Origin of the sequence: Janibacter endophyticus (genome assembly GCF_016888335.1) — a bacterium.
Classification (GTDB): Bacteria; Actinomycetota; Actinomycetes; order Actinomycetales; family Dermatophilaceae; genus Marihabitans; species Marihabitans endophyticum.
This window is the reverse complement of the sequence record NZ_JAFEJG010000004.1, coordinates 728,944-954,565: the sequence shown is the minus strand read 5'-3', so window position 1 is coordinate 954,565 and position 225,622 is coordinate 728,944. Positions and strand designations below refer to the sequence as shown.

General features: G+C 71.2%; 211 protein-coding genes, 7 tRNA genes, 1 riboswitch and 1 other annotated feature (2 of these 220 running past the window's edge). Of the genes, 90 read left to right on the top strand and 128 right to left on the bottom strand.

Translation table 11 applies throughout. From position 1 onward, the window contains the following. On the top strand, positions 1-660 hold the 3' portion of the coding sequence (locus JNO54_RS04620; protein WP_204142840.1) for a FadR/GntR family transcriptional regulator. The gene continues 108 nt to the left of window position 1, outside the view; only the last 660 of its 768 coding nucleotides appear in the window; its start codon lies off the left edge, out of view; it ends in the stop codon at positions 658-660. Positions 661-686: 26 nt separating this feature from the next. Here the strand turns inward: JNO54_RS04620 and JNO54_RS04615 are convergent, their stop codons facing one another. Beyond that, positions 687-2,681: an AMP-binding protein gene (locus tag JNO54_RS04615; RefSeq protein ID WP_204142839.1), complete on the bottom strand. Its 1,995-nt coding sequence runs from the start codon at positions 2,679-2,681 to the stop codon at positions 687-689. Between the two features lie 2 nt (positions 2,682-2,683). Next, positions 2,684-3,859, bottom strand: coding sequence for an acyl-CoA dehydrogenase family protein (locus tag JNO54_RS04610; protein WP_204142838.1), 1,176 nt, complete (start codon positions 3,857-3,859; stop codon positions 2,684-2,686). Positions 3,860-3,919: 60 nt separating this feature from the next. On the opposite strand from JNO54_RS04610, the gene JNO54_RS04605 reads away from it, so the two are divergent. Both JNO54_RS04605 and JNO54_RS04600 read left to right on the top strand, forming a co-directional pair. Continuing rightward, positions 3,920-4,390, top strand: coding sequence for an FAS1-like dehydratase domain-containing protein (locus JNO54_RS04605; protein ID WP_204142837.1), 471 nt, complete (start codon positions 3,920-3,922; stop codon positions 4,388-4,390). Next, a complete protein-coding gene (locus tag JNO54_RS04600) occupies positions 4,387-4,779 on the top strand; it encodes a MaoC family dehydratase (RefSeq protein ID WP_204142836.1) in 393 nt (130 codons plus the stop codon). The genes JNO54_RS04605 and JNO54_RS04600 overlap by 4 nt, the downstream gene beginning before the upstream one ends. Here JNO54_RS04600 and JNO54_RS04595 read toward each other — a convergent pair. From JNO54_RS04595 to JNO54_RS14920, 6 genes are all read right to left on the bottom strand, one after another. Continuing rightward, positions 4,768-6,420 carry an AMP-binding protein gene (locus JNO54_RS04595; protein ID WP_204142835.1) on the bottom strand — a complete coding sequence of 551 codons (1,653 nt, stop codon included), beginning with the start codon at positions 6,418-6,420 and terminating at the stop codon, positions 4,768-4,770. The genes JNO54_RS04600 and JNO54_RS04595 overlap by 12 nt on opposite strands. A gap of 109 nt (positions 6,421-6,529) precedes the next feature. Further along, on the bottom strand, positions 6,530-8,188 hold the full coding sequence (locus tag JNO54_RS04590; RefSeq protein WP_204142834.1) for an AMP-binding protein: 1,659 nt from the start codon (positions 8,186-8,188) through the stop codon (positions 6,530-6,532). A gap of 89 nt (positions 8,189-8,277) precedes the next feature. Then, entirely contained in the window at positions 8,278-9,063 is a 786-nt protein-coding gene (locus JNO54_RS04585) for an enoyl-CoA hydratase/isomerase family protein (protein WP_204142833.1), read from the bottom strand. A 44-nt stretch (positions 9,064-9,107) separates the two neighbouring features. Beyond that, entirely contained in the window at positions 9,108-10,025 is a 918-nt protein-coding gene (locus JNO54_RS15140; protein WP_504739246.1) for a quinone oxidoreductase family protein, read from the bottom strand. Between the two features lie 134 nt (positions 10,026-10,159). Then, a complete protein-coding gene (locus JNO54_RS04575) occupies positions 10,160-11,323 on the bottom strand; it encodes a LuxR C-terminal-related transcriptional regulator (RefSeq protein WP_204142831.1) in 1,164 nt (387 codons plus the stop codon). Between the two features lie 69 nt (positions 11,324-11,392). Then, a complete protein-coding gene (locus JNO54_RS14920) occupies positions 11,393-12,637 on the bottom strand; it encodes an acyl-CoA dehydrogenase family protein (RefSeq protein WP_204142830.1) in 1,245 nt (414 codons plus the stop codon). Positions 12,638-12,784: 147 nt separating this feature from the next. Between JNO54_RS14920 and JNO54_RS04565 the strand changes: the two genes are divergently transcribed. Together JNO54_RS04565 and JNO54_RS04560 are read left to right on the top strand one after the other, a co-directional pair. Beyond that, entirely contained in the window at positions 12,785-13,270 is a 486-nt protein-coding gene (locus JNO54_RS04565) for a MaoC family dehydratase (protein ID WP_204142829.1), read from the top strand. Further along, positions 13,270-14,259 carry an NADPH:quinone oxidoreductase family protein gene (locus JNO54_RS04560; RefSeq protein ID WP_204142828.1) on the top strand — a complete coding sequence of 330 codons (990 nt, stop codon included), beginning with the start codon at positions 13,270-13,272 and terminating at the stop codon, positions 14,257-14,259. Before JNO54_RS04565 ends, JNO54_RS04560 begins: the two co-directional genes overlap by 1 nt. Before the next feature lie 30 nt (positions 14,260-14,289). Here JNO54_RS04560 and JNO54_RS04555 read toward each other — a convergent pair whose 3' ends face one another. Both JNO54_RS04555 and JNO54_RS04550 read right to left on the bottom strand, forming a co-directional pair. Continuing rightward, the gene (locus JNO54_RS04555; protein WP_204142827.1) at positions 14,290-15,948 is read right to left on the bottom strand and encodes a class I adenylate-forming enzyme family protein; all 1,659 of its coding nucleotides are present in this window, start codon (positions 15,946-15,948) and stop codon (positions 14,290-14,292) included. Continuing rightward, positions 15,945-16,994, bottom strand: a complete 1,050-nt coding sequence (locus JNO54_RS04550) for a phosphotransferase family protein (RefSeq protein ID WP_204142826.1) — start codon at positions 16,992-16,994, stop codon at positions 15,945-15,947. The genes JNO54_RS04555 and JNO54_RS04550 overlap by 4 nt, the downstream gene beginning before the upstream one ends. Before the next feature lie 124 nt (positions 16,995-17,118). Here JNO54_RS04550 and JNO54_RS04545 point away from each other — a divergent pair, with 124 nt between their 5' ends. Beyond that, a complete protein-coding gene (locus JNO54_RS04545; protein ID WP_204142825.1) occupies positions 17,119-17,898 on the top strand; it encodes an SDR family NAD(P)-dependent oxidoreductase in 780 nt (259 codons plus the stop codon). Positions 17,899-17,902: 4 nt separating this feature from the next. Here the strand turns inward: JNO54_RS04545 and JNO54_RS04540 are convergent, their stop codons facing one another. The 4 genes from JNO54_RS04540 to JNO54_RS04525 are packed head-to-tail and all read right to left on the bottom strand — an operon-like array spanning position 17,903 to position 21,980. After that, on the bottom strand, positions 17,903-18,916 hold the full coding sequence (locus JNO54_RS04540; protein WP_204142824.1) for an Rv3169 family protein: 1,014 nt from the start codon (positions 18,914-18,916) through the stop codon (positions 17,903-17,905). Between the two features lie 10 nt (positions 18,917-18,926). Then, entirely contained in the window at positions 18,927-19,949 is a 1,023-nt protein-coding gene (locus JNO54_RS04535; protein WP_204142823.1) for an NADPH:quinone oxidoreductase family protein, read from the bottom strand. Positions 19,950-19,959: 10 nt separating this feature from the next. After that, the gene (locus JNO54_RS04530) at positions 19,960-20,670 is read right to left on the bottom strand and encodes an SDR family oxidoreductase (RefSeq protein ID WP_204142822.1); all 711 of its coding nucleotides are present in this window, start codon (positions 20,668-20,670) and stop codon (positions 19,960-19,962) included. After that, positions 20,667-21,980, bottom strand: a complete 1,314-nt coding sequence (locus JNO54_RS04525) for a PucR family transcriptional regulator (protein WP_204142821.1) — start codon at positions 21,978-21,980, stop codon at positions 20,667-20,669. Before JNO54_RS04525 ends, JNO54_RS04530 begins: the two co-directional genes overlap by 4 nt. Before the next feature lie 127 nt (positions 21,981-22,107). On the opposite strand from JNO54_RS04525, the gene JNO54_RS04520 reads away from it, so the two are divergent. Continuing rightward, positions 22,108-22,986 carry an SDR family oxidoreductase gene (locus JNO54_RS04520; protein WP_204142820.1) on the top strand — a complete coding sequence of 293 codons (879 nt, stop codon included), beginning with the start codon at positions 22,108-22,110 and terminating at the stop codon, positions 22,984-22,986. Between the two features lie 2 nt (positions 22,987-22,988). Further along, positions 22,989-23,831: a PaaI family thioesterase gene (locus JNO54_RS14915; RefSeq protein WP_204142819.1), complete on the top strand. Its 843-nt coding sequence runs from the start codon at positions 22,989-22,991 to the stop codon at positions 23,829-23,831. A gap of 22 nt (positions 23,832-23,853) precedes the next feature. Here JNO54_RS14915 and menB read toward each other — a convergent pair whose 3' ends face one another. Beyond that, positions 23,854-24,714 (bottom strand): 1,4-dihydroxy-2-naphthoyl-CoA synthase, encoded by an 861-nt coding sequence (gene menB / locus JNO54_RS04510; protein WP_204142818.1) that lies wholly within the window; start codon positions 24,712-24,714, stop codon positions 23,854-23,856. A gap of 249 nt (positions 24,715-24,963) precedes the next feature. Between menB and JNO54_RS04505 the strand changes: the two genes are divergently transcribed. The 5 genes from JNO54_RS04505 to JNO54_RS04485 all read left to right on the top strand — a co-directional run bounded on the left by JNO54_RS04505 (position 24,964) and on the right by JNO54_RS04485 (position 29,776). Further along, positions 24,964-25,545, top strand: coding sequence for a TMEM165/GDT1 family protein (locus tag JNO54_RS04505; protein WP_204142817.1), 582 nt, complete (start codon positions 24,964-24,966; stop codon positions 25,543-25,545). Further along, positions 25,529-26,311: a YwiC-like family protein gene (locus JNO54_RS04500; RefSeq protein WP_307818062.1), complete on the top strand. Its 783-nt coding sequence runs from the start codon at positions 25,529-25,531 to the stop codon at positions 26,309-26,311. Before JNO54_RS04505 ends, JNO54_RS04500 begins: the two co-directional genes overlap by 17 nt. A 127-nt stretch (positions 26,312-26,438) precedes the next feature. Continuing rightward, complete coding sequence (gene menE / locus JNO54_RS04495; RefSeq protein WP_307818061.1) at positions 26,439-27,611, top strand: o-succinylbenzoate--CoA ligase; 1,173 nt, start codon at positions 26,439-26,441, stop codon at positions 27,609-27,611. 40 nt (positions 27,612-27,651) lie between these two features. Next, positions 27,652-28,524 carry a 1,4-dihydroxy-2-naphthoate polyprenyltransferase gene (locus JNO54_RS04490; protein WP_204142815.1) on the top strand — a complete coding sequence of 291 codons (873 nt, stop codon included), beginning with the start codon at positions 27,652-27,654 and terminating at the stop codon, positions 28,522-28,524. Between the two features lie 22 nt (positions 28,525-28,546). Next, positions 28,547-29,776, top strand: a complete 1,230-nt coding sequence (locus tag JNO54_RS04485; protein WP_204142814.1) for a PQQ-dependent sugar dehydrogenase — start codon at positions 28,547-28,549, stop codon at positions 29,774-29,776. A 6-nt stretch (positions 29,777-29,782) separates the two neighbouring features. Here JNO54_RS04485 and JNO54_RS04480 read toward each other — a convergent pair whose 3' ends face one another. The 7 genes from JNO54_RS04480 to rsmI form a co-directional block, all read right to left on the bottom strand. Beyond that, on the bottom strand, positions 29,783-30,064 hold the full coding sequence (locus JNO54_RS04480; RefSeq protein WP_204142813.1) for a DUF4229 domain-containing protein: 282 nt from the start codon (positions 30,062-30,064) through the stop codon (positions 29,783-29,785). Continuing rightward, complete coding sequence (gene ccsB, locus JNO54_RS04475; RefSeq protein WP_204142812.1) at positions 30,064-31,092, bottom strand: c-type cytochrome biogenesis protein CcsB; 1,029 nt, start codon at positions 31,090-31,092, stop codon at positions 30,064-30,066. Before ccsB ends, JNO54_RS04480 begins: the two co-directional genes overlap by 1 nt. A gap of 11 nt (positions 31,093-31,103) precedes the next feature. Continuing rightward, complete coding sequence (gene resB / locus JNO54_RS04470) at positions 31,104-32,687, bottom strand: cytochrome c biogenesis protein ResB (RefSeq protein ID WP_307818060.1); 1,584 nt, start codon at positions 32,685-32,687, stop codon at positions 31,104-31,106. Continuing rightward, positions 32,684-33,433, bottom strand: coding sequence for a cytochrome c biogenesis CcdA family protein (locus tag JNO54_RS04465; protein WP_204142811.1), 750 nt, complete (start codon positions 33,431-33,433; stop codon positions 32,684-32,686). The genes resB and JNO54_RS04465 overlap by 4 nt, the downstream gene beginning before the upstream one ends. A gap of 7 nt (positions 33,434-33,440) precedes the next feature. Then, positions 33,441-34,049: a TlpA family protein disulfide reductase gene (locus tag JNO54_RS04460; protein ID WP_204142810.1), complete on the bottom strand. Its 609-nt coding sequence runs from the start codon at positions 34,047-34,049 to the stop codon at positions 33,441-33,443. Positions 34,050-34,055: 6 nt separating this feature from the next. Continuing rightward, positions 34,056-34,886: a histidine phosphatase family protein gene (locus tag JNO54_RS04455; protein ID WP_204142809.1), complete on the bottom strand. Its 831-nt coding sequence runs from the start codon at positions 34,884-34,886 to the stop codon at positions 34,056-34,058. 155 nt (positions 34,887-35,041) lie between these two features. Further along, complete coding sequence (gene rsmI / locus JNO54_RS04450) at positions 35,042-35,878, bottom strand: 16S rRNA (cytidine(1402)-2'-O)-methyltransferase (RefSeq protein ID WP_204142808.1); 837 nt, start codon at positions 35,876-35,878, stop codon at positions 35,042-35,044. A 28-nt stretch (positions 35,879-35,906) separates the two neighbouring features. On the opposite strand from rsmI, the gene JNO54_RS04445 reads away from it, so the two are divergent. From JNO54_RS04445 to JNO54_RS04435, 3 genes are all read left to right on the top strand, one after another. After that, entirely contained in the window at positions 35,907-37,499 is a 1,593-nt protein-coding gene (locus JNO54_RS04445) for a dolichyl-phosphate-mannose--protein mannosyltransferase (protein ID WP_204142807.1), read from the top strand. Between the two features lie 67 nt (positions 37,500-37,566). Continuing rightward, positions 37,567-41,124, top strand: a complete 3,558-nt coding sequence (locus tag JNO54_RS04440; RefSeq protein WP_204142806.1) for a TM0106 family RecB-like putative nuclease — start codon at positions 37,567-37,569, stop codon at positions 41,122-41,124. A 32-nt stretch (positions 41,125-41,156) separates the two neighbouring features. Continuing rightward, entirely contained in the window at positions 41,157-42,335 is a 1,179-nt protein-coding gene (locus JNO54_RS04435; protein ID WP_204142805.1) for a YibE/F family protein, read from the top strand. A 495-nt stretch (positions 42,336-42,830) separates the two neighbouring features. After that, positions 42,831-42,954: a sequence feature (AL1L pseudoknot), on the bottom strand. Here the strand turns inward: JNO54_RS04435 and JNO54_RS04430 are convergent. Together JNO54_RS04430 and JNO54_RS04425 are read right to left on the bottom strand one after the other, a co-directional pair. After that, positions 42,926-43,123 carry a hypothetical protein gene (locus JNO54_RS04430; RefSeq protein WP_204142804.1) on the bottom strand — a complete coding sequence of 66 codons (198 nt, stop codon included), beginning with the start codon at positions 43,121-43,123 and terminating at the stop codon, positions 42,926-42,928. It overlaps the preceding feature by 29 nt. Before the next feature lie 57 nt (positions 43,124-43,180). Continuing rightward, positions 43,181-43,253 (bottom strand) — tRNA-Ala (locus tag JNO54_RS04425). Positions 43,254-43,371: 118 nt separating this feature from the next. Here JNO54_RS04425 and JNO54_RS04420 point away from each other — a divergent pair. Further along, entirely contained in the window at positions 43,372-44,577 is a 1,206-nt protein-coding gene (locus tag JNO54_RS04420) for an AI-2E family transporter (protein ID WP_204142803.1), read from the top strand. A 180-nt stretch (positions 44,578-44,757) separates the two neighbouring features. On the opposite strand, the gene JNO54_RS04415 is transcribed toward JNO54_RS04420, so the two are convergent. The 3 genes from JNO54_RS04415 to JNO54_RS04405 form a co-directional block, all read right to left on the bottom strand. Further along, positions 44,758-45,693, bottom strand: coding sequence for a SepX/GlpR family protein (locus JNO54_RS04415; RefSeq protein ID WP_204142802.1), 936 nt, complete (start codon positions 45,691-45,693; stop codon positions 44,758-44,760). 92 nt (positions 45,694-45,785) lie between these two features. Continuing rightward, complete coding sequence (locus tag JNO54_RS04410; protein ID WP_307818059.1) at positions 45,786-46,436, bottom strand: GNAT family N-acetyltransferase; 651 nt, start codon at positions 46,434-46,436, stop codon at positions 45,786-45,788. After that, the gene (locus JNO54_RS04405) at positions 46,433-47,827 is read right to left on the bottom strand and encodes a UTP--glucose-1-phosphate uridylyltransferase (protein ID WP_204142801.1); all 1,395 of its coding nucleotides are present in this window, start codon (positions 47,825-47,827) and stop codon (positions 46,433-46,435) included. Before JNO54_RS04405 ends, JNO54_RS04410 begins: the two co-directional genes overlap by 4 nt. A gap of 23 nt (positions 47,828-47,850) precedes the next feature. Here JNO54_RS04405 and JNO54_RS04400 point away from each other — a divergent pair, with 23 nt between their 5' ends. Continuing rightward, positions 47,851-48,426: a 5-formyltetrahydrofolate cyclo-ligase gene (locus JNO54_RS04400; RefSeq protein ID WP_233703177.1), complete on the top strand. Its 576-nt coding sequence runs from the start codon at positions 47,851-47,853 to the stop codon at positions 48,424-48,426. Here the strand turns inward: JNO54_RS04400 and JNO54_RS04395 are convergent. Next, positions 48,401-50,995: a penicillin acylase family protein gene (locus JNO54_RS04395; RefSeq protein ID WP_307818058.1), complete on the bottom strand. Its 2,595-nt coding sequence runs from the start codon at positions 50,993-50,995 to the stop codon at positions 48,401-48,403. The two genes, JNO54_RS04400 and JNO54_RS04395, sit on opposite strands and share 26 nt — an antisense overlap. Positions 50,996-51,033: 38 nt before the next feature. Between JNO54_RS04395 and JNO54_RS04390 the strand changes: the two genes are divergently transcribed. From JNO54_RS04390 to JNO54_RS04375, 4 genes are all read left to right on the top strand, one after another. Beyond that, positions 51,034-52,554, top strand: a complete 1,521-nt coding sequence (locus JNO54_RS04390; protein WP_307818057.1) for a potassium/proton antiporter — start codon at positions 51,034-51,036, stop codon at positions 52,552-52,554. 44 nt (positions 52,555-52,598) lie between these two features. Further along, positions 52,599-52,934, top strand: coding sequence for an FmdB family zinc ribbon protein (locus JNO54_RS04385; RefSeq protein WP_204142799.1), 336 nt, complete (start codon positions 52,599-52,601; stop codon positions 52,932-52,934). Between the two features lie 39 nt (positions 52,935-52,973). Continuing rightward, a complete protein-coding gene (locus tag JNO54_RS04380; RefSeq protein WP_204142798.1) occupies positions 52,974-53,621 on the top strand; it encodes an SAF domain-containing protein in 648 nt (215 codons plus the stop codon). Positions 53,622-53,796: 175 nt separating this feature from the next. Then, positions 53,797-54,171, top strand: coding sequence for an MscL family protein (locus tag JNO54_RS04375; RefSeq protein WP_204142797.1), 375 nt, complete (start codon positions 53,797-53,799; stop codon positions 54,169-54,171). Positions 54,172-54,246: 75 nt separating this feature from the next. Here JNO54_RS04375 and JNO54_RS04370 read toward each other — a convergent pair whose 3' ends face one another. Then, positions 54,247-54,462 carry a hypothetical protein gene (locus tag JNO54_RS04370; RefSeq protein ID WP_204142796.1) on the bottom strand — a complete coding sequence of 72 codons (216 nt, stop codon included), beginning with the start codon at positions 54,460-54,462 and terminating at the stop codon, positions 54,247-54,249. Beyond that, positions 54,459-58,112: a PDDEXK-like endonuclease domain-containing protein gene (locus tag JNO54_RS04365; protein WP_204142795.1), complete on the bottom strand. Its 3,654-nt coding sequence runs from the start codon at positions 58,110-58,112 to the stop codon at positions 54,459-54,461. Before JNO54_RS04365 ends, JNO54_RS04370 begins: the two co-directional genes overlap by 4 nt. Positions 58,113-58,240: 128 nt before the next feature. Between JNO54_RS04365 and JNO54_RS04360 the strand changes: the two genes are divergently transcribed. Continuing rightward, positions 58,241-59,443, top strand: coding sequence for a lytic transglycosylase domain-containing protein (locus tag JNO54_RS04360; RefSeq protein WP_233703176.1), 1,203 nt, complete (start codon positions 58,241-58,243; stop codon positions 59,441-59,443). Positions 59,444-59,489: 46 nt separating this feature from the next. Here JNO54_RS04360 and JNO54_RS04355 read toward each other — a convergent pair. Both JNO54_RS04355 and JNO54_RS14910 read right to left on the bottom strand, forming a co-directional pair. Next, positions 59,490-59,561 (bottom strand) — tRNA-Arg (locus JNO54_RS04355). Positions 59,562-59,637: 76 nt separating this feature from the next. Then, positions 59,638-60,246: a helix-turn-helix domain-containing protein gene (locus JNO54_RS14910; protein ID WP_204142794.1), complete on the bottom strand. Its 609-nt coding sequence runs from the start codon at positions 60,244-60,246 to the stop codon at positions 59,638-59,640. 110 nt (positions 60,247-60,356) lie between these two features. On the opposite strand from JNO54_RS14910, the gene JNO54_RS04345 reads away from it, so the two are divergent. After that, positions 60,357-61,166, top strand: coding sequence for an IclR family transcriptional regulator (locus JNO54_RS04345; RefSeq protein WP_204142793.1), 810 nt, complete (start codon positions 60,357-60,359; stop codon positions 61,164-61,166). Positions 61,167-61,189: 23 nt separating this feature from the next. On the opposite strand, the gene JNO54_RS04340 is transcribed toward JNO54_RS04345, so the two are convergent. Genes JNO54_RS04340 through JNO54_RS04305 form a run of 8 tightly spaced genes read right to left on the bottom strand, consistent with a single transcriptional unit; the run spans position 61,190 to position 68,681 of the window. Continuing rightward, complete coding sequence (locus JNO54_RS04340; RefSeq protein ID WP_204142792.1) at positions 61,190-61,636, bottom strand: hypothetical protein; 447 nt, start codon at positions 61,634-61,636, stop codon at positions 61,190-61,192. Further along, the gene (locus JNO54_RS04335) at positions 61,636-63,225 is read right to left on the bottom strand and encodes an acyl-CoA synthetase (RefSeq protein WP_204142791.1); all 1,590 of its coding nucleotides are present in this window, start codon (positions 63,223-63,225) and stop codon (positions 61,636-61,638) included. The genes JNO54_RS04340 and JNO54_RS04335 overlap by 1 nt, the downstream gene beginning before the upstream one ends. Before the next feature lie 55 nt (positions 63,226-63,280). After that, a complete protein-coding gene (locus JNO54_RS04330) occupies positions 63,281-64,123 on the bottom strand; it encodes an SDR family NAD(P)-dependent oxidoreductase (RefSeq protein WP_204142790.1) in 843 nt (280 codons plus the stop codon). Beyond that, the gene (locus tag JNO54_RS04325) at positions 64,120-64,995 is read right to left on the bottom strand and encodes an alpha/beta fold hydrolase (protein WP_204142789.1); all 876 of its coding nucleotides are present in this window, start codon (positions 64,993-64,995) and stop codon (positions 64,120-64,122) included. The genes JNO54_RS04330 and JNO54_RS04325 overlap by 4 nt, the downstream gene beginning before the upstream one ends. A 37-nt stretch (positions 64,996-65,032) precedes the next feature. Next, complete coding sequence (locus tag JNO54_RS04320; RefSeq protein ID WP_307818056.1) at positions 65,033-65,659, bottom strand: aromatic-ring-hydroxylating dioxygenase subunit beta; 627 nt, start codon at positions 65,657-65,659, stop codon at positions 65,033-65,035. Between the two features lie 60 nt (positions 65,660-65,719). Further along, positions 65,720-66,949, bottom strand: coding sequence for an NAD(P)/FAD-dependent oxidoreductase (locus JNO54_RS04315; protein ID WP_204142788.1), 1,230 nt, complete (start codon positions 66,947-66,949; stop codon positions 65,720-65,722). Beyond that, positions 66,946-67,284, bottom strand: a complete 339-nt coding sequence (locus tag JNO54_RS04310) for a Rieske (2Fe-2S) protein (RefSeq protein WP_204142787.1) — start codon at positions 67,282-67,284, stop codon at positions 66,946-66,948. Before JNO54_RS04310 ends, JNO54_RS04315 begins: the two co-directional genes overlap by 4 nt. After that, on the bottom strand, positions 67,281-68,681 hold the full coding sequence (locus JNO54_RS04305; RefSeq protein WP_204142786.1) for an aromatic ring-hydroxylating oxygenase subunit alpha: 1,401 nt from the start codon (positions 68,679-68,681) through the stop codon (positions 67,281-67,283). Before JNO54_RS04305 ends, JNO54_RS04310 begins: the two co-directional genes overlap by 4 nt. Before the next feature lie 101 nt (positions 68,682-68,782). Between JNO54_RS04305 and JNO54_RS04300 the strand changes: the two genes are divergently transcribed. Then, positions 68,783-69,766: a zinc-binding dehydrogenase gene (locus JNO54_RS04300; protein ID WP_204142785.1), complete on the top strand. Its 984-nt coding sequence runs from the start codon at positions 68,783-68,785 to the stop codon at positions 69,764-69,766. Between the two features lie 22 nt (positions 69,767-69,788). Continuing rightward, positions 69,789-70,733, top strand: a complete 945-nt coding sequence (locus JNO54_RS04295) for a 3-carboxyethylcatechol 2,3-dioxygenase (protein ID WP_204142784.1) — start codon at positions 69,789-69,791, stop codon at positions 70,731-70,733. Between the two features lie 99 nt (positions 70,734-70,832). Here JNO54_RS04295 and JNO54_RS04290 read toward each other — a convergent pair whose 3' ends face one another. The 6 genes from JNO54_RS04290 to JNO54_RS04265 all read right to left on the bottom strand — a co-directional run bounded on the left by JNO54_RS04290 (position 70,833) and on the right by JNO54_RS04265 (position 76,377). After that, positions 70,833-72,086 (bottom strand): ABC transporter substrate-binding protein, encoded by a 1,254-nt coding sequence (locus tag JNO54_RS04290; RefSeq protein ID WP_204142783.1) that lies wholly within the window; start codon positions 72,084-72,086, stop codon positions 70,833-70,835. A 65-nt stretch (positions 72,087-72,151) separates the two neighbouring features. Next, positions 72,152-73,291, bottom strand: coding sequence for a branched-chain amino acid ABC transporter permease (locus JNO54_RS04285; protein WP_204142782.1), 1,140 nt, complete (start codon positions 73,289-73,291; stop codon positions 72,152-72,154). Then, a complete protein-coding gene (locus JNO54_RS04280; RefSeq protein ID WP_204142781.1) occupies positions 73,284-74,171 on the bottom strand; it encodes a branched-chain amino acid ABC transporter permease in 888 nt (295 codons plus the stop codon). Before JNO54_RS04280 ends, JNO54_RS04285 begins: the two co-directional genes overlap by 8 nt. Further along, positions 74,168-75,031 (bottom strand): ABC transporter ATP-binding protein, encoded by an 864-nt coding sequence (locus JNO54_RS04275; protein WP_204142780.1) that lies wholly within the window; start codon positions 75,029-75,031, stop codon positions 74,168-74,170. The genes JNO54_RS04280 and JNO54_RS04275 overlap by 4 nt, the downstream gene beginning before the upstream one ends. Further along, positions 75,028-75,807: an ABC transporter ATP-binding protein gene (locus tag JNO54_RS04270; RefSeq protein ID WP_204142779.1), complete on the bottom strand. Its 780-nt coding sequence runs from the start codon at positions 75,805-75,807 to the stop codon at positions 75,028-75,030. Before JNO54_RS04270 ends, JNO54_RS04275 begins: the two co-directional genes overlap by 4 nt. 105 nt (positions 75,808-75,912) lie before the next feature. Continuing rightward, positions 75,913-76,377, bottom strand: a complete 465-nt coding sequence (locus JNO54_RS04265; RefSeq protein WP_204142778.1) for a hotdog fold thioesterase — start codon at positions 76,375-76,377, stop codon at positions 75,913-75,915. Positions 76,378-76,651: 274 nt separating this feature from the next. Between JNO54_RS04265 and JNO54_RS04260 the strand changes: the two genes are divergently transcribed. Then, positions 76,652-76,852 (top strand): hypothetical protein, encoded by a 201-nt coding sequence (locus JNO54_RS04260; RefSeq protein WP_204142777.1) that lies wholly within the window; start codon positions 76,652-76,654, stop codon positions 76,850-76,852. Between the two features lie 77 nt (positions 76,853-76,929). On the opposite strand, the gene JNO54_RS04255 is transcribed toward JNO54_RS04260, so the two are convergent. The 3 genes from JNO54_RS04255 to JNO54_RS04245 all read right to left on the bottom strand — a co-directional run bounded on the left by JNO54_RS04255 (position 76,930) and on the right by JNO54_RS04245 (position 80,055). Next, positions 76,930-77,793, bottom strand: coding sequence for a C40 family peptidase (locus tag JNO54_RS04255; protein ID WP_204142776.1), 864 nt, complete (start codon positions 77,791-77,793; stop codon positions 76,930-76,932). Between the two features lies 1 nt (position 77,794). Next, a riboswitch (cyclic di-AMP (ydaO/yuaA leader) is annotated at positions 77,795-77,977 on the bottom strand. Between the two features lie 132 nt (positions 77,978-78,109). Then, complete coding sequence (locus tag JNO54_RS04250; RefSeq protein ID WP_204142775.1) at positions 78,110-78,811, bottom strand: iron-dependent transcriptional repressor DtxR; 702 nt, start codon at positions 78,809-78,811, stop codon at positions 78,110-78,112. 599 nt (positions 78,812-79,410) lie between these two features. After that, positions 79,411-80,055, bottom strand: coding sequence for an MFS transporter (locus JNO54_RS04245; protein WP_204142774.1), 645 nt, complete (start codon positions 80,053-80,055; stop codon positions 79,411-79,413). A 62-nt stretch (positions 80,056-80,117) separates the two neighbouring features. Here JNO54_RS04245 and JNO54_RS04240 point away from each other — a divergent pair, with 62 nt between their 5' ends. The 4 genes from JNO54_RS04240 to serC all read left to right on the top strand — a co-directional run bounded on the left by JNO54_RS04240 (position 80,118) and on the right by serC (position 84,554). Then, positions 80,118-80,882, top strand: a complete 765-nt coding sequence (locus tag JNO54_RS04240) for a hypothetical protein (RefSeq protein WP_204142773.1) — start codon at positions 80,118-80,120, stop codon at positions 80,880-80,882. Further along, positions 80,879-82,159 carry a hydroxyacid-oxoacid transhydrogenase gene (locus JNO54_RS04235; RefSeq protein WP_204142772.1) on the top strand — a complete coding sequence of 427 codons (1,281 nt, stop codon included), beginning with the start codon at positions 80,879-80,881 and terminating at the stop codon, positions 82,157-82,159. The genes JNO54_RS04240 and JNO54_RS04235 overlap by 4 nt, the downstream gene beginning before the upstream one ends. A 135-nt stretch (positions 82,160-82,294) precedes the next feature. After that, positions 82,295-83,410 carry a citrate synthase 2 gene (locus tag JNO54_RS04230; protein ID WP_204142771.1) on the top strand — a complete coding sequence of 372 codons (1,116 nt, stop codon included), beginning with the start codon at positions 82,295-82,297 and terminating at the stop codon, positions 83,408-83,410. A gap of 19 nt (positions 83,411-83,429) precedes the next feature. Beyond that, positions 83,430-84,554: a phosphoserine transaminase gene (gene serC, locus JNO54_RS04225; RefSeq protein WP_204144753.1), complete on the top strand. Its 1,125-nt coding sequence runs from the start codon at positions 83,430-83,432 to the stop codon at positions 84,552-84,554. Positions 84,555-84,635: 81 nt separating this feature from the next. Here serC and JNO54_RS04220 read toward each other — a convergent pair whose 3' ends face one another. The 3 genes from JNO54_RS04220 to JNO54_RS04210 all read right to left on the bottom strand — a co-directional run bounded on the left by JNO54_RS04220 (position 84,636) and on the right by JNO54_RS04210 (position 88,083). Beyond that, positions 84,636-85,919, bottom strand: coding sequence for an MFS transporter (locus tag JNO54_RS04220; RefSeq protein WP_204142770.1), 1,284 nt, complete (start codon positions 85,917-85,919; stop codon positions 84,636-84,638). Between the two features lie 10 nt (positions 85,920-85,929). Beyond that, positions 85,930-86,361: a MarR family winged helix-turn-helix transcriptional regulator gene (locus JNO54_RS04215; protein WP_307818055.1), complete on the bottom strand. Its 432-nt coding sequence runs from the start codon at positions 86,359-86,361 to the stop codon at positions 85,930-85,932. A gap of 225 nt (positions 86,362-86,586) precedes the next feature. Beyond that, on the bottom strand, positions 86,587-88,083 hold the full coding sequence (locus tag JNO54_RS04210) for an NCS2 family permease (RefSeq protein ID WP_204142768.1): 1,497 nt from the start codon (positions 88,081-88,083) through the stop codon (positions 86,587-86,589). A gap of 31 nt (positions 88,084-88,114) precedes the next feature. Here JNO54_RS04210 and JNO54_RS04205 point away from each other — a divergent pair, with 31 nt between their 5' ends. After that, a complete protein-coding gene (locus JNO54_RS04205) occupies positions 88,115-88,402 on the top strand; it encodes a DUF2530 domain-containing protein (RefSeq protein WP_307818054.1) in 288 nt (95 codons plus the stop codon). Here JNO54_RS04205 and JNO54_RS04200 read toward each other — a convergent pair. Beyond that, positions 88,399-89,142 carry a DUF3027 domain-containing protein gene (locus JNO54_RS04200; protein WP_204142767.1) on the bottom strand — a complete coding sequence of 248 codons (744 nt, stop codon included), beginning with the start codon at positions 89,140-89,142 and terminating at the stop codon, positions 88,399-88,401. The two genes, JNO54_RS04205 and JNO54_RS04200, sit on opposite strands and share 4 nt — an antisense overlap. After that, entirely contained in the window at positions 89,142-89,537 is a 396-nt protein-coding gene (locus tag JNO54_RS04195) for a cold-shock protein (protein ID WP_204142766.1), read from the bottom strand. Before JNO54_RS04195 ends, JNO54_RS04200 begins: the two co-directional genes overlap by 1 nt. 182 nt (positions 89,538-89,719) lie before the next feature. On the opposite strand from JNO54_RS04195, the gene JNO54_RS04190 reads away from it, so the two are divergent. After that, a complete protein-coding gene (locus tag JNO54_RS04190; RefSeq protein WP_204142765.1) occupies positions 89,720-91,051 on the top strand; it encodes an MFS transporter in 1,332 nt (443 codons plus the stop codon). Here JNO54_RS04190 and JNO54_RS04185 read toward each other — a convergent pair. After that, positions 91,021-91,929, bottom strand: a complete 909-nt coding sequence (locus JNO54_RS04185) for an aldose 1-epimerase family protein (RefSeq protein WP_204142764.1) — start codon at positions 91,927-91,929, stop codon at positions 91,021-91,023. The two genes, JNO54_RS04190 and JNO54_RS04185, sit on opposite strands and share 31 nt — an antisense overlap. Before the next feature lie 77 nt (positions 91,930-92,006). Between JNO54_RS04185 and JNO54_RS04180 the strand changes: the two genes are divergently transcribed. Further along, positions 92,007-94,238, top strand: coding sequence for a helicase-associated domain-containing protein (locus JNO54_RS04180; RefSeq protein WP_204142763.1), 2,232 nt, complete (start codon positions 92,007-92,009; stop codon positions 94,236-94,238). Here the strand turns inward: JNO54_RS04180 and JNO54_RS04175 are convergent. Beyond that, positions 94,235-95,179 (bottom strand): hydroxymethylglutaryl-CoA lyase, encoded by a 945-nt coding sequence (locus tag JNO54_RS04175; RefSeq protein ID WP_204142762.1) that lies wholly within the window; start codon positions 95,177-95,179, stop codon positions 94,235-94,237. The genes JNO54_RS04180 and JNO54_RS04175 overlap by 4 nt on opposite strands. A gap of 36 nt (positions 95,180-95,215) precedes the next feature. Here JNO54_RS04175 and JNO54_RS04170 point away from each other — a divergent pair, with 36 nt between their 5' ends. From JNO54_RS04170 to JNO54_RS04135, 8 genes are all read left to right on the top strand, one after another. After that, complete coding sequence (locus JNO54_RS04170) at positions 95,216-95,713, top strand: O-acetyl-ADP-ribose deacetylase (RefSeq protein ID WP_204142761.1); 498 nt, start codon at positions 95,216-95,218, stop codon at positions 95,711-95,713. A 96-nt stretch (positions 95,714-95,809) separates the two neighbouring features. Further along, entirely contained in the window at positions 95,810-96,226 is a 417-nt protein-coding gene (locus JNO54_RS04165; protein ID WP_204142760.1) for a hypothetical protein, read from the top strand. Between the two features lie 6 nt (positions 96,227-96,232). Next, a complete protein-coding gene (locus JNO54_RS04160; RefSeq protein WP_204142759.1) occupies positions 96,233-97,894 on the top strand; it encodes a DNA repair helicase XPB in 1,662 nt (553 codons plus the stop codon). Positions 97,895-97,980: 86 nt separating this feature from the next. Beyond that, the gene (locus tag JNO54_RS04155; RefSeq protein ID WP_204142758.1) at positions 97,981-98,694 is read left to right on the top strand and encodes a response regulator transcription factor; all 714 of its coding nucleotides are present in this window, start codon (positions 97,981-97,983) and stop codon (positions 98,692-98,694) included. Further along, positions 98,694-100,124 carry a sensor histidine kinase gene (locus JNO54_RS04150; RefSeq protein ID WP_204142757.1) on the top strand — a complete coding sequence of 477 codons (1,431 nt, stop codon included), beginning with the start codon at positions 98,694-98,696 and terminating at the stop codon, positions 100,122-100,124. Before JNO54_RS04155 ends, JNO54_RS04150 begins: the two co-directional genes overlap by 1 nt. A 208-nt stretch (positions 100,125-100,332) precedes the next feature. Next, positions 100,333-101,559, top strand: coding sequence for a S1C family serine protease (locus JNO54_RS04145; RefSeq protein ID WP_204142756.1), 1,227 nt, complete (start codon positions 100,333-100,335; stop codon positions 101,557-101,559). 231 nt (positions 101,560-101,790) lie between these two features. After that, a complete protein-coding gene (locus JNO54_RS04140) occupies positions 101,791-103,695 on the top strand; it encodes a DUF2339 domain-containing protein (RefSeq protein WP_204142755.1) in 1,905 nt (634 codons plus the stop codon). A gap of 46 nt (positions 103,696-103,741) precedes the next feature. Beyond that, positions 103,742-104,038 carry a WXG100 family type VII secretion target gene (locus JNO54_RS04135; protein ID WP_204142754.1) on the top strand — a complete coding sequence of 99 codons (297 nt, stop codon included), beginning with the start codon at positions 103,742-103,744 and terminating at the stop codon, positions 104,036-104,038. 67 nt (positions 104,039-104,105) lie between these two features. Here JNO54_RS04135 and JNO54_RS04130 read toward each other — a convergent pair whose 3' ends face one another. From JNO54_RS04130 to JNO54_RS04100, 7 genes are all read right to left on the bottom strand, one after another. Continuing rightward, positions 104,106-106,640: an ABC transporter permease gene (locus JNO54_RS04130; protein ID WP_204142753.1), complete on the bottom strand. Its 2,535-nt coding sequence runs from the start codon at positions 106,638-106,640 to the stop codon at positions 104,106-104,108. Next, the gene (locus JNO54_RS04125; RefSeq protein WP_204142752.1) at positions 106,640-107,386 is read right to left on the bottom strand and encodes an ABC transporter ATP-binding protein; all 747 of its coding nucleotides are present in this window, start codon (positions 107,384-107,386) and stop codon (positions 106,640-106,642) included. The genes JNO54_RS04130 and JNO54_RS04125 overlap by 1 nt, the downstream gene beginning before the upstream one ends. A gap of 158 nt (positions 107,387-107,544) precedes the next feature. Beyond that, entirely contained in the window at positions 107,545-109,197 is a 1,653-nt protein-coding gene (locus JNO54_RS04120) for an alkaline phosphatase D family protein (protein WP_204142751.1), read from the bottom strand. Between the two features lie 99 nt (positions 109,198-109,296). After that, complete coding sequence (gene groL, locus JNO54_RS04115; protein WP_204142750.1) at positions 109,297-110,922, bottom strand: chaperonin GroEL; 1,626 nt, start codon at positions 110,920-110,922, stop codon at positions 109,297-109,299. 234 nt (positions 110,923-111,156) lie between these two features. After that, positions 111,157-111,444 carry a DUF3263 domain-containing protein gene (locus JNO54_RS04110; RefSeq protein WP_204142749.1) on the bottom strand — a complete coding sequence of 96 codons (288 nt, stop codon included), beginning with the start codon at positions 111,442-111,444 and terminating at the stop codon, positions 111,157-111,159. A 194-nt stretch (positions 111,445-111,638) separates the two neighbouring features. Beyond that, the gene (locus JNO54_RS04105) at positions 111,639-113,009 is read right to left on the bottom strand and encodes a pyridoxal phosphate-dependent decarboxylase family protein (RefSeq protein ID WP_204142748.1); all 1,371 of its coding nucleotides are present in this window, start codon (positions 113,007-113,009) and stop codon (positions 111,639-111,641) included. A 38-nt stretch (positions 113,010-113,047) separates the two neighbouring features. Further along, positions 113,048-113,410, bottom strand: a complete 363-nt coding sequence (locus tag JNO54_RS04100; protein ID WP_204142747.1) for an ArsR/SmtB family transcription factor — start codon at positions 113,408-113,410, stop codon at positions 113,048-113,050. Between the two features lie 74 nt (positions 113,411-113,484). On the opposite strand from JNO54_RS04100, the gene JNO54_RS04095 reads away from it, so the two are divergent. The 7 genes from JNO54_RS04095 (at position 113,485) to JNO54_RS04065 (ending at position 118,019) form a co-directional block, all read left to right on the top strand. After that, a complete protein-coding gene (locus JNO54_RS04095; protein WP_204142746.1) occupies positions 113,485-113,955 on the top strand; it encodes an ArsI/CadI family heavy metal resistance metalloenzyme in 471 nt (156 codons plus the stop codon). A 2-nt stretch (positions 113,956-113,957) separates the two neighbouring features. Beyond that, on the top strand, positions 113,958-115,055 hold the full coding sequence (gene arsB / locus JNO54_RS04090) for an ACR3 family arsenite efflux transporter (RefSeq protein ID WP_204142745.1): 1,098 nt from the start codon (positions 113,958-113,960) through the stop codon (positions 115,053-115,055). A 5-nt stretch (positions 115,056-115,060) separates the two neighbouring features. After that, entirely contained in the window at positions 115,061-115,678 is a 618-nt protein-coding gene (locus tag JNO54_RS04085) for an arsenate reductase ArsC (RefSeq protein WP_204142744.1), read from the top strand. A 32-nt stretch (positions 115,679-115,710) separates the two neighbouring features. Then, positions 115,711-116,127 carry an arsenate reductase ArsC gene (locus JNO54_RS04080; RefSeq protein ID WP_204142743.1) on the top strand — a complete coding sequence of 139 codons (417 nt, stop codon included), beginning with the start codon at positions 115,711-115,713 and terminating at the stop codon, positions 116,125-116,127. Between the two features lie 82 nt (positions 116,128-116,209). Next, a complete protein-coding gene (locus JNO54_RS04075) occupies positions 116,210-116,446 on the top strand; it encodes a three-helix bundle dimerization domain-containing protein (RefSeq protein ID WP_204142742.1) in 237 nt (78 codons plus the stop codon). A gap of 77 nt (positions 116,447-116,523) precedes the next feature. Then, entirely contained in the window at positions 116,524-117,201 is a 678-nt protein-coding gene (locus JNO54_RS04070; RefSeq protein WP_204142741.1) for a uracil-DNA glycosylase, read from the top strand. Next, on the top strand, positions 117,198-118,019 hold the full coding sequence (locus JNO54_RS04065) for an SGNH/GDSL hydrolase family protein (RefSeq protein WP_307818053.1): 822 nt from the start codon (positions 117,198-117,200) through the stop codon (positions 118,017-118,019). Before JNO54_RS04070 ends, JNO54_RS04065 begins: the two co-directional genes overlap by 4 nt. Here JNO54_RS04065 and JNO54_RS14905 read toward each other — a convergent pair. Then, complete coding sequence (locus JNO54_RS14905) at positions 118,016-119,137, bottom strand: LCP family protein (protein WP_204142740.1); 1,122 nt, start codon at positions 119,135-119,137, stop codon at positions 118,016-118,018. The genes JNO54_RS04065 and JNO54_RS14905 overlap by 4 nt on opposite strands. Before the next feature lie 48 nt (positions 119,138-119,185). Here JNO54_RS14905 and JNO54_RS04055 point away from each other — a divergent pair, with 48 nt between their 5' ends. After that, the gene (locus JNO54_RS04055; protein WP_204142739.1) at positions 119,186-120,367 is read left to right on the top strand and encodes an acyl-CoA dehydrogenase family protein; all 1,182 of its coding nucleotides are present in this window, start codon (positions 119,186-119,188) and stop codon (positions 120,365-120,367) included. A 3-nt stretch (positions 120,368-120,370) separates the two neighbouring features. Here JNO54_RS04055 and JNO54_RS04050 read toward each other — a convergent pair whose 3' ends face one another. The 3 genes from JNO54_RS04050 to JNO54_RS04040 are packed head-to-tail and all read right to left on the bottom strand — an operon-like array spanning position 120,371 to position 123,607. Next, complete coding sequence (locus JNO54_RS04050) at positions 120,371-121,828, bottom strand: WS/DGAT/MGAT family O-acyltransferase (protein WP_204142738.1); 1,458 nt, start codon at positions 121,826-121,828, stop codon at positions 120,371-120,373. Then, a complete protein-coding gene (locus tag JNO54_RS04045; protein ID WP_204142737.1) occupies positions 121,821-122,780 on the bottom strand; it encodes an alpha/beta fold hydrolase in 960 nt (319 codons plus the stop codon). The genes JNO54_RS04050 and JNO54_RS04045 overlap by 8 nt, the downstream gene beginning before the upstream one ends. Beyond that, the gene (locus tag JNO54_RS04040) at positions 122,777-123,607 is read right to left on the bottom strand and encodes an alpha/beta hydrolase family protein (protein WP_204142736.1); all 831 of its coding nucleotides are present in this window, start codon (positions 123,605-123,607) and stop codon (positions 122,777-122,779) included. Before JNO54_RS04040 ends, JNO54_RS04045 begins: the two co-directional genes overlap by 4 nt. A gap of 98 nt (positions 123,608-123,705) precedes the next feature. On the opposite strand from JNO54_RS04040, the gene JNO54_RS04035 reads away from it, so the two are divergent. After that, positions 123,706-124,470, top strand: a complete 765-nt coding sequence (locus JNO54_RS04035; protein ID WP_204142735.1) for an SDR family NAD(P)-dependent oxidoreductase — start codon at positions 123,706-123,708, stop codon at positions 124,468-124,470. 186 nt (positions 124,471-124,656) lie between these two features. Here the strand turns inward: JNO54_RS04035 and JNO54_RS04030 are convergent, their stop codons facing one another. The 14 genes from JNO54_RS04030 to JNO54_RS03965 all read right to left on the bottom strand — a co-directional run bounded on the left by JNO54_RS04030 (position 124,657) and on the right by JNO54_RS03965 (position 139,684). Further along, the gene (locus tag JNO54_RS04030; protein ID WP_204142734.1) at positions 124,657-125,397 is read right to left on the bottom strand and encodes a class III extradiol ring-cleavage dioxygenase family protein; all 741 of its coding nucleotides are present in this window, start codon (positions 125,395-125,397) and stop codon (positions 124,657-124,659) included. After that, the gene (folP, locus tag JNO54_RS04025; protein WP_204142733.1) at positions 125,394-126,260 is read right to left on the bottom strand and encodes a dihydropteroate synthase; all 867 of its coding nucleotides are present in this window, start codon (positions 126,258-126,260) and stop codon (positions 125,394-125,396) included. The genes JNO54_RS04030 and folP overlap by 4 nt, the downstream gene beginning before the upstream one ends. Then, complete coding sequence (locus tag JNO54_RS04020) at positions 126,257-127,210, bottom strand: glucosyl-3-phosphoglycerate synthase (RefSeq protein ID WP_204142732.1); 954 nt, start codon at positions 127,208-127,210, stop codon at positions 126,257-126,259. The genes folP and JNO54_RS04020 overlap by 4 nt, the downstream gene beginning before the upstream one ends. An 86-nt stretch (positions 127,211-127,296) precedes the next feature. After that, positions 127,297-127,866, bottom strand: coding sequence for a DoxX family protein (locus tag JNO54_RS04015; RefSeq protein WP_204142731.1), 570 nt, complete (start codon positions 127,864-127,866; stop codon positions 127,297-127,299). Positions 127,867-128,012: 146 nt separating this feature from the next. Next, on the bottom strand, positions 128,013-129,290 hold the full coding sequence (gene gabT, locus JNO54_RS04010) for a 4-aminobutyrate--2-oxoglutarate transaminase (protein ID WP_233703419.1): 1,278 nt from the start codon (positions 129,288-129,290) through the stop codon (positions 128,013-128,015). Positions 129,291-129,343: 53 nt separating this feature from the next. Next, positions 129,344-130,201, bottom strand: a complete 858-nt coding sequence (locus tag JNO54_RS04005; protein WP_307818052.1) for a glycosyltransferase family 2 protein — start codon at positions 130,199-130,201, stop codon at positions 129,344-129,346. Continuing rightward, positions 130,194-131,198, bottom strand: coding sequence for a glycosyltransferase (locus JNO54_RS04000; RefSeq protein ID WP_204142729.1), 1,005 nt, complete (start codon positions 131,196-131,198; stop codon positions 130,194-130,196). Before JNO54_RS04000 ends, JNO54_RS04005 begins: the two co-directional genes overlap by 8 nt. Then, positions 131,195-132,295 (bottom strand): glycosyltransferase, encoded by a 1,101-nt coding sequence (locus tag JNO54_RS03995; RefSeq protein ID WP_204142728.1) that lies wholly within the window; start codon positions 132,293-132,295, stop codon positions 131,195-131,197. Before JNO54_RS03995 ends, JNO54_RS04000 begins: the two co-directional genes overlap by 4 nt. Continuing rightward, positions 132,295-132,984, bottom strand: coding sequence for a glycosyltransferase family 2 protein (locus JNO54_RS03990; protein ID WP_233703175.1), 690 nt, complete (start codon positions 132,982-132,984; stop codon positions 132,295-132,297). The genes JNO54_RS03995 and JNO54_RS03990 overlap by 1 nt, the downstream gene beginning before the upstream one ends. Beyond that, positions 132,981-134,342, bottom strand: coding sequence for a bifunctional PIG-L family deacetylase/class I SAM-dependent methyltransferase (locus tag JNO54_RS03985; protein WP_204142727.1), 1,362 nt, complete (start codon positions 134,340-134,342; stop codon positions 132,981-132,983). The genes JNO54_RS03990 and JNO54_RS03985 overlap by 4 nt, the downstream gene beginning before the upstream one ends. Next, positions 134,339-135,361: an acyl-CoA dehydrogenase family protein gene (locus tag JNO54_RS03980; protein ID WP_204142726.1), complete on the bottom strand. Its 1,023-nt coding sequence runs from the start codon at positions 135,359-135,361 to the stop codon at positions 134,339-134,341. The genes JNO54_RS03985 and JNO54_RS03980 overlap by 4 nt, the downstream gene beginning before the upstream one ends. Before the next feature lies 1 nt (position 135,362). Beyond that, the gene (locus JNO54_RS03975; protein WP_204142725.1) at positions 135,363-136,364 is read right to left on the bottom strand and encodes an SDR family NAD(P)-dependent oxidoreductase; all 1,002 of its coding nucleotides are present in this window, start codon (positions 136,362-136,364) and stop codon (positions 135,363-135,365) included. Next, positions 136,361-137,542, bottom strand: coding sequence for a zinc-dependent alcohol dehydrogenase (locus JNO54_RS03970; protein ID WP_204142724.1), 1,182 nt, complete (start codon positions 137,540-137,542; stop codon positions 136,361-136,363). Before JNO54_RS03970 ends, JNO54_RS03975 begins: the two co-directional genes overlap by 4 nt. A gap of 15 nt (positions 137,543-137,557) precedes the next feature. Further along, positions 137,558-139,684, bottom strand: coding sequence for a catalase (locus JNO54_RS03965; RefSeq protein ID WP_372430706.1), 2,127 nt, complete (start codon positions 139,682-139,684; stop codon positions 137,558-137,560). A gap of 144 nt (positions 139,685-139,828) precedes the next feature. On the opposite strand from JNO54_RS03965, the gene JNO54_RS03960 reads away from it, so the two are divergent. From JNO54_RS03960 to JNO54_RS03945, 4 genes are all read left to right on the top strand, one after another. Continuing rightward, on the top strand, positions 139,829-140,515 hold the full coding sequence (locus JNO54_RS03960; protein ID WP_233703174.1) for a response regulator transcription factor: 687 nt from the start codon (positions 139,829-139,831) through the stop codon (positions 140,513-140,515). A 27-nt stretch (positions 140,516-140,542) separates the two neighbouring features. Next, positions 140,543-140,615, top strand: a tRNA-Thr gene (locus JNO54_RS03955). 163 nt (positions 140,616-140,778) lie between these two features. After that, positions 140,779-140,940 (top strand): hypothetical protein, encoded by a 162-nt coding sequence (locus JNO54_RS03950; RefSeq protein ID WP_204142723.1) that lies wholly within the window; start codon positions 140,779-140,781, stop codon positions 140,938-140,940. A gap of 44 nt (positions 140,941-140,984) precedes the next feature. Beyond that, a complete protein-coding gene (locus tag JNO54_RS03945) occupies positions 140,985-141,536 on the top strand; it encodes a DinB family protein (RefSeq protein WP_204142722.1) in 552 nt (183 codons plus the stop codon). On the opposite strand, the gene JNO54_RS03940 is transcribed toward JNO54_RS03945, so the two are convergent. The 5 genes from JNO54_RS03940 to JNO54_RS03920 all read right to left on the bottom strand — a co-directional run bounded on the left by JNO54_RS03940 (position 141,533) and on the right by JNO54_RS03920 (position 147,522). Beyond that, entirely contained in the window at positions 141,533-142,441 is a 909-nt protein-coding gene (locus JNO54_RS03940) for an SDR family oxidoreductase (protein WP_204142721.1), read from the bottom strand. The two genes, JNO54_RS03945 and JNO54_RS03940, sit on opposite strands and share 4 nt — an antisense overlap. Before the next feature lie 96 nt (positions 142,442-142,537). Further along, complete coding sequence (locus JNO54_RS14900; RefSeq protein WP_204142720.1) at positions 142,538-143,266, bottom strand: transglycosylase family protein; 729 nt, start codon at positions 143,264-143,266, stop codon at positions 142,538-142,540. A gap of 444 nt (positions 143,267-143,710) precedes the next feature. Continuing rightward, positions 143,711-145,243: a threonine/serine exporter family protein gene (locus JNO54_RS03930; protein ID WP_204142719.1), complete on the bottom strand. Its 1,533-nt coding sequence runs from the start codon at positions 145,241-145,243 to the stop codon at positions 143,711-143,713. After that, positions 145,240-147,009 carry a serine/threonine-protein kinase gene (locus JNO54_RS03925; protein ID WP_204142718.1) on the bottom strand — a complete coding sequence of 590 codons (1,770 nt, stop codon included), beginning with the start codon at positions 147,007-147,009 and terminating at the stop codon, positions 145,240-145,242. Before JNO54_RS03925 ends, JNO54_RS03930 begins: the two co-directional genes overlap by 4 nt. An 84-nt stretch (positions 147,010-147,093) precedes the next feature. Continuing rightward, the gene (locus tag JNO54_RS03920) at positions 147,094-147,522 is read right to left on the bottom strand and encodes a CBS domain-containing protein (RefSeq protein ID WP_204142717.1); all 429 of its coding nucleotides are present in this window, start codon (positions 147,520-147,522) and stop codon (positions 147,094-147,096) included. A gap of 86 nt (positions 147,523-147,608) precedes the next feature. Between JNO54_RS03920 and JNO54_RS03915 the strand changes: the two genes are divergently transcribed. Together JNO54_RS03915 and otsB are read left to right on the top strand one after the other, a co-directional pair. After that, complete coding sequence (locus JNO54_RS03915; protein ID WP_307818051.1) at positions 147,609-149,060, top strand: alpha,alpha-trehalose-phosphate synthase (UDP-forming); 1,452 nt, start codon at positions 147,609-147,611, stop codon at positions 149,058-149,060. Next, positions 149,057-149,833: a trehalose-phosphatase gene (otsB, locus tag JNO54_RS03910; protein WP_307818050.1), complete on the top strand. Its 777-nt coding sequence runs from the start codon at positions 149,057-149,059 to the stop codon at positions 149,831-149,833. Before JNO54_RS03915 ends, otsB begins: the two co-directional genes overlap by 4 nt. 4 nt (positions 149,834-149,837) lie before the next feature. Here otsB and JNO54_RS03905 read toward each other — a convergent pair whose 3' ends face one another. Continuing rightward, entirely contained in the window at positions 149,838-150,872 is a 1,035-nt protein-coding gene (locus JNO54_RS03905; protein WP_204142716.1) for a LacI family DNA-binding transcriptional regulator, read from the bottom strand. 149 nt (positions 150,873-151,021) lie between these two features. On the opposite strand from JNO54_RS03905, the gene JNO54_RS03900 reads away from it, so the two are divergent. Next, on the top strand, positions 151,022-152,125 hold the full coding sequence (locus tag JNO54_RS03900; RefSeq protein ID WP_204142715.1) for an ABC transporter ATP-binding protein: 1,104 nt from the start codon (positions 151,022-151,024) through the stop codon (positions 152,123-152,125). Between the two features lie 9 nt (positions 152,126-152,134). Beyond that, complete coding sequence (locus JNO54_RS03895) at positions 152,135-153,379, top strand: DUF4032 domain-containing protein (RefSeq protein ID WP_204142714.1); 1,245 nt, start codon at positions 152,135-152,137, stop codon at positions 153,377-153,379. Between the two features lie 21 nt (positions 153,380-153,400). Here the strand turns inward: JNO54_RS03895 and rlmB are convergent, their stop codons facing one another. From rlmB to JNO54_RS03875, 4 genes are read right to left on the bottom strand one after another with little or no spacing between them, the layout of a single operon-like run. Beyond that, positions 153,401-154,357: a 23S rRNA (guanosine(2251)-2'-O)-methyltransferase RlmB gene (gene rlmB / locus JNO54_RS03890; RefSeq protein ID WP_204142713.1), complete on the bottom strand. Its 957-nt coding sequence runs from the start codon at positions 154,355-154,357 to the stop codon at positions 153,401-153,403. A 1-nt stretch (position 154,358) separates the two neighbouring features. Next, on the bottom strand, positions 154,359-155,792 hold the full coding sequence (gene cysS, locus JNO54_RS03885) for a cysteine--tRNA ligase (protein ID WP_204142712.1): 1,434 nt from the start codon (positions 155,790-155,792) through the stop codon (positions 154,359-154,361). Positions 155,793-155,808: 16 nt separating this feature from the next. After that, positions 155,809-156,465: an MBL fold metallo-hydrolase gene (locus JNO54_RS03880; RefSeq protein WP_204142711.1), complete on the bottom strand. Its 657-nt coding sequence runs from the start codon at positions 156,463-156,465 to the stop codon at positions 155,809-155,811. After that, on the bottom strand, positions 156,462-157,571 hold the full coding sequence (locus JNO54_RS03875; RefSeq protein ID WP_204142710.1) for an S-(hydroxymethyl)mycothiol dehydrogenase: 1,110 nt from the start codon (positions 157,569-157,571) through the stop codon (positions 156,462-156,464). The genes JNO54_RS03880 and JNO54_RS03875 overlap by 4 nt, the downstream gene beginning before the upstream one ends. A 63-nt stretch (positions 157,572-157,634) precedes the next feature. Between JNO54_RS03875 and JNO54_RS03870 the strand changes: the two genes are divergently transcribed. After that, entirely contained in the window at positions 157,635-158,366 is a 732-nt protein-coding gene (locus JNO54_RS03870; RefSeq protein ID WP_204142709.1) for a type 1 glutamine amidotransferase, read from the top strand. Here JNO54_RS03870 and ispF read toward each other — a convergent pair. Genes ispF through JNO54_RS03855 form a run of 3 tightly spaced genes read right to left on the bottom strand, consistent with a single transcriptional unit; the run spans position 158,353 to position 159,989 of the window. Beyond that, positions 158,353-158,841 (bottom strand): 2-C-methyl-D-erythritol 2,4-cyclodiphosphate synthase, encoded by a 489-nt coding sequence (gene ispF / locus JNO54_RS03865; RefSeq protein WP_204142708.1) that lies wholly within the window; start codon positions 158,839-158,841, stop codon positions 158,353-158,355. The genes JNO54_RS03870 and ispF overlap by 14 nt on opposite strands. Positions 158,842-158,863: 22 nt before the next feature. After that, positions 158,864-159,286 (bottom strand): LppA family lipoprotein, encoded by a 423-nt coding sequence (locus JNO54_RS03860; protein ID WP_204142707.1) that lies wholly within the window; start codon positions 159,284-159,286, stop codon positions 158,864-158,866. Between the two features lie 4 nt (positions 159,287-159,290). Next, the gene (locus JNO54_RS03855; protein WP_204142706.1) at positions 159,291-159,989 is read right to left on the bottom strand and encodes a hypothetical protein; all 699 of its coding nucleotides are present in this window, start codon (positions 159,987-159,989) and stop codon (positions 159,291-159,293) included. A gap of 130 nt (positions 159,990-160,119) precedes the next feature. On the opposite strand from JNO54_RS03855, the gene JNO54_RS03850 reads away from it, so the two are divergent. Then, complete coding sequence (locus JNO54_RS03850; protein ID WP_204144535.1) at positions 160,120-161,241, top strand: NAD(P)-binding domain-containing protein; 1,122 nt, start codon at positions 160,120-160,122, stop codon at positions 161,239-161,241. Here the strand turns inward: JNO54_RS03850 and ispD are convergent. Together ispD and JNO54_RS03840 are read right to left on the bottom strand one after the other, a co-directional pair. Next, complete coding sequence (ispD, locus tag JNO54_RS03845; protein ID WP_233703172.1) at positions 161,183-161,899, bottom strand: 2-C-methyl-D-erythritol 4-phosphate cytidylyltransferase; 717 nt, start codon at positions 161,897-161,899, stop codon at positions 161,183-161,185. The genes JNO54_RS03850 and ispD overlap by 59 nt on opposite strands. Beyond that, positions 161,896-162,378, bottom strand: coding sequence for a CarD family transcriptional regulator (locus JNO54_RS03840; protein WP_204142705.1), 483 nt, complete (start codon positions 162,376-162,378; stop codon positions 161,896-161,898). The genes ispD and JNO54_RS03840 overlap by 4 nt, the downstream gene beginning before the upstream one ends. Positions 162,379-162,518: 140 nt before the next feature. Here JNO54_RS03840 and JNO54_RS03835 point away from each other — a divergent pair, with 140 nt between their 5' ends. Next, the gene (locus tag JNO54_RS03835) at positions 162,519-163,040 is read left to right on the top strand and encodes a hypothetical protein (RefSeq protein ID WP_204142704.1); all 522 of its coding nucleotides are present in this window, start codon (positions 162,519-162,521) and stop codon (positions 163,038-163,040) included. Positions 163,041-163,100: 60 nt separating this feature from the next. On the opposite strand, the gene JNO54_RS03830 is transcribed toward JNO54_RS03835, so the two are convergent. Continuing rightward, entirely contained in the window at positions 163,101-163,781 is a 681-nt protein-coding gene (locus JNO54_RS03830) for a response regulator (protein WP_204142703.1), read from the bottom strand. Further along, positions 163,778-164,959 (bottom strand): sensor histidine kinase, encoded by a 1,182-nt coding sequence (locus JNO54_RS03825; protein ID WP_204142702.1) that lies wholly within the window; start codon positions 164,957-164,959, stop codon positions 163,778-163,780. Before JNO54_RS03825 ends, JNO54_RS03830 begins: the two co-directional genes overlap by 4 nt. A gap of 169 nt (positions 164,960-165,128) precedes the next feature. On the opposite strand from JNO54_RS03825, the gene phoU reads away from it, so the two are divergent. After that, complete coding sequence (phoU, locus tag JNO54_RS03820) at positions 165,129-165,788, top strand: phosphate signaling complex protein PhoU (protein ID WP_204142701.1); 660 nt, start codon at positions 165,129-165,131, stop codon at positions 165,786-165,788. 73 nt (positions 165,789-165,861) lie between these two features. Here phoU and JNO54_RS03815 read toward each other — a convergent pair whose 3' ends face one another. The 4 genes from JNO54_RS03815 to JNO54_RS03800 are packed head-to-tail and all read right to left on the bottom strand — an operon-like array spanning position 165,862 to position 169,181. Further along, positions 165,862-166,593, bottom strand: a complete 732-nt coding sequence (locus JNO54_RS03815; protein WP_204142700.1) for a phosphoglyceromutase — start codon at positions 166,591-166,593, stop codon at positions 165,862-165,864. A 13-nt stretch (positions 166,594-166,606) separates the two neighbouring features. After that, positions 166,607-167,149, bottom strand: coding sequence for a type III secretion system chaperone family protein (locus JNO54_RS03810; RefSeq protein WP_204142699.1), 543 nt, complete (start codon positions 167,147-167,149; stop codon positions 166,607-166,609). Further along, entirely contained in the window at positions 167,146-168,411 is a 1,266-nt protein-coding gene (gene mshA, locus JNO54_RS03805; RefSeq protein ID WP_204142698.1) for a D-inositol-3-phosphate glycosyltransferase, read from the bottom strand. The genes JNO54_RS03810 and mshA overlap by 4 nt, the downstream gene beginning before the upstream one ends. Then, a complete protein-coding gene (locus JNO54_RS03800; protein ID WP_204142697.1) occupies positions 168,408-169,181 on the bottom strand; it encodes a hypothetical protein in 774 nt (257 codons plus the stop codon). The genes mshA and JNO54_RS03800 overlap by 4 nt, the downstream gene beginning before the upstream one ends. 40 nt (positions 169,182-169,221) lie before the next feature. Here JNO54_RS03800 and JNO54_RS03795 point away from each other — a divergent pair, with 40 nt between their 5' ends. Further along, the gene (locus JNO54_RS03795; protein ID WP_204142696.1) at positions 169,222-170,016 is read left to right on the top strand and encodes a class I SAM-dependent methyltransferase; all 795 of its coding nucleotides are present in this window, start codon (positions 169,222-169,224) and stop codon (positions 170,014-170,016) included. On the opposite strand, the gene JNO54_RS03790 is transcribed toward JNO54_RS03795, so the two are convergent. The 7 genes from JNO54_RS03790 to JNO54_RS03760 all read right to left on the bottom strand — a co-directional run bounded on the left by JNO54_RS03790 (position 170,013) and on the right by JNO54_RS03760 (position 174,617). Further along, positions 170,013-170,324, bottom strand: a complete 312-nt coding sequence (locus JNO54_RS03790) for a DUF2516 family protein (protein WP_204142695.1) — start codon at positions 170,322-170,324, stop codon at positions 170,013-170,015. The genes JNO54_RS03795 and JNO54_RS03790 overlap by 4 nt on opposite strands. Next, complete coding sequence (gene dtd / locus JNO54_RS03785; RefSeq protein ID WP_204142694.1) at positions 170,321-170,779, bottom strand: D-aminoacyl-tRNA deacylase; 459 nt, start codon at positions 170,777-170,779, stop codon at positions 170,321-170,323. Before dtd ends, JNO54_RS03790 begins: the two co-directional genes overlap by 4 nt. Before the next feature lie 10 nt (positions 170,780-170,789). Next, a complete protein-coding gene (locus JNO54_RS03780) occupies positions 170,790-171,770 on the bottom strand; it encodes an asparaginase (RefSeq protein ID WP_204142693.1) in 981 nt (326 codons plus the stop codon). 31 nt (positions 171,771-171,801) lie between these two features. Continuing rightward, positions 171,802-172,422, bottom strand: a complete 621-nt coding sequence (locus tag JNO54_RS03775) for a hypothetical protein (RefSeq protein WP_204142692.1) — start codon at positions 172,420-172,422, stop codon at positions 171,802-171,804. A 21-nt stretch (positions 172,423-172,443) separates the two neighbouring features. After that, positions 172,444-173,013 carry a helix-turn-helix domain-containing protein gene (locus JNO54_RS03770; protein ID WP_204142691.1) on the bottom strand — a complete coding sequence of 190 codons (570 nt, stop codon included), beginning with the start codon at positions 173,011-173,013 and terminating at the stop codon, positions 172,444-172,446. 132 nt (positions 173,014-173,145) lie between these two features. Beyond that, the gene (ygfZ, locus tag JNO54_RS03765; protein WP_204142690.1) at positions 173,146-174,174 is read right to left on the bottom strand and encodes a CAF17-like 4Fe-4S cluster assembly/insertion protein YgfZ; all 1,029 of its coding nucleotides are present in this window, start codon (positions 174,172-174,174) and stop codon (positions 173,146-173,148) included. Beyond that, positions 174,171-174,617: a Fur family transcriptional regulator gene (locus JNO54_RS03760; protein WP_204142689.1), complete on the bottom strand. Its 447-nt coding sequence runs from the start codon at positions 174,615-174,617 to the stop codon at positions 174,171-174,173. The genes ygfZ and JNO54_RS03760 overlap by 4 nt, the downstream gene beginning before the upstream one ends. A gap of 56 nt (positions 174,618-174,673) precedes the next feature. Here JNO54_RS03760 and JNO54_RS03755 point away from each other — a divergent pair, with 56 nt between their 5' ends. Beyond that, positions 174,674-175,720 carry an LCP family protein gene (locus JNO54_RS03755; protein WP_307818049.1) on the top strand — a complete coding sequence of 349 codons (1,047 nt, stop codon included), beginning with the start codon at positions 174,674-174,676 and terminating at the stop codon, positions 175,718-175,720. Position 175,721: 1 nt separating this feature from the next. Here the strand turns inward: JNO54_RS03755 and JNO54_RS03750 are convergent, their stop codons facing one another. Continuing rightward, positions 175,722-176,216 (bottom strand): heme-binding beta-barrel domain-containing protein, encoded by a 495-nt coding sequence (locus JNO54_RS03750; RefSeq protein ID WP_204142688.1) that lies wholly within the window; start codon positions 176,214-176,216, stop codon positions 175,722-175,724. Positions 176,217-176,238: 22 nt separating this feature from the next. Continuing rightward, a complete protein-coding gene (locus tag JNO54_RS03745) occupies positions 176,239-177,075 on the bottom strand; it encodes a hypothetical protein (RefSeq protein WP_204142687.1) in 837 nt (278 codons plus the stop codon). 43 nt (positions 177,076-177,118) lie between these two features. Here JNO54_RS03745 and JNO54_RS03740 point away from each other — a divergent pair, with 43 nt between their 5' ends. The 7 genes from JNO54_RS03740 (at position 177,119) to pstB (ending at position 184,035) form a co-directional block, all read left to right on the top strand. Continuing rightward, the gene (locus JNO54_RS03740) at positions 177,119-177,820 is read left to right on the top strand and encodes a winged helix-turn-helix transcriptional regulator (protein ID WP_204142686.1); all 702 of its coding nucleotides are present in this window, start codon (positions 177,119-177,121) and stop codon (positions 177,818-177,820) included. Further along, a complete protein-coding gene (gene mshD / locus JNO54_RS03735; RefSeq protein WP_204142685.1) occupies positions 177,817-178,677 on the top strand; it encodes a mycothiol synthase in 861 nt (286 codons plus the stop codon). Before JNO54_RS03740 ends, mshD begins: the two co-directional genes overlap by 4 nt. 93 nt (positions 178,678-178,770) lie before the next feature. Beyond that, complete coding sequence (locus JNO54_RS03730) at positions 178,771-179,730, top strand: NUDIX hydrolase (protein WP_204142684.1); 960 nt, start codon at positions 178,771-178,773, stop codon at positions 179,728-179,730. Positions 179,731-179,955: 225 nt separating this feature from the next. After that, positions 179,956-181,077, top strand: a complete 1,122-nt coding sequence (gene pstS / locus JNO54_RS03725; RefSeq protein ID WP_204142683.1) for a phosphate ABC transporter substrate-binding protein PstS — start codon at positions 179,956-179,958, stop codon at positions 181,075-181,077. Between the two features lie 91 nt (positions 181,078-181,168). Further along, on the top strand, positions 181,169-182,110 hold the full coding sequence (gene pstC / locus JNO54_RS03720; protein ID WP_307818048.1) for a phosphate ABC transporter permease subunit PstC: 942 nt from the start codon (positions 181,169-181,171) through the stop codon (positions 182,108-182,110). Further along, positions 182,110-183,228, top strand: coding sequence for a phosphate ABC transporter permease PstA (gene pstA, locus JNO54_RS03715; RefSeq protein ID WP_233703171.1), 1,119 nt, complete (start codon positions 182,110-182,112; stop codon positions 183,226-183,228). The genes pstC and pstA overlap by 1 nt, the downstream gene beginning before the upstream one ends. Positions 183,229-183,255: 27 nt before the next feature. Further along, positions 183,256-184,035, top strand: coding sequence for a phosphate ABC transporter ATP-binding protein PstB (gene pstB / locus JNO54_RS03710; RefSeq protein WP_204142681.1), 780 nt, complete (start codon positions 183,256-183,258; stop codon positions 184,033-184,035). An 81-nt stretch (positions 184,036-184,116) separates the two neighbouring features. Here the strand turns inward: pstB and JNO54_RS03705 are convergent, their stop codons facing one another. From JNO54_RS03705 to JNO54_RS03685, 5 genes are all read right to left on the bottom strand, one after another. Then, entirely contained in the window at positions 184,117-185,115 is a 999-nt protein-coding gene (locus JNO54_RS03705; RefSeq protein ID WP_204142680.1) for an inorganic phosphate transporter, read from the bottom strand. 5 nt (positions 185,116-185,120) lie between these two features. After that, the gene (locus JNO54_RS03700) at positions 185,121-185,744 is read right to left on the bottom strand and encodes a DUF47 domain-containing protein (RefSeq protein WP_204142679.1); all 624 of its coding nucleotides are present in this window, start codon (positions 185,742-185,744) and stop codon (positions 185,121-185,123) included. 376 nt (positions 185,745-186,120) lie between these two features. After that, complete coding sequence (locus JNO54_RS03695) at positions 186,121-186,672, bottom strand: hypothetical protein (protein WP_204142678.1); 552 nt, start codon at positions 186,670-186,672, stop codon at positions 186,121-186,123. Positions 186,673-186,731: 59 nt separating this feature from the next. Continuing rightward, positions 186,732-187,463, bottom strand: a complete 732-nt coding sequence (locus tag JNO54_RS03690; RefSeq protein WP_204142677.1) for an enoyl-CoA hydratase/isomerase family protein — start codon at positions 187,461-187,463, stop codon at positions 186,732-186,734. A gap of 27 nt (positions 187,464-187,490) precedes the next feature. After that, positions 187,491-187,566, bottom strand: a tRNA-Lys gene (locus JNO54_RS03685). A 73-nt stretch (positions 187,567-187,639) separates the two neighbouring features. Between JNO54_RS03685 and JNO54_RS03680 the strand changes: the two genes are divergently transcribed. The 4 genes from JNO54_RS03680 to JNO54_RS03665 all read left to right on the top strand — a co-directional run bounded on the left by JNO54_RS03680 (position 187,640) and on the right by JNO54_RS03665 (position 193,794). Continuing rightward, positions 187,640-189,373, top strand: coding sequence for an ABC transporter ATP-binding protein (locus JNO54_RS03680; RefSeq protein ID WP_204142676.1), 1,734 nt, complete (start codon positions 187,640-187,642; stop codon positions 189,371-189,373). After that, entirely contained in the window at positions 189,370-191,364 is a 1,995-nt protein-coding gene (locus JNO54_RS03675) for an ABC transporter ATP-binding protein (RefSeq protein ID WP_204142675.1), read from the top strand. Before JNO54_RS03680 ends, JNO54_RS03675 begins: the two co-directional genes overlap by 4 nt. A 154-nt stretch (positions 191,365-191,518) precedes the next feature. After that, positions 191,519-192,478 (top strand): glycosyltransferase family 2 protein, encoded by a 960-nt coding sequence (locus tag JNO54_RS03670; protein WP_204142674.1) that lies wholly within the window; start codon positions 191,519-191,521, stop codon positions 192,476-192,478. 14 nt (positions 192,479-192,492) lie between these two features. Further along, the gene (locus tag JNO54_RS03665) at positions 192,493-193,794 is read left to right on the top strand and encodes a glycosyltransferase family 2 protein (protein WP_204142673.1); all 1,302 of its coding nucleotides are present in this window, start codon (positions 192,493-192,495) and stop codon (positions 193,792-193,794) included. A gap of 67 nt (positions 193,795-193,861) precedes the next feature. Here JNO54_RS03665 and JNO54_RS03660 read toward each other — a convergent pair whose 3' ends face one another. Further along, positions 193,862-195,004: a UDP-galactopyranose/dTDP-fucopyranose mutase family protein gene (locus JNO54_RS03660; protein WP_204142672.1), complete on the bottom strand. Its 1,143-nt coding sequence runs from the start codon at positions 195,002-195,004 to the stop codon at positions 193,862-193,864. Between the two features lie 213 nt (positions 195,005-195,217). Here JNO54_RS03660 and JNO54_RS03655 point away from each other — a divergent pair, with 213 nt between their 5' ends. Both JNO54_RS03655 and JNO54_RS03650 read left to right on the top strand, forming a co-directional pair. Continuing rightward, entirely contained in the window at positions 195,218-196,144 is a 927-nt protein-coding gene (locus JNO54_RS03655) for a glycosyltransferase (protein ID WP_204142671.1), read from the top strand. Beyond that, positions 196,141-197,052: a glycosyltransferase family 2 protein gene (locus JNO54_RS03650; protein ID WP_204142670.1), complete on the top strand. Its 912-nt coding sequence runs from the start codon at positions 196,141-196,143 to the stop codon at positions 197,050-197,052. Before JNO54_RS03655 ends, JNO54_RS03650 begins: the two co-directional genes overlap by 4 nt. Before the next feature lie 7 nt (positions 197,053-197,059). Here JNO54_RS03650 and JNO54_RS03645 read toward each other — a convergent pair whose 3' ends face one another. Continuing rightward, positions 197,060-198,316, bottom strand: coding sequence for a DUF445 domain-containing protein (locus JNO54_RS03645; RefSeq protein WP_204142669.1), 1,257 nt, complete (start codon positions 198,314-198,316; stop codon positions 197,060-197,062). A 39-nt stretch (positions 198,317-198,355) separates the two neighbouring features. Between JNO54_RS03645 and JNO54_RS03640 the strand changes: the two genes are divergently transcribed. From JNO54_RS03640 to JNO54_RS03615, 6 genes are all read left to right on the top strand, one after another. Next, complete coding sequence (locus tag JNO54_RS03640) at positions 198,356-199,792, top strand: GuaB1 family IMP dehydrogenase-related protein (protein WP_204142668.1); 1,437 nt, start codon at positions 198,356-198,358, stop codon at positions 199,790-199,792. Between the two features lie 9 nt (positions 199,793-199,801). Continuing rightward, positions 199,802-200,866, top strand: coding sequence for a PHP domain-containing protein (locus tag JNO54_RS03635; protein WP_204142667.1), 1,065 nt, complete (start codon positions 199,802-199,804; stop codon positions 200,864-200,866). 97 nt (positions 200,867-200,963) lie between these two features. After that, a tRNA-Glu gene (locus tag JNO54_RS03630) sits at positions 200,964-201,036 on the top strand. A gap of 31 nt (positions 201,037-201,067) precedes the next feature. Then, a tRNA-Asp gene (locus tag JNO54_RS03625) sits at positions 201,068-201,141 on the top strand. A gap of 25 nt (positions 201,142-201,166) precedes the next feature. Beyond that, positions 201,167-201,243, top strand: a tRNA-Phe gene (locus JNO54_RS03620). 85 nt (positions 201,244-201,328) lie between these two features. Continuing rightward, positions 201,329-202,183 carry an NAD(P)-dependent oxidoreductase gene (locus JNO54_RS03615; protein ID WP_204142666.1) on the top strand — a complete coding sequence of 285 codons (855 nt, stop codon included), beginning with the start codon at positions 201,329-201,331 and terminating at the stop codon, positions 202,181-202,183. Between the two features lie 9 nt (positions 202,184-202,192). On the opposite strand, the gene JNO54_RS03610 is transcribed toward JNO54_RS03615, so the two are convergent. Continuing rightward, positions 202,193-202,654 (bottom strand): FAD synthase family protein, encoded by a 462-nt coding sequence (locus JNO54_RS03610; protein WP_204142665.1) that lies wholly within the window; start codon positions 202,652-202,654, stop codon positions 202,193-202,195. 166 nt (positions 202,655-202,820) lie between these two features. Here JNO54_RS03610 and JNO54_RS03605 point away from each other — a divergent pair, with 166 nt between their 5' ends. From JNO54_RS03605 to JNO54_RS03595, 3 genes are all read left to right on the top strand, one after another. Then, positions 202,821-203,699, top strand: coding sequence for a glycosyltransferase family 2 protein (locus JNO54_RS03605; protein WP_204142664.1), 879 nt, complete (start codon positions 202,821-202,823; stop codon positions 203,697-203,699). 161 nt (positions 203,700-203,860) lie between these two features. Continuing rightward, complete coding sequence (locus tag JNO54_RS03600) at positions 203,861-205,411, top strand: stealth family protein (protein WP_204142663.1); 1,551 nt, start codon at positions 203,861-203,863, stop codon at positions 205,409-205,411. A gap of 10 nt (positions 205,412-205,421) precedes the next feature. Beyond that, entirely contained in the window at positions 205,422-208,799 is a 3,378-nt protein-coding gene (locus tag JNO54_RS03595) for a CDP-glycerol glycerophosphotransferase family protein (protein WP_233703170.1), read from the top strand. A 40-nt stretch (positions 208,800-208,839) separates the two neighbouring features. Here the strand turns inward: JNO54_RS03595 and JNO54_RS03590 are convergent, their stop codons facing one another. From JNO54_RS03590 to JNO54_RS03570, 5 genes are all read right to left on the bottom strand, one after another. Beyond that, positions 208,840-211,035, bottom strand: a complete 2,196-nt coding sequence (locus tag JNO54_RS03590) for a GT-D fold domain-containing glycosyltransferase (RefSeq protein WP_204142662.1) — start codon at positions 211,033-211,035, stop codon at positions 208,840-208,842. Between the two features lie 133 nt (positions 211,036-211,168). Continuing rightward, positions 211,169-213,256 carry an acyltransferase family protein gene (locus JNO54_RS03585; RefSeq protein WP_233703169.1) on the bottom strand — a complete coding sequence of 696 codons (2,088 nt, stop codon included), beginning with the start codon at positions 213,254-213,256 and terminating at the stop codon, positions 211,169-211,171. Between the two features lie 71 nt (positions 213,257-213,327). Next, entirely contained in the window at positions 213,328-214,140 is an 813-nt protein-coding gene (locus tag JNO54_RS03580; protein WP_204142660.1) for a CDP-alcohol phosphatidyltransferase family protein, read from the bottom strand. Next, positions 214,137-216,668, bottom strand: a complete 2,532-nt coding sequence (locus tag JNO54_RS03575; protein ID WP_204142659.1) for a CDP-glycerol glycerophosphotransferase family protein — start codon at positions 216,666-216,668, stop codon at positions 214,137-214,139. The genes JNO54_RS03580 and JNO54_RS03575 overlap by 4 nt, the downstream gene beginning before the upstream one ends. A 32-nt stretch (positions 216,669-216,700) precedes the next feature. After that, positions 216,701-218,893 carry an acyltransferase family protein gene (locus JNO54_RS03570; RefSeq protein WP_204142658.1) on the bottom strand — a complete coding sequence of 731 codons (2,193 nt, stop codon included), beginning with the start codon at positions 218,891-218,893 and terminating at the stop codon, positions 216,701-216,703. 119 nt (positions 218,894-219,012) lie between these two features. On the opposite strand from JNO54_RS03570, the gene JNO54_RS03565 reads away from it, so the two are divergent. The 3 genes from JNO54_RS03565 (at position 219,013) to JNO54_RS03555 (ending at position 222,010) form a co-directional block, all read left to right on the top strand. After that, positions 219,013-219,921, top strand: a complete 909-nt coding sequence (locus tag JNO54_RS03565; RefSeq protein ID WP_204142657.1) for an ABC transporter permease — start codon at positions 219,013-219,015, stop codon at positions 219,919-219,921. A gap of 13 nt (positions 219,922-219,934) precedes the next feature. Next, complete coding sequence (locus tag JNO54_RS14895; protein WP_307818047.1) at positions 219,935-221,671, top strand: ATP-binding cassette domain-containing protein; 1,737 nt, start codon at positions 219,935-219,937, stop codon at positions 221,669-221,671. A 144-nt stretch (positions 221,672-221,815) separates the two neighbouring features. Beyond that, entirely contained in the window at positions 221,816-222,010 is a 195-nt protein-coding gene (locus tag JNO54_RS03555) for a DUF3073 domain-containing protein (protein WP_204142655.1), read from the top strand. 12 nt (positions 222,011-222,022) lie between these two features. Here the strand turns inward: JNO54_RS03555 and JNO54_RS03550 are convergent, their stop codons facing one another. The 4 genes from JNO54_RS03550 to JNO54_RS03535 form a co-directional block, all read right to left on the bottom strand. Further along, positions 222,023-222,640, bottom strand: a complete 618-nt coding sequence (locus tag JNO54_RS03550; protein WP_204142654.1) for a response regulator transcription factor — start codon at positions 222,638-222,640, stop codon at positions 222,023-222,025. After that, entirely contained in the window at positions 222,640-223,746 is a 1,107-nt protein-coding gene (gene purM / locus JNO54_RS03545; protein ID WP_307818046.1) for a phosphoribosylformylglycinamidine cyclo-ligase, read from the bottom strand. Before purM ends, JNO54_RS03550 begins: the two co-directional genes overlap by 1 nt. Before the next feature lie 43 nt (positions 223,747-223,789). Then, complete coding sequence (gene purF / locus JNO54_RS03540) at positions 223,790-225,412, bottom strand: amidophosphoribosyltransferase (protein ID WP_204142652.1); 1,623 nt, start codon at positions 225,410-225,412, stop codon at positions 223,790-223,792. A gap of 67 nt (positions 225,413-225,479) precedes the next feature. Then, positions 225,480-225,622, bottom strand: partial view of a hypothetical protein gene (locus JNO54_RS03535; RefSeq protein WP_204142651.1) — the 3' portion only. It continues 130 nt past the right edge of the window; the window shows 143 of its 273 coding nt (coding positions 131-273); its start codon lies off the right edge, out of view; its stop codon occupies positions 225,480-225,482.

The following is a 225,622-nucleotide window of genomic DNA, read 5'->3' as shown; positions in this document are numbered from 1 at the left end:
ATCCTGTCGGGTGAGTTCCCCGAGGGGACCGCCCTCCCGCCAGAGCGCGAGCTCGTCGTCCAGACCAGCATGAGCCGCACAACGGTCCGCGAAGCCCTCCGGATCCTCGAGGTCCAGGGACTGGTCCGCATAAAAGCCGGACGATCCGGCGGTGCTTTCGTGCAGCATCCGGACGAGAACTCCATGGCGGCCAGCGTCGGGCTTCTCATCCGCGGTCGCCAGATCCGGATCGACAACCTCCTCGAGACCCGGGAAGGGCTCGAGCCCTTCACTGCACGGCTTGCCGCCCGCAACCGGACCGATGACGACCTCACGACGCTGCAGGCCCTCAACGAGGAGATCGCCTCCGCCACCGACCTTGCTGCCTTCCTCGCGGCGAACGTGGAGTGGCACGTTGCCATCGCGCACGCGAGCCACAACGAGCTGCTGTCCGGCTTGCTCAAGGCGCTCGCACCTGCGATCTACTCGGCTACCGAGAACGAGGACTTCATCAACGACGAGGTCATGGCGCTGACGGTGAGGGCACATACCTCGATCATCCGAGCAATCCGCGACCAGGACGAGGCAGCGGCGGAGCGTCGCATGGCTCGACACGTGCATGACTACGCGGTGGACGTCCGCGAGCACGAGCACCGCGAGCAGGTCGAGATCGAGAGCTGACCCGACTGGCGGCGTCGCCGGCGGTCTCAGTCGTCGGCGACTGCTGCTCGGATCTCGTCGATCGCCTCAGGGTTCTCGGCACCTGCGAGGTCACCGGGGTCGATCCCGAGGGCAGCAGCCCGCACCGCCCGCCGCATGATTTTCTGCGAGCGAGTCTTGGGCAGCCGCTCCACGCGGCGGACCAGGCTCGGGGCGAAGGGCTTGCCCACCTCGCGTGCGACCATCTCACGCAGCTCCTCGGAGACGTCGGCCTCTGCATCTGGTCGAGGTACCCAGAACGCCCAGACGGCCTCGCCCTTCGTCTCATCCGGAACCCCGACCGCGGCAGCCTCCGAGACTGCGGGGTGAGTCACCAGAACCGCCTCGATCTCCGCGGGCGCGAGGCGCTTGCCGGCAACGTTCATCACGTCGTCTGAGCGGCCGCGGATAAACCACTGCCCGCCCTCGACCAGGGCATAGTCACCATGCCGCCACATGCCGGGGAAGGTCGACCAGTACGCCTCTTGGTAGCGCTCCTCGTCCTTCCACACTCCCCGAGTCATGGCCGGCCACGGCTGGCGGCAGACAAGCTCGCCAACCTCGCCGCGGATCGATGCGCCGGAGTCGTCGACCACGTCGACATCCATCCCCAGTGAGGGTCCGCCCAGGGAGCAGGAACGGATCTCCTCGACCGGATAGGGGGCTAGAAACGATCCACCGACCTCGGTCCCGCCCGAGAAGTTGATGACGGGCACCCGCCCCCCGAAGAGGTCTCGGGCGAGCCACTCGTACGAGTCTGGGTCCCACGGCTCACCGGTCGACCCGAGGGTACGTACCGACGACAGATCGGGGATTTCGGCTACCGCCTCCGTGAGGCGCAACGTGCGGATGAGCGTGGGCGACACCCCGAGCATCGTCACCCGGTGGCGCTGGACGAGCTGCCACAGCCGTCCCAGATCAGGGACATCTGGACTGCCCTCGTAGAGCAGCAGGGTCGCCCCGTTGGCGTGAGTTCCGATGATCGAGAGCGGCCCCATGATCCAGCCCATGTCGGTCACCCAGCAGAAGACGTCACCGGCGCTGACGTCGAAGGAGTACGCGACCTCGCTCGCGGTTTTCACCAGGAACCCGGCGTGCGTGTGGACCGCGCCCTTGGGCCGACCCGTCGTCCCTGATGTGTAGGCGAGGAGCAGCACGTCATCAGCACCCATCTCCGCGACCTCGCCCCCCTCGGCCGGGTCGGAGTCGATGAGATCTACCCACGAGACGACGGAGGTCCCGTGCTGCCTGACCGACTCTTCCGACGCAGCCTCAACGTTGTCGACGACCACGACCGAGGTGACGGTGGGGCAATCGACCAGCGCCTCGGCAAGCAGCGGGAGCAGTCCGAGGGTCCGTCGACGACGAACGGTCCCGTCAGCCGTCACGACCACCTTGACGTCCGCGTCCTGGAGTCTGCTGGCGATCGCAGTCGGGGCGAACCCGGAGAAGAGCGGCACGATCACGGCACCCAGCCGGGCCACGGCATATACCGTAACTGCGGCCTCCGGGATCATCGGCAGGAAGAGGGCAACCGCATCACCGCGGCGCACACCCAGCCTGCGGAGCCCGGCAGCGGCTCGGGTCACCTGCTCCTCGAGCTCGGCGTACGTCATCGAGGTGACCCTGCCGTCCTCCGTCTCGTGAACGATCGCGGCGCGACCGGCGCTGGCGGCTTCGGCCGTCCACCGCGTCAGGCACGAGTCGACGATGTTGAGCGATCCTCCGATGAACCAGTCCGGGTGCGAGATACCTCGGCCGACGTCGAGGACCTCGGAGTACGGCGCGCGGAAGCGCAGGTCGAGATCTCGGACCACGGCATCCCAGTACCAGCCCACGTCGTGGACCGAGGCCTTGCGCAGGGCCTCGATGCCGTCGATGCCGTGTGTCGAGGCCAGCCGGGTAACGTTGGCGCGCTCCACCTGTTCGGGCGTCGGACGCCAGGTGTAGACGGGCTCTTCCGACGCATCGATCCCGGTGGTCGGGCTCGGGGGGTGGTTCATGATCAACTCCTGGGCATGCCGAGGATTCGTTCGGCGACGATGTTGCGCTGGATGAAGGTCGATCCGCCGGCGATGGCGGTCCCGCGAGCCTGGTAGGCGAGCCGGAGCCACTTGGAGCCCTCGCGGTCTGGGTCGTCGAGTGCGAGCTGTCCGCCCAGCTCCTGCAGCGAGAGCGCATAGTCGGACAGGTCCTCGACGAGCGGGCAGAAGTACAGCTTGCCGATCGATGTCACCGGCCCGGGGGGCCCGTCGCTCGAGGCGAGGGTGACCACACGCTGACCGATGAGCTGGTGGATGAGAGCGCGGCCATAGAGGTCGGCCACTGTCTGCCGAACCACCGCCTGGCCACCGAGCGGCTGCCCGTCAAGCCCTGTCGCCTCCCTGACCTCGGCCACGATCTCGTCAACGGCCCGCTTCGTATTCACGCGGCCTGTGGCGATGGCGACGCGTTCGAAGGCAAGAGTCCCCATGGCGACTCCCCAGCCACCATCCACGTCCCCGACGACCATGCCGTCAGGGATGAAGACATCGTCCAGGAAGACCTCGTTGAACTCGGCCTCTCCGAGCATATGGGCGAGCGGACGCACGGTGAGGCCCTCGGCCGTCATCGGGACGAGGAAGTAGGTGATGCCCTTGTGCCTTGGCCCACCCCCGGTCCTGGCGAGCAGGATCGCATGATCGGCAATGTGGGCCCGCGACGTCCAGATCTTCTGGCCCGTGACCCTGAACCCGCCTTCGACCTTGGTAGCCCGGGTGCGCAGTGAGGCCAGGTCCGACCCTGCATCAGGCTCCGAGAACAGTTGGCACCAGATCTCTTCCCCGGTGAGGATCGGCCGCAGGAACCGCGACTTCTGCTCGTCGGTCCCGAAGGCCGCGATCGTGGGGCCAGCGAAGTCCTCGCCGATGGTGTTGAGCCTCTCAGGGGCTCCGGCGGCGTCCAGCTCCTCGGTCAGGATGGCGCGCAGGCCTTCGTCCGCCCCTTGCCCGCCGTACTCTCGAGACCAGGTGAGCCCCGCATAACCGGCGTCGTGCAGCTCACGCTGCCACTGCTGCCAGTAAGGCTTCTTCTCCACTAGCCCCACCGGCTCGGGGCCGGGCAGGGTCGGCAGCGTCTGCTCGAGCCAGGAACGCAACTCCTGACGGAACTCGGACTGCTCCGGGTCGTCACGCAGGTCCACGAGGACCTCCTTTCGAGAGTGCCTGAATGATACTATAGGTCAGACCAAATAGGAGGTCCCATGACGCAGTCCTCGACCTCGTCATCGCCGAACGCAATCGTCGGTCGAGTCGTCGACACCGTGGCTATCGACGTCGAAGCAGGAAAGATCGGCGAGTTCGTACGAGCAACCAGGGTGTCGGATCCGGTGCATTCCCACCCCGAAGCCGCCGCTGCTGCCGGCCTGCAGGGCGTCGCCGCCACACCCACGCACGTCGTTGTTGCAGGCCACTGTCGCGACCCCCGTGCGTGGGTGGAAGCACTTGGTCTCGACATGCAGCGCGTGATTGTCGGATCTGTGTCCTGGGAGTACGTGAGGCCGCTCGTGGCTGGGGACCGCGTGAATGGCCGGCGCGTCGTCGTCAGGGACGAGCGGCGTGATGGGCGGACCGGCCCCATGCGCGTCATCACCATGGAGACAGACTGGCGCGACGCGTCAGGCGATCTCGCCGTCAGGCAGCGGGAAACCATCATCGAGCGAGGCACTACATGACCATCCTGACCTCAGGCGCGCAGATGCCGGAGCGCGAGTTCGGCCCGATCACCCAGACGGACATCGTCCGGTTTGCTGGCGCCGGAGGCGACTTCAATCCCTTGCACCACGACCCGGCGGCGGCGGCTTCGGCGGGTTTCGAGACACCCATCGCCCATGGCCAGTTCTCCGCCGCGGTGCTCTCCGGCGCAGTCGCCGACTGGGTTGGTATCACCAGGCTGTCTTACTTCGAGGCACGCTTCCGCGCCCCGGTCCCGATCGGCACCACCCTTTCCCTCACCGCTGAGGTCACCGAGGTCACCGACGGCGTCGCGACTTTGAGTGTCGCCGCCACTCGCGACGATGGCGCCGTAGCGGTGTCGGGGACCGCACGAGCGTCAGCTGGCTGAGTCGGCCTTGACCTTCTCGGCGATCTCGGCCCGAAGCAGGTGCTTCTGAATCTTGCCTGTGGCCGTCATCGGGAGCGCCTCGACGACCTCGAGCCGCTCAGGCAGCTTCTGGGTGGCAACCCCACGGAATCGCAGGTCCTCGTTGATCACTTCGAGCGTCGGTGCACTGGACACATCGACAGGCACGACATATAGACACACCTTCTCGCCGAGCCGCTCGTCTGGCATCGCTACGGCCGCGACCTGTGCGATGTCGTCCCGTGCTCCCACGTGGTCCTCGACCTCGCGTGCGGAGATGTTCATACCACCACGGATGATGATGTCCTTGCTGCGTCCCGTGACACGGACGAAGCCATCCTTGTCCATGACGCCGAGGTCGCCCGACTGGGAGTACCCGCTCGGCGTGAACATGGCTGCCGTGGCATCGGGGTCGTTGTAGTAGCCGAGCATGTGGCTCGCCCCCTTGTAGGCGATGTCGCCCTCCTCGCCGCGCGGCACCTCGTTGCCCAGAGGGTCCGTGATCTGCACGTCGGCGTCGGGCAGCGCCCGACCGTCGGACGTCACGGCTCGCTGGGGGTCATCGTCAACGGAGCACATCGTCGTGACGTAGTTCTCTGAGCGACCGAGCAGGCTAAGAACAGTCCCGCCCGTGAACATCTTCCGCGCCTTCTCCACGACACTCCCCGGGATCGGGGAACCGGCGCACACCCAGGCACGGAAGTGCGACACATCGTGACGGTCGGGGTCGTAGACGCCCAGGAGCATCTGCAGGAACGGGGTGGCGGTCACCGCACAGGTCACCTTGTGCTCAATCAGCGCATCCATCCCCGCCACAGGGTCCCACTTCTCGATGAACAGCGACGACGCGCCGTTGATGAGCGGTAGCAAGATCGAGGTGGCCATGCCCGTGCTGTGCGAGATCGGGGACGGTCCGAACTGAACGTCCTCCGAGGAGTACCTCAGCCCGACTGTCAGCTCCTTCGCCGCGGTCCGGGCCGTGTTGAAGGTGTGCACGCATCCCTTGGGCTTCGAGGTGGTGCCGGAGGTATAGACGATAAGGAAAGGCTCGTCCGGGTGGCGGTCGTCGCCGACCTCGACGGCGAGGGCGTCAGGCTCGCCGTTGACCTCCAGCGCCTCGAACGGCTCCGCACCCTCGACGCCGCCCCGCACGGCCCAGATCGTCTTGAGCTGAGGCAGCTCGGACTGCATCTGACGGAACATGTCCACATAAGCGAAGCCGCCAAAGTCGGCCATCGTGATCACCCGTGTCGCACCCGAGTGCGCCAGGAAATGCTTCACCTCGCTTCCCCGGTAGATCGGCATGATCGGGACCAGCACCGCTCCAGCACGGTTGATCGCCGCTGCGGCGACGACGAACTCGGTGATGTTGGGCAGCTGGACGGCTATGCGCTCTCCTGCATGGACGCCGGCTCTCCGCAACCCCGCGGCGATACGCAGCGCCCGATCACGGAGCTCCGCATAGGTCACCGACGTCGTGCTGTCGAACATGAAGGCCTTGTCCGGCCGCTCTCGCGCCTGCTCGCTGATGACATCGAAAAGGGTTGAGTCCTCCCACAGCCCTTTGGCCTTGTACGCGGCCACCTGCTCGGGGGTGTATCGATCGGTCACGGTGAGAGTCATAACGTCGCTCCTCGGCGCCATTGCCAGTTGGTTCGAGACCGAGCCTCGGTCTAATGGTCCAACCATATGGGGAAGCACGGCCGATGACAAGACTTCGCCATGACGGAACTCAGGCGCCCTGCTCCGCCTTGAGCTTCTCAGCGATCTCGGCGCGCAGCACGTGCTTCTGGATCTTGCCCGTCGCCGTCATCGGCAGCTCCTCGACGACCTCGAGGCGCTCGGGGACCTTGCGGATCGTCAACCCCTGCCCGAGGAGGTGCTCCTTGACGTGCTCGAGCGTCATCTGGTCGGACGGGTCAGAGCGCACGAGGTAGAGGCAGACCTTCTCCCCGAGCTTGGCGTCGGGCATGGCGACCGCTGCGCACGCCCGGACCCTGGACCACTGGGAGAGTAGGTCTTCGATCTGGCGGACAGAGATGTTCATGCCGCCGCGGATGACGATGTCCTTGGTCCGTCCGGTGACGCGGACGAACCCGTCCTCGTCCATGACGCCGAGGTCCCCGGAGCGGCTGAAGCCGTCGTCGGTGAAGAGCGCCTCCGTCTCGGTGGGGTTCTTGAGGTACTCGAGCATGTGCATCGCGCCGCGATAGGCGATGTCGCCCTCCTGCCCCCGGGGCACCTCCCGCCCCTCCCAGTCGATGATGCGAACCTCCTGCTGAGGAAGCGCGCAGCCGTCGCTGGTCAACGACTTCTCACGCGGGGTCTGTGTCGTACAGGTGGTCGTCGTGACGTTCTCGGAGCGTCCATACAGACTGAGCACCTTGACACCGGGCAGGGTCGATTCGGCCCTCTCGATGATCGCGGGGGGGATCGGAGAGCCGGCACAGATCCAGAGGCGCAGCGTCGAGAGGTCATGTGCGGAAGGGTCATAGGCGTCGAGCAGGGTCTGGAGGAACGTCGTGGCCGTGACGGCCACGGTGCACCCGTGCTCCCCGATCTGCACCGCTCCCTCGGCCGGGTCCCACTGCCCTTGGATGTGCGACTGGCCCCCGTGGACGAGGGGCAGCAGGAAGCTGGTGACCAACCCCGTCATGTGGGTCACCGGGGATGGGCCGAACTGCACGTCCTGCACCCCATAGTCGAAGGACTGCCCCAGCAGACGCGCACCGCAGCTCACGGTGTTGAAGGTGTGCACGCAACCCTTGGGCCGAGACGTGGTCCCGCTGCTGTAGATGATGAGCATGGGCTCATCGGGGCCGACTCCTGCGCCCAGATCGTCCTCACTCACGTCCCGATGCTGCTCGATGAGTGCCTCGAAAGAGTGCGGGCTCCTAGGCGCCTCGCCGCCTCGCACCACCACCACATGCTCAAGGCTGGGCACTTCGTCCTGAAGTGCGGTGAACATGCCGGCGTGGTCGTGGCCACGGTAGCGTCCGCAGGTGATCGCCAGCTTGACGTCGGCGTTCTCCAGGATGTAACTGACGTCGTCGCTGCGATAGATCGGCATGATCGGTACGAGGATGGCGCCGATGCGGCTCAGTGCCGCGACGACAACGCCGAACTCGACCCAGTTGGGGAGCTGGACGGCCACCCGGTCCCCAGGCTCCACGCCGAGCGCGCGTAGAGCCGCGCCGAACTTCATCGCCCCGTCGCGCAGACCCACGAAGGACAACGACTCGGCGTCGTCGGTAAGGAAGGACCGACTGCCGTACTTGTCGGCGCCGGCGAGCACAAAGTCCCACAGTCGCTCCGACGCCCACTGGCCGGTCCGGTAGAACTCGTTGATCTGCTCCTGCGAGTAGCGGTCGGTCACACCTGCCAGTGCCATCAGTGCTCCTGTCGTTCAGCGACCCTTTGTGACCGCCCTCCATCACAACAGTATTATGGTTGGACCAAAGAGGCAAGGCTCTACGGCGCTCATCGGCCCGACCACCGAGGCGCACGCTTCTCCCGAAAGGCGGCCACCCCTTCGCCGATGTCTGTGGTGGTGAAGGCCAACGCGAGCTGGCCGCGCAGCGACTCCAGCGCAGGCTCAAGGCCGAGGTCACGCGTGGCATCGAGTGCATCCTTGCCCATACGCATGAGGAGTGGCGACTTGCCTGCGAGGCGGGCTGCCCAGTCGGCAACCACTGCATCGAGGTTCGGCGCGGGTACCACTCGGTTGACGATGCCCAGGTCGAGCGCATCCTCGGCGCTGATCGTCTCCCCGAGCATCATCAGCTCGTTAGCGCGCATCCGAGGGACGTTGCGGTAGATCAACGCCGAGATCATGAAGGGGAACACCCCAACATTGATCTCAGGGCAGCCGAACCGCACGCCCTCGCGCGCGATGATGAGGTCACAGGCGAGAGCCAGACCGAAGGCGCCGGCGAGGACGTCGCCACCCGCCGAGCAGATCACCGGCTTGCCCAGCGAGCCCATGAGTCGGTAGAGGCGCGGGAATCGGTCTAGGCCTGCGTACTTCTCGATCGTGGGCGTGTCGCTCGCGAACGCCTTGAGGTCGCCTCCAGCGCTGAAGACCTTGTCGTGCGAGCTGGCGAGAACCACCACGCGGACGGAGTCATCGTCTCGAGCGGACCCGAGAGCAGCGAGCAGCTCATCGAGGAGTGCGTCGGACAGCGCGTTGCGGGTGGTTGGGGAATCGAGCGTCAATGTCGCGACACCCTCGGAGATGTCGACGCGTATCAGCGGCTGGTCAATCACAAGGACCTCCGTCGGCTAGGGCACTCAGGGACGAGATGTGCGGATCATGTGTGGTCGAGGACGATCTTCCCGATCGCTGAGCCGGACTCGAGAGCAGCGTGGGCTACCGCGGCGTCGTCGAGTCGGTGAACCTGGGCGATCGGGGGTGGGCGAAGCTCGCCTGCGGCGACGAGTGCGAGGAGGTCGCGCATGTCGCGAGGGGACCCCATCGTCGTCCCGATGAGCTCGTACTGACCGAAGTAGTAGGGCCGGATGTCGAGCGTGGCCTGCTCCGCCCGCGACGCGCCGAGCACGACCACGCGTCCGCCCGGCCGTGCCGCTGCGATGGCGTCCGACCATGCGCCGACCGAGTCCAGGACGACGTCGAATCCTGCCCCTCCTGGAGAGAGCTCCTTGGCCTGCTGCACCCAGTCCCCCTCGGTGTATAGCACGCCCCCCGCGGCACCGAGAGCCTCGGAGTGCTCGATCTTGGACGTGGATGAGGACGTGACACAGACGTGGGCGCCGACGGCCCCCCCGAGCATGACCGCCATGGTCGCTACGCCGCCGCCGGCGCCCAGCACGAGCAGCGACTCGCCACGAGAGAGTCGCCCGCGCCCGACCAGTGCGCGCTGCACCGTGACACCAACCAGAGGCAGCGCTGCCGCCTCGTGCCACGACCATCCGATCGGCCGGGGAAAGAGGCACTCTGGCGGGACGCTCACGGACTCAGCGCATGTCCCCCAGCAGTGGTCACCGAGGATCTCCCACCCCGGAGCCGGGGCGGCGTATCGATCGCCCCATCCGAGCGAGGGGAGGATGACCACTTCCTCGCCTGTGTCAGTGCGCACACCCGCGCCGTCGGCCCCGAGGACATGCGGCAGGGGTGAACGATACTGTCCCCGGCGCACGAGGACGTCGTGCCAGTTGAGCGCGCTCGCGCGAAGATCTACCCGGACCCAGCCGGGAGGCCCTGCTGGCATCGAGACATCCAGCGGTCGCAGGACCTCGGGTCCGCCGAACTCATCGAGAAGCACTGCACGCACGCTCCACCTCCTATTGGTCAGACCAAAATAGCACTCCCGAGGAAGGCGACCGGAGTGTCCGCTGTAGTGACCTACAGGGAGCCGAGGGTCAGGCGGATGTAATGGGCGATGGCCTCAGCACGGTTCTCGGCACCGAGCTTGCGGAGAACGTGCGTGACATGTGACTTGACAGTGTCACGGGAGATCGAGAGCTCGCCCGCTATGCGGTCGTTCGTCGCCCCGGTCGCCATGTGGCTCAGCACCTCGAGCTCTCGGGGGGTCAGTACCGAGGCCAGCTCACGGGTAGCAGCAGACCGGTCGGCAAGGGCTAAACCGGCGTCCGTACGCCTGGGGGCCACGTCCGCCCGACGCCGCAGCGCCATCTCGGTACTCTCGACCTCCTCGAGTGCCAGACTGACGTTCCGCAGCGCCTCGGCGATCCGGACGCGCTCGTGCTCCATCCTCCAGAGGAGCACCGCGCGCTCGTAGACGTAGTCGAAGGACCGAGCGAACTGGGTGATGATCTCCCGGTCCAACGGCGTGACATCTCGGTCGGCGTAGTCAGCGTGGATCAGTCCGACGACGTCGTCGGACGGAGCGAGTGGGACAGCGACGTAGGACCCCGACTGTCGCGATCCTGGGCGTGACGGACGAGCCTGGGCGAAAGGACGATCAACGCGTCCGTCCTCGTCGTCGGGGAAGACGATGACGGCCTGACGCTGCCCGACGCTCTCACCCTCACGGATCCGCCGGTCGAGGCGGATCTCCGGCGCCCGACGGAGCCAGTCGGCGAACCGTGCTTCTTCCGGGCGTACGCTACGAGCGTGCGACCGCCACGGACGCCAGGTGTCACCCTCGACGCGAGAGACGAGCACCCTGTCGAAGCCGCAGTGCTCGATGACTGCCTCCGGGATGCGCTGCAGGAGGACGTCGGGATCGGTCTCGCGACGCATCTCGACCAGGCCCTCGTCGAGCATCTCGAACCGACGTTGACGATCCTTGACGTGCCACTGACGCACGTCCCACCGAAGGGTGTGCGCATCGGACAGCAGGTGACTCACGCGCAGGACCTGGTGCGGATCGGGCTCCTCTGAGAGCTCGGCGAGCCAGGCCCGGCTCTGGGCGACCAGATAGGCGAGCTTGGCATCGATCTCCGGAAGGTCATCACCCCTGGTGACGGTGATCGGCCGCGAGAGGAAGGGGTGCGCCCGGGCGACCAGTTCTTGGACGCGGGCGTCAATGTCGTTGGTCGCCAAGGTTCACTCCTGCTCGTCCACGCTCAGGCGCCGGCGGAAGCGGCCGGCGACGGTCGTGGACAAACAGTCTCACGTCCTCGAGCTGCGGAAGTCGAACATCGAAGCAGCGATACGTCGCTTCTGGAGCTCGTCGGTGCCCTCGGTGATCCGGTAGCGACGGTGGTGCCGGTAGAGGTGCTCGAACTGCTTGTGGCGGGTATACCCGACTCCGCCATGGATCTGCATGGCGCGGTCCGCTGCCGTGCAGGCGAGCTGATTCGCCCTGAAGTTCACCATCGCCACGTTGGCGCTGACCCCCGTCTTGCCGACGTCGTCCATCATCGTCGCCGTCTTCTGGATCAGTGCCCTGATGAGCTCGGCCTCGGTCTGCAGCTCCACGAGTTGCCACTGGATGCCCTGGTGCTCGTGCAAGGGCTTGCCGAAGACCACCCGCTCTTGGGCGTATCGCACGGACTCGTTGATGCAGTACTGTGCGGCGCCCAGCGACGAGGCTGCTTGCCGGATCCGGTTCTCGTGGACGAAGAGCTGCGCAGTGTCGAGGCCGCGGCCCTCCTCACCGATAATGGCCGAGGACGGCACCCGGACGTTGTCGAGGTGCACCTCGCTGTGATCGCTCGGCATGTTGAACGTCCAGTGGTTGAACGGGACCGAGAAACCCGGCGCGTCCGTCGGGACGAGGAACGCGGTGATGCCTTCGGCCTTGCCGTGCTGACCGGAGGTGCGCGCAAAGACGATGTCCGTCTCAGAGCAGTCGACGAGGCTGTTGAACCGTTTGGCACCACTGATTACCCAATCGTCGCCATCCTTGACGGCGGTGGTCTCGATGTACGTCGCGTCGCTCCCGTGGCCGGGCTCGGTGAGACCGAACGCGATCTCGATCTCGCCCCGGATGAGCGGTTCGAGGTACTGCTCCTTCTGCTCAGCGGTGCCGAATGAGTGCAGGACAAGAGCGACCGGGAGATTAGCGACGACGGAGTGCTCATCCGCGTGGGGGAAGTGCAGGCCAGACCCCTTCGTGAGCAGGTGCTCCCGGATCGTCGCCATCGCAAGGTTCGTGCCGTCCTGGCCTCCAAGAGCCGAGGGCAAGGGGTAGCGGAAGAAGCCGGCGTCGTCGGAGATCCGACGCATTCGCTGCAGCAGGTCACGCCACTCCTGCTTAGGGAATCCGTCTCGCTCCCAGTCGGTACGCGCCCACTCTCGGCGGTGATCGAAGAAGTGAGGCTGCTCGGCTTCGAGCGGCTTGATCTGCTCGTCGATGAAGACGTCAAGGTCAGCGATGAACGTCTGCACGTCCTGCGGGATGGTCCAGTCCACGGGTTCCTCCTGGCGTTGGTTGCTGAGGTGGACGCTAGGGCGGGCAGCGACACTTGTCCGCTCCCCCCGGCCTCTGGACTGTTGACATCACCATCGGCTCACGCTCCGACACTGGCCACGAAATGGGAAGACCTGGAGAGTCGGGTCATGATCACGATCAGCGGGTTGGACGGCCTGAGGGCGAGCGCAGGAACACACCTGGGGATCTCGCGATGGCATGAGGTGACCCAGGAGGCGATCGATGCCTTTGCCCGGACCACAGGAGACCCTGTCCGGATCCACCTCGACCTCGATGCTGCACGTGATGCGGGATTCCCCGACACGATCGCCCATGGCCTCTACACGCTCTCCCTCGGCCCGGGCATGTTCGTCCAGCTCGTCGAGGTCGTGGACGTCGCCGTGGCACTCAACTACGGCTTTGACAAGGTGCGCTGGCTGACCCCGGTCGTCCGTGGCCAGCGGGTGCGCATGAGCGCCGAGATCGTCGACGCCAACGACGTCGACGGCGGGGTCCGTCTCCGGGTCCGTCAAACCTTCTTGGTTGAGGGTTCCGACTCTCCCGTGTGCGTCGCCGATGCCCTCCACGCGTGGTATGACGTGCCACCCACCCAGTCCCAGCTTCAGGAGGCATGATGCGCGCCATCGTCGTCGAGTCCCTCGAGGGTCCGGCCGCAGCCCGCCTGTTGGACGTCCCAGAGCCAGTGGGTGCGCACCCCCGGGCGGAGGGCCATCGGCTGCTCATCGACGTGCACGCCGCCGGGCTGTCGTTCATCGACCCGCTCCAGACCTGGGGCAAGTACCAGAACGGGGTGGCCGCGCCCTACACGGCCGGCAGCGAGTTCGCGGGCACCGTGATCGAGGCACCACACGGGGGTCGGTTCGCCCCGGGCGACCGGGTCGCCGGGATCACCTGGCAGGGCGCGCTCGCCGATCGGTGCCTGGCTCTGCCGGACTTCACGATCCACGTTCCTGAGGGTATGTCGTGGACTACGGCCGCAGCGCTGTACATGAACTACGCGACCGCCTGGTACGCCTACGATCGCGCGAGGGTCCAGCCCGGTGAGTACGTGCTCGTCCACGGCGCTGCCGGAGGCGTCGGCACAGCGGCTCTCGACCTGGCTGTCCCCTTCGGAGCCCGCGCGGTTGCAGTCGTCTCGTCCGAGGAGAAGGAGCAGTTCGCTCGACAGCTCGGAGCGGAGATCGTCGTGCGCTCCGGCGAGGGCTGGCTGGGACGCGTGCAGGAGGCAACCGGGGGCCGAGGGGTGCACGTCGTGCTCGACACCGTCGGCGGAGACATCTTCACCGACTCGCTACGTTCCCTCCGTCAGGGCGGACGGCTCGTCGTGATCGGCTTCGCGGGGGGCTCCATCCCGGAGGTCAAGGTGAACCGCCTGCTGCACCGAAACCTCACTGTCACCGGTATCACGATGGACAACATGGAGACCGAGCACCCCGGAACCCTCCTGCGGGTCGCGACCGCGATCGAGCGCCTCGCGGCCGAACGGCGCATCAACCCCCCAGTCGGAACCGTCTGGCCCCTCGAGCAGGCAGCCGAGGCGATGGCGTCCATGGCCGAGCGCAACGCTGTCGGCAAGGTCGTCGTGGCCGTCAAGGGCGCCTGACTTGCGACAGGACCCTCCTGCAGCGGTCCCTTAGCGGGCAAGATGCTCGCGTACTCGGTGCTTCTGGATCTTCCCTCCGACGGTCTGCGGGAGCTCGGTCATGATGACCACCTGCTTCGGGACCTCGAAGCCCGCGAGACGGTCCTTGGCGAAGGTGATGATCTCCTCTTCTGTGACCAAAGCGCCAGGATGCAGGGTGACGGCCGCTGTGACCCGCTCCCCCCACTTCTCATCCGGTAGGCCGACCACCGCGACCCGAGAAACCCCGGGGCACTCGACGAGAACGGTCTCCACCCGCAGGCTCGAGACATTCTCACCGCCTGACTTCACGATGTCCTTGTAGCGGTCGACCATGATCTGCGAGCCGTCGGACGTGTACTCGCAGCTGTCCCCGGAATGCAGCCAACCACCCCGCAGCGCCTCCTGCGTGGCTTCCTCGTCGCGGTAGTAACCCGAGGTGATGGCGGGGCTACGGTAGACAGCCTCTCCGGGAACTCCGACGGTGCCGACGAGAGTGCCGCCGTCGGGTCCTACGATCTGGGCCGCGAGCAACGGGGTGGGACGCCCGACATGGTTCACCCCACGCATGCTCTCGACAAACTTTTCCGGTTCGCGGTGCGGCCAGAAGCGGTAGCACGTCATGGACTCTGTCTGCCCGAAAACCTCAAGAAGCCGCACGTGCTCGCCGCAGATACCCCGGATATCGTCCTGCATGCGTGGATTGATCGTCCCCCACGCGAACATGACGACCGTCAGGCTCGAGAGGTCAGTCTTGGGGGGCCCAGCGAGCGCGCTGTCTACGAGGGCCTGGACCCATAGCGGAGAGCCTGCCCACACCGCTGTTGCCCGTGTCTCGGAGATCGCGTGGGCCAGCTGTGAGGCATCAGGCCGTCGACCGAGGACCAACGTACCGCCTGTCAGGAGCGGCGGGAGGATGTTGGAACTGAACCCGGTGTGAAAGATGATCGGCAAGAAGGTCGTCATAACGAGGTCGGTCTCAACATCCAACCCTCGTGTCAGCGACATCGCGTACGACCAGGCTGACAAGTAGGAGAAGGTGTGTGACGACATCGAGGCTTTCGGCATCGCCGTCGTCCCCGAGGTGAACGTCAGACACCAGATGTCATCCGCATGCAGGGGGATCTCAACGTCAGGCTCTGAGTCCGGATACCCGTGCACCCAGTCCCACCATCCGGGTATCCCGCCAGGCACCGAGCCGCCGAGCCCGATCTCGATCACCGCGCCGACGCCGGGAGAACTCCCCAGGGCATCCTGCGCAAGTTCGGAGAACTCCGCGTCCGCGACGACGAACGCTGGCTCGACATGCTGCTGGACCCATGCGAGGAGATCGCCGGTGAAGTTCGGATTGACGGGTACCGCGACGAGACCTGCCTTTGCTACCCCGATCATCGTGAGGACGGCTTCGATCGAGTTGTCGCAGTACAGAAGGACCCGAGAGCCACGCTCGAGACCCTGTGCAAGGAGCGCGTTCGCGACCCGATTCGCAAAGTCGTCAGCCTGGGCATAGGTCACCTGATGGAGCCGCTCACGCCCGTACGCCCCGCTCCAACCGATGAGCGCCACCTTGTCGGGCGTCGACCACCGAACTCGCTCGAAGACATCACCGATCACCATGCGGTTCCACCGGTCGTCGTTGCGACGTCCGTACAAAGAAGTGACGTCGATCATCTGCTCCAATCCTCCTCGTCCAGATATGTGTGGCCCCGTGCGATGACGCCGGGCAGGGATTCGGCAGCGAAGACGAGGCGCTCGGCAGGCACCTCCAGCCGCCGGTTGCGCTTCGCCAGCACCCCCACCGTGCTGGCGACCTTGTACGCCGCCAAGGCAAGGAACCACGGAAGATCAGTGGTGAGGGTCTCAATCCGAGCTCCGGCCTCGGCCGCATCTCCCAGGACGTCGAGGACCGTCGGCAGACCGGTCGCGGCGTACTGGTCAGCCTGGGGCCGATCGCGGTGGAACAGGTGAGGCGGGTCGAGGTGCATGAGGAGCCATGCCAGGTCTGCGCGCGGGTCGCCGACTGCCCAGATCTCCCAGTCGATGACCCCATTGAGCGACGCGTCCGTGAACATCATGTTCGCCAGCCGGTAGTCACCGTGATGCAGAGTCGGACGGAGCGGACGCGGGATGCGCGCCTCGAGCCGTTCGTAGAGCTCCGTATGACCCGGACAGATGTCGTCATCCACAGTGCTGAGGAGCCGCCTCCACCGCTCCAGCTCATCGGAAGGACCGACTGCGGGCTCTGAACCGGCGCCCAAAGCAGCCGGGGTGACCGATTGGAGCCCCATCAAGGCCTGGGTGGCCGTGCGATACCGCGCCCGGACGACCGCTGGGTCCGGCGCCTCGTCCCCAGCGATGTCCGTGCCAGGCTCGTACGACTGACCCCGGAGCATCTCCATGCCAAACATCGGAGGTTGCTCGCTGTCGTCTCTGACGAGGATCGCCGGCACGGGGACGTCGGTCTGCTCGGCTACCGCCGCCATCATCCGCGCCTGGCGAAGCACATCACGGTTCATCGTCGCCGGCAGGCCGACGGGAGCAACCTTGAGCACCATCCCGGTGGGGGCGTCGCTCCCAGGGGCGATGGAGACTCGGTAGGCCAGGCTCGAGACGCCAGCCGGCATACGCACGATCGACTCGACAGAGGCACCAGGCCACCGGTCACCCACCAAGGCACTGACGCGGCGATCCAGCGTCGTGACATCTAGCTCGGTCATGCCCCAACTCTGAGGCCATCGCGCCGCCGGCGACAGTCACTTGCCATCAGGAGCATGGGGAGACCCACAGCGGCGAGGACATGGACTTGTGCATCCATGGGGTCTCTCCGACCAGGCTGGTCCCATGAGCGACACTGACGTGACCATCCCCCTTCGCAACGACCTCACCGGGCGCGTCGCCGTGGTGACGGGAGCGAGCTCGGGTCTCGGCGTCGCGCACGCCGTCGGGCTGGCCCAGTGCGGCGCAGATGTCGTCGTCACCGGGCGACGGGCCGAGCGACTCGCCCAGACAGCACAGCGCGTAGAGGCGACCGGCCGACGCTGCCACATCGTCGTCGGGAGCGTGACTGATCTCGAGGACTGCGCACGGGTTGTCCAGGAGACGATGGAGACGTTCGGTCGCCTCGACATCCTGGTCAACAACGCCGGCGACGGGGGCGAATACCACGACGTTGTCGACGACCCACCCGAGCACTTCTCACGCACCGTCGAGCTCAACCTCCACGGTACGTACTGGATGATCCGGGAGGCGGCTCGGGTCATGCGTGCAGGTGGCTCCATCGTCAACGTCTCGAGTGTCATGGCGCTGACCACAGCCAAGATGCCGGCCGCCGCCTACAGTGCGAGCAAGGCGGCGGTCCTCGGCCTGACGCGCGACCTCGCTGCGCAGCTAGGGCCGAAGGGGATCCGGGTCAATGCCATCCTGCCCGGGGTCTTCCCCTCCGAGCAGACCGAGCACTACAGCGATCGGTATAAGGCCAAGGTCATCGAGGCTCGGATACCGATCGGACGGATCGGTGCGCCACAAGACGCCGCCGCAGTCGTCTGCTTCCTTGCGGGAGACGCCTCCGCGTACGTCACCGGCGTCTCCCTGCCGGTCGACGGCGGCGTGCTACTGACCTGACGAGTCATGCACTCGTCGGCCGGTACTCGTAGGAAGAGCTACGGGAGAGCGCGTACTCGAAGATCCCGCGCCCCTCCTGTCCTTCCCAGGTAAACCGGCAGTTGCGGTCGGTCAGGGCCGAGTCGACGGTGCGTGGGCTGACGGAGCCGTCGAGGGGATAGACGACGTACTCACTGTGGTCGCGACCTCGAGGCTTGCCGTGATGGCCCCCGTAGCCGGCAGCCGCCATCCATCCGCCACCGGCCGATCCGTCGCACCCGATGTCGTACGTGCGTCCGTCCTCCGTCTTGACGACAATCCGGCCTGAGACGAGGTCGAGGCCATCGGTGAACTCCAGATCGTGGGTGACGGCCACGATGTCATCGAGGGTGCCGTCCTCGTGCATGACCGCGCCCTCGAGCATGATCTGCTCGCCGGAGCGGCTCTCCACCATGAGGAAACCGACGGACCGGTCCGGGAACTGGGCCTGGAACCAGATGTGCAACCCTTGCCCACCCGACATCGTTCGGACGCCTCGGGAGCGGTCCCGTTGGCCGTACCAGCCGTCCACGGACTGCTCGATACCGTCGAGCGTGATCGTGCCCGAGTACCGGCCGGACTGGACGAGGTGATCGAACGAGGTCGTCTCCTGAGAGGTCGTCGCGACCTCAAGCGACTTCAGCCAGTACGGCGTCCGCGCCCGCCAGATGACGTCGACCTCAAGCCCTGTGTCATTGGGCCCGACAATGAGCCGCCACGCCTCGTTCGGCTCGCTGCACTCGAAGCGCATCGGGCCGGAGCCGGTCGCGTCGGTTGCCGACATCTCGGTGGAGAAGAGCACAGCGCGCTGCTCGGCGTCGGTCGTGACGAGGACGAAACCGTCGGCGACGTCCCTCTTGGGATAGACGCCGTAGCCGAGGATCACCGTTGGGGCGAGGTCGTCGACGGGGTGCATGTTGAACATGAACCGGTCGAAGAAGCGCTCAGGCATCTCGTCGGTGGGGCCGACAACAAGCGGGTCGTGGAAAGGGGAGGTCATGTGCGTGTCCTTAGAGGTGGTGATCGGGCCGGGAAGGGGATGAGTTGGGAGCCTTGACGCGGACGACGGCCTTGCCCATGATCCGTCGCTCGTCGATGGCACGAAGGGCGTCAACTGCCTCGTCGAGGGGAACGACCAGCCCGACGTGGGGTGAGACCTGTCCGGCGGAAGCCCACGCCTCGAGGTCTGCGGCCATGCGCACCGCGGTATCAGGATGGCGTTCGATCCACGGAGCCAACGCGACGCCGACGACGCTGAGGTCTCGGAGCAGCAGTCTGTTGACCTTGACCGTCGGGATCTCGCCAGCCGCAAACCCCACGACGGCGAGCCGGCCCCCGACGTCGAGGGAACGGAGGGAGTCGGTGAACCGGTCCCCGCCGACGGGGTCGATGACGACGTCGACGCCGAGACCGTCCGTGAGGTCCTTCACCTGGTCGACCCAGGTTCCGTCCGATCGAACGACATGCGTTGCCCCCATGTGACGCGCAACCTCCGCCTTCGCGTCGTCAGAGACCACCGCGATAGGCGAGGCCCCAAGGGCACGCAGGGCCTGGATCGCCGCGGTTCCGACGCCACCTGCAGCGCCATGGACAAGGACAGTCTCGCCGGCGGTGACCGCAGCTCGGCGACAGGCGAACCACGCCGTCGAGTAGTTGAGGGGGAACGCCGCCGCCGACTCGTCAGACATAGCCTCGGGGACGCGGAAGGTGTACTGCGGCAGTGCCAGCGCTCTCTCGGCCAGGGCGCCCCAGAGCGTCAGCCCGGCCACGCGGTCGCCCACCTGGAACCGCGATCCTGATGGGGCCTCGAGCACGGTACCCGCGACCTCGGCCCCGGCGACGTACGGCGGTTCCTGTCCGTGCTGGTACTCACCCCGCGTCTGCAGAACGTCGGGGAAGGCCACGCCCGCGGTGCGCACGTCGATGAGCAGGCGCTCGCCCTCCGCCCACTCATGGGCACCCTCTGGCTCCGGCACATCGTGCACGGCTCCCGCGGATGGGCCGGTGAGCTCTTGTATGACAAAGGCGCGCACGATGGGTACCTCAGGCCTTCCGGATGACAGAAGCGGTGACAGAACGGGTGTTGAGCCCGTCTCCCCGGTCGACGGTGAGGAGTTGCCCGGTGACGCTGCGTGCGGTGGGTGCAGCGAAGAAGGCGATAGCGTCCGCGATGTCCTCTGGCGCGACCATGCCGGCCGGCATGCTCTGCTGCCAGGACTCGACGATGTCCGCGGGCATCGACAGCACACCAGAGCTTGCGGTCATCCCTGGAAGCACCGCGTTGGCCGTGATCCCGAGGCCGACCGTCTCTGCCGCCACAGTCTTGACCATGCCGAGCAAGCCCGCCTTGGTCGTGCTGTAAGAGACCTGGCCCGGCAGACCGACGGTGCCGGCTGTGCTAGAGACGATGACCACGCGGCCGAACTGACGCTGCCGCATCCCGGCGAGGCATGCCTGGAGGACACGGAACGTCCCGGTGAGGTTGACGTCCAGGTCACGCTGCCACTGCTCCAAGTCCATCGTGTGGGCGGCACCAAAGACCGTGGTCAGGGCGGCGTTGCCCACGTAGACGTCGATGTCCGACAGGTCGGGCAGTGGGTCCCTGGCTATGTCGACGGTGTATGTGCACCCAGGGGTCCGGTCCATCGTCACCACGTCGAACCCGTCAGCGGTCAGGCGCTTGACAGTGGCCTGGCCGATGCCGCCCTCGCGGCCCGCTCCGGTCACCAGGGCTCGCAGCTTGCGCTCGGTCACGCGTGGCCTCCTTCAACGTTGGGTGAGGCCTCTGCTGCCGCCTCGACCCGCCGGTGGGAGGAGTCCTGCATCGCGGGGTGGCCATGGATCCGAAGGATGAGGAGCGCCAGCTGCAGGTCCAGCTGGGCGACTGACGAGGTCGGGTCAAGGCCAGTGAGGTGATGGACGCGCCCCAGCCGAAGCCGAACCGTGTTCTCGTGCACGGACAGGGCGGCTGCGGTGGCCCGTGCGCTGCGGTCGTGATCGAACCAGGTCTGCAGAGTCCGGAGGAGGTCCACGTGACCGCCCTGGAGGAGGGCACCAACCTTGGTGTCGACGTGCTGATGCAACACGGTGGAGTCGAGGTTCGCCAGAAACAGCCGCAGCGGACCCACGTCATCCAGGGCCAGCACCCTGGTGGATCCCGAGTTGCGGGACGCGCACAGCGCGACCTGATGAACCTCACGGTAGGCCCGAGGCAGCAGGCTCGGCTGGACGGGCTCGCCGACCCCGGCGACCGCGTCCGAGCCTTCGAGCTCGTCGATGAGATCCGTCACTGCATCGCGGATCCCAGAGGTCTGCTGCGGCCCCGGCACCCCCGCTTCCACCTCGACAAGAAGCATGAGGCCCTGTGATCCACGGGTGGCGATCACATCGAGCCCAAGACGCTGGGAGAGCGCGTGCTCCCATTCTGAGGGCCCTGAGCTCAGCCGGGGCTCATTGGTGCCCTGGATGAGGACGACGAGGATCCGCTCGACATCGACATCAACGCCGAGGTGGGAACCGGTGGCGCGGAGATCTTGCGCCGCGGCCGTGCCTCGGACAAGCTGTCGCGCGAGGTGGGACCGGGCGTCTGCGGCGAGCGCCGCTACACGCCGGTGCATGCGCATCTCTCCGGCCAGCCGCCGGCTCAGCAGGTCGAGCACCGCGCTGTCGTACGGCCCGAGGATGGCCCCCTTCTCCTGCACGGATACCCAACCCATCGCCTCATCACCGGGCCCACGCAGGACGCCCAACAGATGGCGCCGGGCAAGGGACGTCGCATGGCCGGCACCGAGCAGCAGGTGGCCGCGGACGGGGTCGCCCGCGGCGCGAAGGACGTCGAGCGAGGGGAAGACCGACGAGTCCCGTGGCGCACTCACAGCCACGCGGCCCTGGTCGTCGAAGAGCGCGACGGGCTTCCCAAGGAGTCGTTGAGCCATGGCCACGAGTCCCGCCAGGCCTGTAGCGCCGTCGAGGGCACGAACCGCTTCGAGCTCGGCGCGCAGAGCACGCACCTCGGATGCCTCCTGCGGAGCGAGCCGCCCCGCAGAAGCGCTCGTGATGTCCACCGCAGATGTCATTCTCGACCTCCTCGTCGACGACCCAACCAACGTACAATTATTGGACCAAAATGGCAACGACGTGCCAGGATCGTGACCTAGTCCCCGTGTCCACACTCCGCCCCTGGAGGCATCCATGTCGTACCAGTCCATCTACGCCCCCGGCCTCTTCGTCGGCCAGACCATCCTGGTCACGGGAGGGGGTAGCGGCATCGGCCGATGCACGGCCCACGAGCTTGCGCACCTTGGAGCGCGGGTGGTCATCACCGGCCGCAAGCAGGAAAAGCTCGACGCCGTCGTCGAGGAGATCACCGAGGACGGTGGCTCCGTGGCCTCACGCTCGTTCGACATCCGCGACGAGGAGAGCGCCGTGGCTGCCATCACGTCGATCCTCGAGGAGGAAGGCAAGATCGACGGGTTGATCAACAACGCCGGCGGTCAGTACAAGTCGGCCCTCGAAGACGTCTCGACGAAAGGCTTCGAGGCCGTCGTCCGAACCAACCTCACTGGCGGCTTCATCATGATGCGCGAGGTCTACAACCAGTGGATGAAGGACCACGGCGGGGCGATCGTCAACATCATCGCGGACATCTGGAACGGGTGGCCGGGCATGGGCCACTCCGGCGCCGGACGAGGCGGCATGCACACGCTCACGGAGACCGCGGCGTGCGAGTGGGCCGCGAGCGGAGTACGGGTGAACGCACTCGCGCCGGGCGGGATCGCCTCGAGCGGCTTCGACACCTACGATGATAAAGACGCCGCCTTCTTCCGCGAGCAGGCCATGCCCGTCATCCCGTTGCGGCGCTTCGGCACCGAGGCCGAGATTTCCGCCGGTCTGGTCTACCTCCTCTCCCCCGCAGCGGCCTACATCACCGGGACCACCCTCAGGATCGATGGCGGCACTCCGAACTGGCGCGGAGGCTGGCCCCTCGCCGGAGCCAACAACACCCCCGCGTATCGCGGCTTCCACCGCAGCACGGTCCCAGCGGTCCTTGACGGCACCTCTCTCGGCTGATCGTGCGCCAAGATCTGCCATCGTCACGTCGGCAGGATGTCGACATGACCAACGCCCCTGCGTCGAGCTACAGCTTCATCCGGACAGAGCCAGCTCGACGCATGCGTCTGCACGACCTTGACGTTCAGGGCGACCAGGTCCTGGGATCCATGGACATGGGCGAGTGGTGCCGCATCCACCGGCAGCCATCCGCAGGGGCCATCGGCGTGCTCGTCGACGAGACCGTGGGCTGGGCTCCTGTACCTCTGCGGCAGCCGGGCACCTGGCCGGTGACCACCGAGCTGAGCATCGACATCGTCGGCCCATTGCCGAGGACCGGGAAGATCACATGCCGGGCCCAGGCCTCGCCACCCCGCGGCAGGTCGCTGCACGCGACCGGTCTGGTGCAGGACGAAACGGGCGACGTGATCGCCGTAGCCACGACTCGCCTTCGGCTCATCGACAGCGAGGTACCAACGCCTCCCCCTGCGCACGCCACCCTGCCGCCCACACCCTCGGGAGACCTGCTGGCCCAGATGGGCGCGACGCTTTGCGACCACGACTCGATGTCCATCGCTGCTGGAAGCCAGATCGCGAACCCACTGGGTGTTGCGCATGGAGGCGTCATCCTGTCGGCGGTTGCCGTCCTCGGCCAGCACGTGCTCAGATCCAGGTCGTCAGAGCTGCTCATGAGCTCGGTCCACGCGGCCTACATCCGGGCGGTGCCCGTCGATGCGGTCATCACGGTGCAGGCAGAGGTCCTGCGATCCGGTCGCGCGATGGGAGTCACCCGGGTAGACGTCATCGACGCCCAGGGCAGACTCTGCGTCGCTGGCACCGTGACCGGGCACAACCCCAACAACTGAGGCAAGAGCAACGGGCCGCCCCTCATGGACGACGGGGGAACTTCTCGAACTCCGGTCGACGCTTCGCCTTGTACGCCTCGCGGCCCTCCTTGGCCTCGTCGGTCGAGTAGAAGAGCAGATTGGCGTCGTGCGCAAGCTGCTGGATCCCAGAGATCCCGTCTTCCGCCGCGTTGAACGAGGCCTTCATGAGTCGGAGGGCGAACGGCGACATCTGCATCATCTCGCGAGCCCAGGCGACCGTCTCCTGCTCGAGGTCTGCCACAGGGACGATCGTGTTGACCATCCCCATCTCCCGCGCTTCCTCGGCGTCGTACTGCCGGCAGAGGAACCAGATCTCCTTCGCCTTCTTGACTCCCACCATCTCGGCGAGCGCTCCGGCACCGAACCCGCCGTCGAAGGACCCGACCTTGGGGCCCACCTGCCCGAAGCGCGCGTTGTCGGCGGCGATCGTCAGGTCGCAGACGAGGTGGAGGACGTGCCCGCCACCGATCGCGTACCCAGCGACCATCGCGATGATCGGCTTGGGCGTACGGCGCATCTGGACATGAAGGTCGGTCACGTGGAAGCGGCCCACAGCACCCTGCTTACCGGGCTCAGTGAGGTATCCGCTATCACCGCGGACGCGCTGGTCTCCACCGGAGCAGAAGGCCTTCTCTCCTTGGCCCGTGAGGATGATGACCCCCACCGAGGTGTCCTCTCGAGCATCCTCGAGGGCGTGGCCGATCTCGATGAGCGTCTGCGGACGGAAGGCGTTGTGCACCTCGGGACGACAGATCGTGATCTTCGCAATCCCGTCCTCGCTGTGCTCGTAGGCGATGTCCTCAAACTCCAAGGATCCGGCGGCGGTCCAGGTGACAGGGGCGTACTCAGTCTGATGCGGCATACAGAGGAGTCTATGAGCGCCTGTATCCTGATCCCGATCGAGGGGGAGTAGTCCCTAACGGTCGTGTCGACATACTGTCGCCGAGCCTTCGGGTGAGGCGACCGGCACGGCCGGCCACGGTTCCCGTGGCGGACGAGACTTTCGACCAGCACGACGTGAGCGCACCGACCCCGGTGGGCTCACCCCTTCGTGCCTGGTCGAGTCGTCCTCCCAGCGGCCCGGCCGGGCGCCTGAGCAGAGAGCCAGACTGTGTACGCCTTCCTCCTGTCCACCGCGGTGATCTTCGTCGCCGAGCTCGGTGACAAGTCCCAGCTCATGGCGATGACCTTCGCCACTCGCTACCGCGCCCGCGATGTCATCCTCGCGATCACGGCCGCGACCGCGATCGTGCACCTCGCCTCCGTCGGCATCGGCTACTGGATCGGCACGGCCTTCGAGGAGTACCAGAACTGGATCGCCATCGGCGCCGGCATCGCCTTCCTCGTCTTCGGCGCGTGGACCCTGCGTGGCGACGAGCTGACCGAGGAGGAGGCGAGCAAGGCCCGCAAGGCGACCGGCACCGCGCTCCTCGCCGTCGGCACCGCCTTCTTCCTCGCCGAGCTCGGTGACAAGACGATGCTCGCGACGATCACGCTGGCCACCCAGGAGGGCTGGTTCGGCACGTGGATCGGCTCGACCGTCGGCATGGTCGCCGCCGACGCCCTCGCCATCGGCGTCGGCGCGGTCCTCGGCCGCAAGCTCCCGGAGAAGACGATCAAGATCGGCGCCGCCGTCCTCTTCTTCCTCTTCGGTCTCATCCTCATCGCCGAGGGACTTGGTTGGATTGGCTGACCGACGCAGGCGCGGACCCGGCTGGGTCCCGAACCAGCACGGAGCCTGGGCGATGCTCGTCGCCCCGCTCGTCCTCGGGGCGCTGCTCGCCGGCCGCCTCGACTGGCGCCACGTGCTGCTCCAGGTCTTCGTGCTCGTCGGGTACCTCGCGTTCTTCGCCACCGGTCTGTGGCTCAAGGCGCGCCGCCGGCCGCGGTACCTGCCGCCGGTGCGGGCGTACGTGCCGCTCGCCGCGGTCGTCGGGGTCGTCATGGCGCTCAGCGCGCCGCACCTGCTCCGGTGGGCACCGCTCTTCGTCGTACCGCTGGCGGTCGGCCTCTACGCGTCGGCGACCCGGGACGAGCGGAGCATCTGGTCGGGCCTGGCGACGACGGCCGGGGCGACCCTGCTCACGCCCGTCGCCTTCGACGTCCAGGGTGACTGGTCCGGGCAGAGGGCCGCGGTCTGGTGGGCGACGGCGGTCCTCGGCGGGTACCTCGCGGGCACGGTCTTCTACGTCAAGACGATGATCCGCGAGCGCGGGGCGAAGGGGTGGAGGCTCGCCTCGATCCTCTGGCACGTGCTCGTCGTGGGGCTGGTCGTCCTCGGACCGGCGATCGTCGGGATGTCGTGGGCGGCGGTTGCCGCAGTCCTCGTGGTCGCCGTCGTGCTGCTCGGGAGGGCGGCCGTCCTGCCGCGCTATCCCCTGTCCCCCAAGGTCGTCGGGATCATCGAGATCGTCCTGACCGTCTCGGTCGTCCTCAGCCTGTGGTTCGCGGTGCGCTGACCAGGAGGGCGTGCACGGACCGCTGTCTGGCCGTCGTCGCCACGGATATGCCGTGGCAACGACCTCAGGACCGCGACCTGTGCACACGCGACGACAGCTCCTACGCCCGATCGGCGAGACTGGGGCGGTGACCTACCCGATCACCGACCTGCCGATCGCCGCGGGTGAGGCGGCCCTCGACGCACTGCCCACGCTCGAGCGAGCCCTCGCCGGCGGCGCCCCCGTGCGCCCCTACGCGGCCGACGCCATCCCGGAGCCTCTGCCCGAGCACCCAGATCCGCTCCCCGACGACCTCGCCGTCGTCATCGGCACCTCGGGATCGACCGGCACCCCCAAGCTCGCGATGCTCGGCGCCCAGGCTCTCGCCGCGAGCGCCGCGGCCACCCACGACCGGCTCGGTGGGCCCGGCCAGTGGCTCCTCGCCCTGCCGCCCCACCACGTCGCCGGGCTCCAGGTCCTCCTGCGCTCCGTCCACGCGGGCACCCGGCCGGTCGTCACCGACCCCTCCCTCACCCCCTTCGCCCTCGTCGAGGCCGTCGCCGGCATGTCGGGCGAGCGTCGGTACGCCTCCCTCGTCCCCGCCCAGCTGGCCCAGCTCGCCGCCGACCCGGTGGGTCTCGAGGGGCTGCGACGGCTCGACGCCGTGCTCGTCGGTGGCGCCGCAGCCTCCCCCCAGGTCGTCGAGACCGCCCGCGGTGCGGGGGTGCGGGTCGTCCTCACCTACGGCATGAGCGAGACGTGCGGCGGCTGCGTCTACGACGGGCGCGCCCTGACCGGGGTCGACGTGGCCGTCGACGACGCGGGCACGCTCGTCCTCGGTGGCCCGGTCGTCGCCCACGGCTACTACGGCCGCCCCGACCTCACCGCGGCCCACTTCGTCGAGCGGGGCGGGCAGCGCTGGTTCCGCACGAGCGACCTCGGCTCGGTGGACGAGCGCGGCAAGGTGAGCGTCCTCGGCCGCGTCGACGACCTCATCAACTCCGGAGGCCTCAAGGTCGCGCCACGCCTCGTCGAGGAGGCCGTGCTCTCGTACGTCCCGGCGATCACCGAGGCGATCGCGGTCGGTGTCCCGCACGAGCGCTGGGGCGAAGGGGTGGCCCTCCTCGTCGTCACATCGCCCCACGGCCCGCCGGTCGGGCAGGTGCCGGAGGAAGGGGTCGCGCAGATCCGCGAGATGCTCCGCGCGCACCTGCCCGCGCACGCGCTCCCCCACCAGGTGCTCGTCACCGAGGCCCTGCCGACGCGCGGGCCCGGCAAGCCCGACCGGGCAGCGGCGGCACGGGCGTTCGCGGCTCCGTAGAATCACCGGGTACACCCCTTCGCCCTTTCGAAAGAGCCCCATGGCATCCCTCGCCCAGTGGGTCGCCGGCGCCCGCCCGCGCACCCTGCCCACCGCGATCGCCCCCGTCCTCGTCGGGACCGCCGCCGCCACGGCCATCGACGAACGCAAGACCTTCCTCGCGGTCCTGGCCGCCGTCGTCGCGGTGAGCCTGCAGATCGGCGTCAACTACGCGAACGACTACAGCGACGGCGTCCGCGGCACCGACGAGGAGCGGGTCGGCCCGATCCGCCTCGTGGGCCAGCGGCTGGCCAACCCCGAGAACGTCAAGCTCATGGCCTTCGGGTGGTTCGGCATCGGGGCGCTCGCGGGTCTCGCGCTCGTCGCCCTCGCGCAGACCTGGATCCTCGTCCCGCTCGGCATCCTCGCGATCGTCGCGGCCTGGCGCTACACCGGCGGCGACAACCCCTACGGCTACCGCGGGCTCGGCGAGGTCTACGTCTTCGTCTTCTTCGGGCTCATGGCCACCCTCGGGACGCTCTACACGCAGGCGCACGAGCTGACCGTCGTCGGGGTGCTCGGCGCCGTCGCCGCGGGGGCCCTGTCGAGCGCGATCCTCGTCGCCAACAACCTCCGCGACATCCCCACGGACTCCGTGACCGGCAAGCAGACCCTCGCCGTCCGGCTCGGCGACGGCGGGACCCGGACGCTCTACGTCGCGCTCGTCGGCGTCGCCGTCGGGTGCACGGTCGCGATGGCGATCTGGCACCCCTTCGCCCCCGTCGCGCTGCTCGGGCTGCTGATCCTCGTCCCTGGGCTCAAGGCCGTCATCGGTGGTGCGCAGGGGCGCGCGCTCATCCCCGCGCTCGCGTCCACCGGGCTCGCCGAGCTCGCCTGGGCGATCTTGCTCATCTGGCCGCTCGCCCGCGGCTGACCCTCCTTTGGGAGGATGGGTCATGGCCTCCCGAGCAGCCGCCCTCGTCGCCACCGCCGGTCTGTGCCTCGCCGGGTGCTCCGGCACCTCCGCGCCCGGACCCGACGAACCCGGCGCCACGAGCACGCCGAGCACCTCGAGCGGGCCCGCCGGGGGCCAAGGACTCTCGGTCGAGGTCGTCGCGGACGGGCTGAGCAACCCGTGGGACATCGGGTTCCTCGAGGACGGCGGCGCGGTCGTCACCGAGCGTGACGGACGGCTCTCCTACCTCCCTTCGCTCGACCCCGGGACCGAGCCGGTCGAGCTCGCCGCGGGTCTCGACGACGTCTATGCCCAGGGCGAAGGGGGGCTCATGGGTCTGGCGGTCCTCCCACCAGCCGAGGACGCCGGGGCCGGCTGGGACCAGCCGAAGGTCATCGTCTGCCTCAACCATGGCGAGGGTGAGCAGGCCGTGGACGTGCGCCTCGTCGAGCTCACCCTCGACGTCGACAACCGGCGGGCCACCCGCGACCGTGACCTCGTGACGGGCCTGCCGACCGCCGACAGCGGGAGGCACTCAGGGTGCCGCCCGACGCTCGGCGACGACGGGCTGCTCTACGTCGGCACCGGGGACTCAGCGGACCCCGCCGCACCCCAGGACCGAGGCAACCTCGGCGGCAAGGTCCTGCGCCTCGACCCGGCGACCGGCGAGGCCGCGGAGGGCAACCCCTTCGCCGATGCCGACGACGCCCGCGAGCAGCTCGTCTACTCCTACGGGCACCGCAACGTCCAGGGCGTCGCCGTCAGGCCCGGCACCGACGAGATCTGGACGGCCGAGCACGGACCCTCCTTCGACGACGAGGTCAACCTCATCACGGCCGGGGCCAACTACGGCTGGGACCCGGCTCAGGGCGGCGAGGAGAGCAGCTACGACGAGTCGGTGCCCATGACCGACACGGAGCGCTACCCCGACGCGGTCAAGGCGGCGTGGAGCTCCGGCGAGACGACCGAGGCGATCTGCGGGGCGGCCTTCCTCGAGGGCGAGGCGTGGGGCGAGCGCGAGGGGATGCTCGCGATCACGGCGCTCAAGGGCGCCAAGCTCCTGCTGCTGCGCCTCGACGGCGACTCGGTCACGCAGGTCGAGATCCCCGAGGACCTCGTCGACGAGCACGGTCGGCTGCGAGCCGCACGCACCGGCCCGGACGGGGCGCTCTACGTCACGACGAGCAACGGCGACGACGACAAGGTCCTGCGGATCACGCCCGCAGGCTGACCGGGCTCAGCGGAAGCTCTCGTCCTCGGCGGCCTCGTCGGACTGCTGGGCGCGCTGCTCCTCGCGCTGGGACGCTTTGCGCTGCAGGCGAGCCGACTGACGCTCCTCGATGGAGCGCACCGCGTCGTCGCGGAAGGGGCGCAGGACGAAGAACGAGATGATCATCGACAGCAGCGCCGCACCGACGACGAGCCAGGGCTGCTCGTTGCGGTCACGCAGCCCGACGAGCCACAGCGCCGCGAGGCAGGCGAAGAAGATCAGCAGGCGCAGCAGCGAGTAGCGCAGCATCAGCCGACGCCCGCGTAGCTGTGCTGACCGACGAAGTAGAAGTTGACGATCGTGTAGTTGATGACGATGCAGGCGAAACCGGCGATCGCGATCCACGCGACGGTGCGGCGGTTGGCGTTCCTCGTCACGCGGGCGTGCAGGTAGGCGGCGTAGACCACCCAGATGACGAAGGTCCATACCTCCTTGGGGTCCCAGTTCCAGTACGAGCTCCACGCCTGACGGGCCCAGACGGCACCCGTGATGAGGGCGAAGGTCCACAGCGGGAACGCGACGACGTGCATCCCGTAGGAGAGACGCTCGAGCTGCGGGGCCGCGGGCAGCTTGGCCCAGAACGACCGCGCGGAGGCACGGTCACGGACGAGGAAGAGCGCGGCGAGGACACCACCGACGATCGACAGGCCCGTCGCGAGCACCGCCGCCGAGACGTGGATGACGAGCCAGTAGGAGTCCAGGCTCGGCACGAGCTCGGCGGCCTCGGTGTACCAGAGCGTGCCGGCGACCCACAGGAGCAGCGAGATCGGGGCGAGCACGAAGAGCCCGAGCCAGTGCATCCCCTTGCGCAGCGGCCCGAGGCAGAAGATGAGCATCGCGACGGCGGAGCCGGCGACGGAGAACTCGAAGATGTTGCCCAGCGGGGCGCGCTCGACGGACAGGCCGCGCAGGAGGACCGAGACGACGAGCAGGCCGGTGCCGAGCCAGGCGAGCGCACCGCCGATGCCGGCGCCCTTGCGCGCCTTCTCGGGGTCGCCCTGGGGCGAAGGGGTGTCGCTCGCGGCGTCGACCTCGGGAGCCTCCGCCGGGGCGACGGTGGTCGTGCCCCCGCCTCCGGTCAGCGCGGCGACCCGCTCGGCGCGCGCCTGGGCACGGGCCGTCGCGGCCTCGTCCTCGTCGGCGAGCGCGGCCTCGCGCTCGGCGGCGGGGACCGCCCCGGCGAGGTAGACCGCGTAGGCGATCATCGCGAGGGTGAGCACCCCGACGGCGGAGTACAGGGCGTAGTTGGCGTACGTGGCCAGCGCTTCGTTCGTCATGTCGTCCTCGATCATCCCACCCGGGGCTGGGTGCCGTCACCGGTGTCTGCGTGCTGCTCGCTCAGGTCGTCGGCGATGCCGGCGACGATCCGGCCCAGCCCGTCGTCGTCCCCCTTCGCCATCCCGCCGACGTGGAGGACCGACAGGCCCTCCCCGGCCGGCCGGACCCGCACGAAGACGCGGCGGCGGCGGATCGTCAGCGAGGCGATGAGGCCGAGCAGCGCGACGAGCGAGGAGGCGAGGACGAGGCCCTGGCCGGGGTCGTGGCGCACGGCGAAGCCGGCGAAGCGGTCGACCCGGTCGAAGGTAATCGTCCCGCGGTCGCCGGGCAGCTCGGCGGTCTCGCCGGGGCGCAGCCAGAGCCGGGCGACGTCCTCGCTGCCGTCGTCGGGGCCGACGGCGGTCATCGACTCGGTGTCGATGGTGAAGACCGACTGGGCGCCGCCCTCGGGGTAGAGCTCGCCCTCGTAGAGGCTCATCGCCAGGGCCGGGTGGCGCAGGTCGGGGAAGATCGAGATGGGACCGTTGACCTCGTCGATGACGGCGGTCGGCAGGAAGAGCCCGACGAAGCCGAGCTGCTCGGGCTCGGCGGCGCCGATCTTGATCGCGCCGGTCGATCGGTACGTGCCGTCCTGCGCGAGGAAGGGCGTGGCGCCGCGGTAGAGGGTCTCGCCCTGGTCGTCCTTGACGGTGACGAAGGGGGCGTAACCGTTGCCGAGGAGGAAGACGGTGGCGTCGTCGAGCTCGAGCGGGTGGTTGACGGCGACCCGGCCGGGCTGGTGCTCGCCGCCGAGGCGCTCGGCGTAGGTGACGCTCGCCGAGAAGGCGCGCGGCATGCCGAGCTGGGACTGGTGGTCCTCCTCGAAGCGTGCCGTCATCTCCTCGACGGTCAGCTCGAAGGGGGTGAGGTCGGCGGCGTCGACGAGCGGCCCGGGCGCCCACGTGTCGTAGCGCGTCACGGTGCTCACGAAGGACTCGCCCTCGGGGACGACGATGTCGGCCCGCCACCCGTAGAGGTGCCCGATGGCCAGGCCGACGATGAGGGTCACCAGGGAGCCGTGGAAGGCGAGGTTGCCGACCTCCTTGAGGTATCCCCCTTCGGCCGAGACGGTCTCGTCGTCGTGGCGGGCGACGCGATACCGCTTGCGGCGTAGTGCCCTCGCGGCGCTGTCGAGGGCCGCGGGGACGTCCTCATCGCGGACGACGAGGGCGTCGTGGACCTCGAGCCGCTCGAGCCGGCGAGGGGTCCGGGGCGGCTGGCCGCGCAGCTGCCGGGCGAGGATGATCGTGCGCGGGACGATGCACCCGATGAGCGAGGTGAAGAGCAACAGGTAGATCGCCGAGAACCACGGCGAGGAGTAGACGTCGAAGGCGTAGAAGCGGTCCAGGATCGGCCCGGCGTCGGGGTGGCGCTGGATCCAGTCGGCGGTGCGCGAGGGGTCGAGCGAACGCTGGGGGAACATCGAGCCGGGCACGGCGCCGATGGCGAGGAGGAGCAGCAGGAAGAGGGCGGTCTTCATGCTCGTCAGCTGACGCCAGGCCCAGCGGGCCCAGCCCACGAGACCGAGCGTGGGCTGCGTCACCGAGGTGCTCACAGGATCACCTCGAAGCCGCGGATCCAGCGGGCCTGCATCCACACGGTGATGTCGTCCCACCAGCCGGTGACGAGCAGGACGCCCACGGCGAGCAGGAGCAGCCCGCCGATGACCTGGATGGTCCGCAAGCGTCGCCGCAGCCAGGTGGAGACCGAGCCCCACCGCTCGTAGGCGCCGGCGATGAGGACGAAGGGGAGCCCGAGGCCGAGGCAGTAGGCGACGGCGAGGATGACGGCCCGGGTGGTCGACGCGTCCCCCGCGACGGAGAGGGCCAGGACCGCGGCGAGCGTCGGCCCGACGCAGGGTATCCAACCGAAGCCGAAGACGGCCCCGAGGACCGGGGCACCGGCGAGCCCGGTCGCGGGCCGGACCGGCAGGCGCAGCGTCCGCTCGCTCGCCCGGCCGCCGAGGCCGAGGAAGACCAGGGCCATGACGATGACGACCACCCCGCCGACGCGGGTCAGCAGCTCGCGGTTCTCGACGAGCGCGCGGCCGGCGGTGGCGACGAACATCGCGCTGAGCACGAAGACGACGGTGAACCCCGCGACGAAGAGCAGCGCCCCGAGCATCATCCGGCGCGGCGAGCGCTTGTCCAGGTCGACGTCGGACAGCCCGGTCACGTAGCCGAGGTAGCCCGGCACGAGCGGGATGACGCACGGGCTCGCGAAGGAGACCAGGCCCGCGAGGGCCGCGACGAGGGTGGCGAGGGGCAAGGCGCCGTCGACGACGGTCCCACCGGGGTTCACGCGCGGATCACTCCTTCGCTCCCCCTTCGGCCAGGACGTCGTCGACGAGGCCTGCGAGAGTCGCCTCGGTCGTGGCCCCCTGGACGCTCGCCGCGATGCGGCCCTCGATGTCAAGGATCGCGGTGGACGGCTGGCTCGCGAGGACGCCCTGCATCGCGATGGCGGAGGTACCCGTCTTGTCGAAGATCGAGGGCCAGGTGAATCCCCATGCCTTGGACTGCGCCAGGCCGGTCTCCTTGCTCGGCTCGCGGTAGTCGATGCCGACGAGCTCGACCGGCTTGCCCTCGTACTTCTCGGCGAGCGCGACGAGGTGCGGCGCCTCGGCCTCGCACGGGCCGCACCAGCTGGCCCAGAGGTTGACGACGACGACCTTGCCCCGCATGTCCGCCAGCGCCAGGGTGCCTCCGTCGAGGGTCTCGCCGCTCAGGGTCACCGGCTCCTTGCGGTCCTCGGGGGCGACCGCGACGATCGAGCCGTCGCCCGCGACGTAGCCGGCGTCGGGGTTGGCCTTGGCCTGCTCGGCGACCGAGTTGGGGTCGCTGCATGCGGCCGCCCCGAGGGCCAGGGCGGCGGCGGTGAGGGCGCCGGCGAGCCGGCGGGTGGTGCGGGTCGTCATCGCGCGTCAGGCTCCCGGCAGCTTCTCGGCCTGCGGGTAGAGGTGGGCGACCGGCTCGTTGTAGCTCACGGACTCGAGCTCGTCACCACGGTAGGTGAGGGTCGTCAGCGAGGCGAGGTTGCACTGGCGGCGGCGAGGGTCGTGCCAGAGGTTGCGGCCCTCCATCGCGCTGCGGATCGTCCAGATCGGCAGCTGGTGGCTGACGATGAGCACCTCGCGGCCGCGGGCGTGGTCGCGGGCGTCCTCGATGGCCTCGGTCATCCGCTTGGCGATGGCCTTGTACGACTCGCCCCAGGTGGGCTTGGTGGGGTCGCGCATCCACCACCAGCGGCGCGGGTCGAGCAGGAGCCGCTTGCGGAAGCGACGGCCCTCGAACTTGTTGCCTGCCTCGATGACCCGGGGGTCGACGACGGCCTCGAGGCCGTGCCGCTCGAGCGTCGGGGCAGCGGTCTCGGCGGTGCGCACGAGCGGGCTGTGGACGATCAGGGCGAGGTCGCGGTCGGCGAGGTGGTCGGCGACGATGCGGGCCATCTCGTGGCCGAGGTCGGAGAGGTGGTAGCCGGGGAGGCGGCCGTAGAGGATCTTCTCGGGGTTGTAGACCTCGCCGTGGCGCAGGAGGTGGACGACGGTGCGCTCGTCGCCGCCGCGCCCGGCGCGGTGACCCTCGGCGGCGCCGGCGGCGGCCTCTGCGGCGGCGCCCTCGGCGGCCTCCGGGGACTCCTTGGCGAGCGGGACGTCGGTACCCGACTCAGGGGTGGGGTCGTCGTCGAGCCCGTCGACGAAGGGGGTCTCGAGGGGCTCGGGCGTCTCGTCCGTCGGGTCGGCGGGCTGCGTCATGGCCCGGATTGTCGCAGATGGACCTGTGTGTCCCCCACCACCCTTGCGTCCGCCACCGTGGGCCAGGGGAACCCACTGTGGCGGACGCGACGAAGGGGGACCGCGTTGCGTCCGTCACCGTGGGCCGGGGGATCCCACCGTGGCGGACGCAAGGGTCAGGGCGAAGGGGGTGAGGTCAGGCCGGAGTCGTAGAGGGCCTTCTTGCTCAGGCCGGTCTCGGCGGCCACCTGGGCGGCGGCCTCCTTGCGGCGGACGCCGGAGGCGACGAGCTCGGCCACCCGGGCGGAGGCCTCCTCGAGCGTCATGACGCCCACGCCCGACGGCAGGCCCGACACGACGACGGTGATCTCGCCCCGCGCCCCCTCGACGGCCCACTCCGCGAGCTCGGCGAGGCCACCCCTTCGGACCTCCTCGTAGGTCTTCGTCAGTTCCCGGCACACAGCGGCCGGCCGGTCCGGCCCGAAGACCTCCGCCATCGCCGACAGCGCCGTCGCCAGCCGGTGCGGCGCCTCGAAGAAGACCATCGTCCGGCGCTCGTGGGCCAGCTCCTCGAGGACCCGACGCCGCTCGCCGTCCTTGCGGGGCAGGAAGCCCTCGAAGCAGAAGCGGTCGACCGGCAGGCCCGACACCGCGAGCGCCATGAGGACCGCGCTCGGGCCGGGCACGCAGGTCACCGGCAGGTCCGCGTCGACGCACGCCCGGACCACCCGGTAGCCCGGGTCCGAGACCGAAGGCATCCCGGCGTCCGTGACGAGGACGACGCTCTCCCCCTTCGCCACGGCCTCGACGAGGTCCGCGGTGCGCGCCGCCTCGTTGTGCTCGTGGTAGCTGAGCACCCGACCGGTCGGGGTCACGTCGAGCGCCGCGCACAGGCGGCGCAGCCGGCGAGTGTCCTCGGCGGCGACGACCTCGGCGCTCGCGAGCACCTCGGCGAGGCGCGGCGCGGCGTCCCGGGGGTCACCGATGGGGGTCGCGGCGAGGATCAGGGGCATGGGGTCAGTCTCGCCTACGATGCGAGCCATGGATCGCGTCGACTCCGTCGCGGGTCGGCCCGCGCTGCTGCGCGCGCGACTCCTCGGCCGCCTCCCCACGTGGGACTCGCGCCGCGAGCGGCTCCTCGGCTGGTGGGGGCCCCTGACCTTCGCGATCCTCGGGGGCATCCTGCGCTTCTGGCGGCTCGACCGTCCGCACCAGCTGGTCTTCGACGAGACGTACTACGTCAAGCAGGGCGTCTCGATGCTCGAGTACGGCACCGAGATGCGGTGGAAGGGCGAGGGCGAGAAGGTCGACCCGCTCTTCACCCACGGCACCCTCGACGTCTTCAAGACCACCGAGGGCGACATGGTCGTCCACCCGCCGGTCGGCAAGTGGGTCATCGCGTTCGGCGAGTGGGTCTTCGGGGCGACGAGCTCGTGGGGGTGGCGCTTCTCGGTGGCGCTGCTCGGGACGATCTCGATCGTCATGATCGGGCGGATCGCGCGGCGGCTCTTCGCGAGCAGCTTCCTCGGGACGGCGGCGGCCTTCCTCACGGCGTTCGAGGGGCACCACTTCGTGCACTCGCGCACCGCGCTGCTCGACATCATCCTCATGTTCTTCGCGCTCGCGGCCTTCGGGGCGCTGCTCGTCGACCGTGACTGGTACCGAGAGCGGCTGGCTCACGTCGTCGGGTCGGCGCCGCCGGGCACGCGCTGGCGCTACGGGCCGGTGATCTGGTGGCGGCCGTGGCGGCTCGTCGCGGCGCTCATGCTGGGGCTCGCGACCGGCACGAAGTGGTCGGGCCTGTACTTCTTCGCCGCCTTCGGGCTGATGACTCTCTTCTGGGACATCGGTGCCCGGCGCGCGGTGGGCGTGCGGCACTGGTTCGCGGGCGCGGTGCTCAAGGACGGGCTGCTCGCCTTCGTGTCGATGACCGCGGTGATCCTCGTGACCTATCTCGCGAGCTTCGTCGGGTGGTTCCGCAGCGAGCACGGCTACGCCCGGCACTGGGCCGCCGAGCATCCGGACGAAGGGGTGACCTGGCTGCCCGAGGCGCTCCGCTCGCTCCTGCAGTACCACCAGGAGATCCTGCACTTCCACAACGGGCTGACCTCGCCGCACAGCTACGAGTCCAACCCGTGGTCGTGGTCGATCCAGTCGCGTCCGACGTCCTTCTTCTACGAGACGAAGGGGGTCGACGACGTCGGCTGCGGGATCGAGAAGTGCAGCAAGGCGATCAGCTCCCTCGGGACGGTGTCGGTCTGGTGGGTGGCGACGGCGGCGCTCTTCGTCCTCCTCGTTGCGTGGGCGATGCGGCGGGACTGGCGGGCCGGGGCGATCCTCGCCGGCCTGGCCGGCGGCTGGCTGCCGTGGTTCTTCATCCAGCACCGGACGATCTTCACCTTCTACACGATCTCCTTCCAGCCGTGGATCGTGCTCGCGGTGGTCTACCTGCTCGCGCTGCTCGTGCCGCCCGCGGGGGCGACGCGGCGGCGGCGACAGGTCGGGTACGTCGTCATCGGCTGCTACTTGCTCGTGGTGCTCGCGAACTTCGCCTTCTACTGGCCGGTCTACACCGCCCAGGTCATCCCGTACGAGCAGTGGCAGTGGCGCATGTGGTTCCCCAGCTGGGTCTAGCTGCTCCCTGAGGTGCGAGCGCCGGCGAGCCTCGAAGGGTGTCGGCTCTGCCTCGTAGGGTCTGGGCATGTTCTTCCCCGAGCCCGGTGGGCGCGCCGTCATCTCCCCGAGCGACCTGCGGGCCGCGTCGACGTGCGAGCTGGCGCTGCTCACCGAGATGGACGTCCGGCTCGGACGGACGCCCCGCGGGGAGGTCGTCGAGGACCCGATGCTGCAGCGGGCCGCCCAGCTCGGCGAGGAGCACGAGCAGCGGGTGCTCGCCGCGCTCGAGGCCGCCCACCCTGGGCGCGTGCACCGCGTCGAGGTGCGCGAGCGCTCCCTCGCCGGGTGGGCGGACGCCCACGCCGACACGGTTGCGGCGCTCTCCTCCGACGCCGAGGTGATCTACCAGGCGGTGCTGCTCGGCGACCGATTCCTCGGGCTCGCCGACTTCCTCGTCCGTGACGAGGCCGGTCGGTGGCTCGTCTGCGACACGAAGCTCGCCCGCCGCGAGAGCGTCCCCGCTCTCCTCCAGGTCGCCGCCTACGCGGACGTGCTCGCCGCGACCGGCGCCGAGGTCGCTCCGGTCGCCCGGCTGATCCTCGGCGACGGCGACGAGCGCGACGTGGCCCTGGCCGACGTCGTCCCGGTGATGCGGGCGCGGCTGGCGCGCCTGCGGCACGTCCTCGACACCCACCAGGACGAAGGGGGTCCGGTCGTCTGGGGCGACGGCCGCTGGATCGCGTGCCTGCGCTGCGAGACCTGCCAGGAGCACCTCGAGGCGAGCGACGACGTGCTGCTCGTCGCGGGCGTGCACACCGGCCAGCGGCAGCACCTCCTCGACGCCGGGGTCGCGACCGTGGCCGACCTCGCGGCCCGCACGGAGCCGGTCGACGGTCTGAGCGACGAGCGGCTGGCCCGCGTGCGGGCCCAGGCCCGCCTGCAGATCAAGGCCGCCGAGGACGCGGCGGCAGCCGCTGCCGACCCGAGCTCGGGCAGCGGACCCCCCTTCGTCCACCACGAGGTCCACTCCCCCGACGTCCTCGCGACGATCCCGGCACCGAGCCCGGGTGACATCTTCTTCGACTTCGAGGGCGACCCGATGTGGGCCGAGCCGGGGTCGGCGGACTGGGGGCTGGAGTACCTCTTCGGCTGCCTCGAGGCTCCGGTGGAGGAGTGCGGCGAGGGCCGCTTCGTCCCGTTCTGGGCGCACGACCGCGCGCAGGAGCGGCAGGCGCTCATCGACTTCATCGCCTACGTCAAGGAGCGGCGGGCGCGGTGGCCCGACCTGCACATCTACCACTACGCCGACTACGAGCGCTCAGCGCTGCTGCGCCTGGCTGCCCGGCACGGGGTGTGCGAGGAAGACGTCGACGACCTGCTCCGCGACGGGGTCCTCGTCGACCTCTACACGGTGGTGCGCGGGGCGATCCGGGTCTCGCAGCGCTCCTACAGCATCAAGAAGCTCGAGCCCCTCTACATGGGCGACCGGCTCCGCAACCAGGACGGCGTGACCGGCGGCGCCGACTCGATCGTCGTCTACCACGAGTACACGAGCGCTCTCCTCGACGGACGAGACACCGACGCCCGAGACCTCATCGAGGACATCCGGGACTACAACGAGTACGACTGTCTCTCGACGCTCGGGCTGCGCGACTGGCTGCTCGAGCGCGCCGCCGAGCACGGCATCGTCCCCCAGCCGCTCACCGAGCCCGAGGTCAGCGCGCACGAGCCGCACCCGACCGAGGTCGCGCTGCGCGACCTGCTCGGAGCCGTGGCCGGGCACGAGCGCGACGACGACCAGTGGGCGCTCGCCCTCATGGCTGCGGCCGTCCAGTACAACCGGCGGGAGCACAAGCCCTTCTGGTGGCAGCACTTCGACCGGCTGCGCAACCCCGTCGACGAGTGGACCTCGGGGACGGACGTCTTCCACGTCGCCGAGGCCGAGGCGACCACCGACTGGTCCAAGGAGGGACGGCAGCGCAGCCTGCGCCGGCACGTCCGGCTCACCGGGAGCTTCCCGGCCGGGACCCGGGTGGGACCGGGCACGTCGCTGTACGCGCTCTACGGGGCGCCACCCCCGGCCGGGCTCGAGGTGGCTGGTGTGGCGCGGGGGCTCACCGGTGTCACGGTGCGCGAGGTCGAGCCGCACGACGACGGCGCGATGACGCTCCTCATCGAGGAGACGCTGAAGAAGGACGTCGAGGAGTACTCCGACCTGCCCATCGCGCTCACCCCCGGCAGCCCGCCGGCGACCCGCTCGATCGACGAGGCGCTCGAGGAGCTCGCAGCCTCGGTCCTCGGCGCGTGCGAGACGCAGGGGTCCACCGACCGACCGGTCTGCATCCCCGAGCAGCCTGCCCTCGACCTGCTGGCGCGACGCACGCCACGCCTCGTCGGGGACGCCCCGCTGCCTGCGCTGACCGGCGCCGGCGACTCGATCGCCGTCCTGACCGAGGCCGTCCGGCGACTGGACCGCTCCTACCTCGCCGTCCAGGGCCCGCCGGGCACCGGCAAGACCTATGTCGGGTCCCGGGTCATCGCCGCCCTGGTCACGGAGCACGGCTGGCGGGTCGGTGTCGTCGCCCAGGGGCATGCCGCGATCGAGAACGTCCTCGACGCCGTCGTCAAGGCAGGCGTCGACCCGGCCTGGGTCGGCAAGGCGGCGAAGGGGGACTCCCCCGCCTGGACCGCGCTCGCCCGGGCGGACGACCTCGCAGGCTTCGCCGCGGCGGCAGATGAGGCGGGGCACGGCTACGTCATCGGCGGCACCGCGTGGGACCTCACCAACACCAAGCGCGTGCAGCGCGGACAGCTCGACCTCGTCGTCGTCGATGAGGCGGGGCAGTTCGCGCTCGCCCCGACGCTGGCCGCCTCGGTGGCCGCCGACCGCCTGCTCCTGCTCGGCGACCCCCAGCAGCTGCCGCAGGTCAGCCAGGGCAGCCACCCCGATCCGGTGCACCTCTCGGCGCTCGGGTGGCTGCTCGACGGAGCCGCGACGATCCCGGCAGAGCTCGGCTACTTCCTCGGCGTGACCTGGCGGATGCACCCCGAGCTCACCCAGATCGCCTCCCGCCTGTCCTACGACGGCGAGCTCGTGGCGCAGGAAGAGGTGACGACCGCCCGGTCGCTCGAGGGGGTCGAGCCGGGACTCCACCTGCGCACCGTCGAGCACCAGGGTCGGACGACCGACTCCCCCGAGGAGGCCGCGGCCGTCGTCGACCTCGTCCGCGACCTCGCCGGTCGCACCTGGACTGCGCCGGACGAGGAGGACGCCGCCGACGGCCGACCCCTTCGTCCCGAGGACGTCCTCGTCGTCACCGCCTACAACCACCAGGTCGGCACGGTCCGTCGCGCGCTGGCGGCCGCCGGGCTGCCCGAGGTCCGGGTCGGCACGGTCGACAGCTTCCAGGGGCAGGAGGCGCCGGTCGTCATCCTGTCGATGTCCGCGAGCTCGACCCACGACATCTCCCGGGGCGTCGACTTCCTGCTCAGCCGCAACCGGCTCAACGTGTCGGTCTCCCGCGGCCAGCACGCCGCCTTCGTCGTCATGTCGCCCCGGCTCACCGAGGCAGCACCCCGCTCGACGAGCGAGCTCGTCGCGCTCGGCGCCTTCCTCGGGATGCTCGAGGGTGCCGTCTCGTAGAGTCCAGCGACGGCATCTCAGGGAGGTAGACGATGGGCGGCAGGCATGCTCATGGGCCGAGCGACGGCACGCGGACCTCGCCGCGCGCGCTGAGCGCGGTCGCCGCGCTCCTCCTCGTCGCGGTGCTCGCAATGGTGTGGCTGTGGCCCGACGGCGCGCCACCCAGCGTGGTCCAGCAGGGCACCCAGGTCGACGGCGTCGTCGCTGCCGTCGACGAGCAGCCCTGCCCGGAGGCTCCCGCGTCGGACCCGGCCACGGCATCGACCCAGCCGACCGTGTGCGGCACCGCGCAGGTCCGGCTCACCGACGGACCCGATGAGGGCCGCACCATCACGACAGCGCTGCCCTCCGGAGTCGGCGCGCCCGTCCTGGAGACCGGCGACGCGGTCGTGCTGATCCACTCCCCCGGCAGCAACCCCGAGCTCGAGTACGGGGTGATCGACCACCAGCGCAGCACCCAGCTGTGGGTCCTCCTCGCCGCCTTCGCGCTCTCGGTGATCGCCTTCGGCAGGTGGCGTGGCCTGAGCGCGCTCGTCGGTCTCGCCTTCACCTTCGCCGTCCTCGTCGCCTTCGTCGTGCCGGCGATCCTCGACGGCAAGCCGCCCCTGGCCGTGGCCATCATCGGCTGCGCCGTCATCGTGCTCGTCGTCCTCTACCTCACCCACGGCTTCGGACGGACGACGACCGTCGCACTCATCGGCACCCTCGTGAGTCTCGTGCTCACCGGGCTGCTCTCCGCGCTCGCCGTCACGGCGATGCAGCTCACCGGCGCGAGCGACGAGAGCTCGTTCATGGTCGGTCAGACCCATGGGGTCGACGTCAGGGGGCTGCTCCTCGCGAGCATCCTCATCGGCTCGCTCGGCGTCCTCGACGACGTCACCATCACCCAGTCGGTCACGGTGGAGGAGCTCGCCGCCGCCAGCCCCACCGCCGACGCGTGGGCGATCTACCGCGCGGCCACCCGCATCGGCCGCGCCCACATCGCGTCCGTCATCAACACGATCGTGCTCGCCTACGCCGGAGCCTCGCTGCCCATCCTCGTGCTGATCCTCGCCCTCGACGACCCGATCGGCGACATCCTCACCGACCAGCTCATCGCCACCGAGATCGTCCGCAGCGCCGTCGGGACGATGGGTCTCATCGCGGCCGTCCCCGTGACGACAGCGGCCGCGGCCTGGCTGTACCGAGGCCGGGCCGCCCAGCGCGCCTGAGCACGACGAAGGCCCGGACCGAGAGGTCCGGGCCTTCGCCATCGGTGGAGCTGAGGGTGTCGAACCCCGGACCTCTCATCGCGAGAGCCCGCTCCACGCCTCGGTGATTGTCGTTGAACCTCGACGGCCATCCGCCGAACTGCATCAATGCCGCCGTCGATGTCGCTCGTAGCGTCGCGAGTATCCGCGAGCTCGGGTGACCTCGGAGTTCCTCTGAGGGTCCAGAGGCGCATAAGTGGCGAATCTGCCCCACAGCGGCACCGTTCCCGACGGACACACCTGACGGTCAGTGCAGCTCCGACCCCTCCCGCAGGAGGAGCGACCGCACGCGCTTCGTCGCGAAGGGGGACTGCTGAAGATCTGGTTGTCACTTCCGGTGTTGTTTCAGGCCGCGCCCATGTTCTCCTCGTGCAGCGCGGCTAGGCGTTCGTCGATGACGGCCTCACGTACCGCCCTGGCCGAGGGCGGTCGTACCTTGCGGGCGTAGTACGAACTCGGGGCGATCTGGACCCCGGTCCCGGCCAAGGTGGTGCAGATCGGCTCGACCCCGTGTTCGTCGCGGTGATCGTCGATGAACGCATCGAGGTCCTTCAGCGGCGGTCGAGCTCCGCCTCCTGCGCCACGGCGGCCGCCTGCACCACATCGGACTCGGACGCGCCTGGAACGGCACCCCCGTCCTGCTCCTGATCCAAGACCTTGAGATCACCGCCATCCACGCCGAAACCGGCGAACTCATCCGCGAGCTCACCCTCGACCCCACCAAGGACTACCAACCCCAGAAACGACAAGACCCGAACCCTCAATGAGGGTTCGGGTCTTGCAGATGTCGTGAGACATCACAAGGGTGGAGCTGAGGGGATTCGAACCCCTGACCTTCTCATTGCGAACGAGACGCGCTACCAACTGCGCCACAGCCCCAGGCGACGGACACGATAACACCAGGGGAGCCCCCTCTCCCAAACGGATGCGCTCACGCAGCGGCTACCCTCGCGACAGCAGGGCTCGACCGCGGCCCTGACGACCAGGCAGGACGTTCATGAGTCGCGATGACGACGCACGCACGCTCGACGAGGACGTCGCCGACGTCGACCGGCTCAACGTCCCGCCGACCATCCGCGCCGCGAGCGAGTGGGTCTGGCGGCTGCTGCTCATCGCGGTCGGGATCATCGCGCTCTTCAAGCTCGTCAACGTCCTCGCGCAGGTCACCTACCCGGTGATCATCGCGGTGCTGCTCGCCGCGCTCCTCCAGCCCGTCTTCGACCGGCTCAACCGCGTCATGCCCCGGGGTGCCGCCGCCGGCATCACGGTGCTCGGCACCCTCGCGGTCCTCGTCGGGCTCGTGAGCTTCGTCGTCAACCAGCTCACCGGGCAGATGGGCGACCTCGTCGGCCAGGTCGGCCAGGGTGTGGAGCAGATGCGCACCTGGGTGCTCGAGACCTTCAACCTCTCCCAGGGTGAACTGAGCAGCTACCTCGACGACGCCCGCAAGAACCTCGGCGAAGGGGGTGGCCTGGGGGAGCGGGCGGCCCAGGCCGGTTTCACGGCCGGTCACGTGCTCGCCGGTGCGGCGATCGCGCTCTTCGCCCTCTTCTTCTTCCTCTTCGACGGCCCGGCGATCTGGGCGTGGGTCGTCCGGCTCTTCCCGCGGGGCGTCCGCTCGCGGGTCGTCTCCGGCGGCGAGATCGCCTGGAGCCAGCTGCAGGCCTTCACCCGCGCGACGATCCTCGTGGCCGGGGTGGATGCGCTCGGTATCGGGCTCGGAGCCTTCGCGCTCGGCGTCCCCTTCGCCTCCGGCATCGCCCTCATCGTCTTCATCGGTGCCTTCGTCCCCGTCGTCGGGGCGCTCGTCTCCGGCTTCGTCGCGGTCGTGCTCGCCCTCGTCGCCAAGGGACCGCTCATGGCGCTCGCGATGCTCGGCGTCGTCCTGCTCGTCCAGCAGATCGAGTCGCACCTGCTCCAGCCGCTGCTCCTCGGCCGGGCAGTCCGGGTCCACCCGCTCGCGGTGATCCTCGCGATCGCGGCCGGCATCATCGTCGGCGGGGTCTTCGGTGCCCTGGTCGCCGTGCCGCTCGTCGCGGTGCTCAACGCGGTCGGGCACCACCTGCTCGACCCGGACCCCCCGGACGTCGACTCGACCGACGACATGCTGACCCCGGCCGAGCAGGTCGAGGTGGACGCCGAGGTCGAGGAGAGCGAGCAGCGGGCCGAGATCCAGCCCGGCGAGTCCCCCTACGACTCCTGACGCCTCGCTCCTCCCCTCCCCGCCCCTCCCTCCCCTCCCCTTTTTCGCACGAGCCAAGGCTCGTGCGCCGTGCTGGTCACGCCTGACCCCGCACGAGCCAAGGCTCGTGCGGGGTCTGGAAGCGGTATAGCCGGGTAGGAGCCTTGGCTCGTGCGAAGGGGTGGGGCCGGGTGGGTCGGGTCAGCCGCCGACGACGCGGCGGGGGGCGACGACGTCGTCCTCGATCGCGTCGAGGACCTGCGGCACGTCGGCCGGGGCCTGCGTCGGCGCCGGGCGGGTGCCGGCGCGAGCCTTCATCGTGTACGTCGGGCGCGGGACCGGTACCGGCTTCCAGGTGCCGGCACGCTCGTCGGGTGCCACCTCGGCGACCGGCTGGGCCGGGACCGGCTCGGCCTCGACGACCGGCTCGTCCGCGACGTCGAAGGGGGCGTCCGTCACCGTCACGACGCTGTCGTCGACGAGATCGCCGGTGACGCGCGGCGGGGCGCAGAGGTCATCGGCGACCTCGTGGTCGTCGACGTCGGCGCGGGCGGGCCGGGCGGCCTGACGGGCGACGGGCGCCTGTCGGCGGACCGGAGCCGACGCCTCGCGGGCCCGCCGGCGGGCGAGGTGCTCCTCGCGCCGGGTGGCCTCTGCGGCCTTGACGTCCTGGCGCAGCCAGCCGAAGGAGCCGAGGAATCCGAGCAGCAGCAGGCCGGGCACCAGCCAGGGCAGCGGGCCGAGTGCAGCGACGAGCACGGAGAGCGGCAGGAGCACGAGGTGGCCGAGGAAGGCCAGGCCACGGACCTTGCGCGGTGCGTCGACGACGGCGGAGACGATGCTCGGTCGGCCCTCGCTGGGGTGGGCGACGGGCTCGGGCACGGTGACCTCCGGTGCGGCGACGCCGCGCTTGACGACCACCTGCGGGCTGGCGGCTCGGGTAGGTGAGACGGCATAGGAGCGGGCCGGCTCGGCGGTCTGGCTCAGCCGGTGCGAGTCGAGGACGCGCATCGCCGCCGAGAAGCGGTCGACCGAGCGGATCGTCGCGAGGTGGTCGCGGCGGCGAACCCAGTACTGCACCAGATAGGCAGCCCAGATCGCCACGACGACGACGAAGATCAGGCTGCTCGACTGCACGCGGCCAGACTATGGAGCGCAGATGCCCTTCCTGGTCAGGCGAATCGGTGTGTCGCGGATGTTGCCTGCCGGGATCGGTGTGACTGATGTGATCAGGACGTCAGGCGGCCCATGAGGCCACCCTCGCCGACCTCCTCGGCGAGCACGGCGAAGGACCGGTGGTCGCGCCAGTCGCCGTCGATGTGCAGGTACCGGGACCGGGAACCCTCGTCGCGCATGCCGAGCTTGCGCACCACGGCGAGCGAGGCGTGGTTCTCGGGCCGGACGTTGATCTCGATGCGGTGCAGACCGAGCTCGCCGAGCACGTGGTCGCCCGCGAGCGCGACCGCCGTGGGCGTGAACCCCCGCCCCGCGACCTCCTCGATCACCCAGTAGCCCATCGTGCAGGACCGGAAGGACCCCCGGATGATGCTGCTGACGTTGAGCTGACCGACGATCCGGTCCTCGTGCTCGATGACGAAGGGCAGGGCGCTGCCCGCCGTGGCCTCGGCCTCGAGACGGCTCCGGTACTGCCGGAAGTCGAGCGCGACGGGCCGCGCCAGGGGTGATGTGGCGTCCCACGGACGCAGCCACGCGGCGTTGTCCGCGCGTGCCCGGAGGAACTCCTCCTCGTCCGAGCGGCGGAGCGGGCGGAGCCTGACCGACTCGCCGCCCACGGTGCGTCCGGAGAGCTCGACCGGCCACCTCCCGCGCTCGGCGGCAGGGTCCCGCCGGTCGAGCAGGAGGCGAAGGGGGAGCCTCACGTCAGCTCGTGGCGTCCCTCGAGCCGCGTGCCGTCGGGCACCGAGGCGACGCCGTCCGCCACGACCTCGACGTCACCGACGCACGAGACGTCCGAGCCGAAGGTCACCTCTCCGCTCACGGCGAGCGAGGAGCACCCGGCGAGCGACGGCGAGCCGTGCGGCAGGAGCCGGTCGAAGTCGGCGATCAGCTGGTAGTGGTCGTCGAGGTCGATCGCCGGGTCGCGCCCCTCCCCCACCCGGCGGACGAGCGAGTCGTCGTCGAGCTCGAAGAGGTCGCTGCGCAGCAGGAGCAGCTCGTTGGTCGTCTTCACCGGGCGGAAGCGCGTGCGCGGCACCCGGATCGCCTGGCTGCCCTCGAAACGCTCGATCGCCGTGCCCATCGCGGACTCGATCTGGATGACCTTCGTCGAGGACCTGTCGGTCGGGTCGACGGTCTTGCGGTTGATGACGATCGGCAGGCCGAGCACCCCGCCGGTGCTCTCGAGCCGCTCGGCGAGCGCGTCGACGCTCACCCAGAGGTTGTTCGTGTGGAACCACTGGTGGCGCTGGTTGTCCTGGAAGTAGTGGTCCTCGCCCTCGAGGACCATCGCGGTGTCGCGCAGGATGAGCCGCCCGTCCTCACGCCGGATCGCGAGGTGGCCGCCCTTGCGGTCGTTGGCGGTCCGCTCGGTGACCTCGGCGGCGTAAGGGATCCCCTCGCGCAGCAGCCAGGCGGCGATGTCGGGGTCGCAGCTCGCGCCGAGGTTGTCGGCGTTGGAGAGGAAGATGTAGCGGATCCCCTGCTCCTGCATCTGGGTGAGGATCCCCGACGCGGCGAGCGAGACGTAGACGTCCCCGTGCCCCGGCGGGCACCACTCGAGGCTGGGGTCCGTGGGCCACTCGACGGGGCTGAGGTCCTCGGCGTCGAGCTTGGGCTCGGCGCTCTGCAGGAAGTCGAGCGGCAGCGACTGGTCGCGCAGCTCCGGATAGGCCTCGAGCAGCTCGAGCGAGACCTCCCGGGTGCGGAAGGAGTTCATCAGCACGAGCGGCGGCCGCACGCCGTAACGCTCACCGAGGGCGACGACCTGGCGGGCGATGACGTCGAGGAAGGTCAGTCCCTCGAGCGCGACGAGAGCCGTCTTGGGCCCCGACATCCCCATGCTCGTCCCGAGCCCGCCGTTGAGCTTGACGATCGCGACCTGGCCGAGCGCCGCCCGCCGCTCCTCGTCGGAGACGTCGAGGTCGGAGAGCTCCGGCAGGTCACCCATCGGCTCGATGCTGTCCTCGGGGATCGTCCCCTGGGCACCCTCGGCGAGCTGTCGCCAGTACGACTCGAAGACCGACACCGCGCGCTCGTCGACCCCGCGCTCGCGCATCTTGCTCAGTGCCTTGTCCAGCGCGTCCTGGTTCATGCCGCCAGCCTACGATGCAGGGCATGACCGGCACGGAGAGCAAGCAGGGGGTCCGCGCCACGTTGCGCGCACGTCGCCGCGAGATCGCCGGCAGTCGAGACATCGGTGCCGACGACGACGCGCTCGCGGCCCTCGCCCTCGAGCTCGCGGCCGCCGCCCGACCGGTCGCCGGCGCCGACGGTCCGCTCGTCGCCCTGAGCTACGAGTCGCTGCCCCACGAGCCCCCGACGGCCGCCCTCAACACCGCCCTGAGAGCCGCCGGTTGGCAGGTGCTCGTGCCGATCACGCTCCCGGACCTCGATCTCGACTGGTGCGATCTCGCCGACGCCGACCGCACTCCCCTGGGCACCGCGGCCCCCGCCCGCGCCGACCTCGCGCTGATCCCCGGGCTGGCCGTCGACCACCACGGCACCCGGCTCGGTCAGGGCGGCGGCTGCTACGACCGTGTCCTGCCGCGCCTGCGCCCGGGCACCCCGGTCGCCGTCCTGCTCCACCCCGGCGAGCACACGAGCGCGACCCTGCCCCGCGAGCCGCACGACCAGCCGGTCTCGACCGTCCTCACCGCCGAGGGAGTCACTCCTTCGTCGGCTCGAGGGTGAGCTCCTCCCCCTTCGCCTCCTGCACCGCGCCCTGGCTGAACGGCCACGGGAAGGTCTCTCCGCGCGACCACGCCTCGGCCTGGTCGGTGTAGTGCGGGCTGTACGGGCGGCCGCTCTGGCCGGTCTGGTTGACCCAGCGGGAGGCGTCGAGATCACCGAGGTCCACGAGCATCCGCATCGACGGCGCGGCCGTGACCTCGAAGCCCGTGGACGCGTTCCACGACGTCGCGTTGACGATCGAGGAGCCGCCGGGCATCTCGTAGCCGCCGCGGTTGAAGATCGCGCGCACCAGTGACGGGACGCCCTCCCCGCCGAGCACCTGGTGCTCGAAGTCTGCGGTGTGCAGCGCCCCCCACTCCCAGTCGGCGATGTCCTTGCCGATGGTGCGGGTCAGGTCGAGGCGCGCGTCGACGAGCGCTCGGCGCAGGATCTCGTCGCGGCCCTCGACGAGGCCCGGGGTGCCGCGGTCGTCCCACCAGCCGGAGCGCGGCTTCTCGAGCAGCCGGGTCACCGACGCCATCTGGGCCGAGCTGCCGCTGGCCTGCAGGTCGCTCGGCAGGTCGTCGTTGAAGGTGAGCCGCACGATCTGCGACCACACCGCGTTGTAGTACGCGGCCGCAGCCCCGTTGGCGCCGCGACCCGCCGGCTGGGTGTAGTCCCAGCTCCGCAGGAGGTCGCGCGCCTCCTCGATGAAGGGGTCGTCGAGGTCGACGGCGAGCAGGTAGGGGACGAGGACCTGCGCGAACTCGTTGCGGGTGTCGTCCTGGATCCGCAGCATCTTCTCCGGGGTGACCTTGTCCTCGCTCGTCAGCAGGTCGAGGATGCGCTGCGCCCGGTAGCCGTAGTCCCAGTCCGAGGTGAGCCGCGGCGTGCGCCGAGGGGTGACCATCTGGTTGGCCGTGACGATGATGCCGTCGTCCGGGTTGAGCACCCACGGCAGGTCCTCGAAGGGGACGAACCCCTGCCAGTCGTAGCGGCTGTCCCAGCCCGGGGCGGGCTGCTGGCCGGGGACACCCTCGCCGATCTGCGCGCGGACCGGGACTGCGCCGGGTGCCTGGTAGCCGATGTTGCCGTTGATGTCGGCGTAGATGAGGTTCTGGCTCGGGACGGCGAAGGAGCTCGCGGCCTCCCGGAAGTCGGCGAAGCTCGCGGCGGTGTTGAGCTCGAAGATCGCGTCCGCGGTGGTCGCCGGGGTCAGCGCGGTCCAGGCGAGCGAGACCGCGTGGGTCTTGACGGAGTCGGGGTCGTCACCGGCGTCGGCGACCCCGTCGAGGACGTCGGAGATGATCGGCCCGTGGACCGTCGAGCGCACGGTGAGCTCGACGTCATCGCCGCCGGCGACCTTGAGGATCTCGCGGCGGGTGGTCAGCGGGACCTGCTTGCCGTCACGCCGGTAACGTCCGGCCTCGTCGTCGACGTCCTCGAGGTAGAGGTCGGTGACGTCCGGACCGAGATTGGTGAAGCCCCACGCGATGTCGGCGTTGTGGCCGATGACGACGCCCGGCAGCCCGGCGAAGGAGTAACCGCTCACCTCGAGCGGGCACTGCTCGGTGACCTCGCGGCAGTGCAGCCCTACCTGGTACCAGATGCCGGGGACGGAGATCCCGAGGTGCGGGTCGTTGGCGAGCAACGGCATGCCGGTCGAGGACTTGTCGCCGGAGACGACCCACGAGTTCGACCCGATGCCCTCGCCGTGGCCGAGGAGCTCGGGGATGGCGTCGAAGGCCCTCTGGGCCGAGGCGAGGACCGTCGCGACGTCCTCGGTCGGGTCTGCTGCGCCCTTCACGCTGGCGGGTTCGGCGGTCACGGTCTCCCGGGACTCCCCCTTCGTCCCGGTGGCGCCGGGGCGCTCGACCGGCCACTCGTCGGCCGACAGGATCGGCTGGTGGCTCTCCGTGTCGTACGGCGGGTAGAGGTCGGCGAGCATCGTCTCGGGGACGACATCGGCGAGCCGGGCGCGGGTCAGCTCCTCCGTGTAGTTGCCGCGGAGGTCCCAGGCCATCGCCTTGAGCCAGGCGAGGGAGTCGACCGCCGACCACTGCTCGACCCGGTAGTCGTTGTTCTGCTGGCCGAGGATCGTGTACTCGAGCGCCATGTCGCCGGGCTCGCCACGCCGGTCGATCCACGCGTTGACCCCGTCCGCGTAGGCCTGCAGCGCGTGACGGGTGCTGGGCTTGAGCATCGGCAGCTCGGCCTCCGCGACACGGCGCCAGCCCATGGTGCGGATGACCTTGTCGGTCTCGAGGCCGGGCTCGCCGACCATCTCCGAGAGCCGTCCGGCGGTGATGTGCCGACGCAGGTCCATCTCGAAGAAGCGGTCCTGCGCGTGGACGAAGCCCTGGGCCCGCATGAGGTCGTCGAGGGTGTCGGCGTAGATGTTCGGCACCCCACGCTCGTCCCGGATCACGGTGACCGGGGCACTCAGCCCATCGACATCGAGGGTGCCGTCGGTCGTCGGCATGGTGCGCTGCACCTGGTTCCACGCGATGCCCCCGAGGGCGACGGCGAGGACGACGACAAGGGCGAGGACCGCGAGAGTGACGCGTCGGAGCGTGGCAGGCGTTGGCACCCTGCGAGACTAGCGACCGACCCGGACGGAGGTGAGCGGTGCTGACGAGCGTGGGCGGGCCCGGCCTCGACACCCTCGATCTCGCGCGTGCTCTCCTCGTCGGGTCGGCAGTCCTCGTCCTGTGCATCGCGGCGGTCCGGGTGACCTCCCGCTCGGGGCTGCCGACGCTGCTCGCCTACCTCGCGATCGGGTTGCTCCTCGGCGAGGTCGGCTTCGACTTCGACTCCGACGCGCTCGGCCAGGTCCTCGGCTACGCCGCGCTCATCCTCATCCTCACCGAGGGCGGCCTGACGACCCGCTGGTCGGCGATCCGGCGCTCGGTGGCGCCGGCGGTGACGCTGTCGACGGTCGGGGTCGTCGTGTCCGTGGTCGTCACCGCGGTCGCTGCGCACTGGCTGCTCGGGCTGGACTGGCACGTCGCGATGCTCATCGCCGCGATCGTCTCCTCGACCGACGCCGCCGCCGTCTTCTCCGTGCTGCGACGGGTGCCGCTCCCCCGGCGGCTCTCCGGGATGCTCGAGGCGGAGTCGGGCTTCAACGACGCCCCGGTGGTCATCCTCGTCGTCGCCCTCTCGGCCCGGCTCGTCGACCCGGCGCACGCAGCCTCGTGGCCCGTGCTGGCCGTCACCGCCACGCTCGAGCTCGTCGGCGGCGCGATCATCGGCGTCGCCGTCGGCTACCTCGGGGCCCGGCTCGTGCGGCGCACCGCGGCGGCCACGTCCGGCCTCTTCTCCATCGGCGTCATCGCGGTGTCGGTCTTCGCCTACGGCGCGGCCGCGATGGTGCACACCTCGGGATTCATCGCCTGCTACGCCGCCTCGCTCGTCATGGGCAACATGACGATGCCGCACAAGGCCGCGATGCTCGGCTTCGCGGAGTCGGTGGGCTGGCTGGCCCAGATCGGGCTCTTCGTCATGCTCGGCCTGCTCGCGACCCCCTCGGGCTTCACGGCCCAGGTCGTGCCGGCCCTCATCCTCGGCGCGGTCCTGCTGCTCGTCGCCCGGCCACTGTCCGTCGCCGTCTCCCTCACCCCCTTCGGCATCGGTTGGCGCGACCAGGCCTTCCTGTCCTGGGCGGGCCTGCGCGGGGCGGTCCCGGTCGTCCTCGCGACGGTGCCGGTGACGCACGGGGCGCGCGGGGTGGACTGGATCTTCGACCTCGTCTTCATGCTCGTCGTGCTCTTCACGCTCATCCAGGCTCCGACGCTGCCGTGGGTGGCCCGGCGGCTGCGGGTGACCGAGACGGCGGCGGCGCACGACATCAGTGTCGACTCCGGGCCGCTCGAGAGCATCGACGCGGATCTCGTCCAGGTGAGCGTCGGGGCCGGGTCGCGGCTGCACGGCGTGCGGGTCTTCGAGCTGCGGCTGCCGAAGGGGGCGAACGTCTCGTTGATCGTCCGGGACGAGTCGTCCTTCGTGCCGGGGCCGGACAGCCTGCTGCGCGCGGGCGACGACCTGCTCGTCGTGTGCGGGCGCGGGCTGCGAGACTCGGTGGAGGCCCGTCTGCTCGCGGTGAGCCGCGAGGGGCGGCTCGCGGGCTGGCGGTCCGGCAGCTCCTGACGCGAGGCACGAGCCGCCCGCGATCCTTCCTATACTTCGGTCCCGTGCCTACCTATGCCTACGCCTGCTCCGAGTGCGGTCACGAGTTCGACGCCGTGCAGTCCTTCAGCGACGACGCCCTGACCGAGTGCCCCCAGTGCGGTGGCGCGCTGCGCAAGAAGTTCGGCGCGGTCGGCGTGGTCTTCAAGGGTGGCGGCTTCTACCGCACGGACTCGCGCGGGACCTCTGCCGCGGGGGCGTCGTCGTCCGGCTCGAACGGCTCCTCGTCCAGCACCTCGAGCGACAACGGCTCGGGCACCGCCTCGTCGAGCACCGGCTCGAGCACCACGTCGTCCACAGGCACGTCCGGCGCGAGCTCGTCGTCCACCCCGGCCTCCTGACCCCAGCCGCCGCACCCGCGGCTGCCTAACGTCGGTGTCATGGCCGACCTCCTCGCGACCCAGCTCCCCTGGCTCTTCGCCCCTGGCCGCCGGCAGGCGTGGCGCCGACGGGTCGCCCGCCGGGTCGTCGCAGGGCTGCTGCTCTCCCTCGGGCTTGCGCTCGCGGTCGGCCGGGGCGCACCCGAGCCCACCGCCGCCGCCCTCGTCGCGGTCGCCGACGTGGCGGCGGGGACACCGGTGGACGCCGGCGACGTCCGCGTGGTCGATCGTCCGGCCTCGACCGTCCCCCAGGATGCGCTGCAGGCACCCGACGGGGCCGTCGGCCGGCTGGCGACGGTGGCCCTCGCCGAGGGGGAGGTGCTCACCCCGGCCCGGGTGCTCGGCAGCGACGCATCCACGGCGGGGCCCGGGAGGCGGGTCGTCACCGTGCCACTCATCGGTGCCGCGCGATCGCTTGCGGTGGGCGACCTCGTCGACGTCTACCGGCCCGGTCGCCGTGAGCCGGTCGCCGAGGAGGCGAGGGTCGTGGCGATCCCCGTGGGCGGCGACGAGCCGGCCGCGATCCCCGAGCCGACGGCGGTGCTCTCGCTGTCGGCGGCATCGGCCGGCGACATCGTCGACGCTCTCGACGAGGACGTCGGGACGGGCTTCGTCCTCACCGCCCGCGGACTCTCACCAGGTCGCTGACCTGCGGCGATGCTGCCTCGGAGGACAGTCTCGACGCCCTCCCGGCAGGCTGCGATAATGGATCCGCCACGCCCGGGCCCGTCGCCAACTTGCATATCCGCTGCAGGGTCTTTCATCCTGGTCGACGGAGTGCGCGCTCGCACTACTCACGTCTACCCCTAGAAGGATGGATCCCATGAAGGGCTTCAAGGACTTCCTCATGCGCGGCAACCTCGTCGAGATTGCCACCGGTCTGATCATCGCCACCGCGTTCGCCGCGGTCGTCGCCGCGTTCACCAACTTCCTCCTCGAGGCCATCGGCAAGGCCACCGGCGGTGCCGACTTCAACTTCGACGACATGACCATCGGCGGCTTCCAGACGGTCGGCCCGCTGCTCACCGCTCTCGTCGCCTTCCTCATCATGGCCGCCGTCGTGTACTTCGGCGTCATCAAGCCGTACCAGGCGATGCGTGAGCGCTTCGTCGCCGCCGAGGAGGAGACCACCGAGGAGAACGTCGAGCTCCTCCGCGAGATCCGCGACGAGCTCCGCGCCGGCCGCGGCCGCATCTGATCGCAGCACCCGCGACGGCCACACGTCGCAGCCCGAAGGGGTGAGAGCCACCGGCTCTCACCCCTTCGTCGTCCCTCAGTCCCGGCCCCAGTGGGGCGGACGTTCGTCGAGCAGCCACTTCTCCCGTGGGTCGAGGACCGGGGTGCCCTCGGACCGGGGCGTCCGGGGCGAAGGGGTGTCCTCGGCCTGGGTGCTGGCGGCACGAGCCGCCTCCGAGGTGCCCGGGTGGCTGGCCCGCCGATGACGGCGCCGACGGGGCGACGGCTCGGCAGTGCCGTCGTCTGGACTCATCGCCGGTGTCCGGCCTCGAGCGCCCGGCAGGCGTCGTGCAGGGCGCGGACAACCTTGGCCTCCTGCCGCGCGGGGTCGGCGAAGATGTCGGTCGTCCACAGCCGCAGGTGGCGCCAGCCGAGGGCCGTCAGCTCGGCGGGGAGGATCCGGTCGCGCTGACGGGCGCCGGCGCGGCTCGCGTACTCCGGGCCGTCGAGGCTCACGGCGAGCTGGTAGCCCCGGTGGTCCGGGTCGGCCACGGCGATGTCCACCCGGTGCGCCCCTCGGCCCACGCCGATCTCGGCGACGAGGCCGGCGGCACGGAGTCGTTGGGCGAAGCCGACGACAAGGGGACCGGCTCCCCCTTCGTCCCCGCTGGCCCGGTGGGCCGGCGGCGACTCCTCGAGGGCCTCGAGCTCGGCGAGGACCGCGCGCAGCGCCTCGATGCCGCTGCCCTTGGGCACGCCCCGCAAGGCGGCGGCCCGCAGCCCGGTCACCCAGTCGACCTGGCGGCGTCCCCGGGTCAGGGCGATGCCGACGAGGCGGGCACCCTCGATGCCCGCGAGTGCCCGGCTGGCCGCGGTCGCCGGGGCGCCAGAGCCGAGCGGGCTCACCGGGCCGACGCTGACGACGACACGGTCACGCTGCTCGCGCTGCCAGCGGTCGACCGGCTTGACGACGAAGGGGGCCGGGAGCGCCGCCATCCCGGCGGCCAGCTCGGGCCGGCGACGCACCGTGTCGGCCACGGCGGCACGGACGGCCGCTGCGTGCTCGGCGTCGAAGGTGACGACGCCCAGGCTCGTCCCGGGCTCGGCGAGGGCCTCCACGACGAGAGAGGCGACGAGGTCGACCTCGGGGCTGGGGCCGCCCCCCGCGTGCTCGGTGTCCACGACACGCAGCCGGGGCGTGGGGTCGCCGCCGGGCGCTGGGGTGTGGACGACGCCGCGCTCGCGAGCCGACGGGATCCACGGGCGAGGGTCGCCGCTGGTCCGCAGGTGGACGACCTCGAGGCTGCGCTCGGCCAGGGTGGCGAGGTCGTCGGCAGAGGTGTCGGGTGGCCGCACGCCGGGGTCGGTGCTCCACGAGCCGGGCCGCTGCTGCGTCGGGTCGCCCACGACGACGAGCTGCCCGCCGCGGGCGATGGCGCCGACGGCCCGGGCGAGGCTGGTCCGGCTCGCGTCGTCGACGACCACGAGGTCGAATCGCTCGTCCGGGGGCAGGACCAGGCCGACCGCGAGGGGGCTCATCATCGTGCAGGGGCCGGCGGCGCGGAGGAGCCCGCCCCACGCGTCGTAGCCGTCGCGCCAGCGCGGGGCGGGCCTGCCACGGCCCTTGGCGGTGCGGTCGACGTCGAGGGCAGCCCTGCGGTTGCCGCGCCCGAGCGACCGGAAGCGTCGGCTGGCGGCGTCGGCGAGCGCGCGGGCGTTGGCGGCGACGGTCTCGGCGTCGGCGACGACGAAGTCGGCGAGGGCAGCGTCGAGGTCGGTGCCCTCGACGGCCCGGAAGCGCCGGTCCCCGGACCCGATCTCCTCGAGGACCGACATCCACCACACGTAGCGCATCTCGTCGACGACCGCGGACGGTGCGACACGCCGCCGGGCCAGGTCGTCGACGACCTCGCCGAGGCCGAGCTCGTCCAGGGCGTCGACGTCGCCGCGGGTGGCGGAGGCCGCCTCGGCGCCGGCCCGGTCGCGGCGCAGGGCGGCGAGCAGGGTCCGCAGCTCGGCGGTCGGACGGTCGATGAGCCCGTCACCCTCCGCCGCCGGCGGCAGTGCGGTCTCGACCGTCGCGAGTGCTGCGTGCACCCGCTCGTAGGCCCGGTGCGCGTCGTCGATGGTCGCAGGGATGCGTGGCCGGCCACCGCCGCCGACGATGCCTGCCCACGCGCGGCGCTGCTCCTGGGCGCTGACGAGGGCGGCATGGAGGTCGGCGGGCGGCCTGCCGGGACGGAGGTGGGCGCGTGCCTGCCGCACGAGGCGGCGCCGCTCGACCATGCCGAGCCGGGTCATCGACGAGGTCGCGTCGATGAGCGGGTCGATCGGGGCGTCGAAGAGCTCGGGCCGGAAGATGTCGAGGGTGTCGCGGATCTGCTCCACGGCCGCGAGGAGGCGGCCGTGGTCGCCCGGGGCCTGGGCGCGAGGCTCGGTGATGTCGCGGAAGACCTCGGACATCGTCCGGTCGAGCGCGGCGAGATCCTCGTCGAGCAGGTGGGTGATCGTCTCGCTCACCCAGTCGACGTCCTGGGCGCTCGTCACCCTCCCCCGCCACCAGGGCGAAGGGGTGGGCCGGCGGTCCCAGGCGAAGGTCCGGGCGATCGTCTCGGCATGGGTCGCGGCCTCCTCGATGGCGTCGAGGTCGAGCCGGGAGAGGACCTCCCGACCGAGGCGCACCCGCGAGCGGGGAGGAGATGCGGCGCCGGCGAGGGCCACCACCGAGTCGTGGGCGTCGGCGATGCTCACGCCCCACGGCTCGCGCGGGGTGTGGACCGCCTGGGCGTGCCCGTCGAGGGTCGCGGCAGCAGCCGTCGCGCGCTGGCTGCTCGCGGCCGAGCCGGTCTCGGGCTGGTCCGAGCGGGTCGGCCAGCGGTCGGTGATGAGCCGCGGGTCGACCTGACCGGCCGGGTCGGTGACGTGGACGACGAGATCGCCGAGGCCGACACCGTCGAGGACACCATGGACAGCCTGCAGCGCGGCCGTCTTCTCGGCGACGACGAGCACACGCCGCTCGGATCCCACCGTCTGCGCCACGAGCGCCGCGACGAACCGCGCCGCGTCGACGCCCGGCGGCGCCTCGACGAAGAGGTCCTCGCCCTCTGCGACACGGTCCAGGGCTCCCTGCTGGTCCTCGGGGAGGTCGAAGACGCTCGCGTCGACCCCTTCGGGCGCCCGACGACCCCGGACCGAACGACGACGGTCCGCGGCTGACCCCTTCGCCGCGCCACCCGCCGGCGCCACCTCCTCGCCGTCGGTGAGGCGAGCGAGGACCGGGTGAGCGTCGACGACCCGGCGGATCGCGTCGAGGTCGGCGATCGCCTCGGCCTTGCCGTAGGGGTACGCGCCGAGCTGGAGGGTGGAGCGGATCTCGAAGCCGGGGATCTGGGCGCACAGCTGCCGCAGCGCCTCGTAGACCGGCTCGGGGTTGAACCCACGCTCCCCGGCACGGCCACGCTCGAGGACCCGCGTCAGCGCCCCGGGGCGGCGCAGGCGGGGCTCGACGACCGCGACGAGCGCGGGGTTGAGCTCGACGTCGGTGACGAAGGTCAGCCGCAGGTCGCCGTCGGTCTCGGTGGGCTCGAGGTCGACACGACGCAGGAGCACGGGGGCGGCGGGGCGGCGCTGCTCGACGCTCGTGTGCCACGTGGCCTCTCCCATGGCCAGGAAGCAGGTGCTCAGGCCGTGCTCCTCGGCGATCGCGTCGGTGCGCTCACGCAGGCGGCGGGCGGTGCGCTGGGCGCGGGCGCGGGCCTCAGGCTCGCGGACGAGGTCGCTGATCCGCACGTCGCGGCCGGCGAGGAGCATCGCCGTGCCACCCGGGTGGGCGCGGGTGAGGTCGACGACCTCGGAGTCGTCACGCCGGGGCCAGACCAGGGTGTTGGGGCCGCCGAGGTCCATGAGCTCGCCGCGCCACTGCTCGGGCCCCGGCGGGGTCGAAGGGGTGGTCGCTGAGCTCACGTCGGCAGGCTAACGCGAAGGGGCGGCCCGTCGGACACCCACGGTTGGTGAGCCGTTCCCCGCACGGTCGACGACGTGCCGCCGTGGCGCGCCTAGCCTGGATGCTGAGCTCGAAGGGGGATCCGGGGATGCGAGCGCGAGTGGCCTGGGTCGGCGCTGGGGTTGTCGCCGTCGTGGGAGGGGGTGCGGCCGCGGTCGCGTCGGTCGGGGGGCCGGCTGCGCCGGTCGAGACGGTGGTGGAGGTTGCCGAACCGGCCGTGAGCGTGGCCGCGCGTCTCGGTCCGCCGGCGCCGCGGCTGCTCGACGTCGCGGTCGAGCGCACCCACGTCCGAGCCCACCCCATGAAGCCGCTCCCGAAGCGGCCGGTCCGGGCGAAGAAGGCACCGAAGAAGGTCGATGCGGCGAAGGCGAAGAAGCTCGCCCAGGAGCTGCGCCTCGGCGCCGGCACCCCCAAGGCGCACCTCGTCAGGGCGTACCGCAAGGCGCCCTCCTTCGCGCCCGCGGGCTGCGGGGTCCGACCCGAGCTGCTCGCCGCCATCGGGCAGGTCGAGTCGGGCAACATCGGCGGCCGCGCGCTGACCGGTCACAGGGTGACCCCGCCCGTCTACGGGCCGCCGCTGACGGGCGGAGCCTTCGCGCGGATCTCGGACAGCGACGGCGGGCGGCTCGACGGGTCCTCGGCGTCCGACCGAGCGGTCGGGCCGATGCAGTTCATCCCGACGACATGGGCGGCGTGGGGCACGGACGCCGACGACGACGGCACCGCCGACCCGCAGAACGTCTACGACGCCGCGGCGTCGGCGGCTCGTTACCTGTGCGCGGGCGGGCGCGACCTCGCGGACCCCGGATCGTTGCGCCGCGCGATCCTCTCCTACAACTACTCGGGCGAGTACGTCGCGACGGTGCTGTCGTGGAAGGGATTCTTCGAGCGCAACGGGCTCGAGGCGATCGGCGACACGTCCCGCTTCGTGCCCAACGGGGTCGTGACGTCGACGACGAAGAGCCGGGACGAGCGCGCGGACGAGCCGGTGGTCACGCCGGGGCCGAAGGACACGGTGCCAGCCCGCCCTGCGACGAAGCCTTCGAGCAGCTCGCCGGTACCCACGACGACGTCTTCGACACCGACGTCCGGGACCACGTCGCCGACCCCGAGCACTCCCCCTTCGCCCGGGGCGACGACGCCGCCGACGACCGAGACGACGGAGCCGACGGAGCCGACGGAGCCGACGGCGGATCCGACGACCCCCTCGCCCGAGCCGACGCCGACCGAGCCGGATCCTGGCTCGACCACCCCACCCGAGCCCGAGCCGGCCGAGACGAGCGCGCCCTGAGGGACGACCGTCGCGCCGTGTCGCGCCTTGGCATCCCGGAGATCGGTGCCCCCGGCAAGATTCGAACTTGCGACACCTTCTTTAGGAGAGAAGTGCTCTTCCCCTGAGCTACGAGGGCTTGGCCGCGTCAGCAGCCTCGGACAGGGTAGCCCCTGTAGGTCGCCGTCCAGGACGTCAAGCACAGCCGGGGCGGCTCAACCCGGCTCGCTGGTCGAGAACTGTCGGATCTGGGGCACGGTCGTCACCATGTGAGCCAGGGCCGTGGCGGAGAGGCAGACGTGACGGTGGGGCACGTCTCCGGGGAATCGGACGAAGTCTCCGGGTCCGAGGTCGACCGGGTCCGACAGCGGGCCGGTGCGGATCTCGCCCTCGATCACGTAGACGTGGTGCAGCGTCCCCGAGGAGTGAGGCATGACGGTCGCCGTCCGCATCTTCTTGCTCAGCCGGACGACCTGCGTCCGGACGTGGCCGGTACCGAAGATCTCGTCGAGGAACCTGATGTCCGACCCGTAGTGCTGGCGCCAGCCCGCCGACTCTGCCCGCCGGACGTAGACCGGGTTGCCCCACTCGGTGACCAGCCGCCTCAGCGGGACGCCGAGGCACACCCCGACGGCGGCAAGGGTGTCGACCGTGGGGTTCCCCGCGCCGGCTTCCAGCTTAGAGAGGGTCTGCTTCGACAGGCCGGAACGTCGCGCCATGTCTCCCAGGGAGAGCCCGCGCTCCTGCCGGAATCGCCGGACGTTGGTCGCGATGAGCTGCGAGATCTCGGAGTCCCGCCCCTCTGCTCGCTCAACAGTCGTCACTTACAATATCCTATCCGTCACTCTTGACTGAATGCTCTTCTCGGGCCAGGATATCGATGTCAAAGGTGACAGAGCGCTTACCTCGATAGACGCACCGAGAGGGATCGTCCATGACAGCAACAGTTGAGGGCCGCGATACCACCCAGGACAGCGGCGACCGAGCAGCGGTGGACAAGGCGATAAGCCTGCTCGCCTCCTTCGGTGCCGACGCGGTCTCCGGTGTCGGTGTCAGCGAGCTCGCCCGTCGGGCGGACCTCAGCAAGTCCACGGCCTTCCGCGTGCTGGGGATGCTGGAGCGCAACCGTGTCGTCGAGAGGGTCGGCCGCAAGTATCGCCTAGGCGCGCGACTCCAGGAGCTGAGTCGCCCCGTCGACGCCGACGAGCACCTCTGGCTCCGTGAGTTCCTCATCCCTGCTTGCGCCGACCTCTACGAGAAGACCCACGAGATCGTCCATGTCTCCGTCCTCGAGGGGACGGACGTGATCGCGCTGCACCGGCTCTTCGGCGGCAAGGCGGGCCACTCCCCCTCGCGGATCGGAGAGAGGCTCCCCGCTCACGCCGCCGCCGCCGGCAAGGTCATGCTCGCGCACGACCCGCAGGCACTGGAGCAGGTCCTGTCGGCACCGCTGGAGGCGAGGACGTCCCGCACGATCACCGATCCTGACGAGCTGATGACCGAGCTCGCCCGCATCCGCGAAGGGGGGCTGGGCGTCAACATCGAGGAGGCCGCACCCGGCATGGTCTCGATCGCTGCCCCGGTACGCGGCTCGAACGGCCGACCCCGCGCCGCGCTGGCGATCGTCGGGACGGTCGGCCGCATCGACCTGCACCAGCACGCCCCGTGGCTGCGCAAGGTCGCGGCCGGGGCCAGCCAGGCGCTGATCCGCGCCGAGCGTGCGCGCTACAGGCCGGTCAGCTGACTCGTCCCACGACGAGGGGCCACTCAGTCCGTGGGGACCCGGTCCAGATCCATGTCCGTCTGGGTAACCCAGGCCGGTTCGTACACCAGAAGTGACAGCGTCCCTTCACGGATATCGACCTCGACGCCCGGGCGGTAGCCCGCACGCTGCGCCGTCTCGTGTGCTGCGATATCCTCCGGGTCGAGTGCCAGCACTACCCGCCGGCAGAGCGGGTCCGCCTCCACCAGGGCATCGGTAGCGACCAGGATCATCTCAGCCGGGACGGGCCCCTCAGGAGCGAGTTCGATGTCGTGCGCACCGGCTGGATAGCTGTCTGCGAGCCGGCCCTCCACGCAGCGCTCGATCCTCACCCGGTAGGTCGCCCCGCTACCGTCCTTGAGGGCGAACGTCGCAGCGCGGCGTCCGCCGTCCACTAGCTCGGCGGTCCACGGCGCCCGCGGGCTCAGGGCGCGAGGGATAACGGCGCGCATCAGTCCTTCCCCGCAATCTGCCGGATCGTCAGCTTGTCGAGCTTGCCCGAGGCGTTACGCGGCATCTCTGCCACGAGGGTGATACGGCTGGGCAACTTGTACCGGGCGAGACGCTCGCTCCCGAACTCGCGGACACTCTCGAGGGTGATGTCGGTCCCCTCCGCGACGGTGAGAACAGCTGAGACTGCCTCGCCCCACTTCTCGTCGGGCACGCCCACGACGGCGACGTCGAGGACCCCGGGCATCTCCGCGTAGACGCGCTCCACCTCGGCGGGATAGACGTTCTCACCTCCGGTGATGATCATGTCCTTGAGCCGGTCGACGATGAAGAGGAAGCCGTCCTCGTCGAGATAGCCGATGTCTCCCGAGTGGAACCAGCCCTGGTCGTCGTACGCGGCCGACGTGGCCTCGGCGTTGTTCCAGTAGCCGGCGGCGACGTTCGGCCCACGGACGACGATCTCGCCCCGCTCCCCCGTGGGCATCGGGGTCTTGTCGACGACATCGACGATCCGCACCTCGGTGAAGGGCATCGCCACCCCCGCGGAGCCCAGCTTCTCGCGCGTCCACTCGGCAGGCAGGTGCGTCGCGAAGGGCGCTGTCTCGGTGAGCCCCCAGGCCTGCTGGAGCGTCACGTCAAGCTCCAGGAACTGGGTGATGAGGGAGGGCGGCACCGGCGCACCGGCCACGATGAGACCGGTGAGCGACGACAAGTCCACCTCCTCGATACCCGGCGCCCGGCGCAGCGCGGCAAACATCGCGGGCACGCCGAACATCGAGTTCACCTTGTGCTCGACGATGTCGCGGACCATCTGCTCGGGGTCGAAGTGCCGTCGCAGGACCGCCTTGCCGCCCCGCGAGACCGCCCGGAGCAAGAAGGAGTTCAGCGCGCCGATGTGGAAGATCGGCGCCGCGCAGTGGGTGACGTCGCCGCGCCGGGTGTCAACCATGGAGTCGACGTTGACCGAGTTCCAGAAGATGTTGCCGTGGGTGAGGATGACTCCCTTAGGGTGGCCTGTCGTCCCCGACGTGAACATGAGGATCGCGGGGTCGTCATAGTCGCGTCGCACGTGCGCCGACATCGGCTCCGAGGCAGCCAGCACCGCCGACCACCGCTCCCAGTCCCCGGTCTCTGCGCCGTCGGCGACGGGGACGGCCGGGTCGTCGTCGACGAGCAAGGAGCGGCGGATCGCCGACCCCGCTTTGACCGAGTCGACCTCTGCCCGATGGCCCTCCTCCGCGACGATCGCGTCGGCGCCGCTAGCGGCGAGGACCCGCTCAAGCTCGGGCCCGGCGAGGCGGAAGTTGATCGGGACGAAGAGTGCCCCGACCCGGAAGGCGGCGTACATGGTCACGAGGAAGGAGGGGCTGTTCAGGCCGAGGTAGGCCACCCGGTCCCCCTCCCCCACTCCGCTCCTCACGAGGTCGGTCGCTAGCCTCGCGGCCTTCTCGTCGAGCTCGGCGTAGGTGACGTCGCCACCCTCGTAGATCAGCACCGTGCTATCCGGGGTCAGCCGGGCGTTGCGCTTGACCGCAGCGACGGGGTTGATATCGAGCGCGTGGCCCGAGTTGGCGGAGTGAGCCAGGATCATCTCGTCCTCCTGAGACGGGGCTGAGGGTCAGGGCGAAGGGGCGCGAAGGGGGAGGTCACAGGTGGTCGCCCCCGGCGTCGGACGCGAACCCGCGGACCCCCATGCCTCCGTCGATGGAGATCGCGTGCCCGGTCATGGGCCCGGACTGGGAGCTGGCAGCCAGCAGGACGAAGGGCCCGGTGAAGTCCCGGGGGTCGTGGCTGGAGTCGTGAAGCGGGATCGGCGGCCGGGTGCCGTCGCTGCGGCGCCGCGCGAAGGACGCCCCGATGGCCCGGGACTCCATGGACAGCGCTGCGGGCCCCCGCAGGTCCGTATCCATCCCGCCGCATGCGACGCCGTTGACGCGCACCTTCGGCGCCAGCTCGTAGGCGAGCTCGCGCATCAGTCCGAGGCTCGCGTGCTTGCTCGCGGTGTAGACCGGCCCGCCGCCGTTGACGTAGAAGGACGCGTTGGACAGCGTCATGATGAGGCTGCCCCGCGTGGTCACGAGCTCGCGCCAGGTCGCCTCGGCGGTCAGGAGGTACCCCTTGACGTTAATCGCGAAGATCTCGTCGAACGTCGCCTCGACGTCCTCGGCCGACATCCGCGTCAAGGACCGCTGGTAGTCCCAGACCCCCGCGTTGGCGACGACGGTGTCGATGCGGCCGAAGGCCCGCTTGACCCCGTCGACGGCACGGTGCAGGTCCGCCGAGCTGCGCACGTCACCGGTGACGGTGAGCAGCCGCTCCGGGTGTGCGCTCTCCCGCTTCAGGGCGGCGAGCTGCTCCTCGTCGATACCGAAGGCCGCCACGGAGGCCCCTTCGTGGAGGAACCGCTCCACGACGGCACGGCCCACCCCGGAGCCGCCGCCGGTCACGAGAGCGACGTCGCCCTCGAGCCACCCCTTCGGAGCACTCATCTCGCGCCCACGCCGAAGTCGATGACGTGCCGCTCGAACTCGGCCTGGCGCTCGAGCTGGACCCAGTGACCGCAGGCACCGAAGACGTGGAGCTGGACGTCCTTGATCTGCTTGAGCATGAGCTGGGCGCCTTCGAGCGTGATGGTGCGGTCGTCCCTGCCCCACAGGAGCAGGGTGGGGCTCTTGATGAGGTGGAGGTCACGCCACAGCGGGTCCATGCCGTGCCGGCGCGCGAAGGCGGCGTTGTAGCGGTGGTAGAACTCGATGTGGCTCTTGTCGAGCGAGGCCTCGTACCGGGCCCGCACCACGTCCTCGCCGAACTGCTTGTGGTCGTAGACCATCGTCCGGATGAAGCTGGCCATCTTCTTCTCCGAGGGTCCGGAGCCGTTGTAGTAGATGAACATCTGCTTCTGGCCCTCGGTGGGGGTCGGCCCGAACGGCAGCCATCCACCACCGGGCGCCATGAGGATGAGCCGGGCGACGCGCTCGGGTCGCTGCTGCGCCATGGCGATCGCGGCCGCGCCGCCGAGGCTGTTGCCGAGCAGGTGGAAGGTGTCGATGCCCATGGCGTCAAGCGCCTGGAAGAGCGCGTCGACGGCGATCTGCGTGATCGAGCGGTCCTGGAGGTCCTCCTCGGACGGCCGGTAGGAGTCGCCGAAGCCCGGCTGGTCGGGTAGGACTACCTGGAAGTGCTGCGCCAAAGCGGGGAGGTTCTGGGTGTAGTTGCTCAGCCCCGAGGCGCCCGGCCCACCGCCGTGCAGCATCACGAGGACCGGCCCGGAGCCCGCCTCTGCGACGGCGATGTCCCCAAGCGTGGTCGTGATCGTGTGCCGGGTGATCTCCGGCATGGGCTGAGAAGCTGTGGTGTCCACGTACCTGTCCTTTGCTGAAGCGGGGTTGCGTGCTCTGTCAGAAGAAGATCGAGAGGTTCTTCGCCTGCAGCACGTTCTGGTCGAGGAGGATCTCTCGCCGGGCCACTTCGAAGGAGCTGCCGCGGCGACGGAGGATGTCGGTGCGCTGACCCGCGAAGAGGTTGTTCTCGTGCTGCAGCCGCGACCGGTAGACCATGAAGGCTGTCCGGACGTTCAGGTCGTCCACGGTGAATCCCGGGTGCTCGTCGGGGTCCACGTGCGTCGCGATGACGTTGGAGATGAGGTGACGGGTCCGGGAGGGCGGGTCCTCGGCCCACGCCATGCCGGAGTCGAACCGGCGGATGCGCCACTCGAGGGACTGCTTGGTCTCGTCGAAGTACGAGGTCCCGCCACGCGGCTCGATCGAGAGCGACTGTTGACGTCGCAGCCGGTTCGTGCGCGTCGGCATCCAGTACTCGAGGTCGTCCGCGAGCAGGTCCAGCCAGTCGGTGAAACGGCCATCGTCGAGGCAGGCCGCCTCCTGGAAGTAGAACTGGCTGATCTCGAAGACCGTGTGCGCGTCTGCGCGCTGGCCGGCCCGGTCGTCGCTCCGACCAGGCGCCTTCGCCCCGGGGCGTGCGTCGGGGATGTTCATCTGGTCGCCGTCGTTCGTCGTGATGGTCACGGTGGAATCTGACTCCCTTCCCTGCTTGCCGCGACATCACTCGTGCCGCGTGGTGGAACGTCAGCCGCGGAGCAGCCGACGGAGATCGGTCGAGGTGTCCGCCAGCTGGTCCGCGGACACGGAGACACCGCGGTCGACGAGGCGACGTCCGGCCTTCGAGGCCGTCGCGTCGTCGACAGAGGCCACGGCCACGACGCGACCCTCGCGCAGGCCGTAGACAGAGAGGGGCACCTCGTCGAGGCTGCCCCGAAGGACGACCTCGTCGGCATGCTCCATGAGACCGATGCACTCCACGTGGTGGCCGTGCCGGTCGGACCAGAACCAGGGGGCGCCCTCGCTCGGCGCGGGGAGCCCGAGGATCGTCGCGACGGCCCGGTCGGCGGACCGCGTCGCGGCCTCCCAGTGCTCCTCCCTCGGTGCGGGCGAGCCGTCCTCCTGGCGTCGCCGGGCGACGTCACCGACGGCCAGGACGAAGGGGTGGGAGGTTACCTGGCCGGCGTCGGTGAGGACACCACCGTCCGTCTCGAGGCCTGCGGCCTCGGCGAGCGCGGTGTCCGGGACCATGCCGACGCCTAGCAGCACGGCGTCGGCGCGGCGAGGCTCGCCCTCGCCGACGAGCTGGACGAGGACGGTCCCGTACGGCTCGTCGCGCATCGACTCGACCGTCGTCTGCACCGTCTCGATGCCCCGCCTCGCGTGCATCTCGTGGAGCCACAGGGCGAGGTCGTGCCCCACCGCCCGCTCCAGCGGGACGGCAACCGGGTCGACGAGGGTGACCTGGCAGCCCAGGTCGTTGGCGGTCGAGGCCACCTCGGCGCCGATGAGCCCGGCACCCACGACGAGCAGCCGCGCCCCCGGTCGCAGGTCCTCCCGGAGCCGGTCTGCGTCGGCCCGCTCCCGGAGGACATGGACCCGCGGCGACTCCACGCCGGGGATGGGCGGCCGGGCCGCCCGGCCACCAGTGGCGAGGACGACCCGGTCCGGCGTGAGGACCCTGCCGTCGGAGAGGACGACCTCGTGCTCGTCCGGGTGCACGGACGTCACCGTGACCTCACCGACAAGGGTGACGTCTTGATCGACGTACCACTGCGCCGCCTGCAGCGCGATGCCGTCGAGGTCCCGGCCGCCGGCCAGGTACTCCTTTGACAGAGGCGGCCGGTCGTAGGGCAGCTTGTCAGGGTCGACGAGAACGATCTCGCCCTCGAAGCCGTGACGGCGCAGGCCGGAGACGGTGCTCACGCCCGCGATCCCACCACCGACTACGAGGACGCTGCGCGGCGACTCGCTCATGACGCAGGTGCCCCCGGGAAGAGGTAGACCTCTCCGTCGCGGACCTCGACGCGGTGGCTCGAGACTCCCCGCGGGGCCGGCAACGACTGCACGTCACCGGTCTTGAGGCAGAACTTACTCGCGTGGAGGGGGCACTCGACGAAGCCGTCCTCGACCCATCCGTCCGCCAGCGAGGCCACCTCGTGCGGGCAGGTGTTGTCGAGTGCCCAGACCGAGCCGTCGTCGTCCTTGAGGAGCGCGATGTCATCCTCGGTTCCGGTGACGTCCTTGGAGATGACGACGCCCTCGCCCTCGGGGATGTCGTCGACAGCTGCCACGCGGATGCCTTCGCTCATGGGGTCTGCTCCTCGGGGGTTGCACCCGGCCGCTTCGGCCGGGGACGGGTCTCGTGCCAAGCCGGCGTGCTCATCAGCTCGGACCAGCGGCGGTAGAAGGACAGGCCGGCGGCGTCGCTGAAGAGCTCGGTAGTCTTGCCCGGGTGGACACCGTCCTCGGTAGCCGTGCCGAGCGACATCTGGAAATTCAGCGGGGTCTCCCCCGTGATGAAGCCGCCAGAGATCACCTGGATCTCGCTCCAGTTCTCCCCGTCATCCTGCTCGAAGATGCCGCTGGGGCCGAAGGTGCGCAGGTTGTACAGCCGCTGCGCCTCGCGGACGTCCTCGGGCATTGATCGGTCGACGATGGTCCAGGCCCAGACCTCGATCTTGTCCGGTCCCTTGGGGTGCCACACGCGGATCGAGCCGTTGACCGGCAGGTAGGAGAAGTTGGGGAAGACGGTCGCGTGACCCGTGGTCATCGGTCCCTCGACGCGCGCGTCGGTCAACCGCTCGCGCAGCGCGTCGTAGTCGTAGTACTCGTGGACCCGTTGCGCATCGAAGCGGTTCTTGGCGTTGACCGGGAAGCCCGCCCCGTGACCCCGGTCGGAGAGGAACTGACGGCCCTGGCGGTTGATCACCGCCTCGGCGAGCTTCTTGCCGGGAGGGGTCATGACGTAGAGCGCCGACGCGTGGCTCATGTTCACGTGGTACCAGTCGGTGGCGAACTGCTCGGCCATGAGCTTCCAGTTGCCCTCGAGGACCCAGCGGTGGACGTCGCCGACAACGACGGTCCCTTCAGGGTCGCGGTCGAGGAAGGCGTCCATGTACCAGGCCATGTCACCGAGGTAGTCGGCGAGCTCCTCGCCCTCGGCGTCCCACGTGCCGAAGATCAGCCCCCGGTAGGACTGCACCCGGGGAACTTCGACCAGTCCCCAGTCCCGGGGGTCGAAGTGGTCCGGGTACTTGTCCTTGTTGGGCACTGCGACTAGGTCGCCGTCGAGGTCGAAGGACCAGCCGTGGTAGCTGCACGTGAAGTTCTTCGTCCGGCCGGAGTCAGCGCGGCAGACGCGGGCACCCCGATGGCGGCAGGAGTTGAGGTAGGCCCGGATCCGACCCCTCTTGTCCTTCGTGACGATGATCGGGTCCTCGCCCATCCACGTCGTGAAGAAGTCGCCGGGCTTGTGGAACTGGTCCTCGTGCGCGAGGAAGAGCCACTGGGTGGCAAAGACCCGCCGGAGCTCCTGCCGATAGATCGCCTCGTCGCTGTAGATCACCCGGTCGACGACGCCGGTCTCGACGTCTACGAGTCCAGAGGTGTCGATGTTGGCCTTGAGGCCATCGGGGCGCGTCAGGCCGCCGACCTTCGCAACAGGTTCGCGAAGGGAGGCCGCCCTCGTGTCGTCAGTGGTGGTCATGCGGACATGCCACACCCGCGCACGCCAGCGCGGGTAGCAGGTGTGCCGTTGTACGGCACACCTGCTGTAGTTGCCTGTGGCGGCCCCTGAGGCTGGGTCCCATGCGCGCCGCCTCCTGCATCAGCCAGAGTCCCACCGACCCGCTGGGAGGTCTCGTCCTCTCCGACGTCCCCGAGCCTGAGAGACGCCCGGGGTGGACCAACGTCCGCATCGTCGCGACCTCGATCAACATGCACGACCTGTGGACGCTGCGCGGGGTGGGCCACCCGGAGGAGCACCTCCCGATGATCCTCGGCTGCGACGCTGCGGGGCACGACGAGGACGGCAACGAGGTGATCGTCTACCCGATCATCGCCGACCCAGACGCCGGCATGGGTGACGAGACCCTCGACCCACGCCGCGCGCTCCTGTCCGAGCGCCACAACGGCACCTTCGCCGAGGTCGTCTCGGTCCCCGAGCGCTGTGTCCTCCCCAAGCCCCCGGAGCTGTCGTTCGAGGAGGCCGCCTGTCTCCCCGTTGCCTGGGGCACCGCCTACCGGATGCTCTTCACCCAGGCGCAGATCAAGGCCGGGGACCGAGTGCTGGTCCAGGGGGTCGGCGGAGGGGTCGCCTCTGCCGCGATCAAGCTCGCGGTGGCCGCCGGCGCGGTCGTCTACGCCTCCAGCCGCTCGGCGGAGAAGCGCGCCACGGCCCTTGAATGGGGCGCGGCTGCGGCAGTCGCCCCTGGCGAGCGGCTGCCCGAGCGCGTGGACGTCGTCATCGAGACGGTCGGCGAGGCGACCTGGAGCTACTCGCTCAAGGCCTTGCGCCCCGGGGGCACAGTGGTCGTCTGCGGGGCCACCACCGGTGACCAGCCGCCGGCCGATCTCAACCGCGTCTTCTACCAGCAGCTGCGCGTCATCGGCTCGACCGGGTGCACCCGCTCCGAGATGGTCGCCCTGATCCGGATGATCTCTGCCACCGGGATCCGCCCGGTCGTCGACCGGGTTATGCCGCTCGAGGAGATCCACGACGCCTTCCGCCTCATGGAGGCCAGCGAGACCCTCGGCAAGATCATCCTCCACCCCACCCCTGCACCCGCCTGAACCCAACCACGGGAGGAACCCCATGACCGCTGCACTCGTCGGCCTGTCCCACTCGCCGCTGATCGGCAAGAACGACCCACCTGCCCACGTCCTCGAGGCCTGCGAGGGAGCCGTCGCGACAGCCCGCACCTTCGTCGAGGACTTCGACCCCGAGCTGGTCGTCCTCTACGCGCCGGACCACTACAACGGCTTCTTCTACGGGGGCATGCCCCCCTTCTGCCTCGCCACCGGGGCCATTTCCGTCGGTGACTTCGGGAGCACCCCCGGACCGCTCTCGGTCGACACCGAGGCGGCCAGGCACCTCGCCAAGGGCACGCTGGACCGGGGCATCGACCTCACCGTGTCCGCGCAGATGACCGTCGACCACGGCATGGTGCAGCCGCTCGAGCAGCTCTTCGGCGGCATCACCGACGTCCCGGTCGTCCCGGTCTTCGTCAACGGCGTCGCCACCCCCCTCGGCCCGGTCTCCCGGATCCGCGCGCTCGGCGAGGCGCTGGGCTCGGCCGCGGCAGAGCTGGACCGCCGGGTGCTCTTCATCGGCTCCGGCGGGCTCTCCCACGACCCGCCGGTCCCCGTCCTCGAGGGCGCTCCGCCGCCGGTGGCCAAGGCCCTCATCGAGGGCCTGTCCCCCACCCCCGACCAGCGGGCGAAGGGGGAGTCTCGGGTCGTCGCAGCTGGCCGCGCCTTCGCCGCGGACGAGCTGCCCAGCATGAAGGCGCTGAACCCGGAGTGGGACAACCTCGTCCTCGACACGCTCACCTCCGGCGACCTCTCGGCCGTCGACGACTGGACCGTCGAGTGGATGGCCGAGGAGGGCGGCGGGTCTGCGCACGAGGTCCGCTCCTGGGTGGCGGCGTTCGCCTCGCTGTCGACCTTCGGCGGCTTCGACGTGAGTCACCGCTTCTACCGGGCTGTGCCTGAGTGGATCGCCGGCTACGCCGTCGTCACGGCCACCTCCACCACCTGACACACTACCCGCGCACTTGCCAAGGCAAGGATCCAGGTTCACCACACGAAGCGGCCTCCGTCCATCGGGACGGAGGCCGCTTCATCGTGCGGGTGGCGATCAGCCGCCGAAGCCCTCGGAGATCGTCGCGGTGAACGGCTCCTTGACCACCTTCAGGCCACCGGGGGTCTGGGCGTCGACGACGGAGATGTAGCTGTCCGTGGTCGGGAAGGCGTCACCCTTGGAGAGGTCCATCGCCGGCATCACACCGTCGGTCTGGACCTCGGTCAGGGAGCGCAGAGCCTTGGCGACCCCCTCGCGCGACAGGTCCTTGCTGTCGCACGCGGCCTGGAGGGCATCGCCCATGACCTTCGCCGACGCGTAACCGTAGTTGACGTACATGGTCGGCTTGCCGTCGGCGTGGGCCTTGTCGTAGGCCTCCTTGATCGCCTTCGAGCCCTCGCTCTCGCCCGCGTACGGCTCGTACGAGGTGGCGACGTAGAGGTTCTTCTCGAGGGCCGCCTTCGCCGGGGTGTCGAGGAGCGCCGGGTCGAAGCCCGGGCCGTTGACGAGGAAGGGGACGTCCAGGCCGGCGGCCGAGGCGACTCCAGCAGCGGAGGCGGTCTGCTTCGGACCCGCGCTGACGAGGATCGCCTTGACCTTGTCGCCGACGAGGGTGTTGACCTGGGCGGAGAGGTCGGTGTCGGTCGGGGCGATCTCGATCTTCTTGACCTTGAGGCCGAGCTTCTCCGCCGCGTGCTCGCTGCCCTTCATGGCGTCGAGACCGAGGTCGTTCTTGAAGCCGATGTGACCGACGGTGTCACCCTCCTTCAGCTTGCCCTCGGCGACGAGGTAGTCGAGACCGTTGATCATGTCGCCGGCGTAGGAACCTCCGACGAGGACGAGGCCGTCCTTGCCCAGCCAGTCGTGGGACCACGTGGCGGGGATGGCGGTTGCCTTCTTGGCCTGGAGCTGTGGCTGCAGCGCACCGACGATCGGTGAGCCGAGGATCTGGACGAAGCCGGCCACCTTAGGCTCGAGCTCGGCGAACTGGGTCGTCGCCTGCTGCACGTCGTAGGCGTGGTCGCGGACCTCGATCTTGACCTCGCGCTCGCAGATGCCGCCGTTGGCGTTGACCGAGTCGAAGTAGAGCTGGTTGCCAGCAGTGAGAGTCTTGCCGAGCGGACCGAAGACCTTGGTGAGGTCGCTCATCACGCCGATCGTGATGGTGTCCTTGGTGACCCCGGGACCGGTCTTGATGCCCCCCTCCTCCGTGTCGCCGGCTGCGGTCGACTTCGAGGAGCAGGCGGTGGCGGTGAGTGCCAGGGCCGCGACCGCTGCGATGGTGCCGGTGGTGCGTCGGTACTGCGTCATGGTGGTGCCTTTCGGTGTGGCCGCCCTGGCGGGCGGTGGTATGTGGGGGTAGGGGACGAAGGGGGTCAGGCGCGCCGAGGAAGTCGAGCCCGCAGCCTGCGCATGAGGGTCCCGAGGCCTCCGGGTTCGAGAACGATGACGAGCACGATGGCGGCGCCGAAGACGAAGGTGGCGAGCATCTTGGCGTCGAGTCCCCCGGAGCCGGTGGGCGCGAGGAAGGGGAGCACCGAGCTGTACTTGTCGAGGACGAGTGGCAGCGCAGTGACGAAGAAGGCGCCGAGGACGGTACCCCCGACCGAGCCCAGACCGCCCACGACGGCCATCGCGAGGTAGAGGATCGACAGCTGCAGACCGAAGTTGATCGGGCTGATGATCTGGAAGGCGAGGGCGAGGAGCACTCCGCCGGCGCCGGCGAAGAGAGACGAGAAGCTGAAGACGAGGGCCTTGTACCCGCGGACGTTGATCCCCATCGACCGGGCGGCCGAGGAGTTGTCCCGCATGAGTTGCAGCGCCCGCCCCGGGCGACCACGGACCACCCGGTGGGCCATGATCACGGCGACCAGCAGGGCGACGACCGCGAGGTACCAGAGCCGCTCGCGGGCCCCGAAGGGCACACCGCCCACGACGAGCGCCGGGTTCTCGCCGGAGAGCTCGAAGCCGAACGCAGCGAGCGGCTCCACCGAGCGACCGTTCTCACCACCGGTGACCGGCACAGCGTTCTTCCACACGTGCTCGCCGATGAAGACGAGGGCGATCGAGGCGACGCCGAGGTAGAGACCGCGCAGCCGCGCAGCCACCGGGCTAAAGACGAAGCCGGCAACCCCAGCGGCGAGCACCGCGACGACAGCCCCGAGGAGGGGTGGAAGACCCAGCCCGGTGTACGAGCCGTCTCCCCCGCGCTCTCCCGCGAGGAAGGCGTATGTGTACGCCCCGACAGCAATGAAGAAGGCGTGGGCGAGCGAGAGCTGCCCGGCCGTCCCGACGAGGACGGTGAGGCCCACTGCGGCGACGGCTGCTGCCATCGAGAAGATCCCGATGATCAGCCAGTCGGCTGGCGCGTAGAAGGGCACCAGCAGGACCGGGACGAGGAGGAGCCAGCGGCCGAGGCGCCACCAGCGCGGCGCGTCCTCCGAGGTGAGGGTGGGCCGCTCTGCAGACTGCTCTGGGGCGATCGGTGCCGAGGTCGGCGCTGCGTGCTCAGACACGGTTGAGCTCCTTCGAGCCGAACAGACCAGACGGTCGGAAGAGGAGGAATACGAGCATCACGATGTAGGGCGCGACGATGCTGAACTGACCGCCGAGCACCGGACTGATGGAGGAGTCGAAGCCCTGGACCAGGCTCTGCGTGACCCCGACCACTAGGCCACCGACGACTGCTCCCTCGAAGGAGTCAAGGCCGCCGATGATGATCGCGGGGACAGCGCTCAGCGCGAGGAAGTGGGCCGTGTGGTCCAGACCTGGGCTCGGGCTCCCGGCCAGGAAGACACCGGCCAGGCAGGCGAGCCCACCACCGATGGCCCAACTGGCCATGGCGACCCGCCGCTGGCTAATGCCCATGAGTGCCGCGGTCTCCGGGTCCTGAGCACTGGCCCGCATCCGCACCCCGAAGTCGGTCTTGGTAAACGCGACGAAGAAGATGGCGATGATCACGAGCCCGAGGCCGGTAGCCCAGAGTCGCGCGACGGGGAGCGTGGTGCCCAGCAGCGTCACCGTGTCCGCGCCCCAGGGGTCGCGCATGGTGATGTACCGGTCGCCGATCCGACGGGTAAGTTCCTGTGCCAGGATGATGTCAAGACCGATGGTGAGGATGGTCAGCACCAGGTGGTCCGCCGCACGGGCAAGGCTGACGACCCGCTCGGCCACGACCGAGAGGAGTGCGGCCACCGTGATGCCGACGGCCAGAGCCGGCCAGAAGCCGAGTCTCGGGGAGACCGACGAGACCACGAAGGCCCCGAAGAGCATGATCGATCCCTGGGCCAGGTTGATGACCTTGGTGCCCTTGTAGATCGCGACGAAGCCCAGCGAGATGAGGGCGTAGATCGCCCCGAGCGACAGCCCGAGGAGGACGAACTGAAGGACTCTCATAGGGGCTGCTCCTCGGTCGTGCTGGCTGGTGCGTCGGCTGGGGCCCTGGAGGGCTCGTCGAGGAGCTCTTGGGCCGCCGCGGCCTGCTCGTTGGAGGGCTGGTGGCCGAGGTACGCCGCGATCACGGCGGGGTCGTTGCGGATCTCCTCCGGGGTGCCGTGGGCGATCCCTCGGCCGAAGTCGAGGACGGTGATGTGGTCGGCGATCGCCATCACCACCGGCATGTCGTGCTCGACGATGAGCACCGAGATGCCGAGGTGCTCGCGGGCCGACATGACCAGCGCGGCGATGTCCCACTTCTCGAAGGGGGGCATGCCGGCAGCTGGCTCGTCCAGCAGGACAACCTCGGGCTCACTGGCCAGGGCTCGTGCGATCTCGAGGCGCTTCCGGTCGCCGTAGGAGAGCGTCCCGGCCTCCGAGTGCAGGTGGTCGCCGAGACCCACGAAGTCAGCGATCTCGGTCACCCGCACCCGGTGCCGACGCTCCTCCGCCCGCACCTGAGGCAGACCGAGCGCGGTGGTGATGAAGCCGGCCTTGGTCAGCCGGTGCCGCGCCACCATGAGGTTGTCGAGGACCGAGGCGTGCCCAGAGATCGCGATGTTCTGGAAGGCCCGGCCGATCCCTTCGTCAGCGATGCTGTGCGGGGCCATGGCGGTGAGGTCGACGTCCCCGAAGGTGACCCGGCCCGCGCTCGGGCGGTAGTGCCCGCTAATGACGTTGAAGGTGGAGGACTTCCCGGCGCCATTGGGGCCGATGACCGCGTGGATCGTCCCCGGCTCCACCGTGAAAGACAGGTCGTCGAGCGCACGGACACCACCGAACTGCAGCGTAACGTCCTCCAGGGACAGCGGACGGGTCATGCCGACCACCGCCCGATGGCCGCGCGGTCGAGCTCGAGGCGGCGGTCCTCGTCACCACCGGAGCCTCCGAGGTAGAGCTCCTTGACCTGGTCGGTCGCGCGCAGCTCGCTCGTCGGTCCGGAGAGGACGACGGCGCCCTGCTCGAGCACATAACCGTCGTCGGCCACGGAGAGGGCCATCGCGGCGTTCTGCTCGACGAGCATGACCGTCGTCCCGCGCTCGCGGATGACCTGGACGATCTCCCCGATCTGCTCGACGATCTTCGGCGCGAGGCCCAGGGTCGGCTCGTCGAGGAGCAGGAGACGAGGGCGACTCATGAGACCACGACCGATGGCGAGCATCTGCTGCTCACCGCCGGAGAGGAGGATGGCGCGCTGCGAGCGACGGTCAGCGAGGACGGGGAAGAGCTCGTAGACCTCGGCGCGGACGTCATCGGCGCGACCCTTCGTGGCGGCGGAGCCGGCGCTGAGGTTCTCGTCGACCGTCAGCTCGGTGAAGACCCGGCGCCCCTCGGGCACGTGGGCGATGCCGCGCCGGACGATGGCATCGGCGCTCAGGCCTCTGAGGTCGTCCCCCTCGAGCGAGACAGATCCCTCGGAGATCCTCCCGCGGCGGAAGGGCAGGACCCCGGAGACCGCCCGCATGAGGGTGGTCTTGCCGGCGCCGTTGCCGCCGACCACAGCGGTGATCGAGCCCCCTCGGACCGTGAGGTCGAGCTGGTGGAGAGCTGGCGCGCCCTCTCCGTAGAGGACGGTCACCCCGTCGAGCTTAAGCATCCGTGACTCCGTTGTCGGACCGGTGAGGTGCGGTGGACGCTAGGTCCGGCGAGGCGCCGAGGCGCAGCGGTCGTGCCGCTGGACGGCACACGAGCGCCATGACTCTCACGCCAGCCCGTAGCTGCTGGGCGTCTCGACGACCGCCATCGTGCAGCGCGAGGCGCAGACCGCCCGGCCCTGCTCGTCGGTGATGCGGACGTCCCAGACCTGGGTACGACGACCGATGGCGATCGGCCGAGCCACCCCGGTGAGCAGCCCGTCGAAGACCGGGCGGAGGTGGTTTGCGTTGATCTCCATGCCCACGCAGTGGTACTTCGTCCGGTCGACGGCGAAGATCGCTGCCCAACTGGCGCAGGTCTCGGCGAGGACGACGGAGGCCCCCCCGTGTAGCGCCCCGGCCGGCTGGTGGACGCGCGGCTCGACCGGCATGGTCGCGACGAGGTAGTCCGGGCCGAGCTCGACGACCTCGATGCCGATGTGGCCGTTAAGGACCTGCGCGCCGCGCCTGTTGGCCTCGTCGATGGAGGGGTTGCCCCACCAGATGGCGGTGTCTGTGGTCGGTGCAGTCATGACGCGAGTCTGGGCAGCCCCGGGGGCATGGTCTCGCCCTCGTGCCGCCAGGTGGCACGCGGCCGGAGCGGGCCAGATGCCCGGCCCTCTTCGTCACTCGCGGGCCGAGCCTTCGGCCCCATCCGGGCGACCGTCCCCTCTACCCGTTACCTTCTTCGTGCCCTCGATGATGGGGGTGCTGGTCGCCGTAACCGCTCGACCCTGTGGGCCGCGTGCCGCTGGCAGGGTAGGACCTGAAGGATCCCAAGCAGAGGACATCGACCTGACCCAGCCCATGGACCGCACCCCGGACCCGAAGCGCACCGGCGAGCCCTTCGAGGCGAGCACGAGAAGGTCGACCCCGAGGGACGTCATCGACGGCGAGCAGGACCGTGGCGGCAAGGTCCCGGCGGAGCAGTCGCCCGGTCACGACCACGACAACCCGGACCAGCCCGACGAGGTCCACCCGACGTTCCAGGCCGACGACCCGAGCTGACCCAGCGTCCCCACCCGTGACGAAGGGCGGCGCTCACCCGGTCGGGTGAGCGCCGCCCTTCGTGGCGTCGAGTCGGGTCAGCCGACCCGGCCGTAGCCGGAGACTCCGCTGAAGATCGGGCGGATCGAGATCGAGCTGCCGGTGCGCGGCGAGTCGATCATCATGCCGTCGCCGACGTAGATGCCGACGTGCCACGAGGGCGAGCCGAAGAAGACGAGGTCACCGGGCTGCGGGGTGCTCACCGGGGTGGTGGCGGCCTGCTGGGCGGTCGTGACGCGCGGCAGCGACTTGCCGGCCTTGGCGAAGACGTACTGGGTGAAGCCCGAGCAGTCGAAGCCGGCCGGGGTCGACCCGCCGTAGACGTACGGGGTGCCGATGTACTGCTTCGCGATCGCGATGACGTTGCTCGACGACGCGGCCGGGGCGGCGGGAGCCGGGGCGGCGGGAGCCGGCGCGGCAGCCGCCGGGGCGGGCGCGGTGCGCTGCGAGGAACGGCTTGCGGGCTGGCCGGCGCGAGGCTCGCTCGCTGCCTGCTCGGCAGCGGCCTGCTCACGCGCCGCCTCCTCGCGAGCAGCCTGCTCGCGGGCAGCGCGCTCGCGGGCGGCGATCTGCTCGGGGGTCGGACCCTTCGGCTTCTCCACGGCCGTGATCTCCAGCTCGCCGAAGCCCATCTGACCGGCGACCGGCGCGGTGGTCTCGGGAGCGGCGACGGCCGGGACCGCTGCGGCGACGGTGATCTCCTGGCCGCCGTCTGCCGGGGCCGGGTCGGCGGGGGCGGCCGACGCGGGGATCGCGATCGCGGCGACGAGCCCACCGGTGGCGGCCAGGACGGCCGAGCCCTTGGCGAGCGGGGTTGCCGCGTCGGAGACGATGGAGGTCAGCTCGGCGACCGGGCTGTACCGGACGGGGGCGCGGTGACGCCCGTGACTGCGCTCAGACACGTTTTTGCCTCTCAGCGCCTACGAGGTGAGCTGTCGGGTTCGGGCGGAGGTCACCCGGTCCGTCAGGTGCCGGTCTCCCGGCCCCTGGAGGACTTCACCCCGAGGAGCGAGCCGTGGCTCGCCCCGAGAGTGGGTCCCCCGCTCCTGCCTTGCTGTGCTTCAGGGGCGTCGGCCACGGTGGCAGGACTCGGCGGTCCGTGGTGACGGTCCACCCAGGGGGCAGGCGGACTCCGGCACCGTACACAGACCGTCGTCGAATGTCACGTCAAGGTAACGGTGGCCGACGACGCAGCCAGCTCGAGGCGTCGACGCGTCCTCAGACCCGCTCGACGAAGACGTGCACCGCGACGTCCCGCGGCAGGGACACCCCTTCGCTGTCCGCCCCGCCCTCGCGGACGATGACGATCCGGTCCTGGTCGGCCCGGACGTCGACGGCCGCTCCCGGCCTGACCTGGGCCTGGGTGAGCAGCGGCAGCGCCGCCTCGTCGACCTGCACCGGCTCTCCGAGCCGACGGACGACGAAGGGGCCGGAGAGGCTGTCGTCGACAACCTCGACGAGCGTGTGGAGACCCTCGCGGAACTCCTCGTGCTCGCCCTCCCCCAGGAGCTCGTCGAGCCCGGGGATCGGGTTGCCGTAGGGCGACTGCCGGTGCTCACCAAGCAGTGAGACGATCTTGCGCTCCACCCGGTCGGACATGACGTGCTCCCACCGGCACGCCTCGTCGTGGACGTACTCCCACTCCAGGCCGATGACCTCGGTGAGGAGCAGCTCGGCCAGGCGGTGCTTGCGCATCACCCGGGTCGCGAGGGCGCGCCCCTCGTCGGTGAGGACGAGCCGACGGTCAGCACCGAGGTGCACGAGCTCGTCGCGCTCCATCCGGGCGACAGTCTGCGAGACGGTCGGGCCCGAGTGCCCGAGCCGCTCGGCGATCCGGGCACGCATGGGCGGGATGCCCTCCTCCTCGAGCTCGAAGATCGTGCGGAGGTACATCTCAGTGGTGTCGACGAGATCCTTCACAGGCCCGATTCTGCCTGGCGGGTCAAGCCTCGCGTCGGCCGAGCCGCCTCCGGTCGGCCTGGAGCACCCACCACGTCACCCACGCCGAGCCGGCCAGGCCGATCCCGCCGAGGACGAGCGCGGCCGCACCGATGCTCACCAGCCCGGTGAGCGCGGAGACCGCGAGCGCCCCGCCGGCGTTGCCCACCTCGCCACAGAAGCGCCACCCGCCGAGGAACTCCGAGCGCCCGACCACTGGCGCGTTGTCCGCACCGAGCGTCATGACGATGCCCGAGCCGAGCCCGTTGGCGACCGCCATCGCCGACGCGACGACCACGAGCCCCACGAGGTCGCGGGCCAGCGGGAGCGCGAGCATGGTCGCGCCGAGGAGGAAGGTCATCGGGCCCGCCACCGCCACCCGCCCGAAGCGGTCCATCGCCCACCCCGCCGGGTAGACGAGGAAGAGCTCGACGAACCCGGCGACCGCGAAGGCCGCCGAGCTCTCGACGCCACCGAGCCCGATGTGCGCCGCCCACAGCGGCAGGATCACCAGACGGGCCTGCCGCAGCCCCGAGATGACGACCACCCCGACGCCGAGCGTGAGCAGGAGCCGGGCATGGTCACGCAGCACCCGGAGCATGGACACACGCCCCGTGGCGTCCACCCGAGCCGCCGCGGCCCGCTCGTGCGAGCCGGTGATGTCGGGAGTGAGCACGACGATCGCCAGCGACAGCGCGGCAAAAGCCATCGCCACGACGAAGGCGCCCTGCAGGCCCCAGGCCGCGACCGCCGCACCACCGCCCGCCGGGCCGAGGAGCAGACCGACCCGTATCGACCCCCCGAGCAGCGACATCCCGCGCGCGAGCCGGCGGCAGCACGTCGATCATGAAGCCCTGCCGCGCGAGGAAGAAGACCGACGACGCGAGCCCGGCGAGCACCATCCCCAGCCCCATGAGCGGCAGCGTCGGCGCGAAGCCGGCGAGCCCGATCGCCACGACGTCGGCGGCCGCCCCGAGCGTCAGCGCTCGCCGCTCCCCCAGCCGGGCGACGAGGGCACCGGCGGGCAGCGCCCCGACGAGCTGGCCGATGCCGATGAGCGCGACGACCAGACCAGCGGTCGCGAGGTCGGCCCCGAGATCCTGGTGGGCCCGCAGCGCGGCGACCGGGAGCACCGCCCCCATCGCCGCCCCGTTGGCCACGGTCGGCCCGTAGGCCGGCAGCGCGATCGCGCGCCAGGCGAAGGGGGCCGAGGGCGAGGTGGGCATCGGCGACATCGTCGCAGGCAAGGGCGCCTCGAGCCGGGTCTGTTCGTGGCTAGGGTGCGGTCATGACCTCACCGACGTCGTCGCCGACCATCGTGGACCCGGCCCACCAGGGACCCCCCGGCTGCGGCAACGGCGGCTGGGTCTGCGGGCTCGTCGCCGACCGCCTCGACGCGCTGGCCCCCCCTTCGTCCGGCCTCCCCGCCGCCCAGGTCCGGCTCTCCGCCCCGACACCCGTGGGCTCCCCGCTCACCTGGGAGGTCGACGGCGAGGCCGGTGACGAAGGGGTGACCGTGCGCCTCCTCGCCGGGGAGACCGTCCTCGCGACCGCCCGGCGGGCGCCGGCACCTCCGCTGGAGGCGCCCCCGTCCGTCGACCTCGGGACCGCCCGGGCCGCGGCGGCCACGGTCGACCTCGACGGGCACCCCTACCCCGGGTGCTTCGTGTGCGGACCGCACAACACGGACGGCCTGCATATCTACGCCGGGCCGGTCCCCGGCCGTCCCGGCGTCGTCGCCGCCCCTGTGACCCTGCCCGACGCCGACCTGCCGACGCTCAGCGCGGCGCTCGACTGCCCAGGCGCCTTCGCCGTCGGGTTCGGCGAGGACACGCTGCTGCTGGGCACCTTCGTCGTCGAGGTCCACGACGACGTGCCGGCGGGACGCGAGCTCGTCGTCGTAGGGTGGGATGCGGGCAGCGAGGGACGCAAGCGGCACTGCGGCACGGCCCTGCTCGACGGCGAGCGCGTCGTCGCGTCAGCGGCCTCGACCTGGATCGTCGTCACCCGGGAGACCATCCCGGGGACCGCCCCCGCCCGAGGAGAGTCATGAGCGAGACCGTCTTCACCTACGCCGCGCCGAGGCTGAAGTTCGGCTCCGGCGCGATCACCGAGATCGGGCACGACGTCGCCGCGCTCGGGGGCCACCGCGTCCTCGTCGTCACCGACGCGGGCATCGCCGCCGCCGGGCACCCCGAGCGGGTCGCCGGCGCGTTGCGGTCCGCCGGGCTCGAGGCGGTCGTCCACGACTCCGCCCGGGTCGAGCCGAGCGACGCCTCTCTCCGGGCGGCGCACGAGCGCGCCGTGGCGGACGGCCCCTTCGACGCCGTCGTGGCCCTCGGCGGCGGGTCGAGCATCGACACCGCCAAGGCCGTCTCGCTGCTGCTGAGCAACCCGGGCGAGCTCATGGACTACGTCAACGCGCCGGTCGGCGGCGGCCGGGCCCCCGAGCGGCCGGTCCTGCCGGTCGTCGCCGTCCCGACGACCACGGGCACCGGCAGCGAGTCGACGACGATCTGCGTGCTCGACGTCCTCGACCTCCACGTCAAGACCGGCATCAGCCACGAGCGTCTCCGCCCCGTCCTGGCCGTCGTCGACCCCGACCTCATGCTGAGCCAGCCCGCCGGGGTCACCGCGGCGGCCGGGATGGACATCCTCTGCCACGCGCTGGAGTCCTGGACGGCGCGGCCGTACACGTCCTACGAGCGCAAGCGGCCCGAGCAGCGCGTCCCCTACTGCGGTGCCAACCCGATCGCCGACATGTGGGCCGAGCGGTCCATGCGGCTGCTCGCGAGCTCCTTCCGTCGGGCGGTGGCAGACGGCTCGGACACGGTCGCCCGGGGTGAGATGGCGCTCGCGGCAACCTTCGCCGGCCTCGGCTTCGGCAACGCCGGCGTGCACATCCCCCACGCCGACGCCTACCCGATCGCCGGGCAGGTCCACGACCTCGCCACCGACTTCCGGCCGGAGGGGTACGACGTGACCGAGCCGATGGTGCCCCACGGCATGGCGGTGGCCCTGACCGTGCCCGAGGCCTTCGCCTTCACCTTCGACGCCGATCCGGCGCGGCACCTCGCGGCGGCCGACCTCCTCGACCCCGACCGGGATGCCGGCGGGGAGGGCCCGGGCCGCCTGCCGGCCGTCCTGCGCTCGCTGATGCGGGACATCGGCATGCCCTCCGGCCTCGCCGAGGTGGGCTACACCGACTCGCACGTCGACGGGCTGGTCGAGGGCGCGGTCAAGCAGGAGCGGCTGCTGGCCACGGCGCCCAAGGAGGTGCGGCCGGAGGACCTCGCCGCCGTCATCCGGGGCTCGCTGCACCACTGGTGACGGCACGGGGCGGCACCGGCTCAGGCTCTGGACCCCGGTGGATCGCTGCCCGGGCGCTGGGGCAGAGTTAGCCCGTGGCGCGGTGCCGCGCCACCCGCGGCGATCGCCGCATCACCGACACCTTGTGGAGGGCTCATGACGGACACCGAGGTCAAGCACGGTCTGGAGGGCGTCGTCGCCTTCGAGTCCGAGATCGCCGAGCCGGACACGGCGGGGGGTGTCCTGCGCTACCGCGGGGTCGACCTCAACGACCTCGTCGGCCGGGTCTCCTTCGGGCGGGTCTGGGGCCTGCTCGTGGACAACGCCTTCGACCCCGGTCTGCCTCCGGCCGAGCCCTTCCCGCTCCCGGTGCACACCGGCGACATCCGCGTCGACGTCCAGTCGGCCCTCGCGCAGCTCGCCCCTGTCTGGGGCTTCCAGCCGCTGCTCGACATCGAGGACACCCAGGTCCGTGAGGACCTCGCCCGGGCCTCGGTCCTCGCGCTCTCCTTCATCGCCCAGTCGGCGCACGGCCAGTCCACCCCGATGGTCCCCCAGTCGGAGGTCGACAAGGGCAAGACGATCGTCGAGCGCTTCATGATCCGGTGGCGGGGCGAGCCCGACCCGGCGCACGTCGAGGCGATCGACGCCTACTTCATCTCCGCGGCCGAGCACGGCATGAACGCCTCGACCTTCACGGCCCGAGTCATCGCCTCGACCGGCGCCGACGCCGCCGCGTGCCTGTCGGGCGCGATCGGGGCACTCTCCGGTCCCCTGCACGGCGGAGCCCCCTCGCGGGCCCAGCACATGATCGAGGGAGTCGAGCGCACCGGCGACGCGACGCGGTACGTCAAGGACGCCCTCGACCGCAAGGAGCGCCTCATGGGCTTCGGTCACCGCGTCTACCGGGCCTACGACCCGCGGGCCGCGGTGCTGCGCGAGACCTGCCGGCGCCTCGGCGCGCCCCGCTACGAGGTCGCCCTCGAGCTGGAGAAGGCCGCGATCGCCCAGCTCGGCGAGCGCTACCCCGACCGCAGGATGGAGACGAACGTCGACTACTGGGCCGCCGTGCTCCTCGACTTCGCCGACGTGCCCGGCGAGATGATGACGCCACTCTTCGTCTGCGCCCGGACCGCCGGCTGGAGCGCTCATGTCCTCGAGCAGAAGCGCACCGGTCGCCTCATCCGCCCGAGCGCGAGGTACGTCGGCCCCGGCCCTCGCCCGATCGAGGACGTCGTCGGGTTCGACGGCATCTCCGCGGGGACCCTCTGATGGGACAGGCCGCAGCGCAGTGACCTCGATCCCCGCGCACCTGCTCCCCCGCGACGGTCGCTTCGGCTCGGGTCCCAGCAAGATCCGCCAGGCCCAGGTCGATGCTCTAGCCCGCCTCGGCGCCACCGGCGGGGCAGCTCCTCCCCTGCTCGGCACCTCGCACCGCCAGGCACCGGTGCGGGCGGTCGTCGGCTCGGTACGGGCCGGCCTCGCCGAGCTGCTCGGCGCGCCGGAGGGGTACGAGATCGTCCTGGGCAACGGTGGATCGACAGCATTCTGGGACGCGGCGGCCTTCGGGCTCGTCGAGCGGCGCGCCCAGCACTGCGTCTTCGGCGAGTTCTCCAGCAAGTTCGCCGAGGTCACCCGCTCCGCGCCCTTCGTCGACGACCCGTCGGTGGTCTCGGCCGCCCCCGGCGGCGTCGCCCTGCCCGAGCCGACCGAGGGCGTCGACGTCTACGCGTGGCCGCACAACGAGACCTCGACAGGGGCGATGGCGCCGGTCTACCGGCCGCGCGGCGCCGAGGGTGCCCTCGTCGTCATCGACGCGACCTCGGCCGCCGGCGGCGTCGCCGTCGACCTCGCCGAGACCGACGTCTACTACTTCGCGCCGCAGAAGAGCTTCGCCTCCGACGGCGGGCTGTGGCTCGCGGCGCTCAGCCCGGCCGCGGTCGAGCGGGCCGAGCGGGTCAAGGCGTCCGGCCGATGGATCCCGGCGAGCCTCGACCTCGTGACGGCGATCGAGAACAGCCGCAAGGACCAGACCTACAACACCCCGGCGCTCGCTACGCTCGTGATGCTCGACGAGCAGGTCCGCTGGCTCCTCGAGCAGGGTGGGCTCGCGTGGGCGGATGCGCGCACGCGGGAGTCCTCAGGCCTGATCCACGCGTGGGCCCAGCGGCGCCCCGAGGCGAGCCTCTTCGTCGCCGACCCGCACCACCGCTCGCAGGTGGTGACGACGATCGACCTCGACGAGGGCGTCGACGCGGCGGCCCTCATCGCGACGTTGCGGGAGCACGGCGTCGTCGACGTCGACCCCTACCGCAAGCTCGGGCGCAACCAGCTGCGGGTCGCGACCTTCCCGGCGGTCGAGCCGGCGGACGTCGAGGCGTTGCTGGCCTGCCTCGACCACCTGCTCGACGGCTGAGTCAGAGGAAGGCCCCGGCTGCGACGGCCACGACGAGGGCAAGGAGGACGACGACGGTGGTCGTCCGGCGGAAGTTCGGGCTCAACGTGCTGCCTCCGGGACGGGGTGGGTCGGAGCGACGGTGACCCGCAGGTGCGGGCGTCGCTGGGACTCGTAGCTGACGGTGACATTCTCGTGCCTCGCGAGCCAGAAGGAGACCACGAGGAGGGTGAGGGCGACCGCGATGGTCCCCACACCGATGGTCCACCTGGGGCCGAGGAGGTCACCGATCCAGCCGATGATCGGGGCGCCGAGGGGGGTGCCACCGAAGAAGATCGCCATGTAGAGCGCCATGACACGGCCGCGCATCGACGGTTCGGTCCGCATCTGCACCATGGCGTTGGCGGTGGTCATGGCGGTGAGCGCGGTGAGACCGCAGGCGGCGAGCGCGGCCGCGAAGGTCGCGTAGCCGGGGGCGATCGCGGCCGCGCCGGACGCGCCGACGAAGCCGACGAGCGCGAGCAGGAGAACCCGCAGCCTGGGCTCGCTGCGGCGGGCCGCGAGCAGTGCGGCGGAGAGTGAGCCGACCGCCATGACGGAGCCGAGCAGGCCGTACTCCTGCGACCCCTTGTCGAAGACCTGGGTGGCCATGAGCGCGATCGTGATCTGGAAGTTCATCCCGAAGGTGCCGAGGACGAAGATCAGCAGCATGACGAGCTGGAGGTCCGGGCGGCGCCTGACGTACCGCAGACCGTCGCGGGCAGAGCCGTGACCGGCGGCCCGCGGCGCAGGGGTGAGCTCGGAGGCCCGGATGAGCAGCAGAGATCCGATGACCGCGGCGAAGGTCGCGGCGTTGGCGAGCATGGCCGGGCCGGAGCCGAAGGCTGCGATCGTCAGGCCCGCGACGGCGGGGCCAAGCAGCCGCCCGAGGTTGAAGGACGCGCTGTTCAGGGCGACGGCGTTGGCCAGACGGGTGCGGGGGACCATCTCGCCGACGAAGGTCTGCCGCGCCGGGTTGTCGAAGGCGGTGGCGATCCCGGTGAGCAGGGCGAGCCCGTAGAAGTGCCACAGCTGCGCGGTGCCGGTGACGACGAGCAGACCGCCGAGGAGCGCGGCGAGCGCGAGCGTGACCTGGGTCGCGATGAGCAGGGTGCGCTTGGGGACGCGGTCGGCGACGGCACCGGTCCACGGGGCGAGGAAGAGCATCGGGGCGAACTGCAGCCCGGTGACGATGCCGAGCGCGGTGGCCGAGTGGTCGGTGAGCTCGGTGAGGACGACCCAGTCCTGGGCGACGCGGCCCATCCACGTCCCGACGTTGGAGACGAGGGCGCCGGCGGCCCAGATGCGGTAGTTGCGGATCCCGAGGGAGGCGAAGGTGGGGCTCACAGGTGTCGGGTCACCTCGCCGCGATCTTGGTGAGGATCTGGGCGGCCTCGGTGAGGGTGACGCGCTCGTCCGCGCTGAGCTCGGTGACCCGCTCGACCATCCACATGTCACGGCGGCGGCGGGTCGTCGCAAGGACGTCCTGGCCGGCGTCGGTGATCGTCACGAGGACCTGGCGGCCGTCGTCCGGGTGCTCGGAGCGGGTGACGTAGCCGTCGTCGACGAGCCCGCCGACGGTGCGGGTCATGCTCGGGGCGGAGACGTTCTCGACGTCGGCGAGCGCCCTGGGGGTGAGCGGGCCGTGCTCGAGACGGCAGAGCACGGAGAACTGGTGCGGGGCGATCACGTCACCGCTCTCGAAACGGACCCGGCGACTGATGCGCATGCAGGCCAGCCGGAGGTCCTCCGAGAGGGTGCGGATGCCCTTGGCCTCGCGTGAGGTCACAAAGGGCTCCCTTCGGGCTGGAGGTTCGGTCAGACACTTAGCATAACTCATTACTCGTGCTAACTATTCCCCGACTGCCCCACCCCGCCCGACCCGCACCGACCCGCCCTCCCCCCCCTTCGCACGAGCCAAGGCTCGTACCAACCGTTCTGGAGCGATCAGGCGGTACGAGCCTTGGCTCGTGCGATCAGAGGGGCGCCGGACGAAGGGGGTGCGGCCGGGACGTCAGCTGACGCCGAGGAGATCCTTGATCGGGTCGATCCCGAAGTAGAGGACGAAGAGGAGCGCCACGAGCCACATGAGCGGGTGGATCGCGGCTGCGCGCCCGCGGACGACCTTGAGCAGCACGTACGTCACGAACCCCGCGCCGATACCAGCGGTGATCGAGTACGTGAAGGGCATGATGACGATCGTCAGGAAGGCCGGGATCGCGATCTCCAGGTCATCCCAGTCGATCTCCTTGACCTGCTGCATCATGAGGAAGCCGACGAGGACCAGGGCCGGTGTGGCCGCCTCGTACGGGACCACCGCGACGAGCGGGCTGAGGAAGGTCGCCAGGAGGAAGAGCACCCCGGTGACGATCGACGCGAGCCCCGTGCGGGCTCCTTCGCCGACGCCGGAGGCCGACTCGATATAGGCGGTGTTCGACGAGACGCTCGCGGCACCGCCGGCGATCGCACCGATCGAGTCGACGACGAGGATCTTCTGGCTGTTCGGCGGGTTGCCCTCCTCGTCGAGCAGGCCACCCTCGGCGCCCACGGCCACCATCGTGCCCATCGTGTCGAAGAAGTCGGCGAGCATGAGCGTGAAGATCAGCAGCAGCGCGGCGACGATGCCGACCTTGTCGAACGAGCCGAGCAGGTTGAAGTCACCGAGCAGCCCGAAGTCCGGCGTCGACATGATCGAGTCGGGCAGCGCGGGGACGTTGAGCCCCCAGCCCGTCGGGTTGGTCACGGTGCCGTCCGGGTTGGGGATCCGCGGGCCGACCTTGGCGATCGCCTCGACGACGAGGGCGAGCACCGTCGTCGCGACGATCCCGATGAGGATCGAGCCCTTCACGCCCCGCGTGTAGAGGCCGATGATGATGAAGAGGCCGATGACGAAGACGAGCAGCGGCCAGCCGGCGAGGAAGCCACCGACGCCGAGCTCGCCGAGCGGACCGCCCGCAGCCTTGCGCACCACGCCGGCGTCGACGAGCCCGACGACGGTGATGAAGAGACCGATACCGACGGAGATGGCCGTCTTGAGCTGCGCCGGGACCGCGTGCAGCACGGCCTTGCGGAAGCCGGTGAGGACGAGCAGGAGGATGATGATGCCCTCCATGACCACGAGCCCCATGGCGTCCGCCCAGGTCATCCCGGGGAGCTTGGCGATGCCGAAGGCGACGAACGCGTTGAGCCCGAGCCCGGTGGCGAGCGCGAGCGGGTAGTTGGCGACCGCACCCATGAGGATCGTCAGCAGGCCGGCCACGAGCGCCGTGCCAGCCGCGACCATGAGCTTGGCCTGCTCGACGTCGCCGCCACCGAGGAAACCACCGGTGGAGTCGGCCTGGGTGCCGATGATCAGCGGGTTGAGGACCACGATGTAGGCCATCGTGAAGAAGGTGGCGAGACCGCCGCGGATCTCGCGGCTGACGGTGGAGCCGCGCTCGGTGATCTTGAAGTAGCCGTCCAGACCGCCGCTGCCGCTTGGGCGCTCGGTCGTCTCAGGGGTAGAAGACATGCGCGCAGAGTAGTGCGCCTACGCTGGCCCCGTGACAGGGGACTCAGCAGATGGTCCGGGCGAAGGGGGAGCCTCTCTCGTCCGCGTCCGCAGCGACCGCGTCGTCATCGGCGGGATGGTCCTGTGGGCGCTCGCCCTCGCGCTCGTCCTCGTGGTGCCCGAGCTGCGCTCGGGCGGGCGGGACTGGTGGCCGTGGGCGTGCGTCACCGGCCTCGCGCTCGGGGCGCTCGGCTGGGTCTACCTGCGGCGGGGCCGCGGCAACGCTGCCGAGGCGGACGCGCCGGTCCGCGTGCCGGACAAGGTCCGGCGCTCGACCTAGAGCTCGTCGACGAGGGTCTCGTCGAGGACCGGCTCGCCGATCCGCTCGGGCTCGGGCGCGTCGATGTCGACCTCGGAGTGCGCGCCGCACCCGTGGTCGAGGCTCACGACGCTGCCGTCGCTCGGCGACCACTCGTTGGCGCAGACGCCGAAGACCGGCCGCAGCGCACCGGTCATCGGCACGAAGTAGCCGCACGTCGAGCAGGTGGCGCTCGCCTTGAGCGCCACGGTGGCTTTGGGACCGTGGTCGCCGTCGTACCAGCGCTGGGCGGCGGCCTCGCGGCCCTCGCCGGAGAGCACGCGGGGTCGGCCGAGGCCGAGCTCCCACTGCGCGAGCTGGTCGACGTCCTCGTCACCGGTCGCCTCGAAGCCGGCCACGAGGTAGGGGTCGTCGTCGATCTTCGGGGTGACGTCGCCGGGGCCGACGTCGCCGGGGCGCAGCCGCTCGGCCCAGGGCAGCCACTCGGGCGAGAGCAGCGAGTCCTCGCCGGGGACGAGGTGGGTCTCGCAGATCGTCGCCGTCTTGGCGCGCGGCGCGCGGGCGACGGAGACGGCCCAGCGCCAGCCGCGGTAGCCGGCGGCGGTGCACGTGAAGTAGTGGGTGCCGAGGCGCTCCTCATCCATGACGAAGCCCTCGTGAGCGCCGACGGTCCCGGGGTCGGCGACCTCGGTCACCGCGGCGAGCGCGAGCTCGGTCGCGGCGGCGAGGACGGCGTCCTTCTTCGCGGCCTTGGCAGCCATCAGACGTCCAGGTCGTCGGCGACGCGGCGCATCACCTGGGCGATCTTGCTGCCGTGTCCCTTGTCGGGGTAGCGGCCGTGGCGGAGCCCGGCGCCGACGCCGTCGAGGAGCTTGATGAGGTCCTCGACGATGACGACCATCTCCTCGGGCTCCTTGCGGTCGCGCATGCGGCGGTTGGTGGTGACGCTCGGGGCCGGGTCGAGCACCGTGACGGAGAGGGCCTGCGCGCCGCGGCGGCCCTCGACGATGCCGAACTCGACGCGCGTGCCGCCCTTGAGCGTCTGCGTCCCCTGGGGGAGCGCGTTGGCGTGGAGGAAGACGTCCTCGCCGTCGTCGCCGGAGATGAAGCCGAAGCCCTTCTCCTGGTCGTACCACTTGACCTTGCCAGTCGGCACGGTGCACCTCTTGAGTCGCTCGAAGGGGGATCCGCCGGCCGGCGGGTTCCCCAGGGAATGTCTGTGGGCCCGGTCCCGGGCCGACCTCCAGGCTAACGCGCCCCGAGGACCGGCTCGGCCCCCTTCGGCCGGCGGCCGTCTCGAGATGCCGACTCGGGGCAGTTCGGGCAGAGTTGCCGCCCATGACCGCAGACCGGACCGCCCACCTCCCGGTGGACGTCCCGTCCGCGGAGATCGGGCCCGGGGTCCGGGGCTTCTGGCGGGCGCTGCCGCGCGAGGGCCGCTTCCTGCTGTCGACGGTGGCGCTGCAGCACCTGGGGCGCGGGATGACCCTGCCCTTCACGGTGATCTACCTCCACGAGGTGCGCGACTTCAGCCTCGAGACGTCCGGCACGCTCATGGGTCTCATGGCGGTCATCGCGGCGGTCTACGGGCCGGTCGCAGGCACCTTCGTCGACCGGGTGGGCGCCCGGATCGTCGTCATGAGCGGCAGCATCCTCGCCTCGACCGGCACGGTGATCCTCGCCTTCGCGACGACCCTGCCGATCGCGCTCGCGGCGACGCTCTTCCTCGGGCTCGCGCACGGCACCGGCTGGTCGGGGTCGAACTCGCTCATCTCCTCGATCGTCAAGGGGCCGCTGCGGCAGCGCTACTTCGGGGTAAACTTCGCCCTGCTCAACCTCGGCATCGGGGTCGGCGGGGTCCTTGCCGGCGTCTTCGTCGACGTCGACCGGCCGGTGACCTTCGAGGTGCTCTTCCTGCTCGACGCCGTCCTCGTCCTCATCCCCGTCATGTGGCTGCTCGGGCCGCTGCGCCACGTCCACGGCCGGGCGGTGCACGACGACCAGGCGTCCCCCCGCTCGTACCGCGAGGTCCTCCGGATCCCCGGCTTCCGGTGGATCCTCGCGCTGACGGCGATCACGAGCACGGTCGGCTACGGCCAGATGGAGGCGGGCATCCCGGTCTTCGCGCGCATGGTCTCGGAGGTGAGCACCGAGGCGGTCGGCTTCCTTTTCGCGGCCAACACGATCGTCATCGTGGCCCTGCAGTTCGCCGTGCTGCACCGCATCGAGGGGCACCGCCGCACCCGCGTCATGATGCTGCTGCTCGCGATCTGGGCGGTCTCCTGGGCGGTCCTCGGTGTCTCCGGCCTGCTGCCGGGCACCCTCGTCGCGGCGATCCTCGTCGTCGCCTTCGGCGCGGTCTTCGGCCTCGGCGAGACGCTGCTGCAGCCCTCGATCCCGGCGATGGTCAACGACTCGGCGCCCGACCACCTCCGCGGCCGGATGAACGCCGCGAGCTCGACGTCCTTCATGGTCGGCGCGGTCGTCGGCCCGGTCCTCGCCGGTCAGCTGCTCGGCAAGGGCCAGCCGGCGCTCTTCGTCGGTCTCATGCTCCTCGGCCTCGCCGTGAGCGCGTGGCTGCTGCTGCGGATCGAGTCGATCGTCAGCCCGGAGGTCAACGGCGTGAGGGCACGCCCGGCTCAGGAGACGCGGGACTCGATCCCCCACTGAGCGGTCCACGTCTGCCCCGGCTCGAGGCGGACCAGGCCGACGCCGGTGTTGTACGCGTCGGCCGGGCAGGACAGCGGCTCGACCGCGATCCCCGGCGCTCCCCCTTCGCCCCGGGCACGGCCGGTGAAGACCTGGACCCAGTCGAGACCCGGCCCGCCCCAGACCCGGCAGGTCAGGGCGTCCGTCGTCAGGTCGACCTGCCAGCAGCGGTCCTCGCCGCGGGCCAGCCCGGTGTAGGCGTGGTCGATCTCGCGGTCCCCGAGGGGCTCGCCGCCACGGAGGTCGAAGGGGGTGCCGCTCACCTCGACGAGGTCGGCCGGGAGGCTGCGCTCGTCGACGGTGAGCACCTGGTCGGCGGGCACGGTGAGCCGGGCGTCACCTGCGGCGGTGCCGCCGAGGGCGAGGTAGGGGTGGGCGCCGTAACCCCAGGGCGCGGTGGCCGTCCCGACGTTCGTTGCCTGGGTGGTGCAGGTCAGACCGGTGCCGTCGAGGACCCAGGCGGCGGTCACCTCGACGTGGAACGGCCACCCCGGGCGCGGGTGGATCGTGTGGGCGACGACGACGGCGTCCTCGTGCCGCTCGCGCAGCCGCCAGGACTCCCAGCGGGTCAGCCCGTGGCTCGCGTTGCCGGTCCTCGGCTCGGTGATCGGGAGGGTGTGCTCCTGCCCCTCGATCGTGTACCGCCCGTCGCGCAGGCGGTTGGGCCACGGGACGAGCACCTGGCCGCGCCCGGCGGAGGCCATCTCGTCGACGGTGTAGCCCGCGACGACGTCGTGGTCACCGCGGCGCAGCGTGCGCAGGCCTCCGCCTACCTCGGTGATGACGGCGACGAGGTCGCCGTGCTCGATCTGCCACTGCTCTCCGCTCGGGTGGGCCATGCTCCGAACCTAGCGTCCGCCACCGTGGGGACCAGGACCCCACGGTGGCGGACGCAACAGCGAGTAGCGTGCGCAGGGTGCGTTCCCTGGCCGAGGACATCCGTTCCCGCTCCGACGGTGAGCTGGCTCGGCTGCTCCAGGCCCGGCCGGACCTCACCCGACCCGCTCCCGCCGACCTCTCGGCGCTGGCCGCCCGCTCGCTGACCCTCGCGAGCACGACGCGCGGGATCGACCACCTCGACGACGACCACCTCGCGACCCTCGAGGCGGTCGCCCTCCTCGACGGCGGCACCCGGGAGCAGGTCGAAGGGGTGGAGGAGAGCGTGCCGGCCGGCCTCACCGGCCTCCTCGGCGAGGAGGGGCTGTCCACCCGCCTCGTCACCCTGCGTGATGCCGCGCTGCTCTGGCGCTCCCCGGACGGGCTGGCGCCGACCCGCACCGTGAGCGACGTCCTCGGCCCCCACCCCGGCGGGCTGGGCCCGACCGCGGCATCGCTCGGGGTCGAGGTTCCCCCGCCGGACGAGCTCGCCCGGCTGCACGACGAGGCACCGCCCGCCGCACGCTCCGTGCTCGACCGGCTCGTCGACGGCGGCCCCGTCGCGACCGTGAGCAGCGACAGCCGGGCCGCCGAGGCCGCTGCATGGCTCGCCGGGCACGGGCTGGCCGCCGTGACCGAGGACCCCGCCGAGGCCACCCGTCTGCGGGTCGTCCTCCCTCGCGAGGTCACCCTCGCCCTCCGTGGCGGCCTCCGCCGGCAGGTCACCACCGCACCCCGCGCGGAGGCGGGGGCCAGCACCTTCGCCCAGGACCCCGGCACCGCCACCGCTGCCGTCGTCCTCGACCTCGTCGCCCTCGTCGACGAGGTGCTCGAGCACCTCGAGTCCGCGCGGCCGCGCGTGCTGCGCAGCGGCGGGCTCGCCCTGGCCGACCTGCGCGGCCTGGCCCGCGAGACCGGCCTGAGCACCGACGACCTGCGAGCCCTCCTCGACCTCGCCCTCGGCGCCCGGCTGCTCGCCGACGACGGCTCAGACGAACCCACCTGGCGGCTCACGACACGCATCGACACCTGGCGAGAGTCGAGCACCGCCGAGAGGTGGCTCGAGCTCGCCACCCCGTGGCTCAGCTCGCCGCGCACGACCATGGCTCGCGGAGAGAGCGCCCCACGCGCCCTCTCCGACGACATGGTCTGGCCGCCGATCCGCAGCCTGCGCACCGACGTCCTGGCGATCCTCGCCGAGGGGGCCCACGGCGAGCACGTGGTCCCGGCCCTTCGCCGCCGTCGCCCGCGGCGCCTGCCCGAGGACGTCGGCCCGCTCGTCTCCTCGCTCCTCGAGGAGGCCACCCGTCTCGGGCTCCTGCACGAGGGCAGGATGGGCCCTGCCGGGTGCGCGCTCGTCGAGGGCGACCCCGAGCGCGCAGCGTCCGTGCTCGAGGAGCACCTGCCGGCACCGGTCGACCAGGCGCTCGTCCAGGCCGACCTCACGGCGGTCGTCCCCGGGCCCCCGACGCCGACGCTCGCCGCGACGTTGCGCCGTGCGGCCACGCTGGAGTCACGGGGTGGCGCCTCGATCTACCGCTTCGACGAGGCATCGGTCCGGCAGGCGCTGGACGCCGGGATGGACGGCGAGAGCCTGCTCGCCGAGCTCGCCGCGGCCAGCCGCACACCGCTCCCCCAGGGCCTGGAGTACCTCGTCCGCGACGTCGCCCGCCGCCACGGCGAGCTCCGGGCGGGCAGCGCCGGCTCGTACCTGCGCAGCGACGACGAGGTGCATCTCGACCAGCTCCTCGCCCGGCGCGACCTCTCCCACCTCCAGCTCCGCCGGATCGCGCCGACGGTGCTCATCTCCCCCGCCGCGGCTCCGGTCCTCGTCGAGAGCCTGCGCGAGGTCGGCGCCGCCCCGGTCCGCGAGGGCTCCGGCGGGGTGCTGACGGGCGCCGCTGCCCCGCGACGGGTCACCCCGCCCCGCGAGCCCGCACCGCCGCTCACCACCGCGACGGACCCCCTTTCGCTCGTGGCCGCGATGCGACGCGGCGAGACCTCCGCGCAGGCGCGTGCGCTCACCAGCCCCACCGGCCCGCCCCTGCCGTCGATGGACCCGGCGGGCGTGGCCGGCATGCTCCGCGAGGCCGCGGCCGACCGGTCCGCGGTCTGGGTCGGTGTCGCCGACGCGATCGGCGAGGTGCGGCGCGTGCTGCTGGTGCCCGAGGCGGTCGAGGGTGGTCGCGTGCGCGGCCTCGTCGACGACGAGCCGCGGAGCTACTCGATCCACCGGATCACCGGGGTCGTGGCCGTGGGCGACCAGCCCTAGGAGTCGGCGCCTGCGAGAGCCTTGACCACGCGGGACGGTGCCGGGCGCCCGAGCTGCTCGGCCATCCACACGCTCGTCACGACGAGCGCGTCGAGGTCGACACCGGTCTCGATGCCCAGCCCATGGAGCGCCCAGACGAGGTCCTCGGTCGCGAGGTTCCCGGTCGCGCTCTTGGCGTACGGGCACCCGCCGAGGCCACCCGTCGACGCGTCGACGACCCGCACGCCGGCGCGGAGCGCGGCCATCGTGTTCGACAGCGCCTGGCCGTACGTGTCGTGGAAGTGCACGCCGATCCGCTCCACCCCGATCCCCCGGGCGTCGAGCTCGGCGAGCAGCGCCTCGACGTGGCCGGGGGTGCCGGTGCCGATGGTGTCGCCGAGCGAGAGCTGGTCTGCACCGAGCGCCATGAGTCGCTCGCAGACGTCGGCGACCTGCGGGATCGGCACCGGACCCTCCCACGGGTCGCCGAAGGCCATCGACACGTAGGCCCGCACCCAGAGGTCCTCGTCGCGGGCCCGTTTGACGACGGGGGCGAACATCTCGACCGACTCGGCGACCGAGCGGCCGAGGTTGCGCTGGGCGAAGGTCTCCGTGGCACTGCCGAAGATCGCGACCGCACCGACCCCGTGCTCGAGCGCCCGGTCGAGGCCGCGCTCGTTCGGCACGAGCACCGGCCGCCTCGCACCCCGCCCGGCCTCGCCGAGCGACTCGAGCAGCTCGCCCGCGTCGGCGAGCTGCGGCACCCACCGAGGGCTGACGAAGGAGGTCGTCTCGATCGTCGTCAGCCCGGCCGCGACGAGCCGGCGGACGAGCTCGGCCTTGACCTCGGTCGGGACGACCGACTGCTCGTTCTGCAGACCGTCCCGGGGGCCGACCTCGTAGATCGTCACCGGCCCGCCGATCGAGGAGGACGGCACGACGTGCGGCAGCGAGACGCTCATGGCCCCATCGTGGCACCCCGGTGGGAGCATGGCCCCATGACGACTCTGCGCGTGGTCCAGGGAGACATCACGACCGTCGAGATCGACGCGGTCGTCAACGCGGCGAGCAGCGCGATGCGCGGCGGGGGTGGCGTCGACGGCGCGATCCATGCCGCTGGCGGTCCGCAGATCCTGGCTGCGTGCATCGAGCGCTTCCCCGACGGACTGCCCACGGGCGAGGCCGGCTGGACGACCGCGGGCGACCTGCCGGCCCGGTGGGTGATCCACACGGTGGGGCCGAACCACCGTGCGGGACAACGCGATCGGCGACTCCTCGGGTCGTGCTACCGCCGCTCCCTCGAGGTCGCCGACGAGCTGGGCGCCCGGTCGGTCGCCTTCCCGCTCGTCAGCGCCGGGATCTACGGATGGCCGAAGGGGGATGCCGTCGCCTGCGCGGTCGAGACGCTCCGCACGACGCCCACCGAGGTCGAGGACGTCGCGATCGTCGTCCTCGACGAGGAGAGCGCCGACCTCGTCCGGGCCGAGATCGGGTGACCGGCGAGCGCTCCCCGTGGGTGCCGACGGCCGGCTCCCGTAGCCTGATCCGTTGGGAGGAAGCCCCCTCCACCACGGCACGAGGACGAAGGCGACGTGAGCGAGAACCCCTACCCCGAGCACCAGCCCGGCGGCGGCTACCTCCCCGGTGGCTACCAGCCCCAGGGCGCCTCCGGGCCCAGCGGCCCGACCCTGCCCAGCGGCGCCCCGAACCCCTACGGCAACCTCCCCCGCCCGGCGCAGCCGAGCATCTCGGCGATGGTGCTCACCGGTGTCTCGGCGATGCTCACCCTGTCCGTCTACTGCGCGTGCATCGGGCTCCCGCCGCTGATCCTCGGGATCATGGCTCTCGTCAAGCACTCGCAGGACCCCGCAGGCGCCTCACGGCTGGCCAAGATCGGCTGGGTGGTCCTCGCCGTCATGACCGTGCTGGCGATCGCCGGGCTCGTCCTCGCCTTCGCCGTCTACGACATGGGCGGCCCCACTCCGACCTCCCCCTACCCGACGTACTGATGCCCTATGCCTGACGGTGCCCTCATCGTCCAGTCGGACAAGACGATCCTCCTCGAGGTCGACCACCCCGCCTCCGCCGACGCGAGGCGGGCCATCGCACCCTTCGCCGAGCTCGAGCGCAGCCCCGAGCACATCCACACCTACCGGGTCACCCCGCTCGGGCTGTGGAACGCCCGCGCAGCGGGCCACGACGCGGAGCAGGTCGTCCACGCGCTCGTCACCCACTCGCGCTACCCCGTCCCGCAGGGGCTGCTCGTCGACATCGCCGAGACGATGGACCGCTACGGCAGGCTCACCCTGCGCAAGGACGACGAGGGCCGGCTCACCCTCGTCACGAGGGACCGCGCCGTGCTCACCGAGGTGCTGCGGCACAAGAAGATCAAGCCGCTGCTCGGCGAGCGCATCGACGAGGACACGATCCTCGTCCACCCCTCCGAGCGCGGGACCCTCAAGCAGGAGCTGCTCAAGGTCGGCTGGCCCGCCGAGGACGAGGCCGGGTACGTCGACGGCGAGGCCCACCCGATCGCCCTCGCCGAGGACGGCTGGACGCTGCGGCCCTACCAGCAGCAGGCGGTCGACGGCTTCTGGGACGGTGGCTCCGGGGTCGTCGTGCTCCCCTGCGGTGCGGGCAAGACGCTCGTCGGTGCGGCCTCGATGGCCAAGGCCTCCGCGACGACGCTCATCCTCGTGACCAACACGGTGAGCGCCCGGCAGTGGAAGGACGAGCTGCTCGCCCGGACCTCGCTCACCGAGGACGAGATCGGCGAGTACTCCGGCGCGCGCAAGGAGATCCGGCCGGTGACGATCGCGACCTACCAGGTGCTCACGCTGCGCCGGAAGGGCGTCTACCCGCACCTCGAGCTGCTCGACGCCCGCGACTGGGGCCTCGTCGTCTACGACGAGGTGCACCTCCTGCCGGCCCCGATCTTCCGGATGACCGCGGACCTCCAGGCTCGCCGTCGGCTCGGCCTCACCGCGACGCTCGTGCGCGAGGACGGGCGTGAGGGCGACGTCTTCAGCCTCATCGGGCCCAAGCGCTTCGACGCGCCGTGGAAGGACATCGAGTCGCAGGGGTACATCGCGCCCGCCGACTGCGTCGAGGTCCGCGTCTCGATGACGGAGTCGATGCGGATGGCCTACGCGACGGCCGAGCCCGAGGACCGCTACCGGCTGGCGTCGACCACCCCGGGCAAGCTCGACGTCGTCGAGGCGCTCGTCCGCAGGCACCGCGCGACCGAGCCGGACGGTGAGCCGACCCTGGTCATCGGCCAGTACCTCGACCAGCTCGACGAGATCGTCGAGCGCCTCGGGTGCGACCTCATCACCGGCCAGACGCCGGTCAAGGAGCGGCAGCGGCTCTTCGCCGACTTCCGCGAAGGGAGGTCGCGCCTCCTTGTCGTCTCCAAGGTCGCGAACTTCTCCGTCGACCTCCCCGAGGCCTCGGTCGCGATCCAGGTGAGCGGGACCTTCGGGTCACGGCAGGAGGAGGCGCAGCGGCTGGGTCGGGTCCTCCGGCCGAAGGGGGACGGCCGCACCGCGCACTTCTACACCGTCGTCACCCGAGACACGGTCGACGCCGAGATGGCCGCGCACCGCCAGCGGTTCCTCGCCGAGCAGGGCTATGCCTACCGGATCGTCGACGCCGAGGACGTCCTGCGCGACGGCTGATCGGCCCCCGGGTGCACCGGACCGGCCGCAGAACTGCCCAGCCGTTGTCCAGCACCCTCACAGTGTCGGGGCGCACACTGGATCTCATGAGCCCGTCATCAGAGACCCCCGAGGCGCGACTCCTCGTCGTCGAGGACGAGCCGAACATCCGTGAGCTGCTCGCGACCTCCCTGAAGTTCAACGGCTTCGAGGTGGAGGTCGCCGGCGACGGACGCACCGCGCTCGACCTCGCTGCGACGATGCAGCCCGACCTCGTCGTCCTCGACGTCATGCTGCCCGACCTCGACGGCTTCGAGGTGACCAACCGGCTGCGCGGCCGCGGCCAGCACGTGCCCGTCCTCTTCCTCACCGCACGCGACTCCCTCGACGACAAGATCAAGGGCCTGACGGTCGGCGGCGACGACTACGTCACCAAGCCGTTCAGCCTCGAAGAGGTCGTCGCGCGGATCCGCGTCATCCTGCGCCGTACCCTCGACGAGCCCGACTCCGAGGCGGTCCTGCGCTTCGCCGACCTCGAGCTCGACGAGGACGCCCACGAGGTGCGCCGTGCCGGCAAGGTCATCGAGGTCTCGCCGACGGAGTTCAAGCTGCTGCGCTACCTCATGCTCAACCCCAACCGGGTGCTCTCCAAGGCGCAGATCCTCGACCACGTGTGGGACTACGACTTCCGGGGCGAGATGGGCATCGTCGAGTCCTACATCTCCTACCTGCGGCGCAAGATCGACACCGACGGCCTGCCGCCGCTCATCCACACCAAGCGAGGCTTCGGCTACCTCCTGCGGATGCCGCCGGACGCCTGATGAGCGAGCGTCCCGAGAGCAACCGGGTGGTCCGGGCTCTGGAGTCGATGCCGCTGACCTACCGGCTCGTCGCCATCGTCCTCACCCTGCTGCTCGCGGGTCTGACCGTCACCGGCTTCACGTCGTCCTACCTGCTGCGGCGTGACCTCACGGAGAGCACCGACCAGCAGCTGCGGACCGTGGCCAAGCCGGTCGCCGACCAGCTGCTGAACTTCAAGCAGCAGGGCAGCCCGCTGCCCAACACCTACGCCTTCGCGTACATGCCGAAGGACACCTCGCGACGCTGGGCGATCAACCCGACCGCGGAGACGAGCCAGCCCGCGCTGCCCTACCTCGCTGCCGACGACCCGCGGGTGACCTCGAGCCGGCCCTTCACGGTGATGTCGACCGACGGCCGGACCAGCTGGCGCTTCGTCGCGGGCACGGTGAGCGACGGCGCGTCGACGACCTTCGCCGTCGGGGTGCCGCTGCGCGACCACGACCGCACGGTGGCCCGGCTCATCACGCTGACGATCTTCAGCGGCCTGCTCGTCACGGCGGCCTGCGGGATCCTCGGCTGGTTCGCGACCCGCCGCGCCTTCCGCCCCCTGCGCAAGATCGAGGACACGGCCGCCGCGATCGCCGCCGGCGACCTCACCCGCCGCGTCCCCGTGCGCACCAGCCACGACGAGGTCGCCTCGCTCTCGGACTCGCTCAACGTCATGCTCACCCGGATCGAGCGCTCCTTCGCCGCGCAGGAGGCGAGCGAGACCCGTATGCGGCAGTTCGTCGCCGACGCGAGCCACGAGCTGCGCACCCCGCTGGCGACCGTGCGGGGCTACGCCGAGCTCTACCGGCAGGGCGCCATCGCCGACCGGGAGGGGCTCGACACCTCGATGCAGCGGATCGAGGGCGAGGCCGGCCGGATGAGCCTGCTCGTCGACGACCTGCTGACCCTCGCCCGGCTCGACGACGCCCGCCCGATGGAGCGCACGCTCGTCGACCTGCTGACGCTCGCTGCGGAGGCGGTCCACGACGCCCGCGCCCGCGACCCCGAGCGCCGGATCAGCCTCGTCGGGCTCGACGGTGACATCGCCCCCGTCATGGTCCGTGGCGACGACGGCCGCCTGCGTCAGGTGCTCGGCAACCTCCTCACCAACGCGCTCATGCACGCCGGGGCCGGTGTGCCCATCGAGGTCGCTCTCGGCGAGGACTCGGGCAGCGCCGTCGTCGAGGTCCGTGACCACGGCGTCGGCATGGACGAGGCGACCGCGGCCCGGGTCTTCGAGCGCTTCTACCGGGCGGACAAGGCCCGGTCCCGGGCGAAGGGGGGATCCGGCCTCGGGCTGGCCATCGTCGCCGCGATCGTCGAGCAGCACGGAGGCGGCGTCTCGGTCCGGCGCACCCCCGGCGGCGGGGCGACCTTCCGGGTCGTCCTGCCCCTCAGCTGACCTCCCCTCCCCCCACCCCCCTTCGCACGAGCCAAGGCTCCTGCCTCCCCCCCTCGCACGAGCCAAGGCTCCTGCGATCCGGGTGCCAGCTGGCCCTCGGGTCAGCGACGCCGCCGGACGCAGCAAGCTCCCAGCCCACCGTCAGCCTGGTTCGAGCGCGCAGGAGTGCACTGGAGGGGACAACCCGACCTTCCTCGAGGAGCACGACATGCGCGACGACACCAGCCCTCTCCCCCACCCCGACGCGACCCAGACCCACGGCACGTACCCCGCCGGCCCCCCGTCGCCTGTCGCGGCTCCGCCCCCGCCCCGTCGCGGCCACGGGCTGCGTCGGGTCGGCGAGCTGAGCGCGGTCGCCCTCCTCGCGGCCGCCCTCGCGAGCGGCGGCACCTACGCCGCCACCACCCTCGCGGACGACGGCTCACCCGCCACGCGCCAGACCTCGACCCTCCCGGCGAGCAGCACGCTCCCGGTGAGCCAGGCTCAGCAGTCCGCGCCCGACTGGCAGGCCGTCGCCCGCACGGTGGCCCCGGGGGTCGTCTCGATCACCGTCGAGGGCGCGCAGGGCGAGGGCCAGGGCTCGGGTGTCGTCATCGACGACCGCGGCCACGTCCTCACGAACAACCACGTCGCCTCGGGCTCCGGCGGCGACGCCCGGCTGAGCGTCACCCTGGCCAGCGGTGACACGTACGCGGCGACCGTCACCGGCACCGACCCCTCCACCGACCTCGCCGTCCTGACCATCACCGACCCGCCGGAGGACCTCACACCCGTGCAGCTCGGTGCGAGCGACTCGCTCTCGGTCGGTGACCCGGTCATGGCGATCGGCAACCCGCTCGGCCTCTCCGGCACGGTGACGACCGGCATCGTCAGCGCCCTCGACCGGCCGGTGACGACGGGTGAGCAGCCCGGCCAGGCCGGAGGCGAGGCCGCGGTGACCAACGCCGTGCAGACCTCCGCCGCGATCAACCCCGGCAACAGCGGCGGCGCACTCGTCGACGCGGCCGGCCGGCTCGTCGGCATCAACTCCTCGATCGCCTCGCTCGGAGGCGGTCGGTCGGGATCCATCGGCATCGGCTTCGCCATCCCGGTCGACACGGCCCGGATGATCGCCGACCAGCTCATCGCGCACGGCAAGGCTCAGCACGCCTTCCTCGGGGTCACGCCCAAGGACGGCACCGCGACCCTGGGCTCGGCCCGCCGCTCGGGTGCCGAGATCATCCAGGTCACCGAGGGTTCGGCCGCGGCGAAGGGGGGTCTGCGGGCCGGTGACGTCGTCGTCGCCGTCGGCGACGCCCCGGTGTCGTCGGCCGAGGCGCTCGTCGCGCACGTCCGCGCGCTGCCCGTCGGCTCGACGGTCGAGCTCACCGTCGCCCGGGGAGGGGACGAGCGCACGCTGAGGGTGACGCTCGACCGGCGTCCGCAGGAGGGCTGACCCGGGCTCAGGGGACTCCCAGGTCCGGCGCAGGCTCGTCGGAGGTCCGCGGGGCAGGATGGGTCCAAGGACGTCAGGAGCACAGCGGATCCCCCGCCTCCTCCCCGGCGGCGCTGCCGCTCCCGATCTCCTTCCAGGGGTGCTACCCCTTCGGCCAGGTGTGGCGTCTGGTCGAGGACGTGAGTAGCCGAACTCATGCCCCCGGCGTGTCTGTGGCGGCACGCTGGGGGCATGAGCATCCCACCTCTCGCCCCAGACCGTGCCGCCGGCTACCGCGACGAGCTGCGCGTCCTCGAGGACGAGTTCGCCCGCGCGATGACGCAGATGTACCAGGTGGGCAACCACATCACCCGGGTCCGCGCGAGCCTCGACCGCGCGGTCCAGCCCCCGCCGGCCGTGCCTGCGGCGGCACCCTTCGAGGCTGCGCACACCTCAGTGCATCCCCCGGTCGCTGCCCCGGCCGCACCCGCCGGACCGGCGCAGGCTCCTCCGTCGCCACCCCCCTTCGTCCCAGCCCTGCCGCCGCGGGAGCCGTGGTGGCAGCGGGAAGGGGTGATCGCCAAGGTCCTCGCGGCCGTGGGCGCCGGGATCACCCTCATCGGCATCGCCTTCCTCCTCGCCATCGCCATCCAGGCCGGCTACTTCGGGCCGCTCGCCCGGGTGCTCACGGGAGGGATCCTGGCGGTCGCGCTGGTGGCCGCCGCGCTCGTCGTCAAGCGGCGCCAGGACACCGCGGTCGGGGCGCTCGGGCTGGCCGCCACGGGCTTCGCCGCGGGCTACCTCGACATCGTCGCCATCACCCGGATCTACGAGTGGGTGCCCGCCGCTCTCGGGCTCGTGCTCGCCGGCCTGGTCGCCGTCGCCGGGCTCGTCCTCGCCCGGCTGTGGGGCAGCCAGCTGCTCGCCGTCCTCATCGTCCTCGGGGTCGCCGTCCTCGCCCCGGTCGTCGGTGACACCCACGTGCTGCTCGTCGGTGCCTTCCTCCTGACCATGACGATCGCCAGCTACGCCGCCCAGGTCGGCCGCCGCTGGCCTGTCCTCGAGCTCGTCCGCATCGTGCCGACCACGCTCTACGCCCTCGTCGCGGTCGCGGGCCAGGACAGCTCGCACGACGGGACGGTCATGGCCGTGGTCCTCGCGCTCTTCGTCCTCGCGACGACGGTGCTCCCGCTGCGCCGCGAGATCGCCGGGCGCCTCTCCCTGCCCCCCGCGCTGGCCGGCCTCGCGGCCGTGGCGAGCGCGCCGGCGCTGCTCGCGGGAGCGCTCGAGGACCGCTGGCTCGGCGTGCTCGTCCTCGGGGTGCTGACCGCCGCGCACCTCGTGGGAGCCTGGTTCGGCCCGGCCGCGGGAGTCCCCTCGGTCCACCGGCTCCGTGAGATCAGCCTCGCCATCGCGGCGGTCGCGCTCACCGTCCTGGTCTTCCGCGCCTTCGACGACGCGTACCAGCCGCTCGCCCTGCTCGTCCTGGCGCTCGCCTGGGTGGCCGCGGCGGCCGCGACGCGCGACGCCTCGGTGGCTGCCATCGCCTTCCCCGTGGCGGTCGTCGGGCTGCTCACCGGGTCACGCCACCTGCCCGCGCTCACGAACCGGTCGATGGCCACGACCGTCGAGCCGGAGCACGTGCTCGAGGGTGTGGCGCTCGTCGCCCTGCTCCTGCTCCTGGGCATCATGTGGCACCGCATCTGGCCGCGGTCCGAGGAGGTCGCCCGGGCGTCGTGGGCGGCAGCCGCTCTCGCCCTGGCCTTCCCCCTCGTCCTCGGCGGCGCGGTCCTCGGCGGGCTCCTCGACGTCGGCGACCAGCCGGCAGCGAGCGGCTTCCTCGTGGGCCACGCGCTCTCGACCGTCGTGTGGATGGGCATCGCGGCCGCGCTGCTCGTCCGCGGGCTGCGGGGTGACGCGGAGGCCGGCACCGCGGTCCGGGCCGGTCTCGGGTTGGCGGCCATCGCCGTGGGCAAGCTCCTCTTCTTCGACCTCTCGGCGCTCTCCGGCCTCTCCCGCGTGCTGAGCTTCATTGTCGCCGGGATCCTGCTGCTCGGCATGGGCGTCGGCTACGCACAGGCGCTCGAGCGGGCCCGGCGCCGCCGCACCCCTGTGGATAACTCGAGCCCGGGTGCCCCGCTCCCTCCTACGGTCTGAGGACAGGGGTCGACCTGGCCCCGGCACCTACCGAAGGGGAGAAGTCATGGGCAGCACATTCGCCGTGAGCACCGAGCGGCTCAGCGCAGGGTCGGGGACGATCGTCACCGCATCCACCGATGTCGAGAGCTCGGTTGACTCGATGATGGGCATCCTCGTCGCGATGCAGGACGAGTGGTCCGGGGAGGCCTCCGCGAGCTTCCAGGAGCTCGTCGCCAGCTGGCGGGTCACCCAGCGCATTGTCAAGCAGAACCTCGACGAGATCGCCCACGCGCTCGCGCAGGCGGGCGAGGCCTACGAGTCCGCCGAGGCCGGCGTCCGGGCAGCCTTCGTCGCCCGCTGACAGGCGAAGGGGTGACCGGCCGGCTCCCCCGGCGGCCACCCCTTCGTCGTGGCTCAGTCTCCGCCCGTCACTCGGTGCTGATCGCGTCAAGGACCTTCATCCGCGAGGCCCGCCAGGCCGGCCAGACCGCGGCGAGCACCCCGATGACGCCGGCCAGGACGAGGAAGACGACGAGCTGGCCCCACGGGATCGCGAGATCGGTGATCCCGTCGTCGACGAGCGAGCGCTGGATCGCGACCCCGGAGACGACACCGAGGCTGATCCCGAGCACCGCGCCCAGCAGGGCGATGGCGATCGCCTCGAGGCGGACCATGCGGCGCAGCTGACCACGGCCCAGGCCCACCGCGCGGAGCAGGCCGATCTCACGGGTGCGCTCCATGACGGAGAGGCCCAGGGTGTTGACGATGCCGAGGATCGCGATGACGATGGCCATCGCCAGCAGGCCGTAGATGAGGTACAGCAGCTGGTTGATGCTCTGGCGCTGCTCCGCGGCGTAGCCCTCCTGGTCCTTGAGGGTGACGAGGGGCTGGTCCTTGATGACGTCCTCGAGACCGCTGCGCAGCTCTTCCGTGCTTTGGCTGCCGTCGGCGACGACGTAGACGAGGTTGTCGGCCGGCGGGAGACCCGACTTCTCGAACCCGTCGAGCGAGAAGAGGAAGCCACCGAGCGAGGGCGTCTTCTTGAAGAACCCCGCGATCGCCATCTCCCGGGACGTGCCGCCAACCTCGACGGTGAGGGCGTCCCCGACGGAACGGCCCGAGTGCTCGTCGTCCGGCACGAGGACGCTGTCCGTGTCGAGGTCGGTCGACTGCCCCTCGATCATCTGGATCGGGGCGACCTCGGCGAAGGACTCCGGGTCGATCGCGGTGACGAAGAAGCGCCGGCCCTCGATCTCGGCGGGCGCGTAGCGGACCGGCGAGGCCGCGGCGACACCGGGCGTCTGCGCGATCTGCTCGGTGACCTTCGCGGAGAAGGGCTGCCCGATCGCGTTGGAGACCGCGTAGTCGGCGAGGAACTGCTCCTCGATCTGCTTGTCGATGCTCGCCTTGGTGCTCGCGCTCACCACGCCCATGAGGGCCACGAGCGTCATGCCGATCATCAGCGCGGAGGCCGTGGCCGCGGTGCGCCCCGGGTTGCGGACCGCGTTCTGCTCGGCCATGCGGCCGACCGAGCCGAAGGCCCTGCGGTACAGCCAGCCGAGGCTGTGGATGAGCGGCTTCCCGAGCAGGGGCGAGAGGAAGGCCAGGCCGAGGAGCATGCCGACCGTGCCTCCGCCGACCCACCACACCTCACGGTCCTCGGCGAGGAAGAGTCCGTACGCGAAGGCGAGCACACCGAGCACGAAGAGGGCGAGCTCGAGGGCGAAGCGGACCGGGTGCGACTCGGGGTTCGCCCCGGAGGTCTCACGCATCGCCTCGACCGGTGCGACCCGGCCGGCCCGGCGGGCCGGGACGTAGGCGGCCAGCAGGGTGACGAGGATGCCGACCGCGAAGGAGGCGAGGACCGTCCGCGGCGAGAAGACCAGGCCGGTCCCGCTCATGTCGAGACCGATGGTCGCGAAGAGCGTGCGGATGACCACGGCGAGCAGCACGCCGACGACGAGCCCCAGCACCGACCCGATGAGGCCCACGACGAGCGCCTCGACGAGTACCGAGCGGGTGATCTGCCCGCGGGTCGCACCGATCGCGCGCAGCATGGCCAGCTCGCGGCCGCGCTGGGCGACGAGGATCGAGAAGGTGTTGATGATGAGGAAGGAGCCGACGAAGAGAGCGATGCCGGCGAAGACGAGCAGGAAGGTCGTGATGAAGCCCAGCGCCTCCTGGATCTGGTCGGCGCTCTCGTCGGCGATCTTCTTGCCGGTCTCGGCCCCGAAGCCCTCGGGAACGACGTCGGCCGCCGCGGCGGCGACATCCTCCTGGCTCGCGCCCTCAGCGGTCGTCACCCACGCCGAGGTGTAGCCGTCCTGGCCGCCGAGGAAGTACTTCTGTGCCGTCGGGGTGTCGAAGATCGCGATGCTCGCACCGGCCATCCCCCCTTCGCCGAACTGGACGAGGCCGACGACCTTCGCGCGGATCTCCGGGTACTCGCCCGAGGTGACGAGCTGGGCCTCGTCGCCGAGCGACAGGCCCGCCCGCTCGGCGGTCGTGACGTCGATCGCGACCTCGCTGTCCCCCTGCGGCGGAGCGCCCTCCTCGTAGCTGAGGACCTCCTCGCCGAGCTGGTTGGGGGCGTCGTTGTGGTTGAAGGCGAGCGCCGGGGCGCCCTGGCCGCCGACGACGTTGCCGTTCTCGCCGACGACGAAGACGCCCAGCGCGTCGATGTTGCCGTCGACCCGCTCGACCCCGTCGAGCGCCCGGAGCGTGTCGAGATCGGCCGGGGCGAGCGTCGTCGACGGGCCGGTCGGGCCCATCATGAGGGCGTTCTCGCTCTGGACGACGACGTCGCCGACCGTGCCCTCCATGATCCCGTCGAAGGTCCGCCCGAGGGTGTCGGTGAAGATCAGCGAGCCGGCGACGAAGCCGACGCCGAGGATGATCGCCATCGCTGACATGAGCAGGCGCAGCTTGCGCGCCAGCAGCGCCTTGAAGGTGGAGCGCAGCATCAGTGGCCGCCTGCCACCGCGGTGAGCGCCATCATCGCGTCGAGGACCTTCTCACGGGTCGGCTCGAGGATGTCGTCAACGATCCGGCCGTCGCTGAGGATGAGCACCCGGTCGGTGTGGCTCGCCGCGCCGGGGTCGTGAGTGACCATGACGATCGTCTGGTCGAACTCGTCGACGCTGCGGCGCAGGAAGGAGAGCACCTCGGCCGAGCTTGTCGAGTCGAGGTTGCCGGTCGGCTCGTCAGCGAAGATGATCTCCGGCTTGCTCACGAGTGCGCGGGCGCAGGCGACACGCTGCTGCTGACCGCCGGAGAGCTCGCTGGGCCGGTGACGCAGCCGGTCACCGAGGCCGACGGTGCGCACGACGAGGTCGAACCACTCCGGGTCCGGCTTGCGACCGGCGATGGCGAGCGGCAGGAGGATGTTCTCCTGGGCAGAGAGGGTCGGCACGAGGTTGAAGGCCTGGAAGACGAAGCCGACCCGGTCGCGACGCAGGAGCGTGAGGTCCTTGTCGCTGAGCCCGGTGACGTCGACGTCGCCGATGAAGACCTGACCGGACGTCACCGAGTCCAGGCCGGCGAGGCAGTGCATGAGGGTGGACTTGCCGGACCCGGACGGTCCCATGATCGCGGTGAAGCGTCCGCGCTCGATCTCGAGGTCGACCCCGTCGAGGGCGACGACGGCGGCGTCACCCTTGCCGTAGGTCTTGCGCAGGTCGATGGTGCGGGCAGCGACGGATGTCGACATGGATCTCTTCCCCTGACTCGTGATGGTGGCTCGAGCCTAGGGCTCGCCCCGCGGGCGCCGACATGCGGTTTGTCACCGACACGAAGGGGGGACAGCCCCCCTGTCGTCGTGGTCGGCCTCACGCCTTGTCGGGCAGACATGGCCCAGCCCGCAGCGAGTCACACGTCGACGGTGCTCACCTCGCGCAGACGCGGGTGGTCGTGGTCGTCGTCGACGACCTCCCCGGCGTACCACGACAGGTGCAGACCGTCGCCGCGCACCTCGACGACAGCGAGGTTGTTGTCGAACCACGGCCCGTGCGTCACCCGCCACGGGTAGGCCGGGTCGGGGATCCGCCGGGACCGCGACGCGACCCAGCGCATCGGCCGGACGAGCGAGCGCGAGAAGCCGGACATCGCCACCCTCAGCCCCTTGGGCATGGGGTTGCGGATCGGGGAGCACACCGCCTGGACGATCCGCGAGCCGGCGCCGTGCTGCTCAGCGTCGATCACCTCGGCGACGTAAGAGTTGTGGACGTCGCCGGAGAGGAAGGTGACGGTCGCCGGCGGATCCCCCTTCGTCCCGCGCGCGACCTCCATGACGAGCTCGAAGACCTCCTGGAATCCGGACTGGAAGGCCGCCCAGTGCTCCAGGTCGATGATCTGCCGGACCCGCTCGGCCCCCTTCGCCGGCAACCCTCCGAACCGTCCGGCCGCGAGGACCTCGTTGATCGCCTCGAGGTCGTGCAGGCCCGGTGGGAGGAGGAAGGGCAGCGACGTCCCGACGAAGAGGTGATCGACGTCGCCGGTCAGCTGCTCGGCGAGCCACTCGAGCTCGGCCGGGTCGAGCATGTGGCGCGCCTCCGGCTCGAGGACGCGCGCGGCACGGGAGTCGAGGACGACGAGCCGGCAGTCGCCGAGCTCCAGCGTGTAGCTCCAGCGGTAGACCTCGGGGTGGCGGTCGTTGCGCTCGACGAGATCGCGAAGGGGGGCCGTCAGGTCCACCTCCGAGTCACCCGCGCCGGCGGCCAGGAGCGACCAGATCTCGTCGGCGGCCAGCGCGTCGTGGTCGAGGTTGCCGATGTGCTGGTAGACCCAGTAGGCGGTCAGCCCGCCGACGAGCCGCTCGTGCCACCACTGCGTCTCGTTGATCTCCTCGTGCCAGGTCCAGGACGTGTTCCAGTCGTCGCGGATGTCGTGGTCGTCGAAGATCATCGAGCTCGGCAGGGTCGAGAGCAGCCAACGGTTGGCCGGCTCGCTCCAGGCCAGCGCGTAGAGGTGGGCGTACTCGGTGAAGTCCTTGAGCTCCTCCCCCGGCGGCTCGTCGAGGCTGCGTCGGGTGCCGATGAACTCGCGCATCTCCTCCGAGGTCTCGTCGGCGTAGACCTGGTCACCGAGGAAGGCGATGGCGTCCGGCCACTCGACCTCCCCGTCGGCCAGCGCCATCGCGTAGGTGCGCAACGCGTCGACCCCGTGGCTGCCGTGGTGCTCCGCGTCGTGGGGGACGCTCGTGCGGCACGAGCCGAAGGCCAGACGCGTCGGTCGGTCCTTGACGAGCGTGGTGATCCGGGGCGCGGGGTACTCGCACTCGGCGGGCGGCCACACCTGGGCGCCGTCGATCTCGACGATGTACTCGTAGCTCTCGCCCGCGGTCAGCCCGTCGACGAGGACGAGCGCGAAGTGGAAGCCCTCGACGACGAAGGTCCGGGCGCTCCACGACCGCTCACCGGACCGCACGGTGACGGTCGCGGTGCCGCCCGTCTGCACCCACACGCTCGCGGTCGTCTCGCCGACGTGGCGGAGCAGGGGGCCGAGGACGAGGGGGTCGGTCACTGCCTCATCCTCCCACCTGTACCTGGCCGTTCAACGACGAAGGAGTGGCCCTCCCGTGCGGGAGGACCACCCCTTCGTCAGTGGCTGGGAAGCCTGGGCTCAGAAGCCCATGCCACCCATCTCGTCGCCACCCGGCATGGCCGGAGCGGCCTTCTCGGGCTTGTCGGCGATGACGGCCTCGGTGGTGAGGAAGAGCGCCGCGATGGAGGCGGCGTTCTGCAGCGCGCTGCGGGTCACCTTGGCGGGGTCGATGATGCCGGCGGCGATCATGTCGACGTACTCGCCGGTGGCCGCGTTGAGGCCCTCGCCCGCGGGGAGGTTCGCGACCTTCTCCGAGACGACGCCACCCTCGAGACCGGCGTTGACGGCGATCTGCTTGAGCGGGGCCTCGGCCGCGACGCGGACGATGTTGGCGCCGGTGGCCTCGTCACCCTCGAGCGAGAGGCTCTCGAAGGCGGCCTTGGTCGCCTGGAGCAGCGCGACGCCACCACCGGCGACGATGCCCTCCTCGACGGCGGCCTTGGCGTTGCGGACGGCGTCCTCGATGCGGTGCTTGCGCTCCTTGAGCTCGACCTCGGTGGCCGCGCCCGCCTTGATGACGGCGACGCCGCCGGCGAGCTTGGCGAGGCGCTCCTGGAGCTTCTCGCGGTCGTAGTCCGAGTCGCTGTTCTGGATCTCGGTCTTGATCTGGCTCACGCGACCGGCGATCTGGTCCTCGGCGCCGGCACCCTCGACGATCGTCGTCTCGTCCTTGGTGACGACGACCTTGCGGGCGCGGCCGAGCAGGTCGAGCTCCGCGGTGTCGAGCTTGAGGCCGACCTCCTCGGAGATGACCTGGCCACCGGTGAGGATGGCGATGTCGGCGAGCATGGCCTTGCGGCGGTCACCGAAGCCGGGCGCCTTGACGGCGACAGCCTTGAAGGTGCCACGGATCTTGTTGACGACGAGCGTGGACAGGGCCTCGCCCTCGACGTCCTCGGCGATGATGAGGAGCGGCTTGCCGGACTGCATGACCTTCTCGAGGAGGGGCAGCAGGTCCTTGATCGAGCCGATCTTGGAGTTCGCGATGAGGATGTAGGGGTCCTCGAGGACGGCCTCCATGCGCTCCGTGTCGGTGACGAAGTAGCCGGAGATGTAGCCCTTGTCGAAGCGCATGCCCTCGGTGAGCTCGAGCTCGAGCCCGAAGGTGTTGCTCTCCTCGACGGTGATGACGCCTTCCTTGCCGACCTTGTCCATGGCCTCGGCGATCTTGGCGCCGATCTCGGGGTCAGCGGCGGAGATCGAGGCGGTGGCCGCGATCTGCTCCTTGGTCTCGATCTCCTTCGCCATGGCGAGGAGCTGGTCGGAGACTGCGGCGGTGGCCTTCTCGATGCCGCGCTTGAGCGCCATCGGGTTGGCGCCGGCGGCGACGTTGCGCAGGCCCTCGCGGACGAGCGCCTGGGCGAGGACGGTGGCCGTCGTCGTGCCGTCACCGGCGACGTCGTCGGTCTTCTTCGCGACCTCCTTGACGAGCTCGGCCCCGATCTTCTCGTAGGGGTCGTCGAGCTCGATCTCCTTGGCGATCGAGACACCGTCGTTGGTGATCGTGGGGGCGCCCCACTTCTTCTCCAGGACGACGTTGCGGCCCTTGGGGCCGAGGGTGACCTTGACGGCGTCGGCGAGGATGTTCATACCCCGCTCGAGACCGCGTCGGGCCTCTTCGTCAAAGGCGATGAGCTTTGCCATTCGGGTGGTCCTCCACACGATAGGTAGGTGGTAGACCGGGCGGCGCCCGCGACGGACGACCCCCAGGCGCGCGGCTCACGTCACCGCGACGTCGAGGATCTCACCGGACCGGTCAGTTCTGTCACTCTCACGGGGAGAGTGCTAACGCCATTATTGGCACTCTCGGGGTGAGAGTGCAAACAGTTGCCCTTGTCCTCGGGTGCCGGGGACAGGGGCGAAGGGGGAAGTCGCAGCTCAGGCGTCGAAGCCGAGGCGGCGCGCGCTGCGGCTGCGCTGGCGTGACTGGCGCATGCGGCGGAGCCGCTTGACGAGCATCGGGTCCTCCGCGAGCGCGGCCGGGTTGTTGATGAGCCCGTTGAGCACCTGGTAGTAGCGCGTGGAGCTCATGTCGAAGAGCTCCTTGATCATCTGCTCCTTGGCGCCCTGGTAGGTCCACCACTGGCGCTCGAAGGCGAGGATCTCCCGGTCGCGGTCGCTCAGCGGGGCGGCGGTGCTGCTCTGCTGCTGCGTGGCGGTCTTCACGTTGAGGTCCTCCGTGACGGGGCGATGACGTCGTGCGCGGCTCACTGTACCCAGCGAATGACACGCCTGTCATTCCCTTCGGCGTGGCGGCTGGACAGCACCCCCTGGACCTCACTCACCCGTCACACAGGCACCACCGGCCCCACCCCCTGTCACCACGACCGGGTCGTGGTGAACCGTGCCGGTCGTCGTGGTCAGGCCATGGTGTCGAGGATGGCGTCGATGTCGGCCTCGGTCGTCTCAGGGTTGACGATGGCGAAGCGGGCCAGGGTCTCGCCGTCGTGCGTCGTCGGGACGACGAAGGCGAACTCGTCCTCGAGCATCCGGTCCGACCACGCCTGGTAGTCCCCCGGCCCCCAGCCGAGCCGGCGGAAGACGACGACGGAGAGGTCCCGGTGGCGGACGAGCTCGAGGTCGGGGCGCCGCTCGACCTCGGACTCGGCGTGACGGGCGACCTCGAGGGTGCGCTCGATCGCCCGCGTGTACGCGGCCGTCCCGTGCGTCGCGAGGCTGAACCACAGCGGCAGCCCACGGGCCCGGCGGGTCAGCCCGACGGAGTAGTCCGTCGGGTTCCACTGGGCCGCCTCGGTGAGCACGTCGAGGTAGCCGGCCCGCTGGGTGTGGGCGGCCCGGGCGAGCGCCGGCTCGCGGTAGATCAGCGCGCAGCAGTCGAAGGGGGCGAAGAGCCACTTGTGCGGGTCGACGATGAAGGAGTCCGCCCGCTCGACCCCGTCGAAGAGGGACCGAACGCTCGGCGCCGCGAGCGCCGCCCCGCCGTACGCCCCGTCGACGTGGAACCAGATGCCGTGCTCGGCGCAGACCTCGGCGACACCGGCGAGGTCGTCCACGACACCGAAGTTCGTCGTCCCGGCCGTCGCGACGACGGCGAAGAAGGTCTCGGGGCCCTCGCGCTCGAGGACCTCGCGCAGCGCGGGTCCGGTGAGGCGCAGGTGCTCGTCCGGCTCGACGGTCACGAGCTCGGCGTCCATGACGTCGCAGGCCGACTGGATCGAGCTGTGCGCCCCGGCGGTGGCTACCACCCGCCACGGACGAAGGGGGCGGCCCTCCCCCTTCGCCTCCTCGACGGCCCGCGCGCGGGCGGCGTGCCGCGCCGCGACGAGGGCGGAGAGGTTGCCGATCGTCCCGCCCGGGACGAAGACCCCGCCGGCCTGCTCGGGCAGCCCCGCGAGATCGGCGATCCAGCGCAGCGCCTGGTTCTCGGCGAAGACCGCGCCCGAGCCCTCGAGCCAGGAGCCGGCGTACATCGAGGACGCTCCGACGACGAGGTCGAACATCGCCGCGGCGTCGCTCGGCGCGCACGGGATGAAGGAGAGGTAGCGGGGGTGGTCCACCGAGAGGCAGGCCGGCGCCAGGACCTCGGCGAAGAGGTCCATCGCCCGGGCACCGCCGATGCCCTCGGTGGTGATGGTCTGGCCCGCCCGGTCGAGCAGCTCGGCCTCGGACAGGACGTAGTCCAGCGGCACCGGGTGCAGGGTGAGCCGCTCCTCGGCGTAGTCGAGCACCATCCGGCCGAGCTCGTCGACCGCCTTGTCGTTTCCGAACATGGTCGGCAGCGTAGGTGCCGACCCCGGTCCGCGTCGCCTCAGCCGGAGAGGGCCCGGCCGGCGAGCTCGAGGCGCTCGGGGACCAGGGTGAACCAGGCGGTCTGCCCACGCCGCTCGCGGACGAGCATCCCGGCGTCGACGAGGACCTTGAGGTGATGGCTCACCGTCGGCTGGGCGAGGGCGAGCGGTTCCTGGAGGTCGCCCGCCGAGACCTCGCCGCCCGGCGCGCACCGGGCGATGCTGAGGATCTGCAGCCGCACCGGGTCGGCCACCGCCTTGAGCAGCCGGGAGACGAGCTCGGCGTCCTCCCGGGCCAGCGGGGCACTGCCCGGGGTCGCACAGCACCGCTCGACGGCGGTCGCGAGGAGCGTGCGGCCCTCAGGTGCGATGAGATCGGACATGGCCCCATATTGACACACATCGATATTTGCTGCGAGAGTCCATATCGACAAGCATCGATATAGGAGAGTTCCGCATGAGCCGGGTCCAGATCGCCCTCGACGTCACCGACCTCGAGTCCTCCGTCACCTTCTACTCGACCCTCTTCGGGATCGAGCCGCACAAGCGACGCCCGGGGTACGCGAACTTCGTCGTGGAGAACCCGCCGGTCAAGCTCGTCCTGATCGAGACCGACGAGGCCACCCGGGGCACCGGCCCGAAGGGCGCGCTCAACCACCTCGGCATCGAGGTCGAGGACGGCAGCGAGGTGGGCGCCGCGCGCGAGCGTCTCTCCGGTGCCGGGCTGGCGACCTTCGACGAGGACGACACGACCTGCTGCTACGCGCTCCAGGACAAGGTCTGGGTCTCGGACCCGGCGGGTGCCCCGTGGGAGGTCTACGTCGTCAAGGACGACAACCCCGCCGACGGGCGTCCCGCGACCTCGTCCCACCCGCTGCTCGAGGGCACCCCCTCAGGCTCCGCCTGCTGCACGCCGACGGGCGTCTGAGCATGACCACCACCACCCAGGGCCCCGCCGAGGGCACGGACGTCGTCCGCCAGATGTCTTTCCTCGACCGCTACCTCGCGGTCTGGATCGGCCTGGCCATGGCGGCCGGGCTGCTGCTGGGCCGGATGTTCGGCGGGCTCGACGACGCGCTGAACTCCGTGCAGCTGCAGGGCATCTCGCTGCCGATCGCCATCGGCCTGCTCGTCATGATGTACCCCCCGCTGGCGAAGGTCCGCTACGACCGGCTCGGGACCGTCGCCGCGGACAAGCCGATGATGATCAGCTCTCTGCTGCTCAACTGGGTCTTCGGACCGGCGCTGATGTTCGCGCTCGCCTGGGTCTTCCTGCCCGACCTGCCCGAGTACCGCACGGGCCTGATCATCGTCGGGCTCGCCCGGTGCATCGCGATGGTCATCATCTGGAACGACCTGGCCTGCGGCGATCGCGAGGCAGCCGCCGTGCTCGTCGCGATCAACTCGGTCTTCCAGATCCTCGCCTTCGCCGGGCTCGGCTGGTTCTACCTCTCCGTGCTGCCGGGCTGGCTCGGGCTCGAGCAGTCGGCCCTCGACGTCTCCTTCACCCAGATCGCCGCGTCGGTGCTCGTCTTCCTCGGCGTGCCCCTGCTCGCCGGCTACCTCTCGCGTCGCATCGGTGAGGGAACCAAGGGGCGCGACTGGTACGAGGGCACCTTCCTGCCCCGGATCTCCCCCCTCGCCCTCATCGGGCTGCTCTTCACGATCGTCCTGCTCTTCGCCTTCCAGGGCGACCAGATCACCCGCCAGCCGCTCGACGTCGCCCGGATCGCGCTGCCGCTGCTCGTCTACTTCGCCGTGATGTGGGGCGGCGGCTACCTCCTCGGCAAGGGGCTCGGCATGACCTACGAGCGCACGACGACGCTCGCCTTCACCGCCGCCGGCAACAACTTCGAGCTCGCCATCGCCGTCGCGATCGCCACCTTCGGCATCACCTCCGGCCAAGCCCTCGCCGGGGTCGTCGGCCCGCTCATCGAGGTCCCGGTCCTCGTCGGCCTCGTCTACGTCTCGCTCGCCCTGCGGGACCGCTTCACCCACCAGAGCACCACCCCTTCGCCCGAGAGGTGAGCGCCATGACCACCCACGCCCCGGATCCCTACCCGGCCATCGTCGACGATCTCGCCTACTCGTACGACGGCGTCTTCTCCCGCGAGTCGGTCGAGCAGGCAGTCGCGACCGCGCGCCAGCAGCTGCAGAGCGTCTCGCGGATCCCGACCTTCCTGCCCGTGCTCGTCGCGAAGCAGGCCCGGGAGGAGCTGATGGCTGCGGCCCAGGCGGACGGCCGGGTGAGCAGGCGTGTGCCCGAGCTGCTCTTCATCTGCGTGCACAACGCCGGCCGTTCCCAGATGGCCGCGGCCCTCGCGCAGCACCTCTCCAACGGCCGGGTGCACGTCCGCTCCGCCGGCTCGAAGCCCACCGACGCGATCAACCCGGTCGTCGTCGAGGCCCTCGCCGAGCGAGGGATCTCGCTCACCGAGGCCTACCCCAAGCCGCTCACCGACTCCGCCGTGCGCGCCGCCGACGTCATCATCACGATGGGGTGCGGTGACGCCTGCCCCGTCTACCCCGGCCGCCGCTACGAGGACTGGACGGTCGCCGACCCCAAGGACGCCGACCTGAGCACCGTCCGCGACATCCGCGACGACATCCAGGGCCGGGTCACCGCCCTGCTGCGCGAGATCCTCGACTGACCCCCTTCCCCCCTTCGACAGGAGCCCCTTGCATGACCGCCTTCCCCGACCGTCCGTCCGTCCTCTTCGTCTGCGTCCACAACGCCGGGCGCTCGCAGATGGCCCAGGCCTGGGTCAGCCACCTCGCCGGGGACGCGGTCGAGGTCCGCTCGGCCGGCTCGGCCCCCGGCGACGCCGTCAACCCGGCGGCCGTCGAGGCGATGGCCGAGGTGGGCATCGACATGAGCGCGGCCGAGCCGAAGGTCCTCACCGCCGACACCGTGCAGGCCAGCGACGTCGTCATCACGATGGGGTGCGGCGACGCCTGCCCGATCTTCCCCGGCAAGCGCTACGAGGACTGGGCGCTCGAGGACCCGGCCGGCAAGGGTGTCGAGTCCGTCCGACCGATACGCGACGAGATCAGGGGGCGCGTCGAGGAGCTCCTCGGCTCCCTCGGGGTCCGGGTCTGACCCGACTCGCCGAGACGGACGGGACATCCCTACTCCACCCGGTGTTAACCTTGCGTTCACCTACTGTGAGGAGGGACCCGAGATGTTCCAGCCTGAGAACGTCGATCACGTCATCGACCACATCGCCGCGGACCTCTGCGTCCGCTACCCCGAGGTGCCCTGCGAGCGCATCGAGGCCATCGTCGCCGACGCCCGCCAGCAGATCGAGGGCGAGAACCACCACCCCGAGTTCATCGGCGCGCTCGTCGAGCACGCCGCCAAGGACGTCATCCACTCCTTCGCAGGCGCCCCGGAGCCGGCCACCGGCGTCACCTGCTGACACCTCACGGACCGACGGCCGACCACACCCCCTGCGTGGTCGGCCGTCGCCGTGCCCGGGCGGTTAGGGTCACCGACGTGACCGCGCACCCCCTCGTCGAGCTCGTCCACCCGACGTGGGCGCAGGCCCTCGAGCCGGTGGCCGCGACGATCACTGAGATGGGCGCCTTCCTGCGCGCCGAGGTGGCCGCCGGGCACGGATACCTGCCGAGCGGCGAGCACGTCCTGCGGGCCTTCCAGGTCCCGCTCGACGAGGTGCGCGTCCTCGTCGTCGGCCAGGACCCCTACCCCACGCCGGGGCACCCGATCGGGCTCTCCTTCGCCGTCGCCCCGGATGTCCGGCCGCTGCCCCGCTCCCTCGCGAACATCTACCGGGAGCTCGTCGACGACCTCGGCGTCCCGGCACCGGGCAGCGGCGACCTCACCCCGTGGACCGAGCAGGGCGTCATGCTCCTCAACCGCTGCCTCACCGTGCGTCCAGGCGCCCCGAACTCCCACCAGGGACGTGGATGGGAGCGGGTCACCGACCGGGCCATCGAGGCGCTCGCTGCCCGCGGCGGACCGCTCGTCGCGATCCTCTGGGGCCGAAACGCCCGCAACCTCGCGCCCGTTCTCGGCGAGACCCCGAGGATCGAGTCGGCCCACCCCTCGCCGCTCTCGGCGCGCAACGGCTTCTTCGGCTCGCGCCCCTTCTCCCGCACCAACGACCTCCTCGCCCGTCAGGGCGCCGACCCCATCGACTGGAGACTGCCGTGACCCAGCCGCCCCTGTGGACCTCCTACGTCGCCGTCGGCGACTCCTTCAGCGAAGGGATGTCCGAGCCGGACCCGCGGACCGAGGACGCCTACCTCGGCTGGGCCGACCGGCTCGCCGACGCGCTGGCCCGCCGTCTCGAGGAGACCGGTGACGCGGCCGAGCCGTTCCGGTACGCGAACCTCGCGGTCCGCGGGCGCAAGATCGACGACGTCCTCGACCGGCAGCTCGAGGCGGCCCTGCCCATGGGGGCCGACCTCGTCTCGATCGTCGGGGGCGGCAACGACATCCTCCGGCCGAGCGTCGACCTCGACGACATCGCCGACCGGCTCGAGCGGGCGGTCGAGCGGACGCGGGCGACCGGCGCCGATGTCCTCCTCGCGACGCCCACCGACCCGGCGAAGGCGGGCCTGCTGTCCTCCCTTCGCCCCCGGCACGCCGTGCACACGGCCAACCTCTTCTCCATCGCCCAGCGCCACGGCGCGTACGTCCTCAACCTCTGGACGATGCGCTCGCTGCGCGACTGGCGGATGTGGTCGCAGGACCGGATCCACCTCTCCCCCGAGGGCCACCGGCGGGTCTCGCTCGCCGCGCTCGACGCGCTCGGGCTGGACACCGACCGCACCGACTGGACGACACCGCTGCCGCACGAGCCGCTCGTGCCCCGCACCGAGCGGCTCGTCGAGCACGGCCGGTGGGTCCGCACGCACGCCGGACCGTGGGTGCACCGCCGCCTCACGGGCCGCTCCTCCGGTGACAGCATCGCGGCCAAGCGGCCCGAGCTGAGCCCCCTTCGCCCGGGCGAGCTGCCCTTCGGCTAGCCCAGGCGACCGTCGCGGAAGTCCCGGAGCGCCTTCTTCGACGCCCCGTCGAGGATGACGATCGACTGGCCCCCGGCCGTGCCGAAGCCACCCTTGGCGACCGCGCGGCCGACCTTCGTCGGGTCGACGCGGTAGAAGCCGGCCGAGAAGCGCAGCATCTCGGTGGCGGTGAGGTCGGACTCGGTGTGCTTGTCGAGGATCGTCACGAGCCGCGGCAGGCCTGACGGGCCGGCCAGGCGGGCCTGGAGCGCGATGGCCCCGACCATGAGCCCCTGGTTGGCGGACCGGTCGAAGTCGCCGCCGGCCAGGGTCTTGCGCTCCCGGGCGAGAGCAACCGCGGACCTGCCGTCGATCTCCTGCCGGCCCTGCGGGAGCCGGCCGCCGGGCAGGTGTGACCGGAGTCCGTCGGGCAGCGAGACCCTCAGTCCTCCCGCCTCGTCGACCGCCCTCCGGAATCCGGTGAAGTCCGCCAGCACGTACCCCGTCGGGCTGATCCCGCTGACCTCGCGGACCGCGTCGACCTGCCCCCGCGGCCCGCGGTAGACCATCGCCGAGTTGAGCTTGCCGCTGCCGTGCCCGGGGATCGGCACCCAGAGGTCGCGGGCGAAGCCCATGACGCCTGCTCCGCCCTTGCCGTCGGTCCCGACGAGCTGGAGCGCGTCGGCGCGGGCACGTCCCACCTTCTCGCCCTTGCGGGCGTCCGACCCGATGAGCAGGACATGCTGCCGCCCCCCGAGCCGCGCCGTGCCCTCGTCCCCCAGCGACGGCCACCAGCCGCCGACGACGACCCAGGACCTCTTGCCCTTCGGGCGCACGGCGAGGGTGACGTCGCCCTCCTGCTCGTCCTCGCCGGTGACGACGGCGACCTCGTCGCCGCGCCAGCGGCCCAGCCCGGCCTGGCCGGCCACCTCGGCGCCGTACCGGTCGGTGACCGCCGCGGCCAGCGCGTCCGGTGCCCCCTCGATCGCAGGCGAAGGGGTGGAGGGTGCCGCTGACGAGGTGGTCGGGCTCGACGTCGTCGAGCTCGCCGCCGGCTCGTCGGCCTGCCCGGAGCAGGCGGCGAGCGCGACGGCGGAGACCGCAGCGGTCACGCCGAGGGGCAGGCGGGGGCGAAGCACGTGTCCATGGCACCACACCTGACCGTGCCGGTCGATATCGTGCGAGGCATGCCAGCAACCCGGCTCATGCCCTCCGAGATCGGTGACGACCTCATCGACCTCACCCGCACCATCTGCGACAAGGCGCTGCGCCCGCGGGTGGACGACACCGAGCGCGCGGCCGAGTCCGGGGAGGTCTTCCCGCGCGAGGTCTTCGCCGAGCTCGGGGCGGCGGGTCTGCTCTCGCTCCCCTATCCCGAGGAGCACGGGGGAGGCGGCCAGCCGTACGAGGTCTACCTCCAGGTCGTCGAGGAGATCGGCTCGGCGTGGATGTCGGTCGCCGTCGGCACCTCGGTGCACAGCCTCACCTGCTACCCCGTCGCGACCTTCGGGTCGACCGAGCAGCAGCAGGCACTCCTGCCGGAGATGCTCTCGGGCGACCAGCTCGGTGCCTATGCCCTCTCGGAGCCGCTCGCCGGCTCGGACGTCGGGTCGATGACGACGCGGGCGACGCGTGACGGCGACGGCTGGCGGCTCAAGGGCCGCAAGGCGTGGATCAGCCACGCCGGCCATGCGGACTTCTACACGACCTTCGCCCGGACGAGCGAGGACGGCGGCCGCGGGATCACCTGCTTCGTCGTCCCCGCGGCCGCGGAGGGTCTCTCCTTCGGCGCGCCGGAGAAGAAGATGGGTCTGCACGGCGACACCGTCCGCGAGGTCTACTACGAGGACGTCTACGTCGGTGACGACCGCCGGGTCGGGGAGGTCGGTCAGGGCATGGCCATCGCCCTGTCCGCCCTCGATGCCGGGCGGCTCGGCATCGCCGCGGCCTCCACCGGGCTCGCTCAGGCCGCGCTCGACGTCGCCGTGCGCTACGCGAGCGAGCGCGAGCAGTTCGGCCGGCCGATCGCGAGCAACCAGGGCCTGGCCTTCCTGCTCGCGGACATGGAGGCTGCGGTGACCTCAGCCCGGGCCACCTACCTCCACGCCGCCCGGATGCGCGATGCCGACCGGCCCTTCGGCACCCAGGCGGCCGTCGCGAAGCTCGTCGCGACCGACGCGGCCATGAAGGTGACGACCGACGCCATCCAGGTCCTGGGCGGCGCCGGCTACACGGCGGACTTCCCGGTCGAGCGCTACTTCCGCGAGGCCAAGGTGACCCAGATCTTCGAGGGCACGAACCAGATCCAGCGACTCGTCATCTCCCGCAACCTCCTGCGCGACCTCACGGCCGGCCGGACGAAGGGGTGAGCCTCAGTCCCCCTTCGCCTGCGCCTGCGCAGCCGCGAGGAGGACGTCGATCTCGGTGAGCAGCCCGTCCGCGATCGACTGCGCGTCGGGCACGGCCCGCCGGCAGCCGACCACGCCGACGCCCAGGTGCTTGCCGAGGCCCTGGAGGGTGATGTTCATGCCCATGCCGTCGACGATGATCGAGAGCGGATAGATGGTCTCGACCATGGCACCCCCGAGGTAGACGGTGATGTCCGGACCGGGGATGTTCGAGACGACGGTGTTGAAGGTCCGGACCCGCCGCAGCACGCCGAGATCGAAGAAGGTCCGCATCGCCCGCGACAGCAGGATCGGCGGGGCGAACTGGATGCCACCCTCGTAGAGCTCCTGCGGGATCGCCGCGCCGTGCTCCTTGGCCGCGCGGCTGCTCGAGTGCGTGGCGAGGACCCGCTGCACGGGGTCGTCGAGGTGAACCGGCAACGGGGTGAACATCGCTGTCACCGAGTTGCCGGCGGCCCCGCTGCGGTCACCGGCGAGGGCGACCGGGACCATCGTCACCAGGGGTGTGTTCGTCGCACCGCCGTGCCGCTGCAGCCAGCCCCGCAGCGAGCCTGCGCAGACCGCGAGGACGACGTCGTTGACGGACACCCCGAAGGCCGACTTGATGGTCCGCAGGTCCTCGAGCGGCAGCCGAGCCAGACCGATGCGCCGTTGGGCGCTGATCCGGGTGTTGAAGGGCGTCGCCGGTGCCCGCAACGGGGTCGCCGCGGTCTCGAAGGCTCCGCTGCGCCCGATGAGTCGCGACAGCATCGGCTGGGCCTGGAAGGCGAGCGCCGGGAGGTACCGTACGGCCGCTGCCGCCAGCGTGACCGCGTCCTTGGGCCGACGGGTCACGCCGAGCGCGGCCCGGGCGAGCAGGCTGAGCCCGGACGGTTCCGCCTGGGGCTCGAAGGGGGCGGGATCGCCCGGGAGCCGGCCGGGCTCGAGGTCGATGAGCGAGACGAAGAGCTCGACGCCCGTCACGCCGTCGATCATCGCGTGGTGGACCTTGGTGTAGACCGCGACCTTGCCGCCCTCGAGGCCGGTGATGACGTAGCTCTCCCACAGCGGACGGGTGAGGTCGAGCGGGCGCTCGTGGATCCGGGCGACGGCGTCGAGGAGAATCTCCTGCGTCCCGGGCTGGGCGAGGGCCAGCTCGCGCACGTGGTACTCGAGGTCGAAGTCGACGTCGTCGACCCAGTAGGGGCGGTCGAGGCCGAGAGGGACGTGCTTGAGCCGGCGGCGGAAGTGACCGAGCCGGGGCAGCCGCTCGGCGACGAGCGCCCGCAGGTGCGCGAGGTCGAAGGGGACATCGAGACCGCTGGGGTCGAGGACCGCGAGGCTGCCGACGTGCCCTGTCTGCCGCGACGCCTCGAGCCCGAGGAAGGCCGCGTCGAGGCCGGGCAGCTGGACCGGACCGGTGGGTGTCATCGCGTCAGTCATGGGTGTCGCCGAGCTTGGTGCGGGCCCAGTCGGTGATCGCGTCGTAGGTGTCGTCGGGGACCTCGATCATCGGGACGTGCCCGACGCCCGGCATCTCGACATAGGTCCAGTCGGCGTTGAGCTTGGCGGCCCACCGGGCGGCGGAGACGGGCACGAGCCGGTCGAGGGTCCCCTGGACGAGGAGGACGGGCATGCCGATCTTGGCGAGGCGGGCTGCGGTGACGCTGTGGCGCACCAGGGCGTTCATCATCGTCTGGCCCGCCTCCTTGAAGGCGCGCTGCTGCTCGCGGAAGCCGAGCTGCGCATGCGCGAGGTCGACGTGGGCCTCGACGACGTCGCGGTCCGCCCGGTCCCAGCGCGCGATGCACAGTCGGAGCACGAACTCGACCTCGCCGGCGACAGTCACCGAGCGACCGAGCCGCCGACGCATGTTGCGCCGGACCGGCGCCGAGACGAGCGTGGCGACGCTCCGGAGGGCGTCCTGCGGGCGCGACTTCGGGGCTGCGAGGGCGGGAGCGAGGAGCACGAGCCCGCGGACCCGGTCGGGCACACGGCTCGTGACCATCGTCGAGATGAGCCCGCCCATGGAGTTGCCGACGAGGATCGCGTCCTCCTCGACCACCTCGTCGAGGAAGCGCCGGACGAGCTTGGCGTTGTTGCCCACCGACGCCGAGCGCTCGGTCGCGCGGGTGAGACCGAAGCCGACGAGGTCGAGGGCGTAGACGCGGTAGTGCTGAGCCAGCCGCTGACCGAGGAGCACCCAGTTGAGGTGGTTGCCGCCGAGGCCGTGGACGAGGAGGACCGGGGATGCCCCCTTCGGACCGGCCCACTCGATGTAGTGGACCTCGCCGTCGAGGTCGACCGTACGACTCACCGCCCCCCACGGCTCGGCGAGACCCTGGCCCTTGGCCGGCTCGTCGGTGGTCGGCTGCTGCGCTGCTGCGTCACTCATCGATGGTCCTCGTGGGGGGTGTCGGGTGCGGGGAAGAAGGGCGAGAGGAGCGTCGGCGGGACGAAGGGGGCCCACTCACCCTCACGTTGGGCGAGCCGGTCCGCGACCGCCCAGAGGACCTGTGGGTCGAAGCCGATGCCGAGGTGGCTGGAGCGCACCCGGATGTTCTCCGAGTGCTCGGTCGGCGGCTCGAGGCAGTGCTGCCAGGCGACGATGCCGTCGGTCCGCGAGTAGATCGAGGTCGACGGGACGGGGAGCGGCAGGGCGCTGCGGCCGGTGATCCGGGGGGCGCGTTCCTCGTCGTCGATGTCGTGGAGGTGCGAGTAGCGGTAGAAGGCGTTGTTGGCCCGTGACTGCCCGGGGTGCTGGAGGCGGTAGGGGCTCGCGAGGGTGATGACCTGCCGGACGTGCTCGGGGTGGCGGTGCGCGAGGTCGCGGGCGTAGATGCCGCCCAGGCTCCACCCGATGACCGAGACCGTCGAGCGGTTGCGGCGGCTGATCCGCTTGATCGCGGCGGGCAGCGCGGCCCGGACGGCGGCGGTCGGCCCGACGTTGCGGCCGAGGTGCCACTTGTAGGGGTGGAAGCCCTGCTGGCGCAGGAAACGGCGCAGCACGAGGGTCGAGAGGTCGTTTGCCAGCAGGCCCGGCAGGACGAGGACCGGGTGGCCGTTCCCCTTGGGCGCGCAGCGCAACCACGGGGCGGCGAGGAGCAGCGCGTCGACCGCCATGACGACGCGGGGAACCTCCGCGGCCAGGAGGAGAGGGCTCGGCGCGGCCGCTGCCTCGTCGACCGGCGAGGGGCACAGCTCCTCGAGGACGGTGTTCATGCTCCCGAGTAAACCGCGGATCGCCGTCCGGCGTGGGAGATCGGGGCTGGTGGTGACGGATCGGCGTCCTGCTCCGGGACTCACTATGCTCACGAGCCATGCAGATCACCGACCGGACCGTCGCTCTCGTCACCGGAGGAGCCTCCGGGCTCGGGGAGGCCACGACCCGCCACCTCCACAGCCTCGGCGCCGCGGTCGTCATCGCCGACCTCCCCTCGAGCCCAGGCCAGACCCTGGCTGACGAGCTGGGTGAGCGGGCCCGCTTCGTCGCCACCGATGTCCGGGACGAGGTCGCTGTCCAGGCGGCGGTCGACTCCGCCGGGGAGCTCGGCGAGCTGCGGGTCGCCGTGACCTGTGCGGGTATCGGTACGCCGGGTCGGGTCGTGGGACGTACGGGGGCGCTGCCGCTCGAGAGCTTCCGCCAGGTCATCGACGTCAACCTCGTCGGCACCTTCAACGTCCTGCGCCTCGCCGCCGCCGCGATGGTCAAGAACGAGCCGGTCGACGGCGACCGCGGCGTGTGCGTCATGACTGCCTCGATCGCCGCCTACGACGGTCAGGTGGGGCAGGCGGCGTACGCCGCGTCGAAGGGCGGCGTCGTCGGGCTGACGCTCTCGGCCGCTCGCGACCTCGCGGACAAGGCGGTGCGGGTCGTGACGATCGCGCCGGGGACCTTCGCCACCCCGATGCTCGCGGGGCTGCCCGCGGAGGCGACGAAGGTCCTCGAGGCCCAGGTCCCGCACCCCTCGCGGCTCGGGCAGCCGGCCGAGTACGCCAAGCTGGTCGGCCACGTCGTCGACAACGCGATGCTCAACGGCGAGGTCATCCGCCTCGACGGTGCCCTGCGCATGCCTCCCCGCTGACGCCCCCCCACCCCCCCCTTCGCACGAGCCAAGGCTCGTACCCAACCAGGACCCCCGACCGTCCCGCACGAGCCTTGGCTCCTGCGACCACCTGACCCCCGACCGTCCCGCACGAGCCTTGGCTCGTGCGACCACCTGACCCCCGACCGTCCCGCACGAGCCTTGGCTCGTGCGAAAACGGGGCGGTCAGGTGCCCGTCGGGAGCCAGGTGGCGACGAGGTAGCCGACGCCGTAGGGCGCCTCGTCGAGGGTGACGTCACCGATGAGCCCGGGGGATGCCAGGGGCGCGCCATCTCGCGCGTCTGGCATCCCCAGAGCGCCGGCGAGCACCTGGAGCGCCGCACGACCGCGGCACCACAGGGCGTCCGCGAGCATCGGGTCGATCGCGAGGAGCGCCTGCCCGTCGACCTCGGCGAGCGCGCGGGCGATCCTCGCGTCGAAGCCCTCGGCCCGCTCGTCGAGGTGGCCGGGCGCCTTGACCGTGCGGGTCGCCGAGCCGTCGGCGACGACGGCGAGCACGGTCGGGCGGCCCCGTACGAGCGCGGCGCCGAGGGACGCGCACTCGCGGGCCGCCGCATCGTCAGCGACGCTGACGAACCGCGCCGCGACGTCGTCGCCGAGCAGCTCTCGACCGATCTCGAGACCGGTCGGGAGGGCACCGGCCGGGACACGACCCGTGGTGAACCGTGCCGCTCCCGACGGGGCGTCGGTCGCCCACTCGAGCCGCACCGGACGGCGGGCGAGTCCCCCTTCGAGGTTGGTGGCTCCGCAGACGACGACCACCTGGGCCTCAGGGTCTGCCGCGACCGCGGCGGCCAGAGTCGCGCGGGCCCGGTCGCGCAGCTCTGCGAGCGGGTCCGCGGCGCCGCCGAGGCCTGGGAGCAGCGCCGGAGCGGCCGGGACGACAGCGGCGGCGACGAGCGTCATGCCAGCCCCCGCATCGTCCGGGCCGGCGGCCGCTCGCCGCGCAGGGTCGCGACCATGTCGAGGACCTGGCGGGTCTCGGCGACCTCGTGGACCCGGAAGACCCGAGCCCCGAGCCAGGCGGACACCGCGGTCGTCGCGAGCGTGCCGACGACGCGCTCGTCCACCGGTCGGTCGAGGGTCTCCCCGACGAAGTCCTTGTTGGACAGCGAGACGAGCACCGGCCAGCCGGTCTCGACCATCTCGCCGAGGCGCCGGGTCACCTCGAGCGTGTGGTGTGTGTTCTTGCCGAAGTCGTGGGCCGGATCGATGAGCACCGACTCCGGTGCCACCCCGGCCTCCACCGCGCGGCGGGCGTACCCGACGGCTCCCTCGACGACGTCTCTCACCACATCCCGCTCGTAGCCGGTGCGGAAAGGACGGGTGCGTACCGCCGCGCCGCCGGTGTGGGTGCACACGATCGCGACGTCGTGCTCGGCAGCGACGTCGACCAGCCTCGGGTCGGCGCCGCCCCAGGCGTCGTTGAGGACGTCGGCTCCGGCGGCGCACACCTCCCGGGCCACCTCGTGCCGCCACGTGTCGACGCTGATGACGAGCTCGGGGTGCCGCTCCCGGACCTCGGCGACGAAGCCGACGATCCGCTCGATCTCCTCGGCGACGCTCACGTCGCCACCTGGGGCCGCCTTGACCCCACCGATGTCGACGAGGTCCGCGCCCTCCTCGACGACGGTGTCGACCCGGGCCATCGCCGCGTCGTCGGCGAAGGTCGCACCCTTGTCGTAGAAGGAGTCCGGCGTCCGGTTGACGATCGCCATGACGAGCAGGTCGGTGTCGGAGAAGCTCCGTCTTCCGAGCCGGAGGGTCATCTCGCCTCCTCGATGTCCAGGCGAAGGGGGCCCGCCGGGGGTCGCTCGACGAGCGGCACCTTGCGCTCGCGCCACCCACCGTCACGGGTGTGCTGCTGGAGGACGTCTGCGCGCACTCCGGGACCCTCGGCCCCGGGGCAGCGGGCGCGGGTGACGGCGAGGAGCTCGGCGGCCATGACGGCGAGGTCGTGGTCCTTCTGGTGCTCGTGCGCGCGGGCCCCAAGGTCCACCTGGGCGATCGCGTCGAGTCCGTGCCGGGCGAAGGTGTCGATGAGGGTCGCGATCTCGACGCCGTAGCCCGTGGGGACCTGCAACGACTCCATGAGCGGTCGGCGAGCGCCCCACTCCCCCGCGAGGGGCTGGATGACCCCGGCGAGCTCGGGCCACCAGAGGTCGAGCATCGGCCGGGCGACGAGCTCGGTGACTCGACCACCCTCGGTGCTGACGGCTGCGCCGCCGCTGCGCAGCACCCGGTCGTAGAAGCCCTTGACGAGGAGCACCTCCGGGTCGTCGAGCAGCGGGCCGAGCAGGCCTGTGACGAAGTGCGGGCCCCAGAGCCGCAGGTCGGCGTCGACGAAGACGAGCAGGTCGCCGCTCGTCACGTGCAGCGACTTCCAGATCGCCTCGCCCTTGCCGGGGTTGGTGCCCAGGTCCGGCCTGATCTCGGCAGCCGCACGGACGACGGCTCCGGCCTCGCGGGCGGCGTCGGCGGTGCCGTCGCGGGAGTCGGAGTCGATGACGACGACCTCGTCGACGAGCGGTGCCGCCCGGACGAGCTCGGCGACGATGCCGGCGACAACAGCTCCGACGGTCGCCACCTCGTTCTTCGCGGGGATGACGACGCTCACGCGCGAGCCGGAGCGCTCCTTGGCCTCACGGAGATCCTCGACGCCCCAGTCGTGGTGGGTGGACGTGCGCGTGCTGAGCCAGCCACGGGTCTCGGCGAGCATCTCACCCCTTCGTCCGGATCGCCGCGACACGACGCGGCGGCCCGCCCATCGTAGGGCGGGCCGCTGCGGTACGCGGTGTCAGGAAGTCAGCGCAGGATGCCGTTGCCGACCTTGCGACCCCACCAGCGACCGAGACCGAGCTTGTCGCCCGAGAGGGTGTAGGCCACGACGAGCAGGGCGAGCGCCTCGATCCAGTGGCTGTCGGTGATCGGGTTGGTGAAGCCCTCGCCCGGGCGGCCGATGGGAAGGGCCGCGAGGTACATGAGGAACAGCAGGAGGGTGCCGCCCCAGGCCGCGATCTTCAGCATGCCGCCGGCCAGGAAGGCGATGCCGATGCCCGCCAGCCCGAGCATGAAGACCCAGTCCCAGATCCCGCCGGCAAAGTTCTCGAAGAGTCCGGCGAAGGGGCCGTTGACGACGTCGGGGCTCTTGGTGAGGAAGCCGGTCGTCGGCGACCCGCCGTCGATCCAGGCACCCTCGGCCGGCGTGCCGTAGCCGAGGCCGAAGAGCTTGTCGAGGAAGGGCCAGAGGAAGGTCCAGCCCAGGAGAAGACGCAGCGCGGTGAGGAGCCACTGGGCCATCGGGGAACGGACGACGTCCTCCTGGTACAGGACGTCTGTCTCGACGTGCGTGCGGCGGTCGGTCGTGGCGGTCATGCTGTCCTCCGGAACGGTGTAGGGATGTCAGTAGGAGGATCACCTGCTGGCTCGACCTAGTGTAGTACTACGCAGCGTCGTAGTCCAACGCACAACTACCTCTTCGGTGTGTCGTGGACCACACCGCACATGCGGGCGGAGGGGCCTCAGCCCAGCGCCACCGAGAACGCCTCGGCCAGGACGTCCATCCCTTCCTCGAGGAGGTCGTCGCTGATGGTCAGCGGCGGCAGGAATCGGAAGACGTTGCCGTACGTCCCGCACGTCAGCGTCACCAGGCCGCGCTCGTGGCAGGCCTTGTTGACCTTGGCCGCAAGCTCGGGGGCCGGCGTCTTGAGGTCGAGGTCGGAGACGAGCTCGATGGCGATCATCGCGCCGCGTCCCCGGACCTCCCCGATGACGCCGGTGGAGTCGGAGAGCGCCTGCAGGCGACCGACGAGCAGCTCCTCGATCTCGCGGGCGCGCCCGGCGAGGTTCTCCTCGCGCATCGTCTCGATGCTCGCGAGGGCCGCGGCGCAGGCGACGGGGTTGCCGCCGTAGGTGCCGCCGAGACCTCCGCCGTGGACAGCGTCCATGAGCTCGGCACGGCCGGTGACCGACGCGAGCGGCATGCCGCCGGCGATGCCCTTCGCCGTCGTGATGAGGTCCGGGACGACCCCTTCGTGCTCGCTGGCGAACCAGTCACCGGTGCGGCAGAAGCCGGACTGCACCTCGTCGGCGATGAAGAGGATGCCGTGCTCGCTGCACCAGTCGGCCACCCGACGCATCCAGCCCTGGGGCGGGACGATGAACCCCCCTTCGCCCTGGATCGGCTCGAGGATCACCGCCGCCGTGTTCTGCTCGCCGACCTGCGCGTGCACCATCGCGGTGAAGGCCTCGAAGGCCTCATCGGCGCACTGCTTCGGGCCGGTGAGCCAGCGGTAGGGGTAGGCCATGGGGGCCCGGTAGACCTCACCGGCGAAGGGCCCGAAGCCGTCCTTGTACGGCATGTTCTTCGCCGTCAGCGCCATGGTGAGGTTGGTGCGCCCGTGGTAGCCGTGGTCGAAGGCAACGACGGCGGTGCGACCGGTGGCGTGCCGCGCGATCTTCACGGCGTTCTCGACCGCCTCGGCCCCGGAGTTGAAGAGCGCCGACTTCTTCGCATGGGGGCCGGGCGTCACCTCGGCGAGCGCCTCGCACACCTCGAGGTACTCCTCGTAGGGGGTGACCATGAAGCAGGTGTGGGTGAAGTCCTCGACCTGCCGCTGGACAGCCTCGATGACGCGAGGGTTGCGGTTGCCCACGCTCGTCACGGCGATGCCGGAGGCGAGGTCGATGAGCTGGTTGCCGTCGATGTCGCGGATGATCCCGCCCTCGGCTGCCTCGACGTAGACCGGCAGGCCGGTGCCCACCCCGTCCGCGACTGCGGCGAGCTTGCGCTGCTGCATCTCGACGGACTTCGGGCCAGGGATCTGGGTCGCGAGGACGCGCTGCTGAGTGATCACCCGCCGATCGTAGGGGTGGCCCGTCCTGCCGTCGACAACGTCGGCCCGTCCGCGTCCCACCGCACGAGCCCCGCCTCGGCGAAGGCGTCGAGCCAGCCCCGCATCGGCCAGCGCCCCCACCGGCGGTGAGCGATCCGGGCGTTGCGGACGATGTCGGCGACGTGCTCGACCGGCGGCCGTGAGACGGGGTGCCACTGGTGGTAGGCATGCGCACCGCCGACCCAGGTGAGACCGACGCCGCACTCGCGCGCGGTCCAGGCCAGGTCGGTGTCCTCGCCGCCGTAGCCGACGTAGTCCTCGCAGAACCCGCCGAGGCGACGCCAGGTCGCCGGGGTGACGGCAAAGGAGAGCGACCAGAAGAGGTCGTGGTCACCGTCGCGGACGAGCTCGCCGGCGGAGGGCGAAGGGCGGGCCGCGTGCGGGTCGGTGAGGGCGAGGAGGTCTGCGGCCGAGTCGGGCAGGACGCCCTCCCCGAGGTAGGTGACCGGCCCGCAGAGAAGGTCCTCGGGGGCGTCGTGGGATGCCTCGGCGTAGCGCGGGAGGAGGTCCGGGCCGGGGAGGCAGTCGACGTCGAGCAGGACGACGAGGTCGGCACCCTGCGCGAGAGCCGTCTCGACGCCCCGGTTGCGGGCGGCGGCGAGCGGGAGGCCCCGTGGGTCGGGGAGCGCGGAGACCACGGTGACGTCGGGGTCGTCCTGCAGGAGAGGCGCGATGTCGTCGTCGTCCATCGTCACGACGACGTGCGGGGTCCCGGCTGCGACCTCACGCAGCATCCGGCGCTGGCGCAGCAGGTGGTCGTGACGCCCGTGGACGACGGTGACGGCGGCGATCTCGGGCTCGACCAGCTCAACCACGACCCACCCGCTCGACGAGCTCGGCCGCGCGGTCGACGGCGCCCTCGGTGCGCCACTGCTCCCAGCGGGACGGCAGCACGCGCGACGCCTCGACCTCGGCCGCCCAGTGGGTGAGCGGGTCGCGCTGCCGGTCGCGGACGACGATGCGCGCCAGGCCTCGCGCAGCCAGGGCTGTCGCGAGCCGGTCCTGGTCGGCGAAGGGGCGCTCCTGCGGCAGCAGGAGCGTGGGACGTCCAATCGCGGCGATGTCGGCGACGGCGTTCTGGCCGCAGTGGGCGACGACGACCTCCGCCGCTGCGAGGACCGGAGCGAGGTCGTCGACCCACGTCCGGCCGTCGAGGACCTGCCAGCGCAGGCCGGGGACCGACGCGGTGATGCGGTCGGCGAGGTCGGGGTCGTCGAAGCCCTCTCCCCCGGCGAGCACCATGCCCTGCCGCTCCGTGGCAGGCACGCCCGCGGGAGCGGCCAGTCGGCTGATGCCCCCGACCTCGACGACCTCGGCCCGCGCGTCCGCGAGGTGCGGCGCGACGAGCTGGGACCACCCCGCGGGCCACGGCGCGAGGACAGCCGAGGCGATGTCGTAGACCGCCCGGTGCGGCTCGTCCGTGCGCTCCCCCGGCTGGGCGACCACGACGACGGGCACGCCGAGGAGCCGCCCGAGCATCGCCATCTCGACCGAGACGTCGACGACGAGGAGGTCAGGCCCCTGGTCGGCCACCCACGCCGCGAGCGACGCTCCTCGACCACGGAACCCGCTGTGCCGCAACGGTGCCCAGTGCAGACGACCTCCCGCCGTCACCTCGTCACGGCGAGGGTCCACCCCTTCGTCGTCCATCGGGAGGTCCAGTCGCCCGAGAGCTGCCGGGACGTCCCTCAGCCGCGAGCCCAGGAGCGTCACCTCGTGCCCCCGCGCGGCAAGCGCCCGACCCACGACCCGCGCCCGGGTGAGGTGGCCGGCCCCGTGATGGTGCACGTACCACCCGATGCGCAGGCTCATCCGACGCGGATCGAGCTGAGGCTGGCCTGGCCCTCGACGGCGTCGGCGAAGACCTCGAGGTACTCGGCGACCATGCGGTCCTCTCCGAGCCGCGCCTCGGCGTCGGCCCGCACGGCCCTCCGGTCCAGGGCAGCCGCCTGCGGTACCGCCTCGGCGAGGGCGTCCGCGAGGGCCGCCTCGGCCCGGCCGAGGTCGGGGACGAGGACGCCGGAGCTGCGGCTCACGACCTCGGGCAGGCCGCCGCGGCTGAGCGCGACGACGGGCGTGCCGCACATCATCGCCTCCGCGGCGACGAGCCCGAAGGGCTCCTCCCAGCGGGGGGTCGCGAGGCTGGCCAGGCTCGACCCGACGACCTCGGCGGTCGCCTCATTCGTCAGGTGGCCGAGGTGCTCGACGCCGTCACCGAGCAGCGGCTCGACGTGCGACGCGAAGTACCGCCGGTCGCTCGTCGGTCCGACGAGCCGCAGGGGCAGACCGGCCGCACGAGCGGCGCGGATCGCGAGGTCGGTGCCCTTCTCCGGGGTGATCCGGCCGACCCAGACGAGGGCATCGCCGCCATCACCGAGAGGGAAGGCCGCGGGGTCGATGCCGTTGTGCACGACGCGCGGTCGGCTCTGCAGCATCGACCACTGGGCGGCCGAGGCCGCGCTGACGCAGACGTAACGCACGGAAGGGGCGGCGAGCGCGACGCCGACCTCCATCCAGGGGAAGGGCGGGCAGTGCAGCGTCGTCACCACCGGGCTCGGGAGGGCAGCGCTCATCGCGAGCGGCAGGTGATGGAGGCTCTGGTTGTGGACGAGGTCGACGGGCCGTCGGGCGAGATCGGCCATCGCCCACGCCATGGCCGTCTCGTCGCGCAGGAAGTCCGGCTCGGGCAGGTGCAGGTCGAGCTCGGAGATCCGGCTGAGCACCGGCGGGACAGGGTAGGCCGCCAGCTCGTCGCACAGCGCGAGGTCGGTGCCCTCGCGGGCGTAGAGGCGCACGGTGTGGCCGGCCCGGCGCAGGCCGCGCAGGACCGCCGCGGTCTGCGCCTCCTGGCCGCCGGGGTAGGGCTCCGCCAGGGGGTTGCGGGTCGTGGCGATGACGGCGATGCGCATCAGCCCACCTCCTTCGCGAGGTCGGCGAGGTAGCCGGCGAAGCCGCCGGTGCACCTCGAGTCGGTGCGCGCGGAGGTCCGCACGCGCAGGCGGTCGGTCGCGATGACGCGGACCGAGGGGTTGAGCCGGGCCCGCCGGACGAGGTCGACGTCCTCGTGCAGGGCGAGCGGGGCGAAGCCTCCGAGCGCCAGGTAGGTCGTGGCTCGCAGTCCGAGGTTGGCGCCGTGGACGTGGGTGTGGCCCTCGACGAGCTCGTGGCGAGCCGCCCACCCGGCGAGCACGGCCGGGTCGATGATGCCGAGCGGCTCGACGGTGCCCACGACGACGTCTGCGCCGTCGTCCGCGAGGTCGAGCTGCTCGGTGAGCCAGTGCACCGGGACGACCGAGTCGGCATCGGTGCAGGCGACCCAGGTCTGGCCGGCGGCACCGTGGCCGAGCGCGGTCATGACCCCGAGGTGCCGGGCGGCACCGACCCGGCCGAGATCGCAGGACGTCGCCCGTGCGCCGTGGAGCGCGACGACGGCGGCCGAGCCGTCGGTGCATCCGTCGAGGACGACCCGGACGTCGACGGCGGTCTCACGGCGAGCCCGGCGCAGGACGGCGGCCGCAGCCTCGATGCTGCTCAGGCATCCCGGGAGCATCTCCTCCTCGTCGCGCGCCGGGACGACCACGGCGACCCGCGTGATCATCGCGCGCCCCGGGTCGTGAGCGGGCGCCCACCGTGGACGCTGAGCAGGAGGTCCGGCTCCTCGTGCCGCACCCTCAGCGGCAGGTCAAGCATCGCGTGGGCCTGACGGTGGGCGAGCGGCCCGTCGAGCGGGATGCCGGTCGTCGGGTGCCGCCAGTGGCACAGGACGATCTCGCCTCCGTCGGCGAGCCGCCGCCGGGCGCCGCGGACCGTGGCCAGCCACTCGTCGCCACGGAGGAAGTAGCCCACCTCGGAGATGACGACGAGGTCGAAGGGGGATCCGCTCACCTCGTCGAGGACGCCGGGCAGCTCGCCGCGGAGCCACTCGACGTGCGGGTCGGGGACGTGCGCGCGAGCCCGGTCGAGGGCGGCCTGGCTGACGTCGACCGCCGTGACGTGGCCGGCGCGCGCAGCGAGGTCGGCGGTGAGCCGGCCCGTCGCGCAGCCCAGGTCGAGCACGCGGTCGTACCGCTCGCGCCCCAGCCCGGCCAGGGAGAGCGCGCGCTTGCGTCGCTCGTACCAGCCGTCGAGGTCCCACGGGTCTCCGTCGCCGAGCAGCTCGTCGAAGGTCTCAGCGCGCTCTGATCGGGACGGTGACGGGACGGGCTCGTCGGCCGGCACGACGTAGGTCTCGACGAGCCGCTCGAAGCGAGCGCGCACGTGCGGCCCGAGGACCGGCGCGTCCCCCTCCCCCGGCCCGAGGGGGGTCGTCTGCGTGCCATGGGCCTCGATCGCGGTCCTCTTGGCCGTGACCAGCTCGACGTCGAGCGGGACCTGCCGCAGCCGCTCCCACGGCAGGACGTCGCCGTCGGCCCACTGCCACGCCCACACGGGGTACTCCCAGACCCGCGCACCGAGCCGGGCGGCCACGCGGCCGACGGCATCGTGGTCGGGGTGCCCGTCGCGGCTCCAGGGGGCGAGGACAAGCGTCCGCGGTCCGACGAAGGGGGATGCGGCGGCGGCGATCTCGCCCTCGTGCTCGCTCACCCGGCCGTCGGGGACGGCGAGCTGGACGAGCCGGTTGTCCGCAGCGAGCCCCTCCACGGCACGGCGCGCCTCGGCACGACGTGCCCGGCCGAGGTCGTGGACGGACCACGCAGTGGCCCGGGGGTGCGACTGCTCACCGGAGCTCGCGACGATCACCACGGCCGGCAGGCCGGCGCGACCAGCGGCGGCGATGAGCCCTGCGGCGCCGAGGCTCTCGTCGTCGGGGTGCGCCGCGAGCACGAGGAGGCTGTCGCACCCCTCGAGGACCGCCTCCGGCGCGAGCGCGGGCACCGCCTCCCACCGGGTGTCGAGGAGCCAGGCGGCCTCGCTCGTGCCGGGCTCGCTGTGGCGGAAGGAGGGCGGGGTACTCATCGCTCCTGCCTGGCGAGCACGAGGGCGCCGAGTCGCGCGAGGTCTCGCTCGGCATGGTGCTGGCGGACGTAGACGGTGAGGTCGGCGACACGTCTCGCGTGCTCGTCGTCGCCGGTGAGCGGACCGGGGCCGAGCGCGTGCCCGACGATCGTCAGGAGCTGCTCGGCGGCGTCAGCGCACGTCGCGCGGACCCGCGCGGCGAGCAGCGCTCCGGCCTCGCCGACGCCCTCCCCCGCCTCGATCGACACCGCGGCCGCGACGAGGGTCGCGTCGGCGGCGTGGAGGAGAGCGTCGGCGCGACCGAGGTGCGCCGAGGCGATCTGGTCGGGCGGGCGGCGCAGGCTCGCCTCGGTGAGGGTGCTGAGGAGCGCGTGGGCGGCGCCGAGCCAGACCGCGGCCACGCCGATGCCGCCCCAGGCGAAGCCGGGGCGCCGGAGATACCAGCCGTCGTCCCCGAGCGGCGTCGCCGGGACGCCGTCGAGCTCGAGCGTGGTCGAGCGGACCCGCGTCAGCCCGCGCGAGACCCAGGCCTGCTCGGGGTGGCGCACCCCCGGGTCGTCGAGACGCACCGCGAAGGCTCGGGTCGTCTCGGGTCCCGTGTGCGCGGTGATGACGGCATGGCTCAGCTCGCCGGCGAGGGAGCACCACGGCTTGCGCCCGGTGAGGACCCAGCCCTCCCCCTCTCGCGAGGCCAGCAGGTGATGACCTGCTCCGTGGGCCGCGTACACCCCCCAGACGCCGTCGCCGGGCCCGGGGACAACGGCCTCGTGGTCGCCGTCCGCGGCCTGAGCGAGGATCGCCGTCGCGTCGAGGTGCGGCTCGACGACCCGCGCGACGGTGAGATCGCCGGCGCCGAGGGAGAGCAGGGTCCGCAGGTAGGCCACCGGGTCGCTCCCGACCGAGGCCCCGACCGGCCCCAGCTCCCGGGCAAGGTCAAGGACCCCGTTGATCACGCCGTCGTGCTGGGCGTGCGCGCCCAGCACGCGGACCCGCTCGACCAGCGCGTTGTCGACCTGCACCTCACACCCTTTCGTTGTTGCGACGAGCCGCCCGGTCCCCCAGGACGCTCAGCGCGTTGACGACGCGCGACCCCAGGCGGGCCCGAGCGGTCGCGCCGCTCACCCGGGGGCGCTGCGGCGACATCGACGGACCACGCTCGGGACCCTCGGGCAGGATCCGTGAGGCGAGGCCCATGGCGCGTACCGTCAGCGCCGGCGCCAGACCGTGGACGCGGCGGCCGACCATCGTGAGCGGGGTGAGCTCGACCTGCGACCGGCCGGCGAGCACCCCGTCGACGATCCGACGGGCGGCCCGCTCTGCGCCGACGGAGAGCACCGGCATCGACGCACCGGGCGCGAACCACGCGTAGTCGTGCTCGGCATGACCGACGAACTGCGCACCGACATGCCCGCCCGTGCGCATGAGCCCCGGGACGATCGTCGTGGCCGTGACGCCCGAGCCGGCGAGCTCGGCGTGCAGACCCTCCGACAGGCCGACGGCACCGAACTTCGCCACCGAGTACGGCAGGAGGTGGGGCACGCTGACGACCCCACCCACCGAGCTGACGATGCCGATCCGGCCTCTCCCCGCCGAGCGCATCGTCGGCAGCACCGACAGAGCGAGGTGCACCGGGCCCATGAGCATCGTCTCGACCGCGTCCCGGAAGTGTCCGAGCGTCGTCGAGCCGACGGGGCCGACCTGGATGATCCCGGCGACGTGGATGGCGACGTCGATCCTCCCTTCGTCCTCGAGGACCCGCTCGACCCATGCCTGGACCGCATCCGCGTCCCGGACGTCACACACCGAGGGGACGAAGGGGGCCCCGCCGGGTCCCCCTTCGCCTCGGCCCGAGCGATGGGCGACGAGCGTCGCGGCCCGGTCGAGCGTCGCCGCGGAGTGGCCGCACCCGTGGACCCGGAAGCCGCGGCGGGCCAGCTCGGTGCTGATGAGCAGGCCGAGCCCGCGCGAGGCGCCCGCGACGACGGCCACCCCCGGCGTGGTAGCGGCAACCTCAGCGCTCACGGCTGGAGCACGACCTTGATGCAGCCGTCCTGCTTCTTCTGGAAGATCTCGTAACCGTGCGGGGCCTCCTCGAGCGGGAGTCGGTGGGTCGCGAGCGACTCGAGACCGAGCACGTCGGCGTCGTCGGCGACGACCGGGAGGATGTCGTCGACCCAGCGCCGGACGTGGCACTGCCCCATGCGCAGCGCGATGCCCTTGTCGAACATCTCCATCATCGGCATCGGGTCGGCCATGCCGCCGTAGACCCCGCTGACGGAGACGGTGCCGCCACGGCGAACCGCGCTGATCGCGCCGTGCAGGGCGGCCAGCCGGTCGATGCCCGCGCGCTCCATGAGCGGCTTGGCGAGCGCGTCCGGGAGGAGACCGGCGGCCTTGACCGCGGCCCCGAGGACCGGGCTGCCGTGCGCCTCCATCCCGACGGCGTCGAGCGTGCCGTCGGCGCCGCGGCCGTGGGTGAGGTCCTTGATCGCGGCGGGGATGTCATCGACCTCATCGGTGCTCAGCACCTCGATGTCGAAGGCTCGCGCGGCGGCGAGCCGCTCCGGGACGTTGTCGACACCGATGACCCGCAGGCCCCGGTGCCGGGCGATCCGGGTGGCGAGCTGGCCGACCGGGCCGAGGCCGAAGACGGCCAGGGTGTCGCCCTCGTCGACCTCCGTCCAGGCGACGCCCTGCCAGGCCGTCGGGAGGATGTCGGAGAGGTAGAGGAAGCGCTCGTCCGCGACGCCCTCGGGCACCTTGACCGGCCCGAAGTGCGCCTGCGGCACGCGCAGGTACTCCGCCTGACCGCCGGGCACCGAGCCGTACAGCTCGGTGTAGCCGAAGAGCGAGGCACCCTTGCCATGCTCGGTGACCTGCGTCGTCTCGCACTGCGCGGTCAGCCCCCGCTCGCACATCCAGCAGTGCCCGCACGAGATGTTGAAGGGGACGACGACCCGGTCGCCGACGGCGATGTGGGTGACCTCGCTGCCGACCTCCTCGACGACGCCCATCGTCTCGTGGCCGAGGACGTCCCCCTTCGTCAGGAAGGGGCCGAGGGGCTCGTAGAGGTGCAGGTCCGACCCGCAGATCGCCGTCGACGTGACCCGGATGATCGCGTCCGTCGGTTGCTCGATCCGCGGGTCGGGGACGTCCTCCACGCGGACGTCGCGGGGGCCCTGCCAGGTGAGTGCTCGCATGATGCTCTCCTTCGATCAGGCGGTGATGTCGCGGTCCCAGGCACGCGGTCCCGCGCACCGGGTGACGAACTCGGCGCGGGTCTTGGCCGCGCCGAGGGTGAGGCAGGCGTCGTCGAGCTTGCCGTCGAGGCCGGCCGCGCTGACGAGCGGTGCTGCCTCGGTTGTCAGCCCGATGACCTTGAAGTGGGTGAAGGCGTCCGTGAGGAAGTCGCGCGCCGCCGGCTCGTCGGCGAGCTTCTTCGCGCCGGCGTCGCCGGTGACGATGGCGACGGCGTCGAAGAGCACGGAGGGACCACCGGCGACCGCGTGGTCGGCCACGACCTTCTTGCCGCCCTTGAGCTGCTCGCCGCCGACCGCGATCGCGACGACGTCGACCTGCCCGCCCGCCTTGGTGACGGCGCTGCGCAACCCGTCGACGACCGCTCCGTCGGCATCCTCACCCACGAGGATCCCGAGCTTGCGACCCTCGAAGGTGTCCTTGGCGTTGGCTAGGATGCTCGTGGCCGGGGTCGGCTCGAGGTCGGTGCGCGCGGCGACGGCGGCCGGGCTCGCCGCCGGCAGGTCCATGCCGAGCCCGTCGGCGATCCGCTGCGCGAGCGTCTCGTCGACGTTGCGCAGGTTGGCCATCACCCGGGTGCGGATCTCCGGGATCTCGCACTTGCCGAGCTCGAAGACGTACGCGGCGACGATGTGGTCCTGCTCGACCGGGGTCTGGCTGACGTAGAACTGGCGGGCCTGGCTGTAGTGGTCGGCGAAGGACTCGGCGCGGATCCGACGCGTGTCGCCCTGGATGGGCTGGGCGAAGGGGACGTGGCCGGCGTCGCCGACCTCGCGGGGACCGCGGTCGGTCCCGGTGAAGGAGTTGGGCTCGTAGTTGGCGCGGCCGCTCTGGTGCGCCGTCTGCATGTGCCCGTCGCGCTGGAAGTGCGCGACCGGGCAGCGGGGGGCGTTGACCTCGAGCTGGGTGAAGTTGGTGCTCCCCAGCCGCTTGAGCTGGGTGTCGAGGTAGGAGAAGTTGCGGCCCTGGAGCAGCGGGTCGTTGCTGAAGTCGATGCCCGGCGGCACGTTCTGGGTCATGAAGGCGACCTGCTCGGTCTCGCTGAAGACGTTGTCGACCGTGCGGTTGAGCGTCATCGTGCCGAGGACGCGGACGGGGAGGATCTCCTCCGGGATGATCTTCGTCGGGTCGAGCACGTCGAAGTCGAACTCGTCGGCGAAGGCGTCGTCGAAGACCTGGACGCCCAGCTCCCACTGCGGGAAGTCGCCCACCTCGATCGCGTCGTAGAGGTCGCGGCGGTGGAAGTCCGGGTCGGCGCCATTGATCTTCACCGCCTCGTTCCACACGACGGACTGCATGCCGAGGACCGGCTTCCAGTGGAGCTTGACGAAACGGCTCGTGCCGTCGCCGGTGAGGAACCTGAAGGTGTGGACGCCGAAGCCCTCCATCATCCGGAAGGAGCGGGGGATGGCGCGGTCGGACATCTGCCAGAGCGTCATGTGGGTGGACTCGGGCATGAGCCCGACGAAGTCCCAGAAGGTGTCGTGCGCGCTCTGCGCCTGCGGGAAGCCGCGGTCCTGCTCCTCCTTGACGGCGTGCACGAGGTCGGGGAACTTGATCGCGTCCTGGATGAAGAAGACAGGAATGTTGTTGCCGACGAGGTCCCAGTTGCCCTCGTCGGTGTAGAACTTCGTCGCGAAGCCACGGACGTCCCGGGCGAGGTCGAAGGAGCCAAGGTTGCCGGCCACGGTCGAGAAGCGGACGAAGACCTCGGTCTGCTTCCCCTTCGCCGAGAAGAGCGACGCGCGGGTGATGTCGCTGTGGTCGCCGTTGGACTCGAAGACCCCGTGGGCGCCGTAGCCGCGGGCGTGGACCACCCGCTCCGGGATGCGCTCGTGGTCGAAGTGGAAGAGCTTCTCCCGGAAGTGGGCGTCGTTCATCAGGGTCGGGCCGCGGTCCCCGGCGCGCAGGGAGTTCTGGTCGTCCTGGACGGGCTGGCCCTGGGCGGTGGTCATCGGAGGCGAGTCGCCGCCGGCCATCTGGTGCAGCTCGTCGCCCTGACCGCGGACATCCTTCGGGTTCTTCTTCGGTCCGGCCTTCTTCGTCGCCGAGCTCTTGGCCGTGCTCTTCTTCGGGGTGGCCACAGGAGGTCCTTCCGGTCAGGGTGCGGTTGGTCGCACGCCTGATGACTCAAGCACGCATCACCGCTGGTCAACGGCGTAGCGGCCACCTCCATTGGGGTGTACGCGCAGGGCCTCTGCGGGGTGGACAGCGAGTACCTTGCAGACATGCAGACCAGCCCTGGCGGGCAGGCACCCATCAGGGTCGCCGTCCTCAACGACTACGAGCTCGTCGTCCGCGGGGTCGCGGCGATGCTCGAGCCGCACTCCGACCGTGTCCAGGTCGTCGAGCTCGACAGCAAGCTCTCGGCGGGGCAGCCGGTGGACATCGGGCTGTACGACACCTTCTCCCTCCCGGCGGCCGTCGAGGACCACCTCGACGACGTCGTGAGCGACCACCACGTGACACGGTCCGTCCTCTACACGTGGTCGGCGACCCCTGAGGTCGTCGCCGCGGCACGTGACCGTGGCGTCGCCGCCGTGCTGCCCAAGTCACTGCGAGCTGACGAGCTCGTCCGCGCACTGGAGCAGGTGCACGCGGGCGCGCAGATCCTCGAGCCACAGCCGTCCGAGGGCGAGGGCGACCACGCCGGCGGGTGGCCGGGCAAGGCAGAGGGACTCACCCCGCGGCAGTCCGAGATCATCGCGCTGATCACCGAGGGTCTGACGAACCAGGAGATCGCCCGCCGGACCTACCTGAGCATCAACTCGGTGAAGTCCTACATCCGGGCCGCGTACCGGACGATGGGAGTCACCTCCCGCAGCCAGGCGGTCCTCTGGGGGATCGACCACGGCTTCCAGCGCGACCGTCGCCGGATCGTCCTGGACGAGGGGGCGTCAGGTCGCCTGTCGTAGCATCGGGGCGGCGGCGCGAACCGCCGTGCTGGAGTGGCGCAACTGGTAGCGCACCTGTCTTGTAAACAGGTGGTTGAGGGTTCGAGTCCCTTCTCCAGCTCTCAGCGTGACCCCACGCGGTACTGACGACCGTTGGCTGAGCCGAGCCGTACACATCCTCCGAGACCCAGCCGGGCTGTCAGCCCCGGCTGAGCAACGGTCGTCGTACCCGCGAGTCACCGCGCCGTGCAAGCTCCCGCGGATGTGCTGGTCGGCGAGCCCCGATGCCGACGGTGCAGCTCCCGGACCCGCTCGGCGAGCTCCTCGTCGGGCCCGTCGACGGTCGCACCGGGCACCACGTCGGATGGCGAGCGGCGCCACGGGGCCTCGGGCGACAGGTCGACGGCTCGCGTCAGGTGCTGGCGGTCGGTCGCACGGAGCGATGACATCGCAACGGGCCTGCCTCTGCCTGCCTCCCTAGGCTGGACGCATGGACATCGTTGCGAGCCTCGTCGACCAGCTCGAGTGGCACTGGGACAACCAGCTCCGGCCGCGCCTGGAGGGCCTCACCGACGAGGAGTACCTCTGGGAGCCGGTCCCCGGCTGCTGGAGCCTGCGGCCGAAGGGGGAGTCCGTCGCCCCCGTGCAAGCCGGAGAGGGTGACATCGTCATCGAGTTCGCCTTCCCCGAGCCCGACCCTGCCCCCGTCACGACGATCGCGTGGCGGCTCGGGCACGTCGTCGTCGGCTGCTTCGGGGCGCGGACGCACAGCCACTTCGGCGGCCCACCCGCCGACTACATGACGTGGCCATGGGCCGCGAGCGCCGACGAGGCACTCGTCCAGCTCGACGCCGCCCACGGCGCCTGGGTGCGCGGCGTCGGCGGCCTCGACGTCGAGGCGCTCGCACGGCCCGTCGGCGAGGCCGAGGGCCCGTGGGCCGAGCGGCCGATGATCGACCTCGTCCTCCACGTCCACCGCGAGGTGGTCCACCACGGCGCCGAGATGTCGCTGCTTCGCGACCTCTACGCCCGCCTCGGCTAGAAGACCCCGCGGCCCCCGGTGACGCCGACGATCGTGCCGGAGACGAAGCTCGCCTCCTCGGGCGAGGCGAGGAAGACGTACGCGCCCGCGAGCTCGGCCGGCTGACCGGCCCGACCGAGCGGCGTGTCCGCGCCGAAGGTCTCGATCTTGCTGTTCGGCCGCGTCGCCGGCTGGAGCGGGGTCCAGATCGGGCCCGGCGCGACGGCGTTGACCCGGATGCCCCGCGGACCGAGGTCCTCGGCGAGGCTGACCGTGAGGTTGTTGATCGCGGCCTTCGTCGCGGCGTAGTCGATGAGCTGGGTCGAGGGGTCGTAGGCCTGGACCGAGCTCGTGTTGATGATGCAGTCGCCCTTGCGCAGGTGCCTCAGCGCCGCCTTGCTGAGCCAGATCGTCGCGTAGAGGTTCGTCCGGATCACCCGATCGACCTCGACGGGGTCGAGACCGGCCAGTCCTTCCTTGCCCTTCGCCCAGTGGTACCCGGCGTTGTTCACGAGGATGTTCAGCCCACCGAGGCCCTCCGCGGCATCCTTGACGACCTGCTCGCAGGTCTCCCGCTCGACGAGGTCGCCGGGCACGAGAACCGCCGACCGGCCCGCCTCCTCGACGAGCGCGGCGGTCGCCTCGGCGTCGGCCTGCTCGTCGGGCAGGTACCCGATCGCGACATCGGCGCCCTCGCGGGCGTAGGCGATCGCGACGGCGCGGCCGATGCCGGAGTCACCGCCGGTGATGAGTGCCTTGAGGCCGGCGAGCCGATCGTGGCCGACCCAGGTCTCCTCACCGTGGTCGGGCACCGGCTTCATCGCCTCGGTGCTGCCGGGAGGGCTCTGCTGCTGCTTGGGGAAGCCGCCCTTGCTGTCCTTGCGGACCATCTGCGCTGCCCGTCGGGCCACCGTCGACCGTGCCATGCGTGTCAGCTCCTTCGTCGTGGAGCTCTCACGCTACGAGCCTCGTCGCTCGCGCGGCAGATCAGCAGGTGGCCTTCTGACCTGGGCAGACGCCGGTCAGCGCAGGACGTTGCTGTTGAGCCAGGACTGCAGCCGCGAGGTGGTCTGCGGACCCCACTGGCCGTCGACGCCCGCCCCGACCTTGCGCTGGAGCGCCTTGGTCGTGATCGGGCCGATCGCGCCGTCCTGGGCGACGCCCAGCTTGCCCTGCATCTTCATCTTGTCGGAGCGGTCGAGCCAGCCGTTGACGGACCCACCGACCCAGGTCTCGATGCCGGCGTTGGTCTTCGGGCCGATGATCCCGTCGACGACGAGCGTGCCACCGGTCGAGGTCGTCGCCGGACGCGTGGTGGTCCGCGACGCGCGGTCCTCGCCGGCGTAGGGGTCGACCGCGAGGCCGTTGGCCACGGTGAGACCGGCCCGAACGGAGCACACCGGCCACGCCCTGGGGCCCTGGACGCGCAGGACCTTCTGCGCGATCTCGATCTGCTGACCCCGGGTGGCCTGGTGCGCGTAGGCCGCGTACTGGCCACCGCCGAAGCCGGTCCAGGTCTGGGGGTGGAACTGCAGGCCGCCGTAGTAGCCGTTGCCGGTGTTGATCGACCAGTTCTGGCCGGACTCGCACGTCGCGACCCGGTCCCAGACGGTGTCCGTGGCGCCGGCGCTCGTCGCGAGGCCGACCCCTCCGGCGGCAGCTGCGGCCGCGCCGACGACGGCAGCGGCAACCCGGACGCGGCGCGAGCGCGAGGAGGGCTTGCGGACGGGGAAGTCTTCGGTGGCGAACATGAGTGAGTGGCCTTTCGGTCTGCCGCACGAGACCAGGGGCGTCTCATGCGTGCCGTCGGCGACCGTACGACCTCTCCAGTCACACAAACAACACCCAGCACATAAATACAGACCTGTAACTCCAGCCACTCTCGCCTCGCCCTGGGGGATGACGAAGGGGACCGCACCGGTGGTGCGAGCCCCTCTCGTCGGGCGCCCCGCCGGGCCGGGCAGGCCCAGCGAGCACACGGGCCAGGCCCCGGGACCCTGCACCGTGAGCACCCTCCTGGCATCTCGATCTGCTGCGCCTTCGTCGCCTTGTGCGCGTACGAGGCGTAGCGACCGCCGCCGAAGCGGTCCGCGTCCGGGAGTGGAGCTGCAGGCCGCCGTAGCAGCCCTCGCCCGTGCTGATCGGCGAGCGCCGGGGCGGGATCGACCTCAGGGGTCTCGGCGCGCGCACCGGCGTTAGCTCTCCGTGACCTCAGGGGTCAAGCCCTCGCGGGAGCGTGGCTGCTCGATGACGGCCCGGTCGCCCAGCGCCTCGTCTCGCTGCTCGCGGTAGCCGCTGAGCCGTCGCCGCTGGTTGACCGGCGAGTCGAGCGGGGCTGCGAGCACCTCGCCGAGGGTGACCCCCGTCGCGATCGCGAGGATGACGCCGAGGGCGGTCAGCACGCTGGCCCAGCCCTGCGTGGGCGAGCCCTGCCACCCGGCACCGTCGGGGACGGTGAGGTGGAAGAGACCGATGAAGATCGACAGACCCGGCATGAGGCCGAAGCTCGCCGGGATGCCCAGCGTGATGGGCGGGGAGTCCATGCGCAGCGCGACGAGGCGGGCGCCGAAGCCGAGCGCGACCGCGGCGATGCCGGTGGAGGTGACCCGTCCCATGCCGACCTGGGTGAGATAGCTCGCGAGCGCGACCGCCACGACCCCGAGCGCTGCGGCCGGCAGCAGCATGCGCCGCCCCGCCTGGAGGGTGACCGCGCCGGCGAGACCGACGACGGCCGACCCGATGAAGACCATCTGCGGGCTCGACGTCGCCCAGGCCAGGCGCCCGACGTCCGGCGGCATGAGGATGATGCCCGCCGCGTCCACCGCCGCCAGGCAGGCGGTCAGGGCCGTCGCGACCCCGACGATGAGGCCGAAGGAGTGGAGCAGCACGGCCACCAGCCGCGCCGTCCCCGTCACGGGGTAGCCCCCGATGATGTCCTCCATCGCGGAGGTGATCGTGCGCGAGGGCAGGAGCATGACGATGCCGCCGGCGACGACGTAGGCAAAGTCCGCCGGCGACATCGGGAACCAGTCCATCCGGCCGAGGACGTAGGCGATGAAGGCGACGGTCGTCGCGACCGCTCCCCCGATCGCACCGGTGTAGAAGTCCGGGAGGTTGATCGCGGCGAGCGCCCGCAGGACCCGGTCGACGACGACCGCCGTGAGGAGCGCGACGAGCACGCCGACCCAGCCGGCCCCGAGGACCATGGCGACACCGGCCGCGACACCCCCTTGGCCGAGGGTGACGATCCACTTGGCCCACATCCGCGGCGCCCGCCGGATCTCCTGGAGCCTGCCCCGCGCCTGGTCGATGCTCACCTCGCCGGAGACGAGGTCGTCGACGAGGGAGTGGACGGCCGCGAGCCGGGCGAAGTCCATCTGCGGCGCCCGCACGACCCGCAGCCTCGAGACGGTCGATCCCGACGGGGTGCGCGCCTGGATGTGCAGCGACTGCATCGTCAGGTCGACGTCCATGTCCTCGAGCCCGCCTGCCACTGCGACGGCGGTGGTCGCCGCCTCCACCGACGGCGCCCCCGCGCCGGAGCGAAGCATGAGCTCGCCGACCCGCAGGCACACGTCGATGACCTCGGCGACGGCGTGCTCCTCGGCGACCGCCCGGGTGACCCGAGGGTCGCGGTACGGGGTGCCGCGGAGCGTCCCGAGCATGGGGAGGGTCTCGGTCGGGGCCTCGCCTCGCACGCTCGGGCGACGGCGGGGACGCTCGCTCATCGGCTGGGGATCCAGGGGGTGTCGGGGACGGGTGAGTCGACGAGCGGCCACCACGTCGCGGGCGCACCGGCCGAGAGGGCCGCACCGAGCAGCAGCAGGCCGGCGACAGCGAGCAGGACCGTGAGGCCGACCCGGATCGGGGCGACGCCGGTCACCCCCCGGACGAGGCTGCGGGTGCCTCGTCGCAGCGACGGGCTGCCGGGCCCCCACCAGGCGGTGAGGGTCGTGACGAGGCCGCCGACGGCGAGCGCGGCCGGATGGTCGAAGGTCGACTCGCCCGCGCTCGCCTGCGAGACCACGAGGCCGGCCACGATGACGGCGCTCAGCCCGACGAGCACCGGCAGGACGAGGGCGAAGAGCGTCGTCAGGGCCGCGCCGATCAGGTGCAGGGGCGACTTGGCCGTCGCGACGGCTGCGTCGCTGCGCCGGCGACCGTGCGTGTACCGGCGCATGACGGTGGCCGTCATCGACTGGTCGACCGTCCGGGCGAGGACGCAGCCGATGAGCACGAGGACGAGCGTGAGCAGCGGTGCGATGGCCGCTCCGCCGACGATGGCGGCGAGCAGGCCGAGCAGGACGTCGGTGCGGCGGGGCCGCCCGATCCGCGGGTCGCCCTCGCGCTCGCTCGGGACCGACCCCGGCCACGCCGAAGGAGCGGGGACGACCTCCTGGCGCGGCTCGTGCTGATACCCGGCGAAGGGGTCGACCCACGCCTGCGGAGCCGGCTGCGGGGCATGGGGTGCGGGCTGGTGCCGCCCGGGGCTGTCCGCAGGCCAGCTGGGGGCGACGGCCGGCAGGACCGCGGTGGGAGGGTTCGGGGACGGCAGGTGGGTCGTCGCGGCGGCCGCCGGCATCGCTCGTGAGCGCACGGGCAGCGCCTCGGTCACGGGTCGCCCCTCGGCGTAGCGCTCGAGCGCCCGGAGCACCTCGTCCGCGTGCGGCCGGCGCGCCGCGTCGGGCGTCAGCGCCGCGTAGAGGAGGGGGGCGAGCCGCTCGTCGACCCCGGTGAGGTCGACGTCACCGCGCATGACCCGGGAGAGCACGGCCTCCATGCCGCCCCGGCCGAAGGGGGGATGCCCGCTCGCCGCGAAGACGAGGGTGGCCGCCCAGCCCCACCAGTCGGTGGCGGCGTCGACCTCGGCGCCCTCGACGATCTCGGGCGACAGGTACCCGGGGGTCCCCATGACGAGACCGGTCATCGTCATGCGCGAGGAGTCCGCGTCGTGGGCGATCCCGAAGTCGATGAGGACCGGGTCGCCGTCGACGAGCAGGACGTTGCCGGGCTTGAGGTCTCGGTGGATGACGCCGATCTCGTGGATCGAGCGGAGCGCCTCGGCGAGCCCGCGCCCGAGACGGAGCAGCTCGTCGGCCGGCAGCGGGCCGTGCTCCTTGACGTGGCTGTCGAGCGAGGGCCCGGGCACGTACCGCGTGACGATGTACGGCTGGTCGCCGTCGAGATCGGCGTCGAAGACGGGAGCCACCCGGGGCGAGCGCACCCGGGCGAGGGTGGCGACCTCGCGACCCAGCCGCGCACGGGCGTCCGCGTCGTGCGCGACGTGCGGACGCAGGACCTTGAGCGCCACCGCCCGGCCCCGCTGGTCCAGGGCGAGATGGACGACGCCCATCCCCCCCTGGCCGAGCTGCTGGACGACCCGGTAGGGCCCGATCCGGTCGAAGTCGTGCACCACCGGCGCCTCCTCCGACGAGGCGTCGCGAGCCACCGGTTCCTCGGGCAGGGGGTCTCCCCCGATGAGCTCGGTGGTCATGCGTCCCAGGGTAGGGGCAGGCCGCTGGGGACTCCCGGAGCGCGGGCTGGACGCCCGCTGGGCGTGTCCGCCGCCGGACCTGACCTACTGGCGGATGTACGCCTCGAGCTGGTCGCGCTCGGCCGAGAGATCACGGATCCGGTGCTTGACGACGTCCCCGATCGAGACGATGGCCGTGAGCCGCCCGTCCTCGACGACCGGCAGGTGGCGGATCCGGTGCTCGGTCATCGCCGCCTCGAGGTCGCTCAGCTGGTCGCCGGCGCTGCACGTGCGGACCTCCGAGGTCATGATTGCGCTCACCGGGCCGTCGACGATCCCCGCACCGCCGCTGTGCAGGTGGCGCACGACGTCACGCTCGCTGACGATCCCGTCGACCGCGGAGCCGTCACCCGAGACGACCACCGCACCGATGCCGTGGTCCGCCAGCAGGCCGAGCAGCTCGCCGACCGTCGCGTCGGGACCGATGGTCACGACGTCCTTGCCCTTGTCCCTGAGAACGTCTGAGATCTTCATGATCAGACGGTATCCCTCACCAGGGCACGCCGGTAGGGGTCTTAGAGTGAAAGGACACCGAGACCAGGACCTTCGAAGGGATCATCGTGGCCAAGGGCAGGACCTTCGACCTCGTCATCGCTGCCAACCGGCTGCCGGTCGACCGGGTCGTGGACAGCGACGGCACCGAGCGGTGGCGACGTTCCCCCGGTGGCCTCGTGACCGCGATGGACTCCGTCATGCGGGGTCGGGAGGGGGCCTGGGTCGGGTGGGCCGGGGACCCCGGCGAGGCGCCCACCCCCTTCGACGAAGGGGGGATGTGGCTGCACCCCGTGGAGATCTCCCAGGAGGAGGTCGAGCAGTACTACGAGGGCTTCAGCAACGACACCCTCTGGCCGATCTACCACGATGTCATCGTCCCGGCCCGCTTCCACCGGCCCTGGTGGGTGGCCTACGAGAGGGTCAACCAGCGCTTCGCCGAGGCGATCGCCGAGGTCGCGGCCGAGGGGGCGCTCGTCTGGGTCCACGACTACCAGCTTCAGCTCGTCCCGCAGCTCGTCCGCGAGCTCCGACCCGACGTGCGCATCGGCTGGTTCAACCACATCCCTTTCCCGCCGGTCGAACTCTTCGCCCAGCTGCCGTGGCGCTCGCGGCTGCTCACCGGGTTGCTCGGAGCCGACTACCTCGGCTTCCAGCGCACGGCGGACGCGCAGAACTTCATCCGGTCGTGCCGTCGGCACCTCGACGCGACGACGAAGGGGGACACGGTCACCCTCCCAGCGGCCGACGGTCGGCCGGGGCGGACGGTTCGGGCCAGCGCGGTGCCGATCAGCATCGACTTCCGGTCCCTCGACGAGCTGGCGCGCAGCCCGGCCGTCAAGGCCCGGGCCCAGGAGATCCGGGCCTCGCTCGGCAACCCTGAGACGCTCTTCCTCGGCGTCGACCGGCTCGACTACACCAAGGGCATCCGGCACCGGCTCAAGGCCTACGAGGAGCTGCTCGCCGAGGGCACGCTGTCGACGCCCGACGTCACCTTCGTCCAGGTGGCGACGCCGAGCCGAGAGCGCGTCGACGCCTACAAGCGGCTGCGCACCGAGGTCGAGACGACGGTGGGCCACATCAACGGCAGCTACTCGACGATCGGCGCGCAGGCGGTCCACTACCTGCACCAGAGCTACCCGCGCGAGGAGATGGCGGCGCTCTTCCAGGCCGCGGACGTCATGCTCGTCACGCCGCTGCGCGACGGCATGAACCTCGTGGCCAAGGAGTACGTCACCTGCCGCAACGACCTCGGCGGAGCGCTCGTCCTCTCGGAGTTCACGGGTGCCTGGCACGAGCTGCACCAGGCCTTCGTCTGCAACCCGCACGACATCGAGGGGCTCAAGCAGACGATGCTCCGGGCGATGTCGGCCTCGCCCAAGGAGAAGCAGCGGCTCATGCGGGCGCTGCGGCGGCGGGTCTCCGACCACGACGTGCTGGTCTGGGCCGACCGCTTCCTCGAGAACCTCCGGGCCGCCCCCGACCGCCCGCCCCGACGCACGGGCAAGGAGCGGTCGTGACGCATCCCGCACTGCCCGCCGATCTCGTCGGGGCGCTGAGGGAGGCGGCGGATGCCCCCCGCCTGCTCGTCGCGAGCGACTTCGACGGGGTCCTCGCCCCCTTCGTCGTCGACCCCCTGACCTCCCGCGCGCAGGACGGCACGCTCGAGGACCTCGCGGCCCTAGGCGCGATGCCGAGCACCGACGCGGCGCTGGTCTCCGGCCGCGACCTCGAGACCCTCGACCGTCTGACGCCCGGGGCGGGCGACGGGGTGACCCGGCTCGGGAGCCACGGGGCGCAGTCGAGCCGGCTGGGTGCGGGCGGCCTCGACGCCGCGGCCGCCGCGCAGCTCGCGGCCCTCGACGTCTTCGTCACGACCGAGCTGGCCGCTCTCGGCTCCGACGTGCGACGGGAGGACAAGCCGAGCGCCGTCGTCCTGCACACCCGCGACCTCGACGACGCCGTCGGCACCGCTGTCGAGGACGTCGCGACCCGGGCGGCCGCGCTCGACGGCGTCCGCCTGCTGCGCGGCAAGTCGGTCTTCGAGCTGACCGTCGTCGAGGCCGACAAGGGGACCGCGCTCCTCGCCCTGGCCCGCGAGCTCGGCAGCGACGTCATCGTCTACCTCGGCGACGACGTCACCGACGAGCACGTCTTCGAGGCCGCCCGCGCCCAGGACGTCACGATCAAGGTCGGCGAGGGAGAGACGGCCGCCCGGCACCGCATCCCCGGCTGCGAGGACGTCCCCGCGGTGCTCGCCCTGCTCCGGGCCGGGCGCGCGGCCCGGGCCTGAGCGGTCAGGCGCGGACGGCTCCGGTCGACCCGCGCACGACGAGCTCGGGGCGGAAGACGAACTCACCGCGGGCAGCCGCCTCACCGGCGATCTCGTCGGTCAGGGCACGAGCCGCCGCCTGGCACATGGCCTGGACGCTCTGCCGGATCGTCGTCAGGGGCGGGTCCGTGAAGGCGACGAGGGGGCTGTCGTCATATCCCACGACCGAGACATCGTCCGGGACCGCGAGGCCCAGGGTGCGGGCCTGCCGGATCGCCCCGAGGGCCATGAGGTCCGACCCGCAGACGATCGCGGTCACCCCGCGGTCGATGAGGTCGCTCGCCGCGACGGCGCCCCCCTCGACGCTGAAGAAGGTGTGGACGACGTGATCGTCGGGCACGGCGAGCCCGAGCCGGTCCATCGACTGCCGGAAGCCGGCGACCTTGCGTCGCGCCGGCACGAATCGCTCCTGACCCAGGGCCAGACCGATCCGCTCGTGACCGAGCTGGGCGAGGTGGGTGACGGCCAGGTCCATGGCAGCGACGTCGTCGTCCGAGACGAAGGGTGCGTCGACGCCTTCCATGAAGCCGTTGACGAGGACGATGGGCAGCCCGCGCTCGCGCAGCCGGTGGTACCGGTCGGGCGAGGTGCCGGCGTCGGCGTGCTGACCCGAGACGTAGATGATCCCGGCGACCCCGCGGTCGAGGAGCATCTCGACGTACTCGTCCTCGTGGATGCCCCCTTCGCTCTGGGTGCAGAGGACGGGGGTGAACCCGCGGTGCGCCAGGGAGACCTCGATCTCCTGGGCGAAGGCCGGGAAGATCGGGTTGGTCAGCTCCGGGATGACGAGCCCGACGAGCGAGACGGCGGTGGTCCGCAGCCGTGTCGGCCGGTCGTAGCCGAGGACGTCGACAGCGGTGAGGACCGCCTGCCGGGTCGACTCGGCGACCCCGGGCCGCTCGTTGAGCACACGGGAGACCGTCGCCTCGCTGACCCCCGCCTGGGTCGCGATGTCGGCCAGACGGGAGCGACGATTCGCGGTACCCCGGGCGTGCTCCACCGCAGCACGATAGGGGGGCGCTGTCACGCCGTGCAAGAAAAGAGCAGCTCGTCGCCGGTTCTTGCACGCTAGGATCAGCGTGCTCCATCGTCCCTTTACGACGGATCGTCCGGCACGTTCCTGCCGGTGAAGGAAAGGCAACGACGCCCATGGCAACTGTGAAGTTCGACAACGCGACGCGGATCTACCCCGGGAACGACTCCCCGAGCGTGGACCAGCTGAACATCGACATCGAGGACGGCGAGTTCCTCGTCCTCGTCGGCCCCTCCGGCTGCGGCAAGTCCACCAGCCTGCGCATGCTGGCCGGCCTCGAGGAGGTCAACGAGGGCAAGATCTGGATCGGTGACCGCGACGTCACCGACCTCTCGCCCAAGGATCGCGACGTGGCCATGGTCTTCCAGAACTACGCGCTCTACCCGCACATGTCCGTCGCCGACAACATGGGCTTCGCCCTGAAGATCGCCGGCGTCGACAAGAGCGAGATCCGCAAGCGCGTCGAGGAGGCGGCCAAGATCCTCGACCTCACCGAGTACCTCGAGCGCAAGCCGAAGGCGCTCTCCGGCGGTCAGCGGCAGCGCGTCGCCATGGGTCGTGCCATCGTCCGCTCGCCCCAGGTCTTCCTCATGGACGAGCCGCTGTCGAACCTCGACGCCAAGCTCCGCGTGCAGACCCGCACCCAGATCGCCTCGCTGCAGCGTCGCCTCGGGGTCACGACCGTCTACGTCACCCACGACCAGGTCGAGGCCATGACGATGGGCGACCGGGTCGCGCTTCTCAAGGACGGCATCCTCCAGCAGTGCGACAGCCCGCGCCGGATGTACGACCACCCGGACAACGTCTTCGTCGCCGGCTTCATCGGCTCGCCGGCGATGAACCTCGTCTCCACGCCCGTCGTCGACGGCGGGGCGAAGTTCGGTCAGACAGTTGTCCCCGTGGCCCGTGACGTGCTCTCCGAGGCCGGCTCGCACATCATCGTGGGCGTCCGCCCCGAGGACGTCGAGCTGACGACCGAGGGCGACGGCCTGCCGATCACCGTCGACGTCGTCGAGGAGCTCGGTGCTGACGCCTACATCTACGGCACCGCCGAGGGCGCCGAGCAGGTCGGCACCACCGAGGATGAGACGGCCAAGCCGTTCATCGCCCGCGTCGACGGCCGCCGCCCCCCGAGGAAGGGCGAGACGGTCTACATCAAGCCGGAGGAGGGCCACCTCCACGTCTTCAACGCCGACACCGGTCGCCGCATCGGCGACTGAGGTCCCATCATGCCGCTGGAGATCTCCGCGGTCCGGCCCGATCCGGCGCTGCTCGACCTGCCGTGGAGCGTCCCGCTGGAGGAGTGGCCGCAAGATCGTCTTGCGGCCCTCCCCCGCGGGATCTCCCGGCACGTCGTGCGCTTCGTCAAGCTCTCCGGCGGCGTCATCGCCGTCAAGGAGATCAAGGCCGAGATCGCCCGGCGCGAGTACCAGATGCTGCGCCAGCTCGGCCGGCTCGACCAGCCCTGCGTCGAGCCGCTCGGGGTCGTCAGCGGCCGGGTCGACGATCACGGCGAGCCCCTCGACGCGTGCCTGCTCACCCGCCACCTGCAGTTCTCGCTGCCCTACCGCGCGGTCTTCAGCCAGCACCTCCGCGACGACACCGCGAGCCGGCTGCTCGACGCCCTCGCTGTGCTCCTCGTCCGGCTGCACCTCGTGGGCTTCTGGTGGGGCGACGTCTCGCTGTCCAACACGCTCTTCCGCCGCGACGCCGGCGCCTTCGCCGCCTACCTCGTCGACGCCGAGACCGGTGAGCTGCACAACTCGCTGAGCGACGGGCAGCGGGCGCACGACATCGACATCGCCCGGGTCAACATCGCCGGCGAGTTCATGGACCTCGAGGCATCCGGGGTGCTGCCCGACGGCTTCGACCCGGTCGCGGTCTCGGAGGAGATCGTCACCCGCTACCACGCGCTCTGGTCCGAGCTCACCGAGGACGAGTGGTTCGACCGCGGCGAGCGCTGGCGGGTCGACCAGCGCATCCGACGGCTCAACGCCCTCGGCTTCGACGTCGACGAGCTCTCGATCAACACCGACCTCGACGGCACCCGTCTCCAGATCCAGCCGAAGGTCGTCGACGCCGGGCACCACAGCCGGCGGCTCCTGCGGCTCACCGGCCTCGACGTCGAGGAGAACCAGGCACGCCGCCTGCTCAACGACCTCGACAGCTACCGCGCGGCGACCGACCGCCAGGGAGAGGACGAGGAGATCGCCGCCCACGACTGGCTCACCCGGGTCTACGAGCCCGCCACCCGGGCCGTGCCGCAGGAGATGCGCGGCAAGCTCGAGCCCGCCGAGCTCTTCCACGAGATCCTTGAGCACCGCTGGTACCTCGCCGAGCGGGTCGGCCACGACGTGCCGATCACCGAGGCGGTGGCCGACTACGTCCGCGAGGTCCTGCCCGGCAAGCCGGACGAGCGCTCCGTCCTCGGCACCGACACCCAGATGCTCCCCGTCGTGCCCCGGGAGCCGTAAGGGCTCCCGCTTCGCCCTGGGTCAGGCGCTCTCGGCGCGGCGGCGGGCGATCTCGTAGAGGGTGACACCGGTCGCCAGGCCCGCGTTGAGCGACTCGACGGAGCTCGTCATGGGGATCGAGACGATCTGGTCGCAGGTCTCGCGGACGAGCCGCGAGAGGCCCTTGCCCTCGCTGCCGACGACGACGACGAGCGGCTCGGTGGCCAGGCTCAGACCCGGCAGCGAGACGTCGCCGTCCATGTCGAGCCCGACGACGAAGAAGCCCGCCTTGCGGTAGTCCTCGAGCGCCCGGGTGAGGTTGCTCGCCTGGGCGACCGGGATGCGGGCGGCGGCGCCGGCGGAGGTCTTCCACGCGCTGGCGGTCATGCCGACGGAGCGACGGCTCGGGACGACGACGCCGTGCCCGCCGAAGGCCGCGACGGAGCGGACGATCGCGCCAAGGTTGCGCGGGTCGGTGATGCCGTCGAGCGCGACGACAAGCGGGGCTCCGGGCAGGTCGGAGTCGACGAGGTCGCTCGGGTGCGCGTACTCGTACGGCGGCACCTGGATCGCCAGGCCCTGGTGCACGGCACCGTCGGTGATCCGGTCGAGCTCGGAGCGCGGGGTCTCGAGCACGGGCAGCCCGCGGTCGGCGGCGATCGTCAGCGCCTCACGCACCCGGTCGTCGCTCTCGATCCGCCCGGCGACGTACATCGTCGAGACGGGGACGTGGGCCCGCAGCGCCTCGATGACCGGGTTGCGGCCGGCGACGATCTCGCTGCTGCCGCCGCTGCGGCGACGCTGGGGCGGGCGGCCCCCGCCCCGCTTGTCCGCGGCCTTGTCCGTCTTGTACGCCTTGTGGTTCGGCCGCTCGGACGCCTTGGGGGTCGGCCCCTTGCCCTCGAGGCCGCGGCGGCGCTGGCCGCCGGAGCCGACCTGGGCACCCTTCTTCGACCCGGAGCGGCGGACCGCCCCGCGACGCTGGCTGTTGCCTGGCATGTCAGCTCTCCTTCTTGGACAAGGTCCACCGCGCGCCTCCGGCGGTGTCCTCGACCGTGATGCCGGCGGCCGCGAGCGCGTCCCGGATCTTGTCTGCCGTCTCGAAGTCGCGTGCGGCACGGGCCTGCTGACGGGTCTCGACCTGGAGCTGGACGAGCGCGTCGAGCGCGTCGGTCAGCTCGGCCTCGGACCCGCTGCCCCCTCCGGACCACTGCGCAGAGAGCGGGTTGAGCCCCAGGACGTCGGTCATCGCGACGACGGTGCGGGCGATGGCGGCCGCCTCGTCACGGTCACCCTCGTCGAGGGCGATGTTGCCCTGGCGCACGTGGTCATGGACGACCGCGAGCGCACCCGCGACACCGAGGTCGTCGTCCATCGACTCGGCGAACTCGGCGGGGATCTCGGTCGCGGGGTCGGCCTCGAGGGTCGTCACATCGGGCAGCGCGCGGCGGAGGAATCCTTCGATCCGCTCGACCGCGGCGCCGGCCTCCTCGAGGGAGCCCTCGTGATGCTCGATCATCGAGCGGTAGTGGGCCGCGGTGAGGAAGTAGCGGATCGTCAGCGGCTCGTAGCTCTGGGTGAGCGTGGCGACCTCGAGCGCGTTGCCGAGCGACTTGCCCATCTTCTCGCCGCGGACGGTGACCCAGCCGTTGTGCAGCCAGTACCGGGCGAAGCCGAGTCCCGCGGCGCGAGACTGGGCCTGCTCGTTCTCGTGGTGGGGGAAGCGCAGGTCGATCCCGCCGCCGTGGATGTCGAAGGTGTCGCCGAGGTACTTGCGGGCCATCGCGGAGCACTCGAGGTGCCAGCCCGGCCGGCCGGGGCCGAAGGGGGTGGGCCAGCTGGCCGTCGACGGCTCGCCGTCCTTCGTGCCCTTCCAGAGCGCGAAGTCGCGAGGGTCGCGCTTGCCGCGGGGATCGGCGTCGTCGGCGGCGACCATGTCGTCGAGGGCCTGGTTGCTCAGCTCGCCGTAGCTCGGCCAGCTGCGGACGTCGAAGTAGACGTCCCCGCTGCCGTCCGCGGCGACGTAGGCGTGCCCCGCGTCGACGAGCATCTCGATGAGCGTGATCATCTCGGGGACGTGGCCGGTGGCGCGGGGCTCGTAGCTCGCCGCCTGGACGCCGAGGGTGTCGAGCGCCTCGCTCGTGAGCCGCTCGTTGCGGTAGGACAGCGCCCACCAAGCCTCGCCGGTCTCGTCGGCCTTGCGCAGGATCTTGTCGTCGATGTCGGTGACGTTGCGCACGAGGGTGACGTCGTACCCGTGCCCGCGGACGAGCCAGCGGCGCAGGACGTCGAAGGCGACAGCGAAGCGCAGGTGCCCGATGTGGGGAGCGCCCTGGGTGGTGAGCCCGCAGATGTACATGCCGACCCGTCCCGGGGTCAGCGGCTCGAAGTCGCGGAGCTCGCGGGTCGCGGTGTCGTGGAGGCGCAGGGTCACCGAACCAGGGTACGTGTCAGTGCCCGCGGTCGATCCACGCCTGCCGGTTCGGGGCCTCGGCGCCGATCGTCGTGCTGTCGCCGTGGCCCGTGAGGACGACGGTCTCCGCAGGCAGGGTCAGCAGCCGGTCGGTGATCGAGTCGATGATCGTCTCGAAGTCCGAGAAGGACCGCCCGGTCGCACCCGGCCCCCCGTTGAAGAGGGTGTCCCCGGAGAAGAGCACCCCGAGCGCCGGCGCGTACAGGCAGCACGCACCCGGCGAGTGGCCGGGGGTGTGGATGACGTGCAGCTCCACGTCCCCGACGACGATCACCTCGCCGTCGTCGAGGTCGGTGTCGGGCACGCGGTCCGGGTAGGTCATCTCCCACAGCTCACGCTCGCGGCTATGCAGCGCGATCGGTGCGCCCAGCTCGTCAGCGAGCTCGGCCGCGGCGTTGACGTGGTCGTTGTGGGCGTGGGTGCTGATGATCGCCTCGAGCGTCCGGTCACCGACCGCCGCCCGGATCGGCGCGGCCTCGTGGCCGGCATCGATGACGACGCACTGCACGTCGTCCCCGACGACCCAGACGTTGTTGTCCACCTCCCACGAGCCGCCGTCCAGCTCGAAGGTCCCGGAGGTGACGACCTTGTCGATCCGGACACCGCCGGGAGACACGGGCAGCCGATCGCTCATGCCGACGCCCCGTCCTGCTCGAGGACGACGACCGATCGCAGGACGTCGCCGGCGTGCATCTTGTCGAACGCCGCCTCGACGTCACCGAGCCCGATCCGCTCGGTGACGAACGCCTCGAGGTCGAAGCGTCCCTGCCGGTAGAGGTCGACGAGCATCGGGAAGTCCCGGCTCGGCAGGCAGTCGCCGTACCAGCTCGACTTCAGCGCGCCGCCGCGACCGAAGATCTCGATCATCGGCAGCGTGACCTCCTGCTCCGGCGTCGGCACGCCGACGAGCACGACGGTGCCCGCGAGGTCCCGCGCGTAGAACGCCTGCTCGTAGGTCTCCGGCCGCCCGACCGCCTCGACGACGACGTCCGCGCCGAAGCCGCCGGTCAGCTCGCGGATCCGCTCGACGACGTCCTCGGTGGACCCGTTGACGGTGTGCGTGGCGCCGAAGCTCTTCGCCGTCTCGAGCTTCCGCTCGTCGACGTCGACGGCGATGATCGTCGTCGCGCCGGCGACCTGCGCGCCGGCGATCGCCGCGTCACCGACGCCGCCGCAGCCGATGACCGCGATCGAGTCGCCGCGCCCCACGCCACCGGTGTTCACCGCGGCGCCGAAACCGGCCATGACCCCGCAGCCCAGCAGACCGACGGCCGCCGCCTCGGCCTCCGCGTCGACCTTGGTGCACTGCCCGGCCGCGACGAGGGTCTTCTCGATGAAGGCCCCGATGCCCAGCGCCGGCGTCAGCTCCTCGCCGGTCTCGGCGAGCGTCATCTTCTGCTCCGCGTTGTGCGTCGCGAAGCAGTACCACGGCTTGCCCTTGGCGCAGGCCCGGCACTGACCGCACACGGCCCGCCAGTTGAGGACGACGAAGTCGCCGGGGGCGACCTCGGTCACCCCTTCACCGACCGCCTCGACGACGCCGGCCGCCTCATGCCCGAGGAGGAAGGGGAACTCGTCGTTGATCCCGCCCTCCCGGTAGTGCAGGTCGGTGTGGCAGACCCCGCACGACTCGATCTTCACGACGGCCTCACCGGGGCCGGGGTCCGGGACGACGATGTCGACGACCTCGACGTCCGCCCCCTTCGTCCGTGCGACGACTCCCTTGACGGTCTGCGGCATGGTCTGCCCCTCTCGATCGTGGCGGCGCGACGAGCGCCCTCTGGACCACCATAGGATCCCGCCATGCCCGAGCACTCCGCCGTCCGTCGCGTCCTGGTCGTGGAGCACCAGGAGAGCTGCCCGCCGGCCCTCGTCGGGCAGTGGCTCGAGGACGAAGGGGTGGAGCTGGAGGTCGTCCGCCCCTACCAGGGAGAGCCGGTCCCGGACCGCCTCGAGGTCGACGGCCTCCTCGTCCTCGGCGGGTCGATGGGTGCGACCGACGACGAGCGGGCGCCGTGGCTGCCGGCGACGCGTGATCTCATCCGCTCGGCGGCGACAGAAGACGCTCCGGTCCTCGGGGTCTGTCTCGGTCATCAGCTCGCGGCGGTCGCGCTCGGCGGTGAGGTCGCCCGCAACCCGAAGGGGCAGACCGTCGGTGCCCGCGCGGTGACGCGCCAGGACGGCACCGACCCGCTGGCAGCGGCGCTGCCTGCCGGCAGCCATGTGGCGCAGTGGAACGACGACATCGTGGTCACCGCGCCGCCCGGCACGCTCACCCTCGCGACGAACGACCGCGACGACCTGCTCATGGCCCGGTTCGCCGCCTCGGTGTGGGGCATCCAGGGCCACCCTGAGGCGACCGCGGAGATCGTGGGCGTGTGGGCGGCCAACGACCAGGCCGAAGGTGGGCTCACCGGGGCGACGCCGCAGCAGGTCCCGGCGATCCTCGACGACCTCGAGCGCCGGCAGCCGGAGATCAGCGCAGCCTGGGGCCCCGTCGTCGCCGCGTGGGCGGGCCTGCTCAGCCGGCGCTGACGACGAGCGCGGTGGCGATCGCCGCCGCTCCCTCACCCCGGCCGGTGAGGCCGAGGCCGTCGGTCGTCGTGCCGGAGAGCGTGACCGGCGCACCGCACGCCTCGCTCATGACCCGCTGCGCCTCATCACGCCGGGTGCCGATCTTGGGCCGGTTGCCGACGACCTGGACCGAGACGTTGCCGATCTCGTAGCCGGCCGCCCGGACGAGCCGGGCCGCCTCCGCGAGCAGGGCCAGCCCCGAGGCGCCCGCGAGCTCGGGGCGGTCGGTGCCGAAGTGCACGCCGAGGTCGCCGATCCCGGCTGCGGAGAAGAGGGCGTCGCACGCGGCGTGGCAGGCGACGTCGGCGTCGGAGTGACCCTCGAGACCGACCTGGTCGGGCCACCGGATCCCGCCGACCCACAGCTCGCGCCCGCTCCCGGCATCGGCGAAGGCGTGGACGTCGACACCGATCCCGACCCGTGGCAGCGCGCTCATGCGGCCAGTCTCCCCGACCCGGTCACGGGAGGACGCACGCGCCGTAGATCGCCGGGACGAGCACCTGCTGGGCGCCGACCTCGAGCTCGCTGCCGTACTCGTCGACCCACGAGACCTTCTTGAGGTCCGGCTCGTCGACGACGACCACCTTCTCGGCGGTGAAGCCCTCGGCCTGCGCGATGTCGTCGGCGATGGCCTCGACCGCCGGCCAGTCGGCCATGTCGAAGTCCTCGACGCTCGCTCCACCGCGGATGTTGAACGTCACCGCACCGAGCCCGCTGAAGGGCTCCCGGCAGCCCGCCGCACCCGTCCGGCTCGGGCTCGTGTCCCAGCTCACGCCCACCTTGCTCGCGACGCGTTCCTGGACGGTGGTCAGCACCCGGAGGTACCGCTCCTCCATCTCGCTCTCGCGCGGCCGCTGCTCCAGCTGCTGCCTCGGATCCATGCCCTCACCCTAGTGCGGTCGGGTCGCCGCTGACCCAGGTCTCGAGCCCGCCCCAGCGGCGCTGGAGGTCGCGGTGCTGGTCGCCGAGCCCGAGCCAGTCGGCGACCGCGTCGTCCCGCCCGGTGAGGAGTGCGGCGTGCTGCGCCTCGAGGTCGGCCCGCAGGACGGGCAGGTAGGCGCGGTTGGCCTCGTCGCGGACGTCGAAGGGGATGCCGTCGCGGGTCCCGAGCCACCCGGGATGGCCGGCGAGGACCGCGGCCCGCTCGGCCTCGGTGAGCCGGCCCCACCACCGGGCGTTGTCCGTCGGGCTGGTCGACAGCCGGGGTGGCGGGACGAGCTCGTCGAGGGGCCGGGGCGGGGTCACGGGCGAAGGGGGTACCGCCGGCGTGGTGGGGGCAGGCGCGGGTGCCGTGGCGGCCAGGCCGTCACCGTCGTCGTCGCTCACGGCGTCCTGACCGCGGGCCTGACGCCGCACGGTGCGCGCCATGCACCGCACCGCCTCGGCGACGGCCTCGACCTCGCGGGCCGAGCTCGCCGCGCGGCGCTGGAAGCCGTCGGCGTCGGGTCCGCCCCAGGCAGCGCGGAGCCGGGAGGCCGCCCTGCTCATCTCGGTGACGGCACCGGAGCAGTCGCGGGCCAGGCCGTCGAGCCGGGCGACGGAGGAGATCAGGGCGCGGGTGTCTGCCCCGTGGGTGAGCGCCATGGCCCGCACCTCCCCTGCTCCGTCGCGTCCTGCGAACCTATGGCGGATGGTTCACCCCGACCATGGGCAGCGCTCCCCTGCACCGACGGCCGGCGGGCATAGACCTGCCGCGACCGTCGTTGACCTCGACGTGCAGGTGTGGGAGTCGATCGTCGTCGGGGCCGGGCAGGCCGGCCTCTCGGCCTCCTTCCACCTCGGCCGGCTGGGCGTCGAGCACCTCGTCCTCGACGCGGACGAGCGTCCCGGTGGCGCCTGGCAGCACCGGTGGGACTCCTTGACGATGGGCGACGTCCACGGCATCGCCGACCTGCCCGACGCCCGCGCACCGCAGCCGTCCGCGAGGCCCGCGCGCCGGGTCGTGCCCGAGTGGTTCGCCGACTACGAGCGCGCCCACGAGCTCCCGGTGCTCCGCCCGGTCCGGGTCACCGCCGTCCACGACGTCGACGGTCTCCTCGAGGTCCGGGCCGACGACGGCGTCCGGACGACCCGCACCCTCGTCAGCGCGACCGGGACCTGGCGCCGCCCCTTCGTCCCCGCCTACCCCGGCCAGGCGGACTTCCTCGGCGAGCAGCTCCACACGGCCGGCTACCCCGGTCCCCAGCACTTCCGCGGCCGTCGGGTCCTCGTCGTCGGCGGGGGAGCCTCGGCTGTCCAGCACATCGGCGAGCTCGCCCCGGTCGCCGACGTCCTCTGGTCGACGCGTCGGCCGCCGCGGTGGGCCGGCGACGGATTCGACGGCCGCGCCGCTGTCGCCCAGGTGGCCGAGCGGGTCCGTGCCGGGCTGCCGCCGGCGAGCGTCGTCAGCGTCACCGGTCTGGCCCTGCGCCCGCAGGAGATGGCTGCCGCCCGTACCGGGGTGTACGAGCGTCGCCTCCCGATCTTCGCGCGCATCGAGCCGCACGGGGTCCGGTGGGCCGACGGTCGCTACGAGCCGGCCGACGTCATCCTGTGGGCCACCGGCTTCCGCGCCGACGTCGGGCACCTCGCGCCGCTGCACCTCCGGTCGCCGCAGGGCGGGATCGCCCTCGTGCCGGGACGGCACGACGTCCAGGCCTCGGTGACGAGCGCCCGCGACCCGAGGGTCCAGCTCGTGGGCTACGGACCATCCGCGAGCACGATCGGCGGCAACCGCGCCGGTCGGGCGGCCGCGCGGGCGGTCCGGCGTCACCTCGACGGCCCAGGCTCGGCCGGGCTCAGCGACCGTCCTGCGCGAGCAGCGAGCGGGCCCGGCGCAGGTCCTCCTGGTCGGTGATCTTGAAGCCGAGCGGGTCGCCCTCGACGACGACGACGTCGTGCCCGAGCTGCTCGACGAGGGCTGCGTCGTCGGTCGCCTGGCGTCCGCTCGCGTGCGCCTCGCGCAGCAGGCCGAGCTGGAAGCCCTGGGGCGTCTGGACGGCTCGCAGGGTGGAGCGCGCAGGCGTCGCGGTGATCACCCCGTCGTCGTCGACGATCTTGATCGTGTCCACGACGGGGAGGCCAGGGACAGCCCCGGCAGCGCCGGCGCGCACCGCGGCGACGACCCGCTCGTAGACCACGGCCGGGGTGAGGCAGCGGGCCGCGTCGTGCACGAGGACGACGTCGATGTCCTCTCCGAGCACGGCGAGCCCGGCGGCCACCGAGTCACCTCGCTCCGCGCCACCGGGGACGACCACGGGGTCGCCGCACCCGCAGCCGGCGTGGAGGTCGAGGAAGCCCTGAGCCTCCTCGACGAGCTCGGCCGGGACGACGAGCACGACCCGGGCGGCGCCGGCGGCGAGCGCCCTCACGAGCGCGTGCTCGAGGATCGTCTCGCCGTCGAGGCGGACGAAGGCCTTGGGCCGGTCGGCGCCCAGCCGGGACCCGGACCCTGCCGCCACAACGACGACGCCCACGCCGTGGAGGGCGTGGGCGTCGTGAGGGCTGTGGGTCAAGAGGCGAGGACCTCGTCGAGGATGACCTCGGCCTTGTCCTCGTCCGTCTTCTCCGCGAGGGCGAGCTCGGAGACGAGGATCTGGCGGGCCTTGGCGAGCATCCGCTTCTCCCCGGCCGAGAGGCCGCGGTCCTTCTCGCGGCGCCACAGGTCGCGCACGACCTCGGCGACCTTGATGACATCACCCGAGGCGAGCTTCTCGAGGTTGGCCTTGTAGCGGCGCGACCAGTTGGTCGGCTCCTCGACGTGCGGTGTGCGGAGCACCTGGAAGACCTTGTCGAGGCCCTCCTTGCCGACGACGTCGCGGACACCCACGAGGTCGCAGTTCTCCGCCGGGACCTCGATCGTCAGGTCGCCCTGGGCGACCTTCAGCTTGAGGTACGTCCTCTCGACACCCTTGATCGTGCGGGACTTGATTTCTTCGATCAGCGCAGCCCCGTGGTGGGGATACACGACCGTCTCACCGACCTTGAAAACCATATGGAGGAAACCCCTTTCGCGGCCCTCAGGATATCACGGCGTGTCGCTTGACACATGTTGAGCGGGTGCGGTGGGATGCGCCGCCATCCCCTTCGCGGACCGCCTCCACGGCCGCGACCGGCGCCGGTAGGCTGTCCCCCGTGAAGCCTTCGAAGACCACGCGCGCGCGGGCCGGCGCCGTCGCCCTCATCGCCGTCATCGCCACCGCCGGGTGCAGCTACACCTCGCCCTTCCAGACCGACGAGCCGATGTCGCTCGGCGACGGTGTCGCCGTCGACCTCGGAGACCTCGAGGTGCGCAACCTCGCCGTCGTGAGCGGCAAGGCGGGCGACGACGCGACCCTCACCGGGACCGTCGGCAACGCCACCGCCGAGGAGGCGACCTTCCAGGTCGTCGCCGGCGAGGGCACCGAGCCGCTGCGAGCCACCGTCCCGGCAAACGGCGTCATCACGCTGTCGACCGAGGGTGAGAAGCTCGTCCTGCCGGGTCTCGAGGTCGGCCCCGGGTCGATGGCCGAGATCGGCGTCGCGTCGGGCCAGGGCGAGGTCACCCCGGTGACCGTGCCGGTCCTCGACCCGGCCGGCTACTACGAGGACTACGCCCCCGAGGGCTGGACCCCGGCCCCGACCCCCACGGCGTCGGAGACCGAGTCCGCGCACTGACGCGACCGCACGGCGAAGGGGGACGACCAGGCGGTCGTCCCCCTTCGCCGTCCTCGGGCGTCAGCCCTCGAACTTGTAGCCCAGCCCGCGGACCGTGACGATGTGCACCGGCGCACCGGGGTCCGGCTCGACCTTGGCGCGGAGCCGCTTGATGTGCACGTCGAGGGTCTTGGTGTCGCCGATGTAGTCGCTGCCCCACACCCGGTCGATGAGCTGGCCGCGGGTCAGCACCCGGCCGACGTTGCGCAGCAGCATCTCGAGCAGCTCGAACTCCTTGAGTGGCAGCGGCGTCTGGGTGCCGTTGATCGAGACGACGTGGCGCTCGACGTCCATCCGGACCGGACCGCCCTCGATGGTCGACGGGAGCAGTTCCTCGGGCTCGGTGTTGCGGCGCAGCACGGCCTTGATGCGGGCCAGCAGCTCGCGCGAGCTGTACGGCTTGGTGACGTAGTCGTCCGCGCCGATCTCGAGGCCGACGACCTTGTCGATCTCGCCGTCCTTGGCCGTGAGCATGATGACCGGGACGTTCGAGCGCTGCCGGATCGAGCGGCACACGTCGATGCCCGAGAGGCCGGGCAGCATGAGGTCGAGGAGGACGAGGTCGGCGCCGTTGGTGTCGAAGGCCGTGAGTGCGGCCGGGCCGTTGTCGACGACCTCGACGTCGTAGCCCTCCTTGCTCAAGAGGTAGGAGAGCGGGTCCGAGAAGGAGATCTCGTCCTCGACGACAAGGATGCGGGTCATCGTGCAGGTTCCCTTTCGTGCTGCTCGCGCGCGGCGGCGAGACTCTGCTGTGCTGCGGGCAGCCGGATCGTGAAGGTCGACCCGTGCCCCTCTTCGCTCCAGACGGTGACGTCACCGCCGTGGTTGGCGCACACGTGCTTGACGATGGACAGGCCCAGGCCGGTCCCCCCGGTGGCCCGTGATCGGGCCTCGTCGATCCGGTAGAAGCGCTCGAAGATCCGGGCCTGCTCCTCGTGCGGGATGCCGGGCCCCTGGTCGGTCACGGCGATCTCGATGTGGTCTCCGACGAGGCGGGCACCCACCCCGACCTTCGTCCCCTCGGACGAGTACGAGATGGCGTTGCCGACGAGGTTGCGCACCGCCGTGACGAGCAGCCCCCGGTCGCCGAGGACGTAGAGGTCCTCGGCGCACTTGTCGGCCAGGGCGATCTCCTTGGCGCTGGCAGCGACGCGGACGTTGTCCAACGCCTCGTCGACGACCGACTCGATGTCGACGAGGTCGGGGTCGATGAGCACCTCCGCCGCCTGGAGCCGTGAGAGGTCGACGATCTCCTTGACGAGCATCGTCAGCCGGGTCGCCTCGACCTGCATGCGGGTCGCGAAACGACGGACGGCCACGGGGTCGTCAGCGGCGTCGAGCACGGCCTCCGCGAGGAGGGCGAGACCCCCGACCGGGGTCTTCAGCTCGTGCGAGACGTTGCCGAGGAAGTCACGGCGGACCTGCTCGACCCGGCGGCTCTGGGTCATGTCCTCGACGAGGAGCAGGACGTGCCGGTCCCCGAGCGGGGCGACGCGGGCATGCACGAAGGTTCCCGCCCAGTGCGAGTCCCCCGTGCGGAGCTCGCCACGCTGGAGCTCGAGGTCGACCTCGCGGATCACTCCGTCGGCGCGGACGGCCATCGCGAGGTCGGAGAGCGCGGGGTGGGCGAGCCGACCGTTGCGGACGAGGCCGTGGGCCACCGCGACGGGCGAGTTGTTGACGACCCACCCGTCGGCGTCCGTGACGATGCCGCTCGAGCGCAGGACGGCGAGCACGTCGCCGACGCCCGGGGGCAGGGCCGGCGGGGGCGACGGGGGCGGCGCGAGCTCGCGGTCGCTCCAGGTGATCGCGGCCCACGCGAGCGCGGCGATGACCAGTCCGGCGATACCACCGAAAATTGCCGCAACCGTCGGGTCCACGTCACCGAGAGTACGCGCCGCGCACGGCACACTGGACCCACAGGCAGCACTCTGGACAGGGTGCTGGCTGCTGTTCACCTGCCCGCCAGACGGGGTTCATCGACCCCATGCACAGTGGGTTGCTGGTCGCCCATGCCCGGCGTCCGTCGCACCCGCCCCGAAGGACACCATGCGCACTGTCTTCCACGACGAGCTCAACCAGATCACCGCCGCCCTCGTGAGCATCGCCCGCCTCGTCTCGTCGGCCTGCGCGGACGCCACCGCGGCCCTGCTCGACGCCGACGTCCAGCTCGCCGAGCGCGTCATCGCCCAGGACCGCGACATCGACGCCAAGCGTGCCGAGCTCGACGCCCACGCGATCGACCTGCTCGCCCGGCAGGCTCCGGTCGCCACCGACCTGCGCACGATCGTCACCTCCATGCGCATGTCCGCCGACCTCGAGCGCATGGGCGACCTCGCGCGGCACGTGGCCAAGCTCGCGCGCCTGCGCTACCCCGAGCCCGCCGTGCCCGAGGAGGTCCGCCCGGTCGTGCGCGAGATGTCCGAGGTCTGCGCGCGCATCGTCGTCAAGGTTGAGGACTGCCTGCTGACGCAGGGTCTCGAGGCGGTCGACGACATCGACCGGGTCGACGACGAGCTCGACGAGCTGCACCGGCGTCTCTACGCCATGCTCGTGGACGGCCACTGGCAGCACGGCACGGAGTCGGCCGTCGACATGGCCCTGCTCGCCCGCTACTACGAGCGCTTCGGCGACCACGGCGTCTCCATCGGCCACCGGGTGCGCTTCCTCGTCACCGGCGAGGAGCCCACGGTCGACCTCACCGACTGACCCGCTGGACGACGGAGGGCGAAGGGGGGATCCCCCTTCGCCCTCTCTGCGTCGTGGCCTGGCCGGTCGCGGCCTACTTGCCCTGGTTGGCCACCGCTGCGGCCTCGGCGGCCGCGGCCTCGGGGTCGAGGTAGCGCGACGGTCCGGTCGGCATGAAGTCCTCGCCGAGCTCGTAGACGAGCGGCTGGCCGGTCGGGATGTTCAGCCCCGCGATGTCGTCGTCGCTGATGCCCTCGAGGTGCTTGACCATGGCGCGCAGGCTGTTGCCGTGGGCCGCGACGAGCACGGTGCGGCCGGCTGCGAGGTCCTCACGGATGGGGCCCTCCCAGTAGGGCATGAGCCGCTCGATGACGTCCTTGAGGCACTCGGTGCGCGGGATTTCGATGCCGTCGTAGCGCGGGTCACCGGTCTGGGCGAACTCGTTGTCCTCGTCGATCGCCGGCGGCGGGGTGTCGAAGGAGCGGCGCCACAGCATGAACTGCTCGTCGCCGTACTTGTCACGCGTCGCCGCCTTGTCGAGGCCCTGGAGCGCGCCGTAGTGGCGCTCGTTGAGCCGCCAGTCCCGGCGGACGGGGATCCAGTGCCGGTCGCACGCGTCGAGGGCGATGTTGGCCGTCGTGATCGCGCGGCGGAGCAGCGAGGTGTGCACGACGTCGGGGAGGATCCCCGACTCCATGATGAGCTCGCCACCGCGGAGCGCCTCCTGGCGACCCCGGTCGATGAGGTCGACGTCGACCCATCCGGTGAAGAGGTTCTTCTCGTTCCAGTCGGAGCGGCCGTGGCGCAGCAGGATCAGCGTTGACATGCCTCCAGCCTAGTCAGCGCGCGTCCGCCTCGGGCGGGGTGTCAGATGCATCACCGGGACGCTCGAGGATCGAGCGGAAGGCCTCGAGGTTGCGCAGCGACTCGCCGTTCTTGACCCGCCAGTCCCACTCCTTGCGCATCGAGCTGATGAAGCCGAGCACGAGCAGCTCGTTGAAGGGACTGTCCGCGGCGTCGAGGACGACGCCGAGGAGCCCGTCGAGCAGCCCCTCGTCGACGGCGCGAAGGGGGATCCGCCCGCCGACGTACACGTCGCCCGAGCCGTCGATCGAGTAGGCGAGCCACGGCATCTTGAGGTTGCGGCGCAGCAGGTACCGGTAGACCCGCTCGTGCTGCTCGTCGGGGTTGCGGATGACGAACGCGGAGACGGACAGGGCGTGCTCGCCGACGACGAGGGAGGTCACCGTCTTGAGCTTCTTCTCCCCGGGGAGGGTGACGACGTACTCGCCGTCGCGAGCACCCGGCTCCCACTCGAGCTCGGCCGTCTCGAGGTGCTGCTCGACGGCGGCGCGGACCTGCTCCTGCAGCTGCTCGGTCATGCCTCTCTCCTCTGCTCGGGTGCGCGCGCTCGGTCGACAGCATCCTCGTACACCTCGACGAGGGTGTCGGCGGTGCGGACCCACCCCATGCCGGCCGCCCGCTCGACGGCGCGCTCGGCGAGGGCCGAGCGTCGCCGCGGGTCGTCGAGCAGCTCGAGCATCGTGCTCGCCCACAGGCGCGGGTCGTGCCCGTCGACGAGCACGCCACCGTCGCCGACGGCCGCGGGGAGGCCGCCTCGGTCCGCCGCGACGACGACCGCGCCGCTGGCCGCAGCCTCGACCGCGACGAGCCCGAAGGACTCGTTGTGCGAGGGGACGGCGACGAGGTCGCTCGCCTGGAACCACCGGGTCAGCTCGCCGCGCTCGACCGGCGGAGCGATCCGGACCCGGTCGGCGATCCCGAGGTCGTCGGCGAGGCGGGCCAGGCTGTCCGGTGCTGCGAGGCCGCTGCCGGAGGCACCGCCGAGGACGGCGACGACGAGGCGCTCCCTCAGCTCCGGGCGCTGCTCAGCCATCGCGGCCGCGGCCCGCACGAGGACGTCCGGTGCCTTGAGCGGCTGGATCCGCCCGACGAAGAGCAGGAGGACCGCGTCGGCGGGCAGGCCGAGATGCGCACGCGCCTGAGCCCGGTCCCCGGGCCGGAAGGTCGCAAGGTCCACCCCGGGGGGCACGACGGCGATCTTGCCCGGGTCGGCCGCGTAGAGCTCGACGAGCTCGCGCGCCTCGGTCTCGGTGTTGGCGACGAGCCGGTCGGCGATCTCGACGACCTGCTCCTCGCCGATGACCCGGCCGGGCGGCTCAGGGGCGTCGCCCTCGGCGCGATGGGCGTTCTTGACCTTCGCCATCGTGTGCATGGTGTGCACGAGGGGCACCCCCCATCGCTCCGCCGCGAGCCAGCCCACCTGCCCGGAGAGCCAGTAGTGGGAGTGGACGACGTCGTAGTAGCCCTCGTGACGCAGCGCGAGCTCACGCATGATGCCGGCCGTGAAGGCGCAGAGCTGACCCGGCAGGTCCTCCTTCGCCAGCCCCTCGAAGGGGCCCGCAATGACGTGGTGGACGTCCACCCCCGGCGCCAGCTCGACGACGTCGCCGTCGAGGGCCCGGGTGCGCCGCGTGAAGATGTCCACCTCGATGCCGCGTCGGGCCATCTCCTTGGCCGTCTCGACGACGTACACGTTGAGCCCTCCCGCGTCCCCGGTGCCGGGCTGCGCGAGGGGCGAGGTGTGCACGCTGATCATCGCCACGCGACGCACGGTGCTCATGGGCTCTCCTCCGGGGGCAGCGGCCGGGCAGAGCTCGAGACGCTGAGGTCCAGGCTCGGTCCCCACGCGTGGATGTCGGTGTGGCCCCGGCGACGCAGGTCGACGGCGCGGGCCACCCCCGTCGGCCCGACGGCCTGGTCGGTCCGGCGCTGGCTCGTCAGGGCCGGGGTCGCCCGGTCGATACCCTCGGCGATCCACCAGGCCTCGCCCGCGAGGAGCTGGTCCGGCAGCACCGGGTCGTACCCCCAGGCACCGAGCTCCTCGGCGCCGTGCAGCACGACGGCGTCGGCGCCGGGCGCCTCGACGTCGACCCGCACCCAGCCCCCGTCGAAGGTGACCGTCAGCGTCATCGGAAGGCGGTCGTCCCTGTCGCGCAGGACCCCGTCGTACCGGGCGACGCCCGGCGTGATCGTCAGTCGGGTGACGGTGAGGTCGGAGAGCACCTGGTCGACGCGCTCGCGGCGGTCGTCCGCGTCGTACGAGCCCCTGAGCGCGCTGACCGGCGATCCTCCCCGCACGGTGCGGTAGAGGATGTCGGTGCCGTGGGTGACCTGCATCCCCGAGGGGCCGAGGGCCACGGCGCGACCCTCGCCGAGGGTGACCACCCCTCCCGCACCGTCGGCGACGGTGAGCAGACCGGGTGTCACCGCGAGCACCCCGCTGTCCCGGCCGATGAGCGGCGGGATCCAGGTCATGGCGCCGATGAGCGCTGCCCCGGTGAGCGAGGCGACGAGCGCGAGCATGCTCCAGCTGACCCGTCGCTCCCTCATCCGCACCGCCCCACTGTAGGCCGCGACCTACAGTGGGCCGGTGCCCAGTCAACGCCCGGTCGGATCCTCGACCCGGGGCACGACCGCGCCCAACCGGCTCAGACGGGCCGACCGGTGGCTCGTCGGGACCCAGTCGGCGCGGATCCTGCGCGGTGACGACCCGCCCGTCATGGTCGACCTCGGCTACGGCCGGGTCGGGACCACCACGCGGGAGTGGGCCGACCGTCTCGCCACGGTGCGCCCCGACCTCGACGTCGTCGGGGTGGAGATCGATCCCGAAAGGGTGGAGGCAGCCCGGCCCCTGACCCGCCCGGGGCTGCGCTTCGTCCTCGGCGGCTTCGAGGTGCCCACGCCCCCGGCGCGGGTCGTCCGGGCCTTCAACGTCCTGCGCCAGTACGACGAGTCCGAGGTCGCGGCTGCCTGGCGCTCCCTCCAGGACGCCCTCGACGAGGACGGCATCGTCGTCGACGGGACGTGCAGCGAGCTGGGCCGGCTCGGCGCCTGGGTCGTCCTCGACGCCATCGCGCCGCAGACGCTCACCCTGTCCTGGCGGCTGCGGGACCTCGATCTCGACGCCACTCCCCCGTCGGTCGTCGCGGAGCGGCTGCCCAAGGCGCTCATCCACCGCAACGTCCCGGGCGAAGGGGTGCACGAGCTGCTGCGGGACCTCGACGACGCGTGGGCGCGGACCGCGGGGTGGGCGACGTACGGCGCGCGGGCGCACGCGGTCGAGGCCTTCGGCCGGCTCGCCTCGCGGTGGCCGGTCGTCGGCGACGCCCGGCGGTGGCGGCTCGGCGAGCTCACCGTCGAGTGGGAGCCCGTCGCCCCCGCCTAGCGCCCCCAGCGGTTGTCGTTGCTGCGCCCCAGCACCTGGGCGATCGCCGGCTTGACGTCGGCGAGGTACACACCGGCGGCGACGACGCCGAGGAGACCGAGCAGCCCCAGCCCGCCGAAGGACGCGATGCCGAGGAGCAGGCCCACGGCGAGGATCCCGAGCCAGACCGGCTTGGTCAGCTTGCCGGCCGCGACGAAGGCGTCGGCGCGCTGCGTCGCCGCGTGGACAAGCGCGTAGAGCTCCACCCCGACGGCGATCGCCCCGAGGACGAGGACGATGAGCTGCTGGATGTTCGCGATGACGCTCATGCGAGTGAGCCTACGGCGGGCACGTCGAGGACGATTGTCACCGGGCCGTCGCCGACGATCGTCACCTCCATGTCCGCGCCGAAACGACCGGTCGCCACGCCCACCCCGTCGGCCCGGAGCGCCTCGGCGACGGCGTGGACGAGTGGCTCGGCCACCGGGCCCGGGGCCGCGGCGTTCCACGACGGCCGGCGGCCCTTGCGCACGTCCGCGTACAGGGTGAACTGGGACACGACGAGCACCTCCCCGCCGACCTCGAGGACCGAGCGCTCACCCCCTTCGTCCCCCGGAGGGAAGAGCCTCAGCCCGGCGATCTTGCGGGCCGTGGTCGCGACCTCGGCCGGGCCGTCGTCGTGGGTGACCCCGACGAGGGCGACGAGGCCCGGGCCGATCGCCCCGACGACCTCGCCGTCCACGACCACCTGGGCCGAGCTGACCCGCTGCAGCACCGTGCGCACGTCAGCCTCCTCAGAACCCGACGACGCGGACGACGCCCACCGGGCGCCCGTGGCCGAGCGTCGGTGACGTGGACAGCGACCGGGTGGCCTCGGACTCGACCCCGAGGCGGAGCAGGGCGGTGGCGAGGACGGCCGTCCGGGCCCGGGCGAAGGGGGCGCCGTCGCTGATCTTCACGGCCACCCCGACGCCGTCGGCCGAGCCGGCGGCGAAGACCGACTCGGCGCCGTCCTTGGCGACGAGCCCGGGGGTGCCGGCCATGAGGGTCGTGACCTCCCGGTCCTCGCCGCCGACCATCTCGGGGTGAGACCGCATCGCCTGGGCGACCCGGTGCTCGGGCGTCCCGGCGGGCGCGCAGGCGAGCCGGCCGAAGGCACGAGCCAGCCCGTCGAGCGGGACGGCCGGGAGCGGCGCCCCACAGCCGTCGACGCTCGTCGTCGCGACGGGGCCGACCTCGGCCGCCACGGTGACGGCGATGGCGACCTGCACGGGGTGCGTGGGGTCGAGGTAGTCGTGCGTCGACCAGCCGTTGACGACGCAGGTGGCGAGCATCCCGGCGTGCTTGCCGGAGCAGTCCTGGGCGATCGGCTCGGGGGCGCGGCCGGCGGCGAGCCAACGGGCGTGCTCGAGCTCACCGAGCGGGAGGGCCGGCGTGTTCTGCAGGGCGTCGACGCCGAGGCCGACCGAGGCGAGGATCTCGACCACCGCGTCGAGGTGGCGCTGCTCGCCGGAGTGGCTCGAGCAGACCGTGGCGAGCAGCGGCGGGGCGATGTCGAGGCCGTGGCGCACCATCGCCAGCGACTGGACCGGCTTGAGGGTCGAGCGCGGGTAGACCGGCGCGGAGACGTCGCCCCGCTCGAGGAGGGTCTCCCCCGTCGCGGACGTCCCGGCCACGCGGCCGTGGTGGGCGGACTCGACGAGACCCCCGCGGGTCACATGGACCAGCACGGGGGCCTCGTCGAGCGCTGCGCTGTCAGTCGTCGTGGAGGTCACGATCCCTGACGATAACGCCGGGCTGCGGTGATCAGTCGCCGACCTTCTCGGCAGCCTTCTCGGCGGCCTTGGTGGCCTTCGCAGCCGTCGTGCGGGCGGCCGTCGTCGTCGACTTCGCGGCGGTCGTGGTGCGGGCGGCACCCTTCTTGGCCGTGGTGGTCGTGCGCTTCGCGGCGGTACGGGTCCGCTTGGCGGAGCTCTTGACGGCCTGGGTGGCCTTGTCGGTGTCGACCGTGACGTCGACGGACTCGACGACGGCCTCGGCGGCCTTGACGGCCTCCTTGCGGGTCGTGGTCAGCGTGGCCTTGGCGGTGCGCTCGACGTCGTCGACCGTCTTGCGGGCGGTGGTGACGAGGCCCTTGCCGAGGGCGAGGGTGGCCTTGGCCTGGCCGACGAGGTCCTGCGTCGCCTTCTGCTTGCGGACCCGCTCGACGAGCTTCTCACCACGGGTGGCGAGCTCGCCGTAGGTCTTCTGGGCAGCGGCCGGGGCACCGGCGAGACGGGCCTGGACCTTGGTGGGGGCCACCTCGGCGCGCAGGGCGTCGATCTGGGTGCCGGCGGTGCGGACGCGCTCGACGGCGAGGTCGGTGGCGCCGATGGCGGCGTAGGGGGAGTCGATGACGACCTTCTTGACGGTGGCGGTGACTGCCATGGTGATTCTCCTTCTGATGGGTCAGGACTGCTTGGTCGATGGGGCGCGCCGCGCTGCGCGCCGGGTCGCGGCCTTCTTCGTGGCCTTCGTGGGGCCGGCCGCGGTCTTGGGGGTGGCCTTCGTGGCCTTCGGGGTGGTCTTGCGGGCGGGCTTCGTCGGCGCCGGCTCCTCGGGGAGCGAAGGGGGACCCGCTGCCTCGAGCGGTCCGGGCAGGTCCGGAGAGGTCGTCCCGGGCGATCCGACGAAAGAGTCGTAGATGTCGATGAGCGTCTGCTTCTGACGACTCGTGAGGCGCAGGTCGGCGGCGATGGCCTCGCGGGCCGTGGGTCGCTGGCTCGGTTCGTCCTCGTCGGGGTCGAGCAGGCCGGCCTGGACGTAGAGCGTCTCGGCGCTGATGGACAGGCCCTTGGCGATCTGCTGGAGGATCTCGGCGCTCGGCCGCTTGAGCCCGCGCTCGATCTGGGAGAGGTAGGGGTTGGAGATCCCGGCGAGCTCGCTCAGCTGGCGCACCGACAGGCGTGCGCTGACCCGCTGCTCGCGGAGGTACTCACCGAGCCCGTTGCTCAGGTCGCCCAAGGGATTCCGCGTCATGTCCTCATTATGCTTGCTTTAGTTAGCACACTGCAAACCGAAGCGCGCAGATGTGTCGCGGCTCACCCCTTCGCCCTCCCTGCGTCCGCCACCGTGGGGCACCCACGCCCACGGTGGCGGACGCACCGACGATCAGGGGGCGACGATCACCGTCTGCGCCGCGGCGACGCCGACGCCCTCACCGGCCGTGAGGGTCGCCTCGGGGTCGGTGCTGCGCTTGACGAGGGCGAGCGCGATCGGCCCGTCCTCGTGATGACGGGCGACAGAGGTGAGGTGTCCGACCGCCTTGTCCCCCAGGCGGACCGGCTCGCCGGCCTGCGGGATGACGTGGCCCGACCCGTCGAGGTGCAGGGCGACGAGACGCCGCGGCGGACGGCCGAGGTTCTTCACCCGGGCCACCGTCTCCTGCCCGCGGTAGCACCCCTTCTGGAGGTGGACGGCGCTGCGCAGCCAGTCGACCTCGTGCGGGATGGTCCGGTGGTCGGTCTCCGCGCCCAGGCGGGGCCGCCACGCCGCCACCCGCAGCGCCTCCCAGGCCCACAGCCCCGCGAGCTGCCGGTCGCCGACCGCCGCCACCACGTCGGCCGCCGGGACGATCACCTCGCGGGTCCGCCAGGTCCGGCCCGGGTGCTCGGCCGTGGGCGGGCCGTACTCGAAGGTGTCGCCGACCGGCCCGGGCCACGGGTCGACCCACGCGAGCGGCTCGCCGTCGACGCTCTCGCGCGAGCCCGCCTCTCCGATGACGACATGCTCGCCGGTGCGGTCCGTCACGGCCACGTCGAGCATGAACCGCATGGAGTCCAGCCAGGAGACGACCGCCTCGTGCGTGCCGGGCTCGACGGTGATCCACGTCTGCTCGCCGTCGTCGACAACGTGCAGGTCGTGCTCGACATGCCCCTTGGGGCTGAGGATGAGGCTCTGCGCCGACGTGCGCGGCGCGAGACCGGTGAGCTGCTGGGTCGTGAGGGAGTGCAACCAGGACAGCCGGTCACGGCCTGAGACGGTGATGACCCCCCGGTGGCCGAGGTCGACCGCGGCGAGGCCCTCGACGAGGAGGCGCTGCTCCCGCATCGGGTCGCCGTAGTGAGCGGCGACGGCTGCGTCGCGGCCGTCGCCCGGGACGGCGCCGGGGGCGGACAGCAGGGGGCTGGGGTGGGTCATCGGTCTCCTCGGTCGGTGGTCAGGTCTGGGTCGGCGCACCGGGCACAGTGCCCGTGGATCGCCATGTGGGTCGGGTCGGCCCGGAAGCCGGAGTCGGCAAGGACCTGCGCGACGAGCCCGTCCGCGGCCTCCGTCGGCATCTCGAGCACGCTCTTGCACCCTCGGCACACGAGGTGGAGGTGTCGGTGCGGGCGCGCCAGGTGGTAGGTGGCCGGGCCGTGGTCGAGGTGCGTGTGCGTGACGATCTCGACGTCCTCGAGGGACTGAAGGGTCCGGTAGATCGTCGAGGGCGGCAGCTCGCGCCCCCCGTCGCGGCTCACAAGATGGGTGAGCACCTCGGGGGTCATGTGCTCGCCCCTCGCGAGGACGGCGAGGACCCGCCGGCGCGGCTCCGTCAGCCGGAGCCCCCGCGCCCGGACGAGGTCGCCCAGCGGATCGGTCATCCCCCGAATCTACCGACCATCAGGTCGCCCCCAGACCCGCGACCTAGACTCCAGGCGTGATCAACGACCTCTTCGACGAGACCTCGCGGGACGAGCCGGAGCGCTCCCGACGGCGCCGAGGAGGCTGGGGGCGACGGATCCGTCGCACGGTCATCGTCCTCGTGTGCGCGGCGCTCCTGGTCGTCGCGGGAGCGGCCGGCTACCTCGGCTACCTCAACAGCAAGGTCGACGACATCCAGCGGGAGGCGCTCCTGCCGGCGCCGGGGGGCGGTGGCACTGCTGGCGGCGACCCGTCGAAGACGACGACGGGCACGAAGCTCGTCACCGGCCAGGGGACGAACTACCTCGTCATCGGGTCTGACGCCCGCCCCGGCGAGACCGCGTCTCGCGCCGACGTCATCCAGCTGGTCCACGTCCCCAAGGACAGCAGCGGGGTCTATCTCATTCACTTCCCCCGCGACCTCTACGTCGACATCCCCGGCCGCGGCAAGGACAAGATCAACGCCTCCTTCGCCTACGGCGGCGCCCCCCTGCTCGTCCAGACCCTCCAGGACCTCCTCGGCGTGAAGATCGACCACGTCGCCAAGACCGACTTTGAGGGCTTCAAGCAGATGACCGACGCCGTCGGTGGCGTGCGCGTCTACGCCGAGCAGGCGAGCAGCTCCTCCGGCAACGGCGGCGTGGCCATCCAGAAGGGGTGGAACGACCTCAACGGCGAGCAGGCGCTGGGCTTCGTCCGCGAGCGCTACCAGCTCTCCCAGGGCGACATCTCCCGCGGCCAGCGGCAGCAGGCCTGGCTCAAGGCCATCATGACCAAGACCCTCACCCCGGGCGTCCTGCTCAACCCGGCGAAGTTCTCCAGCTTCGTCCAGGCCGGCACGTCGAACTCGATCGTCGACGACACCCTGACCACCAGCAAGATCCGCAGCCAGGCGCTCAAGCTGCGCGGCGTCCGCGGCGACGACATCCACTTCGTCACGGCGCCCTTCTCCGGCTACGGGACGACGTCCGGCGGGGCCTCGATCGTCGTCCTCGACGAGCCGGGCATGGACCGCCTCTCCGACGCGCTGGCGACCGACAACATGGCCGGTTTCACGGAGTAGCTCAGTCGACGCGCTTGAGCTCGGCCGAGACGTGGCTCTGCAGCGGCTCACCGACGGCGGCCATGTCCATGACCCACATGAGGTTGCTGTTGACGTAGCCGTACATCCGCGAGGCGGCGGAGTACTCCTTGGCCTGCGGGCTCCGGATCACCCCGTCGGTGCGGACCTCGACCCGGGCCGGCTCGACCGACCCGTAGTACATCTCGACAAAACCGGTGGGGTGCGCGAGGAGCAGCTCGACCTCGCCCTCGCCGCCCGGCCGCCAGAAGCCGAGCTCGGTCGCCAGCGGGCGGACCTGCTGACCCTCGTCGTCGAGCAACCAGGTACGCGACTCCCAGCGCAGGAAGGGACGACCGTCGTGCGCGCAGATGATCTCCTGCCCGAAGTTCGCCGACTCGATCGTCGGGTACCCCACGACTCCCGCGCCCTCCCAGCGGCCGACGAGCCAGGCGAGGGGGGCGATGTCCGGGTGCAGGGTGGGGTCGATGGTGAACACCCCACCAGGGTAGGGGTCGCGATCAGCCGACGAAGGCCCGCGTCAGGGTGAGCACCACCGGGCCGACGACGAGCACCGACGCGGCACCGACAGCGACCGCAGCTCCCGGCTCCGACGCGCGGGGCACCGGCACGGCCACGCGACGGGCCGCGAGCGCGACAGCCGCGGCCAGCACCCCGACAAGCAGGCCCCACACGAGCACCTGACCGCTGACGACGAGGGTCACGACGAGACCGGCGACGCCACCGAGCAGCATCGCGACGGGGAGCATCCACGCGTGCAGCCGCGGGCGCTCGAGGAGCACGTCGACGATCGCCGAGACGGCCACCGCGACGCCGGCGACGACGAGCGGGCGGCGTGCGTCCCCCGCGACGATCGTCAGGACGATGCCGCACATGAGCAGCCCGATCCCCAGCGCGACCGTCATGAGCCAGCGGGTGAGCTCGGCCCGCACCCGGCCGTCGACGAGCGGGACGAGGCTCATGAGGATGACCCCGACGGCAGCCGCGACGGGAGCCGCCTCGAGCCACGGGTCCGACTCGGTGGAGAGCCTGGCGGCCGCGAGCGCGAGGGCGGTCACGGCGAGGACCCCCGAGGCCGCGAGCGGGGTGGCCAGCCCGGCGAGCCGGGGCAGACCGAGCGTGACGAGCAGGCCGGCGGCCGTGACCACTGCCACGAGCAACACGGTCGAGGTCGTCAGGGCCGCGAGCGCGAGCGCCAGCCCGACGACGACCGCGCCCGCCGCGACCACGGGGCGCGGGACGGCTGCGGTCTGCGGGCGCTCCGGCGGGAGCCCGTGCGAGCCCTGCTGAGCACGGCGCGCGGCTCGCGTCTGCGGGGCGGGGTCCACACTCTGCACGGGCCGACCTTATCCCGTGCGACCTTTCGTAGAATGGCGGTTGATGGCCAGGCTGCTGCTGCTCACCGACGACCTGGCGCCCAGCGCCGAGGTGCTGCCGGCGCTGGCTCTCCTCGGTCACCACGTGCGGACCCTCCCCGCCGAGGCGTCCGCGCTGCTCGACGCCCCCGAGACGGACGTCATCCTCGTCGACGCCCGCCGTGAGCTCATCCAGGCCCGCTCGCTGTGCCGGGTCATCAACGCCACCGGGGCCCCGGCGCCGGTCATCGCCATCCTCACCGAGGGCGGGCTCACCGCCGTGACCACCGAGTGGTCCGTCGACGACGTCATCGTCGAGTCCGCAGGCCCGGCGGAGGTCGAGGCCCGGATCCGGCTCGCCGCCGCGCGCTCCGCCGCCGGCACCGATGACGACGAGATCGCCAGCGGGTCGGTGACCATCGACGAGGCGAGCTACTCCGCGCGGCTCAACGGCACCGTCCTCGACCTCACGTACAAGGAGTTCGAGCTGCTCAAGTACCTCGTGCAGCACCCCGGACGGGTCTTCACCCGCGCCCAGCTCCTCCAGGAGGTCTGGGGCTACGACTACTTCGGCGGCACCCGGACCGTCGACGTCCACGTGCGCCGGCTGCGGGCCAAGCTCGGCGCCGACCACGAGGTGCTCATCGGCACGGTGCGCAACGTCGGCTACCGCTTCGTCCCCGACACCGTCGAGGACGAGGCCCAGCCCGTCGGGAGCGACGCATGACGCCGCACGAGGCGCTCACCCCGGACGCGGCGGCCTCCGTCCGGGAGCTGGCCCGCCGCAGCACCGGCGCCGACGGCCCCTCCCCCCTCGGCGAGGACTTCCTCCTGGCCCTCGACGGCACCACCCACCGGCACCTCACCGAGCCGGAGGGACCCCCCTTCGCCGGGTACGCCGGACTGGCCCCCGACGGGTCGGCCGAGCTGACGGTGGACCCCGGCCACCGGCGGCAGGGCATCGGCCGTCGCCTCGCGGAGGGCGTCCTCGCGCGCGACCCCGCGGCGCGCTTCTGGGCGCACGGCGACCTCCCGCCCGCGCGGTCTCTCGCCGCCTCCCTCGGCCTGGAGCGGGTCCGCGAGCTGCTCGTCCTGCGGCGCCCCCTCGACGGGGTCCCGACCGCGCCCGAGCCGCCCGAGGGTTACCGGCTCCGGACCTTCGTCCCCGGGCAGGACGAGGAGGCGCTCCTCGCCATCAACGCGGCCGCCTTCGTCGACCACCCCGAGCAGGGCCGGCTGGACCGGGCCGGCCTCGACCGGCGGACGGGGCAGCCGTGGTTCGACGCGGCGGGCCTCTTCCTCGTCGAGGACGAAGGGGGTGAGCTCGCCGCCTTCCACTGGACGAAGGTCGCCGACCCCTCGAGCGGGATCGGAGAGGTGTACGTCGTCGGGGTGGCCCCGGGCCACCAGGGGCGGGGGCTGGGCGGATACGCGACCGCCGTCGGCCTGGCCCACCTCGCGGGGCTCGGGCTCGACACCGTCGAGCTCTACGTCGAGGGGGACAACACCCCCGCGCTGGCCACGTACGACCGGGCCGGCTTCGTCCGTCATGCCGTCCACTCGATGTATGCCCGCGCGCGCTGAGACGCGCTGCAACAATGCCGTCATGAGTGCCCAGTCCCCGCACCCAGGCCCCGGAGCGGGGCTCGGCGACGGCCATCTCCGGGCGGGCCGCTGATGCCCGTCGTGCTCGCCGCCGGCACCCTCCCCTGGCGCCGTCGCCGCGGCGCGCTCCAGGTCGCCCTCGTCCACCGGCCGCGCTACGACGACTGGTCGTGGGCCAAGGGCAAGCTCGACCCGGGTGAGATCTTCCCCGTGGCCGCGACCCGCGAGACCGCCGAGGAGACCGGGCTGCAGGTCCGGCTCGGACGGCCGCTCCCCTCCTCGACCTACCACCTCGGCGTCCGCGGCGGGATCCCCGTCGTCAAGGACGTCCGGTACTGGGCCGCCGAGGTCGTCGGCGGCGAAGGGGTCCTCGAGCACGAGATCGACGAGGTGGCCTGGCTCGAGGTCGACAAGGCCCGCAAGCGGCTGACCCACCAGCGCGACGTCGACCAGCTCGACGGTCTCGTCGAGGCCGACTCCGCCGGGGCCTTGACGACCTGGCCGCTGGCTCTCGTCCGGCATGCCAAGGCCGAGCCGCGTGCCTCGTGGTCCGGCAAGGACTGGCTCCGGCCGCTCGACGCCCGTGGCGAGCGCCAGGCCGGCGAGCTCGTACCGCTCCTCGGCGCCTACGGCATCACCCGGCTCGTGAGCTCCCCCTCGACCCGGGCCGCCCGCACCATGTCGCCGTACGCGCAGAGCGCCGGCCAGCGGTTGCGGCTCAAGCCCGGCCTCTCCGAGGAGGGTTACGCCGACAACCCGGCCAAGGCACCGCACCACCTGCGCCGGCTCGTCGAGCGGGGCGTCCCCGCAGCCCTGTGCTCGCACGGCCCTGTCCTGCCGGACCTCATCACCGAGCTCATCACCCTCGTCGACACGACGCACCGGCAGGGCGTGCTCGCCCAGTCGATCCTCGAGGGCGCGCTCTCCTCCGGGATGACGAAGGGGGAGGTCCTCGTCTGCCACATCGCCGGCACCGGTGCGGGAGCCCGGGTCGCGTCCGCGGAGAGGCACCACCCGGAGGACCGCGCCTGAGCCTCGAGGCTGCGTCGGCGCAACCCTCTCGCAGACCGCCACCGGCGTTCGCGTGAGGGGCCTCACGGCCGGCTGAACCCAACGTGCAGGTCGGGTTCACCTCGCGTTCACCGACGGGGGGCCATCCGGTCACCGACCGCTCTTAGCGTCATCGACGTACGACCACGGCGGTCACGGCGATGTGCCGTGCCTCGTGCCACTTTTTCCCGAGAGGTATCGATCACTGTGATCCGTCCCAGCCGCAAGGTCTTCACCGCCGCGTCTGCCCTGACCCTGTCCCTCGGCCTCGCTGCGTGCGGTGCCGGCAACGAGGGAGGCTCGGGCGACGGCTCGACGTCCTCCGCGGGTGGTGGCTCTGCCGCCGAGTCCGTCTCCGGCTCCATCAAGGGCGCCGGCGCCAGCTCCATGGAGAAGGCGCAGGGCGAGTGGATGGCCAAGTTCTCCGAGGCCAACCCCGACGCCACCGTCGAGTACTCCCCCGACGGCTCCGGCACCGGCCGCGAGAAGTTCATCAACGGCGCGGTGAACTTCGCCGGCTCCGACTCGGCCATGGACGAGGAGGAGATGGCCTCGGCGAAGGAGAAGGGCTGCACCGGGGAGACCATCCAGTTCCCGGTCTACGTCTCCCCGATCGCCGTCGCGTACAACCTCGAGGGTGTCGACGAGCTCAACCTCTCGCCCGAGGTCATGGCGGACATCTTCAACCACAAGATCACGTCGTGGGACGACGAGAAGATCAAGGCGGACAACCCGGACGCCGACCTCCCCTCGACCGCCATCACGACGGTCAACCGCTCGGACGACTCGGGCACCACCGAGAACTTCGCCACCTACCTCAAGGCCGCGGCCCCGGACAACTGGCCGCACGAGCCCGAGGACGCCTGGCCGGTCAAGGGCGGCGAGGCCGCCAAGGGCACCTCCGGCGTCGTCGGGGCCATCGAGGCGGGCCAGGGAACCATCGGCTACGCCGACGCCTCGCAGATCGGTGACCTCGGCGCGGCCAAGGTCAAGGCCGAGGACGAGTTCATCGAGTACAGCCCCGAGGCCGCGGCGAAGATCCTCGAGAGCGCCAAGCGCGTCGACGAGGCGAGCAAGACCAACTACGCGGTCGAGCTCGACCAGGCCAACGCCGGCGCCGGCGTCTACCCGGTCGTCCTCGTCTCCTACGCCATCGCGTGCTCGGAGTACGGTGACGCCGAGGCTGCCAGGACGACCAAGGCCTACCTTGAGTACATCGCCTCGCAGGAGGGCCAGGACGCCGCGGCCGCCGCCGCGGGCAGCGCCCCGCTCTCCCCGGCCGCCCAGGAGAACGCCAAGGCTGCCCTGAGCAACATCAAGGTCGACTGAGACCGTCGAACTGGGTTGAATGACCGAGGGCCCCGGACGCGGTCCGGGGCTCTCGGTCTGCCCCACTCCCCTGACCCCTGAGGAAGCGACAGTGAGCACGACGACCCCCAGCTCCCCACCGAAGGCGGTGACCCGCCGCGGCGACCGGATCTTCTCCGGGCTCTCCGTCGGCTCCGGGGTCGCGATCCTCGCGACGCTCGCCGCCGTCGCCGGCTTCCTCATCTACATGGCGCTCCCGGCGATCACCGCCGACTCCGGCGAGGTGCGCGGCGGAGAGGGCCTCGCGAGCTACGTCGCGCCGCTGATCTTCGGCACGCTCTACTCCTCGATCATCGCGCTGATCATCGCTTTCCCGCTCTCCATCGGGATCGCGCTCTTCATCACGCACTATGCGCCCCGTCGCCTCGCGGCCGGGCTCGGCTACATCATCGACCTACTGGCGGCGGTGCCCTCGATCATCTTCGGCCTGTGGGGCCTGCAGATCGCCAGCGACGCCGTGCCGACCTTCGGCTGGCTCAACGAGACGCTCGGCTTTCTCCCGCCCTTCGGCGGCAACGTCACGGTCACCGGCCGAACGATGCTCATGATCGGCATCGTCCTGGCGATCATGATCCTGCCGATCATGACGGCGGTGAACCGAGAGGTCTTCCTCCAGACCCCGCAGCTGCACGAGGAGGCCTCGCTGGCCCTCGGTGCCACCCGCTGGGAGATGATCACGCAGGCCGTCATCCCCTTCGGCAAGTCTGGCGTCATCTCCGGCGCCATGCTCGGCCTCGGGCGCGCGCTCGGCGAGACGATGGCGGTCGCCATCGTCCTCTCCGCCAGCGGCTCGGTCATCTCGTGGGAGCTGCTCACCTCGCGGGCGTCCGGCACGATCGCCGGAGACATCGCCCTGAACTTCCCCGAGTCCTTCGGGGTCGAGCGCAGCACTCTCTTCGTCTCGGGCCTGGCACTCTTCGCGGTGACGCTCCTCGTCAACATGTTCGCCCGGTGGGTCATCTCCCGCCGGTCCGAGTTCTCCGGAGCCAACTGATGACCGACATCGACGACAAGGCGCCCGAGAGCGCCCCGCTCACGAGCGGTCAGACGACGACCGGCGGTTCCGGGATGGACGCCGGCCGGTGGAACGGCGGGCTGAGCCAGCAGGCGCGGTGGGCGGTGCTCGGCGGATCGGTCATCGCCGGCGCTGCGATCGTCAGCCTCGTCTGGGGCTTCAGCGTGCTCCCGGTGATCATCGTCTCCGCGCTGATCTACTCGGTCGCGATCTACGTGGCCTCTCGCCGGGCCGAGGGCCCGCGCCACGCGACCGACCGGCTCGTCACGGCGGTCGTCACGACGATGTTCCTCGTCGCCCTGACCCCGCTGCTCTCCGTGATCTGGACGATCGTCTCCAAGGGCGTCAACCGCCTCGACGCGGAGTTCTTCACGTACTCCATGCGGGGCGTCGGCGCCGGCGAGATCGGTGGCGCCTACCACGCGATCATGGGCACCCTCATCGTCACCGGGCTCACGGCGCTCATCTCGATCCCGATCGGGATCTTCGCGGCGATCTACCTCGTCGAGTACGGCGGCAGGAGCCGTCTGGCCAAGGGCCTGACCTTCTTCGTCGACGTCATGACCGGCATCCCCTCGATCGTCGCCGGCCTCTTCGCGATCTCCCTCTTCACCCTCTTCTTCGGGCCCGCCTACCAGGCCGGCATCGTCGGTGCGGTGGCGCTGTCGGTGCTCATGATCCCCGTGGTCGTGCGCAGCACCGAGGAGATGCTCCGGCTCGTGCCCAACGAGCTGCGCGAGGCGAGCTACGCGCTCGGCGTCCCGAAGTGGCTCACGGTTACCAAGGTGGTCCTCCCCACCGCCATCGCCGGTATCGCCACGGGCGTCACGCTCGCCGTCGCCCGGGTCATGGGCGAGACCGCACCGCTGCTCATCACCATGGGCGCCGCGAAGGGGATGAACCTCAACCCCTTCGAGGGGTCGATGTCCGCGCTGCCGCTCTTCGCCTACAGCTCCTACTCGAGCCCCGGCCTGAACAAGCAGGACAGCCTCGACCTGGCCTGGACCGCTGCGCTGACCCTCATGGCTATCGTCATGGTGCTCAACATCGTCGCCCGGCTCATCAGCAAGTACTTCGCCCCCAAGACCGGCCGCTGACCCGGCTGAAGAGGAAGACAACCCGACGTGTCCAAGCGCATCGACATCAAGAACCTCGACATCTACTACGGCGACTTCAAGGCCGTGGCGGACGTCAACATGGTCATCCAGCCCCGCAGCGTCACGGCGATGATCGGCCCCTCCGGGTGCGGCAAGTCCACCGTGCTCCGCTCGCTCAACCGCATGCACGAGGTCATCCCCGGCGCCTACGTCGACGGCGAGGTCCTCATGGACGGCGAGAACCTCTACGGCAAGGGCGTCGACCCGGTGAACGTGCGGCGCAAGATCGGCATGGTCTTCCAGCGCCCGAACCCCTTCCCGACGATGTCGATCCGCGACAACGTCCTCGCCGGGGTCAAGCTCAACAACAAGAAGATGAAGAAGGCCGACGCGGACGACCTCGTCGAGTCCTCGCTCCAGGGCGCCAACCTCTGGAACGAGGTCAAGGACCGGCTCGACAAGCCCGGCTCGGGCCTCTCGGGAGGTCAGCAGCAGCGCCTGTGCATCGCGCGGACGATCGCGGTCAAGCCGGACGTCGTCCTCATGGACGAGCCGTGCTCGGCGCTCGACCCGATCTCGACCCTGGCGATCGAGGACCTCATCCACGAGCTCAAGGACGAGTACACGATCGTCATCGTCACGCACAACATGCAGCAGGCCGCTCGCGTCTCCGACATGACCGGCTTCTTCAACCTCGAGGCCACCGGCAAGCCCGGCAAGCTCGTCGAGTTCGACGACACGAGCCAGATCTTCAACAACCCGACCGAGAAGGCCACCGAGGACTACATCTCGGGACGCTTCGGCTGATCGTCAGCCCCCGGGGGGAGTGGGCCGGGCCGGGTGCAGCGGCAGGGGGTTGCACCCGGCCCTCTCGCGTCCCCTGCCGGGTCAGAGCAGGATCGCCCGGCCGAGGAGCATCATCGCGGCGGCGGAGAGGCCGGCACCGGGGAAGGTGAAGATCCAGGCCCCGACGATGTTCTTGGCGACGCCCCAGCGGACCGCCTTGAGGTTCTTCGTCGCACCGACGCCCATGATCGCGGAGGTGATGGCGTGCGTCGTGGAGATCGGGGCCCGCATCGCGGTCGCGACGTAGAGGATGCACGCCGCGGTCACCTCGGCGGCGAAGCCCTGCGGCGGGTCGAGGTGGATGATCCGCCTCCCGAGGGTCCGCATGATCCGCCAGCCACCGGCGTAGGTGCCGAGGCTGATGACGACGGCACTCATGACGAGGACCCACAGGGGGATGGAGTCGTCGCCCTGGTCCTGGTACCCACCGACCGTCAGGGCGAGCACCACGACGCCGGCGGTCTTCGCGGCGTCCTGCATGCCGTGACCGAAGGCCATGGCGGCGGCGGAGACGGTCTGCGCGTAGCGGAAGCCTCGTCGCGCGCGGCCAGGGTGCGCCCTGCGGAAGATCCACATGATCGCGGTCATCACGAGGTACCCGACGATCAGGCCGACGATCGGGCTGGCGATCATCGGGACGATGACCTTCTCGAAGATCCCGCGCCACTGCACCGCGGCTCCCGCCGCGAGGGCGGCACCGCCGAGCCCGCCGATGAGGGCGTGCGAGGAGGACGAGGGGAGCCCGAACCACCACGTGAGCATGTTCCAGGCGATCGCGCCGATAAGCGCCGCCCCGCAGATCACCATGCCGGTGTGCCCGGCCGGCGCCTCGATGATCCCCGTCCCGACGGTCTGGGCGACCTTCGTCCCGAAGAAGGCGCCGACGAGGTTCGCGACCGCCGCCATCGCGAGGGCGGCCCGCGGGGTGAGGGCACGCGTCGAGACCGAGGTGGCGATCGCGTTGGCCGCGTCGTGGAAGCCGTTGGTGTAGTTGAAGCCCATCGCCAGGCAGACGACGATGATGACCGGGAGGAGCTCCACGAGCGTCAGGACTCCTTGACCGCGATGGTCTCCACCCGGTGCGCGACCCGCTCGAAGGCGTCGGCCGCGGTCTCGAGGCCGGCGATGACGTCCTTGTGCTTGAGCACCTCGATCGCGTCGGTCACCGCCCCGTTGAAGAGGCTGGCGACGAGCCGGCGGTAGATCGTGTCGGCCTGGTTCTCGAGCCGGTTGATCTCGATCCAGTACTCGTCGAGGCCCTTCATCGAGCGCAGCCGCGGCATGGCGGCTGCGGTGAGCTCGGCCATGCGACTGATCACCGCGACCTGCTCGCTGACTCCCGGGAGCAGATCCCCGATGTTGTACAGCACGACCATCCCGCCGACGGCGTCCATGGCGTCGACGCAGTCGTCGAGCGCGGCGGCCAGCTCGACGATGTCGACGTGGTCGAAGGGGGTGATGAAGGAGCTGTTGACCTTGCGGATGACCTCGTGGGTGGCCTCGTCGGCGCCGTGCTCGATGTCGCCGAGCCGCTTGGCGATGGCGGCGCGCTCCGCGTGCGGGGCAGCGAGCAGCTCGGTCAGCTGCTCTGCCCCCTCCACGGAGTGGGCGGCCGACCTCGCGAGGAGGTCGAAGAAGGTGTTGTCCTGAGGGGTGACGCGGAAACCCACAGCAGATCGCTCCGATGAGGCAGAGGGGATGGCCGCGGATCAGCGTAGGGCCTCCCCGTCACCCAGGCGAAACCCGTCGGTCACCTCGCGTTCAACGTCAAGCCCGTGCGGGCGGAGGGCAGGAGCCTTGGCTCGTGCGACAGGACCCCCGCAGGAGCCTTGGCTCGTGCGACAGGACCCCGGCAGGAGCCTTGGCTCGTGCGAAGGGGGTGGGCGAAGGGGGTGGGTGCGCCGGGCCGGGAGCGCCTCTCGGCACGTGGCCGCTCGTAGCGGCTGAATTTGGGACCCGGGGCTACCGCGACCCGGCGCACCGTCGAGGGTAACGCGGCAACCTGGGTGGGGCATTCCCCCTCGCCCCCCGATCTGCGACGTGGGCTCAGACGAGCGCGTCCGCCCGCCAGAGCGCCGCGCAGGCGGCCAGGTCTGCGGCCGTCGTGGACAGTGCGGCCGCCAGCTCGACGTCCGCGCTGTCGTCGTGGGCGCGGCCGGTGGCGACGACGAGGCAGAAGGCGGCGCACCGCTCGAGGGCGACGTCGAGATCTCCCCGGAAGGCGCCGCCGAGGACGGCGTCGATCATCGCGAGCACGTCGTCGGGCCCGGGCGGCTCCGCGACGCCGGCGACAACGTGCTCGACCGGGGCGACGAGCATCCCCGCCCCGTACTCGCGGCTGGCCTCCGCCGGCTGACGGCGCACCCACTCGCGAACGAGGTAGAGGCGCCACAGCGCGCCGGGGAGGCTGCGGGCCGGTCGGTCGGACCACAGCTCGGCGAGGGTGTCCAGGCCGACCTCGTCGACGAGACCGACGAGTCGCGCGGCAAGCTCGGGGTCGGTGTCGGCGCGCCCTGCGGAGACGACGAGAGCCGCGGCGGCGTGAGCCGCCTCGGCCGCCTCGGCGGGCCCGGGGAGCGTGGCGCCGTGCGCCTCCATGGCCGCCGGCCCGAGGCGGAGCGGGCGGCGAGGAGGTCGCGGACCGGGGTCGCTGACGGTCAGCTCCGTGCCCGGAGCATCGCCCGGACCATCGTCACGGCCTCAGACTGCGAGAGCTCGGTGCGGTTGGTGTCCCACGAGGCCCGCAGCAGGCGGCGGGTCTCGCCGTTGGCCCAGAGGTTCTCCCCGGTGAGCGATCGCGCGAGGTCGTGGACGGCGCGGCCGAGGTCGTCCTCGACGATCGTCACGAGTCCCCACCGCTCGGCGGTCTGGGCGTCGAGCGTCTGGCGCCCGAGGGCGAAGGACAGGGCACGCTGCTGCCCCACGGCCCGCGGGAGCAGCCAGGCCAGACCGGGGTCCGGTGCGCCGAGGCCCCCGTCGTTGGCGACCCGGAAGGACGCGTCGGGGGTGCACAGGGTGAAGTCGGCCGCGAGCGCCATGCCGAGCCCGGAGCCCGCCGCCAGGCCCTGGACGCCCGCGACGACGGGCTTGGTGGAGGCGTTGAGGATGCCGAACATCTCGTCGAGCGCGGCAGCCTGCTCGAAGACCTCGGTCGTGGGGTCGTCGGCATCGCGGGCAGCCTGGGTGTCGGTGCCGACGCAGAAGTCGTCACCCGTGGAGGTGAGCTTGAGGATGTCGACCTCGGGGTGGTCGAGCGAGCGCTGCACGGCGTCGCGCAGCTGGTGGGTCATCGCGAGGTCGAGCGCGTTGCCGAACTCGGGTCGGGCCAGCTCGATGTGGGCGATGCGGTCGGCGACGGAGAGGTTGACGAAGGCGCGCAGCTCGGACACGAGCCCCAGGATACGAGACCTCGGGCGTGGTGGGCCCCGTCGGGCTCGAACCGACGACCTACGGATTAAAAGTCCGCGGCTCTACCAACTGAGCTAGAGGCCCTCGCGACCCGGCAGGCCGCCGGGTCAGCGTATCGGGGCGCGCCACCCCCTTCGCCCGGGTCTAGGGTGATGAGGTGCTGCTGCGCCTCGTCCGCACCTACCTGCGGCACTACCTCCCCCTGCTGCTCCTGCTCCTGGTGCTCCAGCTGGCCGGCACGATCGCGTCCCTCTTCCTCCCCTCGATCAACGGGCAGATCATCGACGACGGGGTGGCGAAGGGGGACACGGACTACATCGTCCGAGCGGGCGGGTGGATGCTCGCGGTCTCGCTGGTCCAGGTCCTCGCGATGATCGGCGCGACCTGGATCGGGGCGCGCGCCTCGTCGGCGATGGCCCGTGACGTGCGCGGCCAGGTCTTCCACCGGGTCAGCTCGTTCTCCGAGCAGGAGGTCACCCGCTTCGGCGCCCCGACGCTCATCACCCGCAGCACCAACGACGTCCAGCAGGTGCAGACGCTCGTCTACATGGGCCTGGCGATGATGGTCTCCGCCCCGATCACCATGGTCGGCGGCGTCGTCATGGCGCTGCGTGAGGACGTCGGGCTGTCCTGGCTCGTCGCGGTGGCCGTCCCGCTGCTCGCGATCGCCGTCGGGATCGTCATCTCCCGCATGATCCCGTGGTTCCGCGTCATGCAGACCTCGATCGACCAGGTCAACCGGATCCTCCGCGAGCAGATCACCGGCGTGCGCGTCGTGCGCGCCTTCGTCCGTGAGCGGCACGAGCGGGCGCGCTTCGCCGAGGCCAACGAGGTCTACACGGGCTCGGCAGTCGCGGTCGGGCGGCTCATGGCGACCGCCTTCCCGATCGTCATGGTCATCTTCAACGCGTCGACGGTCGCGGTGCTGTGGTTCGGCGCGGCACGGGTGGACTCCGGCGAGATGCAGGTGGGCGCGCTCAGCGCCTTCATGGCCTACCTCGTCCAGATCCTCATGTCGGTGATGATGGCCACCTTCATGTCGATGATGATCCCGAGGGCCTCGGTCGCCGCGACCCGCATCGCGGAGGTCCTCGACACCCCGACGAGCGTGCTCGACCCGGCCGAGCCGCGACCGATCCCGGCCGGCCGCGCGGACGTCGAGCTGCGCGCCGTGGGCTTCGCCTACCCGGGCGCCGAGGTGCCCGTCCTGTCGACGGTGTCTCTCCGGGCGGAGGCCGGGCAGACCACGGCCATCATCGGCTCGACGGGGTCGGGCAAGACGACCCTGCTCGGGCTGATCCCCCGCCTCTACGACGTCACCGGCGGCTCGCTGCTCGTCGGTGGCGTCGACGTCCGCGAGGTCGCCCTCGAGGACCTCTGGTCGCGGATGGGGATCGTCCCGCAGAAGCCCTACCTCTTCACCGGGACGGTCGCGAGCAACCTGCGCTACGGGGCGCCGGACGCGACCGAGGACGAGCTGTGGGAGGCGCTGGGCGTCGCGCAGGCCGAGGACTTCGTCCGCGCGATGCCCGAAGGGCTGGACTCACCGGTCGCGCAGGGCGGCACCAACGTCAGCGGCGGGCAGCGCCAACGGCTCGCCATCGCCCGCGCCCTCGTACGACGCCCGGACATCTACCTCTTCGACGATTCCTTCTCCGCGCTCGACCTGAGCACCGACGCGCGGCTGCGCGCCGCCCTTCGCCCGGTCACCCGGGACGCGACGGTCATCGTCGTGGCCCAGCGTGTGTCGACCATCGTCGACGCCGACCGGATCGTCGTGCTCGAGGACGGGCGGGTCGTCGGCGACGGGACGCACGACGCGTTGCTCGCGTCGTGCCGGACCTACGCCGAGATCGTCGAGAGCCAGGCCATGTCGGAGTCCGCGGCATGAGCGAGATCAAGACCGCTGAGGAGAAGGCCGCCGCGGCCCGCCGCGGACCGGCCTCCCAGGCCCGCGGCGGCAACCCCCACATGCGGATCGGTCAGCCGACCGAGAAGCCCCGTAGCTTCGGCCCGTCCGCGAGACGGCTCATCGGCCTGCTGCGGCCGGAGCGGCTCACCATGAGCGCAGTCCTCGGCTGCGCCGTCGTGAGCGTGGTGCTCAGCGCGCTCGGGCCCAAGATCCTCGGCCGGGCCACCGACCTCGTCTTCGCCGGGGTCTTCAGCCGGCAGATCCCCGCCGGGACGACCCAGGAGCAGGCGGTCGAGGGGCTGCGTGCCGGCGGGCAGGACCGCCTCGCCGACATGCTCGCCGCGATGGAGCACGTCGTCCCGGGGCAGGGCGTGGACTTCAGCGCGGTGGGACGCGTGCTCGTGCTCGTCCTCGTGCTCTACACGGTCGCCGCGCTGCTCCAGCTGGCCCAGGGCTGGCTGCTCACCGGCGCGGTCAACCGGACGATCTACCGGCTGCGCAGCGACGTCGAGGACAAGCTGCACCGGCTCCCCCTCCCCTACTTCGACAGCCAGCCACGCGGCGAGCTGCTCAGCCGCGTCACCAACGACATCGACAACGTCGCGCAGTCGCTGCAGCAGACCCTCAGCCAGCTGCTCACCTCGCTGCTGACCGTCGTCGCGATGCTGGCGATGATGTTCTACATCTCCCCCACGCTCGCGCTCGTCGCGCTCGTGACCATCCCCGTCTCGATCGTCGTCACCGGGCTCATCGGCAGGCGCAGCCAGAAGCACTTCGTCGCCCAGTGGGCGCGCACGGGCGCGCTCAACGGGATCGTCGAGGAGTCCTTCACCGGACACAGCCTGACGAAGGTCTTCGGGCGGCAGGCGCAGACCGAGGCCGACTTCGCGCGGCAGAACGAGGAGCTCTACCGTGCCGGCTTCGGCGCGCAGTTCGTCAGCGGCATCATCATGCCGACGCTGATGTTCGTCGGGAACCTCAACTACGTCGTCATCGCCGTGCTCGGCGGCCTCCGCGTCGCGAGCGGGACGATGAGCCTCGGCGACGTGCAGGCCTTCATCCAGTACTCCCGGCAGTTCACCCAGCCGCTCGCGCAGATGTCGTCGATGGCCAACCTCATGCAGAGCGGTGTCGCCTCGGCGGAGCGGGTCTTCGACGTCCTCGACGTGCCGGAGCAGGTGCCCGAGCCGACGACCAGCACGCGGGTGGACGACCCGCGGGGCCGGGTGGCCTTCGAGGACGTCAGCTTCTCCTACGACCCGGCGCGGCCACTGATCGAGGACCTCGACCTCGTCGTGGAGCCGGGGCAGACCGTCGCGATCGTCGGCCCGACCGGGGCGGGCAAGACGACCCTCGTCAACCTCGTCATGCGCTTCTACGAGCTCGACGGCGGCCGGATCACCCTCGACGGCGTCGACATCACGTCGATGAGCCGCGACGACCTGCGCTCCCGGATCGGCATGGTGCTCCAGGACACCTGGCTCTTCTCCGGGACGATCCGCGACAACATCGCCTACGGACGTCCCGGCGCGAGCGAGGGTGAGATCCTCGAGGCGGCCCGCGCAACCTTCGTCGACCGCTTCGTCCACTCGCTGCCCGACGGCTACGACACCGAGCTCGACGCCGAGGCCTCGAACCTCTCCGCCGGCGAGAAGCAGCTCGTGACCATCGCGCGCGCCTTCCTCTCCGACCCGGCGCTGCTCATCCTCGACGAGGCGACAAGCTCGGTCGACACCCGCACCGAGGTGCTCGTCCAGCACGCCATGGCCGCGCTGCGGCAGGACCGGACGAGCTTCGTCATCGCGCACCGGCTCTCGACCATCCGCGACGCCGACCTCATCCTCGTCATGGAGGACGGGCGCATCGTCGAGCAGGGCAGCCACGCCGAGCTGCTCGCGCAGGGTGGTGCCTTCGCCGCGCTCTACGCCGAGCAGTTCCGGGGCGCCCTCGTCGCCGCCGACGACGACTGAGACCCCGCACGGCCCGGACCAGGCTCGTTCGCCGTCAGGACGCCGCGTGTTCACCTGAAACGTGCACGCAGGGCGGCTTGCGTTCTCCGGGCGGTGGCTAACCTGGCCGCGCCCAGGGTCACCGATCGACGACAGACAGGAGGGATCCGCCCCCATGAGCCAGCCGGACCTGTCCGTCATCATCCCCATGCACGACGCGAGCGCGACCGTCACCAGCGTGATCACGTCCTTCCTCGCGCTGGACACGGCCACCGTCGAGGTGATCGTCGTCGATGACGCCTCCACGGACAGCTCGGTCGAGCGCGTCGGGGCGATCACCGACCCCCGGGTCGTCCTCATCGAGCTGGCGAGCAACCACGGGGCCGGGATCGCTCGCAACCACGGCTTCGCACGCGCCTCCGGCCGGTACGCCCTGTTCTTCGACGCGGACGACGAGATCCACACCGAGAGCCTCACTTCGGCCCTGGGGGCGCTCGACGACAGCGGGGCGAGCGTGGCGGTGCTGTCCTACCGGTACCGGCGGGCCGACTCCGTGTCCGAGAGCATGAACTCCTACGACGTCGCGGTCTGGGACCAGTACGTCCACCAGGCTCGGAGGCTGGCCCGGCTCGACGAGGTGCCTCGCCTGCTCGGCTTCACCAACTATCCGTGGAACAAGATCGTCCGCACCGACCACTACCGCCGTACCGGTCTGCGATTCGGCTCGACCCAGGTCCACAACGACGTCCTCGGGCACTGGCTCACCCTCGTCGACGCCGACCAGATCCTGCTCATCGACCAGCCGCTGTGCACGCACATCGTCGCCGAGGGCGGACGCAACCTCACCAACCGTGAGAGCCGTGCCCGGCTGAGTCTCATCGACGCCCTCGACGAGACGTACTCCGAGCTCGAGGCCCGCCCCGCGACGCGTCGGCGCTTCGCGAACCACTACTGGGACCTCGTCATCCGGCTGACCGGGTGGGCATCCGGACGGATCACCCCGGACGTCCGCGACGAGTTCGACCTCCGCGTGCAGGAGCACCTCCTGCGCATCGACCTGGGGGACTTCCACCGCATCCGGTTCAAGCAGGACGCGGGGCTCGCCGGCCGCATCGTCCGCCGAGCCCAGACCTGAGAGAGGAAGGCGCCGTGGCCGAGGTCACCATCATCGTCACCACGTACAACATCGAGGACTACATCGAGCAGTGCCTCGCGAGCGTGGCTGCGCAGACCCTCGACGACATCGAGGTGCTCGTCGTCGACGACGGGTCGACCGACTCGACCGCGGAGCGCATCGAAGCGTTCTGCGCCCGCGATTCCCGCTTCGTCCCTGTGCTCCTCGACGAGAACAGCCCCGGCGGCGTGGCGACCCCTGCCAACGCCGGGCTCGACCGGGCGACCTCCCCGTGGGTCGGCTTCGTCGACGGTGACGATCACATCGAGCCCACGATGTTCGAGAAGCTGCACGCGGCCGCGGTCACCCAGGGCGCCGACCTCGCGATGTGCGACTACCAGGAGGAGGTCGACGGCACCGGTGAGCGACGCGATCCCGCCGATGCGCACCGCTGGGCCCAGCTGAGCGAACCGGTCTACACGCTCGACGTCCCCACCAGCCACGCCTTCCTGCGCTTCATCGCCGTGCCCTGGCGCAAGCTCTACCGGCGCGAGCTGCTCGAGCAGCACGCCATCCGCTTCCCCGTGAGCGATGGCTTCTTCGAGGACAACCCCTTCCACTGGTTCTGCGTGGTTTCGGCGAGGTCGATCGCGCCCGTGCCCGAGGTGCTCTGCTACCACCGCGTGGCTCGGAGCGGCCAAACGATGGCGACCGCCGACGAGCGGCTCTTCCACATCTTCCACCACCACGACACGATCCACTCGTGGCTGGCGGGTCGGGGCTTGCTCGACCTCTACCAGGTACCCCTGCTGGGCTGGGTCATCTCTCAGATGGAGTGGATCTCGCGCCGGACCCCGCCTGCCCTGCGCCGGCGCCTCTTCGACATCCTCGTCCCGATCTTCGCCCAGTACTCGCCCCAGACCATCGAGCGCGCACTGACGGAGAACAACAAGGGGGCAGCCGCCCACCGGCTGAGCAAGGCCGTGTCCAAACGCGAGTTCGGCACCTTCGTCCGGACGCTCTCCACGCGCCCGGGGTCGGACAACCCGGTCGTCACCGCGGCCTTCCACCTGCGGCACTCAGGCCTCAAGCACACCGCGCAGCTCACCGGCCGGTACCTCCGCAACACCACCCGCGGGCACCACCTCACGAGCTATCTCACGCGGGCCCGCAGCAAGACGCCGGACTCTGGTGGGCGGGACGTCCTCTTCGGCCTGGTGGTCATCGAGCAGCGGCTCCGTGACATGGACCGGCGCCTCGCGGACATCGAGAAGCGGCTCGCCGCGGCCGACCCGCACACCGCCGAGCGCCTCGACGAGCGCGCGTACGAGGTCTGAGCCCCCGGGGGGACCACGAAGGGGGGACGTGCCGGGTCGTCGTCCGGCACGGTCCCCCCTTCGTGTCTCAGGCCTCGACGAAGAGTGAGGGGATTGGCTGGGACTCCTCGATCGCCTCGAGGATCCCGTCGGCCGCGGTGAGCGCCTCACCGATCGTCACGTCCATGTCGAGGTACCGGTAGGTACCGAGGCGCCCGACGAAGGTCACGTCCTGCTCAGCCCTCGCGGCCTCGACGTACTGGCTGAGCAGCGTCTTGTCGTTCGCCATCCTGATCGGGTAGTAGGGGATGTCCCCAGGCTCGGCGAGGCGGCTGTACTCGCGGAAGCACACGGTGCCCTCGTGCTCCTCCCACGGGGCGAAGTGCTTGTGCTCGGCGATCCGGGTGTACGGCACGTCGACGTCGCCGAAGTTCATCACCGAGCAGCCGAGGTAGTCGCCGGTCGCACGGATCTCCTCGAAGTCGAGGGTCCGGTAGCGCAGCGGGCCGTGCTCGTGGTCGAACCAGGCGTCGAGCTGGCCGGACCAGATCGAGTGGTCGTACTCCTCACGGTCCTCCGGCGTGTAGGGCGTCGACAGGCGCACCTCGATCCCCGGGTGGTCGAGGATCCCCTCGACGATCGCGGTGTAGCCGTCCCGCGGGATCGCCTGGTGCGGGTGGTTGAAGTACGAGTCCTCGTAGCTGAACCGCAGCGGGAGCCGCTTGAGCACCGAGGCCGGGATCTCCGTCGGCGAGAGGCCCCACTGCTTGCGCGTGTACCCGTGGAAGAAGGCGTCGTAGAGGCGGCGGCCCATGAACTTCAGGGCCTGCTCCTCGAAGTTCTGCGGCTCCTCGATGCTCGAGTCGGCCTGGTCGGCGATGAACGCGCGTGCCTCGTCCGGCCGCAGCGCGGTGCCGAAGAGCTGGTTGATCGTCAGCAGGTTGACCGGCAGGAGGTATGTCCTGCCACCGACCGTCGTCCGGACCCGGTGGTTGTACGGCATCATCACGCCGAACCGGTTGACGTACTCCCACACCCGCTCGTTGTCGGTGTGGAAGATGTGCGGACCGTACCGGTGGATCATCACGCCGGTCTCCGGGTCCCGCTCGGTGTGGCAGTTGCCCGCCACGTGCTCGCGGGTCTCGAAGACGACGGCCTCGTGGCCCGCCTCGGCCAGCTCACGCGCGATGACGGCACCGGAGAAGCCGGCGCCGGCGATACCGAACCTCACGACGACACCTCCGCGGGGACGAGCCGGCGCGGGCCGGGACGGGTGGCTGGGGTCAGGGTTGGGTGAAGTGGTGAGAACACGCTGGCCACGGTAGGCACCGGCGGGCGGTCCGCCACGCCGCTGAGGGCCGTTGCACCAAGGCGTCCGCTGATCGACACCTGACTCGCCAGCACAGTTCACCGGGAGTTGGCCATCACCCCGGATGTTGGCAGCATGACGCGAATCCCCGCAGTCGACCCCGTGGAGGGAGACGAACGGCCTCTCTGGTCCGTCGTCATCCCCGTCCACAACTGCGCCGGCTACCTCGCACGCGCCCTGCCCGGCGTCGTGGCGCAGCTCGGGGACCGCGGGGACGCAGAGATCGTCGTCGTCGACGACGACTCGAGCGACCACCCGGAGCGGGTCGTCGACGAGCTAGGGCAGGGACGGGTCCGGCTGGTCCGCAACGTTGCCAACCTCGGCGCCGTCGCGACCTTCAACCGCGGCATCTCGCTGGCGCGGGGCGAGATCATCCACCTGCTGCACGGGGACGACGAGACCCTGCCGGGCTTCTACGCGCAGATGGAGCAGGCCTTCTCCGCTCCCACCACCGTGGCGGCCGTCTGCCGGGTCCAGGACATCGACGGCGACGGGGTCACGCGGTACACGACCCGTTCGTACCGGCAGGGGACCGGCGTCTGGGATGACGCCCTGGACTCACTGGCCGTCTCGAACCGGGTACGCGCCCCCGGGATCGCCGTGCGACGCTCCGCGTACGAGCAGACCGGCGGGTACCGGACCGACCTCCCCCACGCCGCCGACTGGGAGATGTGGACCCGCCTCGCGGCCCACGGTCGGGTGGTCTTCGTCGACGAGGTCCTCGCCCGCTACCGGAAGCACGACGGCTCGCACACCTCCACGCTCGTGCGCACCGGCGCCAATGTCCGCGAGCGCGTCACGGCGATCGGCGTGGTGAGCGAGCACCTCGCGCCCGAGCACCGCACCGCGGCGGTCCGGCGGGCGCTTGCCTACTCCGTCTTCTTCGCCGGGCGAGCCGCGCTGACGCGGGCCCGCGCCGGGGATCTGGTCGCCTCGAGCCGGCAGGCCCGAGAGGCGGCCCGCTGCGCGGCCCTCATCCCGAGAGGACTTCCGGCGTCATGACCATCAGCGAGACCCGTCCGGATGAGCTGCCCCTCACGATGACCCCGGCCCCGCGCGCTCCTCGTCCACGGATCGCAGTCATCGTGCTGACGCAGTGCACCCGCCCGACGGAGCTCACCCGCGCCCTCGCGTCCGTGCGCGCCCAGGAGGGCGTGGACGCCCACCTGGTGCTCCTCGTCAACGGGGCCGCGCCCCCGGATCCGGCGCCCGTAGACCAGCTCCTCGTGCTTCCGGAGAACGTCGGCATCCCGGCAGGGCGCAACATCGCGGCGGCGGCGTGCGACGCCGACGTGCTCGTCTTCCTCGACGACGACGCGGAGCTGCAGGGCACGAACCACCTGGCGGCGATCCTGGCACGCTTCGACGCCGACCCCGAGCTCGGCGCGATGGCGGTGCGGATCGTCGACGAGCAGGGCAGCACGCAGCGACGGCACGTCCCTCGCGTGGGTGGCGGGTCGGCCGACCGCTCGGGGGCCGTGACCCACTTCATCGGGGCGACGTGCGCCGTCCGGGCCGAGGCATTCATGGACCTGGGCGGCTTTGACCCGCGCTTCTTCTACGCCATGGAGGAGTCCGACCTCGCCTGGCGGCTCCTCGACCACCGGTGGTCCATCTGGTACTCGGCGGACCTCACCTCCTACCACCCACGGACCCTGCCCTCCCGGCACCCGGACCACGTACGGCTCCAGGCCCGCAACCGGATGTGGATGGCCTGGCGCTCGCTCCCTGCCCCGCTCCTCCTCGCCTACCTGCTCACCTGGCTCCTCGTCCCCGCCCTCCGACGTGAGCCCGTCCGCGAGGTGCTGGCCGGCTACCGCGAAGGATGGGCCGACCGGCCCGTGCGTCATCCGATGCGGTGGCGCACGGTGGCGACGATGACCCGGCTGGGACGTCCGCCCGTCCTCTGACGGAGGCTCAGGTGACGAGCACGCTCACCGCGTGGATCACCAGGCCCGCGAGCGCACCGACGATCGTGCCGTTGATCCGGATGAACTGCAGGTCGCGGCCCACGAAGAGCTCGATCCGCTGGCTCGCCTCCTCGGCGTCCCACCGCTCGACGGTCACCGAGATCACCTCGGCGAGCTCGTCTCCGTAGGTGTTGACGACAAAGGCGACAGCCTCCCCGAGGTGCAACTCGAGCCGATCACGCCAGGACTGCTCCTCGACGAGGTGCTCGCCGATGTGCGTGAGCAGCTCGTCGCCGCGCTGCCAGAAGTAGCTCTCACGGTCGTCCATCGCCCCGATGAGGGCGGTGCGGAAGGACTGCCAGATGCCGACCGCGGTCTTGGGCACCTGCGGGTGGGCAAGGAGTCGCTCCTTGAGCCGCTCCGCGCTGGCCTGGACCTCGTCGTCGTGCTGGAGGTCGTGGGCGAGCCGCTTGAGCAGGTCGTCGAGCGCGACCCGCGCAGGGTGACCCTCGTCCGAGCGCATCTCCTCGAGCCAGGTGACCGCCTGCTTGTAGCCCCAGCCGATGAGCCGCTCGTCGAGCCACGGCGGGCTCCACCACGGCGCCTTCTCGCCGACGACATCGGCGAAGACCTCCGGGTTGTCGCGCAGCCAGGCGACGAGGTGGTCGATGCCGAGGTCCACGAGCCCGGAGTGCGCGCCCTCCTCGACGACGGAGTCGAGGAGGGAGCCGGCGATCGGGCTGATCGGCTCCTTGGCGAGGCGGGGCAGCAGGAGCGAGGAGAGGAAGTCCTCGACGTCCTCGTCCTTCATCCGCTGCAGGCCTGCGCGCCCGGCACGGACGGCCTCGGTGAGGACCCGCTCGCGGCTCGCCGGGTGCTCCAGCCACCGGCCGAGGCGCAGGGCGACCTGGGCCGAGGCGAGCCGCTCCCGGACGATCTCCTCGGTGAGGAAGTTCTCCGAGACGAACTCCTGGAGGCTGCGGCCGAGCTCGTCCTTCCGACGCTTGACGAGCGCGGTGTGCGGGATCGGCAGCCCGAGCGGGTGCTTGAAGAGAGCCGTGACGGCGAACCAGTCGGCGAGCGCGCCCACCATCGCCGCCTCCGAGGCGGTGTTGACGTAGCCCCACACCCCGTCGTGGTCCAGGCGCAGGGTGACGACGTAGATGACCGCCGCGAGGGCGAGCAGAGAGGTCGCGACCACCCGCATGCGCCGCAGCCCGGCACGGCGGGCCTGGTCGGCCGGCGTCTCGATGAGGAAGCTCACGAGACGATCTAACCCCAGGCTGGTCCTTAGACTTCCCGGGTGGAGTTCCTGCCTGGCCTCATGCCGACGCACGACCTGACCTACGACGACGTCTTCATGGTGCCGCGCCGCAGCGAGGTGACCTCCCGCCACGGCGTGGACCTCGCGAGCGTCGACGGCACGGGCACGACGATCCCGCTCGTCGTCGCGAACATGACGGCGGTCGCCGGCCGACGGATGGCTGAGACCACCGCCCGGCGTGGCGCGCTCACGGTGCTGCCGCAGGACATCCCGGTCGACGTCGTCGCCGACGTCATCGCCTGGGTGAAGTCCCGTCACCTCGTCCACGACACCCCGATCGAGCTCGACCCCACGACGACCGCGGGCGAGGCGCTCGTCCTCATCCACAAGCGCGCCCACGGCGCCGGTGTGGTCGTCGAGGACGGACGACCGGTCGGCATCGTCACCGAGCACGACCTCGAGGGCGTCGACCGCTTCGCCCAGGTCCGCGACGTGATGTTCACCGACGTCGTGACCCTCGGCGAGGTGCATGATCCTGCTGAGGCCTACGAGCAGCTGAGCACCCAGCGCCGCCGGGTCGCTCCGGTGGTCGGCGCCGACGGACGACTCGTCGGCATCCAGACCCGCAAGGGCGCGGTCCGCTCGTCGATGTACCGCCCCGCCGTCGACGCGCAGGGCCGGCTGCGGGTCGCCGCCGCCGTCGGGATCAACGGTGACGTCGCCGGCAAGGCGCAGGCCCTGCTCGACGCCGACGTCGACGTGCTCGTCATCGACACCGCGCACGGCCACCAGCAGAAGATGTTCGACGCCGTCGCCGCGGTCCGGGCCCTCGACCCGCAGGTGCCTGTCGTCGCGGGCAACATCGTCTCGGCGGAGGGCACCCGCGAGCTCATCGAGGCCGGCGCCGACATCGTCAAGGTCGGAGTGGGCCCGGGCGCCATGTGCACGACCCGGATGATGACCGCGGTCGGCCGGCCGCAGTTCTCCGCAGTCCTCGAGTGCGCGGCTGCCGCCCGCGAGCTCGGCGGCCACGTCTGGGCCGACGGCGGGGTCCGCCACCCCCGCGACGTCGCGCTGGCCCTGGCCGCCGGCGCGTCCAACGTCATGATCGGCTCGTGGTTCGCCGGGACCCTCGAGTCCCCCGGCGACCTCTTCACCGACGCCGACGGCCGGCAGTACAAGGAGTCCTTCGGCATGGCCTCCGCCCGGGCCGTGCGCAACCGCACGGCCGAGGACTCCCCCTTCGACCGGGCCCGCAAGGGCCTCTTCGAGGAGGGGATCTCGACGGCCCGCATGTACATCGACCCCGCCCGCCCGAGCGTCGAGGACGTCATCGACCAGATCATCGCCGGCGTGCGCAGCTCGTGCACCTATGCCGGGGCAGCCACCCTCGAGGAGTTCCACGAGCACGCGCTCGTCGGGCTGCAGTCGACGGCGGGCTACGCCGAGGGCCGACCGCTGCACACGTCCTGGTGAGCTGACGAGATGCACTCACTCGAGCCCCTGACCGCCGGTGTCGGCCCTTACGACGCCCTGCGGCGTACCGCCTTCCTCCTCGAGCGCTCACGGCAGCACAGCCGCCGGGTCGAGGCCTTCCGCGGCGCCGCCAAGGTCGTCGCCGAGCAGGGCGAGGACGCCATCGCTGAGCGGGTCGCCGACGGCACCCTCACCGACCTGCCAGGGATCGGGAGGTCGACCGCCGGCGTCATCGAGCAGGCCGTGGCGGGCGAGCTGCCCGCCTACCTCGCCCGCCAGCAGGAGGACGAAGGGGGTCCGCTCACCGACCTCGACGACGGCGCGGCCGCCCTCGTCGAGGCGGTCGTCGGCGACTGCCACACCCACTCCGACTGGTCCGACGGCGGCAGCCCGATCGAGGAGATGGTCCTCACCGCCGTCGAGCTCGGGCAGGAGTGGATGGTCCTCACCGACCACTCCCCCCGGCTGCGGATCGCCAACGGCCTCTCCGTGGAGCGGCTGCAGAAGCAGCTGCGGCTCGTCGAGCGCATCGACGGTGCTCTCGGCGACTCCTTCCGCCTGCTCAAGGGCATCGAGGTCGACATCCTCGACGACGGCGGCCTCGACCAGACCGAGGAGATGCTCGACCGGCTCGACATCGTCACCGCGAGCGTCCACAGCAAGCTCCGAGCACCGAAGGGGGCGATGACGCAGCGCATGCTCGGCGCGGTCCGCAACCCGCGGGTCGACGTCCTCGGCCACTGCACCGGGCGGCTCGTCACGGGCGGGCGGGGGACGCGGCCCCAGAGCGAGTTCGACGCCCGTGCCGTCTTCGAGGCGTGCGCGGAGCACGGCGTCGCCGTCGAGATCAACAGCCGCCCCGAGCGGTGCGACCCCCCGGACGAGCTCATCGAGCTCGCCCGCGACCTCGGCTGTCTCTTCGCGATCGACTCCGACGCCCACGCCCCGGGGCAGCTCGAGATGAAGGTCTACGGCTGCGAGCGCGCCCACCGCCTGGGCATCGACGCCGACCGGATCGTCACCACCTGGGGCGCCGAGCGCCTCCTCGAGTGGTCAGGCAGCCGTCGCTCGTGACCCCGTTTTGGCAGACGACGAGGTGGCGTCTATAGTTTCAACGTCCTCGACGGATCCGGGCGCTGCCTGCTGCGTGGCGAGGGGTCTGCGGGAGCAGGTCCCCATCGTCTAGCGGCCTAGGACCCCGCCCTTTCACGGCGGTAGCACGGGTTCGAATCCCGTTGGGGATACGCAAGAAGCAGCACGGCCTTGCACCATCAAGGCCCCGTAGCGCAGTTGGTTAGCGCGCCGCCCTGTCACGGCGGAGGTCGCGGGTTCGAGTCCCGTCGGGGTCGCTCGTCACGTCGTCGGACGTGACTCGGCCAGGTAGCTCAGTTGGTACGAGCGTCCGACTGAAAATCGGAAGGTCGGCGGTTCGACCCCGCCCCTGGCCACCAGAGCATCGACAGGGCGTCCCACACCGGGGCGCCCTTCGTCGTCCCTGGACGGGTTTCCCCGACCGCTGGTGGGAGAGTGTGCGGCATGACGACGATCGGGATCCTCTGGCCGGGCGCCATGGGCAGCGCCCTCGGGCGCGTCTGGGGCGAAGGGGGCGTGCGCGTGGTCACGACCGTCGCCGGGCGCAGCGACCGGACCCGCGAGCTTGCCGGGGAGCTCACCCTCCTCGGCTCGGTCGACGAGGTCGTGACCGCCAGCGACGCGGTCGTGAGCATCGTCCCCCCGGCCCGTGCGGTCGAGCAGGCGCACGAGATCGCCGACGCCGCCACCCGAACCGGCCACCGCCCCGTTGTCGCCGACCTCAACGCCATCTCCCCCGTGACGATGACCGAGGTCGCGGACGTCCTGACGACCGCCGGGTGCCGGGTCGTCGACGGCGCCGTCAGCGGCCCGCCGCCCGGCCCGGCCACGGACTCCGTCCTCTTCCTCTCCGGACCGGACTGCACCCCCTTCGCCGACCTGGTGGCCCCGGGCCTCACCGCGAAGGTCGTGGGCGACCAGGTGGGCGGAGCGTCGGCGACGAAGATGTCGACCGCCGCGATCTACAAGGGCACCAAGGCCCTGCTTCTCCAGTCGCTGCTCACCGCGAACCACCACGGAGTCCTCGACGCGGTCGTCGAGGACCTCCGGATCGGGATCCCCGAGCTCACCGCCGACCTGGCGAAGGACCTCGCCGTCGCCATCGCGAAGTCGGACCGCTTCCCCGCCGAGATGGAGGAGATCGCCGCCACCCAGGCGGCCGCCGGCCAGGGCGACGCGCTGTACCGGGCCATCGCCGAGGTGTACCGGCGGGCGTACGGCGACGCTCCGCGCCGCACCCCCGAGGAGGCCGCCCGAGTCACCGGGCTTGACGAGCTCCTCGACGGCCTCGCTGGCTGACCGACAGGTTCAGCTGAGCTCCTTGACGATCTGCGCGATGCTGTCGATCGTGCTCTTGAGCTCCTCGACGTGGCGGGCGTCGAAGGCGCTGAGCACCCTCTTCATCTCCGTCGTCGAGATCCCGTCGGTCCGGGGCAGGTAGACGAGCTCGACCACGTCGGCGAGGTCGTCGAACTTGCCCTCCCAGTCCGCGCCCATCCCGAGGATGTCGACGTCGTAGGTGGCGATGTCCTCGCGCTTCTGGGCCCAGCGGTCCTCGGGGATGGCGAGGTCGACGTACCGGATGCTCTGGACGATCTCGAGGCGCTGCTCGAACGGCACGACCGGCTTCTTGCCCTTGATCGCGTTGAACTCGTCGGTCGAGACCCCGACGATCAGCCGGTCCCCGTACTCGCGCAGCCTCTTGAGGATGTTGAGGTGACCGATGTGGAAGAGATCGAACGTGCCGTACGTGAGGACGGTCTTGCCCATGGGCGATGAACCTCGTTACCGGAGCGGGGAGCTGGGGGTCACCGGAGTCTAGGCGGTGCACCCCTGCAGGCTCCACCGTGCCGACACCGGGCGTTCACCCATCGGCCTCGTCGCATTTACCCTGGAGGGCGTGGTGTCCGCGGGGCGCCCCAGGAGGAGGTCATCCATGCAGGCGGTCACCGGGACCCCGACGATCGACGTCGTCGTCCTCAGCCAGGGCGACCGGCACACGGAGACCTTGCACGCCCTGAAGTCCGCACGGTCCCAGACCGGGGTCGACGTCCGCCTCATCCTCGTCGGCAACGGCTGGGAGCCGCACGGCTTCCCCGACGACGTGCAGACCATCTATCTCGAGGAGAACGTCGGCCCGGCCGAGGGCCGGAACATCGGGGCGAGCCACGGCACGTCCGAGTTCGTCCTCTTCCTCGACAACGACGCCTGGTTGCGCGACAGCAACGCCCTGTCGTACGCCATCGGCCGCCTCCGCGCCGACCAGCGCCTCGCCCTCGTCCACGCACGGGTCGCCGACACCGACGGCGTCACCGTCCGACGGTGGGTCCCCCGCGCCCACGTCGGAGACCCTGGTGTCGGGGGTCCCGCCTTCGCGGTGTGCGAAGGGGTGGTGGTCGTCCGCCGCACCGCCTACGAGGAGGTCGGCGGTTTCCCGGGATCGTTCTTCTTCGGCCACGAGGGGATCGAGCTGGCCTGGCGCCTGCGCGACCACGGCTGGGAGCTGGTCTACGACCCCGCGGTCGTCATCCACCACCCGGCCACGGCCGCGACCCGGCACGACCTCTACTGGCGACTCAACTCGCGCAACCGGGTCTGGGTCGCGCGGCGCAACCTGCCGTGGCCGCTGGCCGTCGTCTACGTTGCGGTCTGGGCCGCCATCACGGTGCTGAGGAACTGGCGCGACCCGGACAGCCTCCGAGCCTGGTTCGCCGGCTTCCGCGAGGGCGTCACGACAGACCCCGGCGGACGCCGCCCCATACGGTGGCGCACCGTGCTCCGGCTCGCGCGCCTCGGGCAGCCACCCATCATCTGACCGCGGCCACCGGTCCCCTGCTCTACCGTGGCAGCACGAAGCGTCCCGTCCCTGTCTATGTCACCGAGGAACCGATCCATGTCCACCGGCACGCCCAACGCAGCAGGCCCTGGGTCGTGCTCGGCGACCTAGGCGCGCGGGCCCGGCGCCACGCAAGAGCCGTGCGGGACGGCACCCGGCCGGTCGCGATCGGGGACGCCTCACCGGGCGAGACCCGTCAGATCCGGCGCGGACGGTCCGTGCTGCACGCAGAGATCGTCGACCGCTTCGACGCCTGGGCCTTGCGGGACGAGTGCCGAGATCTCGTCGTCGACGTCCTCGCTCACGCCGGTATCCCCCAGCGGACCCTCCCGAGCCTGGACGACCAGCCGCACCGTGTTGTCGTGTCGTCCACGGACACCGAGCGGGTCCGCGTCGCCCTGCGGGCGCTGGGAGCCGACCGCCGGCTGCACATCGCCCGGCTCGCTCCGTCGGGCCGTGGCCCGGTGGCCGCAATGTCCTCGACCCCTGAGCTGCGAGCCGGCGACGTCTTGCGCGTCTTCGCACCACAGGTCTCGCTCGCCGGGAGACTCCTCCCGACGCGTGAGCTCGGCGTGGACCTCGAGGTGTGGGACGAGATCTCCTCTGCCCGGCCCTCGCCCGATGGCCCCCTCCTGCCTGTGGGCACGCTCGTGGCACCCCGCCCCAACCCGTACGCCCGGACCATCCCGCCCGGTGCCCTCGAGCAGCCGGCGGCGGATCCCCCTTCGCCGACGCTCGAGCAGGTGGCCTTCCCGATCGACGTCGTCTACACGTGGGTGGACTCCGACGACCCTGGCTGGCAGCGCGACTTCGCCGAGGCCCGCGGACTGCCCGGGTCCGCTGCCGGACACGAGAGCTCGTGGTCGCCGTCGCGCTTCACGAGCCGAGACGAGCTGCGCTACTCGCTGCGCTCCGTCGCCGCCTACGCCAGCTGGGTGCGGACGATCTTCGTCGTCACCAACGGTCAGGTCCCCTCGTGGCTCGACACCGACCATCCGCAGGTCCGTGTCGTCCGGCACGACGAGATCTTCGCCGACCCCTCGCACCTGCCCACCTTCAGCTCGCACGCGATCGAGGCGAACCTCCACCGGATCCCTGGCCTGGCGCAGCACTACCTGTACCTCAACGACGACGTCTTCCTCGCCCGCCCCCTGCGGCCAGAGTACTTCTTCACCGCCTCCGGGCTGCTCCGGTACTTTCCGTCCATGGTTCCCGTGGACGAGGGCGAGGTCTCGGCCGACGAGCTGCCCGTCGTGCAGGCCTTCAAGAACGCCCGGACGCTCATGGAGGAGCGCTTCGGCCGCCGTCCCGCGACGCGCCCCCGGCACACCCCCCACCCGCAGCGGCGCGACGTTCTCGAGGACATCGACGCGGCCTGCCCCGACCTGGTGACCCGGACGAGCGCCGCGCGCTTCCGCTCCCCCACCGACCTCTCGTTCGCCTCCCAGCTGCAGGCCTGGTGGGCCGACGAGACCGGCCGGGCCGTCCCGTCGGGGACCACCTACGAGTTCATCGACCTGGCCGACCCCGCGGCTGACGCCCGGATCGAGCGGATGCTCGTCCGTGCAGACCTGGACTGCTTCTGCCTCAACGAGACCACGCAGGTCGACGAAGGGCTGGCAGCCTCCCGGGTCGAGCGGATCCTCACCACGCTCCTGCCCTTCCCCTCGCCGTACGAAGTCACCGAGTAGAACTGAGCCCATGCCCTCTCTTGCCCTCATGGCCCAGAAGGCCCTCGCCGCCCGACGCGAGCGCCGCGCGGCACTCCCCGTCGAGGTCGGCCCCTACTCCCGCATCCGGCTCGACGTGACGCAGTCAGGCCGAAGCCTGACCATCGAGGCCTTCACCGGCACATCGCTGCAGCTCGAAGACCTCTGGCTGCTCATCGATGAGACATGGATCCATGCCGGCGCGTGGCAGACCACCCCGCTCGAGGTGGCCGGCGATCAGGTCCTGCGGCACCGGAGCACCCTCGACCTCGATGTCGTCGACAGTCACCCCGCACGGCCCGAGGACGGCGACGCCGACCAGACCAGCGTGTGGATGTCCGTCACCTCCGACCAGGAGCGTCCTCCCCCCTTCGCCACCGAGATCGTCCGGTCCGGCGAGACCCTCTCCTACCGCGTACCGCTGGGGCGCTTCCGGTGGATGCCGCCGCCGCCCCTGGCCCCCACGACGACGCAGGGCGGTCGCGAGGTCCACCCCTTCGTCAACGGCAACGGCCACCTCGCCCTCTCGCTGGATGCCCCGGTCCGCCAGACCATGAGAGTCGACGTCGCCAGCCTGCGCATCAGGGAGGGCAGGCTGGAGATCTCCGGCTCGGTCCTCACCCGCGGCGACGCCCTCACCGAGGCCCGCCTCGTGCTCGTCGGCCGGACCGGCAGGTACCGGGCAGTCGGCCCCGCGCACCTGGTGCACGACGCCGCACGCTCCCAACGCAGTCGCGGGGCGCACGTCTACACCTTCACGGCCTCGCACGACTTCCGGGTCGACCTCGACGGAGACCTCGACGCCGACACCATCGCCGACCCCTGGCTCGAAGCCGTCACGGTGACCGGAGGCACGGCCGGAGGGCGGGTCGGACGGACGCCGTACCTCGTGCGCCAGGCGACGCGCGAGGGCTCGGTCACCGCCGGCAGCACGACCCTGGGCATCACGCCGTACTACACCTTCAAGGCGAGGTACCCCTCCTTCCACCTCGAGCTCTTCCCCACCGAGGCCTACCGCCATCTCACCTCGAGCACCGCCCGGATCGCCATGCCGTGGGCCCGCCACCGGCCTGCCGCCAAGCCCGTGTGGCTCATCGGCGAGCGGCCGTACAAGGCTCAGGACAACGGCCTCCACCTCTTCCGGTACCTGCGTGAGCACCACCCCGAGATCGATGCCTACTACGTCATCGAGAAAGACTCCCCCGAGCGCCGCAACCTCGACGGCCTCGACCACGTCCTCGAGTTCCGCTCGCCCGAGCACATCGACACCATCCTGCGGGCGGACCGTCTCATCGGCACCCACCACCCGAACTTCCTCTACCCGACGAGAGCGCCCGGCTTCGCCCGGCGGATGAGAGCCCCCAAGGTCTTCCTCCAGCACGGCGTCATGGGGACCAAGTGGATGGCGCCGAACTATGGCAAGAAGGCCCCGTCCTTCGAGACCGACCTCTTCCTCGTCTCCTCCGAGCGAGAGAAGGAGTACATCGTCCAGGACTTCGGCTACCGGCCCGACGAGGTTGCGGTGACCGGGCTGTCCCGGTTCGACGCTCTCTTCGACGGGGAGACCCCGGAGGTCCCCGGTCAGATCCTCGTGCTGCCGACCTGGCGCGACTGGTTGCAGGACCCGGACGTCTTCACCACCACCGAGTACTTCCAGCAGTGGCGGGACTTCCTCACGAGCCCTCGCCTGGCCACGATGCTCCGGGAGCACGACGCACACGTCGTCTTCTGCCTCCACCCGAACATGCAGCACTTCACCCAGCACTTCGAGGCGGACGGCGTGCGGGTGGTCCACCAGGGCGAGGTCGACGTCCAGCGTCTGCTCAAGGAGAGCGCGGCCCTCGTCACCGACTACTCCAGCCCGGGCTTCGACTTCTCCTTTCTCGACAAGCCGGTCGTCTACTTCCAGTTCGACACCCAGCAGTTCCTCGGTCGGTGGGGAAGTCACCTCGACCTCCCCAACGAGCTGCCCGGGCCCATCGCGCACGATCTCGATAAGGCCCTGGTGCTCCTCGACGGGGTGCTCCGTCGCGGCTGCACCATCGAGGCGCGCTACCGGACCAGGGCGTCGCGGTTCATCGCGCACCGCGACCGCCGCAACAACGAGCGCGTCGTGGCTGCGATCCGGGACGCGCACCGCGACCGCTCGCTCTGGTCGTCCCTGTCGAGCAGCGAGCTCGTGCAGCTCGGCCTGAAGAAGGCCCGGCGGCACCCCGCCTACTTCCCCGTGATGCGTCGCCTCTTCACGCTCGCCCGGATGATGCCGGCTCGCGAGGCGATCGTCTTCGAGAGCGGGATCGGTCGTCAGTACAGCGACAGCCCGCGCTACATCTATGAGGAGCTCGTCCGGCGCCGGGACCCACGCCCGAAGATCTGGGTGTACAACCGGGCCGTCCCTGTGTGGGACCCGGGCCTGGTCGTGGTCGAGAGGCTCTCACCTGCCTACTTCTGGCACCTGGGCCGGGCGAGCCACTGGGTCAACAACCAGAACTTCCCGCACTACATCCGGCGGCGCAGGGACGGGGTCTACGTCCAGACCTGGCACGGCACACCGCTCAAGCGGATGCTGCATGACCTCGACGAGATCGTCGGCCGCGACGACGGCTACGTCGACCGGGTCAGCACGGCCGTCGCCCAGTGGACGACCCTGCTCTCCCCCAGCCCCTACGCGACCGGGGCCTTCCGGTCCGCCTTCCGGTACGAGGGTGACGTCCTCGAGTCCGGGTACCCGCGCAACGACGTCCTCTGCTCGGAGCCGGCCCCAGGGCTCCTCGACCAGGTGCGTCAACGCATCCAGCTGCCCGAGGGCAAGAAGGTCGTCCTCTACGCCCCCACCTTCCGCGACGACTCGAAGGGGCGGCGGGGGTTCTCTTTCGAGCTCCCCTTCGACCTCGAACGGCTCGTCGAGGAGCTCGGCGACGACGTCGTCCTCCTGCTGCGCATGCACGTCCTCATCGCCGACCGTGTCGCCGTGCCGGACAATCTGCGCCGACATGTCATCGACGTCTCGCACTATCCCGAGATCCAGGAGCTCTATCTCGTCAGCGATGTGCTCGTCACCGACTATTCGTCGGTCTTCTTCGACTACGCCCTGCTCCGCCGGCCGATGATCTTCCACGCGTACGACCTGGAGTCCTACCGGGACGACCTCCGGGGCTTCTACCTCGACTACGAGGCAGAGGTGCCCGGGCCGGTGACCACCACCGACGACGAGCTGTGCGCAGCGCTGCGCCAGGCCCTCGCCGACGACGCCGGTCCGTGGCCGGGCATCGAGGAGTTCGTCGCACGCTTCGCACCGCACGACGACGGGCATGCCGCTGCCCGGGTCGTCGACGCAGCCCTCGGCGGGCCGGGGGAGCTCAGTCCCTGAGACCGCGCACGAGGTCGTCAGGCCCGGCGTCAGCAGCAATCTACGAGCGCTGCACCGGCTTCGACTCGGGGCGAGGGGCGCCGTTGAAGATGTTGGCGTAGCTGTCGGACAGGTGCCCGATGTCCAGGCTGCGTCGCCCTGCCTCGGCCAGCTGCGCCGCAAGCACCGTGCCGGCCGGCCCGAGGGCGACGAGGACGAGGTCCACGTCGCTGGCCAGGACCTCTGCCCTGACCCGGTCGAGGTCCTCGAAGCCGTTGGTCGCGGTGGAGTAGAAGGTGGTGGTCGAGGCGACGTTGTCGAAGAGCTCGGGGACGAGGTCGAAGCGCGATCCCGCACCCGTGACGATCCCCACGCGCCTGCCGTCCCACACCTGCCGCCAGAGGGCGACCCCGCGGTCACCGAGGGAGGTGAAGGCCACGGGCCTCGTGACATGGCTGTTGCCGTATTGCTGGCCCCCGGCGAGGTACGGCTGGAGGTCTGACCACAGCTCTGCCCAGATGCCGCTCCAGTGCGCATCGCGGTAGAGCTGAGGGAATCCGACAAGCAAGCTCTCGTCCTGACTGGACAGGACCTGCCCCAGGGCATCGCGCAGGGCGGGGCTGTTCTCCTGGAACCGCAGGTTGAACTCGGGGCGGACGAGGAGCCTGAACTCACCGTCACCAAACCGCGCGAAGCTCTTGTCCGACGCGGCCAGCATCTCCAGGGTCGCGAGCATGTCCAGCTGGCGGTCACGGACGAACGACTGGACGGACCCCACGACCTCGGCCGTCGCCGCGATGCGGATCGTCTCCAGGGTCCGGCGCTGCGTCTGCAACTCCTTGAGGATCGCCTTCAGGGCCTTCTCGACGCCTGCGGTGTCGGCCGCCGCGGGCACTGCGACCGGTGCGCTGGTCTGCTGCGGGCCACTCCGGACCCTGTTGCGGTACCTGACCGCCACCTTCTTCAACCGTTGGACGTTCGACATGCTGGTCACCCGATTCTTCAGTTCGACGGCCCGCACGTTGACGCGCGGCGGCTGCCACGGGCGGGGCACTGCCCCACCCTCGGCCAGGGGGAAGGCGGCGAGGAGGTCGTCGAGCGAGATGGAGAGCTCGGGCAGGGTCGCCTCCCGAGCCATCGAGACGAAGTCCAGGTCCTTCACCTGTCCCTTCGTCACATCATGACGGGTCGGTCGGTCCGTCGACAGCGTCGAGAAGAAGTCGTTGAACTTGAACCGGTCCCCACCGAGCTGGTGGTCGTCCACCCGCAGCCAGACCCAGGGGACCCCGTAGGCCTGGGCGATGATGATGCCGTGCAGCGAGGTGGAGATGACGCTGTCGGCCGAGGCGATCTCGTCGACCACCCGCTCCAGCCCCTGGGCGACATCCACCATGTGCACGCCGTCGGGGCCCGAGGACGGGAAGTGCTTCGTGTGGGCGTAGTGGGGCACGACGGCGACCGAGCCCGCCGACGCCTCCGACCGGCGGGGCGAGTAGAAGCGAGGCAGGAGGAGTGCTGGGTCTCCGTAGACGTCGGGGACCTCCCAGCCCAGGCTGCTGCGCAGCTCCTGCGCGGTGAGGCGGCCCCTCACGGCGTGGACCTTCACGTCACCGTAGCCGCGCAGACGCTTGAGCCGGTCCTCGCTCAGCGGGCCCATCAGGCCCGTCCCCCAGAGAGCCGCATGATCGCGATCGAGATGGCCGACGATCGAACCCACGGCGAGCATCGTCGGCCCCTCGTGCTTGACCCGACGCGAGTTGACCGGCGACTTCCCCGTGATCCGCTCGACGAGCCAAGGGCCGACCGCGTCGCCGAAGTTGCTCCGGTTGTCCCACCAGAAGACACCGACGTGGTCCTGCGGCAGCCGGCGCCGGTTGTTGAGCTCAGTGGGCGCGCGCCTGGGCCGGTTCGTCAGCCAGTGCACCCAGCGGATGACCGCCTGGAGGACCTCACGACGCTCCGCAACCCTCCACGACCCGATGAGGTGGCGCTCCGTGCTGTCGACGATCAGCTCCGCCTTGCCCACCAACGAGTTGCGCAGGTGACGCTTCAGGCCGGCGTCCCGGCCGAGGACGGATCCGGTCACGACATCGTCGCCGAGCTTGAGGTCGATCGACGCCGCCCGTCCCGCGATGTCGAAGGAGACGACCACGGTGCGGTCGTCGTACCGCCACACCTTCTTGACCATCGACCCCAAGAACGAGGAGGTCCGCAGGTGATCTTCCAGCTGAGACAGCTTCAGCGCATCGGACGGCACGTGCGTGTCCACTCCTTGGGTGCGTCAGGTGACGACGTACGGCCTCCGGTGCGGGCTGCCGGGTCGTACGTGGCCAGGTTCTCGTCGCAGTTTCCCACACGAGGGCCGTGGGGGCGCTGCACGCGGGGCCCGGTCAGCGGTTGAGCGCAGCTGCGATGGGCTTGTCCATGTACGGGGCCATCGTCGTGACGTAGGTGGCGCTCAGGTGCGAGTTGTCGAAGTAGCTGATGACGCCTCCGTTGGCCCCACGACAGGTCTTCGGCTCGCACACGAGGTCGTCGAAGCTGACCGACGTCACGTTTGGCAGGTCGACCTTCTCCACGGCGGCCACGAGCGGGTCGTCGATGAGCCAGTCCTCGCGCGGTGCCGAGCACGCCGAGTGGTCGTCGGGGTTCTCCGCGAGGCAGTCGGGGACGTCGACACCCGGGAAGGTCGGGTCCTTGATCGCGAGGATGTTCGTGCCGCCCGCGGCCCAGTCGCGCAGATAGGTGACGTACCCGGCAACAGCCTTCGGTCCGGTGGTCGCCATCGTCTGCCCGAGCACCGGCACGGACTGCCTCTCCGAGGTGATGACGAGGTCGAAGGCGTCGCCGGAGGTCTGCTCCTGGACCCACTGGCCGTAGTCGTAGCAGTTCTGGCTCATCTCGGCGGTGTCGAACCGCTGGCGTGCATCGCTCGCCGTGCACCGCGAGACAAGGAAGGTCGTGATCGTCCAGTCGTTCTTCTCCGCGAGGATCTGCAGCGCGGGCAGCCAGTGCCCGGCGTGCGAGTTGCCCACGAGTGCCACGCGGCGTGGACCGTCGCCGTAGGTGCAGGTGACTCGGGCGGTGAACGGCTGGTTCGTCCAGCAGCCGTCAGGGTAGGCGTCCGACCTGTCGGCGGCCGCTAGGTCGACGGAGGGGACGAGCTCGGCAGTCGGGTCGGTCGGGCACTCCCGCGGTCCTCGGTGGAGCGCCCCGGCACCCAGGCACGGGTCGCTGCCCTCCAGGGCGTTCGCCAGCTCGGCCGAGGCCTGCTCGGTCCGGTAGGTGGATTCTGCGATCTGCGCGCTCCCGAGGGCGGCGATGACCGCCATGCCAGCGGCCGCGGCGGCATAGCTGCGCCGCAGGTGAGCGCCAGGCCGCGGGTGTCGGTAGCGATCCTCGATGTACGTCTTGGTCAGGCCGGCGAGGACCAGGGTGACGGCGATGATTGTCACTTGGTCGAGGATCCCGAGGCTGCCACCGCTGGCGTGCGGCAAGAGGACGATGAGGGGCCAGTGCCAGAGGTAGACCGAGTAGGAGACGTCACCGAGCCACTGCACCGGTCGAGCTCGGAGCAGGCCGGTCGGCGAGGCGCCGGACTGCGTGCCCGCCCAGATGACCGCCGCCGTGCCGAGGACCGGCAGGAGCGCGGTGTACCCGGGGAAGGGCGTCTCACCGGTGTACGTCGTGCCTGCGACGAGGATCGCGGCCAGGCCGGCCCAGGCGACGAGAGCGGCGAGCCCGCGCCCGCGCGACGTGGCGGACAGGCTGCCCACGGTGGCGACCAGCCCACCGACCGCCAGCTCCCACATCCGGGTCGGGGTGATGAAGTAGGCGCTCGCCGGGGAGGCGATGGTCTGCCAGACGGAGATGGCCAGCGAGACCACGACCATCCCGCCGATGACCGCCCGGACCACGGACGTAGAGCGGCGCCGGTAGCGGTCGGCGACGAAGAACGCGGCGAGCATGAGCAGGGGCCACAGCAGGTAGAACTGCTCCTCGATCGAGAGCGACCAGTAGTGCTGCACCGGGCTGGGCGCCTCCCCCTCGGCGAGGTAGTCCACCGATGAGGAGGCGAGCATCCAGTTCTGCACGTAGAGGGCCGAGGCGATGATCTCCTTCGCCGTGCCCGCCCACTGCGTGCTCGGCGCGAGCAGACGGGTGGCCACGGCGGTGACGACGAGGACGGTCAGCGCGGCCGGCAGGAGCCGGTGGATCCGCCGCGCCCAGAAGGCGCCGAGGTCAGCGACTCCCCTCGGCGGCTTCGCCAGCAGGTGGGAGGTGATGAGGTACCCGGAGATGACGAAGAAGACGTCGACCCCGACATATCCGCCGGTGAGCAGGTCGGGCCAGACGTGGAAGACGACGACCAGCGTGACAGCCACTGCCCGCAGACCCTGGATGTCCTTCCGGAACCCCCGCACCGACGAGGGCTGGTGGGACGGCGCAGCGGCGGAGATCAGATCCTCCAGGGTCATGGTGTGGGCAGGACAGCGGCGGGATTCTATGGGGTAGTCCTGGGGTCGGCCCAGCGCCACGCGGCACCGCGCTAGTCGAAGCGCCGCGAGGTGACGATCATCAGCAGGAAGCCGGCCGCCGTGGCGAGGGCGAGGGGCAGTGCAGCGAGCGTCCACCAGCGCAGGACCTCCCCGTCGGCGACGACCCCGAGCGAGGCCAGCACGAGCCCGAAGGTCGCGGCGACGAGAGTGATGAGCGAGAACTCGATCGCGACGAACGCCCGGAAGAACGGGAAGAAGCGCAGCAGGCTGCGGGCCGAGCGCAGCCCGGACGAGCGCGACCCGGTCACCTCGACGCTCTCGTCGGTCTTCGGCAGGCCAGCGTAGTGGCGAGCGACGAAGACGAGGTCACCGAAGGACTTCTTGAGCAGGACCAGGCAGCCGGTGAGGGCACCGACGACCGTCCACCCCCCGATCGACCCGAGGCCGCCGTCGACATGGATGCCCAGGGCGATCGGCAAGGCCGCCTCGGTGACGTAGTGGCCCACCCGGTCGAGGTAGACGCCCATCGGCGACGACGTGCCTCGCCAGCGGGCGACCTCTCCGTCCGAGCAGTCGACGAGGATCTGGAGCTGCATGAGGATCGCGCACGCGAGGATCGCCCACCACGACGGGATCATGAGGACCGCGGCGCCGATGATCCCGATGGCGATCATCAGCCAGGTCACACCGTTGGCGGAGATCCCGGTCGGCAGGACCGCCCGGGTGAAGTACAAAGACATTCGCCGCAGGTAGAGGGTGCCGGCCCAGTGCTCGGAGTTGCGCCGGCCCACGACGGAGGGAGGCTGCGCCACCGCGCGCAGCTCCTCGATCGAGGGTCGTGCGGGGCGGGCCTGCTCGCTCACATGCGTCCTGAGGGTCGCGGCCCGGCGGGGGCCTGGTCGTCGTTGAGGCCGATCGCTGACGCGAGCTCCTCCAGCGCCGTGGCGTTGTAACCATCGACGTCCAATGTGCTGAAGGTGGGCCTCCTTGAGAGAAGATCCATCATCGCACGGGAGACGGCCTCGTCCTCAGCAGGGACGACGAGCCCGGCGCCCGGTGGGACCACACCGTCGACCGAGGAGAACTCCGTCGTGAGCACCGGGATCTCCAGTGCCAGCGCCTCGAGGATGACCATCGGGAGCCCCTCGTGCTCGCTCGTGAGAGCGAAGCAGTCCGCAGCCGCCATGACCGGGTAGGGATTGGCCAGGCGCCCGGTGAGGAAGACCGTCCCCGCCAGGCCGAGCTCTGCGACGAGCGACCGAAGGCTCGGCTCCTGTGGTCCGGAACCCATGATGACGACGGCGAAGGGATGGCCCGCGGCCCGTGCTGTCGCGGCGGCCCGGACGAGGCGCGCCTGGTTCTTCTCGCGAGTCAGCCGACCGGCAGTGACGAATGTGTAGACCGAACGGTCACGGAGGGCCGTCACCACGGCCTCGTCCAGCCCGAGCTCAGCGACATCGGCCCGCGCCATCTCTGTGATGCGGGTGATGTCGACGAGGTTGCGTGCGCTACGGAAGTCCGCCGAACCCGCGACGGCGCGCAGCGAGCGTTCGTTGACCACGGACAAGGACTCAGAGACGGAGACGAGCCTGTCGTAACGCGGGTAGAGGCTGAAGACCTGCTCGAGCTGCTGGGCCCGACCCGTGCGGTGCGCGGCGCTGCTCGCGACCTCGGCAGCCAGGTCGTTGTGGAGCCAGATCGCGTGGCTGCGCACCGGCGCCGGGGCCACGCCGCGTGACATGAGCAGGGCCCAGTACGGCGAGTAGCCACCGAAGTCGATGACGTGGTCGAAGTGGGCCGACCCGAAGCAGCGCACCCACTCGTCCTGCATGAGCCGGACCAGGCTCCCCATCGGCACGAGCGCGCTGCCCGCACCGAAGCTCTCGAGAAGTCGCCGTGACCAGACGACGCGCTTCGGTCCGTTGAGCCCGCCGACCCTGGGCAGGAGCCTGATCCTGGGGTCGATAGCCGCGGCGAAGCCCGTCGGGTCGGCGTCGCGTGCCGGTCCCCAGGTCACCGACACGTCGAGCCGGTCGAGGTCGATGTGCCGCAGCAGCGCGATGAGCGAGGAGGTCACGCCGTTGCGCTGCAGCGAGCCGGCATGGATGAGCACCCGAGGCACCCGGCGTCCGGCGTACATCTTTTTGGCCAGCGGGACGATCCGACCCCGATCGGGCCGGCGGCCCCGCCACACGACGTCGATGACCCGTTGCGTGGCGTCCCCGTCGTCGAAGGGGGCGTACCGGCTGGCCCAGTCCCGTCGCACCTCGGCCCGGGTGCCCCCTTCGCGGACGTCCGTGACCACCTCGTCCACGGTCGTGCACAGCCGTCCCGGCAGGCTGTCCGCCGGCAGGTACAGCGGCCGGAGCTCCTCGTACGCTGCCCGGTCGGGCACATGGAAGGTGATGGCCACCCGCGGGTCGGCGAGGGCGTCGAAGAGGATGCTCGAGTAGTCCGTGACGAGGTGATCCGTGAGCGCGAGGATCTCGTTGGCCGGGATGTCCGGCGGGACGAGCACGCCCTGCAAGCCGGGGACCGTCTCGGCCTGGGCGTGCACGGCTGGGTGGGCCTTGACGAGGACCTGCCAATGCTCGCCCTGCCGGAGTGCGAGCACGAGCGCGGTCAGCTCGTCGGCCGCGAGCTCGGGCCGGGCGAAGGCCTCGCCCCGCCATGTCGGTGCGACGAGCACGACCGGCCGCTGCGCGTCCAGAGGCACCCCGACGTCGGCAAGGCGCGATCGGAACGCCTCGCGGGTCACCTCGTCGGCTCCCACCTGCACGTCGGTGCGCGGGGCACCGACCTCCAGGACCTCGGCCGGGGCGAGTCCCTCGAGCCGGTAGGCACGGCGGTACATCGTGTCCGTCATGTACGGCCCCGAGGAGACGAGGTAGTCGGCCGCGAGGAAGTTGCGCACGATGTTGGCGGCCTCGAGCGCGCCACCAGGCGTGTCGTACCCCATCGACTTCAGTGGGGTGCCGTGCCAGGTGTTGACGTAGGTCTGCCCGGCTCGCTTGCCGAGCTCGGGTGGAAACGTGGCGCTGCTCACGAGGTAGCCGGCCGTCGCGAGGTGCCGGAAGTAGGCCGGGGTGCGGTACCCGACGAGCCGCACGCGATGACGGGCGATGCCGAGGCTGTCCAGGTGGTCGCGCGCCCGCTGCCGCCTGTCGGCGTCCGCGACCACCCACACGTGCCACAGATGAGCCATGTCGGGCGCCTCCACGAGGTGGCGGAAGATCGCGTAAGGGCTGTCGACCAACCCGGTGCCGTGGCTCGCGTCGTAGAGCACCGTGCCCGGCTCCACCGGCCGCGAGCGCCACAGGGCGACCCACTGCGCGCGCGGGATCCGTCGGGCGCGGCGCAGCACGGCCGCTGCCTGCCTCAGGCGCGCCATGGGGTTGCCTCTCGTCCGACGGGTCCGGCCGGTCAGTCTATGGGGGACCGTGCCAGGGCTCTCTCGATCGGCTCGGCCATGTGCGGCGCCATCGTCGAGACGTAGGTCGCGGTGAGGTGGGACCGGTCGTAGTAGGCGACCACGCCACCGATCGCGCCCTCGCACACGACGACGCCGCAGACCAGGTCGTCGAAGCTGACCGAGCTCACCCGCGGCAGGTCGAGCTCGTCGGCCGCTGCGGCCAGTGCGTCGTCGACAACCCACGCGTCCCGTGGCCCGGAGCACCGATCGTGGTCATCGGGGTGGTCCGCCAGGCAGTCCGGGATGTTGAGGTCGGCCGACGTGGGGTCCTTGATGACGAGGATGTTCGTGCCTCCGCGCGCCCAGTCGCGCAGGTAGGACGCGTAGCCCGTCACGGCCTTGGCCCGGCTCGACGCCAACGTCTCGCCGGCGATCGGCACCGACTGGCGCTCGGAGGTGATGACGAGGTCGTACCGGTCACCGGCAGTCTGCTCCTGGACCCACTGCCCGTAGTCGTAGCAGCCCTGTGTGGCCTCCTGGGTGGGGAACGCCTGGCGTGCGTCGGTGAACGTGCACTGGAAGACCAGGTAGGTGGTGATCGTCCAGTCGTTGCGCTCGGCCATGATCTGCAGGGCCGGCAGCCAGTGCCCTGCGTGCGAGTTCCCCACGAGCGCCACCTGCGTCGGGCCGTCACCGTAGGTGCAGGTCCGCCGCCCGGCGAAGGGCAGGTCGGTGAAGCAGTCGTCGGCGTCGGCCTGCGACTTGTCGTCGGCGGCCAGCTCGACGGCAGGGACCAGCTCAGCGTCGTCTGGCACCGGCGGGCAGAGTTCCTCACCGCGCACAAGCGCGCCGGCGCCGAGGCACGGGTCGCTCGCCTCCAGCGCGACGGCCAGGCGATCCTCGGCAGCGGCCGTCCGCAGACGGGACTCGCCGATCTGGACCGCGGCGACGAGCGCGACGACGCTCATGCCCGCCACCGCTGCGCGATAGCTGTGCCGGAGCGGGGCTGCCGGCCGGGGTTGCCGGAACCTGTCCTCGACGTAAGTCTTCGTGAGCCCGGCCAGGACGAGGGTCGCCACCACGACCGCGGCCTGGTCGAGGAGCCCCAAGGTCCCCCCGCTCGCGAAGGGGGTGAGGACGACGAGCGGCCAGTGCCAGAGGTACACGGAGTACGACACGTCGCCGAGCCACTGGACAGGGCGCACCCGGAAGACACCCGTGGGCGACAGGGGATGCTGCGAGCCCGCCCAGATGACCGCAGCGGTGCCCAGGACCGGGAGCAGGGCGGTGTATCCGGGGAAGGGCGTCTCACCCGTGTAGGTGACGCCCGAGACGACGACGCCGGCCAGACCCAGCCAGGCGACGGGCACCGCGACGACCTTGACCCGACCGTCGCCGGCCACGCCGACGGTGGCCACCATCCCGCCGACCGCGAGCTCCCACATCCGGGTCGGGGTCACGAAGTATGCGCTCGCGGGCGACTCGAGCGTGAGCCAGACGGAAGCGGCGAGCGAGAGGATGATCATCGTGGCGATAACACACCTCACGACAAGGACGGGGTCTCGCCGGGAGCGGTGCGATACGAAGAAGGCCGTGAGGATGAGCAGCGGCCACGCGAGGTAGAACTGCTCCTCGATGGAGAGCGACCAGTAGTGCTGCACCGGGCTGGGCGCCTGGTCCCCGGCGTGGTAGTCGACAGAGGCCCCCGCCAGCAGCCAGTTCTGCACGTAGAAGGCAGACGCCAGGATCTCCTTGGCGGTGGCAGCCCACTGGGTGCTCGGCGCGAGGAGACGTGTCGCCGCGGCGGTGACGATGAGGACGGTCAGGGCCGCCGGCAGCAGTCGGTGGATACGACGCGCCCAGAACGTCCCGAGGTCACGCACGCCGCGGGGCGGGCGGGCGAGCAGGTGCGCCGTGATGAGATAGCCCGAGATGACGAAGAAGACGTCGACCCCGACATATCCGCCGGTGAGCAGGTCGGGCCAGATGTGGAAGACGACGACGAGGGCGACGGCCGCCGCCCGGAGTCCCTGGATGTCCTGCCGGAAGCCACGCGGCGCATGATGCGGCTGACGAGCAGGGATCGTGTCCTCCCAGGACGACGGAGAAGGCGCCGGGACGCCGACCAGACCCTGGGAGGGTGCCCGAGCGGCGTGGACGGCAGGAGAACGTCCGGAGAAGTGCGACCCAACACTTGTGCGCATGGCCGGAGGCGTGTCGCCGACCCCGCCCGGCTCCCCGGCCGACGTCCGTGTGCTCGGTATGATCGCCCCGCGGACCGGGCGCACCCGGTGGACCGCGCGACCGACACGAAGGACCATCTGTGGCTGACCTCGCCCCGGCACGAGAGGGAGCCGCGCCACCCCCTGCGCTGAGCGTCGACGAGGCCCAGGACCTGGCCGCCCGCCACGGGTTGCGCGTCCTGGGCGAGCGCCCCCCGCTGGCGCAGTACCTCCGGGACCTCTGGCGACGCCGGTCCTTCCTCTGGACCCTGTCTCGAGCGGAGTCCTACGCGGTCCACGAGGCGAACGCCCTCGGGCAGCTGTGGTCGGTGCTCAACCCCGCGCTGCTCATCGGCAGCTACTACCTGATCTTCGGCCTGCTGCTCAGCACCCGCGGCAACATCGAGAACTTCGTCGGCTTCCTGAGCATCGGCGTCGTGATGTTCGCCTTCACCTCCGCGGTCGTGACCCGAGGGGCGCGGGCCATCACCGGCCGGCTCGGCCTCGTGCGGACCCTGCACTTCCCCCGGGCCATCCTCCCGATGTCCGTGACGCTCAGCGAGCTCTTCGCCTCGCTCGCCGGCTTCGGCCTGCTCTTCGTCCTGATGTTCGCCACCGGGGAGCCCGCGCAGTGGAAGTGGTTGCTCTTCCCGGTGGCGGTGGCGCTCCAGGCGATCACCCTGCTCGGTCTGGCCCTCATCACGGCTCGCCTCGTCAACATGTCGGCCGACATCGCCAACTTCGTGCCTGTCACCGTCCGCCTCCTGCGGTACATCTCCGGCGTCTTCTTCCCGGTCGCCCACTACGTCAAGGGTGCACCGGCCCTCGTCCAGGACGCCCTGACGCTCCAGCCCTTCGCCCTCATGCTCACGACGAGCCGGCAGGCACTGCTCTCCGGGCAGCCGGTCGTCGTCACGGACTGGGTCGTGATGCTCGGGTGGGCGGTCGTGACGGTCGCCGTCGGGCTCGTCGTCTTCTGGCGCGCCGAGGCGAGGTACGGCCTTGTCTGACCAGAGCGGCGCCGTGAGGGCGACCCCGGAGATCGGTCATCCGACCGTCGTCGTCAGCCACGTGAGCATCACCTACCGGGTCCTCGGCGGCGAGCGCCGCAGCACAGTCGAGGACACCGAGGACGAGATCAGCCTGATCCGTCGGGTCCTACGACCCTCCAGAGGCGAACGGGTCCGCGAGGTCGAGGCCGTCACCGACGTCAGCTTCGTCGCGCACCACGGCGAGTCGATCGGCGTCATCGGGCACAACGGCTCGGGCAAGTCGACCTTGCTGCGCGCCGTGGCCGGACTGATCCCGCCCTCCGCAGGGCGCCTGTGGGTCGCCGGCCAGCCCTCCCTGCTCGGCGTCAACGCCGTCCTCATCAACAAGCTGAGCGGGCAGCGCAACATCTATGTCGGCGGGCAGGCGCTCGGGCTCAGCAAGGCCGAGATCGACGAGAAGTTCGACGACATCGTCGACTTCTCGGGCATCGGGGACGCCGTCTACCTCCCGATGAGCACGTACTCCTCCGGCATGGGCGCGCGACTGCGCTTCGCAATCTCGACGGCTGCCTCGCCCGAGGTCCTCATGATCGACGAGGCCCTCGCCACCGGCGACGCGGCCTTCCGGCAGAAGAGCTCGGAGCGGATCGCCGCCATCCGCGAGAAGGCCGGGACGGTCTTCCTCGTCTCGCACTCCAGCTCCAACATCCGCCGGATCTGCGACCGCGTGCTCTGGATGGACCGGGGCCGGCTGATCGCGGACGGGCCGACCGAGGAGGTCATGAAGGCCTACGAGGCTACCCTGCCGAAGAAGCCGGCACCGGCCAAGAAGTCTCCCCCAGTTGACCCCGACGTGCCGGGCACCCGTCGGTGGACCGGGGAGACCCGCTTCCAGATCGCACGGGCGGCCAGCCGTGACACGTGGGAGCCGGGGGTGGAGGGATGCCTCATAGTCAGCGTCGACTCCGTGGCCACCGCTCGGATGGTCGCACCGATCGCGGCACGGCTGGGCTGGCCGATCGTCTGGATGAACTCCAGCGGCCTGCCCCCCAGCGCGCGGGGGGAGCTGGGTCGGCTCGATCCCCGCCGGGTGGTCGTCGTCGGGCACGACGGCGACATCTCGGACGACCTCCAGGACCAGATCGAGCAGCAGACCTCCGCACCCGTGGAGCGTCTCGGGGACCGCAGCCCGAGCACGACCGCCGCGCTCCTCCTCGAGGCCTTCCCTCCCGGCGACCCCTCCACGGTGTACGTCACCCGCCCCGTCAACGCAGCCCGCGAGTCCGTGGTCTCGCTCGTGGCCGCGAGGACGGGCCGGGCTGTCGTCGCGTGCGGAGGTTCGTCCGCCGGGGACGAGCTGCTCTCTGCACTGGCGAAGCTGCGCCCCCGCCGGCTGGTCATGGTCGGGCACGAGGAGGAGTGGCCGACCGTGGTCGTCGATCAGCTCCGCGAGGCGACCGAGGGAGAGATCAGGTACTCGACCCACGGCCCGATGGCCCTGGCAGCGGCGCAGTGGGACGACGTCGAGCCTGGTGGACGGGTCCTCGTCAGCGGCGCCACCGTCGTGGAGTTCCTCACCGCGACCTCGGTGGCGGTCGCCACAGCGTCGCCGCTGCTCCTCGTCGGCTCGACCCCGCTGCCGGGCGTCGTCCGCGAGACCCTGGAGCGCCTCGCCCCGAGCGAGATCGTCCTGTGCGGCATGCTGCCGACGCTGCCACCGGCCATGCGCGCAGCCCTGGGTGAGCTGGTCACCCCGCAGCGCCCCTGACGGGGCGGACCGATGGGGCACTCGGCCGAGGAACCATGTACGGTGGCCCCACGACACACACCACAGATCCGGGACCGCCAGACCGTCAGTGACTTGCTCGCCGAAGGTTGGGCCGTCCCGCACTACGTATGAGGGGGTCACGCCATGGGGCGCGGCCGAGCGAAGGCCAAGCAGACGAAGGTCGCCCGCGAGCTGAAGTACTACTCGCCGGACACCGACCTGAGGGCGCTTGAGCGGGAACTCCACGGCAACTCCGACAACCAGCAGCGGTCCGTCAGGGACGACCGCACCTGGGACGAGGACGACGACGACGACGCGTGGGGCTCCCGAGAGCGGTGACCCGGCGGGCGCTCAGCCGAGCAGCCCGCGGCGACGCGCCTCCGCCACTGCGGCGGCCCGATGCCTGACCCCCAGCCTCCCGAAGGCGTGCGACAGGTGTGACTTCACCGTCGACACGCTGACGTAGAGCCGACCGGCGATCTGCTGCGTGCTCAGGCCCTTGTCGGCCAAGACGAGGATCTCGATCTCCTTGGCCGTCAGCGGGCTCGCCTCGTGGGCCAGCGTCCGGACGAGCGGCCCGGTCACCGGGATCGTCCCGGTCTCACCCTCGGCCCGTCCGCCTCCAGCAGCGGCCCGCACTGCGGCGACGACCTGCGTGGGCGCAGCGTCGGCGACGAGGGCCCCTGTCGCACCTGCCTCGAGCGCCCCGACGACGGCGTCGGGGTCCGAGGCCGGCGTGAGGACGACGACCGGGGTGCCGCTCTCAGCCGTCACGGCGACGACCTCCCCGACCCGCTGCACCGTGGACGCGGTCACGACGAGGACGACGACATCCGCCGAGGCGGCCCGCGCAGAGAGACGCTCGAGCGTCCCGACCCCCCGGGCGCGGAGATCCTTCTCGGCCTCGAGCAGCGCCGCCCACCCGGACCGTGAGGCCGGGTCGGCGTCCGCGACGAGGACGCGGAGCATCAGGCGTGCTCGCCGACGACCTGCACCGCTCCCCCGTCGACGCCCTTGGCCCCCTGGACGATCTCGACGCCGTCGTCGACCGGCGCCCCCTCGCGGTCGTGCACCTCACCGAGCACCCAGGCCGGCAGGCCCCGCGCCCCGAGCCGGGCGACGGCTGCCTCGACGTGCTCCTGCGGGACGACGGCGACGAAGCCGACGCCGAGGTTGAGCGTGCGCTCGAGGTCCTCGCGCGGGACATGGCCGAGCTCGCCGACGAGCGAGAAGATCGCGGGCGGGGTCCAGCTCGCCCGGTCGACCCGGGCGAGGGTCCCGGCCGGCAGGACGCGGGCGAGGTTGGCGGCGAGCCCGCCACCGGTGACATGGCTCAGACCGTGGACGTCGACGTCCGAGCGGATGAGGTCGAGCAGGTCGAGGGTGTAGATCCGGGTCGGCTCGAGGAGCTCCTCGCCGAGGGTGCGGCCGAGCTCCGGCACGTCGCGGTCGTAGCCCCAGCCGGCGTGGGCGAAGACCGCACGGACGAGCGAGTAGCCGTTGGAGTGCAGGCCGGACGACGCGATCCCGAGGACGACATCACCCGGCCGCACGGTCCGCGGCCCGATGATCGCGTCGCGCTCGACGACGCCGGTAGCGGCGCCCGCGACGTCGTACTCGTCGGGGTCGAGCAGCCCCGGGTGCTCGGCCGTCTCGCCGCCGACGAGGGCGACGCCGGCGAGCTGGCACCCCTTCGCGATGCCGCTGACGATCGCCGCGATGCGCTCGGGGACCACGGACCCGGTCGCGATGTAGTCGGTCATGAAGAGGGGCTCGGCCCCGCAGACGACGATGTCGTCGACGACCATCGCGACGAGGTCCTGCCCGATGGTGTCGTGGACGTCCATGGCCTGGGCCACGGCGACCTTCGTCCCGACGCCGTCGGTGCTCGTCGCGAGGACCGGGGAGCGCATCCCCGCGAGCGCCGAGGCGTCGAACATCCCGGCGAAACCGCCGAGTCCGCCGAGGACCTCGGGGCGCTGGGCCCGCCGGACCGACTCCTTCATCAGCTCGACGGCCTGGTCACCGGCCTCGACGTCGACTCCGGCAGAGGCGTAGGTGATGGGTTCGCTCACGAGGCCCAGGGTAGTGCGTGGGTCCTCGGACGAAGGGGTCGCCTCACGGGCGACGGACGGCCTCGGCCGCGCCGCCGGCGGCGGTCGTCGTGACCCGCTCGACGTCGAGGGTCCCGACCTCGGTCGCATCGGGCGCGCCGGTGGCACCGGACTCGTCGATGCCGAGCTCGAGCTCGAGGACGCTCTTGCCGAGCCGGTCGGCGGTGGGCAGCTCGATCGGGTACGTCCCGGTGAAGCAGGCCGTGCAGAGCCGCTCCCGAGGCTGGCCGGTGGCCTCGATCATGCCGTCCTCGCTGATGTAGCCGAGGCTGTCGGCCCCGATCGAGGTGCAGATCTCCTGGACCCCGATGCCGGTAGCGATGAGCTCGGCGCGGGTGGCGAAGTCGATGCCGAAGAAGCAGGGCCAGCGCACCGGTGGGCTGGAGATCCGCACGTGGACCTCGGCGGCGCCGGCCTCGCGGAGCATCCGGACGAGGGCGCGCTGGGTGTTGCCGCGGACGATCGAGTCGTCGATGACGACGAGGCGCTTGCCCTTGATGACGTCCTTGAGCGGGTTGAGCTTGAGCCGGATGCCGAGCTGGCGGATGGTGTTGCTCGGCTGGATGAAGGTGCGGCCGACGTAGGCGTTCTTCACCAGGCCCTGGCCGTACGGGATGCCCGACTCCTGGGCGTAGCCGATCGCGGCAGGCGTCCCGGACTCGGGTGTCGGGATGACGAGGTCGGCCTCGACGGGGTGCTCCCGGGCCAGCGCCCGGCCCATCTCGACACGGGCCTCGTGGACGCCGCGGCCGTTGATCGTCGTGTCGGGGCGGGCGAGGTAGACGTACTCGAAGACGCAGCCCTTGGGCTCGGCCGGCGCGAAGCGGTGGCTGCGCAGCCCCTCCTCGTCGATAGCGATGAGCTCGCCCGGCTCGACCTCGCGGACGAGGGAGGCGCCGACGATGTCGAGCGCGGCGGTCTCGGAGGCGACCACCCAGCCGCGTTCGAGCCGGCCGATGACGAGAGGTCGCAGGCCCTGCGGGTCACGGGCCGCGTAGAGGGTGTGCTCGTCCATGAAGACGAAGCAGAAGGCGCCCTGGCAGCGTGGGAGCACCTCGAGCGCGGCGGCCTCGAGGGTGCGGTCGGGGTTGTCGGCGAGCAGCGCGGTGACGAGGGCGGTGTCGGTGGTGTTGCCCCGGCGCAGCTCGCCCTTGGGCCGCGCGTCCCGCCAGGTGCCCGACTCGTCCGGGGCGCCGAGGGCGCTGAGCCGCTCGTCGACCATCTCGCGCAGATCGGCGGAGTTCACGAGGTTGCCGTTGTGGGCCAGCGCCACGGTGCCGTCGGCGTGACCGCCGAGGGTGGGCTGGGCGTTCTCCCACGTCGACCCGCCGGTCGTGGAGTAGCGGCAGTGGCCGACCGCGAGGTGGCCGCGCAGCGCCCCGAGCGCCCGCTCGTCGAAGACCTGGCTCACGAGGCCCATGTCCTTGTAGACGAGGATGCTCGACCCGTCGGAGGTGGCGATGCCGGCCGACTCCTGCCCGCGGTGCTGCAGGGCGTAGAGGCCGTAGTACGTCAGCTTGGCGACGTCCTCGCCGGGCGCCCAGACGCCGAAGACGCCGCACGCGTCCTGGGGTCCCTTCTCACCGGGAAGGAGGTCGTGCGACAGCTGTCCGTCTCCGCGAGCCACGTCCGCCATCCTCCCACAGCCCGGCGGCTCCCCCCTTCGCCCCGGACCGGGAGGCGGGACGCCTGGCTCAGCGCTCCTCGCGGCCCATGATGAGGGCGAGGACGACCCCCGCGACGAGGGCGCCGAGGAAGGCACCGAGGACCCCCATGAGGCCGACGGCCGTGGAGGCCGTGTAGGTCGTGCCGCTCGCCCCTCCCGTGTTGGAGGTGA

What these genes read in the sequence shown, in the direction of transcription:
- JNO54_RS04615 (WP_204142839.1), bottom strand. Translation starts at nt 2,681, where the DNA reads ATGAACCACCCCCCGAGCCCGACCACCGGGATCGATGCGTCGGAAGAG.
- JNO54_RS04605 (WP_204142837.1), top strand. Translation starts at nt 3,920, where the DNA reads ATGACGCAGTCCTCGACCTCGTCATCGCCGAACGCAATCGTCGGTCGA.
- JNO54_RS04600 (WP_204142836.1), top strand. Translation starts at nt 4,387, where the DNA reads ATGACCATCCTGACCTCAGGCGCGCAGATGCCGGAGCGCGAGTTCGGC.
- JNO54_RS04595 (WP_204142835.1), bottom strand. Translation starts at nt 6,420, where the DNA reads ATGACTCTCACCGTGACCGATCGATACACCCCCGAGCAGGTGGCCGCG.
- JNO54_RS04590 (WP_204142834.1), bottom strand. Translation starts at nt 8,188, where the DNA reads ATGGCACTGGCAGGTGTGACCGACCGCTACTCGCAGGAGCAGATCAAC.
- JNO54_RS15140 (WP_504739246.1), bottom strand. Translation starts at nt 10,025, where the DNA reads ATGCCAGCAGGGCCTCCCGGCTGGGTCCGGGTAGATCTTCGCGCGAGC.
- JNO54_RS04565 (WP_204142829.1), top strand. Translation starts at nt 12,785, where the DNA reads ATGATCACGATCAGCGGGTTGGACGGCCTGAGGGCGAGCGCAGGAACA.
- JNO54_RS04560 (WP_204142828.1), top strand. Translation starts at nt 13,270, where the DNA reads ATGCGCGCCATCGTCGTCGAGTCCCTCGAGGGTCCGGCCGCAGCCCGC.
- JNO54_RS04555 (WP_204142827.1), bottom strand. Translation starts at nt 15,948, where the DNA reads ATGATCGACGTCACTTCTTTGTACGGACGTCGCAACGACGACCGGTGG.
- JNO54_RS04550 (WP_204142826.1), bottom strand. Translation starts at nt 16,994, where the DNA reads ATGACCGAGCTAGATGTCACGACGCTGGATCGCCGCGTCAGTGCCTTG.
- JNO54_RS04545 (WP_204142825.1), top strand. Translation starts at nt 17,119, where the DNA reads ATGAGCGACACTGACGTGACCATCCCCCTTCGCAACGACCTCACCGGG.
- JNO54_RS04540 (WP_204142824.1), bottom strand. Translation starts at nt 18,916, where the DNA reads ATGACCTCCCCTTTCCACGACCCGCTTGTTGTCGGCCCCACCGACGAG.
- JNO54_RS04520 (WP_204142820.1), top strand. Translation starts at nt 22,108, where the DNA reads ATGTCGTACCAGTCCATCTACGCCCCCGGCCTCTTCGTCGGCCAGACC.
- menB (WP_204142818.1), bottom strand. Translation starts at nt 24,714, where the DNA reads ATGCCGCATCAGACTGAGTACGCCCCTGTCACCTGGACCGCCGCCGGA.
- JNO54_RS04490 (WP_204142815.1), top strand. Translation starts at nt 27,652, where the DNA reads ATGGCATCCCTCGCCCAGTGGGTCGCCGGCGCCCGCCCGCGCACCCTG.
- JNO54_RS04485 (WP_204142814.1), top strand. Translation starts at nt 28,547, where the DNA reads ATGGCCTCCCGAGCAGCCGCCCTCGTCGCCACCGCCGGTCTGTGCCTC.
- JNO54_RS04480 (WP_204142813.1), bottom strand. Translation starts at nt 30,064, where the DNA reads ATGCTGCGCTACTCGCTGCTGCGCCTGCTGATCTTCTTCGCCTGCCTC.
- ccsB (WP_204142812.1), bottom strand. Translation starts at nt 31,092, where the DNA reads ATGACGAACGAAGCGCTGGCCACGTACGCCAACTACGCCCTGTACTCC.
- JNO54_RS04460 (WP_204142810.1), bottom strand. Translation starts at nt 34,049, where the DNA reads ATGACGACCCGCACCACCCGCCGGCTCGCCGGCGCCCTCACCGCCGCC.
- JNO54_RS04455 (WP_204142809.1), bottom strand. Translation starts at nt 34,886, where the DNA reads ATGACGCAGCCCGCCGACCCGACGGACGAGACGCCCGAGCCCCTCGAG.
- rsmI (WP_204142808.1), bottom strand. Translation starts at nt 35,878, where the DNA reads ATGCCCCTGATCCTCGCCGCGACCCCCATCGGTGACCCCCGGGACGCC.
- JNO54_RS04445 (WP_204142807.1), top strand. Translation starts at nt 35,907, where the DNA reads ATGGATCGCGTCGACTCCGTCGCGGGTCGGCCCGCGCTGCTGCGCGCG.
- JNO54_RS04440 (WP_204142806.1), top strand. Translation starts at nt 37,567, where the DNA reads ATGTTCTTCCCCGAGCCCGGTGGGCGCGCCGTCATCTCCCCGAGCGAC.
- JNO54_RS04435 (WP_204142805.1), top strand. Translation starts at nt 41,157, where the DNA reads ATGGGCGGCAGGCATGCTCATGGGCCGAGCGACGGCACGCGGACCTCG.
- JNO54_RS04420 (WP_204142803.1), top strand. Translation starts at nt 43,372, where the DNA reads ATGAGTCGCGATGACGACGCACGCACGCTCGACGAGGACGTCGCCGAC.
- JNO54_RS04405 (WP_204142801.1), bottom strand. Translation starts at nt 47,827, where the DNA reads ATGAACCAGGACGCGCTGGACAAGGCACTGAGCAAGATGCGCGAGCGC.
- JNO54_RS04400 (WP_233703177.1), top strand. Translation starts at nt 47,851, where the DNA reads ATGACCGGCACGGAGAGCAAGCAGGGGGTCCGCGCCACGTTGCGCGCA.
- JNO54_RS04380 (WP_204142798.1), top strand. Translation starts at nt 52,974, where the DNA reads ATGGCCGACCTCCTCGCGACCCAGCTCCCCTGGCTCTTCGCCCCTGGC.
- JNO54_RS04375 (WP_204142797.1), top strand. Translation starts at nt 53,797, where the DNA reads ATGAAGGGCTTCAAGGACTTCCTCATGCGCGGCAACCTCGTCGAGATT.
- JNO54_RS04370 (WP_204142796.1), bottom strand. Translation starts at nt 54,462, where the DNA reads ATGAGTCCAGACGACGGCACTGCCGAGCCGTCGCCCCGTCGGCGCCGT.
- JNO54_RS04360 (WP_233703176.1), top strand. Translation starts at nt 58,241, where the DNA reads ATGCGAGCGCGAGTGGCCTGGGTCGGCGCTGGGGTTGTCGCCGTCGTG.
- JNO54_RS04345 (WP_204142793.1), top strand. Translation starts at nt 60,357, where the DNA reads ATGACAGCAACAGTTGAGGGCCGCGATACCACCCAGGACAGCGGCGAC.
- JNO54_RS04340 (WP_204142792.1), bottom strand. Translation starts at nt 61,636, where the DNA reads ATGCGCGCCGTTATCCCTCGCGCCCTGAGCCCGCGGGCGCCGTGGACC.
- JNO54_RS04335 (WP_204142791.1), bottom strand. Translation starts at nt 63,225, where the DNA reads ATGATCCTGGCTCACTCCGCCAACTCGGGCCACGCGCTCGATATCAAC.
- JNO54_RS04330 (WP_204142790.1), bottom strand. Translation starts at nt 64,123, where the DNA reads ATGAGTGCTCCGAAGGGGTGGCTCGAGGGCGACGTCGCTCTCGTGACC.
- JNO54_RS04315 (WP_204142788.1), bottom strand. Translation starts at nt 66,949, where the DNA reads ATGAGCGAGTCGCCGCGCAGCGTCCTCGTAGTCGGTGGTGGGATCGCG.
- JNO54_RS04310 (WP_204142787.1), bottom strand. Translation starts at nt 67,284, where the DNA reads ATGAGCGAAGGCATCCGCGTGGCAGCTGTCGACGACATCCCCGAGGGC.
- JNO54_RS04305 (WP_204142786.1), bottom strand. Translation starts at nt 68,681, where the DNA reads ATGACCACCACTGACGACACGAGGGCGGCCTCCCTTCGCGAACCTGTT.
- JNO54_RS04300 (WP_204142785.1), top strand. Translation starts at nt 68,783, where the DNA reads ATGCGCGCCGCCTCCTGCATCAGCCAGAGTCCCACCGACCCGCTGGGA.
- JNO54_RS04295 (WP_204142784.1), top strand. Translation starts at nt 69,789, where the DNA reads ATGACCGCTGCACTCGTCGGCCTGTCCCACTCGCCGCTGATCGGCAAG.
- JNO54_RS04290 (WP_204142783.1), bottom strand. Translation starts at nt 72,086, where the DNA reads ATGACGCAGTACCGACGCACCACCGGCACCATCGCAGCGGTCGCGGCC.
- JNO54_RS04280 (WP_204142781.1), bottom strand. Translation starts at nt 74,171, where the DNA reads ATGAGAGTCCTTCAGTTCGTCCTCCTCGGGCTGTCGCTCGGGGCGATC.
- JNO54_RS04275 (WP_204142780.1), bottom strand. Translation starts at nt 75,031, where the DNA reads ATGACCCGTCCGCTGTCCCTGGAGGACGTTACGCTGCAGTTCGGTGGT.
- JNO54_RS04270 (WP_204142779.1), bottom strand. Translation starts at nt 75,807, where the DNA reads ATGCTTAAGCTCGACGGGGTGACCGTCCTCTACGGAGAGGGCGCGCCA.
- JNO54_RS04265 (WP_204142778.1), bottom strand. Translation starts at nt 76,377, where the DNA reads ATGACTGCACCGACCACAGACACCGCCATCTGGTGGGGCAACCCCTCC.
- JNO54_RS04260 (WP_204142777.1), top strand. Translation starts at nt 76,652, where the DNA reads ATGGACCGCACCCCGGACCCGAAGCGCACCGGCGAGCCCTTCGAGGCG.
- JNO54_RS04245 (WP_204142774.1), bottom strand. Translation starts at nt 80,055, where the DNA reads ATGCCCACCTCGCCCTCGGCCCCCTTCGCCTGGCGCGCGATCGCGCTG.
- JNO54_RS04240 (WP_204142773.1), top strand. Translation starts at nt 80,118, where the DNA reads ATGACCTCACCGACGTCGTCGCCGACCATCGTGGACCCGGCCCACCAG.
- JNO54_RS04235 (WP_204142772.1), top strand. Translation starts at nt 80,879, where the DNA reads ATGAGCGAGACCGTCTTCACCTACGCCGCGCCGAGGCTGAAGTTCGGC.
- JNO54_RS04230 (WP_204142771.1), top strand. Translation starts at nt 82,295, where the DNA reads ATGACGGACACCGAGGTCAAGCACGGTCTGGAGGGCGTCGTCGCCTTC.
- JNO54_RS04210 (WP_204142768.1), bottom strand. Translation starts at nt 88,083, where the DNA reads ATGTCTTCTACCCCTGAGACGACCGAGCGCCCAAGCGGCAGCGGCGGT.
- JNO54_RS04200 (WP_204142767.1), bottom strand. Translation starts at nt 89,142, where the DNA reads ATGGCTGCCAAGGCCGCGAAGAAGGACGCCGTCCTCGCCGCCGCGACC.
- JNO54_RS04190 (WP_204142765.1), top strand. Translation starts at nt 89,720, where the DNA reads ATGACCGCAGACCGGACCGCCCACCTCCCGGTGGACGTCCCGTCCGCG.
- JNO54_RS04185 (WP_204142764.1), bottom strand. Translation starts at nt 91,929, where the DNA reads ATGGCCCACCCGAGCGGAGAGCAGTGGCAGATCGAGCACGGCGACCTC.
- JNO54_RS04175 (WP_204142762.1), bottom strand. Translation starts at nt 95,179, where the DNA reads ATGAGCGTCTCGCTGCCGCACGTCGTGCCGTCCTCCTCGATCGGCGGG.
- JNO54_RS04170 (WP_204142761.1), top strand. Translation starts at nt 95,216, where the DNA reads ATGACGACTCTGCGCGTGGTCCAGGGAGACATCACGACCGTCGAGATC.
- JNO54_RS04160 (WP_204142759.1), top strand. Translation starts at nt 96,233, where the DNA reads ATGCCTGACGGTGCCCTCATCGTCCAGTCGGACAAGACGATCCTCCTC.
- JNO54_RS04155 (WP_204142758.1), top strand. Translation starts at nt 97,981, where the DNA reads ATGAGCCCGTCATCAGAGACCCCCGAGGCGCGACTCCTCGTCGTCGAG.
- JNO54_RS04150 (WP_204142757.1), top strand. Translation starts at nt 98,694, where the DNA reads ATGAGCGAGCGTCCCGAGAGCAACCGGGTGGTCCGGGCTCTGGAGTCG.
- JNO54_RS04145 (WP_204142756.1), top strand. Translation starts at nt 100,333, where the DNA reads ATGCGCGACGACACCAGCCCTCTCCCCCACCCCGACGCGACCCAGACC.
- JNO54_RS04140 (WP_204142755.1), top strand. Translation starts at nt 101,791, where the DNA reads ATGAGCATCCCACCTCTCGCCCCAGACCGTGCCGCCGGCTACCGCGAC.
- JNO54_RS04135 (WP_204142754.1), top strand. Translation starts at nt 103,742, where the DNA reads ATGGGCAGCACATTCGCCGTGAGCACCGAGCGGCTCAGCGCAGGGTCG.
- JNO54_RS04130 (WP_204142753.1), bottom strand. Translation starts at nt 106,640, where the DNA reads ATGCTGCGCTCCACCTTCAAGGCGCTGCTGGCGCGCAAGCTGCGCCTG.
- JNO54_RS04125 (WP_204142752.1), bottom strand. Translation starts at nt 107,386, where the DNA reads ATGTCGACATCCGTCGCTGCCCGCACCATCGACCTGCGCAAGACCTAC.
- groL (WP_204142750.1), bottom strand. Translation starts at nt 110,922, where the DNA reads ATGGCAAAGCTCATCGCCTTTGACGAAGAGGCCCGACGCGGTCTCGAG.
- JNO54_RS04105 (WP_204142748.1), bottom strand. Translation starts at nt 113,009, where the DNA reads ATGTTCGGAAACGACAAGGCGGTCGACGAGCTCGGCCGGATGGTGCTC.
- JNO54_RS04100 (WP_204142747.1), bottom strand. Translation starts at nt 113,410, where the DNA reads ATGTCCGATCTCATCGCACCTGAGGGCCGCACGCTCCTCGCGACCGCC.
- JNO54_RS04095 (WP_204142746.1), top strand. Translation starts at nt 113,485, where the DNA reads ATGAGCCGGGTCCAGATCGCCCTCGACGTCACCGACCTCGAGTCCTCC.
- arsB (WP_204142745.1), top strand. Translation starts at nt 113,958, where the DNA reads ATGACCACCACCACCCAGGGCCCCGCCGAGGGCACGGACGTCGTCCGC.
- JNO54_RS04085 (WP_204142744.1), top strand. Translation starts at nt 115,061, where the DNA reads ATGACCACCCACGCCCCGGATCCCTACCCGGCCATCGTCGACGATCTC.
- JNO54_RS04080 (WP_204142743.1), top strand. Translation starts at nt 115,711, where the DNA reads ATGACCGCCTTCCCCGACCGTCCGTCCGTCCTCTTCGTCTGCGTCCAC.
- JNO54_RS04075 (WP_204142742.1), top strand. Translation starts at nt 116,210, where the DNA reads ATGTTCCAGCCTGAGAACGTCGATCACGTCATCGACCACATCGCCGCG.
- JNO54_RS04055 (WP_204142739.1), top strand. Translation starts at nt 119,186, where the DNA reads ATGCCAGCAACCCGGCTCATGCCCTCCGAGATCGGTGACGACCTCATC.
- JNO54_RS04050 (WP_204142738.1), bottom strand. Translation starts at nt 121,828, where the DNA reads ATGACTGACGCGATGACACCCACCGGTCCGGTCCAGCTGCCCGGCCTC.
- JNO54_RS04045 (WP_204142737.1), bottom strand. Translation starts at nt 122,780, where the DNA reads ATGAGTGACGCAGCAGCGCAGCAGCCGACCACCGACGAGCCGGCCAAG.
- JNO54_RS04040 (WP_204142736.1), bottom strand. Translation starts at nt 123,607, where the DNA reads ATGAACACCGTCCTCGAGGAGCTGTGCCCCTCGCCGGTCGACGAGGCA.
- JNO54_RS04035 (WP_204142735.1), top strand. Translation starts at nt 123,706, where the DNA reads ATGCAGATCACCGACCGGACCGTCGCTCTCGTCACCGGAGGAGCCTCC.
- JNO54_RS04030 (WP_204142734.1), bottom strand. Translation starts at nt 125,397, where the DNA reads ATGACGCTCGTCGCCGCCGCTGTCGTCCCGGCCGCTCCGGCGCTGCTC.
- folP (WP_204142733.1), bottom strand. Translation starts at nt 126,260, where the DNA reads ATGACCCTCCGGCTCGGAAGACGGAGCTTCTCCGACACCGACCTGCTC.
- JNO54_RS04020 (WP_204142732.1), bottom strand. Translation starts at nt 127,210, where the DNA reads ATGCTCGCCGAGACCCGTGGCTGGCTCAGCACGCGCACGTCCACCCAC.
- JNO54_RS04015 (WP_204142731.1), bottom strand. Translation starts at nt 127,866, where the DNA reads ATGACCGCCACGACCGACCGCCGCACGCACGTCGAGACAGACGTCCTG.
- gabT (WP_233703419.1), bottom strand. Translation starts at nt 129,290, where the DNA reads ATGCAGCAGCGCAAGCTCGCCGCAGTCGCGGACGGGGTGGGCACCGGC.
- JNO54_RS04000 (WP_204142729.1), bottom strand. Translation starts at nt 131,198, where the DNA reads ATGAGCCTGCGCATCGGGTGGTACGTGCACCATCACGGGGCCGGCCAC.
- JNO54_RS03995 (WP_204142728.1), bottom strand. Translation starts at nt 132,295, where the DNA reads ATGCGCATCGCCGTCATCGCCACGACCCGCAACCCCCTGGCGGAGCCC.
- JNO54_RS03990 (WP_233703175.1), bottom strand. Translation starts at nt 132,984, where the DNA reads ATGATCACGCGGGTCGCCGTGGTCGTCCCGGCGCGCGACGAGGAGGAG.
- JNO54_RS03985 (WP_204142727.1), bottom strand. Translation starts at nt 134,342, where the DNA reads ATGAGTACCCCGCCCTCCTTCCGCCACAGCGAGCCCGGCACGAGCGAG.
- JNO54_RS03970 (WP_204142724.1), bottom strand. Translation starts at nt 137,542, where the DNA reads ATGCGAGCACTCACCTGGCAGGGCCCCCGCGACGTCCGCGTGGAGGAC.
- JNO54_RS03960 (WP_233703174.1), top strand. Translation starts at nt 139,829, where the DNA reads ATGCAGACCAGCCCTGGCGGGCAGGCACCCATCAGGGTCGCCGTCCTC.
- JNO54_RS03950 (WP_204142723.1), top strand. Translation starts at nt 140,779, where the DNA reads ATGCCGACGGTGCAGCTCCCGGACCCGCTCGGCGAGCTCCTCGTCGGG.
- JNO54_RS03945 (WP_204142722.1), top strand. Translation starts at nt 140,985, where the DNA reads ATGGACATCGTTGCGAGCCTCGTCGACCAGCTCGAGTGGCACTGGGAC.
- JNO54_RS03940 (WP_204142721.1), bottom strand. Translation starts at nt 142,441, where the DNA reads ATGGCACGGTCGACGGTGGCCCGACGGGCAGCGCAGATGGTCCGCAAG.
- JNO54_RS14900 (WP_204142720.1), bottom strand. Translation starts at nt 143,266, where the DNA reads ATGTTCGCCACCGAAGACTTCCCCGTCCGCAAGCCCTCCTCGCGCTCG.
- JNO54_RS03930 (WP_204142719.1), bottom strand. Translation starts at nt 145,243, where the DNA reads ATGAGCGAGCGTCCCCGCCGTCGCCCGAGCGTGCGAGGCGAGGCCCCG.
- JNO54_RS03925 (WP_204142718.1), bottom strand. Translation starts at nt 147,009, where the DNA reads ATGACCACCGAGCTCATCGGGGGAGACCCCCTGCCCGAGGAACCGGTG.
- JNO54_RS03920 (WP_204142717.1), bottom strand. Translation starts at nt 147,522, where the DNA reads ATGAAGATCTCAGACGTTCTCAGGGACAAGGGCAAGGACGTCGTGACC.
- JNO54_RS03900 (WP_204142715.1), top strand. Translation starts at nt 151,022, where the DNA reads ATGGCAACTGTGAAGTTCGACAACGCGACGCGGATCTACCCCGGGAAC.
- JNO54_RS03895 (WP_204142714.1), top strand. Translation starts at nt 152,135, where the DNA reads ATGCCGCTGGAGATCTCCGCGGTCCGGCCCGATCCGGCGCTGCTCGAC.
- rlmB (WP_204142713.1), bottom strand. Translation starts at nt 154,357, where the DNA reads ATGCCAGGCAACAGCCAGCGTCGCGGGGCGGTCCGCCGCTCCGGGTCG.
- JNO54_RS03880 (WP_204142711.1), bottom strand. Translation starts at nt 156,465, where the DNA reads ATGAGCGATCGGCTGCCCGTGTCTCCCGGCGGTGTCCGGATCGACAAG.
- JNO54_RS03875 (WP_204142710.1), bottom strand. Translation starts at nt 157,571, where the DNA reads ATGCCGCAGACCGTCAAGGGAGTCGTCGCACGGACGAAGGGGGCGGAC.
- JNO54_RS03870 (WP_204142709.1), top strand. Translation starts at nt 157,635, where the DNA reads ATGCCCGAGCACTCCGCCGTCCGTCGCGTCCTGGTCGTGGAGCACCAG.
- ispF (WP_204142708.1), bottom strand. Translation starts at nt 158,841, where the DNA reads ATGAGCGCGCTGCCACGGGTCGGGATCGGTGTCGACGTCCACGCCTTC.
- JNO54_RS03860 (WP_204142707.1), bottom strand. Translation starts at nt 159,286, where the DNA reads ATGGATCCGAGGCAGCAGCTGGAGCAGCGGCCGCGCGAGAGCGAGATG.
- JNO54_RS03855 (WP_204142706.1), bottom strand. Translation starts at nt 159,989, where the DNA reads ATGGCGCTCACCCACGGGGCAGACACCCGCGCCCTGATCTCCTCCGTC.
- JNO54_RS03840 (WP_204142705.1), bottom strand. Translation starts at nt 162,378, where the DNA reads ATGGTTTTCAAGGTCGGTGAGACGGTCGTGTATCCCCACCACGGGGCT.
- JNO54_RS03830 (WP_204142703.1), bottom strand. Translation starts at nt 163,781, where the DNA reads ATGACCCGCATCCTTGTCGTCGAGGACGAGATCTCCTTCTCGGACCCG.
- phoU (WP_204142701.1), top strand. Translation starts at nt 165,129, where the DNA reads ATGCGCACTGTCTTCCACGACGAGCTCAACCAGATCACCGCCGCCCTC.
- JNO54_RS03815 (WP_204142700.1), bottom strand. Translation starts at nt 166,593, where the DNA reads ATGTCAACGCTGATCCTGCTGCGCCACGGCCGCTCCGACTGGAACGAG.
- JNO54_RS03810 (WP_204142699.1), bottom strand. Translation starts at nt 167,149, where the DNA reads ATGACCGAGCAGCTGCAGGAGCAGGTCCGCGCCGCCGTCGAGCAGCAC.
- mshA (WP_204142698.1), bottom strand. Translation starts at nt 168,411, where the DNA reads ATGAGCACCGTGCGTCGCGTGGCGATGATCAGCGTGCACACCTCGCCC.
- JNO54_RS03800 (WP_204142697.1), bottom strand. Translation starts at nt 169,181, where the DNA reads ATGAGGGAGCGACGGGTCAGCTGGAGCATGCTCGCGCTCGTCGCCTCG.
- JNO54_RS03790 (WP_204142695.1), bottom strand. Translation starts at nt 170,324, where the DNA reads ATGAGCGTCATCGCGAACATCCAGCAGCTCATCGTCCTCGTCCTCGGG.
- JNO54_RS03775 (WP_204142692.1), bottom strand. Translation starts at nt 172,422, where the DNA reads ATGGCAGTCACCGCCACCGTCAAGAAGGTCGTCATCGACTCCCCCTAC.
- JNO54_RS03770 (WP_204142691.1), bottom strand. Translation starts at nt 173,013, where the DNA reads ATGACGCGGAATCCCTTGGGCGACCTGAGCAACGGGCTCGGTGAGTAC.
- ygfZ (WP_204142690.1), bottom strand. Translation starts at nt 174,174, where the DNA reads ATGACCCACCCCAGCCCCCTGCTGTCCGCCCCCGGCGCCGTCCCGGGC.
- JNO54_RS03760 (WP_204142689.1), bottom strand. Translation starts at nt 174,617, where the DNA reads ATGACCGATCCGCTGGGCGACCTCGTCCGGGCGCGGGGGCTCCGGCTG.
- JNO54_RS03740 (WP_204142686.1), top strand. Translation starts at nt 177,119, where the DNA reads ATGGCCAGGCTGCTGCTGCTCACCGACGACCTGGCGCCCAGCGCCGAG.
- mshD (WP_204142685.1), top strand. Translation starts at nt 177,817, where the DNA reads ATGACGCCGCACGAGGCGCTCACCCCGGACGCGGCGGCCTCCGTCCGG.
- JNO54_RS03730 (WP_204142684.1), top strand. Translation starts at nt 178,771, where the DNA reads ATGCCCGTCGTGCTCGCCGCCGGCACCCTCCCCTGGCGCCGTCGCCGC.
- pstA (WP_233703171.1), top strand. Translation starts at nt 182,110, where the DNA reads ATGACCGACATCGACGACAAGGCGCCCGAGAGCGCCCCGCTCACGAGC.
- JNO54_RS03695 (WP_204142678.1), bottom strand. Translation starts at nt 186,672, where the DNA reads ATGGAGGCGCACGGCGCCACGCTCCCCGGGCCCGCCGAGGCGGCCGAG.
- JNO54_RS03675 (WP_204142675.1), top strand. Translation starts at nt 189,370, where the DNA reads ATGAGCGAGATCAAGACCGCTGAGGAGAAGGCCGCCGCGGCCCGCCGC.
- JNO54_RS03670 (WP_204142674.1), top strand. Translation starts at nt 191,519, where the DNA reads ATGAGCCAGCCGGACCTGTCCGTCATCATCCCCATGCACGACGCGAGC.
- JNO54_RS03655 (WP_204142671.1), top strand. Translation starts at nt 195,218, where the DNA reads ATGACGCGAATCCCCGCAGTCGACCCCGTGGAGGGAGACGAACGGCCT.
- JNO54_RS03650 (WP_204142670.1), top strand. Translation starts at nt 196,141, where the DNA reads ATGACCATCAGCGAGACCCGTCCGGATGAGCTGCCCCTCACGATGACC.
- JNO54_RS03635 (WP_204142667.1), top strand. Translation starts at nt 199,802, where the DNA reads ATGCACTCACTCGAGCCCCTGACCGCCGGTGTCGGCCCTTACGACGCC.
- JNO54_RS03615 (WP_204142666.1), top strand. Translation starts at nt 201,329, where the DNA reads ATGACGACGATCGGGATCCTCTGGCCGGGCGCCATGGGCAGCGCCCTC.
- JNO54_RS03610 (WP_204142665.1), bottom strand. Translation starts at nt 202,654, where the DNA reads ATGGGCAAGACCGTCCTCACGTACGGCACGTTCGATCTCTTCCACATC.
- JNO54_RS03605 (WP_204142664.1), top strand. Translation starts at nt 202,821, where the DNA reads ATGCAGGCGGTCACCGGGACCCCGACGATCGACGTCGTCGTCCTCAGC.
- JNO54_RS03595 (WP_233703170.1), top strand. Translation starts at nt 205,422, where the DNA reads ATGCCCTCTCTTGCCCTCATGGCCCAGAAGGCCCTCGCCGCCCGACGC.
- JNO54_RS03585 (WP_233703169.1), bottom strand. Translation starts at nt 213,256, where the DNA reads ATGACCCTGGAGGATCTGATCTCCGCCGCTGCGCCGTCCCACCAGCCC.
- JNO54_RS03575 (WP_204142659.1), bottom strand. Translation starts at nt 216,668, where the DNA reads ATGGCGCGCCTGAGGCAGGCAGCGGCCGTGCTGCGCCGCGCCCGACGG.
- JNO54_RS03570 (WP_204142658.1), bottom strand. Translation starts at nt 218,893, where the DNA reads ATGCGCACAAGTGTTGGGTCGCACTTCTCCGGACGTTCTCCTGCCGTC.
- JNO54_RS03555 (WP_204142655.1), top strand. Translation starts at nt 221,816, where the DNA reads ATGGGGCGCGGCCGAGCGAAGGCCAAGCAGACGAAGGTCGCCCGCGAG.
- JNO54_RS03550 (WP_204142654.1), bottom strand. Translation starts at nt 222,640, where the DNA reads ATGCTCCGCGTCCTCGTCGCGGACGCCGACCCGGCCTCACGGTCCGGG.